Consider the following 230,686-nt stretch of genomic DNA (forward strand, 5'->3'; position numbering starts at 1 on the left):
TCATGCCGTGCTGGGCGGCCAGGATCTGGAAGTACTGCAGGGTGTGCAGCTTGTCGCCGCTCTTGGAGCCGGAGTTGGTGAATCCGGCGGCGAGCTTGTCGTGCCAGTCCCGTCCGAACCAGCGCTTCGAGGACGCCTCGGCGAAGACATGGAAGGCGCCGGTAGCGGTGCCCATGTAGGTGGGCGAGCCGAACACGATCGCGTCCGAGGCGTCGAGCAGCTCCCACTGCGCGTCGGTGATCCCGTCGACGTTGATCAGGTACACCTGGGCACCGGCCTCGACGGCGCCGGAGCGAACGGCCTCGGCGAGGACGGCGGTGTGTCCGTAGCCGGAGTGGTGGGCGATGGAGACAACGGGGGTGCGGACAGGGGTGCTCACGATGGGGACTCCTCCAGGTGGTGATGACGAACCAAAGGTAAGCACTAACTATTCGATAGCGCAAACTAGTGGTTAGCGCTGCGCCGGAGTATGGTGGCCCCATGGAACCCAGCGTGCAGACCGCCGAGAGCGGTGAGTGTCAGGACCTCCCGTACAACGTGTTCGCGCGCGGCTGCCCGTCCCGGGCCACGCTGGAGCACGTCACCGGACGCTGGGGATCGCTCACGCTGGGAGCGCTGCACGAGGGCACGTTCCGTTTCAACGAGCTACGGCGCAGGGTCGACGGCGTCAGCGAGAAGATGCTCTCCCAGACGCTGCACGCGCTGGAGCGCGACGGTTTGGTGCACCGCGAGGCGCAGCCGACGAACCCCCCACGCGTGGACTACACGCTCACCCCGCTCGGTCACGAGGTCTCCGAGCGCCTGTTGACCCTCATCCGCTTCGTGGAGGGCCGCATGGACGACGTCCTGGAGGCCCGCGAGCACTACGACGAGACCCGCGAGAACTCCGTTACGGCGTGACGCGCGGCGGGCGCTGGCAGCGCGGGCAGAAGTAGCTGGACCGGTTCATCCAGGCTCGCCGCCGCATCGGCGTCCCGCACCGGTGGCAGGGCTCGCCCTCACGGCCGTACGCGTCGAGCGAGCGGTCGAAGTAGCCGGACTCGCCGTTGACGTTGACGTACAGACTGTCGAAGCTGGTGCCGCCGACGGCGAGGGCCTCGTTCATGACGTCGCGGATGTGGCCGAGGAGTTCGGCGGTGCGCGGCCTGGTGAAGCCGGCCACGGGGCGTTCGTAGTGCAGTCTGGCGCGCCAGAGCGCCTCGTCCGCGTAGATGTTGCCGACGCCGCTGATCAGCGACTGGTCGAGCAGGGCGCGCTTGATCGTCGTACGGCGGGCACGCAGGGTCGTGTGGAACGCCGCGTCGTCGAAGAGGGGGTCCAACGGGTCGCGGGCGATGTGCGCGATGACGTCCGGCAGGCCGTCCGGAGTGTTCTCGTGGAGGGAGAGCCCGCCGAAGGTGCGCTGGTCGACGAAGCGCAGCTCGGTACCCTCCGCCCCGGCGGGGGCGGGCGTCCGGATGTCGTCGAAGCGGATGCGGATGCGCAGGTGCTTCTCGTCCGGGGCGTCCTCGGGCTGCACGAGGAGCTGGCCGCTCATGCCGAGGTGCGCGAGAACGGAGTACGGGGAGTCCTCGAGGGGCAGCCACAGGTACTTGCCGCGGCGCATGGCCGGTCCGACGCGCTGGCCGGCGAGCGCCTTCGCGAACCCTTCGGGTCCGGTGAGATGCCGCCGTACGGCGCGCGGGTGGCGTACCTCGACCGAGGTGACGGTCCGCCCGCTGACCCACCGCGCCAGGCCGCGCCGCACGACTTCGACCTCGGGCAACTCGGGCACGGGACTCCTCCGCGGGGGCGGGCAAGGGAACGACGCCCGAAGGTTACCTCGTGCTCGCGTCACCCGGACGAGGGCCCCGGACGCACAGGGACGCGACGCATGCGGCCCCTGTCGCGGCGCTGACGCCGCGGCAGGGGCCGCATGCTTGTGAAGGTGCTACGAAGGAATCAGGCCGTGGCCGAGTCGCTCGTCGGAGCCGAGGGGGTGTCGGCGGTCCCCTCGGTGACCTCGGCCGCCTGCTCAGCGGCCTGAGCCGCTTCCTCGGCGGCCTGGGCCGACTTCGCGCGTTCGTCCGCAGCGGCACGGATGGCACGCCACGCGGACTCCGCGGCCTGCTGCTCCGCTTCCTTCTTGCTGCGGCCGGTGCCGGTGCCGTACGAGACGCCTCCGACGCGGGCGGCAGCAGTAAAGGTCTTCTCGTGGTCCGGACCGGTCTCCGAGACCAGGTACTCGGGAACACCGAGCCCCTCGGTCGCGGTGAGCTCCTGGAGACTGGTCTTCCAGTCCAGGCCGGCGCCCAGATTCGAGGACTTCTCGATCAGCGGGTCGAAGAGCCGGTGGACGAGTTCGCCCGCCGCGTCCAGACCCTGGTCGAGATAGACCGCGCCGATCACCGCTTCAAGGGTGTCGGCGAGGATGGATGCCTTGTCCCGGCCTCCCGTGCCTTCTTCGCCCCGGCCGAGCCGGATGAAGGAGCCGAGTTCGAGGCCGCGGCCCACTTCCGCCAGCGCACGCGAGTTGACCACCGCGGCCCGCAACTTGGCCAGCTGGCCTTCGGGCAGGTCGGGGTGGGTGCGGTACAGCGTGTCCGTGACCACGAGGCCGAGCACGGAGTCCCCGAGGAACTCCAGACGCTCGTTGGTCGGCAGACCGCCGTTCTCGTACGCGTAGGAACGGTGGGTCAGCGCACGCACCAGAAGGGCGGACTCGAGCTTGTACCCGAGCCGCCCTTCCAGAAGCGTGTGGGACGAGGCTGTGTTGTCCGCCTTTTTCTTGGCGTTTGGGTCCGCCTTGGCGTCAGACATCAGACCTCTCACCAGCCGCTCAGACCTCGAGGACCTGGCGCTTGTTGTAGGTGCCACAAGCAGGGCACGCGATGTGCTGCAGCTTGGGCTCGTGGCAGCGCTCGCACGCAACCAGGGTGGGGACCGCAGCCTTCCACTGCGACCGGCGGTGGCGCGTGTTGCTGCGCGACATCTTCCGCTTCGGAACAGCCACGGCTACTTCTCCTGCTTCTCGTCGGCGTGCGCTGAAGGAAGCGCGCCGCCGCTCATCTCGTCCTTCTCGCCATCTTCGAGTGAACCGGCGAGTCCCTGCAGTGCCGCCCAACGGATGTCGACGGCGTCATGGTGGTGGTCCGGGTCGTCCGCGAGCCGGGCTCCGCATTCGGAGCACAGGCCGGGGCAGTCGTCCTGGCACACCGGCTGCATCGGCAGTGCGAGCACCACCGCATCACGCAGCACGGGTTCGAGGTCGAACAAGCCGTCCTCGATGAAGAGCCTGTCCTCGTCTTCCTCGGCGTCGTCGGCCGGCTCCGCTTTCACACGGCCCCGGTCGTCGGCGTCAGGGTACGAGAACATCTCCTGGAATTCCGCTTCGAGCTGCTGCTCGAGCGGCTCCAGACACCTTACGCACTCCCCCTTGACCCGTGCACGGGCGGTGCCTGTGACAAGCACCCCTTCCATGACCGACTCAAGGCGGAGTTCGAGCTCCACCGGGGTGCCTTCCGGCACTCCGATGACTCCTTGGATCCCGAGATCCTTGGGGGCGTCGATCGTGCGGGTCAAGCGCTGCAGAGCACCAGGACGCCGCCCCAGCTCGTGTGTGTCGAACACAAGAGGGTTGCGGTGGTCGAGGTGGGTGTTCAGAGCCATTCCTGCTTTCGATCTTCGAAACTCAAGGGGATGCCACCCCTGGAGTTCCGTGGGCAGCGTTGATCGCGGACGTACACGCGACCGAAGAGCCAGGATACTGGACCTTTCGCTCTCGGCCCAATCCGGTCCCCGGCCAGTACGCGGGACGGTGTCCGACCGGGGTCAGCGACCCTGCTCGTACGCCCGCAGCTGCTCGGCGCTGATCATGGTGGTGTCGAAGAGGCTGGTCTCGTCCAGGGCGTTCGCCATCGGGTCCAGGGCCGCCGGCTGCTGCTGCGGGTAGGCCTGCTGCCCGCTCTGGTCGTACGCCGGCTGCTGGTCGTAGCCCTGCTGCTGCGGGTAGGCGGCGTACGGGTCGGCCTGCTGATAGCCGTACGCGTCCTGCTGGGCGTACTGCTGCTGATAGCCGTAGGGGTCGGGCTGCTGCTGGTACGCGTAGGCGTCCTGCTGCTGTCCGTAGTTCGGCTGGGCCGGCACCTCGGGGGTCGGCGCCGGTCGCTCGGGGGTCTCCGAGAGCTCGGCGAGGCCGGCCAGGTAGTCGGCGTCGCTGGTGTGGTGGCCGGGCGTCCCGTCCTCCGCGAAGGTGCCCAGCTCGCCCAGATCGTCGCTGGCGATCCTGCCGTGCAGCTTCTGGCGGCCCTTGCCGACGGCCTCCAGGGTCTTGGCGAGGACCGCCTCGAAGGCGCCGAGCTTGACGTCCACGTACGTGTCGGCGTCCTTGCGCAGGGTCTCCGGGTCGTGGCTGCGCTCGGGGGCGTCCTCGTCCTCGTAGCCCTGCTCGTCGGTGCCGGGGCCGGTGCCGAGGAGCTTCTCGCGGCCGCGGCCGACGGAGCCGAGGGTCTTGGTGAGGACGACCTCGAAGTTGGCGAGCTTGGAGTCGACGTAGTCGTCGGCCTCGGCGCGGACCTCCTCGGCCTCCTGGCGGGCCTCGGCGAGGATGCGGTCCGCCTCGTTCTGGGAGCGGCGGGCGACCTCGGTGTCGGAGATCAGGGAGCCGCGCTGGGCGTGCGCGGACTCGATGATCCGCTCGGCCTCCTGGCGGGCCTGCTCGACCATCTGCTCGCGGCCGCCGATCAGCTCCTCGGCCTGCGCGAGGGAGCCGGGCAGCGCATGGCGCACCTCTTCGAGCATCGAGAGCAGCTCGGCGCGGTTGACCACGCACGAGGCCGACATGGGCATCGAACGGGCGCTGCCGACCGCCGCGACGATCTCATCGAGCTTCTTCTGCACGTCCACCGTGTGCTCGCCACTCTCTACAGCTGTGATGGAGACGGACAGGTCGACTGTACGACCACTCCCGCCCCGCCCGACACCGGGTGACGCACTGTCAGGCGCTCAGCTCTTTCCGAGCCGCCCCTTGAGCGCCTCCAGGACCACCTCCGGCACCAGGTGGGAGATGTCGCCGCCCCACTGTGCGACCTCCTTCACGAGCGAGGAGGACAGGAAGCTGTACGTGGGGCTGGTCGGGATGAACAGCGTCTCGACACCCGAGAGGCCGTTGTTCATCTGGGCCATCTGGAGTTCGTAGTCGAAGTCGCTGACCGCGCGCAGACCCTTGACGATGGCGGGGATGTCGCGCTGTTTGCAGAAGTCGACAAGGAGCCCGTGGTAGGCCTCGACCTGCACGTTGCCGAACTCGGCGGTGACCTCGCGGATCAGCTCGATCCGCTCGTCGACGGTGAACAGGCCCTGCTTCGACTGATTGATCATCACCACGACGTGCACGACGTCGTAGAGCCTGGAAGCGCGGGCGATGATGTCGAGATGTCCATTGGTGATGGGGTCGAATGACCCCGGACAGACGGCGCGGCGCAACTGTGGTCCCTCGCTCTCCGGTCCGGTCATCGTGCGTCTTCGCACGTAGCGGCGGCGCGACCGTACCAAAACGTCCCCTCGCCGTAACGACGGGCCCGGATCGCGTCGAAACCGTCCGGCCAGCCGAATTCGCCGCCTCTGGTGCTGCGCTCAACGGTGACGAGCGCTTCGCCCGCGAGCCAGCCCTGCGTCCGTAGTGTGAGCAGAATCTCGCGAAGATCGCCGTCGGAGACGGCATACGGCGGATCGAGGAAGACCAGGTCGTACGGATCCGCCGGCTCCGGTCCCTGGATGATCTGCTCCGCTTTGCCCGATCTGACTTCGGCGCCGGGCAGACCGAGCGTTTTCACGTTTTCGCGGATGATCCGGGCCGCGCGGGCGTCGGCCTCGACGAGGAGGGCGTGGCCGGCGCCGCGGCTGAGCGCCTCCAGGCCGACGGCGCCCGAGCCCGCGTACAGGTCGAGGACGCGCTCGCCCTCCAGCGGGCCGCCGAGCAGGGACTGCCAGGTGGAGAAGAGGCCCTCGCGCGCCCGGTCGGAGGTGGGGCGGGTGCCGGTACCCGGCGGGACGGCCAGACGGCGTCCGCCGGCCCGGCCGGCGATCACGCGGGTCATGAGGGTCCTTTGCGCTCGGAGTGTGTCAGGGCCAGTCTCTCAGCCCTTGTCGAGATACTGCTCGCGCTCCTCGTCGAGAAGGGCCTCCAGGGCCGTGCGCAGGCCGGGGAGGGCGGTGAGCTCGGGGTCCGCGGCGACGACCGCGGCGGCCTCCTCGCGGGCCTCGGCGATGATCTCCTCGTCCTCGATGACGGCGAGCATCCGCAGCGAGGAGCGGACGCCGGACTGGGCCTGGCCGAGGACATCGCCCTCACGGCGCTGTTCGAGGTCGATGCGGGAGAGCTCGAAGCCGTCGAGCGTGGACGCCACCGCGGTCAGCCGCTGGCGGGCCGGGCTCGCCTCCGGCATCTCGCTGACCAGGAGACAGAGTCCGGCGGCGGAGCCACGGCCGACGCGGCCGCGCAACTGGTGCAGCTGGGACACGCCGAACCGGTCGGCGTCCATGATCACCATGGCCGTGGCGTTCGGCACGTTCACCCCGACCTCGATCACCGTCGTGGCGACCAGGACGTCCGTCTCGCCCGCGGCGAAGCGGCGCATCACGGCGTCCTTGTCGTCGGGCTGCATACGGCCGTGCAGGACCTCGACCCTGAGCCCTTGGAGGGGTCCCTTGGCGAGCTGGTCGGCGATGTCGAGGACGGCGAGCGGCGGGCGCTTCTCGGCCTCGTCCTCGGGGGACTTCTTCCTGGTCTTCTTCGGGTCGCCGGGTTCATCGACGTCGTCGCCGATGCGGGGGCAGACCACGTACGCCTGATGGCCGTTCTCCACTTCTTCGCGCACGCGCTCCCACGCGCGCGCGAGGAAGTGCGGCTTGTCGGCGGCCGGGACGACATGGCTGGCGATCGGCGAACGCCCGGCGGGGAGCTGGTCGAGGACCGAGGTCTCCAGGTCGCCGAAGACGGTCATCGCGACCGTGCGGGGAATGGGCGTGGCGGTCATCACCAGAAGGTGCGGGGGCTGCTTGCCCTTGCCGCGCAGGGCGTCGCGCTGCTCGACACCGAAGCGGTGCTGCTCGTCCACCACGACCAGGCCCAGGTCGTGGAACTGCACCTTGTCCTCGATCAGCGCATGCGTGCCGATCACGATCCCGGCCTCACCGGTGACCAGGTCGAGCAGCGCCTGCCGCCGCGCCGCGGCCCCCATGGATCCGGTGAGCAGCACGACCTTGGTGGAGTGCTCGGACCCGCCGAGCATGCCGCCCTCGGCCAGCTCGCCCATCATCTCGGTGATCGACCGGTGGTGCTGCTGGGCGAGCACCTCGGTGGGCGCGAGCATCGCGGCCTGCCCGCCCGCGTCGACGACGGCGAGCATGGCACGCAGGGCGACCATCGTCTTCCCGGAGCCGACCTCTCCCTGGAGCAGCCGGTGCATCGGGTGCTCGGTGGCGAGGTCGTCGAAGATCTCCTTGGAGACCTTCTGCTGGCCCTCGGTGAGGGTGAAGGGCAGCTTGGCGTCGAAGGCGGTCAGCAGTCCGTCCGGCTTGGGGAGGCGGGCCACGGCGGGGAGTTGGGCGTCGGCGTGGCGGCGGCGGGCCAGGGCGACCTGGAGGACGAAGGCCTCGTCCCACTTGAGGCGGGCGCGGGCGTCGTCGATGTCCGCCTTGGTGTGCGGGCGGTGGATCTTCAGGAGGGCCTCGGGGAGGGAGACCAGGCCGCGACCGTCCCGGAGGGAGTCCGGCAGCGGGTCGACGGCCTCCTGGGCGCTGAGCAGCACCGTCTGCACGGATTTGGCGATCTTCCAGGACTCCAGCTTGGCGGTGGCCGGGTAGATCGGGATGAGCGCGCCCGCCCAGGAGTCGACGGTCTCGGCGGCGTCGTCGCTGTCGGCGCGCAGCGGCTCGTAGGCCGGATGAGCCAGCTGGAGGCGGTGGTTGAAGACGGAGACCTTGCCCGAGAACATCGCGCGGGTGCCGGGCAGCAGGTCCTTGTGGGGCTTGTGCACCCCGTTGCCGAAGAAGACCAGCTGGAGGCGGCCGCTGCCGTCGGTGATGGTCACTTCGAGTCGCTGGCCCTTGCCGCGGGGTGCCTTGGACGAGGCGAAACTGTGCAGGCGCGCGTCGGCGACCTGGGCGACCACCGTGACGTGCTCGTCCATGGGCAGGTCGGCGAGGTGGGTGAGCTGCCCGCGCTCCTCGTATCTACGCGGGTAGTGGTGCAGCAGGTCGCCGACGGTGTGCAGGCCGAGGTGCTCGGCCATCACCTTCGCGGTGGGGGGACCGAGCACCTTCTTCAGTGGTTCATCGAGCGCGGGCACGAGATCCATTGCACACCACACCACTGACATTGCCGTATACGTCTTGGAAATCCGCTGGTCAGGCGGCTCGTTCCGGGCCTAGGATGACGCGCTCCGGCCCTCTTCGCGGTCACCGTCCCCCGGGACCGCCCGACCCCGCGCCGTCGCACGTCCCCCCACCCTCGGCGCAGCGACGATGGACTCCCAGACCTCACAGTCATCACAGGCATCCCAGTCACCTCACACCTTCCAGGTCGACCTGCGTGGTCTGGTGGACCTGCTCTCCCATCACCTCTACTCCAGTCCCAAGGTCTACCTGCGCGAACTGCTGCAGAACGCCGTGGACGCGATCACCGCCCGGCGGGCCGAGCAGCCGGACGCCCCGGCCGCCGTGCGCCTGTACGCCGAGGGCGGCACCCTGCGTGTGGAGGACTCCGGTGTCGGGCTCACCGAGTCCGACGTGCACAGCCTCCTCGCGACGATCGGCCGCAGTTCCAAGCGGGAGGACGGCCTGCAGGCGGCGCGCTCCGACTTCCTGGGCCAGTTCGGCATCGGGTTGCTGGCGTGCTTCGTGGTCGCCGAACGCATCCGCGTCGTCAGCCGCAGCGCGCGTACGCCCGACGCCGCGCCCGTGGAGTGGACCGCGACCGACGACGGCTCGTACACCGTGCGCACACTGCCGCACGAGGCCCGTCCCGAACCGGGGACCACCGTGCACCTGGTGGCGCGCGCCGGAGCCGGCGAATGGCTCGCCGAGGACCGGGTCCGTTCCCTGGCCCGGGACTTCGGCTCGCTGCTGCCGTACGACGTACGCGTCGGCGACGAGGCGATCGCGGACCTCCCGGCACCCTGGGACCGCACCTACCCGAGCCCCACCACCCGCAGGGTGGCCCTGGCCCGCCACTGCCACGACCTGTTCGGCTTCACTCCGCTGGACACGATCGACCTGAACGTGCCACTCGCCGGGGTCCGTGGCGTGGCGTACGTCCTGCCGTCCGCGGTCAGCCCCGCCCAGCGCGCGAGCCACCGGGTGCACCTGAAGGGCATGCTGCTCACCGAGCGGGCCGAACAGCTGCTGCCCGACTGGGCGTTCTTCGTGCGCTGTGTCCTGGACACGGACAGTCTGCGGCCCACCGCCTCGCGCGAGTCGCTGTACGAGGACGAGACCCTGGCGACCGTGCGCGAGGCACTGGGCGAGCGCATCCGGTCGTGGCTGACGGGGCTCGCGGCGGGCGACCCGGAGCGCCTGGCGGCCTTCCTGTCGGTGCACCACCTGGGCGTGAAGTCCCTGGCGCGGCACGACAACGAGATGCTGCGCACGATGCTGCCGTGGCTGCCCTTCGAGACGACCGACGGACGGCTGTCCCTGGAGGAGTTCGCGCTGCGCCACCCGGTGGTGCACTTCACGCGGACCGTGGAGGAGTACCGGCAGGTCGCGCCCATCGCCTCCGCGCAGGGCATCGGAGTGATCAACGGCGGCTACACGTACGACAGCGAGCTGGTGGAGGCGCTGCCGTCGGTGCGCCCGGGTGCGGTCGTCTCGGAGCTGGACGCCGACACCGTGACGGCGCACCTGGACACGGTCGACCCGGCCGAGGAACTGGCTCTCTCGGGCTTCCTGATGGCCGCGCGGGCCAAGCTCGACCCCCTGGGCTGCGACGTGGTGCTGCGCGCCTTCCACCCGCTCTCCGTGCCCGCCCTGCACCTGGACGACCGGGCGGCCCGCCACGAGCAGGCCCGCGCGGAGGCCGAGGAACAGGCCGACGACCTGTGGGCGGGCATTCTCGGCTCGCTGCGCGGCAGCGCGCCCCGCGCCCGCCTGGTCCTCAACCACCTCAACCCACTGATCCGAAGGATCAGTTCACTGCGCGACCCGGAGCTGATAGGCACCGCCACGGAGTCCCTCTACGGACAGGCCCTCCTCATGGCGCAGCGCCCCCTGCGGCCCGCCGACTCCGCGCTCCTCAACCGCGCGTTCATCGGCCTCCTGGAGTGGGCCACCCACACCGAGCCCGGGAAGGACGATCTGCGATGAGCCAGGCCATGGGCATGGACTTCGACACCCTGCGCCAGGCGATGGCGGACAACCAGGAGCAGCCGGAGGGGCCCGCCCGCAACGCGCGCTCGGAGCAACTGCTCGTCGAGGCCGAGAAGCTGAACATCCCGCTCGCCGTGATCGAGGCGCTCGGACACCAGCTGAAGGTCTACAACTACAGCTCCGAGAAGGACAAGATGTTCGTCCCCTTCGCGCGCCTGCTGCGCATGTGGGACGAGCGCCCCGAGGACTTCGACGAGTACGAGACGCACTCCCTGCACTGGGTCTTCAAGTGGATGTCGGCCGGCATGCTCGACCAGCCGCACATCCCGCTCGCCTCCATAGAGAAGTGGCTCGGCGAGATGGAGCACCGCTACCGGCTCGCCGGTCACTCCGAACGGGCCGTGCGGGGCGCCGAGTTCAGCGTCGCCGCGCACGTGGGCGACCTGGCGCGCGCCGAGCGGGCGTACACCGCCTGGCTGGCCGCCGACCGGGACACCATGGCCGACTGCCACGCGTGCGAACTGCACAGCCAGGGGTGGTGGCAGGCGGAGCGCGACGCCGACGAGGAAGCACTCGAACTGTGGCGGCCGGTCCTGGAGGGCGAGTACACCTGCGCCCACGAGCCGCACACCGTCCTGGCGTCCTCGCTGCTCCCCCTGCTGCGTCTGGGCCGCCCGGACGAGGCCCGTGCCCATCATCTGCGGGGCTTCCGGCTGGTGCGCCCCATGGAGAGCATGCGCGGCGCGTACGCGGACCACGTGGAGTTCTGCGCGCTCTCCGGCAACGAGGCGCGCGCCCTGGAACTGCTCGCGGAGCGCCCCGCCTACTTCACCGACTCCGGGGACCCGCGCAGCAAACTCGACTTCATGGCCGTGACGGCCCTGCTCATGGACCGTGTGACCGAACTCGGCCTCGGCGATCAGCCGGTGCCGGGACCGGCCGGCCGGACCTGGACCGCGAGCGGGCTCGCCGTCCACGCGCGCGGGGAGGCGCTTTCCCTGGCAGCGCTCTTCGACGCGCGCAACGGCACGCCGTACGTCAGTGAGCGGGCTCGTGGGCGCATGGACCAGCGGCCGTTGGTGGAGCGGTTGCCGTTGGGGGTGCGGTCCCGGTCCGCGCGGCAGGTGCCACGGTCGGGCTCGGCTTCGGCTTCGGCTTCGGCTTCGGCGCACTCGTCGGCCGCCGTCGTGGAGTCGGGTGTCGGCTCGGACCCGTCCTCGCTCTCGGCGCTGCTCGCCGAGGCCCGGCGGCTGTCCGCGACCCGGAGCCCGGACGCCGTCGAGGCCTGGGCGGCGGTCGCACGGGCCGCCGAGGGCCGGGAGCTGGACGTCCGCGACCGCGCGGAGATCGCCGACCACGCGGCGATGGAGCGCGGTCCCGAGGGCATCGAGCTCTTCCATGAGGCCGCCGAGCTCTACGCCGAGGCGGGCGACCCGGGCGAGGCGCTCGCGGCCCGTGCCCGCGCCGCGTACGTGCTCGCCCTCACCGGCGGGCCCGAGGAGGCGCTCGCGACCGTCTCGGAGCTGCACGAGGGCGTGCTCGCCCTTCTCGCGGACGGCGGGACGGGGGTGTCCCAGGCGGCGTCCGTGCTGGTGGGGCGGGCGCGGATATTGATGCGGTTGGTGCAGGAGGACGCGAGCGAGGACGAGTCGGGGGCGACGGCTTCCCGGGCGGCCGATTCCGGGGCCGCCGGAGACGAGGTCGTGCGCGCCGCGGAGGCGGCCGTGCGGGAACTGCTGACGCTGGCCGAGCCACATGTCTCGGACGTGCGGATGGCCTCGCGGGCCGCGGAGGCGCGGGCGATGCTCGGAGAGCTCGCGGCGCACGCCGGAGACGCCGAGGCCGCCGCGGAGCTGCTGGGGCAGGCCGCGGAGGCGTTCGTGGCGGCGGGGTTGCCGTGGTTCGCCGTGGAGTACGAGTCCCGGCTCGCCGGGATCGCCGGGCACCTGGGCGACGCGGAAGGGGCCGAGCGGGCCGCGCGCGCGGCGCTGGAGCACGCGGGGCCTCGCCTGGAGCCGATGGGGCACGCGCAGCTGCACCTTCAGCTCGCCGAGGTCCTCGGCTCCACCGGGCAGTCCGGCCCGGCCGCGGAACACGCCCTGGAGGCCGCGCACTGGGCCGACGAGGCGGGCGAGGGGCCCACGCTGGGCGCCTGGGCCCGGCACCAGCTCGGCGGTTTCCTGCTGCGTCAGGGGCGGTGGGCCGAGGCCGCGGAGATCCTGGAGTCGGCGCTGCCCGATCTGACCGCCGACATGCACGGCGACGGTGCGATCGTGCAGACGCGGTGGTGGCTCGGCGACTGTCTCACCGAACTCGGCGAACACCGTGCGGCGGCCGAGCACTGGCTGCGGGCCGCCGACATCGCCGAGCACTGGCCCGAACAGCGCGACCACGCGATGCTCGCCCATCTCGCCGCCGAGGCGCTCGGCCACGCCGACATGCCCGCGCAGGCCGAGCAGGCGTACGCGCGCGCCGGTGATCTGTGGCGTTCCCTCGGCAACGTCCACGGGCTGATCCGCTCGCTGCGGGCCCGGGCGTGGGTCGCGTTGCGCACGGACTCGGGGCTGGACGTGGCGCGGGAGTTGATGTCGGCGGCGGTGCGGGAGTGCGAGGAGGGGCTTCGGGCGGTGTCGTCCTCCGTCGGGGCCGAGGCTGTGGAGGGCTCGGATGCCGCGGAGGCCCGTCATCGCCTTGTCGCCGAACTCGGTCACACCCACCGGCAGTTCGGTGACCTCGTCGCCCGTTCCGTTCCGGACGACGCGGAGGAGGCGCTGGCCCACTTCACGCAGGCCGTCTCCGTCTTCGCGTCCCTCGGAGACGACGCCCTCGACGCGCGTACCGGGGCCGAGCTCGCGGCGGGGTGGCTGGAGGCCGACCTGCTCCGGCCCTTGGCCGCGGCCGCACGCGCGCGTGCGGTGCTTTCCGCGTACGCGGGGGTGGACGGGGAGACCGCGGAGGCGCGTCGGGCCGAGGCGGAGAACATGCTGGGCGTGATGGAGAAGCAGCGGGACGAGTGACGGGTGGGGGCGGGGAGGTCTCTCGCCCCCCAGACCCCGTTTCGGCCTGAACGGCCTCGTCCTCACACGCCGGACGGGCTGAAAGATGCGCGCCGGCGCCCCTCAAGGAGCGCGGGGAACTGCGCCCACCCGCGGCCGAAGAACACACCCGCGGTCCTGAGCCGGCGTCCCGCGGCTACTCCACCCCGATCAGCAGCAACGCTCCCTGTCGTCCGCCCCGGTACACCACCGTGTCCACGGCCAAGTACGACTCCCGGACCCGCGCTTCGAGATGGGCGGCGATGGACTCGGGAGCCTCGTCGCCCAGGACCAGGGTCACCATCTCCCCGCCGGCGGCGAGCATGCGGTCGAGGACGGTTTCGGCGGTGGCGGTGATGTCGGAGCCGATCACGGCGACATCGCCGTCGATGAGCCCGAGGACGTCGCCGGCCTGGCAGATGCCGGCCATGGTCCAGGACTGACGCTCGGCGACGGCGACCTCGGCATAGCGGGTGGCGCCCGCCGCCGAGGTCATGGCGACGACGTCCTCGTCGAAGCGACGTTCGGACTCGTGGACGGCGAGCGCGGCGATGCCCTGGACCGCCGAGCGGGTCGGGATCAGCGCGACCCGGACGCCTTCCGTACGGGCCTGCTCGGCGGCGGCGGCCGCGGTGTGACGCAGGTCAGCGTCATTGGGCAGCAACACCACCTCGCGGGCGTGGGCCCGGCGTACGGCTTCGACGAGCTCCCCGCTCGCGGGGGGTTCCCCGGGCCGCGCGAGCACGGTGGTCGCCCCGGCCTCGGCGTACAGCCCGGCCAGCCCTTCGCCGGGCACGACCGCAACGACGGCCCGCTGCGCCCGCTCCCGGGGCGGCCGCCCCGCCGCGCCCGCCGTATGGGCGTCGCCGAGCCCGAAGTGGGTGATCCTGATCCGGTACGGCCGCCCGGCCTCGACCCCCGCCTCCACGGCGGCCCCGGCGTCGTCCACGTGCACATGGACGTTCCACAGCCCGTCCCCGCCGACCACGACGAGCGAGTCGCCGAGGCGGTCGAGCCGGGCCCGCAACCGCGCCACGGCCGCGTCGTCCGCCTCCAGCAGATAGGTCACCTCGAAGGCCGGACCGTCGTCGCCCGGCCGCCCGTCCACGCACGCACCGTCCACATCCACACGGTCCGTGTCGTGCACGCCGTCCGTGCCATGCACGCGCGCGTGGATCTCGCCTGTCACCCGTCCGGCGCCCGGGGACTCCCCCGTGAACGTCTCCGCCAGCGCCTCCAGCACCGCCAGCAGCCCTCGCCCACCCGCGTCGACCACACCGGCGCGCTCCAGCACGGCCAGCTGGCCGGGGGTCGCCACGAGGGCCGCCCGCGCTCCCTCGTACGCCGCGCACGCGACCGTGCCGCAGTCGCCTTCCGTGCCGGTGGCCGCCTCGGCGGCGGCCGCGGCGACCGTGAGGACCGTGCCCTCCACGGGGTGCGCGACGGCCTCGCGCGCGGAGTCGGCGGCCTGTCGGAGGGCCAGCCGGAGGGCCTGTCCGTCGGTGTGAGCGGCCTCACCATGGGCCTCACCATCGGCATCGCCGTCGGCGGCGAGTACCTGCGCCATGCCGCGCAGCAGCTGCGCGAGGATCGTCCCGGAGTTCCCTCGGGCCCCGATCAGCGCCCCGTGTGCCATCGCCCGCACGGTGTCGGCGAGAGTGGGCACGCCGACTCCTGTGACCCCCGTGACCCCCGTGGAAACGGCCCCAGTCGGAGCGGACCCTGTGGGAACTACGGCCGCGACCGTCTCGTAGCCCGCGAAAACCGCCTCCACCGCCGCTGCCGCCGACTCCACCGTCAGATACAGATTCGTCCCGGTGTCCCCGTCCGCGACCGGGTAGACATTGATGGCGTCGATCTCCTCGCGCGCCCGCCCCAGCGCCTCCAGCGCGAGGCCGCACCAGGTGCGCACCGCGAGAGCATCCAATGTCTGCGGCACCTGCGCCTCCTTGAGCTTCTGGACGTGGCTCGCAGCGTAGACCCAGAATGCGTTACTGCCGGTAGTGGGCCCCGAGGAGGGCCGGGGCGGACCCCGGGGGCAGTCATGGTAGTTTCGTTCTCCGGACGCAGTCGTTGTATGCTGCTCCAGTTGCCCGATTCGATCGGGTCTTCCCCCTGGCACCGCCACTCAGATCCTAGATCTCGATTCCGGCATGCCGGGATCAACCGTAAGAGCATCTGAAGTCTTTGGAGTGACCCGTGGCTGCCAACTGCGACGTCTGCGGCAAGGGGCCGGGCTTCGGCAACAACATCTCGCACTCGCACCGCCGTACGTCCCGTCGCTGGAACCCCAACATCCAGCGCGTCCGTACCGTGGTCGGCGGGACGCCGAAGCGCGTGAACGCTTGCACCTCGTGCATCAAGGCCGGCAAGGTCTCGCGCTGACGTAACGCTAGCGCGCGGCCACTGCTGGTTCGCTTAAGAACCGGTCCACCTCACGGTGGGCCGGTTTTTTGTCGTCTTCGTGTCTCGCCCTCACGCCGTCACCCTCGTGCTGCCGTCCTCATATTGCCGTCTTCGTGCACCTTTGTCGCATTCGGTGTCCCACGCGCGCGTAGCCCCCGCCTTCCGGACCTGCCAGAATCTACCGAATACGCTTCGGCATCCTGGGCCCCGTCGAGATCCGCACCACGGACGGCAGCCCCCTGGACCCTGGCGGCCCCCGCCCCGCGCGCTGCTCACCCTGCTCCTCCTGGATGCGGGCCGGACGGCTGACCGCCGAGCACGGCAACCTGGACACGGCCCTGCGCCGTCTCGTACGCGCCAACCACGCGAACGCCCTGCGGCTGATGACCGAGCTCTCCTGGTTCTGGCGGCTGCGCGGCCCCGGCGGGTCTCTCCGAGGAGTACGTCCTGTGCCTGATCAACGCGGTCTCCGGCGAGGGCGACGACTTGGCCGACCAGGAACGTCTGGATCACTTGACATCCTCCCCCTCTTAAGAGACAGGGATTCCAACCCGGGTGGGTTGAGGTTCACGGGCGCTCGAACGGCCGGTGGCCGCTGTCGCCCCTCCGGCACCGGCTGATCGCCGGGGGCGGGGAAACCCGCCCTGTCCTGCCGCGACATTGTTCGCTGCGTTCTCGTCCGCGTTGCAGGTGAACCCGCAGGACACACAGACGAAGTCGGCTTGGCTCTTGCGCGACTTCTTCTCGATCCACCCGCAGGCGGAGCACCGCAGAGAGGTAAAGGGTGCCGGGACGTCCTCGACCCGGCCCGGGGCCTTGTGCTTCGTGCGTTGCCGCAGCAGGCCCCAGCCCTGAGCGAGGATGCCCCGGTTCAGCCCGGCCTTCTGCCTGACGTTCCTGCCGGGCTGTTCGACCGTCCCCTTCACGGAGCGGGTCATGTTCTTGATGTTCAGCTTCTCGAACCGCACCAGGTCGTAGGTGCGGGCGAGCATGGTGCTGGTCTTCTCGCACCAGTCCTTGCGCCGGTTCACCTCGCGTGCCTTGAGTCCGGCGACCTTCGCGTACGCGGCGGCCTTGAGAGCGCTGCCCTTGGGGGCCCGGGCCGCGCGGCGCTCGTGCTTGCGGATTTGTGCCCGCTCCTTGACCGTGAGCTGCGGGCAGTTCAGCTTCCGCCCGTCCGACAGGGCCGCCGTGATCTTCACACCCCGGTCGATACCGATGACCTCGCCCGTGCCGGGCGCGGGAGTCGGCTCGGGGACGACCGCGAACGCGATGTGCCACTGACCGCCTCGGCAGGTGACCCGGAACGTCTTCGCAGCGGGAAGCCGCGCGCCCTTGCCCTGGGCGCTGAGGCGGAAGCGCACCCAGCCGCAGGCGGGCACCTTGACCTGCGCCCACCGCCGGTTGAGCTTCTGCACGACCACCAAGCGGCCCATGACCTGCTTACCGGTCTTCTGGTTCAGTTTCGGGCTGCCGTCCGGCCCGTACTCGGGTACACGGTCGGTGCCGATGACACGAAAGCCCTCGTGCTGGTACTTCCTGCGCCAGGTCGGCTCACCGAAGCCGGAGGTGAAGCGGGCGTTCTTGGCCCTGGCGAAGTCCTTCAGGGCCTGCTGCTGCACATCGGCGTTCCCGGCGGCCAGCCACTCATGGTCACGCCGGGCCTCGGTGAGCTGGCGGCACTGCTCCGCAAAACCGGGCGCGGACGTGCGACCCGGCTTCCGGTGCCCGTGCTGCTCGACAGCCAGATTCCAGACATACCGGGCGTGCGCGCAGTGCAGCAGCATCCGCTCCGCCTGCTCGCTCGTCGGATACATCCGAAACCGTGCCATGCCGCAAACCTAGCCCGCACGTTCCCCACCCGCGCGCACCATCGATCAACACCACCCGTGTGAGTGACCGCCCCGGCTGCCGCTCCGGGGGCGGTCACTCACCACCGGATCTCAACTCCCCGTCACCACCGCCTGTGCGTGGCCACCCTCAGCGCCACGCACCACGACGCCGAATCGCTCTGACGGCGATTCGGCTTCCCCTGCCCCGCTCCGCGGGAGCAGGCAATCACCCCGGTCCTGAAGGACCGGGCACCCTGCCCGAAAGCACGGTGGAAGCCCTGCTGGCCGGACTGCCCGGCCCGCTGCGGCTGCCCTTCGCCGTGGTGCTGTGGTCGGTGTCGGGCGGGCCTCGGCCCCACGCCAACGACCGGGTGCGGGCACAGGTCGGGAACGACACGTGGGGCCGGGCGCTTCTTGATCTCGGCCTGGGCTTCCAGGAGCAGTTCGCGGGGCGTCCGACGGCGTCCGAGGAGTCGTTCGCACGGGCCTTGAGGGGTTTTCGCACGACCGGGGACCGCTGGGGCATGGCGAACTGTCTCGACCCGCTGGGCATGTTCGCCGACTCGCGCGGGGAACACCGACGCGCACTCGAACTGCTCGACGAAGGGCTTTCGTACATCAGGGAGTTGGCCGCCCCCGAGGAGACCTCGGACCTCCTGCGCACCCGTGCGACCGTGCTGCTGCACCAGGGGGAACTGGCCGCGGCGAAGGAGCACTTCGGCCAGGCGCTGACCCTGGCCCGCACCGTGGGCCTCGCCGACAAGGTGGCGGGTGCCCTGCGGGGCCTGGGCGACGCCGCTCGGCTCGCGGGGGACACCGGCCACGCGCGTGTGCACTACGAGAGCGCCCTGGAGTCCTGCGCGGCCAACTGGTTCAGCGTCGGCGAGACCGTGCGCATCCTCATCGGTCTGGGCCGCTCGGCCGCCGCGGAGGGGCGCCTCGACGAGGCTCGCGACTACGCCCGCCAGGCCACCGACCTCGCCGTCGAGAGTCCCGGAGTACTGGAACTCGCCGAGTCAGCGGAGGCGTTGGCGGCCCTCGTCGGCTCCCCCGAGCGCGCCGCCGTCCTGCTGGGCGCCGCCGTCGGTCTGCGCGGGGCCGCGCCGCTGGGCGACCCCGAAGCCGTACGCATCGAGCGGGACATCCGCGAAAAGCTGCCCCCTGAAGCGTACGAAAAGGCCTTTGGGCAGGGGCGCGCACTCGGGGCGGCGGCACTCACCGACGGCTCTCACCACCGTCAGGAGCCGCGCTGACCAGCGGCCGGGAACACGGTCAGCGAACGGTAGGAGCACGGTCAGCGCCTCCCGCGAAGCTCCTGGCCATGACAACGAACACGACACAGAACATGGCGGACGACCCGGCGCGAAAGCTCGCCCACCTTCACGTCCTCGTCTCCGGCGCCAGCGTCGCGGGCCCCGCCGTCGCCCTCAACCTGCTCCGGTACGGCGCCCGCGTCACCGTCGTCGAGAAGGCACCCGACCTGCGTGCCGGCGGATTCGCGGTCGACTTCCGGGGGCACGTCCACCGGACCGTCCTGACCGCCATGGGCATCTGGGACGAGATCCACGCCCATCAGACCCACATGGGCCGGCAGACCGTCGTCGACGCAGACGGCACCCCGCGCGTGGACCTGCCGGCCGAGCTGATGAGCGGCGACGTGGAGATCTTCCGCGGTGAGCTGGCGCGGATCATGTACGAACGCACCAAGGACAAGGCGGAGTACGTCTTCGGGGACTCGATCGCCACCCTCACCGAGACCCCGGAAGGCGTCGACGTGACCTTCGAGCGCGGCGCCCCGCGCCGCTTCGACCTCGTCGTGGGCGCCGACGGACTGCACTCCCTCACCCGGCGCCTCGTCTTCGGTGAGGAGTCCCGCTACCTGCGCTTCCTCGACCACTACGTGGCGGCCTTCAAAGTCCCCAACGACCTGGGCCTCGACCGCACCGGGCAGCTGTACAGCGAACCGGGACGGGCGGTGGTCGTCGGCAACTACGACGGCGATCCGGACCGGGCGGGCGCACTGCTCGTCTTCCGGTCCCAGGAGCTGGAGTTCGACCGCCGTGACGTGGCCGCGCAGAAGCGGATCCTGGCGGAGCGGTTCGCGGGGATGGGCTGGGAGACCCCGGGGGTCCTCAAGGCTCTGGAGCGGGCCGACGACCTGTACTTCGACGCGATCGCCCAGATCCATGTCGACCGGCTCACCCGGGGCCGCGTGGTGCTGCTCGGGGACGCCGGGTACGGGGCCACGATGGGCGGCATGGGCACCGGGGTGGCGATCGTCGGGGCGTACGTCCTGGCCGGGGAGCTGGCCCTCGCGGGCGGCGACCACCGCACCGCCTTCGCCGAGTACGAGACCCGCGTGCGGGACTTCGCCAAGGGCTGCCAGAAGATCTCGGGCAACGCGGGGCCGTTCTTCGCGCCGCCGACCGAACGGCGCATCCGCAGCCGGGACCGCGCGTACCGGCTGCTCAGCTCCCGCCTCCTGGCGGGCTTCTTCAAGAAGCTCACCGAGAAGGCGGCCACCGGCATCAAACTCCGCGCATACCCCGCCTGACGGGGTGGGCGGCTACGACTCGATGTCGCCGAAGTGGTCCCAGCCGCCCTTGCTGGTCCAGGGCGCGCCGTCCACCGTGACCTGGGGCAGCGCCGAGGGGTTGAGGACCTCGCCGATCACCTTCCAGCGCGCGGGCAGCTTCACGTCCGGCGGGAAGGCCGCCACGATCGCGTGGTCCTCCCCGCCGGTCAGCACCCACTGGATGGGGTCGACGCCGACGGCCTGGCCGATGTCGTTCATCTGGGAGGGGATGTCGATCGCGCCCGAACGGATGTCGATGCGCACCTTGCTCGCCTCGGCGATGTGCCCCAGGTCGGCGATCAGCCCGTCGCTCACGTCGCACATCGCCGTCGCACCGAGCCCGGCGGCGGCGGGACCCGCGTGGTACGGCGGCTCGGGGCGGCGGTGGGCCTCGACGAAGGCGCGCGGTGAGCGGAAGCCCCGGGAGAGCACCGCGTGCCCGGCCGCGGACCAGCCCAGCCAGCCCGTCACGGCGATCACGTCACCGGGCTGGGCGCCGCCCCGGGTGACCGGTTCGTGGTTGCGCAGGTCGCCGAGCGCGGTGATCGAGATCATGATGGTGTCGCCGCGTACGACGTCGCCGCCGACCACGGACGCGCCCGCGACCTGGCACTCGTCGCGCAGCCCGTCCATCATCTCGGAGGGCCAGGTGGCCGGGAGTTCGGCCGGGACGACCAGGCCGAGCAGCAGCGCGGTCGGTACGGCGCCCATCGCGGCGATGTCCGCGAGGTTCTGTGCGGCCGCCTTGCGCCCGACGTCGTACGCAGTGGACCAGTCGCGGCGGAAGTGCCGCCCCTCCAGAAGGATGTCGGTGCTCGCCACCACCCTGCGGTCGGGCGCTGCCACCACCGCGGCGTCGTCGCCGGGGCCGACCCGGACCGCCGGGGTGGTGGTGAGACGCGAAGTGAGCTCCTTGATGAGCCCGAACTCCCCCAACTCGCCCACGGTGCCCTTCATGATCGTACTGCTCCCTCTGCCGCTACCCGTGCCCGGTAGCGAGCCGTCTCTGTACTCGGTACGGTCGAGTTGACCGTCAACTTGTGCAGTCCGTGCACCCCGGCGCGCAAGCCCCAGCCACCGCGGGTCTCCCCGTGGCGAGCGGCGACGCGATACCGTGGCGTTCCTTTTCCCCACATGATCCTCGTGGCCGCCCTGGAGGTTCCGTGGTACAGGCGTACATCCTGATCCAGACGGAGGTCGGCAAATCGTCGACCGTCGCCGAAACGATCAGCAAGATCCCGGGGGTGATCCAGGCCGAGGACGTGACAGGACCGTACGACGTGATCGTGCGCGCCCAGGCCGACACGGTCGACGAACTCGGCCGCATGGTGGTCGCGAAAGTCCAGCAAGTGGACGGCATCACCCGTACCTTGACCTGCCCGGTGGTGCACCTCTAGCCCCCGTCTACCCTTGGCCGGTGAACTTCTCCTGTCACCGGCACACCGCTCTCTTCGGGCTGCCTGCTCTCGCTCTGTTGATGGCCGCCACGGGCTGCTCCTCAGCAGACGACGGCGCATCGGCCGTGGTTCCCAGTCCGGACGCGAAGGTCACCGAGCTGTGCCAGAACCTGGACAAGGTGCTGCCGAAGAAGATCGACGGCCTCGACCGGAACGATCCCGAGCCCCGGTCCGCGCTGACCGCGGGCTGGGGAAGCCCGGCGATCATACTGCGCTGCGGCGTCGAACGGCCCGCGAAGATGAGCGATGAGAACGCGCTCAGCGGCGAGGTGAACGGTGTCGGCTGGCTCATGGAGAAGCAGGGCGACGGGTCGTACCGCTTCACCTCGGGTCTGCGCCGGGCGTACGTCGAGGTCAGCGTGCCGACGAAGTGGGTCCAGCGGGACGGGTCGGGTTCGCTCGTCGACCTGGCCGCACCCATCAAGAAGGCGATCCCCGAAGGGATCGCCGACTGACGTACACGCGTGCGCCCAAAGGCGCGTGCCCTGGAGCGGAGCCCCGGTCCCGCAGCTCTAGCGCAGCCCCGTCGAGCGGCACAGCGCCGCCTGGATCAGGCGGTCCACCAGCTCCGGGTAGGCCACGCCGCTCGCCTGCCACATCTGCGGGTACATGGAGATGGGCGTGAAGCCCGGCATGGTGTTGATCTCGTTGATCACGAACTCGCCGTCCTCGGTGAGGAAGAAGTCCGCGCGCACCAGGCCCTCGCAGGAGGCGGCCTCGAACGCCTCGACCGCGAGCCGCTGGACCTCCGCGGTCTGCTCGGGGGTCAGCGGGGCCGGCACGAGGCCGGGCGTCGAGTCGATGTACTTCGCCTCGAAGTCGTAGTACGCGTGCGACTGCACGGGCGGGATCTCGGCGGGCACGCTCGCGCGCGGACCGTCCTCGAACTCCAGAACCCCGCACTCGATCTCGCGGCCACGCAGCAGCGCCTCCACGATGATCTTCGGGTCGTGGCGCTGGGCCTCCTCGATCGCCTCGTCGAGGCCTTCGAGGGAGTCGACCTTGGTGATGCCGATCGATGAGCCCGCGCGCGCGGGCTTGATGAACAGCGGCCAGCCGTGCTCCCCCGCGAAGTCGATGATCTTCTTGCGGGCGGCGGACTCGTCGCGCTGCCACTCGCGGGGCCGGATCACCTCGTACGGGCCGACGGGCAGCCCGAAGGAGGTGAACACCCGCTTCATGTACTCCTTGTCCTGGCCGACGGCCGAGGCGAGCACGCCCGCACCGACGTACGGGACCCCGGAGAGCTCCAGGAGGCCCTGGAGGGTGCCGTCCTCGCCGTAGGGGCCGTGCAGCATGGGGAAGACGACGTCGACCTCGCCCAGCGCCTTGGGGACCGATCCGGGCTCGCTGTAGACGACTTCGCGGTTGGCCGGATCGACGGGGAGGATCACGCCGCCCTCGTTCGACTCGGCGAGCTGCTCCACATCCGGCTGGCGCCGGTCGACGATGGCCATGCGGTCCGGTTCATCGGCGGTGAGCGCCCAACGGCCGTCACGGGTGATGCCGATCGGCAGGACGTCGTACTTCGTCCGGTCGATGGCACGCAGGACGGCGCCGGCCGTGACCACGGAGATCCCGTGTTCGGAGCTGCGGCCGCCGAAGACAACGGCCACACGCGGCTTGCGAGGCGGCTGCTCAGGGCTCTGGGGGAGGTTCTCGGTGCTCATATCGCGTTGAGAGTACCCGTTGGTACGGCGCTCGGTCAGCGCCCCACGGCGGCCGTTGTCCAACGTCGCACGGGTGGTCGCTCAGCGTCGTACGAGCCGTTGCGGAGCGTTGATTTCCGGCGGCGGCGCGGCGTGGATCCTCAGCGGCGCTCGGGTTTGGCGCTGCGCCCCATCAGCTCCTTGACCGCGACGACCGGCGACTTGCCCTCGTGGACGATGCCGACGACCGTCTCGGTGATGGGCATGTCGACGCCGTGCCTGCGGGCCAGATCCAGCACGGACTCACAGGACTTGACGCCCTCGGCCGTCTGCTTGGTGACCGCGATGGTCTCCTGGAGGGTCATGCCCCTGCCGAGGTTGGTGCCGAAGGTGTGGTTGCGCGACAGCGGCGAGGAGCAGGTGGCCACCAGGTCGCCCAGGCCCGCGAGTCCGGAGAAGGTCAGCGGGTCGGCGCCCATGGCGAGACCGAGGCGGGTGGTCTCGGCGAGTCCGCGTGTGATCAGCGAGCCCTTGGTGTTGTCGCCCAGGCCCATGCCGTCCGCGATGCCGACGGCGAGGCCGATCACGTTCTTGACCGCGCCGCCCAGTTCGCAGCCCACCACGTCGGTGTTGGTGTACGGGCGGAAGTACGGGGCGTGGCAGGCGGCCTGGAGACGCTGGGCGACCGCTTCCGAGGTGCAGGCGACCACACCGGCGGCCGGCATCCGGGCGGCGATCTCACGGGCCAGGTTGGGGCCGGTGACCACGGCGATACGGTCGGCGCCGACCTTGGCGACGTCCTCGATCACCTCGCTCATCCGCATCGCGGAACCGAGTTCGACGCCCTTCATGAGGGAGACCAGGACCGTGTCCGGCTCCAGCAGCGGCGTCCACTCGGCGAGGTTCCCGCGCAGGGTCTGCGAGGGCACGGCGAGGACGGTGAAGTCGGCGTCACGCGCGGCCTCGGCGGCGTCGGTCGTCGCCCGCAGGTTCTCGGGGAGGTCGACGCCCGGCAGGTAGTCCGGGTTCGTATGCGTGGAGTTGACCGCCTCGGCGAGCTCGGCGCGCCGCGCGCACAGGGTGACCTCGCACCCCGCGTCGGCGAGCACCATGCCGAAGGCCGTACCCCACGATCCGGTCCCGAAGACGGCCGCCTTGACCGGCTTGCTCACGTGCTCTGCCCCTCTTCCTGCTGTGCCTGTGCCTGCTGGGCCTGTACCCGCTCCTGAGCCCGCTCCTGGGCCCTGGTACGCCTGCGCTGTTCGATCCGCACCTGGCGCGGGTCGTAGGGCGTCTCAGGGGCCTTTTCGCCGCGGATCTGCTCAAGCTGCGCGGTGACGGCGGCCATGATGACCTCGGTGGCCTCCTTCAGGAGGTCCGGGCTCATCTCCCTGTCGTAGAAGCGCGACAGGTCGACCGGGGGGCCCGCGAGAACGTGGTGGGTCTTGCGGGGAAGGAGGTTCGGCTTCTTGGCGTACGGCGGCAGCAATTCGTTGGCGCCCCACTGGGCGACCGGGATCACCGGGCACTTGGTCTGCAGGGCGACCCGGGCGGCACCGGTCTTGCCGGTCATCGGCCAGCCGTCGGGGTCACGGGTGAGGGTGCCCTCGGGGTAGAACGCGACGCACTCGCCGCGCTCCACGGCGTCGATCGCGGCCCGGAACGCGCTCAGCGCGTCGGTGCTCTCGCGGTAGACGGGGATCTGTCCGGTGCCGCGCATCGCGGCCCCCACGAATCCCTTCCTGAAAAGCCCGGCCTTGGCCAGGAAACGCGGAACACGCCCGGTGTTGTACTGATAGTGGGCATACGCGAACGGGTCCACATGCGAATTGTGGTTCACCGCCGTGATAAATCCGCCCTCAGCCGGAATGTTCTCCATTCCGCGCCAGTCCCGCTTGATCAGAACCACCAGTGGCGGTTTACAGAGAACCGCTGCGAAGCGGTACCAGAAGCCGATTCTGCGGCGGGGCACGCGGGCACCTTCCTCTTAGGGCCTGGGGGGCCGCACAAGTGTCACCCCAGGCCGCCGGTCTGTCGAGAACACCGTACGCCCCGACGTCCGGACCGCCACGGGTGCCGGGTCACAATGGGCGCGACAAGGGAGGAACGGAGCGCTCGTGCAGTGGACCTTGGTGATCCCCCTCAAAGCCCTGGCGCGGGCCAAGAGCAGGCTCTCTGACACCGCCGCGGACGCGGTGCGCCCCGGACTCGCCCTCGCCTTCGCGCAGGACACCGTGGCGGCCGCGCTGGCCTGCGCGGCCGTCGGCGATGTGGCGGTCGTCACGGACGACGCGCTGGCCGGGCGGGAGCTGGCCGCGCTGGGAGCGTGGATCGTCCCGGACGAGCCGGGTGGCGGTCTCAACGCCGCGTTGGCGCACGGGGCGGCGGCCGTACGCTCCCGGACTCCCGAATGCGCCGTGGCCGCACTGAACGCCGATCTGCCCGCCTTGCGTCCCCTGGAATTGGCTCGGGTACTCGATGCCGCCGCCGAATTCCCGCGCGCTTTTCTCCCCGATGCGGCCGCAATCGGCACCACTCTGCTGGCCGCATCCCCCGGCCGTGAATTGCGCCCCGCCTTCGGCACCGATTCCCGAACCCGTCATCGCGCCTCGGGAGCCGCGGAACTCGTTCTCACCGCGGTGGATTCCGTACGCCAGGACGTCGACACCGGGGAAGATCTACGCGCGGCGCTCGCACTGGGAGTGGGCCCCCGCACGGCCAGGATGGCGGCGAAACTCCTGATCCCGGGCCAACCGGGCACCTGAACGCCGTTCGCCGACGCCGCGTCCGCCGGGCCCACCAGCGGCGCACACCAGCCCTGGATAGGCTTTCGGCATGCAGGCGACCGCGTACACGTACGACCCCGACACCCGTAGCGGCCAGGTGCTGCTCGACGACGGCACGCCGGTGCCCTTCGACGGCGCCGCGTTCGACGCCGGCGGGCTCAGGCTGCTGCGCCCGGGGCAGCGCGTACGCATCGAGACCGAGGGCGACGGCGAGGCCCGCCGGATCACCCTGGTGACGCTCCAGACCTTCTGAACGGACTGAACGGACCTTCGCCGGACTCTCTGACCAGGCCTTCCGACCAGGCCTTCTCATCGACCAGGTCCCGGAAACGCCGCGGGCCGGGCTCCCCGTGGGAGTCCGGCCCGGCGCGTGAGTTGCCCTGCGCCCCTGCTTCTAGCGGGCGGTGGTCTTCTTGGCGGTGGTCTTGCGAGCCGTCGACTTCTTGGCGGGGGCCTTCTTGGCGGTCGCCTTCTTCGCCGGGGCCTTCTTGGCCGTCGCCTTCTTGGCGGTCGCCGCGGTCTTCTTGGCGGTCGCCGTCGTCTTCTTGGCGGTCGTCTTCTTGGCCGTCGTCTTCTTCGCGGCGGCGGTGGTCTTCTTGACCGCCGTCTTCTTCGCCGCGGCGGTGGTCTTCTTCGCAGTCGCCTTCTTGGCGGCGGTGGCCTTCTTGGCCGCGGCCTTCTTGACCGTCGCCGCGGCACCCCCGGTCAGGCTGCCCTTGGGCGCCTTCTTGACCGCGACCTCGCCACCGCGCGGGAGCTTCTTCGAGCCGCTCACCAGGTCCTTGAAGCCCTGACCGGCGCGGAAGCGCGGCACAGAGGTCTTCTTGACCCGAACACGCTCACCGGTCTGCGGGTTGCGGGCGTAACGAGCCGGACGGTCGACCTTCTCGAAGGAACCGAAGCCGGTGACCGAGACCCGGTCCCCGCCGACAACTGCACGGACGATCGCGTCCAGTACGGCGTCGACCGCGTCGGCGGCCTGCTGACGCCCGCCGACCTTGTCGGCAATCGCTTCTACGAGCTGCGCCTTGTTCACGTCTTCCCCTTCGGAGACATTGCCCGAACGAATGCGTTCAAGCTTTTTCGCACGTTAGGCAGATATATACCGCAAATCAAACACGAAACGGGCTAATCACCCTTGTGCCGCAACGAACTCGGACTGTCGCGGAGTTCCTCAGCGATCCCCTTCGAGGAATCGACCCTCGTCGAGGTCGGTGGTGAACCGCTCCAGCCGCCTTGTCGCGTCGGCGAGATCGTGCTTGGCCACGGCCGTAATGACCAGCAGCTTCCGGGTCAGCGCCATCCGTACGCCCTCCGGGACTTGCAGTGCGCGCACTCTTGTGTGCGCTTCCTTCAGTTGGGCCGCGACTGCCGCATAGAGCTCGAGTTGGCCGTCGTGTTCCATGCACAGATTGTGCCATCTGGGGCGAGTTGTCGCCTGCCCAGGGGGTAACTGCCGTCCCTGGAGAGGGTCCTGAGCGCCCCGGAGAGCCGCGGCTCCAAGAAGCGCGTACCCAGGCAATCTCCTTTGTAACTAGGGGAGTTGAAGCCCCTCGAAGGGGTGCGCGGGGGGCCTCCGGGGGCAGACACAGCTGTACCCCCAACCGTCCACGATTGGGGGTACAGAGGGGTGTTGCGGTGGCTGAAATCAGCCGTGCCTCAGTCGCGAGGCGTCCCGGGCGTCAGACCTGCAGCGTCTTCGGCTTGTACGACGGCCGCTTGGCCTCGTACTCCGCGATGTCGCCCTCGTTCTGGAGGGTGATGGAGATGTCGTCCAGGCCGTTCAGCAGCCGCCAGCGGGCGTTCTCGTCGAGCTCGAAGGCGGCGGTGATGCCCTCGGCGCGCACCTCGCGGGCCTCCAGGTCGACCGTGATCTCGGCCTCGGGGTCCTTCTCCGTCAGCTCCTGCAGCGCGTCCACGGTCTTCTGCTCCAGAACCACCGTGAGCAGGCCGTTCTTGAGCGAGTTGCCGCGGAAGATGTCCGCGAACCGGGACGAGATGACGGCCTTGAAGCCGTAGTTCTGCAGCGCCCAGACGGCGTGCTCGCGGGAGGAGCCGGTGCCGAAGTCGGGGCCCGCGACCAGGACAGTGGCGCCCGCGCGCTCGGGCTGGTTGAGGATGAAGGACGAGTCCTTGCGCCAGGCCTCGAACAGCCCGTCCTCGAAACCGTCCCTGGTCACCTTCTTGAGCCAGTGGGCGGGGATGATCTGGTCGGTGTCGACGTTGCCGCGGCGCAGCGGAACGGCCCGGCCGGTGTGCGTGGTGAATGCTTCCATGACTTCTCAGACTCCAGCGGGCGTGCGGGCGGCAGACGAGTCGGCGAGATCGGCCGGGGAGGCCAGGTGACCGAGTACGGCGGTGGCGGCGGCGACCTGCGGCGACACCAGGTGCGTACGGCCGCCCTTGCCCTGCCTGCCCTCGAAGTTGCGGTTCGAGGTGGACGCGGAGCGCTCACCGGGGGCCAGCTGGTCGGGGTTCATGCCCAGACACATCGAGCAGCCCGCGTGCCGCCATTCGGCGCCGGCCTCCTTGAAGACCACGTCCAGACCCTCGGAGACGGCCTGCAGACCGACCCGCGCGGAGCCGGGGACCACCAGCATCCGTACGCCGTCGGCGACTTTGCGGCCCCCGACGATCGCGGCGGCGGCGCGCAGGTCCTCGATGCGACCGTTGGTGCAGGAACCTACGAAGACGGTGTCGACCTTGATGTCGCGCAGCGACTGTCCGGCGGTCAACCCCATGTACTCCAGGGCCTTTTCGGCGGCCAGGCGCTCCGATGCGTCTTCGTACGAAGCGGGGTCGGGGACGGACGCCGAAAGCGGCGCTCCCTGGCCCGGGTTGGTGCCCCAGGTGACGAACGGCGCCAGCGACGGGCCGTCGATGACCACCTCGGCGTCGAAGACCGCGTCCTCGTCCGTCTTCAGGGTCTTCCAGTACGCGACCGCGGCGTCCCACTCCTCGCCCTCGGGGGCGTGCGCACGGCCCTTGAGGTACTCGAAGGTGGTCTCGTCGGGGGCGATCATGCCCGCGCGGGCGCCGGCCTCGATCGACATGTTGCAGATGGTCATCCGGGCTTCCATCGAGAGCTGCTCGATGGCGGAGCCGCGGTACTCCAGGATGTAGCCCTGGCCGCCGCCCGTACCGATCTTGGCGATGATCGCCAGGATCAGGTCCTTGGCGGTGACGCCCTCGGGCAGCTCGCCGTCGACCGTGATGGCCATGGTCTTGGGGCGGGCCAGCGGCAGCGTCTGGGTGGCCAGCACATGCTCGACCTGCGAGGTGCCGATGCCGAACGCCAGCGCGCCGAAGGCGCCGTGCGTGGAGGTGTGGGAGTCGCCACAGACCACGGTGGTACCGGGCTGGGTCAGACCCAGCTGCGGTCCCACCACGTGGACGACGCCCTGCTCGACGTCACCCAGCGAGTGCAGCCGTACACCGAACTCGGCGCAGTTCTTGCGCAGCGTCTCCAGCTGGGCCCGGGAGACCGGGTCCGCGATGGGCTTGTCGATGTCGAGGGTCGGGGTGTTGTGATCCTCGGTGGCGATGGTGAGGTCGAGACGGCGCACGGGACGCCCCGCCTGGCGGAGGCCGTCGAAGGCCTGCGGGCTGGTCACCTCGTGCAGCAGGTGCAGATCGATGAAGAGGAGGTCGGGCTCGCCCTCGGCGCGCCGGACGACATGGTCGTCCCAGACCTTCTCCGCGAGTGTCCTACCCATCGCTTTCCCTCCGGCCGGCCTGTGTGGCGCCGGCCCAACTAGAGATTTCCGGGGCGGCGGCGTCCGTACCCCTCGTCCGGACGCCCTCCACCGGGCCCGTTGGTCCGCGGGCCGCTGTGTCTACAAGGGTGGCGCGTTCCACCGAAAATTGAACTTGCGTTTCACAGAGTGAGACGCGAGTATCGTTGCATGGACAACAGTAGCGGCGTCGGCGTTCTGGACAAGGCAGCCCTTGTCCTGAGCGCTCTGGAGTCCGGTCCGGCCACCCTCGCGGGACTGGTCGCGGCGACCGGACTGGCACGACCCACGGCACATCGCCTCGCCGTGGCACTTGAACACCACCGCATGGTGGCGCGCGACATGCAGGGCCGTTTCATTCTCGGCCCCCGCCTCGCCGAGCTGGCCGCGGCCGCGGGCGAGGACCGTCTCCTCGCGACGGCCGGCCCGGTGCTCACGCACCTGCGCGACGTCACGGGCGAGAGCGCCCAGCTCTACCGCCGCCAGGGCGACATGCGCATCTGCGTCGCCGCGGCCGAGCGCCTGTCCGGCCTTCGGGACACGGTCCCGGTCGGCTCGACGCTCACGATGAAGGCCGGTTCCTCGGCGCAGATCCTGATGGCCTGGGAAGAGCCGGAGCGCCTGCACCGCGGCCTCCAGGGTGCCCGCTTCACCGCCACGGCGCTCTCGGGCGTACGGCGCCGGGGCTGGGCCCAGTCGATCGGCGAGCGCGAGCCGGGCGTCGCGTCGGTCTCCGCGCCCGTACGCGGTCCCTCGAACCGTGTGGTGGCCGCCGTCTCGGTCTCCGGCCCGATCGAGCGCCTGACCCGGCACCCGGGCCGTATGCACGCCCAGGCGGTCATCGACTCCGCCGCCCGCCTCTCCGAGGCCCTCCGCCGCACGGGCTGAGCCACCCCTCCAGTACGACACCGGGGGACGAACCGGCCTCAACGCCGCGGCAGGCTCATCCCCCGGACACCTCCCCTCCCCGCCCTGCCAGGGGCGCGGGGAACTGCGCGACCAGCCGCAGCCGGCCCGCACCATCCGATCAACCCGTCGCTCCCCCGGCCTCCGCGCCCTCCTTGGGCGACCGATGAGCGAACCGGTCCGCCGCCCGCCGCCCCCGCTTCTCCACGGGCAACGCCCCGTACGCGGCCGCGAGCCCGAAGGGCGGCATGTCCGCGTAGATCGACTCGTACGACCCCTCCGGCACGACATACGCCTCGTGCCAGATCCCCACGTGCTGACGCACCTTCCCCGCCCGCTCCTTGCGGTTGATGATCGCCCACACCTTGTGGTGGAACATGTCGGGCGCCGACGCGTACGCGTACAGCTTCTCCCTGGACTCCCAGTACTGGACGACGTAGTACGTCCGCGGTGACGCCGTCAGCAGCACGCGGCCGAGCAGGCCTCGACCGCCGTCCTTCTCCAGGTCCCGCACCATGCGCAGCATGGCGAAGAACACCGGTACCCACTGGTGCACCGCCCAGAAGTGGTTGACGCGCATGCCGATCAGCAGGACGACCACGTCCCCTTCGGCTGCCGCGGTGGTACGGCCTGCGGCCACGGGCTTCCCGAACATGTCTTCCCCCTGTTGGTTAGCGGCACTATCCGATGGCGTCTGTTTGGATAGTGCCGCCACCCAAGGAAGGGCGCAAGGGATGCGACTGTCGGAGTTGAGTGAGCGCAGCGGGGTGTCCATCGCGACGATCAAGTACTACTTGCGCGAGGGGCTGTTGGCGCCGGGCCGCCGCGTCAGTGCGACGACGGCCGACTACGACGAGAGCCATCTGCGCAGGCTGCGGCTGGTGCGGGCGCTGATCCAGGCGGGGCGGGTCTCCGTGGCCACGGCCAAGGAGATCCTCGGGCATGTCGACGACGAGTCCCTGGGCCGGACGATCCGGCTGGGCGCCGCCCTGTGGGCGCTGCCGCAGGAGCCCGAGCCGGACGAGCGGGACCCGGCCGTCCGCTCCGCGCGCCGCGAGGTGGACCGGCTCCTGGAGTCGCTGGGCTGGGAGACCGCCCGGGAACTGAGCGCCCTCTCCCCCGTGCACCGTTCCCTGGTGTCGGCGGTGGCCACGCTGATCCGGCTCGGCTATGCCTGGGACGCCGAACTCATGGCACCGTACGCGCAGTTGATGCACCAGGCGGCCGTCCGCGACCTGGACTTCCTGGAGAAGCACCCCTCGGAGGAGGAGAAGGTCGAGACGGCGGTCGCGGCGGCGATTCTCTTCGAACCGGTCCTCAAAGCGCTGCACCGGCTGGCCCAGGAGGAGGAGTCGGCTCGGCGCTACGGCATCGAGTGAGGCGTACGCCGTCCGGGGCGGCGGCGCCCAGGACGGCGGAGTCCGTGAACCCAAGGGGCGGGGCCGCCGGCACCGGAACCCGCAAACGCCGATGGACCCCCACCGAAGTGGAGGTCCATCGGACTTCACGTACCCCCGACCGGATTCGAACCGGCGCTACCGCCTTGAGAGGGCGGCGTGCTAGGCCGCTACACAACGGGGGCAAGGATCACAAGTGATCCAGCTGGGCTACCAGGACTCGAACCTAGAACAACGGAACCAGAAACCGTCGTGTTGCCAATTACACCATAGCCCAACGGTGGTCTAGACCACCGAGTACCCCCGACCGGATTCGAACCGGCGCTACCGCCTTGAGAGGGCGGCGTGCTAGGCCGCTACACAACGGGGGCCCTAGCGATCCTGCATGAGAGACAGCGGGTGCGACCCTGACTGCCTTCCTGGGAAGGATCTGTACCCCCGACCGGATTCGAACCGGCGCTACTGCCGTGAGAGGGCAGCGTGCTAGGCCGCTACACAACGGGGGCGTTGCGGAGCTGGTCTCCGCGTGTGCAGATAAGCTCTGCGAGCTGGCCTACCAGGACTCGAACCTAGACTAACGGAACCAGAAACCGTCGTGCTGCCAATTACACCATAGGCCACTGAAACTGAATCCCCTGCGGGGATCTTGTTTTAGCTTGCGCCTCCGGTTCCGGACCTTTCGGCCCGCTCTCCGGCGGCGCAGGAAGAACATTACCTGAAGGTGGACGGCGCTCCAAAACGGGTATCGGCGCCGACGATCGCGGGGAGTTCGGCCAGCGAGGCGATCCGGTGCGGGCCGACGAACGAACCGACGGGCGTGTCGACGGCGGCCCGGCCGCCGTCGCGATCGAGCCAGACCGACAGCAGACCGGCGTCGGCGGCTCCCCGCCCGTCGATCTCCGGATGGTCGCCGACGTACGCGACCTGTCGCGGGGCCAGTTCCAGGGCCTCGCAGGCCGCGTGGAAAGCCTGGGCGTCCGGCTTGGAGACGCCGAGCTCGGCGGCACACAGGACGGCCTCGAAGCGCTCACGCACGCCGAGGACGCGCAGCTTGCGGTCCTGGACGGTGAGGCTGGAGTTCGACAGCACCCCGTGCCGGTGGCTGGCGGCCAGGGTGTCCAGGACGGGCAGGACGTCCGGGAAGAGGGCCCAGGCTGCCTCGTAGTGCGTGAGATACCGCTGGAACCAGGCGTCGGCCTCGGTGTCCGTCAGCGTCTCGCCCAGGAAGACCCGGACGCGGTCGCGGCGCTGCCCCTCGAAGGAGGTCTCCCCCGCCGAGAAGCGTGCCCACTGCTGGTCGGTGATCTCCCGCCAGTGCGCGAGGGCCTGCTCGACGGACTCGTACCCGTCGAGCAGGCCCTCGGCCGCCAGGTGACCGTGCATACCGGTGCGGTCGGCGGTGGTGTAGTCGAAGAGGGTGTCGTCCACGTCCCAGATCACGGCCCTGATGGTCATGGCTCGACGGTAACCCGGAGAGCGGTTCCCATGTCGGCCGGTTGACGCTTGTCGCGCCGGTGACGAGGGGCACTCCCTCGAACGCCGCCCCACGGGCGGGAGTTGGGCCCGGCGCGGCGCCACGGCACACGACGAGGGGGCGGCGTCCGAAAACGGACGCCGCCCCCTCGTCGTACGACGTGCGGTTACAGCTTCGCCAGCGCCGCGTCGATGCGGGGCAGGGCCTTCTCCTTGCCCAGGATCTGCAGGGACTCGAAGAGCGGCAGGCCGATCGTGCGGCCGGTGACGGCGACGCGCACCGGCGCCTGGGCCTTGCCGAGCTTGAGACCGTGCTCCTCACCGGCGGCCAGGACGGCCTCCTTGAGGGACTCCGGGGACGACCAGTCGGCCGCGTCCAGCTTCTCGCGGGCCGTGCGGAGCAGGGCGTCGCTGCCCTCCTTCATGGCCTTCGTCCAGGACGCCTCGTCGAAGACCGGCTCCGGCAGGAACAGGAAGTCGACGTTGTCGGTGATCTCCGAGAGGACCTTCAGGCGGGACTGCGCGTACGGAGCGATCACCTGCCACTTCGCCTCGTCGAAGTCCTCCGGCGCCCAGGGGGCGAAGGGTGCCTGCAGCCAGGGGGCGCAGCGCTCGGTGAAGTCCTTCACATCGAGCAGGCGGATGTGGTCGGCGTTGATCGCCTCGCACTTCTTGAGGTCGAAGCGCGCCGGGTTCGGGTTCACGTCCGTGACGTCGAAGGCGGCGACCATCTCGTCGATGGTGAAGATGTCGCGGTCCGCCGAGAGCGACCAGCCGAGCAGGGAGAGGTAGTTCAGCAGGCCCTCGGGGAGGAAACCGCGCTCCCTGTAGAGGTTGAGCGAGGACTCCGGGTCGCGCTTGGAGAGCTTCTTGTTGCCCTCGCCCATGACGTACGGCAGGTGGCCGAAGGCGGGGGTCTCCTTGGCGATGCCCAGCTCGATCAGCGCCTTGTAGAGGGCGATCTGCCGCGGGGTGGAGGAGAGCAGGTCCTCGCCGCGCAGGACGTGGGTGATCTCCATCAGGGCGTCGTCGACCGGGTTGACCAGGGTGTAGAGCGGTGCGCCGTTCGCCCGGACGATGCCGTAGTCCGGGACGTTCTCCGGGAGGTAGGTGATCTCGCCGCGGACCAGGTCGTCGAAGGTGATCGCCTCGTCGGGCATCCGGAAGCGGACGATGGGCGTGCGGCCCTCGGCCACGTAGGCGGCCTTCTGCTCGTCGGTCAGGTCGCGGCAGTGGCCGTCGTAGCCGGAGGGCTTGCCGGCGGCGCGGGCGGCCTCGCGGCGGACGTCCAGCTCCTCGGTCGAGCAGTAGCAGTGGTACGCGTGGCCGGCGTCCTGGAGCTGCTGCGCGATGTCCTTGTAGATGTCCATGCGCTGCGACTGGCGGTACGGCGCGTGCGGGCCGCCGACCTCAGGGCCCTCGTCCCAGTCGAAGCCCAGCCAGCGCATCGAGTCGAGCAGCTGGTTGTACGACTCCTCGGAGTCGCGGGCCGCGTCGGTGTCCTCGATGCGGAAGACCAGAGTGCCTTCGTGATGCCGGGCGAACGCCCAGTTGAACAGGGCGGTGCGGACCAGGCCCACGTGGGGGTTGCCGGTCGGGGACGGACAGAAACGTACGCGGACGTTCGCGTTAGCCACGCTTGATCACCTTGTTGGTGAGAGTGCCGATGCCTTCGATGGTGACGGCGACCTCGTCGCCGACGTTCAGGGGGCCGACCCCAGCCGGGGTGCCGGTGAGGATCACGTCGCCGGGGAGCAGCGTCATGGCCTCGGTGATGTTGACGATCAGATCCTCGATGGAGTGGATCATCTCGCTGGTGCGGCCGAGCTGGCGCTGTTGGCCGTTGACCGTGCACTGGATGGTGATGCCCTCGGCGATCGCGGTGAGGTCGAGGTCCGTCTCCACCCAGGGGCCGAGCGGGCAGGAGTTGTCGAAGCCCTTGGCCCGGGCCCACTGCTTCTCGCGCTTCTGGACGTCGCGCGCGGTGACGTCATTGGCGCAGGTGTAGCCGAGGATGACGTCCTTGACGCGCTCGCGCGGGACCTCCCGGCACATCCGGCCGATGACCACGGCGAGCTCGGCCTCGTGGTGCAGCTCGCTGGAGAAGGAGGGGTACTGGATGTCGTCGCCGGGGCCGATCACCGAGGTCGACGGCTTGAAGAAGGCGAACGGGACGTCGGGCACCTCGTTGCCGAGTTCCTTCGCGTGCTCCGCGTAGTTGCGGCCGAAGGCCACGACCTTGTTGGGGAGCACCGGCGGCAGCAGCCGCACCTTGCTCAGCGGGACCTTCGTACCGGAGAGCTCGAAGTCCGCGAACGGGATGCCCTTGATGATGTCGAGGACGAGCTCGTCCGGCTTGTCGCCCTCGACCGCGCCGAAAGCGACGTTGCCGTCGATGGAGAACCTGGCGATGCGCACGGGATCCTTGCGCCCCTCACTGAGCTGGCTGGAGTCTGACGCTCCAGGCTAACGCGGGGAGGGGGGCGAGCTTCGCGTATATACGCCGGTGGGCCGCGAGCCGGGTGTGCCCGACGGCCGTCGGCCGCGTGTGGCGGGCGACCGCCGGCCGGGTGCGCCAGTCGGCTCCCGGCCGCGTCGCCTGTGGGCCGCGATCCGTGGGGCCGCCGCCGGTCGCCGGCGCGGTGAGTCGGTGGCGGTCCGCGTGCGTATTACTCGGCGGCGGCCGTGACCGGGGCTTCCATCAGGACGGTGCGGCGGGGGTTGGCGGTCTGGGAGGGGAGGTCGACCGAGTGTTCCGGCTGCTCCGGCGCCTGCAGCGCGTCGGCGTCCTCGAGGTGCGCCAGCGTCGTGCGTCGCGGGTTGGCTATGTTGCGGAACATCATCGTCGTCTTCACTGTTGTATTCGACCTCGTCATGGCGGGCGCCGAGCGGGGTCAAGGACCGCCGGGTCGGCGCAGGTTGTCGGATTTGCCATCCCTGTAAAGCGCCAGGCTAAACATGCAATTCCCTGTCGAAGCCGTGAAGACCTCATGATCGCCGTGTGAGTTTGCTCACTCGCCAGTGGGCAAACCGGTCAATTCAGGCCGCCAACTCGCCCCGGCGAAACGGACATTGGTTCAGTGAACCCAACATTCCGCTCCTGATCATCGCGACTGGGACACCCCTGGTGTGCCAGTAGCTCGTGCGCATACGCCCTTTATGTACGAGATCACTTTCTACGTCTCGTAACGCATCCCTCACAAGGTGTCACGGTGGTCACAGCCTGGTACACGGGCCTTGTTGGAGATCCTGCACTGTGCTGGAATTCCTCGGACCGCCGCGGGATCGAACCGGCGCGCAGAGGGCGCGACTCAGCGCCGAGTGGCGGCGGGAAGGGGAAGCAGCGCCGGTCACTCACGACCACACCTGGGGGCGCATCTGTGCCCCTGAACGACGCCGACACCGTCCCGCCGTTTTCGCGGAGGGGCGCCTGGTCCAGAGGTTGCGACGCTAGTGCAGGGACGTTTCAAGAGGGATGGCAGCGCTCCGGCGGAGCCGGAGGCGCACGGCGGGACCGACCGCGGTTCCTCGCCCCAGCACGCCCAGAACCCGGGACAATCAGAACTCGGCGGCGGTGAGCGCTCCGCGCGCCCCGGCGCGACGGCTCCCGACCAACCACCCACGACGCCGAAGGTCCCCACCGGCCCCGGCTCTCGAATAGCTCTGCGCAACTGGCGCATCTCCACGCGTCTGGTGTCGCTGCTCGCGCTCCCCGTGGTCGCCGCGACCACTCTGGGTGCCCTGCGCATCAACGAGTCGATGGACAACATCCAGCAGCTCGAGAACATGAAGCTGCTGACCGACATGACCCAGCAGGCGACCCAGCTCGCCGCCGCCCTCCAGAAGGAGCGCGACCAGTCGGCCGGTCCTCTCGCGCACGGCGCGAAGGCCAACGACATCACGGTCAAGGGGATCCGCGACGCGACGGACGTCGCCAAGCAGCAGTTCATCGCGGGCACCCAGGAGATCGACACCGCCAGCGCGAACGGACAGCTCACCGGCGTCCGTGACAGCCTCGTGGCCATCGCCGGCGAGCTGAACAAGCTGGGCACCATCCGCAACGGCGCCTACAGCGACCCCAAGAACTCCTCGCAGACGGTCGACGGGTACCACCGCCTCATCACCCAGCTGATCGGCCTCTCCCAGGACATGGCCGAGGCGACCAGCAACCCGGAGATGATCTCGCGCACCCGCGCCCTGTCGGCCTTCTCCTCCGCCAAGGAATACGCCTCCGTCCAGCGCGCCGTCATCGCCGCCGCGCTGCCGGACAACAACACCACCTTCGGCAAGCTCTCCGACAACGACCGGCTGTACGCGAACTCCGCGCAGGACAGCGAGGCCTCCGAGCGCACCAGCTTCGCGAGCATCTACGGCTCCGGGGCGGAAGACCTCACCAAGCCGATCGACCAGGGCAACCCGACCATCCAGGCCGCCGACGCGTACTCCAACCGCGTACTCGGCTCGTCGGGCGGTCTGAGCACCCAGGACAAGCGCTCGTACAGGGACTGGATCGACGACGACACTGCCAAGATCGAGCAGATGTCGAAGATCGAGCTGACGCTGCTCAACGAGATGGAGCAGAAGGCCCGTGAGCTGAAGAACGCCTCCCAGCAGGAGGCAATCATCTCCGGTGCGCTGATCCTGCTGGTCCTCGGCGTCTCGCTGGTCGGCGCCTTCGTCGTGGCCCGCTCCATGATCCGCTCGCTGCGCCGACTGCAGGACACCGCGACCAAGGTCGCCCAGGACCGCCTGCCCGAGCTGGTCAAGCAGCTCTCCGAGTCCGACCCGCAGGACGTCGACACCTCCGTCGAGTCCGTCGGTGTGCACTCCCGGGACGAGATCGGCCAGGTGGCCGCGGCCTTCGACGACGTGCACCGCGAGGCCGTACGACTGGCCGCCGAGCAGGCCCTCCTGCGAGGCAACGTCAACGCGATGTTCACCAACCTCTCGCGCCGCTCCCAAGGCCTCATCCAGCGTCAGCTCTCGCTCATCTCCGAACTGGAGTCCCGCGAGGCCGACCCGGACCAGCTGTCCTCCCTCTTCAAGCTCGACCACCTCGCGACCCGCATGCGCCGTAACGGTGAGAACCTCCTCGTTCTCGCCGGTGAAGAGCCCGGCCGCCGCTGGACCCGCCCGGTCCCGCTGGTCGACGTGCTCCGCGCCGCCGCCTCCGAGGTGGAGCAGTACGAGCGCATCGAGCTGGCCTCGGTCCCGACGACGCAGGTCGCCGGCCGAGTCGTCAACGACCTCGTGCACCTGCTCGCCGAGCTCCTCGAGAACGCCACCTCGTTCTCCTCCCCGCAGACCAAGGTCAAGGTCACCGGTCACGCGCTGCCCGACGGCCGCGTACTGATCGAGATCCACGACACCGGTATCGGCCTCTCCCCCGAGGACCTGGCCGCGATCAACGAGCGGCTCGCCTCGCCGCCCACCGTGGACGTCTCCGTCTCCCGCCGCATGGGTCTGTTCGTGGTCGGTCGTCTGTCGCAGCGCCACGGCATCCGTATCCAGCTGCGTCCGTCCGACTCCGGTGGCACCACCGCGCTCGTCATGCTCCCCGTCGATGTCGCCCAGGGCGGCAAGAAGGCTCCGGGCAAGCCGGGTCCGGGCGGTTCCGGTGGTCCGGCCGCCGCACAGGCCTCGGCCGGTGTCGCGGCGGCCCGCCGCGGCGGGCAGGGCGGCGCTCCGTCCCTCGGGGCGGGTGCCCCCGCCGGTGGCGGCGGTCTCCTCGGTGCCCCGCCGCAGCGCGGACAGGTCGGCGCCGGTCAGGGTCCGCGGGCCGCGCTCCCCGGCAACAACCAGGGCGGTCGCCCTGGCGGCGCCCCGGGTGGCGCGCGTGGACCGCAGGGTCCCGGCAACCAGCAGCAGGGCAGCCCGGCCGGTGCGGGTGCCTTCGGTCAGAGCCCGCAGGGCCTGGGAGCCGCGGGAACCAACGCCCCCCAGGGCTTCGGTGACGGCCCCGGAACCCGCCAGGGCTTCGACTTCGGTGACAACAGCGGCCCCGCCGCCGCTCCCCCGCAGCAGCCCGCGGGCAACAAGGGCGGTGGCCGCCGCAGGCCGCAGCTGCCGGGACGTGGTGGTCCGCGTGCCGAACTGCCCGGTGGCAGCCCGCAGCAGTCCCGGCCGAGCTGGAGCGACGACAACGCGCAGCCGCCGGTGCCGCGCGCGTCCCTCGACGCCCCGCGCGGTCACGAGGAACCCGACTCCACTTCGCGCATGCCCCGGATCGACGACCGGCAGGACCCGACCGCGACCTCGGAGATGCCGCGGATCGACGACCGCCAGGGTCCCGCAGCCACCTCGGGGTTCCCCCGTCCCGACTTCGACGCCCCGCGCCCCGGCATGAACGCGCCGCAGAACAACGGGCAGAACAACGGTCAGTTCGTCCGCCCCGACGTGTACGGCTCCTCGGGCACGGCTCCGGCCGCCCCGAGCCCGTCCACCACGGGCCAGTACGCGACCCCGGGCTACGGTGCCTCCCAGGGCCCCTCGTCCACGGGCCAGTTCGCGGCGCCGGGCTACGGTGCCTCTCAGGACCCGTCGTCCACCGGCCAGTTCGCCCGGCCCGGTTACGCCAACGGCCAGGACCCGTCATCGACCGGCCAGTTCGCGGCGCCGGGCTACGGTGCCTCCCAGGACCCGTCGTCCACCGGTCAGTTCGAGCGCCCGGCGCCCCCGCAGCAGCGGCCCACGCGTCCGCAGCAGCCCGAGGCACTGCCGCCGGCGACAGGCCCCGGTGACGGACGTACGCCGCTGTACGACACGCTGGAGACCAACTGGTTCCACGGTCAGGCGAACGGCGCCCAGAACGGCTCCGCCAACGGAGTTCACAACGGCTCCCAGAACGGCGCTCAGAACGGCGGCGTTCACACCAACGGCTCGCAGCCCTCGCAGCAGCCCCACCAGACCCCCACAGCACCACCGCAACGGCCGGCCGCCGCACCGGCCCCCGCCAACTGGCGCACCTCGCCGAACGACGACCTCGTCCGGCAGGCAGAACGCGTCCGTCAACCGTCGGCGGGCGGGGTCACCACCTCAGGCCTGCCGCGCCGCGTCCCGCGAGCCAACCTCGTCGCGGGCACGGCACAGCAACAACAGCACCAAACTGGTCCGCAGGTCTCCCGTGCGCCTGATGACGTACGCGGTCGGCTGACCAATCTCCGTAGGGGCATTCAGCAGGGTCGACAGGCCGGTACCGGCCAGACCGGCAGCTTCCCCAGCCCCACTCACCAGCAGGAGCGTTAGTTGAGCCCGATGAGCCAGGCGGCACAGAACCTCAACTGGTTGATCACCAACTTCGTGGACAACACCCCCGGGGTGTCCCACACCGTCGTCGTGTCCGCCGACGGGCTCCTTCTGGCAATGTCCGAAGGATTCCCACGCGACCGCGCCGACCAACTCGCGGCTGTCGCCTCCGGGCTGACCTCGCTGACCGCCGGGGCTTCCCGGATCTTCGAGGGCGGCACGGTGGCCCAGACGGTCGTCGAGATGGAACGCGGCTTCCTTTTCCTGATGTCCGTCTCCGACGGCTCGTCCCTGGCGGTCCTCTCCCACCCGGAGTGCGACATCGGCCTTGTCGGCTACGAGATGGCACTGCTCGTCGATCGGGCGGGGGCCGTACTCACACCGGACCTGCGCGCCGAACTCCAGGGAAGTCTGCTCCACTAAAGGGCCCTGGTTCTAGAGACTGCACGAAATCACCGTCCGGCCGCCACAATCCCCCCACCGGCCCCAACAGACGGCACGACTGACCGACCTGCTGTCCCGCCCGGAGGATTCATGACCCCGCCCACCGCCTCTCATGATCCGTACGCACAGCCGTACGGGGACGAGGGCGACCAGCCGCTGGTACGTCCGTACGCGATGACCGGCGGCCGGACCCGGCCGCGGTACCAACTCGCCATCGAGGCGCTGATCAGCACTACGGCCGACCCCACGCAGCTGATGGGGCTGCTCCCGGAGCACCAGCGGATCTGCCACCTGTGCCGTGAGGTCAAGTCGGTGGCCGAGGTGTCGGCCCTCCTGTCCATGCCGCTCGGTGTGGCCAGGATCCTCGTCGCGGACCTCGCGGAGGCCGGACTCGTCGCCATTCACCAGCCTGGCGGCGATGAGAACAACGGCGGCGCGCCGGACGTGACTTTGCTCGAAAGGGTGCTCAGTGGACTTCGCAAGCTCTGACGGAGGTAGGACGACCACCTCCGCGAAGATCGTGGTGGCGGGTGGCTTCGGCGTGGGCAAGACCACGTTCGTCGGCGCCGTCTCGGAGATCAACCCGCTGCGCACCGAGGCCGTCATGACGTCCGCGTCCGCCGGCATCGACGACCTCACACACACCGGAGACAAGACGACGACCACCGTCGCCATGGACTTCGGCCGCATCACCCTGGACCAGGACCTGATCCTGTACCTCTTCGGTACGCCGGGTCAGGACCGCTTCTGGTTCATGTGGGACGACCTGGTCCGCGGCGCCATCGGCGCCGTCGTACTGGTCGACACGCGCCGCCTGGCCGACTGCTTCCCCGCGGTCGACTACTTCGAGAACAGCGGCCTGCCGTTCGTCATCGCCCTCAACGGCTTCGACGGACATCAGCCCTACAACCCCGAAGAGGTGCGCGAGGCGCTCCAGATCGGACCGGACGCCCCGATCATCACGACGGACGCCCGGCACCGTGCAGATGCGAAGAGCGCGCTGATCACGCTCGTCGAACACGCACTCATGGCGCGTCTGCGGTAACACTCAAGTCGACAGCTTCGTAAGACAGTTGTCGTAGGGACATTGGAGCCGGCTGTGTCGTTTGACACGGTCGGCCACAGTGTTCATAACGTTTCGACATGGAATTCCGCGAGCACCGACACGCATCGCTGTCGTTCAGTGTCGCTGCGCTCACAAAAGCCCCGTCTTTTGACGGGGCTCGCTCTTTATGACCGTTTTATCTGGGGGATACGTCACCCGGAACGATCGGTTCCGAGTGTTTGGAAGGGCGCTGCCTGACGTGCTGGAATGCGCTGAACTGCCCAGTAGTCAAGGGCGCTGGAGACACCGCGGCACAACGTAGGTGCCGACGCCGAGAGGTTGTTGGTCGAGTGAGGCGAAGCAAGAACGGTCCCGAGCCGTCGGCACGGGGCAACTTCACCCCGCCGCCGCGCGGAGCGGCGCCCGCGCAGGTGCCCGTCCCGGAGCCCACGCCGGCGCCCGCGCCGAGCGGCGGTCGTCTGTCCCCCCGTAACTGGCGCGTACCCACCAGGCTGAACGCGATTCTGCTCATACCTGTGATCGTCGGCCTCATCATGGGCGGCTTCCAGGTGAAGAACTCGATCGACACCTGGCAGGAGGCGCGCGACGCCGAGAAGGTCGCGAAGATCGTGGCGGCCGCCAGCGACTACGCCGAAGCTCTGCTCAACGAGCGCGACGTGTCCGCCGAGCCACTGCTCAAGAACGACCGGAACAACGCCACGGTCAAAAAGGTCCGCGCGACCACCGACCAGATGGCCGACGCCTTCCACAAGGAAGTCGTCGGCATGCCGGCCAAGCAGGGTCTTGAGCGCCGGCTGAGCCTGGTGGTGAAGGCCGAGCCCCAGCTGGACCAGATCCGCAAGGCGGCCTTCACCAAGTCCAAGGACCCGGTGCAGACCGAAGAGGGCTACGTCACCGTCGAGCACCTGCTGATGGAGTTCTCGAACGAACTCGGCCTCGGCACGGGCAACATCACGAGCTACGGCCGTTCGGTGTACGCCATCGCGCTGGCCAAGGGCGCCGAGTCGTTGCAGCGCTCGATCGGCACCCACCTGCTGGTCAAGCCCAGCACCGACACGAAGAACCACGCTCTGCAGCTCACCTCCTTCACCTCGTACGCGTACCTGGAGGGCATCGCCCTTCAGGAGTACGTCTCAGGTGGTACCGAGGCGGACGCCGCCCGGCTCAAGGCGGTCATGGAGCAGAAGACCGCCGAGGGCAAGAGCCAGCTGGCCGCGGCCAAGAGCGAGACCGAGGCCGCGGGCGGGACCTTCGTGGCGCCGCCCACCATGGACGCGATGATCCAGGCGATCGCCAGCGGTGCCACGCCCACCCAGCTCGCCGCGCAGGGCATCACCTCCAAGACGTGGATGGCTGCCGCCACCCTCAAGTTCCAGGGCTACAGCCAGGTCGAGAACGAGCTGATCGACCGGGCCGTGAACGACGCCGGAAGCATCGCCTCCGACGCCCAGCGCCGGGCCTACATCAACGGCGCCATCGTCGTGATCTCCCTGCTCGCCGCCTTCATCCTGGCCGGACTCATGGCCCGCCAGATGAGCCGCGCGATGCGCCAGCTGCGCAACGCGGCCTTCGGGGTCGCCGAGCAGCGTCTGCCGATGCTGGTCGACCAGCTCTCGCGCACCGATCCGGGCCGCGTCGACACCCGTGTCACGCCCATCCCGATCACCACCACGGACGAGATCGGCGAGGTCGCCCGCGCCTTCGACCAGGTCCACCGCGAGGCCGTACGGCTCGCCGCCGAGCAGGCCCTCCTGCGAGGCAACATCAACGCGATCTTCACCAACCTCTCGCGACGCAACCAGTCCCTGATCGAGGGCCAGCTGACCCTGATCACCGACCTGGAGAACAACGAGGCCGACCCGGACCAGCTGGAGAACCTCTTCCGCCTGGACCACCTCGCGACCCGTATGCGCCGCAACGGCGAGAACCTCCTCGTCCTCGCGGGCGAGGAGCCCGGCCGCCGCTGGGACCAGCCCGTGCCCCTCGTGGACGTGCTGCGCGCCGCCTCCTCCGAGGTGGAGCAGTACGAGCGCATCGAGCTCTCCGGCGTCCCGGAGGCCGAGATCCACGGCCGCGCCGTGACCGACCTCGTGCACCTGCTCGCCGAGCTCCTGGAGAACGCCACCACGTTCTCCTCCCCGCAGACCAAGGTCCGCGTCACCGCGACCCGGCTGCCCGACGGCCGCATCATGGTCGAGATCCACGACAAGGGCATCGGCCTCACCGCCGAGGACTTCGCGGACATCAACCACAAGCTGGCCAACCCGCCGACCGTGGACGCCGCGATCTCGCAGCGCATGGGCCTGTTCGTGGTCGGCCGGCTGTCCGACCGGCACGGCATCCGCGTCCAGCTGCGCCCCTCCGGCGAGCAGGCCGGTACGACCTCGCTCGTCATGCTCCCCGACGCGATCACCCACGGTGGTGGCGGCGGCGAACAGCACCTCCAGCGCGACGAGTTCACCGTCTCGCAGATCATCCCGGAGCAGCAGGGCTTCCAGCCGGAGCAGGCCTTCCAGGCCCAGCAGCCGATACGCACCGCCGCCGAACTCGGCTTCGACGACAGCCGCTACACGGAGGTCCCCGACGACATCCGTGAGCTCGACCCCGTCGGCCGCTCCCTGATGCGTGATGAGCGCCGTGCGGCCCTGGAGGCCCAGGCACAGGGCCAGCCGGAGGCCATCGAGGCGCCGAGGTACCAGGACGACTTCGAGGCCCCACAGCCCGCGTACGACGACGCTCAGCCCTCGTTCGGCAACGCGCAGCCCGGGTACGACAACGGCCAGGGTGTCTACGAGGAGCAGCAGGCCTCGTACGACCAGCAGACGGCGTACGAGGAACCGCGGCAGGGGACGTACGACGAGACGTACTTCCCGTCGAACGGCGGCTACCCGGAACCCGCGTACGCGGAGCCGGTCCAGGAGGAGCACACGGGAGCCCGGAGTTCCGCTTCGGACACCTTCTCGGCCTTCGACGCGCCGTCCCAGGACGACTGGCCGCAGCAGGACTCGTACCGGAACGGCTACCCGTCCGAGGCGGAATCTTCGCAGGCCGCTGACGTGAGTGAGCAGGACCGCGTAGGCTTCAGCCGTCCGGGACCGACCCCCTCCGCCGCCCATGAGCTGACCGACGCCGGGTTGCCGCGCCGCGGATCCACCGCGAGCGGCACCAACGGCCAGCGGCCCGTGGACCATGGCACCCGGGGGATCCAGGCACCGCCCGCGGCCACCGCGAGCAATGGCGACGGCGACGGCGACTGGCGTACGTCCAACGACGACCGCTGGCAGCGCGCCGAGCAGCTCAAGAAGCCCAAGGCGGGCGGGGTCACCTCGTCCGGTCTTCCCCGGCGGGTGCCCAAGGCCAATCTGGTCGAGGGAACCGCGGAAACGACCCCACAGGGCGGCCCCCAGGTCTCCCGAGCTCCCGAGGACATCCGGGGCAGGCTGAGCAACCTGCGCCGCGGCGTCCAGCAGGGACGCAATGCAGGTAGTGACACGAACGGCCAGGGCTTCGGTCCTGACAGCACCTACAACCAGGAGCGTTAGTGTGAGCCCGATGAGCCAGGCGGCGCAGAACCTCAACTGGGTGATCACCAGCTTCGTGGACAGCACCCCCGGGGTGTCGCACACGGTGGTGGTCTCCGCCGACGGACTCCTTCTGGCGATGTCCGAAGGCTTTCCCCGTGACCGCGCCGACCAGCTCGCGGCCGTCGCGTCCGGGCTGACCTCGCTGACCGCGGGCGCCTCCCGCATCTTCGAGGGCGGCAGCGTGAACCAGACAGTTGTGGAGATGGAGCGAGGATTCCTCTTCATCATGTCCATTTCCGATGGTTCGTCGCTCGCGGTCCTTGCACATCCCGAAGCGGACATCGGTCTCATCGGGTACGAGATGGCCCTTCTGGTGGACCGTGCGGGTACGGTTCTGACCCCGGATCTTCGAGCGGAGCTCCAAGGGAGCCTTCTCAACTAACAGGCAGACCGTGCGGATTGGCGTCCCGGGGCCGTAAGGTTTCGGGACGCGGACCCACAGTGATGGGCGCCCGGTACAGTCGGAGGAGGAGAAAGTGGCAACACCCCCAGGCGGTTCGTCTTCGGGCAACTGGTCGTACGGCCCCGGCCAGGGGCAGGGCCAGGGTGACGGTTCACAGAACCCGAACCGATACAACTTCCCCTCCGCGCCAAGCCACCGGCGTCAGCAGCCGTACACACCGCAGGGCCCCGGTCCCTCGCCGTACGACCAGCCGCCGGCGCCGCGCATCCAGCCTGTGCAGCCGCAGCGACGCACCCCCGAGGCGGCGCCCGCGGGGTCGTCGAACAACCCTCTGGTGCGTCCGTACGCGATGACGGGCGGCCGCACCAGGCCCCGCTACCAGCTCGCCATCGAGGCCCTGGTGCACACCACCGCACAACCGCACCAGATGCAGGGCCAGTTGCCCGAACATCAGCGGATCTGCAACCTCTGCCGGGAGATCAAGTCGGTGGCCGAAATCTCGGCGCTGCTGACGATCCCTCTCGGTGTGGCCAGGATTCTCGTCGCCGACTTGGCGGAGGCGGGCCTGGTCGCCATCCATCAGCCCGGCGGCGACGAGAGCGCCGGTGGCCAGCCAAACGTGACTTTGCTCGAAAGGGTGCTCAGTGGACTTCGCAAGCTCTAGCGGAGGGCCTTCCCGCTCCACCACGTCCGCGAAGATCGTGGTGGCGGGCGGCTTCGGCGTGGGCAAGACCACGTTCGTCGGCGCCGTCTCGGAGATCAACCCGCTGCGCACCGAGGCCGTCATGACGTCCGCTTCCGCGGGCATCGACGACCTCACACACACCGGAGACAAGACGACGACCACCGTCGCCATGGACTTCGGCCGCATCACCCTGGACCAGGACCTGATCCTGTACCTGTTCGGCACCCCCGGCCAGGACCGCTTCTGGTTCATGTGGGACGACTTGGTGCGCGGCGCCATCGGCGCGGTCGTACTGGTCGACACGCGCCGCCTGGCCGACTGCTTCCCCGCGGTCGACTACTTCGAGAACAGCGGCCTGCCGTTCGTCATCGCCCTCAACGGCTTCGACGGCAGCCAGCCGTACAACCCGGACGAGGTCCGGGAAGCCCTTCAGATCGGCCCTGACGCGCCGATCATCACGACGGACGCCCGGCACCGCGCCGACGCCAAGTCGACCCTCATCACGCTCGTCGAGCACGCCCTGATGGCGCGTCTGCGGTAGCGCCTCCGCGCGGCGAAGCAGCAAGGAAGCAGCAGGCAAGAAGGGGCCCTCTCCACTCGGTGGAGAGGGCCCCTTCTTCCGCTCTGGGACCAAGGGACAAAGGGAAGGGCCCGCTCTTCACAGAGCGGGCCCTTCCCTGTTGCTGAGGTGCCGGAGGCTAGCCGTGCCAGCTGTGCGGGGCGCGGAAGCCGGGCTCGCGCTCCAGGCGGCGCCAGCCGGCCTTCGCACGGCCACGGTGGGTCGGGGTGGTGTCCGGCTGGGCGGCGGCGCGGGCCAGGAGGATGGCCGTGATGGCGGCGACCTCTTCGGGCTCGGCGTGGCCCTTCTCGACGCGGATGTCAGGGGTGTCCATAGGTTTCAGTCTCCGTGAGAGAGGTTTCCGCGGCGGTACCGCGGAGGATCCGCAGGGTTACTGCGGGGGGTTGCCGTGCTTGCGGGAGGGCAGGTCCGCGTGCTTGGAGTGCAGCATGGCCAGGGAGCGGATCAGCACCTCGCGGGTCTCCGCCGGGTCGATGACGTCGTCGACCAGGCCTCGCTCGGCCGCGTAGTAGGGGTGCATGAGTTCGGCCTTGTACTCCTTGACCATGCGTACGCGCATGGCCTCGGGGTCGGCGGCCTCGGCGATCTGCCGGCGGAAGATGACGTTGGCCGCACCTTCCGCACCCATCACGGCGATCTCGTTGGTGGGCCAGGCGTAGGTGAGGTCGGCCCCGATGGACTGGCTGTCCATGACGATGTAGGCACCTCCGTACGCCTTGCGCAGGATGAGCGAGATCCGCGGCACCGTCGCGTTGCAGTACGCGTACAGCAGCTTGGCGCCGTGCCGGATGATCCCGCCGTGCTCCTGGTCAACCCCGGGCAGGAATCCGGGAACGTCCAGGAGGGTGATGATCGGAATATTAAAAGCGTCACACATCTGGACAAAGCGCGCAGCTTTTTCGGAGGCCTCGATGTCCAGCACACCCGCGAGGGACTGCGGCTGGTTGGCGACGATGCCCACCACCTGACCGTCCATACGGGCCAGCGCGCAGATGATGTTGCGGGCCCAGCGCTCGTGGACCTCCAGGTAGTCGCCGTCGTCGACGAGCTCCTCGATGACCTTCGTCATGTCGTACGGCCGGTTGCCGTCCGCCGGAACCAGGTCCAGGAGGACGTCCGAACGGCGGTCCGTGGGGTCCTGCGAGGCCGCGTGCGGGGGGTTCTCGCGGTTGTTCTGCGGGAGCATCGACAGGAGGTAGCGGACCTCCGCGATGCAGGTCTCCTCGTCGTCGTACGCGAAGTGACAGACACCGGAGGTCTCCGCGTGGACGTCGGCGCCGCCGAGCCCGTTCTGGGTGATCTCCTCGCCGGTGACCGCCTTGACGACGTCGGGACCGGTGATGAACATCTGCGAGGTCTCACGGACCATGAACACGAAGTCCGTCAGCGCGGGGCTGTAGGCGGCGCCGCCCGCGCACGGGCCGAGCATCACCGAGATCTGCGGGATGACACCGGACGCCTTGGTGTTGCGCTGGAAGATGCCGCCGTATCCGGCGAGGGCGGAGACGCCCTCCTGGATCCGGGCGCCCGCACCGTCGTTGAGGGACACCAGCGGCGCCCCGGCCGCGATGGCCATGTCCATGATCTTGTGAATCTTCGTGGCGTGGGCCTCGCCCAGCGCGCCGCCGAAGATACGGAAGTCGTGCGCGTAGACGAAGACCGTACGGCCCTCCACCGTGCCCCAGCCGGTGATGACACCGTCGGTGTACGGCTTCTTGGCCTCCAGGCCGAACCCGGTCGCCCGGTGCCGGCGCAGCTGCTCGACCTCCTGGAAACTGCCGTCGTCCAGCAGCAGCTCGATGCGCTCCCGGGCGGTCAGCTTGCCCTTGGCGTGCTGCGCCTCGGTCGCCTTCTCGCTGGGTCCTCGCAGCGCCGCCCCGCGGATCGCGTGCAGTTCGGCCACGCGCCCGCGTGCGTCCGTGGGTTCGCCTGAGGGTGCGGCCTCATCCAAAACGGTCATGTAGCGACCATACGAAGTCGAACAAGAAAAGCGGGCCGTCGACTCCGTACAGTCTCCGGCCCGTTTTCCTGGTACCCCTGAACAGAACCGTGACGGCATGCAGGCGATCTGACTGCTCAGAGGGCATATGGCTTGTAGAGGTCGCACAAAGCGACGGGCTGAGAGTCGGCTCACATTCGTGAGGAGCCCATGCCATCCCTAGAGTGACACGGAGCCTTGAGCGAGACCCGTTCGGCGCACACCGACCGGCGGCCCCATCTCCGTCCAGCGTCCAGGTTGGGGGCACCACTCGGCTTCGTCCCGGCACCGCGGGAGATGCGGCCACCGCGCGAGAGCGGTGAGTGACGGACGGGAAGCATGTGGGTGAACCGCGACGTAACGTCGTACACACATGACGGATGATGTTGAAAGTTGAACGGAATAGGTCTAGTGTCTCTCTTGTTGACCTCGTTGAATCTTCAACAACCTCTCTGCCGCGGCTTCCGCCTTCCCGACGAAACCGCGTCCCGTCCCCCTAGGAGCACGTCATGGGCATCTTCGGCCGCAAATCCACCGACACCCCCGCCGCCGCGACGACCGACGCCGCCGCTGTGAGCCCCGAGCTCGCGGCGCTCACCGGCGAGTACACCATCGACCCGTCCCACTCGGAGATCGGCTTCGTCGCCCGTCACGCCATGGTGACGAACGTCAAGGGCTACTTCAAGGACTTCGAGGGCACCCTGCACCTGGACGGCACGGACCCGTCCAAGTCCACCGCCACGATCGACGTCACGATGGACAGCATCGAGACGGGTTCCGCGGACCGCGACGGCCACCTGAAGAGCTCCGACTTCTTCAAGACCGACGAGTTCCCGACGATGACCTTCCGCTCCACCAAGGCGGAGGCCCTGGGCGGCGACGACTACCGGATCACCGGCGACCTGTCGATCCTCGGCGTCACCAAGCCGCTCTCCATCGACCTGGAGTTCAACGGCTCCGCGAAGGACCCCTTCGGCAACGAGCGCGTCGGCTTCGAGGGCAAGGCGGAGATCCTGCGCTCCGAGTGGGGCCTCACCTGGAACGCTGCCCTGGAGACCGGTGGTGTCCTCGTCTCCGACAAGATCAAGCTGACCTTCGACATCTCGGCGATCAAGAACGCCTGAGCCGTCGACTGACGCCAGTGTGCCCTGAGCGCGCCCGCCCTCTGACTCCCCCGTAGCGGGAGGGCGGGCGCTCGGGCATGCCCGCGTACGCCGCCCCGCGGCTCCGGCCGCACAGGTTCTAGTCGGGTGGATTCGGATGGACGAGGCCGAGGTCGTAGGCGAGGATGACCGCCTGGACGCGGTCGCGGGCTCCCACCTTCGCCAGGACCCGGCCGACATGCGTCTTCACGGTGGATTCCGCGACGACCAGGCGCTCTGCGATCTCACTGTTGCTCCAGCCCTGGCCTATGGCGACGAAGATCTCGTACTCCCGTTCGGTGAGGGCGCGCACCCGGGGGTCGCCCGCCGTCCTTTGACCCGACTGACTCGACGAGTCCCGGGGCAGGTGTTTGGCGTAGGCGTCGAGGAGGCGGCGGGTCAGCGCGGGGGCGATCACCGCGTCGCCCGCCGCGACCGCGCGGATGCCGGCCAGCAGTTCCTCGGGGTGGGCGTCCTTGAGAAGGAAGCCGCTGGCTCCCGCGCGCAGCGCCGCGTGGGCGTATTCGTCCAGGTCGAACGTGGTCAGGATGAGGACACGGGAGCGGTCCCCGGAGGCGACCACGCGACGGGTGGCCTCGATGCCGTCCATGCCGGGCATCCGTACGTCCATGAGGATCACGTCCGGGCGCAGTTCGGCGGCCCTGCGCACGGCGTCCGCGCCGTGCGCCGCCTCGCCGACGACTTCGGTGTCGGGGGTGCTCTCCAGGAGCATCCGGAAACCCAGGCGTTGCAGTGGCTGGTCGTCCACGATGAGCACGGTGGTCACACCGCACCGCCCGTGGCGGCCGGTGGGATGACGTCGGTCTCGGCCAGGGGCGTGAGGTCGAGGGTGGCCCGCACCGTCCATCCTCCGCCGGGGGCGGGCCCCGCGGCGACGGTCCCGTTGTAGAGGGCTGCGCGTTCTCTCATACCGGCGAGTCCGTGTCCTTCCTCTTGGGACGGCCCGGGACGGACGGTACCGCCGCCCCGTCCGGTGTCGTGGACGTCGATGTGCAGCCGCGTGTCCCTGACGCTCACGGCGAGCTCGACGCGGGTCTCGTGGCCCGCGTGCTTGAGGGCGTTGGTGAGGGCTTCCTGCACTATGCGGTACACCGTCAGCTGGACACCGCGGTCCAGGGTGTCCAGTTCGCCGCCCGTGCGGTAGGCGACCTGGGGACCGGCGGCGCGGATCCGGGCGCACAGGGCGTCGATGTCGGCCATGCCCGGCTGGGGGCTGAGCTGGGGCGCGGCGGGGGTCTGGGTCTGCTCGCGCAGCACGCCGAGCATACGGCGCAGTTCGCCCAGCGCCTGGCGCCCGGTGTCACCGATGAGCAGCAGGGCCTGCTTGCCACGTTCCGGGGCGAGGTCGGTCGCGTACGCGCCTCCGTCGGCGAGAGTGATGATGACGGAGAGGTTGTGACCGACGATGTCGTGCATCTCGCGGGCCACCCGGGTGCGTTCGGCGGCGGCGGCCAGCTTGCTGCGCTGGTCGCGTTCGATCTCCAGGCGGGTCGCGCGGTCGCGCAGGACGGCGAGCTGGGCGCGTCGGATCCGTACCGCCAGACCTAGCGCGACCGCCGCCGTGATGGTGCTGAACAGGAAGAACAGCGCGTCCAGGACGGACACCGCGGACGGCAGCCGCAGGGCGACCAGCCCCAGGGCGGCCGCGGTGACGGCGCAGGCCATGGGCAGCCGCCGGAGCTGTCCGTGCAGCACCAGGCTGTAGAGGGCGATCAGCAGGGCGACATCGGCGCGCAGCCAGACTCCCAGAGCCACCTGGACGAGGAGCACCGCGGCGATCACGGCGAAGGCGAGTGACGGCCTCCGGCGCCGCCACAGCAGGGGCAGGACCAGTCCGGCCTGCAGCGCGACGGTCACCGGCCAGGGCAGGTGGGTGACCTGGGTGTCGAACGCCCGTCGTCGGCCGTCGCCGTCGTGCACCAGGTCCGGCACGCAGAACATCAGCGCCACGACCACGATCACGCCCGTGTCCAGGATCCACGGACGGTTCCGGTCGCCCTGCTTGAGCCGTCGGCCGAGCCGGGACAGCCCACGGGCCAGGGGGTGGTTCCACGGGAGCTCCGCCTCCGCGAAGGGCAGGTCGGAGGGTGCCCCTGTGGGGGAGGTGCCGTCGATGCTCATGGGGGTCACTGGTCCGCGTTCATGGGTGTCACCTGTCCATTGTGTGCCTCTCCGTCCGCCTCTCCGTCTCTCCGTCCGCGTCCCTCCGCACGTCCGTCGCGGCTCGGGAAACGGCCGGCCGGCGCGGCACCGGGTCCGGTGACCCGGTCGGGGTGCCGCGCCGGCCAGGAGGTCGGGCGTCAGGATCAGGCGTCAGGCGTCAGGCGTCGGTGCGTACGAGGCGGTAGGCGGCGCCCACCAGGGCGAGCACGGTCCAGCCGAGGAAGACCAGGAGCCCGGCGGTGGGCGCGAGGGTGGTCGAGTCGTGGGTGAGCGCGAACATCGACTCGCCCGCGTTGCTGGGCAGGTACGGGCTGATGTTGTCCTGCCACGACGTGGGCAGCAGCGAGATCAGGCCGGGGATCAGCATCAGCGTGGCGACCAGAACCGATATGCCGCCGGCGACCGAGCGCAAGAGGGCTCCCAGGGCGGCGCCGATCACGCCGACCAGGCCGAGGTAGAGGCCCGCACCCAGGAGCCCGCGCACCACACCGGAGTGGGAGAGCGTAAGGGCCGCGGGGGTGCCGGAGACTATCCCGCTGGTGATCAGGAACGCGACGAAGACGCCGACGGTGGAGACGACGAGGGCGACCAGGCCGAACACCGCCGCCTTGGACCACAGCACCGGCAGGCGGCGCGGGACGGCAGCCAGCGTGGAGCGGATCATGCCGGTGGAGTACTCGCCGGCGGTGACCAGCACCCCCAGGACGCCGAGCGCCAGCTGGGCGAAGTGCGTGCCGAACACGGAGAGGCTGAGCGCGGTGGCCGAGGCGTCGTCCGGGCGCAGCCGCTGACCGGAGTTGATCTGGGACTTGTAGTGCGCGGCGGCGATCACACCGAACGCGACCAGGAAGAGCAGGCCCAGGCCGAGGGTGATCCAGGTGGAGCGCAGGGACCACAGCTTGGCCCACTCGGAGCGCAGCACGCGTCGGCCGGTGACCTTGTACGCCGGACGTGCCACCCGCACCGGTGCGGGCGCGGAGCTGTCGGTGACGGTGATGGTGCTCATGCCGCCCTCCCAGGGGTCTCGACGGTGGCGGTGGCGTGGTACTCGACGGCGTCGCGGGTCAGTTCCATGAAGGCCTGTTCGAGCGAGACGGTCCGGGAGCTGAGCTCGAACAGGGGGATGCCGTGCTCGGCGGCCTTCAGGCCGATGGCCCGCGCGGACAGGCCCGTCACGTGCAGCTCCTCGGATCCCACCTCGCCGGTGATCTCGACGCCGGGGCCGGCCAGGACCTCGCGCAGGCGGGCCGACCGGTCCGAGGCCACGGTCACGGTGTCACCGCCGGCCTGCTGGACCAGCTCCCGCACGGTGGTGTCGGCGAGCAGGCGGCCGCGGCCGACGACGATCAGGTGGTCGGCGACGAGCGCCATCTCACTCATCAGGTGTGAGGAGACGAAGACCGTACGGCCGTCCGCCGCGAGTCCGGTCAGCAGGTTGCGGATCCACAGCACGCCCTCGGGGTCCAGTCCGTTGACGGGCTCGTCGAGCATGACGGTGGCCGGGTCGCCGAGGAGTGCCGCTGCTATGCCCAGCCGCTGGCCCATGCCGAGGGAGAAGGCGCCCGCGCGCTTCTTGGCCACGGACTGCAGACCGGTCAGCTCGATGACCTCCTCCACCCGGCGGCGCGGAATGCCATGGGTGTAGGCCTGCGCCATCAGGTGGTCGAACGCCGAACGGCCCGGGTGGATCGACTTGGCCTCCAGCAGCGCACCGACCTCCTGCAGCGGCGCGGTGTGCTCGGCGTAGTGCTTGCCGTTGACCGTCACGCTGCCGCCGGACGGCGCGTCCAGTCCGACGATCATGCGCATGGTGGTGGACTTGCCCGCGCCGTTCGGGCCCAGGAAGCCGGTGACCGTGCCGGGCCTGACGACGAAGTCGAGCCGGTCGACCGCCGTCTTCTCCCCGTACCGCTTCGTCAGCTGATGTGCCTCGATCATCGATCTTCCCTCACGCTCGGGGGGCCTGACCCCGCATGACTGCTCATTGGCCACGCTAGACGAGTCATTCCGAATGCTGACGGTGTGTCTGGGAACGCAGACAGGGCGTCCAAGATTCGTTGTGTGACGAACAACCTAGACGCCCTGCTGACCGCACTGTACGTGAAGATCGACGACGAGATCGGAGGTAGCCGATGGCTTGGCCGACCGCCGCAGCTGACGGATTCTGAGCTGGTCACCCTTGCCGTCGCCCAGGCGCTGCTGGGCTTCACCTCGGAGTCGCGCTGGCTGCGGTTCGTGGACTCCCGACTGGGAGCGATGTTCCCGTACGTGCCCAGGCAGCCGGGCTGGAACAAGCGGCTGCGGGCAGCGTTGCCACTGGTCAAGAGGGCAATACGACTGCTGGCCGTCGATACGGACTTCTGGTTCGACAACCACTGGATCATCGACTCCACACCGGTGGAGTGCGGCCGCTCGCGTCCGACGGTGAAGCGGTCGGACATGGCCGGCTGGGCCGGATACGGGTACTGCGCCTCGCACTCCCGGTTCTTCTGGGGCCTGCGCCTGTTCCTGGTATGCACCCCGACCGGGATGCCCATCCTGTGGGCACTGGCGAACCCGAAACTGGATGAGCGGGAGGTGCTGTCGGCGATGCTGGACCGCGAACCGCACCTGTCCACGGACCGGCCGAGCCTGCTGGTGATCGCAGACAAAGGCTTCGCCTCCAAGGAGTTCGAGGCCGATCTGGCCTTCCGGGGCGCGGAGTTGCTGCGTCCTTCTTTCAAGCGCGAGAAGAAGCGCAGGGGCGAGAGCCTCCTGAAGTCGGTGCGACAGCTGATCGAGTCGGTCAACGACACCCTCAAAGGCCAGCTCGACCTGGAACGGCACGGTGGACGGACCTTCGAAGGTGTCGCCGTCCGCGTCGCCCAACGCATCCTCGCGATGGCCGCCGCGATCTGGCACAACCACAAGACCGGCCAGCCCGTCATACGATCCTTGATCGCTTATGACCACTGACCACATCGGAATGACTCGTCTAGGGGCCCGCGGACCGGGATCCGTGGTACCCGGGAGCTCAATGAGGTGAGGCCCGTAGTACCGAGGTACCACTGGGCCACGCGCGTGGGATGACGTCACCGCCCGCATACGCCCTGGTGGTTACGGAGGTCGCGGGCTCTCCCCCGCAGTCACCCGGGTGACTGATCCCGCCCGCCCCGCCGCCGTCCGGGCGTCGTACGACAGGGGCGCCGCCGACTACGCCGAACAGGTCAGGACCGGGTCGATGACCGGGCCGGCCTTCGATGACGACGAGCTCGGCGGCATCCTCGCGAAGGCGCCCTCCGGGCCACGGATTTCCCGGCTACGCGTCCCGGCGTGTGAACATCGCGCCGCCCAGCAGCAGCACCCCCAGCGCGTACGCCGCCAGAACCCCAAGCCCCGGCCAGGGGCCGATCGGCAGGCGGGTGAGGTCCTTCGTCGCACGGATGGCGAGGCCCGCCGGTATGGGCGCCCAGCGTTCCAGGCGATCCTTCCAGGTGGGTGAGCCCAGGAGGCCGGACATGAGCGGGACCACGTAGAGGATCCCCAGGCCCGTGGTGATCGCCGCCGCGCTGTCGCGGAGCAGCACCGCCAGCCCCAGGCCCAGGAACGCTATGAGGATCAGACAGAGGGTGGAGCCGAGGGCGGCGCGGAGGGTGGGGGTGTCGGTGAGGGAGACGAGGGGGTAGCCCGCCTCGGGGGTGAAGCCGTTGCCCGGGAGGATCCAGCGGGCCGTGGCGAGGGAGGCGAGGATCGCCGTGCCGGCCGCGATGCCCGTCGCCGCGGCCAGCACCGCCGCCTTCGACGCCAGGACCGTCGCCCGACGCGGGATCGCCGTCAGCGTCGTCCGTACCGTGCCCGTGCCGTACTCCGCCCCCATCGACAGGGCGCCCAGGACGAGTACGGTCGCCTGGCCCAGCCAGACACCCGTCAGGGCCAGCTTCACCGTGTCCTCGTGGCAGGCCGCGGCGCTCACGCACTCCCGGGTGCTGACCGAGGACACCGCGACCGTACCCACGCCGAAGGTCAGGGCCACCGTCGCGGCCAGCAGCAGCCAACTGCTGGGCAGCGTAAGGAGTTTGGTCCACTCGGCGTGGAGTGCGCGGAGTGCGGGGTGGGTAAGACGGGTGGACTGTGCCGGGGGTGCGGAGGGTGCCGGGAGTGTGCGGAGTGCGGGGGATGCCGGTCGTGCGCGCCTCATACGTCCCTCCTGCGCAGGCGCCAGGCCGCGAGAGCGAGTGCCACCGCCACGTACGCGCACAGGACCGCGAAGCCGTTCCACGGGGACATGGGATAACAGCCGCCCTCCGGGAGGCAGTTGTGCTGCACCTGGGGGTAGTACGTCACGCCCTGCTGGATCGCGAAGGCCGCCGCCGGGGTCGCGCTCAGCAACCCGTGCGCGATCGGGAGCGGGAGGGCGAAGGCGAGAATCTGCGGGAGGATCATGAGGACCACGACGACCGTGATCGCGCCCGCGCTGTTACGGAGTATCGCGCCCAGGGCGAGGGCGAGGACCGCCACCAGGGACAGCAGTGCCGCGCTGCCCACCACCGCCCGCAGGGCGGGTGAGTCGAAGAGTGACAGCTCGGGGTAGGCGGGGGGCGCGAAGCCGTGGGAGCGCATCGTGTGTTGGGCCAGAGGGAAGGTGATCGCCGTGGCAGGCAGGCTGACGGCGAAGGTGACACCTCCGATCACCAGCGCCTTCGCGGCAAGGACCCGCGCCCGGCGCGGGGTCGCCGTGAACGTCGTGCGGATCATGCCGCGCTTGTACTCGGTGGTGATGAACAGGGCTCCCAGGGCCACCATGAAGAGGACGGCCACGAAGACGCCCTGGAAGCTCATCTGGACGATGTCGCCGCCGGTCTCGTCGGGGGCGATGTCGCCCTGGCCGGTGAGGGTGTAGACGCCGGTCGCGGAGACGGAGGTGGTGCCCGGCTCCACGCGGGCAGGGCCGGATTGCGGGGTGTTCGGGTCGTTCGGATCGGGGGCACCCACGTCCGTGCTCGTCCAGGCGGCCGAGCCGGTCGCGGTGGCGCCGCTCAGGGCCAGGTGGTCGAAGGTCGCCCCGGCGGTCGTGCCACCCGCCCTCTCCGACGTGCCGCCGAACGAGCGGCGCAGATTGCTGTGCAGCGGTGAGGCGACGAACAGGCCCGCCTGGGCCGTCCTCGGCAGCTCCGGCAGGGTGACCGAGCCGACCTTCGTCCAGCGGGCGCCGTCGGAGGACTCGTAGCCGGTCAGGCGGGTGCCCGAGCGGGTCATGCGCAGCCAGTGCGGGGCCGTGCCGGAGGCCGCACTGCCCGCCTTGTCGTGCGTGAAGTTCCACTGGAGACGGACGCCGTGGTCGGGGGTGACCATCAGGGCCGCGTACGCGCTGCCGGCCTTCGTGCTCGCCTTGACCAGCACGCCGGCCTTCGCCCACGGCTCCGCGTTCCTGCCGGCGCCGCCCTTCAGGTCGGACACACGGACCGTCACGCTGCCGTCCGCCGGGAGGGACTGGTGGACGTAGTGGAAGGTGTCGTTGACACGGGTGCCGTCGGGCCCGACGGTGACCGGGTGCTCGTTGGAACCGTCGACGGAGCCGCTCGCGGCCAGCTGGGAGATGGCGACCGTGACCGCGGCCGCCACGACGAGCGCCAGCACCCACACGCGTACCGTCCAGAACTTGCTCCATTCCGCACGCAACAGGCGCCCGAATCCCTCGCGGGCGGGCTTGAGCGGGGAGCGGTAGGGAGTGACGGTCGAGGTCATCGGGTCACCTCGCCGTCCGCCGGATCCGGAGCCGACGTGAACTCCGCCGCGTCCCGAGTGAGCTCCATGTACGCCTCCTCCAGCGATGCCCGGTGCGCGCCCACTTCGGCGAAGGGGACGCCGGCCGCGGCGAGCAGCGCGACGATCCGCTCCGCGGGCAGATCGGTGACCGTGAGGGTGTCGGCGCCGGTGACCGCGACCGTGCCGCCCTCCCGGGTGAGCAGCTCCATCGCCTCCGTTCGGGCGCCCGTGCGCAGGGCCACGCGGTCGCCGGACGCGGCGGCCAGCAGGGTGGCGACGGAGGTGTCGGCGATGAGGCGGCCGCGGCCGACGACCAGCAGGTGGTGCGCGGTGTCCTCCAGCTCGCTCATGAGGTGGCTGGAGACCAGGACAGCGCGGCCCTCCCCGGCCAGCCGGCGCAGCAGGCCGCGGATCCACTGGATGCCCTCGGGATCCAGGCCGTTGACCGGTTCGTCGAGCAGGAGCACCGGAGGGTCTCCGAGCAACGCGGCTGCTATGCCGAGGCGTTGCCGCATTCCGAGTGAGTAGCCCCCCGCGCGGCGGCGGGCGGCCTGGTCCATTCCCACCTGCTCGAGGACCTCGTCGACCCGGCGCAGGGACAGCCCGTGCGAGTGCGCCAGCCAGCGCAGATGGTCGCGACCGCGCCGGCTCGGGTGCAGGGCGGCGGCGTCGAGCAGCGCGCCGACCTCCAACAGCGGTGAGCGCAGGGCGTGGTAGGGACGGCCGCCGATGAGCGCGCGCCCCTCGTCGGGAGTGTCCAGGCCGAGCACGGCCCGCATGGTGGTGGACTTGCCCGCCCCGTTCGGACCCACGAAACCGGTGACCTGTCCCGGCTGGACGGTGAAGGTGAGTCCGTCGACCGCGACGGTCCGCCCGAACCGCTTGCGCAGGTCCTGGACTTCGATCGTTGCATCGCTCATGCCAGCGAGATTAGGGACGGGCGGGCCTCGGCGTCGTCCCGCCACGGAGCCGTCTTCGGCGCCCCTGCCACGAGGGACGGATCGCCGGCCGGGTCCCCCGTACGAGGGAGAAACCCCAGGGTGACGCGCTGCGGCGCGGTCGACGGCACAATGGCGGCATGGGCGAGGACACGGCGCGACGCGGCGAAGGAATCGCGGGGGTACGGAAGTTGCTGCGGCGCTTCCCGGCCTCCGTGACCTACCCGGTCGCCCTCGCGCTCCTCGCCTGCGCCGAGGTCCTGATCCGGCTCGGGGGCCTGCGCGAGAACCTGTCGCTCGCCCTGCTGCTCGGCGTCTGCACCACCCTGCCGCTCACCTTCGTTCTCGGCGCCGACCGGGCCCTGCCCGTGCGGGCCGGGGCCGCCGTGGCCGCGACCTCGGCGGGAGTGCTGGCGCTTGCACCGTTCCGTGCCCTCACGCTGGCGGGCGTGGCGGCCCAGCTGGCCTCGGTGTACTGGCTGGGACGGGCGGGGGCACCCCGGCTCAGCGGAATACTCGTCGTGCCGTATGTCGTGCTGGCCCTCGTCAGCCAAGACGACCTCACCACCCGGGTGATGGCCGTACTGGTGGCCACGCTCGCCTCGGCGGCGGCCGCGACGGGCATCACGCACCACGTCCGCAGCGCCGCGCTGGCCCACAGCGCGACGGAGCGGGCCTTCGCCGACACGCTCCTCGCGCATGCCGCGCGGGGTGAACGGGCGCGCATCGCGAGGGAGTTGCACGACGTGGTCGCGCACCACATCTCGATGATCGCCGTGCAGGCCGAGACGGCCCGGCTGACCACGGCGGGGCTTCCGGCCGACGGTGCCTCCCGGCTGCTCGCCATCGGGGACACCGCGCGGACCGCGCTGACGGAGATGCGGCGCCTGCTCGGGGTGCTGCGGGAGGACGCCGACACGGGGGTCAACCGGCGTCCGCAGCCGGGGCTGCGCCAGCTCCTGGAGCTCATCGACGAGTCCCGGGACGCCTCTGGCTCCCGTACGCGGCTGATCGTCAGCGGGCCGATCACGCCGCTCGACCCGGGCATCGAAGTCACCGCGTACCGCATTGTCCAGGAAGCCCTCACCAACGCCCGCCGGCATGCACCGGGTGCCGCCGTCGACGTCGAACTTCGCTACGCGGAGGACGACTTGGCGATCCGTGTGCGCGACAACGGGCCGGGGCCCGTGTCCCCGGCCGCCGGGCACGGCCTGCTCGGTATGCGGGAGCGGGCCGCCACGGTCGGCGGCACCCTGCGCACCGGCCCCGCGCGCGGGGGCGGCTTCCTGGTCGAGGCGCGACTGCCGGTGCGGGAGGAGGCTCTCGTATGACGACCGCCGTAGAGGCCTCGGAAGCCGAGGGACCGGTCCCTGCCGTGCGGATCGTCGTGGCCGACGACCACGAGGTGGTGCGTGCCGGGTACGCCGGACTTCTCGCCACCCAGCCTGACTTCATCGTCGTCGGCACGGCGTGCGACGGCACCGAGGCGGTGCGTGTCTGCCGGGAGCGGCGTCCCGACGTGGTCCTCATGGACGTACGGATGCCGGTCATGGACGGGATCCAGGCCACCGCCGAGCTGATGGGGCCGGAGGCCGGGGACGCGCCGCGCGTGCTCATCCTCACCACCTTCGACCTGGACGAGCATGTGTATGACGCGCTCGCGGCCGGGGCGAGCGGGTTCCTTCTGAAGGATGTGACGGCGGAGCGGCTGTTCGAGGCGGTACGGGTCGTGGCCGCCGGTGAGGCGCTGCTCGCGCCTGTCATCACCCGGCGGCTGATCGCCGAGTTCGCCCGGCTCAAACCCAGGGCGCCGACGGGGACGGCGCTCGGCGTGCTCACCCCGCGCGAGACGGAGGTGCTGCGGCTGCTGGCGGAAGGGTTGTCCAACCCGGAGATCGCCGCGCGGCTTCAGGTGGGCGAGGAGACCGTGAAGACCCATGTCAGCCGGGTGCTGTCCAAGCTGGGGCTGCGCGACCGTACGCAGGCGGTGGTGACGGCGTACGAGACGGGGCTGGTCGTGCCGCGTGCGGCGGCCCCGGAAGCGTCGGGTCGGAAGGATCCGTGGAGTGAGGCACCGCGTGGGATGGGACCGAACGGGGAGGGGCTGCGTGGACAGGGACCTCGTGGACAGGGGTCGCGGGGTTAGGGCCTGTCTGGCGGATCATGCCGGAGACGCGGGGCTCGGTGCCGGTGTGCGGCGGCGTGGGATCGGCAGAACACAGCAGGCCGACCCGACCGCCAGGGCCGCGCCGACCGCGATCGCCCCGAGACGGGCGGGCAGCGGGACACATGCCGTGAGGCGGCCGTGTACGTCGGCGGTCCGTTGGGGGCGGGCCAGGGTGCGGGTCAGGGCGACCGCGAGGACGAGGACGTCGGTGTGCAGTGCGGCGGCGTCCTCCAGCCACAGGGCGAGGGAGTAGGAGAAGTCCGGCGTGGTGTCGTCCGGCTCAATCGGCGGCTGCGGCAGGAGCGGGGCGAGGGCGGCCTCAGTCCAAATCAGCTGGGAGTGGGCTGGCGGAGGCGCTCGGGATCCTGAGCGAGACCGAGCGCGAGGTGTTGCGGTTGGCGGGGGCGCTGATGGATCGCCTCGCGGAAATCGAGCCTCAGGAGCTTTCTCAGGAGCTTTCGTCCCGGAAGGCCGTGCTTCAGACGCCTTCGGCTCGGACGCCTTCGTCTTAGACGCCTCTGTTTCAGACGCTTTCGTCTCGGACGCCTTCGGTTCGGACTCCCTCGGGGCCTCTGATTCAGAAGCCTCCGCCGAAGTCTCCTCCTCCGCCGCCGAAGTCGCCGCCACCGCCGCCACCGCCGTCCCCGAAACCGCCGCCGAAGTCGCCGGGGTCGAAGTCGGAGCCGGAGACGTCACCGCCGTCGTAGCCGCCGAAGTCTCCGTAACCGGAGCCGTAGTCGGAGGCGTAGGAGGGGGTGGCCATCATGCTGCCGAGCAGGGTGCCGACGAGCAGGCCGGGGAGGAGGCCGCCGCCGAAGTAGCCGCCCGCCCAGGGGCCGTAGGCGGGGCCTGCGTCCCAGTACGGGCGGCGGCCGTAGTCGGTGTCGACCTCGCGGACCGCGGGGGCACGGCCGTCCGCGAGGCGGGCCTGGTCCGCCGCGCAGACCGGGACCTCCCGGGGAGCGCCGCCGGCGGGTGTCCAGATCGCGTCGGCGACCGACGGGCCGTGGCGCGGGTCGAAGAAACAGGGAGCGCGGCGGTCGGGCAGGGGCCTGCCCTCACGGCGGGCGGACAGGAGCGCGAGGGAGAAGCGGCCGTCCTCCAGGGACTGGGTGACGGCGCGTACGTCCTCCGGGCGGCGGGCCGCGGCCATCGACGACTTCGCCTGTTCGTAGGCGTCGAGCGCGCGTTCGTAGTCGGCGCGCATCGCGTCGTCGGCGCCGGCCTCGGCGGGGTGGAAGTCGAGCCGGTCGAGCTCCTCGCCGAACGCGGTGATGTCCTCGTCGACGACCACGCGGAGTTTGTCCAGTGCTTCCTGTTGTTCCTGTGCTTTGCGGCGGCGGTTGCGGCGTACGAGGGTGTAGGCGCCCGCGCCTCCCGCCACGGCTACCGCGGCCACCGCGATCAGGGCGCCGGTGGAGACGCCACCTCCGCCGCTCGAGCCCCAGCCCTTGGGGGCCGAGCCGTTGATGTTGGTCAGGGCTCGGTCCGTGAAGTTGTTCAGCTGGGTGTTCGTGGGTTCGCCCTGGACGCTGGTGACGAGGTTCTGGACGGCGGTGCGGGGCATGACCGCGGTGTCGGCGCGGGCGTCGAAGCGGGTGCCCAGTCTGATGGCGTACAGGCCTGTGATGCCGGTGTCGGTGCGGAGGTTCTGGAAGAGGTTCTGGGTGGGGAAGTCCGCGGGGAGGACGGCCACGAAGACGGGCTTGTTCGCGTTCTTGATCTTCTTGGCCAGGGTGTCCGCGTCCGCCTTGGAGAGTTGCGCGGAGGCTGCGGGGTCCACGTAGACGGGGCTCTTGCGGAGGGCTGCCGCGACTGTTCCTACGTCTGTGGCCGCGTGGGCGGGGGGTGCGGTGAGGGCGAGTGCCGTGAGGGCGGCGAGTGTCAGCGCGATCAGCAGTCCGGGGAGTCCTCGGATCAGTGCGGCCTTCATATCTCCGAAGCTACCTGAACGTGCGTAAATATGGGCATTGTGGCTGATGGGGGGTGAGGGGGATCTGAGGGGTTTTCTCGCCCCCGCCGCCCCTGCCCATTCCCATCCCCAGGGGCTCCGCCCCTTCAACCCCGCTGGGGGCTGCCGCCCCCAGACACCCCGCATCCGCCTGAACGGCCTCGTCCTCAAACGCCGGACGGGCTGAAGATGAGCGCAGCGCCCCCTCGTGCCCGCGGGCACGAGGGGGCGGTGGGCTCATCTGGCTCGGTATGCCTCCTGGAGCTTCGTCAGTGCCTGGGCGTAGTGGGCGGTCAGGAGTAGGTGGTCGGCGTCCGCGAAGGGTTTGGCGAACGCGGGGGTGATGGTCGAGCCCGCGCTCTGCTGGACCAGGAGGCGGGCCTTGGTGACCACGGCGCGGCCGAGCTGCTTCGAGCCGGTCCGGTCCGCCGTCCGGGCCGCGAGAGCGAGGGCCTTGAGCGTGGCCGTGCCGCCGCCGGGGACCTTGGTGAGTGTTGTCAGGCCCCAGCCGTAGGGGAACTGCGGATCGTAGGACGTGTCGCCGACGTTGATCGGGAGTTGCGCCTCCGACTTGGGCCAGGTGACGGGGAGCTGACCGGTGAAGACGCGCTTGCCGTACAGCACGTCCGCCACGCCGTCACCCTCCGTGCCGGGCAGCCAGGAGGCGACCACGGCGTCGATCTCGCCCAGGCGGTCCCCGATGAGCTGCGGGCGGCCCGAGACGATCAGGACCGCGCACTTCATGGCGGCGCACACCTTGTCCACGGCGGCCTGGTCGGCGGGGGTCAGAGCGAGGTCGTTGCCGTTGCCCACATCGCCGACACCCTCCGCGTAGGGGGTCTCGCCCACGACGACCACTCCCACGTCGTATCCGGACGTCGGTGCCGAGGCGTCCTTCGAGTAGGTGACGTCACCGCCGGCGTTCCGCATGCCTTGAAGGATCGTCGTACCGTCCGTGTGCTTCCCGGACGCGCCCTGCCAGGTGATCGTCCAGCCGCCGGTCTGGTTGCCGAGGTCGTCGGCGTTCGAACCGGCGACGTACACCTTCTGGGACTTCTTCAGGGGCAGTACGCCGGCCGCGTTCTTCAGGAGGACCTGGGACTTGGCCGCCGCCTCGCGGGCGACCGCCCGGTGCCCGGCGGAACCGATCCGCGCCGCGCCGCTCATGTCCGCGTACGGCTTCTCGAAGAGGCCGAGTTTGAACTTCTGGGTGAGGATGCGGGACACGGCGTCGTTCACCCGCGCCTCGCTGACGCGGCCCGCCCGTACCTCGTCGACCAGTGTCGTACGGAAGTCCTTGTAGGCGTACGGAACCATGATCATGTCCAGGCCCGCGTTGATCGACGTACGGACGTCGGACGCGTAGTCGCCGGGGATCTGGTCGATGGCGGCCCAGTCGCTGATGACGAATCCGTCGAAGCCCATCCGGTCCTTGAGCACGCCGTTGATCATGTCCGCGCGGGCGTGCATCTTCACCGGGCCCTGTCCGTCACCGAGGATGTCGAGTGAGGAGTAGGACGGCATGACCGAGCCGATGCCGCGGTCGACCGCCGTCTCGTACGGCGCCAGGTGGATGGCCTCCAACTGCTGCCGGGTGACCTTCGTGACGCCCTGATCGATGGTGTACGAGCCCGTCGTCGACGAGCCGTACTCCGTGCCGCCGTCGCCGACGAAATGCTTGGCCGTGGCCAGTACCTTGTCGTTGTCCTTCAGGTCCTTGCCATTGGCGGCGCCCTGGAGGCCCTGGATCATCGTCTCCATGGACTCGACGAGCGCGGGGTCCTCACCGAAGGACTCGTAGGAGCGGCCCCAGCGTTCGTCGCGGGTGACGCAGAGGCAGGGGGCGAAGTCCCAGGGGATGCCGGTGGCGCGCACCTCGGCCGCCGTCACGGAGCCGGTCCGCTGGGCCAGCTGGGGATCACGGGTCGCGCCGATGCCGATGTTGTGCGGCATGATCGTCGCGCCGGTGAGGTTGTTGTGGCCGTGCACCGCGTCCACACCGTAGATCAGCGGGATCTGGAACCGTGTCGCCTGCGCCCGGAGCTGGAAGGCGTCGATCATCTTCGCCCATGCCTCGGGGGTGTTGGGCGTCGGGGTCGAGCCGCCGCCGGACAGGAGCGAGCCGAGGTCGTACGTGGCGATGTCGCCCTGCGCGGTGAGCGCGCCGCGTTCGGCCTGGGTCATCTGCCCGGCCTTCTCCTCCAGGGACATGCGGGAGACGAGGTCGGCGACCCGCTTCTTCACGGGCAGTTTCGGGTCCAGGTACGGCAGGCCGTGGGCGTCGATGACGATCTGCGGGGTCTCGGCGGGGGCCTTCGCACCGGTGACCGTGAGCTTCAGGGGGATCGTCTCGGCGGGTTCGGCGGACTTGTCACGCAGCGTCGGGACCTGGATCGTGCGGGTGGCGCCGGAGGCCGTGCCCGCCGGGAAGGTGATCTCGCCCTTGACCGGTGTGTAGTCCTTGCCGGGCTCGGCGGTGCCGCCCGCGCTCTCGTAGGTGACGGTCACGGGTTCGTCGATCGGGGCGGCTCCGGTGGTGGCGACGGAGAGCTTCACCGTCGCCGTCGCTCCCTCCTTCACCGGGTGGACGGCGGAGTCGGTGGTGACGGAGGCGCGCAGGGACTGGTCGGCCTTGCCGTACAACTCGACGTCGTCCATGGCGAACCGGCCCTTGACGCCGACCGGGAGCGTGAGGGCGTACCCCCACATCTGGGTGAGGCCGAGTACCTGGTCGATGCCGCCGACGGGCTGGTAGTCCGTGCGGTAGGTGAAGTCGGTGAAGGGGATCTCGATCTGTTTCCAGCCGGTGAAGTCGTCGGTGAAGGACGTCGTCCACAGCTCGGAGGCCTCGCCGTTGGCGCCGCCGTCCTTGATCTCGAAGGCGACCTTCTTGGCGTTGTTCTGGCCGTCCCACCAGAAACGGATGCCCTTGTGGGCCGACCAGTCGTGGGCCGGCTGGTCGAAGGCGAAGTCGTGGGTGAAGCCGCCGTAGCCGCTGATGTCGTAGGTGCCCGCGAGGACCTTGGTGCCCTCGGGGGCGTCGGTGCGGGTGGTCAGCGCGAGCGCGGGCGGGTCGTCGGCGTCGCCGCCCCAGGTGAAGAGGCCCTCGGCAGGGGGGCCGGCGAAGGGGACCTCGCCCTCGAAGCGGTCGACGGGGACGGGGGCCGGTTCGTCGGCCGTGGCCGCTCCGGCCGACAGAAGCGGCAGCAGCCCGGTGAGCATGGCGGCGGAGGCGAGCAGGGCGGTTCTTCGCATGGACCTTCCCTCGACTCTAGGTAGTCCCTGTAATCCCTGGTGTTCTCTGAGCGAATGCCTGACGACGTCTCTGGTTGGTCTCTTACGACTTAGATCACGCCGTGAGTTAACTGGTGTCCCGGGAAGCCGTCAAGGCTTCACGTCAGAACAGGTACACGGCCAACGTGGGGCCGGAGCAGGGCAGTTGTTCTTTCACGCTTTGAACGCGAGACCTCTTGACGTGGGCCCGAAGCCGTCATTTACTCACGGCTCGCACGCCCCCTCCCCCACACCCAGAAGGGCGACGCGTCATGAGGAGATCCTCTCGGGCGGTCCGTTTTCTTCTCGCCGGACTGCTCACCACCGCAGGGCTGACCGCTGTCACGGCGGCGCCCGCGCACGCCGCGGGCGAACCCGTCACCGCCTGGCTGACCACGACGGACGACGACGGCGGACGCCATGTCGTCCGCGGGCTGCAGGCCCAGACGCCGTTCGCCTTCCAGGCCGGTGCCGGTGGCAGCGGCGAGAACATCACCGTCGACGAGAACACCCGCTACCAGACCTTCACCGGGGGCGGCGCGTCCTTCACCGACACCGCGGCCTGGCTGATGAACAGCAGCGGGGCGCTGTCGGCGGCCACACGGGACGCGACGATGCGCAAGCTGTTCTCGCCGACCGAGGGCATCGGGCTCTCGTTCCTGCGCAATCCGATGGGCGCGTCCGATCTCGCCCGCTACGGGTACACGTACGACGACGTGCCGGCCGGGCAGACCGACCCGTCCCTCTCGTCGTTCTCGATCGCGCACGATCTGGCCGATGTGGTGCCGCTGACCAAGCAGGCCCTCCAGCTGAACCCCTCGCTGACCGTGATGGCCTCGCCGTGGACCGCGCCCGCCTGGATGAAGGACAGCGGGCAGCTCAACGGGGGCTGGCTGAAGGCGGAGGACTACGGGGCGTACGCCTCGTACTTCGTGAAGTACCTCCAGGCGTACCGGGACCAGGGGGTGCCGGTCTCGTACGTCACCGCGCAGAACGAGCCGACGTGCTGCTCGGGGTATCCGTCGATGAGCTGGAACGCGTCGGGGCTCGCGTACTTCACGAAGAGTGAGCTGCTGCCGAAGCTGCAGGCCGCGGGGCTGTCCACGAAGGTGCTGGCGCACGACTGGAACTGGGACGTGTACGACTCGTACGCCGCCCAGACCGTCGACGACGCGGCCGTGCGCGCGCATCCGAACTTCGGGGGGATCGCCTGGCACGGGTACGGCGGGGACGTGGGCAAGCAGACGAGCGTGCACAACCAGTACCCGGGGGTGGACGCCTTCGGGACCGAGCACTCGGGTGGCACCTGGATCGCCAACCAGCAGCGCGAGGACATGCTCAACATCGTCGACTACACGCGGAACTGGGCGAAGTCGGTGACGAAGTGGTCACTGACCGTGGATCAGAACCGGGGGCCGCACAACGGGGGGTGCGGGACGTGCTCCGGGCTGATCACCGTCCACAACGGGGACGGCGCGAGCGGGCAGGTCGACTACACGATCGAGTACTACACGATGGGGCAGCTGACGAAGTTCGTGCGGCCGGGGGCTCAGCGGGTGGCCTCGACCGCGAGTACGGCGGTGCCGAACGTGGCGTGGCGCAATCCTGACGGTTCGAAGGCGCTGATCGCCTACAACGACTCCTCGTCCGCGAAGACCATGACCATCAACTGGGGCACGCAGCACGCGACGTACTCGCTGCCGGGCAAGACGTCCGCCACCTTCACCTGGGCCGGGACACAGGCCGGTGGGGGTGCGCAGTCGGGGGCCTTCGTGGGACTCGCGGGCAAGTGCCTCGATGTGGCGGGCGGTTCGACGACGAACGGGACGGCGGTGCAGCTGTACGACTGCAACGGGTCGACGGCGCAGCGCTGGACGGTACAGGCCGACGGGACCGTCCAGGCGCTCGGCAAGTGCCTGGACGTGGCCGGTGGTTCCACGGCCGACGGGGCGAAGGCCCAGCTGTACGACTGCAACGGCACGAGCGCCCAACGCTGGTCGTACAACGCGTCGACCGGAGACCTCGTCCAAACGGCCGCCGCCAAATGTCTCGACGTGACCGACAACTCGTCCGCGAACGGGGCACGGGCGCAGATCTGGTCGTGCACCGGGGCGGCCAATCAGAAGTGGCATCTGCAGTGACGGGTCACCCGCGCGGGTACGGCGGGAACCGGCCGGTCGTCTAGACGGGCTCGATCCACCGCCCTCCCCGCTGTCGCAGCGCCCGCATCCGCCGGTTCCTGAGCCCCTGGAGCCTGTGGGTGCGGGGCTGCCCCGGCCGGGCCGGTCGGGAGCTGCTCGCGCCGGGTGGCGATGCCGGCGAGCGGCGACTTGAGCCGATGGGGCCACACACCGCCGCTTACGCATACGATGCCTCTTTGCTGACGTCGGCAACACGGGCCGACTGGTCACGGCTGAAGGGCAGGGGGCATGCTCGAAAGACAGCGAGCCGCGGACATACAGGTGTCCCAACTCGCCGACCTGGACCGGTCACGGACGCGTGCGGACGTGCTGTGGGAACTGTTCCGGCACGCCGAGAGCGAGGTGATCGAGGCGATCGGCTGGTACCTGGCGCGTCGCCGCGTCCCGGCCCGCTGGTCGCGCTCACTGCGTGCCCTCACCGCGTTGCTGGGCATCGCCGGGACCCTCACGCCCTTGGTCCACACGGTGAGTCCGGGGACCGTGCAGGCCGAATGGGGATTCGTCTTCCTGGCCGCCGGCGCCGGCTGCGTGCTCTTCGACCGGATTTTCGGCTTCTCCGCTTCCTGGACGCGCTACATCAGGAGCGAATTGGCGTTGCAGCACATTCTCAAGAGGGCCCAGAGCGAATGGACCCAGAGTTTCCTCAGGGTCACCGATTCCCCCAGCGACAAGGACCAGGCCGCGCTGCTGGGGGTGATCGAGCGCCTTCGACTGGATGCCCAGCGCGTCATGGAGGACGAGAGCACGAGCTGGGTGGGCTATCTCGCGGAAGGAGTCGAGGAGCTGACCCGTTCCACGGCCCACCCCTCGGCGCAGCGGGCGGGGTCCGCCGGACTTCTCCGGCTGGATCGCCCGCCCGTGCGCGACCGGGGCGGTGACCCCGTGCAGAGGTCGCGCGAGACGGCCTTGTGACCCGGCGGCCGCCTCGGCCGTTGCCTGTGCGGATCTACTCGGCGGGCTCGACCCCGGCCCGCAGCAGGCCGTACGTGTACGCGTCCTCCAGCGACTGCCAGGACGCCGCGATCACGTTCTCCGCGACGCCCACCGTGGACCACTCCCCCACACCGTCGGAGGTGGAGATGAGGACACGGGTGGTGGACTGGGTGCCGTGCTTGCCCTCGAGGATGCGGACCTTGTAGTCCACCAGCTCCAGCTTGGCGAGCTGGGGGTAGATCTTTTCGAGGGCGACACGCAGGGCGCGGTCGAGGGCGTTGACCGGACCGTTGCCCTCCGCCGTGGCGACGATGCGCTCGCCCTTGGCGAAGAGTTTGACGGTCGCCTCGTTGGCGTGGGTGCCGTCGGGGCGGTCCTCGACGATCGCGCGCCAGGACTCGACCTGGAAGTACTTGCGGGCCCGACCCTCGGCCTCCTCGCGGAGCAGGAGTTCGAAGGACGCGTCCGCGGCCTCGTACGTGTAGCCCTTGAGCTCGCGTTCCTTGACGCGTTCCACGACGCGGCCCACCAGCTCGCGGTCGCCGCCGAGGTCGATGCCGAGTTCCTTGCCCTTGAGCTCGATCGAGGCTCGGCCCGCCATGTCGGAGACCAGCATCCGCATGGTGTTGCCGACCTGCTCGGGGTCGATGTGCTGGTACAGGTCCGGATCGACCTTGATGGCCGAGGCGTGCAGGCCCGCCTTGTGGGCGAAGGCCGAGACGCCGACGTACGGCTGGTGCGTGGAGGGGGTGAGGTTGACGACCTCGGCGATCGCGTGCGAGATACGGGTCATCTCACGCAGGTGGCCCTCGGGCAGGACCTTCTTGCCGTACTTCAGCTCCAGGGCGGCCACGACCGGGAACAGGTTGGAGTTGCCGACCCGCTCGCCGTAGCCGTTCGCCGTGCACTGCACGTGGGTCGCGCCCGCGTCGACGGCGGCCAGGGTGTTCGCGACCGCGCAGCCCGTGTCGTCCTGGGCGTGCATGCCGAGCCGGGCGCCGGTGTCGGAGAGGACCGTGCCGACGACCGCCTGGACCTGGGCGGGGAGCATGCCGCCGTTGGTGTCGCAGAGGATGACGACGTCGGCGCCCGCCTCGGAGGCCGCGCGGACGACGGCCTTCGCGTACTCGGGGTTCGCGCGGTAGCCGTCGAAGAAGTGCTCGCAGTCGACGAAGACCCGGCGGCCTTGCGAGCACAGGTAGGCGACCGTGTCGCGGACCATCTCCAGGTTTTCGTCGAGGGTGGTGCGCAGTGCGAGTTCGACGTGGCGGTCGTGGGACTTGGCGACCAGGGTGATCACCTGGGCACCGGAGTCCAGAAGGGCCTTGACCTGCGGGTCCTCGCTCGCCTTGCCGCCCGCGCGGCGGGTGGCGCCGAACGCGACCAGCTGGGCGTGCTTGAAGTCGATCTCCTGCTGGGCGCGGGCGAAGAACTCGGTGTCCCGCGGGTTGGCGCCGGGCCAGCCGCCCTCGATGAAGCCCACCCCGAAGTCGTCCAGGTGCCGTGCGATGGCCAGCTTGTCCGCCACGGTGAGGTTGATGCCCTCACGCTGCGCGCCGTCGCGCAGGGTCGTGTCGAAGACGTGGAACGAATCGTCGAGCTCGCTGGTTTCGGTCATGGTGTTCGGCTCCTGATGTTGGATCTCGGTCTGTACCGGAATGACCGGCTCCACCGTCCTCCAATGATCCCTCGCGCTCCCTTCCCGGCTTGAGGTGGGCCAGGAAAACGAAAAACCTCTCGCGGGTGCGAGAGGTCTGCGCGCGGGTCGAGGACGACGATGTCCGCCCGTACGTGGTGGTACGTGGCGGTCACTGCGGACCGGCGCGCCTGCTGCCAATAATCATGGCGAACGAGAGCACGGGGGCAGTCTGGCACATACCGTCCCGATGCTCACGGGTTGTCTCAGGATGCGAGCCGCGCCTTCGGCTCCGAGGCGCCGGGGAAGTGCTGGACGCGGCCGGTGCGCAGATCCCGTACATACGCGCCGGGAACGGTCAGCTCAGGGATTCGTCCAGGAATTCCCTTACGTGGAGCAGGATCCGCTCCCTGTCCGTGCCGCGCAGTCCGATCGCCACATGGATGGAGAAGCCGTCGAGGAGGGCCCGCAGCCGGGCGGCGCAGCGGTCCGGGTCGACCGGCCGGAACTCGCCGCGCGAGACACCCTCGGCGAGCAGCGCGACCAGGTCGCGGTGCCAGGCGCCCTCGATGGTGACCTGCCGCTCACGGGCGTCGTCGTCGGCGTTCTGCGAGCGGTTCCAGACCTCCAGCCAGAGCGTCCAGTGCGGGTCGCGGTGGCCGTCGGGGACGTACAGGTCGACATACGCGTCGAGCCGCTCGCGGACGGGGCCCCGCGCGGCGAGCAACCGGCCGCGTTCGGCTCCGAGCCGCCCCTCGCTCCACTCCAGGGTCTGCAGCAGCAGCTCGTCCTTGGAGTGGAAGTAGTAGAGGAGATGCCCGCTGCTCATACCGACCTCGCGGCCGAGCGCCGCCATGGTGAGCTTCTCCAGACCGCGCTCGGCGATCATGTCCATGGCGGCGGCCAGCACGTCCTCGCGCGGAGGCGCGTTCTTCCTCCGCGGCGCGCTGTCCCCTGCCACGTGCGACTCCTGGTTCAGATCCTCGGCTGCTGCTGGGTGATGCAGTGGATGCCACCGCCTCCGGCAAAGATCGTACGTGCGTCCACCAGTGTCACCGTCCGCTCGGGGAAGAGCCGTCGGAAGATGCCGGCCGCGAGCTCGTCTCGCGGGTCGTCGAAGCCGCAGAGGACCACGCCGCCGTTGCAGAGGTAGTGGTTGATGTAGGAGTAGTCGGCCCAGTGGCCGTCGGCCTCCAGGACCGTCGGGGCCTGGACCTCGACGACCTCCAGGCGGCGCCCGCGCGCGTCGGTCGCGGCCTTGAGCAGGCCGATGACCTCCTTGGTCACCTCGTGGTCGGGGTGCGCCGGGTCCGGCTGGGAGTGCGCGACCACGACTCCGGGGCGGGCGAAGGCGGCCACGATGTCGACGTGGCCGAGCGTGCCGAAGCCGTGCGGGGGATAGTCGCCGGTCAGCCCGCGCGGCAGCCAGATCGCCTTGCGGGTGCCGAGGTGGGCGTGGATCTCCGTCTCCACCTGCTCGCGCGTCCAGCCGGGGTTGCGCTCGGGGCCCAGCTGCACGGTCTCGGTCAGGAGCACGGTCCCCTCGCCGTCGACATGGATCGCACCGCCCTCGTTGACCAGCTTCGAGGCGTACGTCTTCGCCCCCGCGAGGTCCGAGACAGCCGCGCCGATCTTGGCGTCGTGCTCCCAGCGGGCCCAGCCCTGGGCGCCCCAGCCGTTGAACGTCCAGTCCACCGCGGCCAGTTCGCCCTTCCCGTTGGTGAGGAAGGTGGGGCCGATGTCGCGCATCCAGGCGTCGTCGAGTTCGCGTTCGACGGTGTCGACGTCCGGGCCGAGCAGCGCCCGGGCCCCGTCCGACTGGCCCGGCCCGCACACGACCGTCACCGGCTCGAACCGGCGGATCGCGCACGCCACCGCCGCCCAGGCCGCGCGCGCCTCGGCGAGGTCGTCGGCGTTGTCGAAGGTGGGGTTGGGGCCCGGCCACGCCATCCAGGTGCGCTCGTGCGGGGTCCACTCGGCGGGCATCCGGAAACCGTCGGCGGCAGGGGTCATGACGTGCACCTTCATCAGAGGAAGTAGAGGCGGTTGAGGGAGACCGAGTCGGCGGGCTCGGAGCGCAGCGGGTCACCGTCGAGGGTGACCAGGCCGGTGCGCTGGTCGACGTCGACGGATCCGGTACGGGAGTTGAGGCGCAGGTCGGCGGGGCCGATCCCGCGGGTGCCGCGCACGGCGACCCGGCGCCGGCGCGTCGGCATGAGGTCGTTGCCCTGGTCGAGGGCGGCCTGGGCGACGAAGGCGACCGAGATCTCGGCGGGCGTCGCGCCGTGCGCCCCGAACTGCGGCCCCAGGACGAGGGGTTCGCAGGTGTCGGTGGCGGCGTTCGGGTCGCCGACGACGCCGTACGCCGGGAAGCCGGACTTGAGGACGAGCTGCGGCTTGGCGCCGAAGAACTCCGGGCGCCACAGGACGATGTCGGCGAGCTTGCCGACCTCGATCGAGCCGACCTCGTGGGCGAGTCCGTGCGCGATGGCGGGGTTGATGGTGAGCTTGGCCATGTAGCGCAGGACGCGCTCGTTGTCGTGGTCCACGTCCGTCGGGGCGCCGCGCTCGGCCTTCATCTTTCCGGCCATCGCGAAGGTGCGGCGTACGGTCTCGCCCGCGCGCCCCATGCCCTGCGCGTCCGAGGAGGTGATCCCGATCGCGCCCAGGTCGTGCAGCACGTCCTCGGCGCCCATGGTCCCGGCGCGGATCCGGTCGCGGGCCATGGCCGCGTCGCCGGGCAGGTCGGTCTTCAGGTCGTGGACGGAGACGATCATGCCGTAGTGCTCGGCGACCGCGTCCCGGCCGAAGGGCAGGGTGGGGTTGGTGGAGGAGCCGATGACGTTCGGGACCCCCGCCATCTTCAGGACGTTCGGCACGTGTCCGCCGCCGCAGCCCTCGATGTGGAAGGCGTGGATGGTCCGGCCTTCGAGGACGCGCAGGGTGTCCTCGACCGACAGGCATTCGTTCAGCCCGTCGCTGTGGAGGGCGACCTGGACGTCGTGCTCCTCGGCGACGCGCAGCGCGGTGTCGAGGGCGCGGGTGTGGGCGCCCATGTCCTCGTGCACCTTGAAGCCGCTCGCGCCCCCCTCGGCCAGGGCCTCGACGAGGGGGGCGGCGTCGGAGGACGAACCCCGGCCCAGGAAGCCGATGTTGACCGGCCAGGCGTCGAAGGCGTTGAAGGCGTGGCGCAGCGCCCAGGGCGAGTTGACGCCGACGCCCCACACGGGCCCGAACTCCTGGCCGATGATCGTGGTGACGCCGGAGGCGAGCGAGGCCTCCATGATGCGCGGCGACAGCAGGTGGACGTGGGTGTCGACGGCTCCGGCGGTGGCGATGAGGCCCTCGCCCGAGACGATCGACGTGCCCGTACCGACCACCACGTCGACCCCGTCGAGGGTGTCGGGGTTCCCGGCCCGCCCGATCGAGCAGATCCGCCCCTCGCGGATGCCGATGGAGACCTTGCGGATCCCTTGGACCGCGTCGATCACCACCACGTTGCTGATGACGACGTCACAGGTATCGCGGACGGCGGCGGCCTTGAGGTGCAGTCCGTCGCGGGCGGTCTTGCCGAAGCCGGCGAGGAACTCGTCACCGTGGCGCTGGGCGTCGGACTCGACGCGGATGGTCAGCCCGGAGTCGCCGAGGCGGACGCGATCGCCGGCGCGGGGGCCGTGGGTGGCGGCGTACTCGTATGGATTCATCGCGACTCAGCTCCCTGCGTTTCCCCGGTCTCCCCGGAGTCCCCGCCGTCTCCGGAGTCCCCGCCGTCTCCGGCGGCCCCGGCGTCCCCGACTCCGAGGTACCCGCAGGCGGCGGCCCTGCGCAGGGCCTCCTCCCTGGCTCCGGGCGCGTCCAGCGGCCCGTCGACCAGTCCCGCGAAGCCGATGGCGATCCGTTCACCGCTGATGGGCAGCAGCCCGACCTCGGCGCTCTCGCCCGGTCCGAAGCGCACGGAGGACCCGGCCGGGACCGCGAGCCGCATCCCGTAGGCCGTCGCCCGCGCGAAGTCCAGCCGCGGGTTGGCCTCGAAGAAGTGGAAGTGCGAGGTCACTGAGACGGGCACGGTCGCGGTGTTGGTGACCGTCAGCCGCACGACCGCGGCGGGCTCGGCGTGCTCCGGCCCCGGCAGCAGTGCGCCCGGCGCCCGCTCCCCCAGCCCTCCCCCGATGGGGTCGCCGACGACCGCGAGCCGGGACCCGTCGTCGAAGACGGCCTCGACGTGCACCTCGGTGACGACATCGGCGACGCCCGGCAGGACGTCGTCCGGGCCGAGCACCGCGCGGGCCGCCGCGATCGCCTCGGCGAGCCGGCGCCCGTCCCGGGCCGCCTCGCAGACGGTGTCCGCGATGAGGGCGGTCGCCTCGGGGACGTTCAGCCTGAGGCCCCGGGCGCGGCGGGCACGGGCCAGCTCCGCGGCCCCGAAGAGCAGCAGCCGGTCACGTTCCGTGGGGGTCAGTCTCATGTCCGGGCACCTCCTTGCCTTCCTCGATTTAGAGCACCACTCTAAACGTAGATTCATGGAACGGAAAGATTGACATCCGGAATCTGGTCACAGACATTGAACGTCGCTCTAACTCTCGGGCGGCCGTCGAAGGAGACCAGCCATGCCGATCGAACAGCGCGGAGTCGACACCATCCCGGACGAGGAACGCACCAGCGGTCCCAAGGACCTCGTCTCGATCCTGCTGGGGTCGAACCTCTGTCTGGGCGTGATCATCTTCGGCTGGCTGCCGCCGTCCTTCGGGCTCGACTGGTGGTCGTCGGTGAGCGCGATCGTGGCGGGCACGGTGATCGGCACGGCGCTCACCGCGCCGCTCGCGCTGGTGTCCCTGCGCACCGCGACGAACCTCTCCACCTCCTCCGGCGCCCAGTTCGGCGTGCGCGGACGGCTGGTCGGCTCGGTCGTCGGACTGCTGCTCGCCCTCGGCTACACCGCGCTGACCGTCTGGATCGGCGGCGATGTGATGGTGAGCGTGCTGGGCCGGCTGTTCGGGCTGCCGGCGAACGGACTGTCGTACGCCGTCGTCTACGCCGTCCTCGCCGCCGCCACCGTCGCGGGCGCGGTGTACGGCTACCGGGTGCTGCTCACGATGTCCCGGGTCCTCGCGGTCGGCATGACCGCGCTCCTCGCGCTCGGCGTGCTCGCCTACGCGCCGCACTTCACCACCGCCGCGCTGCCGGAGACCGGCGGCTATCTGCTGGGCTCGTTCTGGCCGACCTGGCTGCTGGCGGCGGTCGCGGCGGGCCTGTCCGGACCGATCGCGTTCATCACCCTGCTGGGCGACTACACGCGCTACATCTCCCCCTCACGGCACTCCTCCCGTACGGTCCTGCACGCCACCTGGCTGGGCCTGATCGCCGGGCTGCTGGTCCCCCAGCTCTTCGGCACCTTCACGGCGTACGCGGCCCGCGCGGCCCTCGACTACGCGGGGCCGCTGGTCTCCGCCTCCCCCACCTGGTACCTGGTCCCGCTGCTGCTCGCCGCGTCCGCCGGGTCGGTCGGCAACGCGGGCCTGATGCTCTACTCCATGGGCCTGGACCTGGACGCGATCCTGCCGAAGGCCTCGCGCGCCCGGGCCACGTTCACGGTCGCCGTCGTCGCCACCGTCTGTGTCTTCGTCGGCCACTACGCCTGGAACGCGCAGTCCGCGATGACGTCCTTCGTGCTCCTGCTGACCGCCATCGGCACCCCGTGGGCGGTCATCACCCTCATCGGCTTCGCCCGCTGCCGCGGAATCTACGACCCGGACGCCCTCCAGGTCTTCAACCGCCGCGCCCGGGGCGGAATCTACTGGTACCGCGCGGGCTGGAACGTCCAGGCGACGGTGGCATGGGCGCTGGGCGCGTTCGTCGGCCTCCTCGCCGTGTCACTGCCGTCGTACCAGGGGCCACTGCTGTCCCTCACCGGTGGAGTGGACTGCAGTTTCGTCCTGTCGGGCCTGGTCGGCGGCCTCGTCTGTCTGGCGCTGTCTCCGAAGCCGGAGTCACACCGGGTCGAGGCCGGGCAGGAACCGGCTCGCGCCGAAAGCGGGCTTTAGGTCGGTGAACCAGGTGGCGTGCTCGTCGTACGCGGCGAGGAACGGGCGGCCCACCAGCTCCGGGTCGCGGGCCTGGATGAGGTGGAGCACGAAGACCTTCTCGCCGGCCACCTCCGTGATCCCGTCCACGCACACCTTGCCGGGCATCGCCGACATGATCGGGCCGCGCACGGTCCGCGCGAGGCCGGACACCCGGGCGTAGGCGTCGCGGAAGATCTGGTGACCGCGGGCGAGCGGCACCCCGAAGTAGCCCTGCGGACCGGTGTCCCGCTCCACGAACTGGTAGTACGGCACCGCCCCCAGCGCGGTCGTCTCGTTCCACAGCCCGGCCCACGCCTCGGCGCTGTCGTTGATCCCCTTGACCAGCGGGCCCTGGCAGCGGATCACGGCACCCGTGTCGCGCACCCGGCGCATCGCCTCGCGCACCACCGGGGGCCGCAGCTCCTGGGGATGGGTGAAGTGGGCCATCAGCGCGAGGTGGCGGCCGCTCGCGACGACCTTCTCGAACAGGCGCAGCACTTCGTCGGCGTCGCGGTCGGTGAGGAAACGGTACGGCCAGAAGGCGAGCGACTTGGTGCCGATGCGGATCGACTGGAGGGACTCGATCTCCAGGAGCGGTTCGACGTAGCGGCGCAGCACCTCGGTGCTCATCACCATCGGGTCGCCGCCTGTGATGAGCGCGCTGGTGACCTCCGGATGGGCACGCAGATAGGCGGACGTGGCGGCGATGTCGTCGGTCGCGATGCGCAGGTCGGACTCGCCGACGAACTGGGGCCAACGGAAGCAGTACGTGCAGTACGCGTGGCAGGTCTGGCCCTGGCGCGGGAAGATCAGCACCGTTTCCGGGTACTTGTGCTGGAGGCCGGTGAGCCGCTGCCCCTCGTGCACGGGAACGTTGGCGTCGAGCTGGCCGGAGGGGTGCGGGTTGAGCTTCATCCGGATCTCGTGGGCCGCGCGCAGGACGTCGGCCTTCGGGGCGTCCTGGGCGAGCAGGTCCGCCATCTGCTTGAGGTCGGGCTCGGGCAACATCTCGGCCTGCGGGAACGTCAGCCGGAAGATCGGGTCGTCGGGCACGGCCGCCCAGTCGATCAACTCGTCGACCACGTAGGTGTTCGTACGGAACGGCAGGACGGCCGCCACGGCCCGCAGGGCGAGTCGCTCGGCGGGGGGCAGGGACACGCGCCTCAGCAGGCCGTCCAGGTCACGGGGCGTGAAGGCGCGAAAGCGGGGGCTCGTGTGCGGAGACCGGGGGCTCGTGTGCGGAGCGGGGTGGAGCGCTGAACTCATAGGTGCCGGGGCCTCTATTCCGTGACCAGAACCGGCGGCCGCAACTCGACGAAGGCGGCCGCCGACGCATCGTACTTCTCCGCGAAGTGCTGCATGAGCAGCCCGTGCAGCTCACTTTCGTCGTCGACGACGATCAGTTCGTGCGCGTCCCGCACGCCCAAGGCCTGGCTGTACGCGGAGAGTTGGTCGAGGCGGTGACGGGCCATGTACGACACGAGGTCGTGCCCGGCGACGTACAGACAGTCGTCCGCGTAGACGAAGCGGCAGCTGAACTCCCGGCGGCCGTCGGTCGCGTCGACCAGGGTCAGCGGCAGATGGGTGAAGCGCTCCATCGGCTTGCTCTGCTGCCACAGTTCGTCGAAGCGTTGTTCGACGAAGGCGCCGAGCGGGGAGCGGACGGCGACCTCGAGCTGGACGCCCTCGCCGGAGAGGCGGCCGACGGTGAGGAAGGAGACGAGGGAGCGGTCGTCCCAGCGGTAGAGGGTCACGCCGGGGGACGTGGAGCAGAGGCGCACTTCGAGGAGGTGGCGGCAGTTCTCGTCGAGGCGGAGCGCGAAGCGGTCCAGGGTCCTCAGGTTGCGCATGATGTCGCGGCGGATGTCGGCGCTCTGCTCGCCCAGTTCACGGCCGCGCAGGATGACCGCGAGCGAGTCGGGGTCGAGGAGCAGGATCTGCACGCGGGCGCCGTGCCCGGTGGCCGCCTTGATGCCACGGAAGAGGCGCTCGGAGAACTGCGGGCCGAAGACGCTGGAGAAGGTGTCGAGGACCTTGACGTTCGAGGTCGAGCCGTAGACCTGGGCGCTGAACCACTCGTAGTCCAGCCGGGTGTGCTCGCGGACCCGGCCCTCCTGGGCGCGGCTGATCAGCGGGCCGATCACGAAGACGGTGACGACGACGCCGACGATGTCGGTGCCGAGGTTGAGGGTGAGGTTCTCCTCGTAGTTGTCCATCCGCGAGCTGCTCCACAGGAGGAGTGCGGCGACGGCGGCCAGCAGGACGAGGACCGTGAGGCTCTGGGGACGGCGCGGGGTACGGAGGGTGCGCAGCAGCCAGCGCAGTCGTGGTATCGGCGACCCTGCGCTCACCTGCGCTCCCTCCGTGGCCGTGCGGGCACACGGGAGGGCGGCACGCTCCCCCCGTGGAATCTGTGGATACCCGTGTCACAGAGCCGCTACGCGTCGAACGAACCACCGGCCCCCGCACCCCTGTCGGGGAGGCGGGGACCGGTGGGAGACGGGAGACGTGCGTGACCGGAGGTCGACGGGCGCGAGGGGGGGCCAGGGGGGCGAGAGGTGCCTCTAGCCCAGCGGGTGCATCCAGCCGTGCTTGTCCTCGCTGATGCCGCGCTGGATGTCGAGGAGCGCCTCGCGCAGCTTCAGGGTGACCTCGCCGGGCTCGCCGCCGGACTGCAGCCACTCGGTGCCGGTGCGCTTGACCGTGCCGACGGGGGTGATGACCGCGGCCGTGCCGCAGGCGAAGACCTCGGTCAGGGTGCCGTTCTCCGCGTCGCGCTGCCACTGGTCGATGGAGACGCGGCCCTCCTCGGAGGTGTAGCCGAGGTCGCGGGCGACGGTGAGGAGGGAGTCGCGGGTGACGCCTTCCAGGATGGAGCCGGTGAGGGACGGCGTGATGATCTTGTCCCCGTACACGAAGTACAGGTTCATGCCGCCGAGCTCCTCGATCCACTTGTGCTCGACCGCGTCGAGGTAGCAGACCTGGGCGCAGCCCTTCGCCGCGGCCTCGGCCTGGGCGAGGAGGGAGGCCGCGTAGTTGCCGCCGGTCTTCGCGTCGCCCATGCCGCCGGGCACGGCGCGGACGTGGTCCTCGGAGACCCAGATGGAGACGGGCTTGACGCCGCCCGGGAAGTACGCGCCCGCGGGGGACGCGATGACGAGGAAGAGGTACTCGTTGGCGGGCTTCACCCCCAGGCCGACCTCGGTCGCGATCATGAACGGGCGCAGATAGAGCGACTCCTCGCCGCCGTGCGTCGGGACCCAGTCGAGGTCCTGCTGGACCAGCACGTCACAGGCCTCGATGAACGTCTCCACGGGCAGCTCCGGCATGCCCAGCCGACGGGCGGAGGCCTGGAAGCGCCGGGCGTTCTTGTCCGGGCGGAAGGTGGCGACGGAGCCGTCGGGCTGGCGGTAGGCCTTGAGGCCCTCGAAGATCTCCTGCGCGTAGTGCAGGGTCATGTTCGCGGGGTCGAGGGAGAGCGGGCCGTACGGAACGAGCTGGCCGTCGTGCCAGCCACGGCCCTCGGTCCACTTGATCGTCACCATGTGGTCGGTGAAGTGGCGGCCGAACCCGGGGTTGGCGAGGATCGCCTCGCGCTCCGCCGCGGAGCGGGGCTGCGAAGAGGGCTTGAGCTCGATCGTGGGCGTCGTCATGTGGTTGTCCTTCACCGGTTGTGTGTGACGGGCCGCGCTCACGCCTGTACTGCCAGTGGCCAGTGCTAGGACGTCCGAGCATTCCCTCATTCCGCGGCTCCGCGTTCGATTATTGCGTGCGCGCAGCCATGGACGAAACGGGGTGAACACGGCCCGGGGGTTGCCCAGGGGTTGATGGTGGCACCCGGCGAGGGCATAGGAAAAGCCGCCGGGCGCGGATGCGACCCGGCGGCTCCTACGAGATGTAAGTGGCGCGGCGGGTCAGCCGGCTACTCGTACGGCGAGCGCGTCGCCGATTTCCTCGGTGCTGCGGGCGGGCTTGCCCACGCGCTCGGCGAGGTCGGCCGAGACGGCGTCCTCGATGCGGGCGGCCTCGGCCTCGTAGCCGAGGTGGCGCAGCAGGAGGGCGACGGACAGGACGGTGGCGCTGGGGTCGGCCTTGCCCTGGCCCGCGATGTCGGGCGCCGAGCCGTGCACGGGCTCGAACATCGAGGGGAACTCGCCGGAGGGGTTGATGTTCCCGCTCGCGGCGACGCCGATGCCGCCGGAGACGGCCGCGGCGAGGTCGGTGATGATGTCGCCGAAGAGGTTGTCGGTGACGATCACGTCGAAGCGCGCGGGGTCCGTGACGAGGTAGATCGTCGCGGCGTCCACGTGGATGTAGTCCGTGGTGACCTCGGGGAACTCCTCGGCCACCTTGTTGAAGACGTTCGTCCAGAGGTGACCCGCGAAGGTCAGCACGTTGTTCTTGTGGACCAGCGTCAGCTTCTTGCGCGGGCGGGCCTGCGCGCGGGCGAAGGCGTCGCGGACGACACGCTCGACACCGAAGGCCGTGTTGACGGAGACCTCGGTGGCGACCTCGTGCTCGGTGCCCTTGCGGATCGTGCCGCCGTTGCCGGTGTACGGGCCCTCGGTGCCCTCGCGGACCACGACGAAGTCGATCTCCGGCTGGCCGGCCAGCGGGGTGGCGACACCCGGAAGGAGCTTCGACGGACGCAGGTTGACGTGGTGGTCGAAGGCGAAGCGGAGCTTGAGCAGGAAGCCGCGCTCCAGGACGCCGGACGGGACCGAGGGGTCACCGATCGCGCCGAGCAGGATCGCGTCGTGCTGCTTGAGGGCGTCGAGGTCGGCCTCGGTGAGGGTCTCACCGGTTGCGTAGTAGCGCTTGGCCCCGAAGTCGAACTCCTTGGTCTCCAGCTTCACATCCTGCGGAAGGACGGCGGAGAGCACCTTCAGCCCCTGGGCCACGACCTCCTGGCCGATGCCGTCACCGGGGATCACTGCGAGATTGATGCTGCGAGACATGAAGGCACCGTACTCCGTGTCCCATGGAATGACACGAGGTGTCCGCCATCCGGACACCGCCGGGGTGTCGCGGATCGTTTCGTCGACGTGCGTTCACCCGTAAGTACGGCGGGCGTTGGGACGTGCTGGGAACTTCACCGACATGGACCTTCCCGACTTCGGCATTCCGCAGCAGCTCGCGAGCCGGATGAGCATGGCCGAGCAGTACGAGTACCTGCGTACGAGGCTCACGCGGCGCCGCGCCCTGGTGTCGGCGGGCGCGTTCGCGGGCGGCGGGCTGCTGGCCGGCTGCTCGTCCCCGTCGGGGACGGTGACGCGCGGCTCCGCCACGGGCGCGAGCGTCACCGGACAGGTGCACGGTTCCGTCGTCACCCCCTTCGGCCGCCATCTCGCCTTCGGCGCCGACCCGAAGAGCCAGATGCGCGTCTCCTGGCAGGTGCCGCTCGCCGTCCGCAGGCCGTATCTGCGGGTGGGCACGCATCCCGGGCAGCTGAGCCGGAAGATCGAGGCCGAGGTCCGCGCCCTGCACACGCCGGGGGTCAAGGGCGTACGGCCGGCACTGGAGCAGTACTACGTGCACGCGGCCCTGGACGGTCTGCGGCCCGGCACGACGTACTACTACGGCGTCGGCCACGACGGCTTCGACCCGACCTCACCGGCGCACAGCTCGACCATCGGCTCCTTCCGTACGGCGCCGGCGAGCCCCCGGAAGTTCGTGTTCACCGCCTTCGGCGACCAGGGCGTCAGCTCGGCCGCGCTCGCCAACGACAAGGTGCTGCTGCGCCAGCAACCCGCCTTCCACCTCCACGCGGGTGACATCTGCTACGCGGACGGGACGGGACAGGGCAAGAAGTCGGACGGGTTCGACCCCGGGTACTGGGACCTGTTCCTCAAGCAGACCGAGCCGGTGGCGAAGTCGGTGCCGTGGATGGTGACGACCGGCAACCACGACATGGAGGCCTGGTACTCGCCGGACGGGTACGGCGGCCAGGCGGCCCGTTTCTCCCTCCCGGACAGCGGCTTCGACCCGCGGACGGCACCGGGTGTCTACTCCTTCACCTACGGCAACGTCGGCATCGTGGCGCTGGACGCGAACGACGTGTCGTACGAGATTCCCGCCAACCAGGGCTACACGGGCGGCCGGCAGACGAAGTGGCTGGACCGGAAGCTGGGCGAGCTGCGCTCCTCGGCGACGGTGGACTTCATCGTGGTCTTCTTCCACCACTGCGCCTACTCGACGTCCGCGCACGCCTCCGACGGCGGGGTGCGCGCGCAGTGGCTGCCGCTCTTCGCCAGGCACCAGGTGGATCTGGTGATCAACGGGCACAACCACGTGTACGAGCGGACGGACGCCATCAAGAAGGGCGCGGTGGGCCGTTCGGTGCCGGTGGGCGGCTCGACGGATCCGACACGGGACGGGATCGTCTACGTCACCGCGGGTGGCGGCGGCAAGGATCTGTACGGCTTCCCGTCGGGAGTGAAGGACAGCTACGAGGGGCACGTCGGCCGCCACGAGCCCGTGAGCAGCTTCCACTGGACCAAATCTCAGGACCAGCAGCGGGAGACGGTGGAGTGGTCCCGGGTGCGGTACGCCGGCTTCTCCTTCCTCTCCGTGGAGGCGGAGGCGGGCACGGCGCCCCGGCTCAAGGTGTCGGCGCTCGCGGAGAGCGGCAGGCGCATCGACCACTTCGAGGTGCGGCGCGGGGCGTGAACCCCGCGTCGCACCCCGTGCGGGTGCGGCTCCCGGTACGAAAGGTGGTGCGGGCGGGTCAGTGACCCGTCTCGCCGCCGTTGTCCCTGCGGTCGAGGGCGCGCTGGAGGGCGGCGGCCGCGTTCTTACGGTCGGACTCACTCGTGCGGGACACGTGGCGGACTCGGCGGACGGTCGTCTCGGCCATGATGGATCGACTCCTTGCCTCCGGAAAGCGGCCCGGAAGGGACCACCGGAAGTGCGATGAGGAAGGGATACGAGACGCCGGGGCGGGGATCGGTGCCGCAGGGGTTGCCTGCCAGGGGCACCGGCTCACGACCGCCATTCGCTTGGTCTAGCGAGACGTTCGGCTCCTACAAAACTAAGTGAGGATGGAGCATCTGTCTCCACAATTACTCGGACTTCCTACTATCTGAGACGGTGGATTGGGTCACACGCCCCTGACCTGGGGCTACAGTTCGCGCGGCATCGCCCGCCGCGGGGTGCAGCCGCAGGGCGCCCGCCATCGGAATGAGACACAGCACGCCGAGCACCAAGAACGCGACGGCGTACGCCGAGCGCGTCCCGTCCGTCAGCGCCGCGCCTCCGCGAAGCGCGACGGCGGTGATGGCCACGCCCAGCCCCGCGGCCAGTTGGTGGGAGGTCGCGAAGAGGGCGTTGGCGTCACGCAGGCGCTCCTGCGGGGTCTCGCTGAAGGCGATGGTCGCGTAGCCGCTGAGACCGACCGAGCGGGCGACACCACTGAGCACCGCGACGACCGCGATCACCGCGACCGGCGTCCCGGCGGTGAACAGCGCGCAGGCCCCCGTGGTGACCGCGAGCCCGAGGCTGGAGACGATCAGCAGCGGACGGAACCCGAAGCGGTTGATCAGATACGTCGTCGCGGGCTTGACCCCGATGTTCCCGACGAAGACGAACAGCACCACCGCGCCCGACTTCACCGCGCTCCAGCCGAACACCTCCTGGAAGAGCAGCGGGAGGAGGAAGGGGAGGGCGGCGACGACGGCCATGAAGAGCGAGCCGTCGAGCGCCGCCGCCCGGAAGGACCGGACGTCCAGGGTGCGGAGGTTGACCAGCGGGTGCCGGGTGCGCAGCAGATGCCGTACGGCCGCGGTGAGCGCCACGGCGGCGGTCGCGCCGACCACCACCACCTGCGCGGCGGATCCTCCCGCCTGGTCGGAGAGCAGGTGCGCGGCCCACGTCAGGGCGGCGAGACCGGTGCAGGTGAGCAGGGTGCCGGCGAGGTCCAGCGGAGGTGTCTCGTCCCGCGGGACCGGTGCGATGAGGCGGTGCGCGACGAGGAGGGCGACGGCTCCGAGGGGCACGTTCAGCAGGAAGATCCAGTGCCAGGAGGCGTAGGTGGTGATCAGGCCGCCCAGCAGGGGCGCGAGCACCGGGGCGACGAGCCCGGGCCACACGATGTACGCGACCATGCGCGGCAGTTCCCGCTTGGGGGTGCCGGTCAGGACCACCAGTCGGCCGACCGGCACCATCATGGCGCCGCCGGCGCCCTGCAGCACTCGGGTGCCGACAAGGACGCCGAGGTTCGGGGCGAGTGCGCAGGCCAGCGAGGCGAGGGTGAAGACCGTGATCGCGGTGAGAAAGACCCGGCGCGGGCCGAAGCGGGCGGTGAGCCAGCCGGAGAGGGGGATGAGGACGGCGAGAGTGACGAGGTAGGCGGTGATGACCAGACCCACGGAGGCGGGGGCGGTGTGCAGGTCCCGGGCTATCTGCGGAGCCGCGGTCGACACGATCGTGCCGTCCAGCATCTCCATGAAGAAGCAGCCCGCGACGAGGAGCGCGGTCGCGGTGCCGCGCCGGTGAGAATCCGTCATGGGTCCAGGTTCGGGGTGCCCATTGCTGCACACAAGGTCCGATTGCTTCACGTAGCCTTGCGCCCCATGCAGCATTCAGCGCATGCGTCCTCCGGCTCCGGACTGACCGCCCCCCTCCCCGACATGAACCTCCTGCCCGCCCTCGACGCCCTGCTGCGCGCGGGCAGCGTGGCGGGCGCGGCGGCCGAACTGAACGTCTCCGCCTCGGCGATGAGCCGCACCCTGGGCCGGCTGCGCCGGGTGGTCGGCGACCCGCTCCTCGTCCCGTCGGGGCGGGGGCTGACCCTGACCCCCCGAGCGCGGGACATGCAGCCTCGGGTGCAGGCGGCGCTGGCGGGCGCGGTGGCGGCGCTGCGACCGTCGGCCGACGTCGAACTCTCCTCCCTGCGAAGGGAGTTCAGGATCCGCACGAACGACGGGATCGCCCTGTCCCTCGGCGCCCCGCTGCTCGCGCAGGTGGCCCGGGAGGCACCCGGCGTACGGCTGCGACTGCTGCCCGAGGGCGAGGAGGACCCGGCGGATCTGCGCACTCATGTCGACCTGGACGTGGGCCAGTTGCCCGACCCGCTGCCGCACGATGTGCGCGCCTCGCCGCTGCACGAGCACCGGATGGTGGCGGTGGCACGGGCCGGCGCGGACTTCGCGGGTGAGCCGCTGACGCCTGAGCGGTTCGCCGCGCTGCCGCACATCACGGTCACACGGCGCGGCCGGGCGCACAGCGTGGTGGACGAACACCTCGCCCGGCTCGGCCTGCGCCGCGACGTCCTGGCCACCGCCCCCACCTACGGCGCGGCCTGCTTCTTCGCCCTGCGCACCGACGCCCTGGCACTCGTCCCGGCGGAGGTCGCGAGAGAGGCGGAGCGCTGGATGCCGCTGGTGGTGCTGGAGGTTCCGCTGGACCTGCCGAGGTTCCCGTCGGGCCAGGCGTGGCACGTGCGGCTGGACACGGATCCGGCGCACCGGTGGCTACGGGGGGCGCTGGCGCGGGTGGCGGAAGAGGTCAGGTGCGCCGTTGACGCGTCCGGGTGAGGGCGACGGTCTCGGCATGCTCCCGTCCGACCGGCCGAAGCAATTGATCCCATCTCTGATGCGGTCATACGCCTTGACAGTCCCATCACGCACCCTCACTCTCACAATCATCGGATGAATACAGGAGATGGCTGCGAGAAGGAGGGTTCCTGATGTCGGTCCAGTTACGGGCCCGCACCATCGTGTTGACGCTCTGTTCCACCCTGCTCGCCACGGCGGTGGCGGCGCTCCCCGCCCGCGCCGAGGGCACGGCGCGGGCCGCCTGGGAGGTGAAGGGGCCGCACGGCTCCCCGACCGCGGTCGTCGCACTCGACCGGACGGACGGGCGTCCCACGCTCGCCGTGAGACGCGAGGGCAGAACGGTCCTGGAACCCTCCCCCCTCGGCCTGGTCACCGAACAGAGCGACTTCTCGCGGGGGTTGACCCTCGCCGGACGCTCCGAGCGCACGATCACCGGGCACTACACCAGTCCGACCGGCAAGTCCCGCGACCGCGTCACCCGCATGACCGAGGCCCGCTTCCGCTTCCGCACCGCCGACGGCGCCCGCCTCGACCTGGTGACACGGGTCGCCCGCGACGGCGTCGCCTACCGCTACGTCCTGCCGCGAAACCACGGCGACGTGCTGCGCGAGGCCTCCGCCTTCACCCTCCCCACCGGCGCGAACGCCCTCCTCGGCGGCTACCGCGCCGACAACGAGCTCCCCTTCACCCGCTACGACTCCGCGGCGTCGGCGCCGGCCGGCGCGTACATGATGCAGGGGCTGTTCCGGACGGACGGGGGAGGTGGCGACGGGGGCGGCGCCTCCGGCAGCGACGGCGACTACGCCCTGATCGCCGAGTCGGACGTCAACGGCACCTACGCGGGCGCCCACTTGACGCACACCGCGAACTCCTCGACGTACGGGCTGAGTCTCTGGAACGACGAGCCGATCGTGACGACCGGCGCGCTCACCACCCCGTGGCGCGCGATCGTCACCGGCGATCTCGCGACCGTCACCGAGTCGACGTTCATCGACGACCTCGCCCCGGCGTCCCGGGTCCGCGACACCTCGTGGATCAAGCCGGGCCCCGCGCTGTGGACCTGGCTGGCGGGCGGCAAGGAGGCGGGGCAGAGCCTGGCCGCGCAGGAGAAGTACGTGGACTACGCGGCCGAGCGCGGTTGGCCGTACGAAGTGGTCGACGCGGGCTGGTACTTCAAGACGGACGCCTGGGACGTGATCGATCCCGAGTGGCAGACGGACAGCTGGATGCCGGAACTGGTGCGCTACGCGGCGGCCAAGGGCGTCGGCATCCACGTCTGGCTGCACTACAGCCTGCTGACCGATCCCGTCGAGCGCGAGAAGTGGCTTTCCACGCTGTCGCGTTGGGGCGTCAAGGGAGTGAAGATCGACTTCATGGACTCGGAGTCCCAGGAGCGGATGCGCTGGTACGACGACGTGCTGGAGTCCACGGCCCGCCACCATCTCATGGTGAACTTCCACGGCTCGACGATCCCCAAGGGCATCCAGCGCACCTGGCCGCAGGTCATGACGATGGAGGGCGTCGGCGGCGAGGAGAAGCGCAACAACACGGCGGTGCAGCTGGCCTCGCTCCCCTTCACCCGCAATGTCATCGGCTCCATGGACTTCACCCCGGGCGCCTTCCACCGCCCCTACCGCCCCAACGTCGCCTCGGACGCGGGTGAGCTGGGCCTGAGCGTCCTGTACGAGTCAGGGATCCAGAACCTCTCCGGCACCCCGGAGTCGTACGACGCGCGGCCCGAGGCCCGCCGTTATCTGGAGCAGCTCCCCGCCCGCTGGGAGGAGACCCGGCTGCTGACCGGCGACCCGGGCCGCTCGGCGGCCTTGGCCCGGCGCGCCGCCGACGGCCGGTGGTTCATCGGCGGCACGTTCACGGGCGCGGCCCGCACGGTCGACGTACCGATGCGGCTGGGCGCCGGTCGCTGGCTGGTGGAGACCCTGACGGACGGGCCGTCGGGGCTGGTGCGCGAGACGCACGTCGTCCGGGGCGGCGGCACGCTGGCCGTACCGGTCGTGGCGGACGGCGGCTTCGCGGCGCTCGCCTGTCGCGCACGCGAGGGCCGTACGACCTGCGAGAACTGACCCACCCCTCCCCTGGCCCCGTCCGGGGTCAGGGGAGCCGTTCGTGCACGACGACCGCCGACGGCTCGGAAGCGGATCGCCCACACGACTGATCCTCCGCGCGGCATGCGACATCGGACTCCGCCGGGGGAACGGTGTCGTCATGAGCGACACGACCAAAGCACTGCTCGAGGGCGGCCCGGACGATCTGCCCGAGCGAATCGTCCCGGTCCCGCCCCCTGGAACGGACGTGAAGATCGAGTGGCGCGCCGGCTACGAACACTTCAGGGCGACCCCACGGCACGCGGACACGCCGGAGGGCAGGCTGCCCGTGTACGAGTGGTGGGAGCGGACGGAGTTCGCCGGGTAACGCCGCGCCCGCCACGGCGAGGGACGGCGGATCACCGCAACGCCGCCGTCACCGCCTCCCGAAAGCCCTTCGGGTCCTCGACCCACGGCAGGTGCCCGGCCTCCGGCAGGATCACCCGGCGCACCCGGGGCAGCGCCCGCTCCAGTGAGTCCACCGCCGAACGCGGGCGGATGTCGAGCGCCCCGTCGACGACGACCACGGGCAGGTCGAGCTTTTGGCAGGCGGCGTACAGCTCCGGGGTGCCCCAGGTCCCTCTCCGCTCGGCGTTGAAGGCCTTGTTGCACTCGGTGTTGATGTCGAACCAGGGCTCGGCCATCCGCCCGGCATGCTCCAGGTCCCGCTCGCGGTCCACGAACTCGGCGGACCACTGCAGCACCGCACACTCCCGTTCCGCCGCCTCGGAGCGAAGGGGACGGTCCGTCAACTCGCGCCAGCGGGCCAGGCGTTCGGGACGCTCGCCCAGCCGGGCGAGGAGGTTCACCTTGTAGTCGCCGAACCAGTCGGAGTCGGGCCCGATCCCCGTACCGCTCACATAGATCAGCGCGTTCACCCGCTCGGCATGGGCCAGCGCGTAGCTCAGCACCAGCTGCGCACCCCACGAGTGGCCGAGCAGTGTCATCCGCTCCAGCCCGAAGTGCCGGCGTACGGCCTCCAGGTCGGCGACGAACCGCTCGCTCGTCCAGGGCCCGGCGTACGGCTGGGACCGTCCGCAGCCTCGCTGGTCCCAGCGGTGCACGGCGGCCCGGTCCGTCAGTGATCCGGCCATGTCCTCGAACATGTCCCACAGACCGGGTCCGCCGTGGCACAGCACGAGCGGGGGCCCTTCACCCGACCGCCGCGCCCACAGACGCACTCCGTCGTCGGTCTCGACCGTCTCGCTTCGCGTCAGGGCCATGGGGAGATTCTGCCCGGAGACGTCCGAAGACGCCCGGACATGGAGACGGGCCGGGAAGTCCGCTCGGAGGTCGGGCTTCCCGGCCCGGGTTCGGAAGGGCTGATCAGCCCATGTGCGGGTACGTGTAGTCGGTCGGCGGGACCAGGGTCTCCTTGATGGCGCGGGTCAGCGTCCAGCGCATCAGGTTCTGCGGGGCGCCCGCCTTGTCGTTGGTGCCGGAGGAACGGCCGCCGCCGAAGGGCTGCTGGCCGACGACGGCGCCGGTCGATTTGTCGTTGATGTAGAAGTTGCCCGCCGCGTAGCGGAGCTTCTCCATCGTGTACGCCGCCGCCGCGCGGTCGCCCGAGATGACCGAGCCGGTCAGCGCGTAGTCGGACGCCGACTCCATCTGGGTCAGCATCTCGTCGTACTTGTCGTCCTCGTAGACGTGGACGGCGAGGAAGGGGCCGAAGTACTCGGTCGTGAAGACCTCGTTCTCCGGGTCCGAGCACTCGACGACGGTCGGGCGCACGAAGTAGCCGACGGAGTCGTCGTACGTGCCGCCCGCGACGATCGTGCACGTCGGGTCGGCCTTCGCGCGGTCGATGGCCGCCTTGTTCTTGGCGAACGAGCGCTCGTCGATGACCGCGCCGATGAAGTTCGACAGGTCGGTGACGTCACCCATGGTCAGGTAGTCGACCTCGGCCGCGAACTCCTCCTTGAAACCGGAGTTCCAGATGGAGGCCGGGACGTAGGCGCGGGAGCTCGCCGAGCACTTCTGGCCCTGGTACTCGAAGGAACCGCGGGTCAGAGCGGTCTTGAGGACCGCGCGGTCCGCCGACGGGTGGGCGACCACGAAGTCCTTGCCGCCGGTCTCGCCGACCAGACGCGGGTAGGAGCGGTACTTCTCGATGTTGTTGCCGACCGTCTTCCACAGGTACTGGAAGGTCTTGGTCGAGCCGGTGAAGTGGATGCCGGCGAGGTCGCGGTGCTCCAGGGCGACCTTGGAGACCTCGATGCCGTCACCGGTGACGAGGTTGATGACGCCCTTGGGCAGGCCCGCCTCCTCCAGGAGCTGCATCAGCAGCACGGCGGCGTGGGTCTGCGTCGGGGACGGCTTCCACACGACGACGTTGCCCATGAGCGCCGGAGCGGTGGGCAGGTTGCCCGCGATCGCCGTGAAGTTGAAGGGCGTGATCGCGTAGACGAAGCCCTCCAGCGGACGGTGGTCCATGCGGTTCCACACGCCCGGGGAGTTCGCCGGCGGCTGCTCGGCGAGGATCTGGCGGGCGTAGTGGACGTTGAAGCGCCAGAAGTCGACGAGCTCGCAGGGGCAGTCGATCTCCGCCTGCTGGGCGGTCTTCGACTGGCCGAGCATGGTGGAGGCGGCCAGCGTCTCGCGCCAGGGACCGGCCAGCAGCTCGGCGGCGCGCAGGATGATCGCGGCGCGGTCGTCGAAGGACATCGCACGCCAGGCGGGCGCGGCGGCGAGAGCCGCGTCGATCGCGTCCTGCGCGTCCTGCTGGGTGGCGTGCGCGCCGGTGCCGATGACGGCCTTGTGGTTGTGCGGCTGCACGACCTCGAAACGCTCACCGCCGCCGAGCCGCTTCTCGCCGCCGATGGTCATCGACAGCTCGATCGGGTTCTCCGCCAGCTCCTTGAGCTTGGCCTCCAGGCGCGCGCGCTCGGGCGAGCCGGGGGCGTAGCCGTGCACCGGCTCGTTGACGGGGGTGGGGACCTGGGTCACAGCGTCCATGGTGTCCGTAACTCCTTTATGAGCGGGTGGTTCGGGCTCGGCCCGTGGATCAGCCCTTGGTGAGGATCGAGCGGGCGCTGTGCTTTCCCGGGGACGCAGCAGCTGACAGTGGCTGCGCCACGGGCCGGACCCCCGGCGGAAAATGCCAGTGACAGCCATCTCTCAACCTCGGGTCAGAATGCTGCGGGCGAAGAACAGCAGGTTGGCCGGCTTCTCGGCCAGGCGGCGCATGAAGTAGCCGTACCAGTCGGTGCCGTACGCGGTGTACACGCGCATACGGTGGCCCTCGGCGGCGAGCCGCAGGTGCTCCTCGCTCCGGATGCCGTACAGCATCTGGAACTCGTACTCGTCCAGCTTGCGCCCGGCCTTGCGCGCCAGCTCCTGCGCGATGGAGATGAGGCGCGGGTCGTGGGACCCGATCATCGGATACCCCTCGCCCTCCATGAGGACGCGCAGGACACGGACGTACGCCTTGTCGGTCTCGGCCTTGTCCTGGTAGGCGACCTCGGCGGGCTCCTTGTAGGCGCCCTTCACCAGGCGGACGCGGCTGCCGCTCGCGGCGAGGCGGCGGGCGTCGGCCTCGGTGCGGTACAGGTAGGCCTGGATGACACACCCTGTCTGCGGGAAGTCCTTCCGCAGCTCCTCGTGGATGGCGAACATCGAGTCGAGGGTGGTGTGGTCCTCGGCGTCCAGGGTGACGGTGGTCCCGATGGCGGCGGCGGCCTCGACGACGGGGCGCACGTTGGCGAGGGCCAGCTCGTGGCCGCCCTCCAGCGCCTGCCCGAACATCGACAGCTTGACCGACATCTCGGCCTTGGTGCCGAGGTCCAGCTCCTTCAGGTGCTCGATGAGCTCCAGGTACGCGTCCCGGGCCGCGAAGGCCTGCTCGCGGGTGGTGATGTCCTCGCCGACGACGTCGAGGGTGACTTCCAGCCCCTTGGCGACGGCGTCCTGGACGACCGGAATGACCTGGTCGACGCTCTCACCTGCGATGAAGCGGGCGACCACCTGCTTGGTGCCGGGCGCCGCCGACACGAAGCGGCGCATCCGGTCGCTGCGCGACGCGGCGAGAATCACGGGACCCAGCACGGGGCACCTCCACAACAAGGCGAGCAGAAGGCCGCATCCCGACCATTCGGGTACGGCACGGAGAACCACCGTGAAACCTAAGGATCCCTCCGATCCTGAGCCATCGACAGCTGTCACGCATCCGTGCCCTGGATCTCAGACAGATGTATGAAGGCCTGCGGAATTGCGGGAGAATGCCCGGGTGAGCGGTGAACACAGGGATCAGAGAGAGCACCGGGACCACCGGGGCGGCCACGGCGGCTATCAGGAGCTGGTCGACGAGATCTCGGCGCTCCTCGGGGCGCCCGCGACGCTGGAGAACCGGGACTTCGAGCTGATCGCCTTCGGCGCGTACGACAGTGAGGGCGAGCTCGACGCGTCGGCCCTGGACCCCGTACGGACCCGCTCGATCCTCACGCGCCGCTCCACGACGGCGGTCCGCACCTGGTTCGAGGGCTTCGGCATCACGCGCGCGACGGCGCCCGTGCACATCCCGCCCACCCCCGAGGCGGGCGTGTACCGGGGCCGGATCTGCCTTCCGGTACGCCATCGGGGTGTCGTCCTCGGCTATGTGTGGCTGCTGGAGGACGACCCCGGCCCGTCCGAGGCACAGCTCTCCGCCGCCATGCAGGTCGCCGCCCGCATCGGCGACCTGCTCGCCGACGAGGCGCAGGCGGGCGCGGACCTCACCCGCGAGCTGCGGGCGGTCCTCACCGCCGAGCGCGGCTGGCAACGGGAGATGGCGGTGGCCGAGCTGCGCACCGCCCTCGGCCCACGCGGCGACGGCCTGCACACGGTGGTGTGCGTCGCCCCCTGGCCGTCCGCCGACCCGGACGACGCCCCTTCGGTCCGTACGGTGCCGGGCGCGACCGCGCTGTGCACGGTGCCGTGGGGGGCCGCCGGCCAGAGCCTGGCCCTCCTCGTGCGGCTGCGCTCGGCGGACGTACTGACTCCGGCGCTCACCGCGGCGACACGCTTCGTACGCGAGGGGGAAGGAGAACGCGGGGGCGGTGGGCAGGGGGCGGGGGCGTCCGGAGCGGCCAAGGCTGCCGGGAGCGCCGGGACTGCCGGGACTGCCGGGACGACGGTGGCCGCCGGAGTCGCCGGGGCCCGGGTGGGTCTCGCCGAGCTGGGGGCCGCCTGGCAGGAGGCGTCCGCCGCCGCCCGCGCCGTCCTCGCGGAGCCCCGCCTGGGCCCGGTCGCCGAGTGGGCCTCCATCGGCCCGTACCGCCTCCTCACGGCTCTGCCCCCGGAGACGGCCCACGACCCCGCCGTCCGCGCCCTCCTCTCCCCCGCGCACCGTGAACTCGCCCGCACCGCCGAGGTGTTCCTCGACTGCGCGGGCCAGGCCGGGCGCACGGCGGCGGAGTTGGGCATCCACCGGCAGACCCTCTACTACCGCCTGTCCCGCGTAGAGCAACTGACCGGCCTGGACCTGGACGACGGCGAGGACCGCCTGCTGCTGCACATGGCGTTGAAGGGGTCGCGACTGTAATGCCCGCGCGCGGCGATCAGCCGTAGGGTGTGCCGTCGAAACGCTCGCCGCGGGCTCGGGCGGCGGTGTGCCGGGCAGGGAGTGGGGGACCGCGGAATGGCCACGCCTCAGCAGAAGTTGACCATCAGTCAGGTGGAGGCGCGGCGACTCGCGCTGTCGCGGCAGTGGCTCGGCGGGATGCGTCCGTCGAGTGACGGGGAGGGGCTGCGGGCCGTTCTGCGGTCGTTGCGCTATTTGCAACTGGACCCCATCAGCGTCGTGGCGCCGAGTCATGAGCTCGTGGTGTGGAGCCGCCTCGGGGCGGGGGCCGGTTCGCATCTCGGCGAGTTGTGGTGGGGGGAGCGGTGGCTGTTCGAGTACTGGGCGCACGCCGCGGCCCTGGTCCTCACGGAGGACTACCCGATCCACCGGGTGTCGATGGACGGCTATCCCCCGAAGAACCTTTCGTTGACCAAGGTCTGGATGGAGGCCAACGAAGGGCTCCGGGAGCACATCCTCGCCCGGCTCGCCGAAGGCACCCCGCTGCCCACCGACGCCTTCGAGGACCGCTCGGTCCGGTGAGGTCCGGCACGCCGTGCCGGAAGTCGGCGATCAGCCGCTCGGGCGCGCTCCGGTTCGGCGCGGGCGCGGGTGGTACGTGGGCGCACGCCGCGACTTGGGTGGCCGAGCCGACGCGGGTCACGAGGTAGCCCTCGGACTGGAGTTGGGCGTAGCAGTCCTGGACGAGACCGTTCCTAAAGACTGAGCGGAAGTGAGTCCTGTTGCCAGAACCCGCGCTCAGCCGTGTGCCCCGGACGGTGTTGGGCACACTGGTCCCCCGCGTTCGCTCCGCATCCGGGCGGCACGGATCGTGTCCGTGGTCCGGGAAAGCGGGGGCGGGTTCCCTCACGCCCAGAGACCTCCGGTCGGGCCTGGACGGTCCGATGCCCCGCACGATCACTCTGGTCGTGCGGGGGCGGTGCCGTCCGTCGCCGGATCGGGTGTCCCTGGGCGCGCCTTCCGATCGCCACCGCTGCCGCATCATGGCGACTCGTCTTACGGTTGCTGCTGGTAAGAGGCCTCTGCCAGTGCTGGCCGCCCCACCGGGAGGTGTAAGCGGGGTCCATGGCGATGATGGCGATGCCCGTCTGGTCGGCCATCGAGGTCAGCCGGGCGCGGAGCCTGCCGGTGGGCATGCCGGAGATGACCTGCCGAAACCGCTTCCTGCGGCCGTGCCTCTCACGGGTCTTGTCCGCGCCGAAGTCCAGGTCCTCGATGGCGATGGCCTTCACCCCGCAGGCCCGGGCCCAGTGCAGCAGCCGGGTGAGGGCGTGGCGGACCTGGGCGTCGCGGTGATCTCGCGAGCCGGTCAGGTCGTAGAAGAAACGGCGCGGGGCACCGGTCGGGTTGCCGTGGACGTCCAGGCGCCAGGCGGCGAGGTGGTCGGCGTTCATGTCCACGCCGATCACGCCGTCGGCGAGCGCGGCACGGATGGGGATGATGGTCGGGGTGGGTGGGATCTGCCAGGAGGCGGTCAGATACCAGCGGTCCCGGCCCACGTCCAGATGAACGCGGTAGGCGACGGCCCGGTTGGCCTCGACGCGGTCGGCCCACTCGATGCCCCGGTGCCCGAACGTGGCGCGCCAGGCGAGGACGTACCGGCCGTGTCCGGCGTTCGCCAGATGCGCGAGCGGCGCGGGGAGTTTGATGCTCACCTCGCCCTCGGGGCTGACGCGGATGGTCTCGTTGCCGTAGCGCTTGCCGGACTCTCCGTCGGCGGCGCGGAACCAGCGTTCGGCCTCCCAGAGTTCACGCCACTGGGCCTCGGTCAGCCGGGCGGCATCCAGGTGGTGGCGGGTGCGGGCCAGGCGCTTACCGCCGCGCACGACACGCACCCGCCCCGCCGCACGGTCGGCCCGCTTTTGCTCCAGCCGGTCCTCCAGCACGTGCAGGCGACGCGCCTTGGCATGCCACTCCCGCCTCGAACGGTAACCCCCGGGCGTCTTTTTGGAGCCCTTCTGCCCGACGGGAAGGGACAGCCGGTGTGTGAGGGTCCTGATGCCCGCTTCCAGGTTCTGGACGTGCGCCAGCTGGCAGCGGCGGGCCAGCGCCCACTGGTCGTGCGACGCCTTCGTGATCGTCCCGGCCCAGCGTGACGACGAGAGAGGCGTCAGCTCGCGCTTGCGAGCCGCCCAGGTGTCGGCGGAATGCTCCAGACCGTCCCGGCACCGCGCCGCAAGATCCTTCGCGGCGAGCGACCCCAGATACGCACCGACCAGCCGCAGCACCTTCTCGTCCCCAGGGGCCAGGAGCTTGAGCCGGGTCCGGACCGCCACACCGGTCGGACCGGACGCGACGAACGGCTCCGCCACTTCCCTCAGCCCGCCCACCCCTCCACCCCCGCCCGGCCGCACCCGAAGATCCCGACACCGCATCCAACGAGCACCACCCGCAGAGGTCACGCATTCGACACAAGAACACCGGTTCCCTCCAGGTGCCTGACGCGACACCTACCACCCGTACTCGCTCCCGCTCACCACAACGTGCTCGAGTGCACCCCAGCCGCAGCAACTCCCAACCCCTCGACAACCCCATTTCGCGGGCGAGTTCACGCGAGGAAGGCAGACGCTCGCCGACGCCGAGGCGTCCCGTGCGGATCGCGTCCCGCAACTGCCGTTCGAGCTGGGCGCGCAACTGCTCACCGCTCTCCCGGTCGACGGACAGGAGCAGTTCGGGTGACAGACCGGCCCACTGCAACGGCATGGAATTGGAGCTTACCGGGGGGCCGCCGGCTGCCTAGCGTCGTTCCCATGACACCGACCACGCCCCGCGTCTTGGCGACGGCTTCGAGGCCCCCTCTCCTCACCCGCCCCCTGGTGCTCCGTTTCGTGAGCATGGTCGGCGCCTCGGTGAGCTTCTTCCTGCTCCTGTCGGTGGTGCCCCGTTACGCGACGGCGTCGGGCGCGGGCCTGGCCACCGGCGCCCTGATGCTCTCCACGGTCCTGCGCGAACTGGCCGCTCCCCGCCTCGTCGCCCGCTACGGCTACCGGGTCGCGCTGATCGCCGGGCTCACCCTGCTCGGCGCTCCCGCACTGGTCCTGACCGTCTCCGACGGCATGGCGTGGATCGTGACGGTCTGTCTCGTCCGCGGCCTCGGCTTCGCGCTCACGCTCGTGGCGGGCGGCGCGCTCACCGCGTCGCTCATCCCGGCCGAGCGGCGCGGGGAGGGCCTCGCGCTGGTGGGCCTGGTCTCCGGCGTGCCGTCGCTGATCGCGCTGCCGCTCGGCGTGTGGCTCGCCGCGCACGTCGGGTACGGGCCGGTCGCCGTGGCCGCGGGCATGGCGGCGCTGGCCGCGATCGTCGCCGTACCGGGCCTGCCGGACCGGGAGCGAACGTCCGGGAAACCGGTGGGGGTGCTGGCCGGGCTGCGCACCGGCGGTCTGATGCGGCCCGGGGCCGTCTTCGCGACCACCGCCCTCGCCGCCGGGATCGTCGTCACGTTCCTGCCGCTGGCGGTCCCGGCCGCGTACGGCACGGTCGTCGCCGTGGCCCTCTTCGTGCAGCCGGCCGCGTCGACCGCGGCCCGTTGGACGGCGGGCCGGTACGGCGACCGGCACGGGCCCGCGCGACTCGTCGTGCCCGGCCTTGTCCTCTCGGCCGGGGGCCTGTCGATCACGGCGGTGACCGGCAGTCCCGTCGCGGTCCTCGTCGGGGTCGCGGTCTTCGGCACCGGCTTCGGTATCGCCCAGAACGCCACGCTGGCCCTGATGTACGCGCGGGTCCCGGCCTCCGGATACGGCACCGTCACCGCGCTGTGGAACGTCGCGTACGACGGTGGCATGGGCGTCGGCGCGGCGGGTTTCGGCGTGCTGGCCGGGGTGACGGGGTATCCGTCGGCCTTCGCCGTCACCGCCGTACTGATGCTGGTGGCGCTGGTCCCGGCGTACCGCGACGCCCGGGCCGATCGCGGGTCCGGCACCCCGCCGACCGGAGTCGTGACCGGGTGACGCTTCTCAGTCCCGCGCCCTGGTCGCGCCCTCGATCACCCGGCGCAGCCCCTCCGTGAGGTCGTCCGCCGTGGAGGCGCTCGCCGGGTCGAAGAGCCACTGCACCATCAGGCCGTTGAGCAGCGCCTGGTAGAAGCCGCCGAGGGACTGGACGGTGCGCTCGTCGAGCGTCTCCTCGTCCAGGCCCGTGAGCATCGCGACGAGCCCGGACCGTCCCTCGATCTGCGCCTTCGCCATGAGGTCCCGCAGCTCCGGAACCCGCTCCCCCTGCGTCACGATCTCCATGCTGGCCGCCCACACGGGCCGGAACTCCTCGAAGGACTCCAGCATCCGCCCCCACACGCTGTGGAACCGCTCCACGGAACCCCCGGGCGTGTCCTCGCGCTCCTGGTGAGGGGCGAACTTCTCGCCCCACTCCTGCACCAGCTCCACGAAGGCCTGCGTCAGCAGCGCGTCCTTCGATCCGTAGTGGTAGCCGATGGACGCCAGGTTCGTCCCGGACTCCTTCACGATGTCGCGCGCCGTGGTGCGCACGAACCCCTTCTCCAGCAGGCAGCGCTTGGCGCCTTCGAGCAGATCCTCACGGTGTCCCATGCCGATCAGCGTACCCCCGATACAGACAACCGTCCCAGACGCTCGTTTTAAACAAGCGTACTAGACAAGCGTTTAAGACGTCCGTACAGTCGCTGTCATGACGCACTCGAAGCACTCGACGAGCACCACTCCCGCACCCGGCGAAGGCCTCGCCGGCCGCCGCGAATGGACCGCCCTCGGCGTTCTGATGCTTCCGCTGCTCCTGGTCTCGATGGACGTCTCGGTCCTCTACTTCGCGATCCCCGCGATCAGCGCGGACCTGGAGCCGAGCGGTACCCAGCAGCTGTGGATCTTCGACATCTACGCGTTCGTGCTCGCCGGCCTGCTGATGACCATGGGCTCGCTCGGCGACCGCATAGGCCGCCGCAAGCTCCTCCTCATCGGCGCCGCCGCCTTCGGCACCGCCTCGGTCCTGGCCGCCTACGCGGGCAGCGCCGAGATGCTGATCGCGGCCCGCGCGGTCCTCGGCATCGGCGGCGCCACCCTCATGCCGTCGACGATGGCCATCATCCGCACGATGTTCACCGACCCCGGGCAGCGCGCGAAGGCGATCGCGCTGTGGTCCGGCGTCATGACCGGCGGCATCGCGCTCGGTTCGGTGATGAGCGGTGTCCTCGTCGAGCACTTCTGGTGGGGCTCGGTCTTCCTCGTCAACCTGCCCGCGATGGTGCTGCTGCTCGTCCTCGGCCCGATCCTGCTCCCCGAGTCGAAGAACCCGGAACCGGGCCGTTTCGACCTGCTCAGCGTGCCGCTGTCGATGGCCGCCGTGCTGCCCGTCATCTACGGCGTGAAGGAAATCCCCTCCGAGGGCTGGACGTTCGAGTACGGCGCCTCGATCGTCGTCGGTCTCGTCTTCGCCGCGCTCTTCGTCCACCGTCAGCGCACCGCGAAATCCCCGCTGATCTCCCCCGAGTTGTTCCGCGGCCGGGGCTTCGCGCCCGCCGTCGTCCTCAACCTGGTCTCCGCGTTCGGGATGATGGGTTCGGCGTACTTCACCACCCAGTACCTGCAGTCGGTCCTCGGCAACAGCTCCATGGAGGCCGCCCTGTGGTCGCTGCTGCCGACGGTCCTGGTCGGGGTCGCCGCGCCGGTCGCCGCGCAACTGGTGCAGAAGGGCGTCCACCGCGCCCACGTCGTCTCCGGCGGCTTCGTCCTCGGCGCGTGCGGCTACGGTCTGCTGGCCTTCACCGGAACCGACTCTCTGTGGCTGGTCCTCGCCGGCGCCGGTGTCCTCGCCTCGGGGATCGTCACCGTGATGTCCCAGATGATGGATCTGGCGCTCGGCACCGTCCCCGTCGGCAACGCGGGCGCCGCGTCCTCCCTCCTGGAGACGGGCGCCGAGTTCGGCGGCGCGCTCGGTATGGCGGTCCTCGGCTCCATCGGTACGGCGGTCTACCGCCACGAGATTCCGTCCGGCGCCCCGGCGCCGGCCCAGGAGACCCTCGGCGGCGCGCTGGCGGTCGCCCACCAGTTGCCGGGCGACACGGGCGCCGCGCTGGTACGGGCCGCGCGGGAGGCGTTCACCAGTGGGATGCAGGCGGCGGCGATCGCGGGGGCGGTGCTGTTGTTGGGGGCGGCGGTGTTGGCGTCCGCGACGTTGCGGCGAGTTCGGGTACGGGAGACCGGGGCCGAGGCCCCGCCCACCACCGAACAGGCTCCCGCCTGACACCGACCCCACCAGGGCTGCGCCCCGGACCCCCGGCCCTCCCGAAGTGTTTTGCCTGCGGGCAGGCGGGGGCTGATCGCGCAGTTCCCCGCGCCCCTCAGACGGGGCTGCGCCCCAAAACCCCACCCTCGCGCAGCGCCTTGCCCGCAGACCGGTGCGGGCTGATCGCACAGTTCCCCGCGCCCCTGAAAGCCACGACCCCGGCCCGCACCAGCCAGCCCGTCCGGCGTTTGAGGACGAGGCCGTTCAGGCCGATGGGGGTTTGGGGGCGGAGCCCCCAAGTAGGGATGGGACGGGTAGGGGCGGCGGGGGCGAGGGAAAAGGGGCGGGGCGGTGTCGCTGGTGCGTGTCAGGATGGGGCCGTGGCACAGACATTCGGTACGCCGTTCATCGGCCGGAACGGCGAACTCGCCCGGCTCACCGGCGTGCTGGACCGCGCCCGCGAAGGCACCCCCCGCGCCGTCGTGGTCTCCGGAGACGCCGGCGTCGGCAAGACCCGCGTCCTGACGGAGGCCGCCGCGCACGCCACCCGCACCGGCATGACGGTGCTCACCGGCCACTGCGTGGACCTCGGCGACGTGGGCCTGCCCTATCTGCCGTTCACGGAGATCCTCGGCGTGCTCGGAGGGGACGAGCGGTTCGCCGCCGCCCTCGCGGCGCACCCGGCGGTAGGCCGCCTGCTGGGCGCGGGCGGCGGCGGAACGGACACGGACACCAGCACCCGCCTGCGCCTCTTCGAGGGCGTCGCGGGCCTGCTGGCGGACGCCGCCGACATCACCCCGCTCCTCCTGGTCCTCGAAGACCTCCACTGGGCGGACCAGTCCTCAAGAGACCTCCTGCGCTTCCTCCTCAGCCGAGGTGTCCTGCAGAGTCCGACCCCCGGCTCCCCCACCCACCGCCTCGTCCTCTTCGCCTCGTACCGCGCGGACGACCTGCACCGCCGCCACCCCCTGCGCCCCCTGCTCGCCGAGCTGGTCCGGCTCCCCTCGGTGGACCGGCTCGAACTGCGCCCGATGGCGGACGCCGAAGTCGCCCGCCTGGTGCGCGCCCTGCGGACGGACGCCCTCTCCGACACCACCGTCCGCCGTATCGTCGACCGCGCCGAGGGCAACGCCTTCTACGCGGAGGAGCTGCTCGCCGCGCTGCCTGGCGACCTCGACCCGGCGGCGCCCGCCATGCCCAGCGGCCTCGCCGACCTCCTCCTCATCCGGATCGAGCAGCTCTCCGACACGGCCCAGCAGGTACTGCGCACGGCGGCGGTCGCCGGACGGCGCGTCGAGCACGACCTGCTGCGTGACGCCGTACAACTGCCGGAGGACGAGCTGGAGTCGGCGCTGCGGGAGGCCGTGGGACGACAGCTGCTGGTCCCCGGTGAGGACGCCACGTACTCCTTCCGGCACGCCCTCGCCCGTGAGGCCGTCTACACCGATCTGCTGCCCGGCGAGCGGGTCCGGCTGCACGGCGCGTTCGCCAAGCTCCTCGCCGGGCGCGGTCATACGGCGAAGAGCGCGGCCGAGCGCGCCCACCACTCGCGGGAGAGCCACGACCTCGCGGACGCGCTGACCGCCTCGCTGGAAGCGGCCGACCACGCCCAGCGGGTCGGCGCACCGGCCGAGGAGCTGCACCACGTGGAGGCCGCGCTCGAACTGTGGCCGGCGGTGGACCCCGGCGCCCGCCCCCGGGACGGCGACCCGGTGACGCTCACCCTGCGCGCCTCCGCGGCCGCCGCGCACGCCGGGCAGACCCACCGGGCGGTCTCCCTCACCCGCGCCGCACTCGCCAGGGCGGGATCGGACGCGGACTCGGAGCTCGCCGCCCGCGTCCGCTACACCCTCGCGGGCAATCTGATGCGCGTCGACAGTCTGAAGGCCGCCTTCACCTACAGCAGCGAGGCACTGGCCATGATCCCGGCCGAGCCCCCGTCGTACACCTGGGTGTGGGCGGCGGCCACCCATGTCATGGCCGCTCGGTACATGGGCCACGACGAGGACGCCGAACGCGTCGCCCGGCAGGCGCTGCACACCGCCGAGGAGCTCCGACTCGCCGACGCCCAGGCCGACTTGATCATCTCCCTGGTCGGTCTCGAAGACCGCAACCGGCGTACGGCCGAGGGCCGGGAGCGGCTTCGGCGCGCCCGTGACCTGGCCCGGGGCGCCGGCAATGTCTCCGTCGAGATGCGCGCGCTGTTCAACCTCGCCATCGGGGCCTACGAGTCCGGGGCTCTGGACGAGTGCCTGACCTGGCTCGCCGAGGGACTCGAGCGGGCGAACCGCTCCGGGCTCGCCTCCTCCCCGTACGCGCTGGAGCTGCGCTACCTGCAGTCCCTGATCCTCTACACCCTCGGCCGCTGGGACGAGTGCGCGCGGGCGGCCGCCGTCGACGCCGAACGGCTGCCACCGGCGGGCGGCTTCGCCGTCGGGCCCGCGTTGTACGTATCCCTGGCGCGCGGCGAGGAAGGGGCCACCGAGCGGGCCCGCGCTCTGCTCGGCGGGCCGTTCGACTGGATGGCCACGCTCGTCGCGGGCATCGTGCTGGCCGACGCCGCCGCCCTGCGCGGCGACCCCGAGGGCGCCGTGACCTCCGTGCGGACGACACTCGCGGCGCTCAGCGAGGGCTCCGGCGGCGGGCGGCCCGACATCGGTGTGCGGCTCGCGGCGCTGGCTCTGTCGGCGGTCGCGGACGCCGCCGTCGAGCTGCGTACGAACGGCGACGATGCGGGCGCCCTGCGCTGGGCGGACATCGCGACCGAGCTGGTGGAGGTGGCCCGCGGTACGGCCGCCAAGGGGGAGGACGGGTCGCGGCAGGGACCGGAGGGGCTGGCCTGGCTCGCCCGCGCCGAGGCGGAGTGGCTGCGCGCGCGCTCGGGTCCCGATGTGGCCGCCTGGGAGCGGGCCGTCGCCGCGTTCGACTACGGCGATCCCTATGAACTGGCCCGCAGCGAAAGGCGGTTGGCCGAGGCGCTGCTCGTGGCGGACCGTCGGGAGGAGGCCGCCGAGCGGGCCCGCGCGGCGCGTGACACCGCCGTCCGGCTCGGCGCCGTACCGCTGCGCGAGGAGCTGGACACTCTGATCCGGCGCGGTCGTCTCGCCGACGCGCCGTCCGCCGCGGACCGTGTCCCGGCGTTGACCGCCCGCGAGAGCGACGTGCTGCGGCTGTTGGCGCGTGGCCGCACCAATCGTCAGATCGGCGAGGAGCTGTTCATCACCGGGAAGACGGCGAGCGTGCACGTCTCCAACATCCTCGCCAAGCTGGGCGCCGCGGGCCGCACGGAGGCCGTGGCCATCGCCTACCGGGAGGGGCTGGTCGAGCCGCCCCCGAACGCCCGCGCATGACGGGGGCCCGGTCACCCCAGGTGACCGGGCCCCAGCCTTCGTACAGCGAACGTCAGACGAGGTTCACCGAGCGCGCCGAGGTGGCGCCGATCTCCTCGGCCACGTCGCCCAGCACGTTCTGCGGGACCGTGTCGTCGACGGTGAGGACCGCGAGGGCCTCGCCGCCCGCGGCGGCGCGCGCGACCTGCATGCCGGCGATGTTGATGCCCGCCTCGCCGAGGATGCGGCCGACGGTGCCGACGACGCCGGGACGGTCCTCGTAGCTCAGCACGACCATGTGGTCGGCGAGCGCGAGGTCCACGTCGTACTCGCCGACGGCGACGATCTTCTGCAGGTGCTTGGGGCCGGCCAGCGTGCCGGAGACCGAGATCTCCTGGCCGTCGCCGAGCGTGCCGCGCACGGTGACGACGTTGCGGTGGTCCGGGGACTCGCTCGACGTGGTCAGGCGGACCTCGACGCCACGCTCCTGCGCGAACAGCGGGGCGTTGACGTACGACACCGTCTCGTCGACGACGTCCTCGAACACGCCCTTGAGCGCGGAGAGTTCGAGCACCTTGACGTCGTGCTGGGTGATCTCGCCGTACACCTCGACGTCGAGGCGGACCGCGACCTCGCCCGCGAGGGCGGTGAAGATGCGGCCGAGCTTCTCGGCGAGCGGCAGACCGGGCTTGACGTCCTCGGCGATGACACCGCCCTGCACGTTCACCGCGTCCGGGACGAGCTCACCGGCGAGGGCGAGGCGTACCGAACGGGCGACGGAGACACCGGCCTTCTCCTGCGCCTCGTCCGTGGAGGCGCCGAGGTGCGGGGTGCAGACGACCTGGTCGAGCTCGAAGAGCGGGGAGTCCGTGCAGGGCTCCTTCGTGTACACGTCGAGGCCGGCGCCGGCGACGCGGCCCTCCTTGAGCGCCGAGTACAGCGCCTCCTCGTCGACGATCCCGCCGCGCGCGGCGTTGACGATCCGCACCGACGGCTTGACCTTGTGCAGCGCCTCGTCGCCGATGAGACCGACCGTCTCGGGGGTCTTGGGCAGGTGCACGGTGATGAAGTCCGAGACCTCGAGCAGCTCGTCGAGGGTGAGGACCTTGACGCCCATCTGCGCGGCCCGGGCAGGCTGGACGTAGGGGTCGTAGGCGACGACCTTCATGCCGAACGCGGACATGCGCTGGGCGACCAGCGCGCCGATGCGGCCGAGGCCGACGACACCGAGGGTCTTCTCGGCGAGCTCGACGCCGGTGTACTTCGAGCGCTTCCACTCGCCGTTCTTCAGCGCGGAGTTGGCCTGCGGGATGTGGCGCGCGGTGGCGAGGAGGAGACCGCAGGCCAGCTCGGCCGCGGTCACGATGTTCGAGGTGGGGGCGTTGACGACCATCACGCCGGCCTTGGTGGCGGCGGAGACGTCGACGTTGTCCAGGCCGACGCCGGCTCGCGCGACGACCTTGAGCTTCTTCGCGGCGGCGACGGCCTCCGCGTCGACCTTGGTGGCCGAACGGATCAGGATCGCGTCGACGTCGGCGATCGCGGGCAGCAGCTCGGCGCGGTCAGCGCCGTTCGCGTGCCGGATCTCGAAGTCCGGGCCCAGGGCTTCGACGGTCGCGGGCGACAGCTCTTCAGCGATGAGTACGACAGGTTTCGAGCTCACGTGAGTCCTCACAAGTCCAATGCGGACGGCCGTCCCGACGGCCGCAGGCGGTGGAGGGTTGTCGCGGCCTCGGGGAAGGTCCGGGCGGCGTGGGGCGTGCCTTCACTTCTTCGGGGTCGCTTGAGCCGCGTGGAAGACGCACGACGCTGTGGGCCTGACGCGTTTGTTGTGCAGCAGTGTAGTGCGGCTACGGGGGCCTGCTTGCGCCTCCGTGGAAGGATCACCCGTCCGTGGCTGGACGGGGTGGACAACGTCGCGCTCACGGGCGTTGCCCAGGGTTGACCGAAGGGGCCGGAGCGGATGCTCCGGCCCCTTCGGCCGTACGGCTTACGCCTCGTCGTTGACCCACGACATGAGCTTGCGGAGCTCCTTGCCGGTGGTCTCCAGGAGGCTGTTCTCGTCCTGCGTCTTGTACTCGTTGTACTTCTTCAGACCCGAGTGGTACTCCTCCATCCAGTTCCGGGCGAAGGTGCCGTCCTGGATCTCCGCGAGGACCTTCTTCATCTCGGCCTTGGTGGCGTCGGTGATGATCCGCGGGCCGGTGACGTAGTCGCCCCACTCGGCGGTCTCGGAGACCGACCAGCGCATCTTCTCCAGACCGCCCTCGTACATGAGGTCCACGATCAGCTTCAGCTCGTGCAGGCACTCGAAGTACGCGATCTCCGGCTGGTAGCCGGCCTCGGTCAGCGTCTCGAAGCCCGCCTTCACCAGCGCCGCGGTGCCACCGCACAGCACGGCCTGCTCACCGAACAGGTCGGTCTCGGTCTCCTCCGTGAAGGTCGTCTTGATGACGCCCGCACGGGTACCGCCGATGCCCTTGGCGTACGACAGGGCCAGCGGGAACGCGCCGCCCGTCGAGTCCTGCTCCACGGCCGCGATGCAGGGAACACCGCGACCCTCCTCGTACTGGCGGCGCACCAGGTGACCCGGGCCCTTGGGGGCGACCATGGCGACGTCGACACCGGCCGGGGGCTTGATGAAGCCGAAACGGATGTTCAGACCGTGGCCGAAGAACAGCGCGTCGCCGTCCTTCAGGTTGTCCTTGATGGACTCCTCGTAGACCTGCGCCTGGATCGGGTCCGGCACCAGGATCATGATGACGTCGGCCTCGGCGGCGGCCTCCGACGGCGTCACCACACGCAGGCCCTGCTCCTCGGCCTTCGCCTTGGACTTGGAGCCCTCGTGCAGACCCACGCGGACGTCGACACCCGAGTCGCGCAGCGACAGCGCGTGGGCGTGGCCCTGGCTGCCGTAGCCGATGACCGCGACCTTGCGGCCCTGGATGATGGACAGGTCGGCGTCGTCGTCGTAGAACAGCTCGGCCACTGGGGTTCTCCTTGTTTTCCGGTATTGCCGGTGTTGCGTCCCACCGTACGGCGGGCGGGGGGAGGGAAGTTTTCGGGTCTCGGTATACGGGCGGCCGGCGATCACCGACCGCCCCGTACCAAGGATCAGGCTGATCGGTCGAGCGCGCGCAGCGAGCGGTCCGTGATCGAACGCGCCCCGCGTCCGATCGCGATCGTGCCGGACTGGACGAGCTCCTTGATGCCGAACGGCTCCAGCATCTTGAGCATGGCCTCCAGCTTGTCGCTGCCGCCGGTGGCCTCGATGGTGACGGCCTCCGGGGAGACGTCCACGGTCTTGGCGCGGAACAACTGGACGATCTCGACGATCTGGGAGCGCGTCTCGTTGTCGGCGCGCACCTTCACCAGAACGAGTTCGCGCTGCACCGCCGAGCCGGGTTCCAGCTCGACGATCTTCAGGACGTTGACGAGCTTGTTGAGCTGCTTGGTGACCTGTTCGAGCGGCAGCGCCTCGATCACGTTCACCACGATGGTGATGCGGGAGATGTCGGGGTGCTCGGTGACACCGACGGCGAGCGAGTCGATGTTGAAACCGCGGCGGGAGAACAGGGCGGTGATCCGGGCGAGGACACCCGGCTTGTTCTCGACGAGGACGGAGAGGGTGTGCTTGGTGCTCATGGTGGTGGACTCGGCTCTCTCTCGGTCTCAGTCGTCTTCGTTGTCGCCGAAGTCGGGGCGGACGTCCCGGGCGGCCATGATCTCGTCGTTCGAGGTGCCGGCGGCGACCATCGGCCACACCATGGCGTCCTCGTGCACGATGAAGTCGACCACGACGGGGCGGTCGTTGATCGAGTTCGCCTCCGCGATGACCTTGTCGAGGTCCTCGGGGGACTCGCAGCGGATCGCGTAGCAGCCCATGGCCTCCGACAGCTTGACGAAGTCGGGGACGCGAGTGCCGGCGCTCGGCTGCTTGCCGTCCGCGTCCGGGCCGGAGTGCAGCACGGTGTTGGAGTAGCGCTGGTTGTAGAAGAGGGTCTGCCACTGGCGGACCATCCCGAGGGCGCCGTTGTTGATGATGGCGACCTTGATCGGGATGTTGTTCAGGGCACAGGTGGTGAGCTCCTGATTGGTCATCTGGAAGCAGCCGTCACCGTCGATCGCCCAGACCGTCCTGTCCGGCTGACCGGCCTTGGCGCCCATCGCGGCCGGGACCGCGTAGCCCATCGTTCCGGCGCCGCCGGAGTTGAGCCAGGTCGCGGGCTGCTCGTACTGGACGTAGTGCGCGGCCCACATCTGGTGCTGGCCGACGCCCGCCGCGAAGATGGTGCCCTCGGGGGCGAGCTGTCCGATGCGCTCGATGACCTGCTGCGGCGACAGGGAGCCGTTGTCCGGCTGCTCGTAGCCCAGCGGGTAGGTCTCGCGCCAGCGGTTGAGGTCCTTCCACCAGGCGGCGTAGTCGCCGGCGTGGCCCTCGCTGTGCTCCTTCTGCACGGCCTGGACCAGGTCGGCGATGACCTCGCGGGCGTCACCGACGATCGGCACGTCCGCGGCGCGGTTCTTGCCGATCTCGGCCGGGTCGATGTCGGCGTGGACGATCTTGGCGTACGGGGCGAAGCTGTCCAGCTTGCCGGTGACGCGGTCGTCGAAGCGGGCTCCGAGGGCGACGATCAGGTCGGCCTTCTGCAGCGCGGTGACGGCGGTGACCGCACCGTGCATGCCCGGCATTCCCACGTGCAGCGGGTGGCTGTCGGGGAATGCGCCGAGCGCCATCAGGGTGGTGGTGACGGGCGCTCCGGTGAGTTCCGCGAGGACCTTCAGCTCGGCAGTGGCCTTGGCCTTGAGGACGCCGCCGCCGACGTAGAGGACGGGCCGCTTGGCCTGGGTGATCAGCTTGGCGGCCTCGCGGATCTGCTTGGCGTGCGGCTTGGTCACCGGGCGGTAGCCGGGCAGGTCCTGAGTGGGCGGCCACTGGAAGACGGTCTGCGCCTGGAGGGCGTCCTTGGCGATGTCGACGAGGACGGGGCCCGGACGGCCGGTGGAGGCGATGTGGAAGGCCTCCGCGATCGTCCTCGGGATGTCCTCGGCCTTGGTCACCAGGAAGTTGTGCTTGGTGATCGGCATGGTGATGCCGACGATGTCCGCCTCCTGGAAGGCGTCCGTGCCGATCGCCTTGGACGCGACCTGCCCGGTGATCGCCACGAGCGGCACCGAGTCCATGTGCGCGTCCGCGATCGGCGTCACCAGGTTGGTGGCACCGGGGCCGCTGGTCGCCATGCAGACGCCGACCTTGCCGGTGGCCTGCGCGTAACCGGTGGCCGCGTGACCCGCGCCCTGCTCGTGCCTCACCAGCACGTGCCGCACTCGCCGGGAGTCCATCAGCGGGTCGTAGGCCGGAAGGATCGCGCCGCCGGGAATGCCGAATACCGTCTCGGCCCCGACCTCCTCAAGCGAGCGGATGAGGGACTGCGCGCCCGTGACGTGCTCGGGGGCGGACTGCTGTCCTCCGGAACGGGGCCGCGGCTGCGGGTGATGGGCCCCGGTGGCCTGCTCGGTCATCGGCATTCTCTTCTCGATGCTGAGGGTTTTTGCGAGTTTTGTGCGGTGTACGACTGGTGCCTGTGCAACAAAAAACCCCTCGTGCCGTGAGGCAAGCGAGGGGAGCGCGCCGGGTGCGGTCGCTGGGTGTTCCGGGTCGGTCCGGTGGTCACCAGCTTCAGCCGACGCGCTTTCCAAGTACGAGAATTCGGGTGCGCATGGCATTGACCCTCCCCCCGGCACGCACTGACTGTCAAGTGGGTGGGACGGGAGTCTCATTATGTGAGCGGAGGGCCGTACCGCTCCCGAAAACCGCCGACACACCACCCGTATACACCCCCGCGCCGCCGCCCGCGAACGCGGGCTCGGCCGGGCCGTGCGGCACCGGGTAGTAGCCGCAGGACAGCGCCCTGCGCAGCCGGTACTCGTCGAGCGGCCCGGAGAAGGCCATGCCCTGTCCGTGTGTGCAGCCCATCGCGCGCAGGGCGACGACCTGCTCGGGCAGGTCCACGCCGTCGGCGACCGACTGCAGCCCCAGGTCGGTGGCGATCCGCAGCAGCCCGCTGGTGATCTTGTGCAGCCGGGCGGACTCGACGACGCCCTCGACCAGGCTCCGGTCGAGCTTCAGTACGTCGACGGGCAGTCTCCTGAGCGCCGTGATGGCCGCGTAGCCGCTGCCGAATCCGTCCAGGGCGATCCGGACACCGAGCCGCCTGAGAGCGTTCAGCCGCCGCTCCAGCTCGTCCAGGGACACCCGGGGGTCGGTGTCGGCCAGCTCGACGAGCAGGGCACCGGAGGCGAGCCCATGCCGGGTCAGCAGGGCCTCCACGGAGCCGAGGGGCATCGAGCGGTCCAGCAGACGCCGGGCGCTCATCCGCACGGCGACGGGCACGGTGACACCCACGGCGGCCCGCTCGGCGGCCTGCTCGACCGCCTCCTCGAGCATCCAGCGGCCCAGCTCGGCGGTCTTGTCGCTGTCCTCGGCCACCCGCAGGAACTCGGCGGGCGTGAAGAGCACCCCTTGGGAGGAGCGCCAGCGGGCCTGGGCGGTGACCGTCGCGATCCGGCCATTCCCGAGGCAGACCACGGGCTGGTGCAGCAGCGCGAACTCGCCGTCCTGGAGGGCGGAGCGCAGCCTGGTGGCCAGCTCCGCCTTCCGTACGACGTCCTGCTGCATCTGGGGCGCGTACAGCTCGACGCGGCCCTTTCCCGCCGCCTTGGCGCGGTACATGGCGAGGTCGGCGTTGCGCAGCAACTCCCCCGCGCCCAGGCCGGGTTCGGCGAAGCCGACGCCGATGGACGCGGCGACCCGGACATCGTTGCCGTCGATGGCGTACGGCTGGGAGAGCTTGATCCGCAGCCGGTCGGCGAGCTCCAGGATCTGCTGCTCGCGCGCGCCGCGGTCGCGGCTGCCGTCGCCGACGATGAGCGCCGCGAACTCGTCGCCGCCGAGGCGGGCGGCGGTGTCGCCCTGCCGCACCGACTCCTGGAGTCTGCGGGCGGCCTGGACGAGGAGCTCGTCGCCGGCCTGGTGCCCGATCGTGTCGTTGACGGCCTTGAAGCCGTCGAGGTCGATGAAGAGGACGGCCGTGCCGCGCAGGGCGGCGCCGCGGTCGGTGGAGCGGCGGCCGGACAGGGCCTGCTGGACGCGCCGGGTGAACAGCGCGCGGTTGGGCAGGTCGGTGAGCGGATCGTGCTCGGCGTTGTGCTGCAGCTGCGCCTGCAGCCGGACCCGCTCGGTCACGTCGCGGCTGTTGAAGATGAGGCCGCCGTGGTGTCGGTTGACGGTGGACTCCACATTGAGCCAGCCGCCGTCGCCGGACTTGAAGCGGCACTCGATGCGGGTGGTGGGCTCCTCCAGGTGACTGGCGGCCAGGAAGCGGCGCACCTCGTGCACCACACAGCCGAGGTCCTCGGGGTGGATGAGGGAGGCGAGCTCGGAGCCGACGAGCTCCTCGGCGTTGCGGCCGTAGACTCCGGCGGCGGCCGGGCTGACGTACCGCAGGATGCCGTTCGGTGCGGCGATCATGATGACGTCGCTGGAGCCCTGCACCAGGGAGCGGAAGTGGTTCTCCTGCTGGGCCAGCTCCTGGGTGAGGGTGATGTTGTCGAGCAGCATGATGCCCTGGCGCACCACCAGGGCGAGTACGACGAGCCCGGCGGTGATGAGCACGACGCGGTCGACGCTGCGGCCGTTCATGACGTTGTACAGGATGCCCAGCGTGCAGACGGCGGCGGCCAGGTAGGGCGTGAGCGCGGCCAGTGATCCGGCGATCGGACGGGTGGTCGGGTACCGGTCGCGGCCTCCGTCCTGGGGTTCCTGGGGCTCCTGGGGTCCCTGAGGGATCCCGGGTCCGCCCTGGCGCCCCCCTTGCCGGTCCCCGGGCCGCCCTGCCTGCCGGGGCCCCGGGATGTGCTCGTGCACCACGCGCGCGTGCCTGTCCCTATGGGGCTCCTCCGCGCCGTGCCCGACGGCGTCGGGCTGCCCGTGCCGGGGACCGACCCAGGGGGCGTACGCGAGGAGCAGTGAGCCGGCGAACCAGCCCGCGTCGAGGAGCTGCCCGGAGTGGTAGTTGTTGTGCAGGAGGGGCGAGGTGAACAGGGCGTCGCACATCACGGTCAGGGCGAGCGCGCCGATCGCGGTGTTCACCGCGGAGCGGTTCACCGACGAGCGCCTGAAGTGCAGCGCGAGCACCATGCTGACCAGGGCGATGTCGAGCAGCGGGTACGCCAGTGAGAGCGCGGTGTGCGCGACGCTCGGCCCGTCGAACTTCGCCGCCTGGGCGAGCGCGAGACTCCAGGACAGCGTGAGCAGGGAACCGCCGATCAGCCAGGAGTCGAGCGCCAGGCAGATCCAACCTGCCTTGGTCACGGGCCTCTTGGCTAGCACGAGCAGTCCTACGATGGCGGGCGGAGCGAAGCAGAGGAAGAAGAGGTCGGCGCAGCTGGGGCTCGGGACCTGGCGGTCGAGGACGACCTCGTACCACCCCCAGACTCCGTTGCCCAGCGAGGCCATGGCCGAGGAGAGCGCGAACAGCAGCCACGCGGGTCGAAAGCGGCTGCGGCGGCTGCGGGCGTAGCGGAAGCAGGAGACCGCCGCGGTGCCCGCGGCGGCGCTCAGCCCGAAGTCGCCCATGAACTGCGCGAGGCTCGCGGAGCCCCAGCCGAGCGCGGAACCGACGGCGTATCCCGCGCACACCAGGGCCAGCACGAGTTGCGGAATCAGGCCCGTCCCACCGGCGAACATCGGCCGCCGGGACAGCAGCGCCCCGGGGGAACTCACCGGGCCCACCCGGTCCGCGCGGGGTCCCGCTGGCCCGTGTGCGCGGGGTGCGCATGCCTTCTGCGGGCGCTGTGCCTGCGCTGGTGATGGCCACCGTGACCACCATGACAGCCGTGGCCGCGTCTGCGCGTGGCCGCGCGCCAGGGTCGTCGGCGGCCCCGCCGCGTCGGATCGTTGGTCCATAGGCCGTGCATCGCCCGTCGCCCCCCTCGCAGTCCGAATGTCCATCCCCGGCGCCGAACGGTGCGCGGCGCAACCCCTGTCGGGACGATACACCAGTCTCGTCACTCAGGGACATAGTTCCTCTACGCTCCGTGACGATCAGCGGCGGCACGGACACCGTCCGCATTCGATGGACTGCGGAGGGTGCCCGAAGTCGGCTACGCGCCCGTCGTAAGGACCACGTTGCCCAGAGGCTCCCGGTTCACGAAACGATTCAACTGCGCGACCAGAAGCCGCTTGGCGCGCGGCAGGAACGCGGAGGTGGGGCCGCCGACATGGGGGCTGATGAGCACGCCGGGCGCCTGCCACAAGGGATGTCCCTGGGGCAACGGCTCCGGGTCGGTGACGTCGAGGGCCGCGGTGAGGCGCCCGCTGTCGAGCTCGGCGAGCAGCGCCTTGGTGTCGACGACGGCCCCGCGGGCGACGTTCACCAGCAGCGCTCCGTCCTTCATCCGGGCCAGGAATTCGGCGTTCACCAGGCCCCGTGTGCTGTCGGTGAGGGGCGTGGCGAGCACCACGATGTCGGCCTCGGGGAGCAGAGCGGGAAGTTCCGTGAGTGGGTGCACCGGACCGCGCGCCGTGGTGCGCTCGGAGCGCGCGACGCGCGCCACCCGCTCCACCTCGAAGGGCGCGAGCCGGTCCTCGATCGCGGACCCGATCGACCCGTAGCCCACGATCAGTACGGACTTGTCGGCCAGCGCCGGATGGAAGCCGGAGCGCCACTCCCCCTTGTCCTGCGCCCGTACGAACTCGGGGACGCCCCGCAGCGACGCGAGGATCAGTGTGAGCGCGAGCTCGGCGGTGCTCGCCTCGTGCACCCCCCGGGCGTTGCACAACTGCACGCCCGGGGCCAGGGGCCGCACACTCGACAGGACGTGGTCGACCCCGGCGGAGAGCGTCTGCACGACCCGCAGCGAGGTCATTTCGGCCAGCGGCCGCTGGCCGACGCCGGGCCCCTTCATATAGGGGACGACGTAGAACTCACAGTGCGCGGGATCCGCGGGAAACTCCTGGTCGCCGTCCCAGAAGCGATAGCTGAGGCTCTCGGGGAGGCCCTCGATCTCGTCGGCATGAAAGGGAAGCCACACATCGGAAGTCATGGTCAGGAGGCTATGCCAGGTACCTGGCCGCGCAGAGGTTAGGTTGGGGTGCCGGAAAGAGGAGGGTCAGGGCCAGGTGGAGCGCAGGACGATCGGCGCGGCGACGCTCGATGTGGGGACGATCGGGCTCGGGTGCATGCCGATGAGCTGGGCCTACACCGGTTCGCGACAGCGCGGTGAGGAGTCGCTGCGCGCGGTGCACGCGGCGCTCGACCAGGGGGTGACGCTGCTCGACACGGCCGACATGTACGGCCCCTTCACCAATGAGCTGCTCCTGGGGCGGGTGCTCAAGGAGCGGCGCTCCGAGGCCTTCGTGTCGACGAAGGTGGGGCTGTTGGTGGGCGAGCAGCACATCGTGGCCAACGGCCGTCCCGGCTATGTGCGGCGGGCGTGCGACGCCTCGCTGCGCCGCCTCCAGACCGATGTGATCGACCTGTACCAGTTGCACCGCGCGGACCCGGAGATTCCGGTCGAGGAGACGTGGGGTGCGATGGCGGACCTGGTGTCGGCCGGAAAGGTGCGCTCGCTCGGGCTGTGCGCGGTGGGGGCCCGGTCCGCCCGTCGTTCGGGGGCGCGGCTGCACGACGGAACGATCCGGCAGCTGGAGCGGGTGCAGCAGGTCTTCCCGGTGAGCGCGGTGGAGGCGGAGCTGTCGGTGTGGTCGCCGGAGGCGCTGGACGCGCTGCTGCCGTGGTGTGCGGCGCGCGGGGTGGGCTTCCTGGCGGCGATGCCCCTCGGCAACGGCTTCCTGACCGGCACGCTCACCCCCGGCGAGGGGTTCGAGCCCGATGACCTGCGCGCCCGCCACCCCCGCTTCACGGCCGAGATGATGGCCGCGAACCAGCCCATCGTCGTCGGGCTGCGGCGCATCGCCCGGCGCCACGGCCTGCTCGGGAACGCGGTCACGCCGGCCCAGGTGGCGCTGGCCTGGGTGCTGGCCCAGGGGCGGCACGTGGTCCCGGTGCCGGGGGCCAAGCGGGAACGGTGGGTCACGGAGAACGCGGGGGCGGCGGGGCTGCGGCTGACGGCGGAGGATCTGGCGGAGGTGGCGGCGCTGCCTGCGGCGCGGGGGTCCTGGGACTGAGGCCCCGCTCGGAAGAGACCGGGTGTTCGGGATCGGGAACCCCTGGGACTCGCGCGGTGTATGAACAGTAGGACCGCCGCGTCGAAGGGACCTCTGATCGTGCAACGTCGAGTGATGAAGGCCGCGTTGGCCGCGGTAGCGCTGGTGGTGACGGCCGGCTGTTCCTCCGGTGGTGGAGGAGGGCTGCCGATCGGCGGCCCGAGCCCGTCGCCGAGCGGTACGGGGACGGGGGCGTCGTCCGCCCCGCGGGCCACCGAGACGGCCGCGCCCGCCAAGGGCTCGGTGAAGGTGGTGCGCACCGTCACCGAGGACCTCAAGTCGCCCTGGGGCCTGGCGCCGCTGCCCGAGGGCGGTCTGCTGGTGTCCTCGCGGGACGAGGGCACGATCACGCGGGTCGACGAGAAGACGGGCAGGAAGACCGAACTGGGCCAGGTGCCCGGCGTGGCCCCCGCGGGCGAGGGCGGCCTCCTCGGCATCGCGCTCTCCCCCACGTACGCCTCGGACCACATGATCTACGCGTACTTCACGACGGCCTCGGACAACCGCATCGTCCGCATGCTGTACGACGAGAAGAAGCGGTCCGGCGAGCAGCTCGGGGCGCCGGACACGATCTTCAAGGGCATCCCCAAGGGGATGATCCACAACGGCGGGCGGATCGCCTTCGGTCCGGACCGGATGCTGTACGCGGGGGCGGGCGAGACGGGTGACCGGGGGCAGGCCCAGGACACGAAGGCGCTGGGCGGCAAGATCCTGCGGATGACGCCGGACGGCGATCCGGCGCCCGGCAACCCCTTCGAGAACTCGGTGGTCTACTCGTACGGCCATCGCAACGTCCAGGGCCTCGCCTGGGACGACAAGCAGCGGCTGTGGGCGTCCGAGTTCGGCCAGGACACCTGGGACGAGCTGAACCAGATCAAGCCGGGCGACAACTACGGCTGGCCGGTGGTGGAGGGCAAGAGCGACGACCCCAAGTACCACAACCCGATCGCCCAGTGGCACACGGACCAGGCCTCCCCGAGCGGTATCGCCTACGCCGAGGGCTCCCTCTGGATGGCGGGTCTGCGCGGCCAACGTCTGTGGCGCATCCCGTTGAAGGGCACGGAGGCCGCCGCCGCCCCGCAGGCCTTCCTGAAGGGCGAGTACGGCCGGCTGCGCACGGTGGTCCCGGCGGGCGGCGACAAGCTCTGGCTCGTGACGAGCGAGACGGACGGCCGCGGCAGCCCCGGGAAGGGCGACGACAGGATTCTGGAGCTGGAGGTGAAGTAGCCGCCCGGCCTCAGGACCCGTCCGGCTCCGGCACGGGTGCCTCCCCCGTTTCGGCCCGCCCGCCGTCCTGCTCCTGCTCTCGCTCCTGACCCTCCTCCTGCTTGGGCAGCCGTACGACCACCTTGCCGGAGGACAGGTCTATGGGGCCGCGGCCCGGGTCACCGTCGTTCAGGTCCACGCGGCTCAGTTCGAGCCGCTTGCGTTCGTCGTCGGTGTGCTTGCGGCCTGGTGCGAAGAGCTCCTCGAACATGTTGAACACGGCGCCTCCCTCGGCCCGGGTCCCCGCCAGCCTATGCCTCAGCCCGCCGTCCGGGCAGTGGGGGTCTCCTGGGGGAACAGGCGCAGTCGATGCGCCAGCGCCGCCGCCTCCCCCCGGCCCGAGACGTCCAGCTTGGCCAGGATGTTCGAGACATGGACGCTGGCGGTCTTCGGGGAGATGAACAGTTCCTCGGCGATCTGGCGGTTGCTGCGGCCGGCGGCGACGAGGCGCAGGACGTCGCGCTCACGGCTGGTGAGGCCGAGGGCCTCGACCGGGTCGGCGGAAGCCGGGGCCGACGGCTCGGGGACGCGGCCCAGGGCGAGGCGGGCCCGCTGGGCGAGAAGCGCCACGGCGTCGGCGAGCGGGCGGGCGCCGAGGTGATCGGCCGCCGCCCCGGCCAGCCGCAGCAGCTCCGTGGCGCGGGCCCGGTCGTCCTCGTCCGCTCCCGAGATCAGCAGGGACTCGGCGAGGCGGTGACGGACACGGGCGAGGTCGTAGGGGCGCTCCAGCGGTTCGAAGGCGGTGACCGCCTCGGACCACTCGTGCGGGTCCGCCGTGCCCTCGGCGCGGCGGAGTTCGGCGCGTACCCACTGTTCGTGGGCGAGCCAGACGGGCGCTCCGGTGGCCAGGGACTTGGCGGCCTTGCGCAGCCGCTCCAGTATCTCGGCGCGGCCCGCCTCGGCGACGGGCAGTCCGCGGGCGTCGGCCTCCGCGGTGGCGGCGGCGAGCAGCAGCGGCCAGCCGTCGCGCTGGGTGCCGGGCGGGAAGCCCGCGTCGAGGGTGTCCACCAGGGCAGCGCGGGCGTCGAGGAGGCGTCCCTCTCCGGCGGCGATGCCGATCGCGGTGTGGACCAGGGGCAGCGAGTACTGCGGCATAGGGTCGTGGGTGCCGAAGTGGGCACGGGCGGCGGCGAGTTGGCGTGCGGCCTCGGCGAGGTCACCGCGGGCGCGCGCGAGAAGCGCGAGGCGCATGGCACCGCTTCCGGAGGGCTTGCCGCTGAGCCCGACACCCAGCGCGTTGCGCGCGGCTTCGACGGCCTCGTCCCACTGGCCGAGCGCGTAGAGCGACTCCGAGAGGTTGCCCCACGCCCAGGCCTCGGTGTCCAACAGCCCCGCCTTCCGGGCGAGTTCGATACCCTCGCGCAGGACCGTCACCGCTTCCCGGGACCGGCCCACGGACTCCAGGGCGGACGGCAGGTTGATGTGGACGCGCCCCGTGACCATGGTCGGGGTGTGCCGGAGCACCCGCTCCTTGACCTCGTACATCTCCGCGATGCCCGCCTCCACGTCGCCCGCGTCGACCATGAGGCCGCCGAGCGTGAGCCGGGCGTTCAGCTCGATGTCCCGGGCGCCCACCATGCGCGCGTACTCCACGGCCCGCTCGGCGGCCGAGAAGACGCCGGGGCCCGGTTCGTGCAGCATGCACCAGGCGGCGACCATGGAGAGCACCTCGGCGTGCACCTCCGACGGCGGCAGGCCGCGCACCAGGTCCTGGGCGGTGGCGAGTTCCGCCCAGCCGTCCCCGCGGGCCTGTGCCTGCACCAGACGGGAGCGCTGGATCCAGAACCAGGCGGCGCGCAGGGGGTCGTCCTCGTCCTCCAGGACGCGCAGCGCCCGCTTGGTGATCTTCAGGGCGCGCTCGCGCTCCCCGCACAGCCGGCCCGCGACGGCTGCCTCGGCCATCAGGTCGAGGTAGCGCAGGGGGGTGGTTTCCGGGTCGCAGCCACAGGGTGGGAAGACCTCCACGTAGTCGATGGGGCGCAGTTCGTCCCGTACGGCTTCGGGGGTGGCCTCCCACAGCTCCATCGCCCGCTCCAGGAGGCTGAGTTGCTCGGAGTGGGCGTGGCGGCGGCGGGCCGCGACGGAGGCGTCGAGGACGGCGGGGAGGGCCTTGGCCGCGTCGTGCGCGTGGTACCAGTAGCTGGCCAGGCGGGTGGCGCGCTCGTCGGCCGGGACGAGCGTGGGGTCGGCCTCCAGGGCCTCGGCGTAGCGGCGGTTGAACCGGGAGCGCTCACCGGGCAGCAGGTCGTCGCTGACGGCCTCGCGGACCAGGGAGTGGCGGAAGCGGTAGCCGTCGCCGCCGGGCGAGGCGAGCAGGATGTTGGCGCCGACGGCGGCGCGCAGCGCCTCGATGAGGTCGTCCTCGGCGAGCCGGGCGACGGCGGCCAGCAGCGGGTACTCGACGGTGGAGCCGCCCTCGGCGACGATCCGGGCGACGCGCTGGGCGCTCTCGGGGAGGCCCTCGACGCGGACGAGGAGCAGGTCGCGCAGGGAGTCGGTGAGCCCGGTGCGGCAGCCCTGATGGGCGGCGACGGCGAGCTCCTCGACGAAGAAGGCGTTGCCGTCGGAGCGTTCGAAGATGTCGTCGACCTGGGCGGGGTCGGGTTCGTGGGCGAGGATGCCGGCGATCTGACGGCCGACCTCGGCGCGGCTGAAGCGGCCGAGTTCGATGCGGCGGACCGTGCGGAGGCGGTCGAGTTCGGCCAGCAGGGGGCGCAGGGGGTGGCGGCGGTGGATGTCGTCGGCGCGGTAGGTGGCGATGACGACGAGGCGGCCGCTGCGCAGGGTGCGGAAGAGGTAGGCCAGCAGGTGGCGGGTGGAGGCGTCGGCCCAGTGCAGGTCTTCGAGGGCGACGACGACGGTGCGGTCGGCGGCGACGCGCTCCAGGAGACGGGCGGTGAGCTCGAAGAGGCGGGCCATGCCCTCCTCGTCGGGGCGCCCGCCGCGGCCGGTCTCGCCCAGCTCGGGCAGCAGCCGGGCCAGCTCCTCCTCCTGTCCGGCGGCCGCCGCGGCGAGCTCGTCGGGGAGCAGTCGGCGCAGCGCGCGCAGGGCGGTGGAGAACGGGGCGAAGGGCAGTCCGTCGGCGCCGATCTCCACACAGCCGCCGCACACGAAGACGGCGCCCTCGCGGACGGCCGCGGTGGCGAACTCCTCGAGCAGGCGGGTCTTTCCGACTCCGGCCTCACCACCCAGCAGCAACGCCTGTGGCTCTCCCCCCGTGCTGAACGCCTGGGAGGTACTCCCCGTGACCGTACGGGCGAGCGCGTCGTGCAGGATGCCGAGTTCGTCGGTGCGGCCGACGAACACGGGGCTGACGGACCTGGTTTCCACGGGCCCGAGCATCGCACAGGGGTCTGACACCGCGGCACTGGTTATCGAGCGGGCGGCCGCCGCCCCCTTCGTGCGACGGGCGACCGCCGCCCCGCTCGCGGGGAGGCGGCCGACCCCCGTACGGCCGCCCCCCGCCCCCACGTTCATGCGGCGCGGGCGAACCGGTGCCGGCGGGGACGCGGGCTATGCGCCTTCCCCTCCGGGTCGTTCTGCCCGGACTCACGCGCGGCGGCGCGGCGGGCGGCGCGACGGCCACGGAGGGCTTCCTGCGTCTGACGGTGGTTTTGCGCCTCGCGGATCAGCTCGTCGGATCGGATCTGCTGGAGCTCGTACTCGAACATGTCGTGTCCCTCGTGAGAGTCGGTTTCGTCATCGCTTCCTGCGATGCCTCAACCTTCGTCTCCCAGGGGGGTGCGGCACATCGGGAGAGTTCCGCATCTTGCGCACGCGAAGGGCCTTAGAGCGGCCGTAAGTGACTTACGGCGGCCCTAAGGCCCCTCAGAGGTACGGAGATCCAGCCGGGGATTCAGCTGGGGATTCAGCTGGTGGAGGGCAGTCCGAGAATGATGTCGGAGTACTTGGCGACGGCGAGGACCAGGCCGATGACGCCGAGCGAGACGCCCGCCCAGGCGACCGACTTGATCCAGGCGGCCTGCGGCTTGCCGGGGGCCCCGAAGGCGGGCCGCACCAGGACGACGACGCCGACGATCAGCGCGGCCAGCGCGAAGAGGCCGCCGACCAGCGCGGTGGTCGCCCACGCGTCGCCGTAGACCTCCTTGACCTGCTTGGCGACGCTCGCGGTCGAGGAGGTCCCCAGCTGGCCGACGAGGGTCTCGCGGGCGGCGGCCACGGTGGCGACCCAGCTGCCGGTGAGGGACACGATGCCAAGGCCGGCGGAGACGACGGCGGCGGCGCCCTGGCCGACACCGGGGGTGCCCTTCTCGGCCTCGGGGGCGTCCTCGCCCTCCAGTGCCTCGGCGTCGAGGTCGTCCTGGTCCTCGGTCTCGGTGTCGCCGGTCTCCTCGACCTCGGCGTCCGGCGCCTCGTCGGTCTTGGTGGCGTTCACGGTCTCCTCGTCGCTCTTTGCCTCGGTGCCGTTCGCGTCCACGGCTTCGTCCACTGTCTTGGTTCCCATGACCCGCACCGTACGGACGGAGTCTGAGAAGTCTCTTAATGATCGTTGTGAGCGGCGGCCAAGATCATCGTTGCTCACGCGCGTGTGCCGCCCGCCACTCGGGCGCGAGCACCGACCAGACCTCCATGTCGAGGCGTACGCCCCGATGGGGGTAGCTCTCCCGCAGCACCGCGTCCCGGGTCATCCCGAGCCGCCGGGCGCCGTTCACACTCGGTACGTTCGCGGAGGCGGCGATCCACTCCACACGATGGATCCCGCGCTCCTCGACCGCCCAGTCGATGAGGATCCGCATCGCCCGGGTGACCAGACCGCGTCCGGTGCCGGCGGGTTCCAGCCAACAGCCGACCTCGCAGTTGCCGTGCTCGGCGTCGAAGTTCAGGAAGAGCACCCCGCCGACGAGCTTCCCCTCCAGCCACAGGCCGTGCAGGGACCCGGTGTCGCCGGCGCGCATGTCGGCGTACCGCTGGAGTGTCTCCCGCGCGGAGGGCACGTCCGTGGCCTTGGATCCGAAGGGGATGTACTGCCCGATGAACTCCCTCCCCCGGTCGAGATGCGCGAGGAACTCCTCCGCGTGCCAGGGCTCCAGGGGCCGCAGTTCCGCGCCGTCGTCACCCAGGGATATCGCGTACATCCTGCTGCCGCTCCTTCTCCCGCTCGTCCTCCAGTACGTCCGCCACCTCGGCGTCCGTCGCAGCGGCCAGCGTCTCATGGGTGGCGTGCCCGACGACGGTGCCGCTGTCGTCGGCGGGGTGACCCACGGGCATGCCTAGGGGGATGCATCGGAGTCGATGCATCCCCCTAGGTGGGTACTTACTCGTACTCAGCCCTCGCTGACGCCCAGCTTCTCCAGGATGAGTTCCTTGACGCGGGCCGCGTCGGCCTGGCCACGGGTGGCCTTCATGACCGCGCCGACCAGGGCGCCGACCGCGGCCACCTTGCCGCCGCGGATCTTGTCCGCGACGCCCGGGTTGCCGGCGATGGCCTCGTCCACGGCGGCGGTCAGCGCGCCCTCGTCCGAGACGACCTTCAGACCGCGCTTGTCGACGACCTCGTCCGGGGTGCCCTCGCCCGCGAGCACACCCTCGATGACCTGGCGGGCGAGCTTGTCGTTCAGGTCACCCGAGGCGACGAGCTGCGCCACCCGGGCGACCTGCGCCGGGGTGATGGGCAGGTCCTCGAGGGCCTTGCCCGACTCGTTGGCGCTGCGCGCCAGTTCGCCCATCCACCACTTGCGGGCGGACGCCGCGTCCGCACCCGCCTCGATCGTGGCGACGATCGGGTCGATGGCACCTGCGTTCAGGATCGACTGCATGTCGTGCGCCGAGACACCCCACTCCTCACGGAGTCGGTTGCGACGCGCGAGCGGCTGCTCGGGCAGGCCCGCGCGCAGCTCCTCGACCCACTCACGGGACGGGGCGACCGGAACGAGGTCGGGCTCCGGGAAGTACCGGTAGTCCTCGGCCTCTTCCTTCACGCGGCCCGAGGTCGTGGACCCGGTGTCCTCGTGGAAGTGGCGGGTCTCCTGGATGATCGTGCCGCCGCTGTTGAGCACCGCGGCGTGCCGCTGGATCTCGAAGCGGGCCGCACGCTCCACGGAACGCAGCGAGTTGACGTTCTTCGTCTCGGAGCGCGTGCCGAACTTCTCGCGGCCGTGCGGGCGCAGCGAAAGGTTCACGTCGCAGCGCATCTGGCCCTGCTCCATGCGGGCTTCCGAGACGCCGAGCGCCTTGATGAGCTCGCGCAGCTCGGCGACGTACGCCTTGGCGACCTCGGGAGCGCGCTCGCCCGCGCCCTCGATCGGCTTGGTGACGATCTCGATGAGGGGGATGCCCGCGCGGTTGTAGTCGAGCAGGGAGTGCGAGGCGCCGTGGATTCGGCCGGTGGCGCCGCCGACGTGCAGCGACTTGCCGGTGTCCTCCTCCATGTGGGCGCGCTCGATCTCCACGCGGAAGACCTCGCCGTCCTCCAGCTGTACGTCGAGGTAGCCGTTGAAGGCGATCGGCTCGTCGTACTGCGAGGTCTGGAAGTTCTTCGGCATGTCCGGATAGAAGTAGTTCTTCCGGGCGAAGCGGCACCACTCGGCGATCTCGCAGTGCAGCGCGAGGCCGATCTTGATGGCGGACTCGACGCCGGTCGCGTTGACGACGGGCAGCGAGCCGGGCATGCCGAGGCAGGTCGGGCAGGTCTGCGAGTTGGGCGCGGCGCCCAGCTCGGTGGAACACCCGCAGAACATCTTGGTCTTGGTGCCGAGCTCGACATGGACTTCGAGGCCCATGACGGGGTCGTACGTCGCGAGAGCGTCCTCGTACGACACCAGCTCGTCGGTCGTGGTGGTCACGGTGAAAACTTCCCTCTCAGCCCAGCAGGACGTCGTCGTCGCCCAGGCGCCTGAGCTCCCGGTAGAGGATGGCGAGGCCGGTGACGATGGCGGCGGCGGACACGGCCGCGTCGATGAGGCGCAGCGTGTCGTGTTCCGTGCGGGCCTTCTTGGCCTGCTTGGCGACGCCGACGGCACCGAACGCGGTGGTCGCGATGGACAGGTACGTGCCGGACTTGGACTTCTTGAAGCCCTTGGCCTTGGACAGAGCCTTACTCACAGCGACGGAGCCTCCTCGAGCAGCGGGTGCCCCCACTTTTCCACGAAGGCGGCCTCGACCGCGGCGCCGACCTTGTAAAGCCTGTCGTCCTTCATCGCGGGGGCGATGATCTGCAGGCCGACCGGCAGGTTGTCCTCCGGGGCCAGACCGCAGGGCAGCGACATGGCGGCGTTGCCCGCCAGGTTGGTCGGGATGGTGCACAGGTCCGCGAGGTACATCGCCATCGGGTCGTCGGCGCGCTCGCCGATCGGGAAGGCGGTGGTCGGCGTGGTCGGCGAGACGATGACGTCGACCTTCTCGAACGACTTCTCGAAGTCGCGCGTGATGAGCGTACGGACCTTCTGGGCGCTGCCGTAGTACGCGTCGTAGTAGCCGGAGCTGAGCGCGTACGTGCCGAGCATGATGCGGCGCTTGACCTCGGGGCCGAAGCCCGCCTCACGGGTGAGGGAGGTGACCTCCTCGGCCGACTTCGTGCCGTCGTCGCCGACCCGCAGGCCGTAACGCATGGCGTCGAAGCGAGCGAGGTTGCTCGAACACTCGGACGGCGCGATCAGGTAGTACGCCGCCAGCGCCAGGTCGAAGGACGGGCAGTCCAGCTCGACGATCTCGGCGCCGAGCTCCCCCAGCAGGGTGACGGCCTCGTCGAAGCGCTGCACGACGCCGGCCTGGTAGCCCTCGCCGCGGAACTGCTTGACGACACCGACGCGCATACCGGCGACCGAGCCGTTGCGGGCCGCCTCGACGACCGGCGGGACCGGGGCGTCGATGGAGGTGGAGTCGAACGGGTCGTGGCCCGCGATGACCTCGTGCAGCAGCGCGGCGTCCAGGACCGTACGGGCGCAGGGACCGCCCTGGTCGAGGGAGGACGAGAACGCGACCATGCCGTAGCGCGACACCCCGCCGTACGTCGGCTTGACGCCGACCGTGCCGGTGACGGCGGCGGGCTGACGGATGGAGCCGCCGGTGTCCGTGCCGATGGCGAGCGGGGCCTCGAAGGAGGCGAGCGCGGCGCTCGACCCGCCGCCGGAGCCGCCCGGGATACGGGTGAGGTCCCAGGGGTTGCCGGTGTGGCCGTACGCGCTGTTCTCGGTGGAGGACCCCATGGCGAACTCGTCCATGTTGGTCTTGCCGAGGATGACGACGTCGGCGGCCTTCAGCTTCGCGGTCACCGTCGCGTCGTACGGCGGGATCCAGCCCTCGAGGATCTTCGAACCGACGGTCGTCGGGATGCCCTCGGTGGTGAAGATGTCCTTGAGCGCGAGCGGCACACCGGCCAGCGGGCCGAGCTTCTCGCCCCGCTCCCGCTTCGCGTCCACGGCGCGGGCCTGCGCGAGCGCGCCCTCGCGGTCGACGTGCAGGAAGGCGTGCACCTTCTCGTCGACGGCGTCGATCCGGGCGAGGTGCGCCTCGGTGACCTCGACGGCCGTGAGCTCGCCCGCGGCGATCTTCGCGGCGATCTCGGCCGCCGTCAGCTTGATGATGTTGACGTTGGTGTCCGTCATGGTGATTAGTCCTCCCCCAGGATCTGCGGCACCTTGAAACGCTGCTGCTCCTGGGCCGGGGCGCCGGAGAGCGCCTGCTCGGGGGTGAGCGACGGACGGACCTCGTCCGCGCGCATGACGTTCGTCAGCGGCAGCGGGTGAGAGGTCGGCGGTACGTCTTGGTCGGCGACCTCGCTGACGCGGGCGACCGCGCCGATGATGTCGTCGAGCTGGCCGGCGAAGTGGTCGAGCTCTTCGGCCTTCAGCTCCAGACGCGCCAGCCGTGCGAGGTGGGCGACCTCCTCGCGCGTGATGCCAGGCATGCAGCGATCCTCTGGGTGAGAGTGTGTGGTTTGGCCCAATCCTATGGGTCCGGGGCCGATGCCTGCGCCCAGGTTTGCCTCAGCCCCCGGCTGACGGGACCGCGGCGCCCCGTCAGGGGCGCGGGAGACTGCGCGACCAGCCACGACGAACAAACAGACGCCGACGGCGATGAGGCCCCACGAACCGCACGAACCGTCGGAACTACTCCGCGGCCGGCAGCGCGGCCCGCGGCCGCTGCCAGCCGCGCGATCCCCGCGCCAGCAGCCACGCCGTCGCCTCCTCCGGAGGCATCGCCGCCGCGACCAGCCACCCCTGCACCGCGTCACACCCGAGATCCCGCAACCGCTCCCACGTCTCGTCGTCCTCGACACCCTCCGCCACGACGAGCAGACCCAGCGAATGCGCGAGATCGACGGTGCACCGCACGATCTCCGCGTCCTCGTTGTCCACGGCGAGCCGTGCGACGAACGACCTGTCGATCTTCAGCTCGCTCACCGGCAGCCGCCGCAGATGCACGAGCGAGGAGTACCCGGTGCCGAAGTCGTCCAGCGACATCTTCACGCCGTGCCCGGTCAGCGCGGCCAGCGTGTCCGCGGCCCGCTGCGGGTCCTCGAGGAGCACATGCTCCGTTATCTCCAGCTGCAACGCCCCCGCGGGGACCCCGTGCCGGGCGAGCCGCGCGGCGACCGAGCCCGCGAAACCGGGGGTGTGGACGTCCCGCGGGGACACGTTCACCGCGACCGGTACGCGCAGTCCCTGCGCCCGCCACCGCGCGACCTGGGCGAGTGCCGTCTCGAGCACGTATTCGGTGAGGTGCGGCATCAGCCCGGACGACTCGGCGATCGCGATGAACTCGTCCGGCGGCACCTTCCCCCGCTCGGGATGCACCCAGCGCACCAACGCCTCGAGTCCGGCCACCTGTCCGTCGAAGCGGACCTTGGGCTGGTAGTGCAGTTCCACGTCACCGGCGTCCAGCGCCCGGCGCAGGTCCCCGAGCAGACCGAGCCGGTCCGGTGTGTTCGAGTCCCGCTTGGACTCGTACACCTCCACCCCCGTACGGTCCCGCTTCGCCTGGTACATCGCCACGTCCGCCCGCCGCAGCAGCCCCTCCGCGTCGAGCGCGTGATCGGGGAAGACGGCGAGCCCGGCGCTGGCCTCCAGGACGAGGGTGAGTCCGTCGAGGTCGAGCGGTGAACCGAGGGCGGCGACGAGAGTGCGGGCGACCCGCGTGGCCGACGTGGTGGAGTCGGCGACGGGCAGTAACACGGCGAACTCGTCCCCGCCCAGCCGCGCGGCCTCCGCCCCGCGCGGCAGCGCCAGCCGCAGCCGGTCGGCTATCTGGAGGAGCAGCCGGTCACCGGCGAGGTGCCCCAACGTGTCGTTCACAGAACGGAAGCGGTCGAGGTCTATCAGCATCAGGGCGGAACGCGCACCGATGCGCTCGGCGTCGTCCAGGGCCGTCCAGGTCCGTTCGAGCAGCCACTGGCGGTTGGGCAGCCCGGTCAGCGGGTCGCGCAGTTGCTCCTCGGCCCGGACCCTGGCGATCCACAGGGTGGAGTCGAGCGCAATGAGGGGGATCGAGAACAGCGGCAGCAGCATCGGCTGCGCGACCGCGACCACACAGATCAGTGGCGCGATACCGAGCAGCGCGACGGCGACAAGGCCCTGCCTGACCAGCGCCGTACGGGTGGCGGTCGGCAGACCGGCGGTGCCCGGCGCGTGCAGGTACCAGAGCAGGACGCGGGTGACCGCGAGATAGGCGGTCGCGACCAGCACCACCTCGGGTGCGGCGTAGAAGTTCCAGCTCTCCGGGTTCCAGGGCGCCTCCACGGACGGCACCCGTCCGAACATGGCGAGGACCAGCGCTCCGGCGCCGATGCCGAGGATGTCGACCGCGCCGTGCAACACCCCCTGGCGCCAGCGGCCTCGGCGCGCGACGCCGACCAGCACGACGACGGTCAGGCTGACCATCCCGGCGGCCACCCAGCCGTACAGCAGCAGGACCGCGAGCGTCAGCGCGGCGCCGGAGCCCGTGCCGCCCCACCAGCGGGCGCGGCCGAGGGCGACCAGATGGCCGACGATGACGCCGGTCAGTACCGCCAGCGACCAGCCGACCGCGCCGGACGGGAAGAGCGCGTGGTGGCCGCCGAACGCCCGGTAGAAGCCGCCGCCGAGAACGAACGCGGCCACCCCGACGACCGCGGCGGGCAGCGTGGGCCAGGAGGTGTGCCGTTCGGGATCGTGACCGGGCAGGCCGCCGCCGCGCTCGGCGGTGAGTCGGCCGACACCCGGGGCGGGGGCGGTTACGGTGAGGGGTGGCGCGGAGCCCTGCCCGCCCGTGCCGAGGCGCTCCGACGAACGCCCCGTCCGGAGTCCGGCCATCCACGCGCCGGTCATCCGGCGTAGGCGCAGCCGTGAGTCCGGGGCGGCGCTCTCGGTCGGTTCCATTCCCGTCCCTCTCACAGCCGGCGGTGCCCACGCCACGCGGCCCGTTGCCGGCGACAACTGCCAACGGCACCGCGTCTGAAAACCCTTCCCCAGACTCTTGCGGAGCAGGGGATGCCCCAACCGCAGCTGGGCACGGCAGGCGCACATCTCAACAGTAGGCCGCAGAAGGCTTCTACGGGCAGCGGTCGACGACGGTTGCCCGAATGCGACCCGGCCACCCGTATGCATCTGATATGCGCCGAACGGGTGGCCTTCAACCGCTACTCCTCGGTCGGAAGGGCGACTTCCGCGGCGGCCTCCGGTCCCTGTTCGAGCAGGACGGCGAAGCCCTCCTCGTTCAGAACCGGCACCTTCAGCTGCATCGCCTTGTCGTACTTCGTGCCTGGATTGTCGCCCACCACCACGAAAGACGTCTTCTTCGAGACCGAACCGGTCACCTTCGCTCCCCGGCTCTGCAGGGCCTCCTTGGCGCCGTCCCGCGTGTGGTGTTCGAGCGTGCCGGTGACGACGACGGTGAGTCCTTCGAGCGGCCGGGGGCCCTCGTCCTCGCCGGAGCCCTCGTCCTCCGTACGGACGCCCGCCGCCCGCCACTTGCGCAGGATCTCGCGGTGCCAGTCCTCCGCGAACCACTCCTTGAGCGAGGCCGCGATGATCGGGCCGACTCCCTCGGTGGTGGCGAGCTCCTCCTCGGTGGCCTGGTCGATCCGGTCGATGGAGCGGAACTCGCGTGCCAGCGCCTCCGCCGCGACCGGCCCGACATGACGGATCGACAGACCGGTCAGGATCCGGGCGAGCGGACGCTCCTTGGCCGCCGCGATGTTCTCCAGCATCGCGATCGCGTTCTTCTTGGGCTCGCCCTGCTGGTTGGCGAAGACCGTGGCGATCTTCTCCTCGCCGGTCTTCGGGTCGCGCTTGGGCAGGCCGCTGTCCTGGTCGAGGACATAGGCCTTGATGGGCAGCAGCCGCTCGATGGTGAGGTCGAAGAGGTCGCCCTCGTCGGCCAGCGGCGGCTCGGCCGGCTCCAGCGGCTTGGTGAGGGCCGCCGCCGCCACGTACCCGAACTGCTCGATGTCGAGTGCCTTGCGGCCCGCGAGGTAGAAGAGCCGCTCACGCAACTGGGCCGGGCACGAGCGTGCGTTCGGGCAGCGCAGGTCGACGTCGGCCTCCTTCATCGGCCGCAGCGGCGTACCGCACTCGGGGCACTCGGCGGGCATCACGAACTCGCGCTCACTGCCGTCCCGCAGGTCGACGACCGGGCCGAGGATCTCCGGGATGACGTCACCGGCCTTGCGCAGCACCACCGTGTCCCCGATGAGGACACCCTTGGCCTTCACCACGTCCTGGTTGTGCAGGGTGGCGAACTCGACCTCCGAGCCCGCGACCGTGACCGGCTCGACCTGCGCGTACGGCGTGACGCGGCCGGTGCGGCCGACGCCGACCCGGATGTTGATGAGCTTGGTGTTGACCTCCTCGGGCGCGTACTTCCAGGCGATGGCCCAGCGGGGCGCGCGCGAGGTGGAGCCGAGGCGGCCCTGGAGCGGGATCTCGTCGACCTTGACGACGACCCCGTCGATCTCGTGCTCCACGGAGTGGCGGTTCTCGCCGTAGTACGCGATGAACTCCCTTACTCCGTCGAGGTCGTCGACCACCTTCGCGTACCGCGTGGTCGGCAGGCCCCAGGAGTGCAGCATCTCGTAGGCCTGGGAGAGTCGGGTGAGGCTCTTGAAGCCCTCCAGGGCGCCGATTCCGTGCACCACCATGTGCAGGGGGCGGCTCGCGGTGACGCGGGGGTCCTTCTGGCGGAGCGAACCCGCCGCCGCGTTGCGCGCGTTGGAGAAGGGCTTGTCGCCGGCCTCCACCAGGCGGGCGTTGAGCTCCTCGAACTTCTCCATCGGGAAGAAGACCTCGCCGCGGATCTCCACCAGATCCGGGACGCGGTCGCCCTGGAGACGGTCCGGAATCTCCGCGATCGTGCGCACATTGGGCGTGATGTCCTCGCCCGTGCGGCCGTCGCCGCGGGTCGCGGCGCGGGTGAGGCGGCCGTGCTCGTACGTCAGGTTGACCGCGAGACCGTCGACCTTCAGCTCGCACAGGAAGTGGTACTCCGAGGTGCCCACGTCCCTGGCGACCCGCTCGGCCCAGGCCGCCAGCTCCAGGTCGCTGAAGGCGTTGTCCAGCGAGAGCATGCGCGAGCGGTGCTGGACGGAGGTGAACTCGGTCTCGTACGCGCCCGCGACCTTCTGGGTCGGGGAGTCGGGGGTGCGCAGCTCGGGATACCGCTCCTCCAGGGCCTCCAGCGAGCGCAGCAATTGGTCGAACTCCGCGTCGCTGACGACCGGCTGGTCCTTCACGTAGTACCGGAAGCGGTGCTCCTCGATCTGCTCAGCGAGCTGCCCGTGCCGCTCCCGTGCCTCGGCGGGCAGGGAATTGGGCTGTGCGTCCTTGTCGCCGGCCACCGTGTTGTCCTCCCGTTACTCTGGGTTGTCCGCGAGGGATCTCGCCGCCCGGGCGCAGTGGGCGAGTGCCCGGCGCGCGTACTCCGGGGAAGCGCCCGCGAGTCCGCACGACGGAGTGACCGTGACCGCCTCCGCGAGAAGACCCGGATGCAGCCCCAGCCTGCGCCACAACGTCCTGACACCCATGACGCTACCGGCAGGGTCTGACAATGGACCGTCCGTCCCCGGCACGACACCGGCGAACAGCCGGGTACCGCCTTCCACCGCCTCACCGATGACATCGTCGTCACGCTCGGTGAGCAGTGCGAAGTCGAACGAGATGGCCGCGGCCCCCGCCCTGCGCAGCAGCGCGAACGGCACGTCGGGCGCGCACGAGTGCACCACGACCGGGCCGTCGGTGTGCACCCCGACGACGTCCCGCAGCGTCGACTCCACCCGCTGCCGGTCGACGGCGCGATGCGTGCGGTAGCCGCTGGCGGACTTCACCTGGCCGCGCAGCACCGCGATGAGCGAGGGCTCGTCGAGCTGCAGCACGATCTGGGCGCCGGGCACCCGGCGCCGTACCTCCGCGAGGTGGGTACGCAGCCCCTCGGCGAGCGAGCCGGCGAGGTCCCGGCAGGCGCCGAGGTCGGAGAGCGCCGCCTCGCCGCCCCGCAGCTCCAGCGCGGCCGCCAGCGTCCAGGGGCCGACGGCCTGCACCTTGAGCGGCCCCTCGTACCCCTGGGTGAACTCCTCCAGCGCGTCGAGGTCTTCGCCGAGCCAGGATCTGGCCCGCTTGGTGTCGCGCCCGGGCCGGTCCCCGATCCGCCAGCCGCTGGGCTCCACGCGCGCGTAGAGGTCGACCAGCATTCCGGCGGTCCGTCCGATCATGTCCGCGCCGGGCCCCCGCGCGGGCAGTTCGGCCAGGAACGGGAAGTCCTCGAACGACCCGGTCACGGTCTTGGCGGCCTCGCGGGCGTCGTCGCCGGGCATGGATCCGACCCCGGTGGCGGGGCCCCAGGTGAAGCTCATCGTCCCGGCCGCACGGTCAGGTCGTTGACCTCCGCGTCGCGCGGCAGGTCGACGGCCAGCAGGATCGTCGTCGCGACGGACTCCGGGTCGATCCACTTCGAGGCGTCGTACTCCTTGCCCTCCTGCTGGTGGACCTTCGCCTGCATGGGGCTCGCCGTCCGTCCGGGGTAGACGGAGGTCACCCGGACTCCGTTGGCGTGCTCCTCGTGGCGCAGGGAGTCCGCGAGGGCCTTCAGGCCGTGCTTGGAGGCGGCGTACGCGGACCAGTCGGCGTGCGCGGCGAGGCCGGCGCCGGAGTTCACGAACACCACGTGGCCCTGGGCGACACGGAGTTGCGGCAGGAAGTGGCGGGTCAGCTCGGCGGGGGCGATCAGGTTGACGTTGAGCTGGTGGCGCCAGGACTTCGGGGTCAGCTCCGCGACGGTGCCGAGGTCGACCACGCCCGCGATGTGCAGGAGCGAGTCGACACGGTCGGGCAGGGACTGGTGCGAGAACGCCCAGGAGAGCTTGTCCGGGTCCGCCAGGTCGCCGACCAGGGTCCGGGCCCCGGGGAACTCGGCCGCCAGCTCCTTCGCGCGGCCCGCGTCGCGCGCGTGCAGCACGAGCTCGTCCCCGCGCGCGTGCAGACGGCGGGCGACGGCCGCGCCGATGCCGGACCCTGCCCCGGTGATCACATGTGTAGCCATGGACGCCATGCTCGCATCACTGGGGGCCGATGCCCGCGGCGGGAGCCGCTGGTGTCACAGCCTCCAGGTAGGCCAGCGCCTCCACCGGCTCCTCGGCGAAGAACACCAGGTCGGTGAGTGGGCAGGGCAGGAACCCCTCGGCCTCCATACGGCGGAACTGCGCCTTCAGGCCGTCGTAGAAGCCCGCCGTGTTGAGCAGGACGACCGGCTTCTCGGTCTTCCGGTGCTTCTTCAGCTCCAGGATCTCGGTCGCCTCGTCGAGGGTCCCGGCGCCGCCCACCATGATCACGACGGCGTCGGCCTTGGCCAGGAGCAGCGCCTTGCGCTCGGCGAGGTCCCGGGCGATCACCATCTCGTCGGCTCCCGCCCGCGCCGTGGCCGCCAGGAAGTCCACGGAGACGCCCAGCAGCTGTCCGCCCGCCTCCTGCACCCCGTCGGCGACCACCTTCATCAGCCCGACGTCGGAGCCGCCCCACACCAGCGTGTGGCCGCCCTTGCCGAGGAGTTCGGCGAACTCGCGGGCGGGACGGGTGTAGCGGTCGTCGAGGTCGGCGGCGGAGAGGAAGACGCAGATATTCATGTGCCTACCGTACGAGGGAAGAACCCGGCTCTCGCGCGCGCTGTACGGGTATGGCCAATGGACACACGATCACGATCGAAGAAGGCACGGAGCGCGTACGCGTCGTGCACGGCGACCAGGTCCTGGCGGAGAGCGACCGGCCCCTGGTGCTGCGCGAGACGGGCTCTCCCGTGCGCTATTACCTTCCGGCCGAGGACGTCCGCCTGGACCTGCTGACGACCTCCGACACCCACACGCACTGCCCCTTCAAGGGCGACGCGTCCTACTGGTCCCTGCCCGACGCCCCCGACCTCGTCTGGTCCTACCCCGACCCCAAGCCGGAGGTCGCCCGGATCAAGGACCATCTCTGCTTCTACGAAGTCGAAGTGGCGTAATCGCACCGGTGCCACGCCGACGGCCCGGGTGTTCCCGGGCCGCTTCGGTGGTCAACACAGTCGCCGTGCACGGAGGGCCAGGAAAGCCCCTAGACGAGTCATTCCGAATGCTGACGGTGTGTCTGGGAACGCAGACAGGGCGTCCAAGATTCGTTGTGTGACGAACAACCTAGACGCCCTGCTGACCGCACTGTACGTGAAGATCGACGACGAGATCGGAGGTAGCCGATGGCTTGGCCGACCGCCGCAGCTGACGGATTCTGAGCTGGTCACCCTTGCCGTCGCCCAGGCGCTGCTGGGCTTCACCTCGGAGTCGCGCTGGCTGCGGTTCGTGGACTCCCGACTGGGAGCGATGTTCCCGTACGTGCCCAGGCAGCCGGGCTGGAACAAGCGGCTGCGGGCAGCGTTGCCACTGGTCAAGAGGGCAATACGACTGCTGGCCGTCGATACGGACTTCTGGTTCGACAACCACTGGATCATCGACTCCACACCGGTGGAGTGCGGCCGCTCGCGTCCGACGGTGAAGCGGTCGGACATGGCCGGCTGGGCCGGATACGGGTACTGCGCCTCGCACTCCCGGTTCTTCTGGGGCCTGCGCCTGTTCCTGGTATGCACCCCGACCGGGATGCCCATCCTGTGGGCACTGGCGAACCCGAAACTGGATGAGCGGGAGGTGCTGTCGGCGATGCTGGACCGCGAACCGCACCTGTCCACGGACCGGCCGAGCCTGCTGGTGATCGCAGACAAAGGCTTCGCCTCCAAGGAGTTCGAGGCCGATCTGGCCTTCCGGGGCGCGGAGTTGCTGCGTCCTTCTTTCAAGCGCGAGAAGAAGCGCAGGGGCGAGAGCCTCCTGAAGTCGGTGCGACAGCTGATCGAGTCGGTCAACGACACCCTCAAAGGCCAGCTCGACCTGGAACGGCACGGTGGACGGACCTTCGAAGGTGTCGCCGTCCGCGTCGCCCAACGCATCCTCGCGATGGCCGCCGCGATCTGGCACAACCACAAGACCGGCCAGCCCGTCATACGATCCTTGATCGCTTATGACCACTGACCACATCGGAATGACTCGTCTAGACGCTCGCCGTCGCGCGCGTGGTCGTCGCGATCGTCGCCGAGCCCACCACGCGTGTGCCGTCGTACAGGACGATCGCCTGGCCGGGGGCGACCCCGCGGACCGGCTCGGTGAAGGTGACCTCGAGCTCGCCGTCGACCAGTTCGGCAGCGACCTCCGTCTCGCCTCCGTGGGCGCGGAGCTGGGCGGTGTAGGTGCCCGGCCCGGTGGGGGCGGCGCCGCACCAGCGGGGCTTGACGGCGGTCAGCCCACTGACGTCCAGGGACGCCGCGGGACCCACCGTCACCGTGTTGTTCACCGGCGAGATGTCCAGGACGTAGCGCGGCTTGCCGTCCGCGGCCGGGGTGCCGATGCGCAGCCCCTTGCGCTGGCCGATCGTGAAGCCGAACGCGCCCTCGTGGGAGCCGACGACCGCCCCGGACTCGTCGACGATGTCGCCCTCCGCCTTGCCCAGGCGGTTCGCCAGGAAGCCCTGGGTGTCGCCGTCGGCGATGAAGCAGATGTCGTGCGAGTCGGGCTTCTTGGCGACGGCCAGGCCCCGGCGCTCGGCCTCCGCGCGGATCTCGTCCTTCGTCGTCACCGTGTCACCAAGCGGGAACAGCGCGTGGGCGAGCTGGCGGTCGTCGAGGACCCCGAGGACGTACGACTGGTCCTTGGCCATGTCCGAGGCGCGGTGCAGCTCGCGCGTGCCGTCCTCGCTGACGATCACCTGGGCGTAGTGGCCCGTGCAGACCGCGTCGAAGCCGAGGGCGAGCGCCTTGTCGAGCAGGGCGGCGAACTTGATCTTCTCGTTGCAGCGCAGACACGGGTTGGGGGTGCGCCCGGCCTCGTACTCGGCGATGAAGTCCTCGACCACGTCCTCGCGGAAGCGCTCGGCGAGGTCCCACACGTAGAACGGGATGCCGATGACGTCGGCGGCGCGGCGGGCGTCGCGCGAGTCCTCGATGGTGCAGCAGCCTCGCGCGCCCGTGCGGAACGATTGCGGGTTGGCGGAGAGCGCGAGGTGCACGCCCGTCACGTCGTGACCGGCTTCCGCCGCGCGGGCGGCGGCGACGGCGGAGTCCACGCCGCCGGACATGGCGGCGAGGACGCGGAGGGGGCGGGGGCTCTGCGAGATCTCAGTCATAGCCCCTCCAGAGTACGGGGCCGCGGGAACCGAAGCCCGCGGGTATCCGTTGATGATCGCAACGGAGCCCGCTGCGGGACGGGCGGGCACGATGAACGGGGGCGGACGCCATGAGTGGGGCCGCGGAGAACACCGAGAACACAGGCAGCAAAGACAACACAGGCGACTCGGGAACCACCGAAGCCACAGGAAGCGTGGGAACCAGGGAGACCGCAGCCGGCACAGGGACCACGGGAACCACGGAAGCCACGGGGGCTGTGGGCACCACGGGGATCACTGGAGCCGGGGAATCCACCGGGAGCAGCGGGGGCGGCGTGGGCGCGAACGGGACCAAGGGGCGTGCCCGCCGGGACCACGACCGGCGGATCGGACGGCGGACGCTGCTGATCGGCGGGGCCGCGGCCGCCGTGGGCACGGCGGTGCTCGCGCGCGGCGAGCTCGCGCATCTGTGGTGGCGACTGCCCGGCGTCGAAAAGCCCCGGGTGGCGGGCGCCGTCGACTTCCGGGGTGCGCAGTGGGTGGCCGCCTCGTCGGCGAACTGGCGGCGTGCGGACCGGCCCGACGACTACGGGATAGACCGGGTCGTCATCCATGTCACCCAGGGCAGCTACCGGAGCGCCGTGAAGGTCTTCCAGGACCCCGCGCACGCCGCGGCCGCGCACTACATCGTGCGCAAGGACGGGCACATCACCCAGATGATCCGCGAGCTGGACGTGGCCTTCCACGCGGGCAACCGGGAGTACAACGAGCGGAGCGTCGGCATCGAGCACGAGGGGTTCGTGGAGCAGGCCTCGTCCTTCACGGACGCGATGTACGCGGCCTCGGCGCGGCTGACGGCCGCGATCTGCGGGCGGTACGACATTCCCGTGGACCGTACGCACATCATCGGGCACGTCGAGGTGCCCGGCACGGATCACACGGACCCCGGGCGGTACTGGGACTGGGACCGGTACATACGGCTCGTACGACAGGCGCGCACCGCGGCGCAGCCGACGCGCACAGCCGGGGCGTAGCCGACAGAGAGCGCTTCCCCCGCGTGGTCACAGACAAGGGCGCGGCAGGCCCGGGTCACCGAATCGTGATGCTGTGAGGCCCCTTCCGGGACGCGTGTGTCCGTTGCGTCCCGTGCGGCCGATGTGACCAGCGACACGTCAACTCTCGCTGTTTCCAAGCGGGTTGACGGCGAGCCGATCCTGACTTTTAGTCATCGGATTTCACAGCGAAGACGGCGTTCTCCTAACTCGACCCAAGTCCTTACACAGCCCTTAGGTCGAGAGTCCAGCGCCATGACGCACACCACGCAGCCCGCCTCCGGCGCGGGCAAGGACAAGGGCCAGTCCAAGACCAAGGGCAAGGGCATGCACCGCCGCAAGTTCCTCGGCGGGATGGCCGGAGCGGGCATCGCGGCGGTGACCGCCGGCGGCACGGCCATCGCCTTACTGACGAACGCGACGCAGAACAAGGCGCACGCCGCGGGCACCACGCTGACCATCCCCGACCTCCTGGAGGGGACCACCACGGACGGCACCACGACGTTCACCCTGGAGGCGAAGGCCGGCACCAGCGAGGTGCTCAGCGGGGTGACCAGCACGACCGCGGGCTACAACCAGTCGTTCCTCGGCCCCACCATGAAGTGGACCTCCGGCGACACCGTCCTGCTGAACATCACCAACAGCCTCACCGAGGACACCACCGTCCACTTCCACGGCGCGCACGTCCCGCCCAGCATGGACGGCGGCCCGCAGAACTCCTTCGCCGCGGGGAAGACCTGGTCGCCCACCTTCACGGTCAAGGACGAGGCCAAGACGCTCTGGTACCACCCGCACGCCCTGGGCACCACGGCGGAGCAGGCCACCCACGGCCTCGCGGGAATGATCATCGTCGAGGACGACTCCGACGCCTCCGCGGCCCTGCCCAGCACCTACGGCACCGACGACATTCCGATCATCCTGCAGTGCCTGGCCACCGACAGCGCCGGAGACATCAAGTACAACCTGACCGGCTACCTCAGTAACGGCCTGAGCTTCCCGCTGCTGTGCAACGGCACGAACGTCGACGACACCACGCTCTCCTTCACCGCCACCAAGAAGCGCACCCGCTTCCGGCTGCTCAACGCCTCGCCGTCCGACATCATCACCGTCCAGCGCAGCGACGGCGGCACGCTCACCCAGATCGCCACCGACCAGGGGTATCTGACCGAGGCCACCGAGGTGGCGTCGATCCGGCTGGTGGCGGGCGCACGCGCCGAGTTCGTGATGGAACTCAGTGACGCGGTGACCCTGGAGGCCGTGGTGACGACGGGCTGGGTGCGCGGCGGCAGTGGGACGTACGAGTTCCTGACCGTCACGCCGGACGCCTCGGACACTCCGGAGACCCTGCCGACCCTCAACACCATCACCCGGTACGACACCAGCGACTTCACCGCCCGGACGATCACGCTCGGCCAGAGCGGCGCGACGATGACGATCAACGGCTCCGCCGGGACGAGCATGTCCTCGATGGCGATGATCAGCACCACCCTGGGTGCCGAGGAGGTGTGGACGGTCAAGAACAGCACGCAGCTTGAACACTCGTTCCATCTGCATGATGTGCCGTTCCAGCTGATCTCCATCAACGGGGAGGATCCGACGGGCGTCCAACTGGGCTGGTACGACACGTTCGAGGTGGTCGGCGGCGGCTCCATCGAGATCGCGATGAAGTTCACCGACTTCTCGGACGACACCTACATGTACATGCTCCACTGCCATCTGCTGCAACACGAGGACGAGGGCATGATGGCCTCCCTGATGGTGACGGACAGCTAGGGTCTGTCCGGCCCCGCGGGCGGGCGTGGGAGTGTCAGGTCAGACCTGCCGTCCGCGCCCGCTCCACCGCCGGGCCGATCGCCTTGGCCACCGCCGCCACGTCCGCTTCCGTGGAGGTGTGGCCCAGGGAGAAGCGCAGAGTGCCGCGGGCCAGGTCGGGGTCGGTGCCGGTGGCCAGCAGGACATGGCTGGGCTGGGCTACACCGGCCGTGCACGCGGAGCCCGTGGAGCACTCGATGCCCTGGGCGTCCAGCAGGAGCAGCAGGGAGTCGCCCTCGCAGCCCGGGAACGTGAAGTGCGCGTTGGCGGGCAGCCGGCCCCCGGTCGCCGGGTCGCCGCCGAGGATGGCGTCGGGCACGGCCGCGCGTACGGCGTCGACGAGGTCGTCGCGCAGGGCGCCGATCTCCCGGGCGAACCACTCGCGCTGCTCGGCGGCGAGCCGCCCGGCGACCGCGAACGAGGCGATGGCGGGTACGTCGAGGGTGCCGGAGCGCACATGCCGCTCCTGGCCGCCGCCGTGCAGCACGGGTACGGGGGTGTACTGACGGCCCAGCAGCAGGGCCCCGATGCCGTACGGGCCGCCGATCTTGTGGCCGGAGACCGTCATCGCGGCGAGGCCGGAGGCGGCGAAGTCGACGGGCACCTGACCGAAGGCCTGGACGGCGTCGGAATGCAGCGGGACACCGAACTCGGCGGCGACGTCGGCAAGTTCACGGACCGCCATGACCGTGCCGATCTCGTTGTTGGCCCACATGACGGTGGCGAGGGCGACGTCGTCGGGGTTCCGGACGATGGCCTCGCGCAGGGCGTCCGGGTGGACGCGGCCGTAGGAGTCGACGGGCAGGTACTCGACCGTGGCGCCCTCGTGTTCGCCGAGCCAGTGGACGGCGTCGAGGACCGCGTGGTGCTCGACGGGGCTCGCGAGAACCCGGGTGCGGGCCGGGTCGGCGTCGCGGCGGGCCCAGTACAGGCCCTTCACGGCGAGGTTGTCGGCCTCGGTGCCGCCGGAGGTGAAGACGACCTCGCTGGGGCGGGCGCCGAGGGACTCCGCCAGGGTTTCCCGGGCTTCCTCGACGGTCCGCCGGGCGCGGCGGCCGGCGGCGTGGAGGGAGGAGGCGTTGCCCGTGATGCTCAGCTGGGCGGTGAGTGCCTCCACCGCCTCGGGGAGCATCGGCGTGGTCGCGGCGTGGTCGAGGTAAGCCATGATGGGCCCGATTCTACGGGCCGTCCGCGCACGGCCTCGGCCCCCGTCGGGGTGACCGCCTGTCGGCCCCTCGTTCCGCGGTGGATCAACGCCTCGTTCGGTGGCGGCTCAGAAGTTCCAGGACACCGTGCTGTCGAACTGCATGAACGCCACCAGCACCAGGAGATCGGCGATGCCGAGACCCAGGCCGAGGAAGGCACGGCCGCGGCGGGCGGTACCGCGCCAGAGGGCGGCGGAGGCCAGGGCGATGGCGATCGGGCCCAGGAAGACGTTCAGGACCAGCAGGCCGAGGAGGCCGAGGATGAAGGAGGCGACGGCCATGCCGTCGGCGTCCTTGGTGGCGGTCCTGCCCGTGGCCGCGCTGCGCGTGGCCGTACCGGCCGTGGGCGCGGTGGTGAGGTCGGTTCGCTCGGTGAGTTCCATGACGTGAGTCAGCTCCCAACGATCAGTTGGTGGAGGTGTGGCGCCGGCGGGCGTTGCGCTCGCGGACCGCGAAGACGGCCAGCCAGACGCCGATGACGACCGCGGCGACGAGGGTGACGGGCAGCGGGGCGTGGGCCACGGAGCCCATGACGACACCCAGCAGCAGGAGGGCGGCGACGAGGAACAGCATGAGGTGCCTCTCGACGGTGAACCCCGATTGTTACGGGGACTTGGCGACTCAGTGAACGGTTGTAGTAACACTTGTTCACTGACTCCAGAGTCTAGCGCGTCACCCGGCTTTCCAATTACGGAGAACAGTTGTTAACTGCATGGCATGAGTCACACTCTCGGCCTCCGACAGGCCCAGAAGCAGAAGACCCGCCAGGCGCTCCTGGACGCGGCGTTGGAACTGCTGGAGGAGCAGAGTCTGAGCAGCCTGGGTCTGCGTGAGGTCACCCGTGCCGTAGGAGTCGCGCCGACCGCCTTCTACCGGCACTTCCGCTCGACGGAGGACCTCGGCGTGGCACTGGTCGAAGAGGCGCTGGGCAGTCTGCACCCGATGATCGGGGACACGGTCTCCGCGACCGGCGACAGCGAGGAACGCATCGGGCGCGCGGTCGACCTGATCGCCCACCATGTCGAGACCCACCCCGCGCACGTCCGTTTCATCGCGCGCGAGCGGCACGGCGGGGTCCAGCCCGTGCGGCAGGCGATCAGGGAGCAACTGGAGCGGTTCGCCGAGGAGGTGAAGGCCGAACTGGCCAAGCACCCCGAGTCGGAGGGGTGGAGCGACGACGATCTGCTGATGCTCGCGGGGCTGTACGTCGACCAGATGCTGATGACGGCCTCGCTCTATCTGGAGGCACTGGAGGCGTCCGAGGAGGAGCGGGAGCGGGTGGCCCGCGTCGCGACCCGCCAGATGCGGCTGATCGCCATCGGCCGCCGCAACTGGCTGGGGTGACGCCCCCGTTCACCGACGAACGGGGGTGACGCACCCGAACATCGAGTACGTCACCCCCGAGCGGACCGGGACCGGCTCAGCCCTGTGCCGCCTGCTGGCTGGGCTGGCCGCCACCGCCCGGGCCGCCGCCACAGCCACCCTGGCCGCCCCCCTGACCTCCGCCCTGGCCGCCGCCTGGGCCGCCGGTCGGCATGCCCGAGGGACCGCCGGACGGCATCTTGCCGGTGGGCATGTTCGACGGCGTCCCCGAGGGCGAGCCGGTGGGCCTCCCGGAGCCCCCGCCGTTCGGCATGCCCGACGGGCCCCCGCTCGGCATGCCCGACGGCCGCTGACAGTTCTGGTTCGAGTTGCCGCTGTTCGAGGACGACGAGTCGCCCGAGCCGCAGGCCGCCAGCAACGGCGAGAGCGCCAGCAGGGCCACGGCGGGGACGAGTCGGGCACGACGGTTCATGAGGTAACTCCCAGTCAGGTCACGTGGTCCGGTTTATGAAGGCCGGATGAGCGCGGGATGAGTGGTGGACAGAGGACCAGATCCACGTAGGGCCGCGCTGTGCCGAACCTGTGGTTACCTGTGGGTCAACTTCCCGCGTGCGGGGCGTGATCCCCGCCGTGCACCGCGCCGATCGCGGCCGCCGTCCCGGCCGGTCCCGCCCGTACCTCCGACGGTGGGACCACCTCGGCCGTGTCCACGAAGGCCAGCGGCGTGCGGGCCTCGTGGGCGACGCCGTACGACGGGTACGCCCAGAACCCACCCGCTCTCGCCGTCGGCCTCCGATAGCGCCGTGCGGGCGCCCGCGTTGAGCCCGAGGAACATGTCGAGGCGGGAGCGCCGTACCCGAACTGTGACATCGAGACCGCCCGGACGCCGCTTCACGGGATCACTCAGGGGCCAGGACTCCGGAGGTCGACACCGCCTCTATGTCGCGGTGGATGGCGCGTACCGGCGCCCCACCCCGTGTGCCGAGTTCCACGTAAGGACCTGACCAGGAGCTGCCGTTCGGCCCGGTGGCGCCGGCCCCCGAAGGGACCGACGTCCGCGGACGGCTCGCGGCCCACCCGGGCCGGCGGCCGTTCAGCCGAGCCGGACCCGGGCGAGCTGTCGGGACTGCGCGACCAGCCGGTCCGCGCTGTCCCACACCTCGGCGTCCTCCTCCAGGAAGCCGCCGGCGAGGTTGCGGGTGGTGATCGACACCCGCAGCGGGCCCGGCGCCGGACGGCAGCGCACATGGACCGTCAGTTCGACCGTCGGTACCCAGCCGGAGATGCCGAGCTCGAAGGCGGTGGGCGGCAGCGCGTCGACCGCGAGGAGCAGCGAGAGGGGGTCGGGGTCCCGGCCGTCGGCGAGCCCGAACCAGGAGCGCATCTCGCCCTTGCCGGACGGCGCCCCCAGGGCCCAGCCGAGCGTCGCGGGGTCGAGCTTGAGCATCAGCCGCTCGGTGATGGCGGAGCTGCCCTCGACGGGCGCGGGGCCGTCCTCCGGCCCGAAGCAGTGCTCCATGGCCGGGATCGCGGGCGGTGTCGCCGTGGTGCGGACGTCGTCGGGCAGGGCGTCGAGATCGCCGTACGAGGCGAGCACACGGATCCGTTCGACCTCGCGGCCCTCGTCGTCGTACTGGAAGAGCGAGGCCTGCCCGGTCGACAGGGTCCGCCCCGTCCGCACGACGTCCGTGCGGACCACCGCGGGGCCGGGTTGCGACGCGGTCAGATAATGGGCCGAGACGGTGAACGGGTCGCTGTGCGGCAGGGCGTCGGCGAGGGCGCGGCCGAGGACGGCGAGCAGATAGCCGCCGTTGACGGCGCTGATGATGGTCCACCCGGCGGACAGGTCGATGTCGTAGACGCCGGGTTCGCGCAGGGTGACCGCGGTGTCGCGGTCGAACTCGCTGTCACCGATCGTGGCGCGCGCGGCCTGTGCGGTAGCTGCTTCTGACATGCCCGAACGGTACAACAGGTGATTACTAAGCAGTAGCTTTTTCTGTTTCAGGCATGTGAATCCGCTCACTCGAGGGTGAGGTTTCGGCAATTTCTCAGTAAGTGTCCGAACTCTTCCGTGAACCAACGGCATCGGATCCCCCTCTCCAAGGACAGAGAACCCGATGCAGCTGCAGACCCTCGATCCAGCCCGTCACAGGAAGAGCCGCACACACCGTGAGCCTCACCGGAACGCCGTTCCTCCTCACCGCCATCGTCCTGGTCGCGGTCGCCCTGATCGTTCCCCTCGTGCTGTGGTCGCGCATTCCCGGCCCCGCACTGGTGCGCAGCGTGGCCCGGATGGTGATGCTGCTGTTCGCCCAGGGCACCGCGATCACCCTCGTCTTCGTGCTCGTGAACAACAGCAACAGCCTGTACGACAACTGGGCCGACCTGCTCGGCACGGGCAACCACGTGCGGGCGGCCGCCAACCTCGGCCGTGACGGCACGGGAGGTATCTCGCTGCACCGGCTCCCCAAGGTCCACCAGACGTTCTCGCAGGCCGACGGCCCCGGTATGTCCAAGGCGGGCGGGGTGAAGGTCACCCAGCTGCACGGCCAGGTGTCGGGCGTGGACGCGGAGGTCTACGTCTGGCTGCCGCCGCAGTACAACGAACCGGCCTACCGCAACCGGAAGTTCCCCGTCGTGGAGCTGTTGCCCGGCTATCCCGGCTCCGCGAAGGCGTGGTTCGGTTCGCTGAAGGCGCATGAGCAGTTGCTGCCGCTGATGCGCGACGGACAGGTCGCGCCGTTCATCCTGGTGGCACCGCGCACGAATCTGCTGGCCAAGACCGACACCGGCTGCGCGAACGTCCCCGGCAAGGTGAACGCCGACACCTGGCTCAGCATCGACGTGCCGAAGATGGTGGTGGACAACTTCCGGGCGAAGTCCGCGCCGGACGGCTGGGGCGTGGCCGGCTACTCGGCGGGGGCGCACTGCGCGGCCAAGCTCGCGATCGCCCACCCCGACCGCTACCGTGCCGCGGTGAGCATGTCCGGGTACAACGACCCGATCGGCGAACGCAACTCGCTCACGGCGCGGAGCCTGACGCTGCGCCGGGAGAACAATCCCTACCTGCTGCTCAAGTCCTACCGCACGCCGCCCCCCGTCTCCCTCTACGTCTCCGGCGAGGCTCACGACGGCTACGAGGCGGGCGCGGCGCTCCAGTCGATCGCGAAGGCGCCGACGAGCGTGCAGGTGGTGCTGCTGCCGCGCAGCGCGGGCGGCCACAACATGGCCCTGTGGCGGCCGCAGATCACGGAGGTCTTCCGTTGGCTGACCCTGCAGATCGGGCCGGGGGCCCACGCTAAGGAGTCTCCGGCTCCGTCGCCGTCGACCGGCGATGCCAAGCACGCGGCGCTCGCCAGTGGAACCGCATCGCGAGCAACCGCAGGACGAAAGCGGTGACCGCGGCGAGCCCGCTGGTGAACGGGGACAGCACGTCGTAGCGGATGCACAGGACCACCATCGTGGCGCCGACGATCGCCGGCACGGCGTACAGATCGCGGTCCCAACGCAGCAGTGAGGGCACCTCGTTGGCGAGGACGTCGCGCAGCACACCGCCGCCGACCGCGGTGGCCAGGCCCAGGGCGGCGGACGGGGTCAGGCCGAGGCCGTACTCGTACGCCTTCGTGGTGCCCGCGACGCAGAACAGGCCGAGTCCTGCCGCGTCGAAGACGTTGACCGCGACCTGGATACGCTCCACCTCGGGGTGGAGGAAGAACACGAGCAGGGCGGCGAGCAGCGGGGTGCTGAAGTAGCCGAGGTCGGTGAACGCGGCCGGTGGTACGGCCCCGATGACCATGTCGCGGAACAGCCCTCCGCCCAGTGCGGTGACCTCGGCGAGGACGGCGATGCCGAACACGTCGAAGTTCTTGCGGACGGCCAGCAGAGCGCCGGAGATCGCGAAGACGAAGATCCCCACGAGGTCGAGCACATGCTGGACGGAGGGGGTGAACAGTTCCTGAAGCACCCGGACATTCTCACCCGTCGCGGGGCTCGCACCTTACAAAGAAAGGCCTACAGGGCTGGTTTCCCTGTGGTGAACAGCCAGGTCTGGAAAAGGTCGTCGAGCTGTTGCCCCGAGATCCTCTCGGCGAGGTGGATGAAGTCGGCGGTGTTGGCGTTGCCGTACTTGTGAAGCTTCGTCCAGGCGGGCAGCAGCTTGAAGAACGCGGTGTCGCCGATGCGCTCGCGCAGCATCTGCAAGGTCATCGCGCCGCGCTGGTAGACCGCCGAGGCGAACATGGTGTCGCGCTGCGGGTCGGCGACGACGGTCCCCCAGAAGGCCGAGTCCCCGGGGCGCGAGTTGTAGCCGGCGAGGAAGGAGTCGTGCGCCGAGCGGATCCCCTTGTGTTCGGACCACAGCCACTGGGCGTAGGTCGCGAAGCCCTCGTTCAGCCAGATGTCCTTCCAGCGCTCCACCGACACGGAGTCGCCGAACCACTGGTGGGCCAGCTCGTGCACGATGGTCGTCTCCGAGCGCACGGCGGAGTACGCGGGCTTCGACTGCACCTCCAGCGAGAACCCCGCCTCCGGCATGTCGTCGACGATCGCGCCGGTCTCCTCGAAGGGGTAGGGCCCGAAGACCTGCGACCAGTAGTCGGTGGCCTCGGCCGTCACGGCGTACACGTCGACGCTGTTGCTGTTGGCCAGCACCGGGTCGATGGCCACGTAGATCGGCGTCCCGGCCGGTGTCGTCCCTGTCTTGACGTCGAACTTCCCGATGGTCGCGGTCGCGAGGTAGGTCGCCATCGGCCTGTTCTCACGCCAGTGCGTGACCGTGCTGCCGCCCTTGTCGTACGTCGATATCAGCCGCCCGTTGGAGACGCCCGTCAGACCCTTGGGCGCCTTGATCCGGATGTCGTAGGTGGCCTTGTCGGCGGGGTGGTCGCTGGACGGGAACCAGGTGGAGGCGGCGTTGGGCTCACAGGCGACGAAGACGCCGTCGGTGGTCTTCATCCATCCGTAGTCGGAACCGAAGACGATGGGACCGCTGAGGGCCTCGGGGACGCCGCCGTACGTGACGGTGACGGTGAAGGTCCTGCCCTTGCGGATCACCCCGTGCGGGGTGATGTGGATCTCGTCCCCGTCGCGCGTGAAGTCGGCGCGTCTGCCGTTCACTTCGACGCGCGTGACCTCCAGTTTCTGGAGGTCGAGGTCGAAGGAGGAGAGGGACTGGGTGGCCCGGGCCGTGAGTGTCGTACGGCCGTCGAGGCGGTCGGTGTCCGGGTTGTATGCCACGTCCAGGGCGTAGTGGCGGGCGTCGAAGCCGCCGTTGCCGAGCTGGGGGAAGTAGGAGTCGCCGATGCCGTCGGCGCCCGGGGTCGGGGCGGAGGAGGCGGCAATGACGAGGAAGGAAGCCGCCGCGGTCGCGAGGGCCCCTAAACGTGCCGAACGGGAGAATGGCATGAACGTCCCTTTCGTACGTGTTCCGATCGTTCCCGATCAGTTGGACACGCGAGACTCTGCACTCTTCCGTTCGGTCATGTTCATGACTTTGCCTAATCGTCATGCCCTACTCGCCAGTTGACTCCTGACGATCAGCGTTCAGAACAAATGCCCCGGTAACCGATTTCTCCGGTTACCGGGGCATAGGCGTCGGTGAACTCACACCGCCCTGTTCAGCCGCGGACGTTCACTTCTGGCTGCCGGATCCCGATTCCTCCGACGAGTCTTCCTCCGACGAGTCCGACTCCTCGGCGGCGACCGTTTCGGAGACCTCCGCGGCGGCCGCCTCGGTGGTCTCGTCCGTGGCGGCCTCGGAGGTTTCCTCCATAGCCGCCTCGGAGGTTTCCTCCGTAGCGACCTCGGCGGACTCCTCCGCGCCGGCCTCGGCGGACTCCTCCGTGGCGGCCTCGGAGGTTTCCTCCGTGGCGGCCTCCGGGGTCTCCTCCGTGGTCTCCAGTTCCGCGGCCACCGCCGCCGACGTCTCCGCCGACTCCGCCAGCACCTCGTCGGCCACGAGCGTCGCGGCCTCCTTGGCGGCGGACAGCAGCACCGTGTCCTGCGGGGCCTGGTCCTCGAAGTTCTCCGGGTGGTGGCAGGCGACCTGCTGGCCGGGCTTCAGCTCCAGGAGCGGCGGCTCGGTCGTCTTGCAGATCTCCGTGGCCTTCCAGCACCGCGTGTGGAAGCGGCAGCCGCTCGGCGGCGAGATCGGCGAGGGCACGTCGCCCGTGAGCAGGATGCGGTCGCTCTTCACGTTCCGGCGCTTGGGGTCCGGGATCGGCACCGCGGACATCAGCGCCTTGGTGTACGGGTGCATCGGCGCCTTGTAGAGCGAGTCGCGGTCGGCGAGCTCCACGATCTTGCCGAGGTACATCACCGCGATCCGGTCCGAGACGTGCCGGACCACCGACAGGTCGTGCGCGATGATCACGTACGTGAGGCCGAGCTCCTGCTGCAGGTCGTCGAGAAGGTTGACGACCTGCGCCTGGATCGACACGTCGAGCGCCGAGACCGGCTCGTCCGCCACGACCAGCTTCGGGTTGAGCGCGAGCGCGCGGGCGATACCGATGCGCTGGCGCTGGCCGCCGGAGAACTCGTGCGGATAGCGGTTGTAGTGCTCGGGGTTGAGGCCGACGACCGACAGCAGTCGCTGGACCTCCTTCTTGATCCCGCCCTCGGGATTGACGCCCTGCAGCTTGAACGGGGCACTGACGATCGTGCCGATCGTGTGCCGGGGGTTCAGCGACGAGTACGGGTCCTGGAAGATCATCTGGACGTCACGGCGCAGCGGGCGCATACCGCTCACACCGAGGTGCGTGATGTCCTTGCCCTCGAACTCGACCTTGCCCGCGGTCGGTTCGAGCAGCCGTGTGATCAGCCGGCCCATCGTGGACTTGCCACAGCCGGACTCGCCCACGACACCCAGGGTCTCCCCCGAGCGCACCTCGAAGTCGAGGCCGTCGACGGCCCGCACCGCACCGACCTGACGCTGCATCAGGCCCTTGCGGATGGGGAAGTGCTTCTGCAGTCCGGTGACCTTCAGCAGCACGTCACCCGGGGCGGCGTCCTTGGTGAGGGTGGCGCCGCCTTCGTCCTGTGCCTGTGCGGGAATGGTCACTTCCGCGTCCTTGGCTTTCTCGCTCACAGCTTCGGCGCAATCTCTTCGGTCCAGATGCGTTCCCGCTGCTCCTGGGTCATGTGGCAGGCGGCCCAGTGCCGTCCGCCGACCTCGGTCAGCTCGGGGCGGACCGTGCGGGTCACGTTGTCCTTGGGAACATCCGCGTACGGGCAGCGCGGGTTGAAGGCGCAGCCGGACGGGATGTTGATCAGCGAGGGCGGGGAGCCCTTGACGGGGATGAGGCGCTCGGTCTGCTCACGGTCCAGGCGCGGCATCGAGCCGAGCAGCCCCCAGGTGTAGGGGTGCCGGGGCTCGTAGAACACCTTCTCGGCCGGGCCGCGCTCGATGCAGCGGCCGCCGTACATCACCAGGATGTCGTCGGAGAGCTCGGCGACGACGCCCAGGTCGTGGGTGATGATGATGACGGCGGAGCCGAACTCCTTCTGCAGGTCCCGGATCAGGTCGAGGATCTGCGCCTGGACGGTCACGTCCAGGGCGGTCGTCGGCTCGTCCGCGATGAGCAGTTCGGGGTTGTTGACCAGCGACATCGCGATCATCGCGCGCTGGCGCATACCGCCGGAGAACTCGTGCGGGTAGCTGTCGACGCGCTTGTCCGGCTGCGGGATGCCCACCCGGTCGAGCATCTCGACCGCGCGGCGCTTCGCCGTCTTCTTGTCCACGTTGTTGTGGATGCGGTACGCCTCCACGATCTGCTGACCGATCGTGTAGTACGGGTGCAGCGCGGACAGCGGGTCCTGGAAGATCATCGCCATCTCACGGCCACGCAGCTTGCGTACGTAGTCCGGGTCGGCGGACAGCAGTTCGGTGCCGTTCAGCCAGATCTCGCCGGAGATCTGCGCCTTGCGCTTGCCGTACTGGCCGGCCGTGTGCAGGCCCATGATGCCGAGCGAGGTCACCGACTTGCCGGAGCCGGACTCGCCCACGATCCCGAGGGTCTTGCCCTTCTCCAGCTGGAAGCTGAGCCCGTCGACGGACTTGACCAGACCGTCGTCCGTCGGGAAGTGCACCTTCAGGTCGCGCACTTCGAGGAAGGCGGTCGGGGTGTGCGTGGCGGTGGGCTCGCCCACGGCTGCTCCGGTCTTGCTGAGTTCGGTCATGACAGCCTCACGCGGGGGTCGATCACGGCGTACAGGATGTCCACCACGAGGTTGGCGAGGAGCACCGCGAGAGAAGTGATCAGGGTGACGCCCAGGATGATGGGCAGGTCCTGGTTCCGGATGGCGTCGAGCACCGCGCGGCCGAGGCCGGGCAGGTTGAACGTCGACTCCGTCAGGATGGCGCCGCCGATGAGGGCGCCGAGGTCCATTCCCAGCATGGTGAGGATGGGGGTCATCGTGGAGCGCATGGCGTGCTTGCCGATGACGACCTGCTCCTTGAGCCCCTTGGCGCGTGCCGTGCGGATGTAGTCCTCGCCGAGGATCTCCAGCATGGTGGCGCGGGTGATCCGGGCATACATCGCCGCGTAGAGGAACGCGAGGGTGATCCAGGGCAGGATCATGCCGCCGAACCAGCCGCTGATGCTCTGGTCGAAGGGCACGTACTGCGCGTTGATCCATTTCAGGCCGAAGGCGAAGATCGCCAGGCTGAGCAGACCGGTGAAGTAGATGGGGAGGGAGACACCCGCCAGGGCGACGACCATCGCGCCACGGTCCCAGATGCTGCCCCGCTTGAGCGCGGAGAGCACACCGGCCGCGACACCGAAGACCAGCCACAGCACGGCGGCACCGAGCGCGAGCCCCAGGGTCACCGGGAAACGGTCGGTGAGCACCGGCCAGACGGCCTGCTCGCTGCGGAAGGAATAGCCGAAGCAGGGCGCGGCGCAGTGCGTGACGTCGCCACCGCCCGAGTAGGTGCGCCCGGCGAAGATGCCCTTGAAGAACTCCCAGACCTGGGAGTAGATCGGGTCGCTCAGACCCAGCTTCTGCCGTACGGCCTCGACAGCGGCCGGGTCGGCCTGCTTGCCCACGAAGCTCGAGGCGATGTCCACGCCCGCCCACTTGGGGACGAGGAAGAAGATGCCGAAGACCACCATGACGATGACCACCAGCATCACTGCGGCGGCGAACAGCCGCCTGATGAGGTAAGCGAGCACAGCTTACGGCCCGCCGCGGGGCCGCGGGCCACCGGAGGTCATCCGATGGCCCGCGGCCACGCCGCGCCGGCCTTCACCTGCCTTTCGTGCCGTACGGCGGGTGTGCCGGGATTACTTTGCGGACTTCAGACCGAGGTTCACGAAGTCGTACGTACCGCTGTAGTTGTCCGTCGTGTAGACGTTCGCGAGGTTGTCGCCGCGCCAGTTGATGAACTTCTCGAAGGTGAAGGGCAGGTAGTACGCGCCCTCCATGACCTTGTGGTTGATCTCGGTCGAGAGCTTGGTCTTGCCCGCTTCGTCCAGCGTGGTGACGTACTGGTCGAACAGACCGTCGATGGTCTTGTCGTTGATCAGGGCGAAGTTGTTGTTACCGCTCGGTGCGATGTACTTGCTGTCCCACAGCGGCAGACCGAAGCCCTGGACGGTCGGGAAGTCCGGGCCCCAGCCCATGATGATGATGCCGTAGCCCTTCTTCTTCACGTTCGAGGGGCTGCCGATGATGCCGGTGGTCTGCGAACCGTCGAACTGGTCGATCTGCGCGGTGATGCCGATCTTCTTCAGCGACGCCTGCAGCGACTGGGCCGTGGCCACCTCGACCGGCTTGTTGTTGCGCACCGCGATGGTGGTGGAGAAGCCGTTCGGCTTGCCGCACGCCTTCAGCGCCGCCTTGGCCTTCTCGACGTTGCCGTTCTTGTCGGCGCCGGCGATGTTGTACGGGTCGTACTTCTGGCCCTCGGCGCCCGGGACGGACGGCGGGAGCATGTTGGTGCCGATGTCACCACCGGCGATCGGGCCACCGCGCGCGGTCTGCAGCGAGACGTGGTCCGCGCCGAGGATCACGGCCTTGCGGCACTCGACGTTGTCGAACGGCTTCACGCTCTGCGGGAATGCCGCGTAACGGATGTAGCCGGAGGTCGGGTTGTCCAGGTTGGCCTTGTGCTCCTTCAGGGCGGTGGTGCGGCCCTGCGGGGACATGCCGGTCTGGTTGATGTCCAGGTCCAGGTCACCGTTGAGCAGGCGCTGGTCCAGCTGGTTGGCGTCCGAGTAGAACTGGACGGTGATCTTGTCCGGGTACGCCTTGCGGACCGGGTCCGAGGACTGCTTCCAGTTCGTGTTGCGCACCAGCGTCATGCTCTTGCCGGGGCTGTACGAATCGAACTTGTACGGGCCGGAGGAGAACGGGTGCAGGCTGTACTTGGACTTGGTGTCCATGTCCTGGCGGACCGGGGAGGCCGAGACCAGACCCAGCACCTCCTGGAAGTCCGAGTTGGCCTTGGGAAGGTGGAAGACGACCGTCTTGTCGTCCGGCGTGGTGATGGCCTTCAGGCCCAGCTTGTCCTTGGACGTGTCCTTGTAGGGGCCCTTGTACTCGCCCTTGGGGTCCAGGAAGTCCTTGAGGTACGTCGGACCGCCGGACAGCACGTCCTGCGCCCACACGCGCTCGATGCCGTACTTCACGTCCTTGGACGTGATCGGCTTGCCGTCCTCCCACGTGACGCCGTCACGCAGGGTGTACGTGTAGGTCTTGCCGTCGTCCGTGACCTTCGCGAGACCCGTGGCGAGGTCCGGGGTGAGCTCGGCGCCTGCCTTGCCCGGCTCCGCCTTGCCCGTGACCAGCTGGCGGCTGTAGTAGCGCGCGAAGTCCCACATGAAGCCGTAGTAGCCACGCGTGGTGTCCCACGAGTCGGCATCCTGGGCACCGCCGAACCGCAGCGTGCCGCCCTTCTTGACCAGGGAGGCCTGGGCGACCTTGTTGTTGGCAGCGTCGAAGCCGGCCGCGCCGGTCTTCGAGCCCTTGTCGCCGCCGTCGCTGTCACCGCCGCCGCACGCCGCCGTGGTCAGCAGCGCGGCGACCGCGGCAGCAGCGGCCAACGCCTGCTTCCGCCGCCCTGAGGTGCGTTGGGTAGTCACGATCTCGGATCCTCCGGATTTTGATGAGAGACCCCGTGTCAATGCCACGGGACGCTTGGGGTAAGGCGGTTCAGCGGGAGGCCTTCGGGTCCAGCGCGTCCCGCACGCCGTCGCCGAAGAGGTTGAAGGCAAGGACGGTGATGAAGATCGCCACACCAGGGACCACCATGTACATGGGGTCGGACTCGTAGTAGTCGATCGCGCTCGACAGCATCTGTCCCCAGGACGAGGTGGGCGGCTTGACGCCCACACCCAGGAAGCTGAGTGCAGCCTCGGTGAGGATGTTCGTGGGGATCATCATCGTCGTGTAGACGATGATCGGTGCGACCAGGTTGGGCAGCAGTTCCTTGAACAGGATGTAGAAGCGCCCAGCGCCCAGCGATCGCGCGGCCTCGACGTACTCGCGCTCACGCATCGAGAGCGTCTGCCCGCGCACCACCCGTCCGATGTAGGGCCAGCCGAAGAAGCCGATGACCAGGATCATCACGAACACGCGCACGTTGGAGCCGGACAGGCCCAGCATGTCGTTCGGCATCACCGAGACCAAGGCGATCGTGAACAGGAGTTGCGGGAAGGCCAGCAGGCCGTCCATCACGCGGCTGACGAGCGAGTCGACCCAGCCGCCGAAGAAGCCGGCCAGGATGCCCAGGACGGTGCCGAGGACGACGGCGACCACGGCGGACAGGAAGCCCACCAGGAGCGAGACGCGGGCACCGTAGAGGATGCGGGCGAGGATGTCGCGGCCGTTGACGGGCTCGACGCCCAGCAGGTGGTCACCGCTGATGCCGCCCAATGACCCCGTGGGAGTGCCGAACAGAGGGTCGATCAGCTTCTCGTTGAAGGTGTCCGGGTCCTGCCCGAGCAGGTGAGTGATCACTGGCGCGAGCAGGGCGATCACGATGAGGACGAGCACGACGATGCCGCCGGTCAGGGCGAGCTTGTCCCTCTTCAGGCGCTCCCAGGCGATCCGGCCCAGGGAACGCCCCTGTACGGCCTTCTCTCCGGCGGCGGCAACCGCCGCTTCTTCGGCCGCGCTCGGGGCCGATTCGGCAGTCGGCTCGTGCAATGGTGCCGTCATCGTGGCAGGGGCCCCTCTCAACCGGCGGTAGCCGGCCCACACGTGCCGCTCGTAGCGGCGTGATCAGTCCGTCGTACACAGGGGCTAACCCCCCTGGAGCGGGAGTCTTCAACGCCTCGGTGATCTGTAGCCAGACTTGAAGGCGAATGGATGCGTAAACGTGATGCCTTCAGGAGGGTTCCGTTATCCGGACGCCGGGTAACGGGGGTCGGACGCGGGGCAGTTGGGACGCCGGAGGTGAATACGGACATTAACCGGACGATCCCTTGTGATCTACGCGCGAAGAAATGCAGAGCCTCGGTGAAGGACCCTCGCTGATCCTTCACGATTCGCCGGACCGCGGATCAGTATCCGCCGGGTGCCGGTGGATAGCCGTACCCACCCGCCGTCGGAGCCTGGGCGGGGGCCGCGTGGGCCTCGCGGTCGTAGAACGGCCGCGCGTTGGCGCGCAGCCACATCGCCACCGGGTCGTACTCGTCGGACATCGCGACGGTCGACACGGGCAGCCCGTCCGGAACCGCGCCGATGGACTGCTGCATCATCGCCCGCACCGAGTCGACGGCGGGCGGCGAGGTGTCGTAGACGTCGAGCCCGATGGCCAGATACGGCGCCCCGAGCGCCGGCTGCACCCAGGCACGGCGCAGCGAGCGCACGGCGGTGGTGCGATGCGCGTTCTGGGTGAGCAGGGCGTAGAACTGCGGGATCTCGATGCCGGGTTCGGACAGCCGCAGCGGGCCGGCGGGCTGGCGCTCCAGACCCGCCGCGATTCTGCGCAGATCGAGCCATGGGACGCCGACCCCGCCGCCCGGGGCGTGCGGATTGAGCCAGAGTCCGAAGTGGTCGGGGTAGAGGGTGCGGGCCACGTCGAGTCCGTCGACGACCTCGTACGACCGGTTCCAGCCACTGGCCGAGAGCTCCTGGGCGGAGGTGACGCACGGCGCGTAACCGAAGCCGTCCACCTCCATGTTCCCGTACTGGGCGTCCGGGGAACCGGCCTGGCCGTGCCAGAGCAGCATCCACACCTGGCCGGACGACGGGGTCGCGAGCGCGCGAAGGAGCGCCTCGTAGGCGTCGTAACGCCCGGGCGTCACCTGGCGCAGCATGTGCTCGACCTGACCGGCCGCGGCCGTGCCCGACGCGCTCACCCTCAACCGCCCCTTCGCGAAGAAATCATGACGTCGACCAACACCTCGGCCGAACCCCGGCCGAGCCATGAAACCAGCTTAAGCGGCGAATGCGCTCCGCTGGGGAAGCGGTTGGGGGCTCGGGGCTTGCCGTGTTCGGGTCGCGGCAGGTCCGTCGTGGTTGCTCGCGCCCACGCGGCGGAGCCGCAAATCGGTCACAGCCCCGGGCCCCTTTCGGGGCGCTCCTACTGAGCCTGCTGATAGAAGGGCCGCACTTGGGCGCGCATCCAGTCGGCCACCGGGTCCTGGGCGACGTCGAGGAGGACCAGGTTCACCGGCCACTTGACCGCGACCCGGGCGAGGGCGCGGGCGAGCGCGTCCATGGGGAGTGCCCGGAGGTCCCCCTCCCACAGGGAGAGTTCGACGCCGACGAACATGACCGGGTCATCGCCCTCGATGCTGGCGAGACAGCGGCGGGCGGTCAGTACGACTCCCGTCGCCGCGAACTCGGCCGAGGCGGCGGCGAGGAAGTCCACCGGGTCGTCCTGCCAGTCGGGCTCGAAGAGCCTCACCCGGCCTCCGGTCGTGGGCCCGTCCAGCGGGGTGCGCCCGGCCCGGCACAGCTCGGCGACCGCGAGGGGCGGCAGCGGCACGCCGACCACCCCGTCCGGGTTGATCGCGATGCCGACCTGCGGGGGCAGCCCGCGGGCGAACTCGACGGCGGGCGCGATGGTGTACGACAGATGGCTGCCGACGACCTGTCGGAACTGCTCCTCGGAGCTGAAGACCGGCACGTACACCTGGCCCTCGATCTCCAGGGTGGGCAGGTCGAGGGCCGCCGCGTCCGGTCCGCCGCCGTTGGGCAGCGGCACCCAGACGAAGCTGCGGCCGAGGACCTCGACGATGCGGCCACCGGCGGTGGGCACTCCGAGGGACGCGGAGAGCACCTCCTCCAGTTCGTTGCCCGGCCATCCGCCGTGCGGGTGGGGGTGCGCTGAGGCCGGAAATTCCGGGAAGTCGGAGAAGTCCATCTGTCTACCTGTCTACCGCCTGCGGTGAACCACTGTTCTGGTGTCCTGGCTGGAAAGATTAGTGGGCCTGTACGACTTCACAGCCGCTCTCGGCCGGTCTCGGCCGCCATCCGGCGCTCCCGGCCACTGTCCGCCCCTCTCTTCCGCTGCCGGTCACCCGAAGTCGATCCGCCGCAGTACGTCCGCCGCCTCCCGGTCGAGGAGCACCGCCGAGCCGCAGCCCTCCGGCAGGTCACCCCGCTCGACGGAGCGCAGCAGCCGCGCGACCGCGCCCCGGTGACGGGCGAACGCGTACCGGGAGACGCCCCGGCCGCGCTCGCGCTGGCCCTCCAGCGCCGTACCGGGCGTGACGTCGAGCAGCAGCAGGTGGAGGGTGCCGCCGCGGCGGTGGGCCTCGCGGGCGAGCCAGCGCCGCACCCAGGCCTGTGTACCGCAGTCGTGCACGACGACCCCGGCGCCCGAGCGCAGCGCGCGGCGCAGGCCCGCGTAGTGCGCGAGGCGGACGAGGGGGCGGTAGACGGCGTACGGCAGCCATCCGGCCGTCCGCTCGTCCCAGCGGTCCCGGGTGTCCTGGGAGTCGACGCGCGGGCCTTCGACGGCCCGGCGCATCAGGGTCGACTTGCCGCTGCCGGGCAACCCGGTGACCACGACGACGTCGGCCGCTCCGAAGTACAGACCGTGCGGAGAGTGTCCCGCGCGCTCCCTGAGGTCGCGGACGACGGCCGCCGGAAGCGCTCCGCGGACCTCCCGGGCCCCGGCCGGGGCGCCGGGCTGCTCGGGCAGCGCGAGGCCCGAGGTCGTGGCGTACGCCGTGGTCCTGTTCACCGTGATCGTCCTCCCCTTGGGTGTGGAGTCCCATCCCCGTCGAGTGTAAAGAGAAGGTAATGCGCGGTGTCTCTCGTTTCCGTACGCGGACTGCCACAGGCCGGTTACAGATGCGGACTGCCGTGATCGGGACGACGCGTGCGATGATGTGCCCGCCAACTGCATACCGGCCGCTTGAATCCGCGCGGGAGAGTTCCGGGAACCTTCGGGTACCCGGGCGCCGAAGGAGCAAGTCCCTCCCTTGAATCTCTCAGGCCCCGTTACCGCGCGGGCGAGGCACATCTGAAAAGCGGGCCACTGTCCAGTGGCTCCACCCAAGGTGCAAGTCAGGACCTCCGTTCGCGGGGTCTTGATGAACCTCTCAGGTTCCGATGACAGATGGGGAGGAACGACCTCGCCGTCATGCCTTGGGAGCCCCACCGATGAGCAGTAACGCACCCCGTCTCACCGCACTCGATGCCCTGCATCGCTCGCTCGGCGCGACGATGACCGACTTCGCGGGCTGGGACATGCCCCTGCGCTACGGCTCCGAACGCGACGAGCACCTCGCCGTGCGCACCCGGGCCGGTCTCTTCGACCTCTCGCACATGGGCGAGATCACGGTCACCGGGCCGGGGGCCGCGGCCCTTCTGAACCACGCGCTGGTCGGCAACATCGCCTCCGTCGGCGTCGGCCGCGCCCGCTACACGATGATCTGCCAGGAGGACGGCGGCATCCTGGACGACCTGATCGTCTACCGGCTGGCCGAAAACGAGTACATGGTCGTCGCGAACGCCTCCAACGCCCAGGTGGTGCTCGACGCGCTGACCGAGCGCGCCGCCGGTTTCGACGCCCTCGTGCGCGACGACCGGGACGCGTACGCGCTGATCGCCGTGCAGGGCCCCGAGTCCCCCGGCATCCTCAAGTCGCTGACCGACGCCGACCTGGACGGGCTGAAGTACTACGCGGGTCTGCCGGGCACCGTCGCGGGCGTCCCGGCGCTGATCGCCCGCACGGGTTACACGGGCGAGGACGGCTTCGAACTGTTCGTGGCCCCGTCCGACGCCGAGAAGCTGTGGCAGGCGCTGACGGAGGCGGGCGCGCCCGTCGGGCTCGTCCCCTGCGGCCTCTCCTGCCGCGACACGCTGCGCCTGGAGGCGGGCATGCCGCTGTACGGGCATGAGCTGACCACCGCGCTCACCCCCTTCGACGCGGGGCTCGGGCGGGTCGTGAAGTTCGAGAAGGAGGGCGACTTCGTGGGGCGTACCGCGCTCCAGGAGGCCGCCTCCCGCGCCGAGGAGAACCCCCCGCGGGTACTCGTCGGGCTCGTCGCCGAGGGCCGTCGCGTACCGCGCGCCGGGTACCCGGTCGTCGCCGGCGGCAAGGTGATCGGCGAGGTCACCTCCGGCGCCCCCTCCCCGACGCTGGGCAAGCCCATCGCGATGGCGTACGTCGACGCCGCGCACGCCGCTCCGGGCACGGCCGGGGTCGGCGTGGACATCCGGGGCAGCCATGAGCCCTACGAGGTCGTGGCGCTGCCGTTCTACAAGCGCCAGAAGTAGCTTCGGGGCCGAAAGGGCCCCGTCCAGCGCGCCCACGTGACGCACGCCTCTGTGTCACGTCTCGTATCCCAAGACCACCCGGTCATCCCGTTCATCCCCACTCCCCCGCGTACAGGAGAATTCAGGCCATGAGCAACCCCCAGCAGCTGCGCTACAGCAAGGAGCACGAGTGGCTGTCGGTCGCCGAGGACGGCGTCTCGACGGTCGGCATCACCGAGTTCGCGGCCAACGCGCTCGGCGATGTCGTCTACGCCCAGCTTCCCGCGGTCGGTGACACGGTGACCGCGGGCGAGACCTGCGGCGAGCTGGAGTCGACCAAGTCGGTCAGCGACCTGTACGCGCCGGTCACCGGCGAGGTCGTGGAGGCCAACCAGGACGTGGTGGACGACCCGTCGCTGGTGAACTCCGCCCCCTTCGAGGGCGGCTGGCTGTTCAAGGTACGCGTCGCGGAGGAGCCGGCCGACCTGCTCTCCGCGGACGAGTACACCGAGTTCTCCGGCTCTTAAGGACTTCTGACTGATGTCGCTTCTGAACACGCCCCTGCACGAGCTGGACCCGGACGTCGCCGCCGCCGTCGACGCCGAGCTGCACCGCCAGCAGTCCACCCTGGAGATGATCGCCTCGGAGAACTTCGCTCCGGTCGCGGTCATGGAGGCCCAGGGTTCGGTCCTGACCAACAAGTACGCCGAGGGCTACCCGGGCCGTCGCTACTACGGCGGCTGCGAGCACGTCGACGTGGTCGAGCAGATCGCCATCGACCGCGTCAAGGCGCTCTTCGGCGCCGAGCACGCGAACGTGCAGCCCCACTCCGGCGCCCAGGCCAACGCGGCGGCGATGTTCGCGCTGCTGAAGCCGGGCGACACGATCATGGGTCTGAACCTCGCGCACGGCGGGCACCTGACCCACGGCATGAAGATCAACTTCTCCGGCAAGCTGTACAACGTGGTCGCCTACCACGTGAACGACGAGACCGGTCAGGTCGACATGGACGAGGTCGAGCGCCTCGCCAAGGAGTCCAGGCCGCAGCTGATCGTGGCGGGCTGGTCGGCCTACCCGCGCCAGCTGGACTTCGCCGCGTTCCGCCGGATCGCGGACGAGGTCGGCGCGTACCTCATGGTCGACATGGCGCACTTCGCGGGCCTCGTGGCCGCGGGCCTGCACCCGAACCCGGTGCCGCACGCCCACGTGGTCACGACCACCACCCACAAGACGCTGGGCGGCCCGCGCGGTGGCGTGATCCTGTCCACCGCCGAGCTCGCCAAGAAGATCAACTCCGCGGTCTTCCCCGGCCAGCAGGGCGGTCCGCTGGAGCACGTGATCGCCGCGAAGGCCGTCTCCTTCAAGGTCGCCGCCTCCGACGACTTCAAGGAGCGCCAGCAGCGCACGCTGGACGGCGCGCGCATCCTGGCCGAGCGCCTGGTCCAGGACGACGTCAAGGCCGTGGGCGTGGACGTCCTGTCCGGCGGCACGGACGTGCACCTGGTCCTGGTCGACCTGCGCAACTCCGAGCTGGACGGTCAGCAGGCCGAGGACCGTCTCCACGAGGTCGGCATCACGGTCAACCGCAACGCCATCCCGAACGACCCGCGCCCCCCGATGGTCACGTCCGGCCTGCGCATCGGCACGCCCGCCCTCGCCACCCGCGGCTTCCGGGCCGAGGACTTCACCGAGGTCGCGGACATCATCGCCGAGGCGCTGAAGCCCTCCTACGACGCGCGGTCCCTGAAGACCCGCGTGTCCGCCCTGGCCGACAAGCACCCGCTGTACCCCGGCCTGAAGTAGTACCGCCCGAAGCAGTACAGAACCAGTTCCTGCGAAAGTTCACTTTCGTACAGAAATTCGCACGGAACGTACGATTCACCAGGACGCCGCGCACACTGGAACTGGAGGTGTGCGCGGCGCCCGCCCCCATGCACCACCCCTGTTGTGAGGAGTCCCCGTGGCCATCTCGGTCTTCGACCTGTTCTCGATCGGCATAGGCCCGTCGAGCTCCCACACGGTGGGCCCGATGCGCGCGGCGCGCATGTTCGCCCGCCGGCTGCGCAACGAAGAGCTGCTGGACTCGGTGGCCTCCGTCCGGGCGGAGCTGTACGGCTCCCTGGGCGCGACCGGCCACGGCCACGGCACCCCCAAGGCGGTGCTGCTGGGTCTGGAGGGCGCGTCACCGCGAACGGTGGACGTGGAGGGCGCCGACGACCGCGTGGAGCAGATCAAGTCGTCGGGCCGTCTCTCACTCCTCGGCACGCACGAGATCCCCTTCTCCTTCGCCGACGACCTGGTCCTGCACCGCCGCAAGGCCCTGCCGTACCACGCGAACGGCATGACGGTCTTCGCGTACGACGCCTCCGGCGCACTCGTCCTGGAGAAGACGTACTACTCCGTCGGCGGCGGCTTCGTGGTCGACGAGGACGCGGTGGGCGAGGACCGCATCAAGCTCGACGACACGGTGCTCAAATACCCGTTCCGCACGGGCGACGAGCTGCTGCGGCTGACGAAGGAGACCGGCCTGTCGATCTCCGCCCTGATGCTGGAGAACGAACGGGCCTGGCGCACCGAGGAGGAGATCCGCGAGGGCCTCCTCGCCATCTGGCGTGTGATGCAGGCGTGTGTCTCCCGGGGCATGTCCCGCGAGGGCATCCTGCCGGGCGGCCTCAAGGTCCGCCGCCGCGCCGCCGTATCGGCCCGCCAGCTCCGGGCGGAGGGCGACCCGTTGGCCCACGCGATGGAGTGGATCACGCTCTACGCGATGGCGGTGAACGAGGAGAACGCGGCGGGCGGCCGCGTGGTCACGGCCCCCACCAACGGCGCCGCGGGCATCATCCCCGCGGTTCTCCACTACTACATCAACTTCATCCCGGGCGCGGACGAGGACGGCGTCGTGCGCTTCCTGCTCGCCGCCGGCGCCATCGGGATGCTCTTCAAGGAGAACGCCTCCATCTCCGGCGCCGAGGTCGGCTGCCAGGGAGAGGTCGGCTCGGCCTGCTCGATGGCCGCGGGCGCCCTCGCAGAGGTCCTCGGCGGCAGCCCCGAACAGGTCGAGAACGCCGCCGAGATCGGCATGGAACACAACCTCGGCCTCACCTGCGACCCCGTCGGCGGCCTCGTCCAGATCCCCTGCATCGAACGCAACGGCATGGCGGCGGTCAAGGCGGTCACCGCGGCCCGCATGGCCATGCGCGGCGACGGCTCCCACAAGGTCTCCCTCGACAAGGTCATCAAGACCATGAAGGAGACGGGCGCGGACATGAGCGTCAAGTACAAGGAGACGGCCCGGGGCGGGCTCGCGGTGAACATCATCGAGTGCTGAGAGGACGGGCCCTGACCAGCGCGTTCGTGTCTTTCTGCGCTGTCAGGGCCTTCCCTGTTTACGCGGCGGAAAGTCCCCAGAAACTCCCACGGGACAGACGTGAAAGTCCCCGAAAACTCCCCAGGGAACGTCGCTGTTTACGGGTGGGCAACGGGCCTACTCCAGGACCGACGCGGCGCTCTTGAGGCCGTCTCAGGGTGTTGAGTGCAGTCGGTGAACGTCAGGTAGTGGGACCTACGCATGACGAGACCGTGAGCGATCGTGCTGCGTGGTGCCCGGTCGTGCTACTGAGTGATGTTTTGCCTGATCAGAGCACGTGCGGCTGGTTGGACTGTGCCACCTCGTATCACGTCGTCCAAGGGCATCCGGCTACCGGCTGACCACCGGAGGGGCACCGCAGACGACAAGAAGAGGTGCCACGCGGGTTGTGGGTCTTCCACACTGCCTCCTGCGGCCGATCCCACTCCCTGCAGAGTCGCCCCAAGGGACCCCTCGTGGCGGGCTGGACACTGACGCCCCCGATCTCGTGACTGCTGTAGGGGCGGACAGCCACTGGTGCGACGCCGGGCTCTTGTCACCGTACGTGATGCTGCGCCCGTGCGGTGCATCGTCCCAAGCCAGGCGGCGCCCCTTCGTCTGGAATAACCCTCTGGCCGTTTCCATTGGACGATCCGCGTACCGTGCGCAATCACCGGTTCCGAGAGATCGACCCGGTCCGGCTGCATGAACTCGAGGGCAGCCTCGGTCAGGGATTCACCGGCGTTCCAGCTGACGTGGACGCCACCTGCCGGACCTTCGATGGTGTCGACGGAAACGCCTGCGCCGGCCTGCCTGTCGGCCAGGGTGTTGGGGTGTTGCACGTAAGACGGAAGTCCCGGCGGGGCCTGACAGTGGCTGAATCACTGATCCCGGTCAGTCATGCTTCTGCGCCCCCTTTTCCTTCAACTGGTCCAGGATCTCCGTCTCGGAGTGGCCGCTGAACTTGCTGTTGGCCACCACGTAGTCACCGGTCGGTCCAGCGCCCTATCGGGGCCTGAGTACGCGTACTCAGGCCCCGGTCGTCACGACCAGAGAGAATTTTGTCGTGGACGCTACTTCGATACAGCGGCACGACGAACCTGTGGCGCCATCCGGTGGGGCTCTGGCCATACGCATCCCGGGCGCTGCCGCAACCGGTGCCGCTCTCTCCTACCTGTCGATCCATCTTGTGCAGGAGGCGTACGCCTACGACGCCCGCGTGTGCGCCGATGAGACCAGTGTGTGCCTGACGCCGTGGCCGGTCCTCTCGTTCGCCGCCTCGTTCGCCATCGCACTCGTCGGGCTGATCATGGCGTACAGGCTCCTGGGTATCCGCCCCGGGCTGACGGTCATCCCGCCGACGCTCCTGCTGGCACCGTTCCCGCTCAATGCCGCGCTGAGCACAGCCGGCAAGTGGCCGGCCGTCGTAGTGGGAGCGGTATGGGCCGCCTCCGTGGCACTGACGGCATGGCAGCCCTACCGCATCCTGGGGCTGTCCACCGCGGCCGCGCTGCTCCTGGCCTCCTTCATCGTCATCTACCGCTGACCACTCAGCCTCGATCTCGCCCGAGGCTTCGTCGACGGGGTCACGGCCCTGACCCCGGATCTTGGACAGGGGAACGGGCCGAGCAGGCGAAACAGTCGGCGAGCGGCAGGAGCCAGCACTCGGTACGACGCGGAAGAGGCCGTCCGCAAAGGGGAGTTGTCGTCATCGTCCGGCCTCAGCGCCTCCAGCCGGTTGCCCTCGGACATCTCGGTGACCAGATCGGCCAGGCGCAGGCCCGGATCGCCCGCCGGCCTGGCGGCGGCCACACGCAGCGCCAGCGGAAGACTGCCGCACAGCCGGATCAGCTCGTCGGCCGCGAGCGGTTCGGCGGAGAGCCGGTCCGCGCCGAGTACCTCGCTCAGCAGCGTGTGGGCCTCGGCCGGCCGGAGGAGGTCCAACGGCAGGGTGTGTGCCCCGTCCCGGATCACGAGATCGCCGAGCCGGTTGCGGCTGGTGACGACGACGCAGCAGGACGGGCTGCCCGGGAGCAGCGGGCGGACCTGCTCCGCCGAAGCCGCGTTGTCCAGCAGGACGAGCAGGCGCCGGCCGGCCAGCAGGGTCCGGTACAAGCGGCCCTGGGCCTCGTGGTTCGCGGGGATCTCCGGTGCCGCGAGCCCCAGGCTCCGCAGCAGCCCCTCAAGCACCTCGCCGGGCTCGAGGGGCTGCCGGTCACTCCGCAGGCCGGGCCCAACGCGTCGAGCGTCCTGCGTAGCGGGGTGACATGACTGGCCAGCACCTTGTGACCGAATGCGGGTGTCTCCAAGGGCTTCGGGGTCGAGGACGACGAGGAGATCCTCGCCGCGGCCCGCGTCCTGCTCTGCGCCGAGCGCCGGGTCGGCTGGATAGCCGTCGACGCCCGCGATGCCGACGGTGTGCACGTCGCCGGCGGCGGCGCGTAGCCCCGGGACCTCCCCGGCGCCACGCGCGGCGCGGGTTCCCCGCACGGCGGATGCGGAGGTTCCGTGTCCGGGCCGGTGTTCGAGGGTGTGGTGGGGGAAGTGGGGGCATCTGAAGGGAAGTCGGCCACCGCACGTATCCGACATGACGGTACGTGTCCATCCCCCCATGCACGGAGGAGTCGCCCATGCTGCGCGGCATCGACGTCAGCGCCTATCAGTCGTCCTCTTTCTCCACCGAAGGCTTCTCGTTCGTCTTCGTCAAGGCGACGGAGGGCCGTTCGTACGTCAACCCGAAACTCGCGGCGCAGGTGAAGACGGCCCGGGACGCCGGGTGCGTCGTCGGGTTCTACCACTTCCTGTGGCCCGGCGACATCACCGCGCAGGCCGAGTACTTCGTCGGCAAGGCCCCCGAGAAGGCCGGGGACCTGCTCGCCGTCGACTGGGAGGCCACCGGTGACGGCACGCACGCGAGCAATGCCGAGAAGGACCATTTCATCCGGACGGTGAAGGAGCTTCGGCCGAACCACCGGGTTCTCCTCTACACCAACCGCAACTACTGGCTCACCGTCGACACCACCTCGTACGCCGGGGACGGCCTGTGGATCGCCGACTACGTGACCGCGGGCAAGCCTCGCATCAAGGCGTCGTGGCGTTTCCACCAGTACACCGACGAGCCCCTGGACAAGAACGTCGCGGACTTCGCCAGCAAGGCCGCGCTGCGGGAGTGGGCGGGAGGGGACTGACGGGCCGCACCTTCCGCTGCGGATCGTGTGACGTTACGCGCGGAAGTCCGCGGAGCGCTCCCGGGGCGCCTGCGCCAGTGCCTTGGTCACCTCGTCCACGCCCTCCTGCAGGCCGTAGACCGGAGTACCGGGCTGCTGGCGCCAGGAGTCGTCGAGGCCGCCCGAGTCGACCGTGTCGAAGCCGAGTTCGTCGATGAGCTCGCGTACGACCCGCTTGGCGGCCTCGTCGTCACCGGCCACCGGCAGCGCCAGGCGGTCGGGGGAACCGGCCGGGCGGTGCCGGTCCAGGATGTCCTGGGCGTACGTGCCGTTGAACGCCTTGATGACGGTGTGGCCGATCTGCCGGGCCGTCCAGCCGCTCTCGGTCAGACCCTCGTCCTCGATCGCGGCGATCCTGCCGTCGCGCTGTTTGGGGTAGTAGTTGCCGGTGTCGATGACGGCAACGCCCTCGGCGGCCTGGTCCAGAAGCCCGTGCGGCAGGTTCGGGACCGCCTTCAGGGGAACCGTGACGACGACGACCTCGGCGCCGCGCGCCGCGTCCTCGACCTTGACGGGGGTCGCCCCGGTCTCCCCGGCGAGCGCGCCGAGCGTCCCCGGACCGCGGGAGTTCGCGACGGAGACCTCATGTCCGAGGGCGGTGAGCCGTCGGGTGAGGTTGCCGCCGATATTGCCCGCTCCGATGATGCCGATCTTCATGATGGACAGGCCCTTCCGGGATTGACGCCACTGGACTGACGGTGATCGCCAACCCCGGTACACGTCCACCTATTCCGCGAACGTACGGCGCTCGGGCGACCGCCGCCCGAACCGAGGCCCGGGGGCTCCGTCAGGGCCTCACCACGATCTTGCCGGTGTGCGTGTTGTTCTCCATCAGACGGTGCGCGTCCGGCAGACGGTGCGCGTCCGGCATGGCCTCCAGGCCGTCGAAGACCTCGGCGATCACCGGCCGCAGGGTGCCGTCGGCGCGACCCGAGTTGATGTAGTGCGAGGCACGGCGGCGCCCCTCGGTGTTCCGGGAGACGTGCGGGTTGGCGTAGCCGTGGACGGTCAGCGGCCAGTTGGTGGGCATTTCCGTGGGGGCCCGGTCGAGCCAGCCGTAGACGACCAGCGGGCCACCGGGTACGACGGCGTCGCCCAGGGCGCGGAAGCCTGCCTCGGGGACCAATGGCACGGCCGGTATCGGCGAGATCGATCTTGGTTGCGTGGCAAGTCGGCCCCGTAGTCCTGGCTCGGACGCCAGGGAGCAAGTAACCCGCCAGTAGGTTCGGTTCCGAACGGCGGGACCCGGTGGTCCCGAGATCTCCTCGGGGCCACCGGGTTCCCGGCCTACGCGATCTTCATCGGGGCGTCGGATCACCCAATTCCGCTGAATACCCGAGGTGGCCGGACACGGACGTGTCGGCCCGGGTGCCGCGGTCTTCGTCGATCTGTGCGCCGCCTATGGCGATGACCAGTACGACGATGCCGACGAGTACCTGCAGGCAGGCGCTGACGATGGCGCGGAGCAGGTAGAGCAGTGCTGCGGTCAGCAATATGACACCGCCGGCGATGCCCACATACAGCCAGTTGGGGGTGAGAGCGATGTCGGAGTTGTCCGCGCCGGGATCGAACGGCTTCCAGCCGCTGTAGTCGATGCCGAGCAGGAAGGCCGCGACGGCCCCGATGCCGTCGAGGACGAGCAGCCCGGCGGCCAGTGCGATGTCCCCGGCCAGGGGCAGCCACCGGCGTCCGGTTCGCGGGGGCAGCACGTCGCCACCGCGGAACTGCGGCAGGCCGGAGGGCCTTGGAGACGCGGGATCGGTCATGGGCACAAGTTTCTCTCGAAAGCAGGACCGGGTCCTGAGTACAGGTACTCAGGACCCGGCGTTGTGCGGATGTCAGCCGTGGATCAGAGGCGAACCGACAAGTTCCTTGGTGATGGCGCCCTTGTCGTCGCCCTCGATGTCGTAGACGATCGTCGAGTCCGTCGACCACCACAGCTCGCCGTCGTAGACCGTGGACGGCGCGACGCAGGTGTTCGCGGGCTCCACCTGGAACCACGAGTAGTTGTCGTTGACGAGCTTGGTCAAGTCGCACGTCTTCGACGTGACGACGTGGTCCTCGGTGGTCTTGGTCAGGCGCTCCTCGATCCGCGTGGTGATCTTGAAGCTGGTGAACCGCTTGGAGTTGTCGATGACCTGGTCGTCGACGATCTGCCAGCTCATGACCGACTTCCCGGTCATGCTGCCGGAGAGGGTGGCGGTGTTCTGGACGTAGTACGTGGTCTGTGGCTTGGCGCCAGGGAAGATCACGTCGAACTGGGAGTCGGTGGTCCCCGCCGAGGCCGGCGCGGCGGCCAGGGCGACGAGCGCGAGGGCGGTGGCGCCACCGGCGACGGCGGTGGACAGAAGCTTCCTCATGATGATGTCCGTTCGGGTCAGGTGGGGCCCCGCGGGGAGCGGGGCCCCTGAGGGACGGCGGGGCTACAGGCCCATGCCGGTGAAGGTGCGTTCCAGGGAGTCGGCGTACAGGCGGGCGCCGGCGATCTTCGGGTGGAAGGACTGGGCCGACAGGCCGTAGTTCTCGAGGACCGGGTAGTCCAGCTTCGGCTGGTCCGAATCCACGAGCGTCTTGACGATGCCGTGGACGGATTCGGGGTTGCCGCAGACGGCCTTGCCCGCGAAGTTCTGCTTGGGGTTGGAGAACCATGCCTGGGTGCCCGTGGCCTTGGCGTCGTCCACCGACTGCTGCATGGCGGCCGCGAGTGTGTCGGCCACGCTGTTGAGCCAGTCCGAGGAGGACGCGGACAGACCGATCTGCCCGACCCCGGGCACCGTGATGCTCAGGCACGCGCCCCGGTCCTCGATCAGCGGCGGGTACCCCATCAGCGCGATCTTCGCCTTCGGGGCCCTCTCGTGGATCTCCGCCAGGACCTTGGTGATGTCCGGCCGTACGATCTCGTTGATGATGCCGGCCGCGGCCTGCTCCAGCGGCTGCCCGATGAACTTGCGGTCCCGACCGGCCAGTTGCTTGTCGGTGTCACCGTCTTCGAAGGTTTTGTCCTTGCAGTTGCCGCCGTTCACCGCGAGCAGGCATTTCTGGATGATGGCGGAGAAGCGGGCGTCGTTGCCGCCGATGGAGAGGGTGACCAGGGTGGTGTTCTGGTCCAGGTAGCCCTTGTCGATCTGCGTCTTCTCGCCGCCGTTGGACTGCACGATGCCGTTGTGCACCATGTTGTAGGTACGGGCGCCGGAGCAGGCGATCAAGTGGTAGTCCACGGTGGTGCCGTAGCTGTCGGCCGAGGTTCCGATCGACGCCGACCGGCCTGGGATCGTCGCTTGGCGCGACCACGCCTGGGTGGAGCGGTGGCAGGCGTTGCGGGTCTTGTTGTCCTGCTTGTCCAGGTAATTGGTCTCAGGGTAGTAGTCTCGGTTGCCCTCGGAGGCGCCCTCACCGGAGGAGTACGAGTCGCCCATGGCGACGACGAAGTCCTTCGGCTTGGCCGACAGCGGCTGGAAGGCCACCGAGTCCCAGGCGATGTCCTCGTCGCCGGTGCCGTCGTCGGTGTCGGTGTCGAGGGTCACCGTCGGCGTGCCGGTGAAGTTGAACACGCCCAGGTCGACCCACTTGTTCTGCCGAATCCGCTGCGGTTGCACCCGGAGGGGCGAGAGCGAGTCGGTGCCGCCGATCCGGTAGGCGGCCTGCCGGGTGTGGGCGCCGTGGTCGGGCATATGCACGAAGACGCGCATCCAGCCGCGCTGGCTGCCGCTGAGCGTCCACTTGCCGGAGACCTGCAGCCGCTTGCCGTCGGCGGTCGCCAGCCAGCGGGTACGCGCCATCCAGAAGTGGTTGTTGTTGCCCGCGCCGATCTGGTGCAGATCCATCTTGGACGAGTACGTGCCGTTCTCGCCGGCGAAGGTGAACTGGAAGGAGCCCTGCGAACTCACCGTGCAGGTACGTCCCGAAGTGCCCGCGGGAACGGTGCCGTTGGGCAGGTCGTCCACGATCAGGGACCCGGAGGGCAGGCCGGTGTTGCAGCGCGGCGGGTAGGAGTTCTCGTCGGGCTGCTCGGGATAGGTGTCGTCGAACCGGTGGACCGGGTTGCCGCACCGGGCCTCGGTGGTGCAGTTCTTCCAGCTGACCGGCTGGTTCCACCAGCACTTCAGATACAGCGGGTTGTTGCTGTTGGGGTCACCGGGCAGAGCGCACGGACCCTTGCCGTCGTCGTTGGAGGCGCCTTCACCGATTTTCGAGGGCACGCAATCGTTCTGCGAGCCGCAGAAGGTGAAGATGGGCGGCTTGGCGGAGGTGCGGGCGTCGGTGGAGTTCCACCACGCGGCGCGGTAGCCCGCCTGCATGTCGCCCGGCTTGAACATGGCGGAGATCGGACGGGCGGCCCAGCCGATCACCTTCTCCTCGTACGGCCAGTCCTGCGGGTGCGCGGCGTGGCTGTAGTCGTCCTTGCCGTCGGCGCTCTCCAGGAAAGGGGTCCGGTTCTCCTTCCACAGCGGGTTGGCCGGGTTGTTCGTCCAGCCCACGCCCCACTTGCCGTTCTGCGGCGCCGACTTGGGGTAGTACCCCGCGTTGTACGCCCACAGCGCGTAGAACCAGTTCTCGATGTACTTCGGATGGCCGTCGTTGATGGTCAGGCCGTCCTTGCGGGTGTCGTTCCACTTACCGATGAGGATGTTGACACCCGCCGCGATGTTCGCGGCGTAGTCCAGCGCGGCGGCTTCCTGCTGCGTCGTGGTCTTGGGCTGCTCGCCGTCCTTCTCCTTGCCATGCATCCGCATGCCGTCGGTGACCTGCGTGATGCCGTAGCCGCAGTCGGCCTTGGCGAAGTCGATCGCCCAGGGGTCCTGCTGCTGGCCGTCGGCGGCGTACTTGACGCCGTAGAAGTTGCCGATCAGCGAGTTGGCCGTGACGCCGGGCACCGCCAGCCGGGTGGCCTGCCACATGTTCGACTCCTGCGCCGTGATGCCGAGCATCACCTGCGCGGGCACGTGCCAGTCCTCGCCGGATCCGCCCGCGAGCGGTGTCAGCGGGAAGATCGTCTGCGGGGCGTAGGCCGCCATGCCGGTGTTCTTCCAGTTCGCCGGCCGTGTCGCGCCCTTGTTGAGCTTGCCGACGATGGCCTGGTCGACGGCCCACTCGACCTGGCGGGGGGTGGGCTGGAAGGCCTGCTTCGTGGGGTCGTTGCGCGGGACCGAGCAGTAACGGTCGGCTTCGACCGGGTCGTTGACCGCCGCCAGCGTCCTGACCCGGGTCTTCGCGCCCTGCGCGAGCAGGATCGGGCTCGTCTGCGTTCCCTGTGTGACCTCGCGCTGCCCGCCGATGGGCTCGGAGCCGGGGTGCGCGTCCAGGACGACGGTCTTGCGGGTGTCCAGGGCCTTCACGGTGGTACGGACGGTGCGGGCTTCCAGGGCCTCCTCCGGGCGGATCCGGGAGTCCTTGCCGTCCGCCCAGCGGGCGGTGACGACGGCCTGTCCACGGCTGGAGACCTGGGCGTCCTTGTCGATGCCGCCGGGGTTGTTCAGCTCGCCGTCCGCAGCGCGTGAGGTGGAGGCGGCCTTACCGGTCACGTACACCCTGCCCGAGGGCGTGGCGGTGAGGTCGAACTCGTCGAGCCTGCCCTGCGCGAGCCCGGCGGGCCTGCTCCGGCCGTCGGCCTTCTTGATCTGTTCGGCGCTGACGCGCGAGACCGTGGCGGTGTTCCGCGCCGCCACGGCGCCGCGTGCCTTCGACGCCTGGGGATCCGGGTCGATGAACGTGACACCGTTGTCGGCGTCGACCTTGAGCTGGAAGGGCCATGCCTTCGTGGTGGCGATGTCGCGGGTCCTGCCGCCCTTGACGCTCACGATGTGGTTGTCGGCGGCGGCAACGATGCCCTGGTCGGTAGGCACAGCCGAGGTCACCTGCCCGGTGACCGTCTGCTTGGTGCCGACCTTCCCGGTCCTCGCGTCGACCGTGATCAGCCGGGTCTGGTTCTTCGCCGACCGGTCGTTGGTCAGTGCCGTGAATACCGCCCCCTCGCCCTGGCCGCACCCCGGGGAGAAGTAGCCCAGGGTGGCCTGGAACGGCAGCTTCGTGACATGACCGTCGGTCAGGTCGACGACGGCGGTGAACGCTCCGCGCGTCATCAGCTCGGGCTTGTTGGTGAAGGTGCGGGGCGCGTAGGCGACGGCCGCGTACTTCCCGGACTCGGTCAGGCAGGCGTTGCCGATCCAGGTGTCGGTGTCGAAGCCGGGCTCGGACAGGGTCGCCGCCGTATTCCAGGCGTACCCCTGCTTCTCGTCCGCGATGAGGACGTGGAAGCCGGTTCCGTCACCGGAGGTGGTGAAGGCCTGGTCTGACGACTTCTTGTAGTCCTTGCCAAGGACGTCAGAGCGTCGGTCCGTCGGGACGGCGGCGGGTTGGTCGCCGGACTCGGTCGCCAGGCTCGGTCCCCCCGGGTCGTGCGCGGCCGGTGTCGACCAGCCCTTGGCTTCCCCCTGCGGGCCGGCCGCAGCATATGCCTGCGTCGTGGCGACACCGGAGGAAAGAGCCAGGGTGAGAGCTGCTGTCACCGGTAATTGCGCACGCCTCAGCATGGCGTTGCGTCTCAAGTGGGGTCTCCTTCTACGGAGCTGTGGTTTTCAACTGCGATGGAACGAACGGCGCCGTCAGTGAAGGAGGGAGAGCGTGACGGTCACGCGGGCCGGGTGGTCGTGTGGTCACCGGCCGGGCTGGTCTGAGGTGCAGCTGCGCGCGTGCGGCAGCAAAGTGACACGCAGACATAGCGCAACATCCCCCCGTCGAAAACGTGCGCTAGGAACCAATGTTCGGTCCTGTGGTCACTCGGAACGTATCAGTGGGCCACGGCGCGTGTCATTCACAATTTTCACAGCGGACTCATATGTGGCACGGGGCACACAACTCAAGGTCGATCACAGGCTCATCGCTGAACTGGCACACCGGCGTGACCACATTCGACGGAGCGCCCCCCTTCGTCACAGAACCGGGCCCGCCTGCCGTGTCCATCGGTCGCGGAGAAATCCGGGTCGACGCCCTCAACTCGACCAGTTGCGCGAGCAGAGCTTGCACGGACAGGCGTGGGGTCATGGTCGCCGGGTGGGGCGGTCGTGCCGGCGGTGGGTGGTCCAGGCGCGGCGGATGAGGCTACGGACGGTGATGATGGCATCAGTGAAGTCGAAGCAGGCGTTGACGTACTGCCCGGCTCCGCTGCCCGCGACCTCCGAACCCGTCCCCAAGTCCTCCCGCACCGCCGCTCATACCGCCGCCACCGGCCTCGGCATGGAGCTGGAGGAGTCGCAGCCCGGCTCCGACACGATCGTCACGTCACCCCTCGACACGCTGCTGCTCCACATCCTGCGCGCCGTCCACGCCGACCCGTCCCACCCCTGGACGGTCGAGGAACTCGGCGCACGCGGCGGCCTCTCCCGCGGGGTCGTTCACACGGCTGCTCGGTGGCCGGGCTGCGAGTGCGGTGTGGCAGCGGTGGTGGGACGAAGGGGCGCCCGCCGTATGGTCGGCGGGCGCCCCTGTGCCCGGGTCACCTGTGCGGGGTCCGGGTCACTTGTTCAGGTGGGTCCAGAACTCGTCGAACGAGAGGACCTTGTCCCCGTTGAGGTCGCGGGTGGCGATGATGGCCTCCGCCACCGAGTCGGTGACGTTCCAGTCGCCGCCCTGGGCGAGGGCGCTCTTGAACTCGGCCGCGGTGATGAAACCGTCACCGTCCGTATCGATCCGCTCGAACTGCTTGCGTGCTTCCTCGATGTCCGCCACCGATCCGCCCCTTCGTAGTGCATTACAGCTGTATTGACGGAGGTCAGATTAACGGTCCGCGCCGGCCCTCAGTGCGGCGACCACCCAGCCGAACTCCTCCCGGTGCGCGGACGGGGTCCCCGCACCCTTCACCGTGGCCAGCAACTCCCGGTACCGGGCGAGCCGGTCGTTGGACGCCGACTCCATGCGTTCGAGCACGGCGGCCGGGTCGCCGTCCCCCAACACCTCCCGCAGGATCGCCTCCGCCTCGGGCGACTCGGGGGCGATTCCCCGGGCGCGGGCCTCGGTCCCCAGCTGGAGCAGACGCATGGGGAACCACACGGATCGCCCGGCGGCCGCGGCGTGGTCCTGGTCGGCCGCGTTGAACTCGACCACCTTGCGCATCTGCGCCCGGAACTCCGGATCCTGGACCATCTCCGCCAGCTCCACCCAGGCGTCCACCTGCTCGGGGGTCGGCTCCTGAGGCAGGTCCACCGCGATGGAGCGCATCCGCTCCTGGATGGCCGGATCCACGGAGTCGAGCCCGTGGAACAGCTCCTCCACGAACTCCTCCATGATCCGTTTCCGTTCGGCGGCCGACAGCCGCGCCAGTTTGTTCATGAGCGTCATCTCCTCCGCGGTCGAACCGCGTCGCGCCACGGACGACAGCACCGCTCTGGTCACCTTCAGCGACCTGATCTGCGCGTCCAGCGCCGTCACATGGGCGGCGGCCACCTCCGCGACCGTCGTCTCGCCGGCCAGCACCTTGCGTACGGCGTCCAGACCGAGGCCCAGTTCGCGCAGGGTGCGGATCAGCTCCAGGCGGGCCACGGACGCGGCGTCGTACAGCCGGTAGCCGCCCGCGGAGCGGGCCACCGGCGGCAGGGCGCCCTCGTCCGACCAGTAGCGGATGGTGCGCACGGTCAGTCCGGTGGCCCGGGCCAGCTCGCCGATGGTGAGAAGTCCGGTGCCGTCGTCGATCATGTCTGCGAGTCTGGGCCTTCCAGTGGGTGGAGACTCAAGGAGCGCGGTGGTGGAGACTCTTCGGGACATTCTCGACGCGGCGGCCCGGGGTGTCTTCCCTCCCTCCGACGGCCGTACGACCGTCGTGCCGCAGGCGTCCGACCGGGACGCGGGCGTGCTCGCCTTCACCGCGCACGCGGTCGTCTTCACCGACGAGGATCCGCGGTGGGTGTACGACACGCTGGCCGCCGTACCGTGCGACGCCCTCGCCGCGCCGATGAACCCACGGTTCCTGGCGGCCTTCCTCGATCGCACGGGGCGTACGGCCGAGACGATCGACGCGATGCTGGTGGGCTCTCCCCTGCCCGGTGAGCCGCCGCTCCCGCTGATGGAGATCACGGACGGCGACCATCCGCGGATCGTGTACGCCCGAGGGCGGCGCGACGACGTGCGCGCGTGGACGGCGGAGGGCGGTGTGCTGGTGCTGGGGCGCGGGATCGCGGGGCGGCTGGAGGTCTCGGTCGAGGTGGACGAAGGGGTACGGCGCCGGGGGCTGGGCCGGGCCCTGGTGACGGCGGCCCGGCAGCTGGCCACGGAGCCGCTGTGGGCGCAGGTGGCGCCGGGGAACGCCCGCAGCATGCGGGCGTTCCAGGCGGCCGGCTACCGTCCCGTGGGTTCGGAGGCGCTGCTCATCGCCAGGTAGGCGTCAGTGCCAGGGCGCGTAGTACGGGTTGCTCTCGCAGTCGCTCATGATCTCGGTCTTGGTCTTCTTGTCGACCGGGCAGACGCCGATGATGTACTGACGCGCGATACCGCCGGGGAAGGCGACCTCGACCTGGTCGGCCCACTTGTGGGTGTCACCGATGGTCTTGTTGACGTCGACGCCGCCGGGCGCGTCGATGTAGTAGTTGAAGCCCGACTTGTACCAGGTCTTGTACAGGTCGTGGTCGTACGTCGTCGACACGTACGGCGAGGGCTGGTTGACCAGGACGTACTGCTCGATGTCGTACTGCCCGTCGATGACGTCCTTGGGGTGGAACCCCTGCTCGAAGACGGCGGCGGGGCCCCGGCTGTCGCTGCGGTAGAGGGTGCCGCAGGTCTTGCGCCAGACCGGCTCCGGGGTGATGCGGTCGACCTGCACACGGCGGTCGGCGGCGGCCTTGACCGGGTCGTCGAACTGGGGGCAGGCGGGCGCGGCGGCCTTGGCGAGCGGGGCGGCGGGGGTCGCGGGGGGCGTCGCGGCGGAGGTCGCGAGGACGGCCGAGAGGCAGGCGACGACGGCAGCGGCCCGGCGCCGCAGGCGAGTTGTGATCATGGGGAGCACGATCTCGGTTCTGCGGCGGCGGGCCGGGGATCGTCACCCGTACGGCGGCGTGTCACCGCCCTGCGGGTCAACCGGGCGTGGATCAGCGGAAGATGCCGGTGTGGCCGAGCGAGTAGCGGCCCGGCTGCGGGTAGACCGCGAGGCCGTGCGGGCCACTGCCGACCGGGATGCGGGCCAGCTGGACGCCGGTGCGGGTGTCGATGGCGTACACCTCGGAGTTGTAGCGCCCCGACAGCCACAGGACCTTGCCGTCGGCCGAGACGCCGCCCATGTCGGGGCTGCCGCCGTGCGGCAGGCGCCATTTCTTGGTCAGCGTGTTCTGGGTGAAGTCGAAGACGGAGATGGTGCCCTCGCCCCGGTTGGAGATGTACATCTCGCGCGAGTCGCGGCTGACGTACAGACCGTGGCAGCCCTTGCCGGTCGGGAGGAAGGACGGCTTCGTGAACTTGTCCCCGTCGAGGATCCACACCCCGTTGGCCACCATGTCGGCGATGTAGAACCGCTTGCCGTCGGGGGACATCTTGACGTCCTGCGGCATGGCGCCGCGGAAGGGCAGCTTCTCCTGGGCGACCACCTTCATCCGCTCGGTGTCGACCTTCAGCAGCTCGCCGCTGAACTCGCAGGAGACGATGAAGTAGCGGCCGTCGAGGGAGAAGTCGGCGTGGTTGACGCCGTAGCAGGTGACCGGCTCGGTCTTGACGCGCTTCATGGTGTGCGCGTCGCGGAAGACCAGCTCGCGGTCGAGGGAGGCCATGACGATCGCGTACTTGCCGTCGGGCGTGAAGTACAGGTTGTACGGGTCGTGCACGTCGACGGTCTTGCCCGCCTTGCCGGTCCTCGGGTCGATGGGGGTGAGGGTGTTGCCCCGGTCGTTGTTGACCCAGAGCGTCTTCATGTCCCAGGAGGGGACGACGTGCTGGGGCTGCGCGCCGACCCGGATCGTCTCGATGACCTCGTACGTCTTCGGGTCGATCACGGAGACCGTGTTGGAGTTGGTGTTGGGGACGTACACACGGGACGGGAAGTCCTTGACGACCGGCGAGAGCCTGTTCGGCCGGTCGGCGGTGTAGACGTCCGTCGGGTCGAGCACGGGCGGCATGCCGGGCAGGCCGTCGACCTGGTTCGGCTGGGCCGGTTTGACGGCGGCCTGGGTGCCGACGGCCTCGTGCGCGGTGTCCTTGGACTCGCCGTCGCAGCCCGGAAGTACGGCGAGCACGGCGAGTACCGCGCCCGCGAGCAGGGTGCGCTTCGTGAGGTTCCGGTTGCGGTGCATCAGCTCAGCAGCTCCGTGGTGGTGACCGCGCGCAGACCGCGGCGGCCGAGTTCTTCCAGGACGGCGGGGAGCGCGGCGACCGTGTCCGCGTACCCGAAGTGCAGGCTCACCACGGATCCGTCGCGGACCCCGCCGATGACCTGGCGTGTGACGGCGGGGGCGCCCGGCGAGGTGTAGTCGAGCGAGTCGACGTCGTAGGAGAGGACGTGCGGGTAGCCCACACGGCGGGCCACCCCCGCCACGAGGGAGGAGGCGCTCGAGCTGCGGGAGGGCCTGAACCAGGAGCCGATGGACCCGGTCAGCCGTCGCAGCCGGTCCGCGCAGCCCCGGATCTCGGCCTCCGCGTCCGCCTCGGACATCGCGTTGATGTCGAGGTGGCGCAGGGTGTGGTTGCCGAGGTCGTGGCCGCCGTCGAGAATGCGGCGGGCGATGTCCGGGTGCTCGTCGAGCCAACTGCCCACCGCGAGCACGGTGACCCGGGCGCCGCCCTTCTCCGCCTCGCCGAGCAGCGCTCTGGCGACGGCCGGGTCGCCCTGGCCGTGGAAGGTGAGGGCGACCCGGGGACGGTCGCGGGGGCCGTGGGTGATCTGAGCGGGCTGCCGGGGGAAGCGACGGGGCGCGGGCGCGGCGGCGGGCTTGACCGCGGGATTCGCGGAGGGATTCGCGGAGGAGGAGACGGACGTGCGGGAGGCGGCGACCGGGTGTGCGGCGGCGCCGGTCGCGGAACACCCGGCGGCGAGTGTCCCGGCGGCGAGCGCGACACCCGACCGCAGCGCCGCACGCCGATCCGGCACCCGGCGCGGATCCGGCTCCGCACGCGGGACGCCGACGTCGGGGCATGCGTCGGGGGACTGCTGAGGGGGGTGAGCGGGCGTGATCACCCTCACCATTTAAGAGTGTAATGGTACGAAAACCGGCGATTGATCCGATTAACGCGTGTACGGGTCGCCGTGCGGGCCGGGGAGGGGCGAGCGGTCAGCGGTCGGCGACGCGCATCTCGAACCAGGTGGTCTTGCCGCGGGGCAGGAGGTCGACTCCCCAGCGGTCGGAGAGTTTGTCGACGAGGAAGAGGCCGCGGCCGCTCAGGTCCATTTCCTGAACCGGCATCAGACAGGGGAGACCACGGGAGGGGTCACGGACCTCGACGCGGATCCAGCCCCGGCGGCGGCGCATCCGGAGCCCGAAGACGCGGGCCCCCGTGTGCCGTACGGCATTGCCGACGAGTTCGGAGACCAGTAACACGGCATCCTCGGTCATCTTCGGGGAGAGCCCCCAGTGGCGCAGGACGATGACCTGGGTGAGCCGCCGCGCGGTGGCGGCGGACTCGGGGCGGGACGGCAGCGGGACTTCGGCCTCCGTCGGATTGCCGAACAACTCGAGCGCCTTGAGCGCCCGCTCGTCCTCGACCGCAGGCGACCAGCGCGCCGCGGTCGCACTCCCGTGCCGCCGCGGCTGTTCGATACCCTCCAGCCCCGCCATGCCCCCCATCATGGCCGCCCAGAGCGGGCTTCGGGGCCGTTCCGGAGGAATACGCCCCCCGGAATCGACCATTCCGCACCATTCGATCGGCATATGCCCCGGGCAGTTCAGAGCTCGGCAGGGCCTAGCTGACCTGCCAGAATGCCCCACTTGGCGGCAATCGCCGATCGTCCGCGCCGAGACAGGCTTAAGGTTCCCTTAAGGCTGGCATAAACCAGCCCTTCGGGGGACAACCGATAAGACACCGCGTCAACTGCAAACGGATCAGGGGAACTTGGGGAGTGAGTTTCACCGCGCGAAGGGGGCTCCGGCAGTAATGCGGAGAACCGGCGGACAAGCGCGGATCAGAGGAACTTCGCCTTCCCCGGCCCCTCCTCGACGAAGCTGCGCATACCGCGCTCGCGGTCCTCGGTCGCGAACAGCCCCGCGAACCAGTTGCGTTCGATCGCCAGCCCCGTCTCGAGATCCGTCTCGAGACCCACGTCGATCGACTCCTTGGCGGCGCGCAGCGCGAGCGCGGGACCCTGCGCCAACTTCGCGGCCCAGGCGTGTGCCTGGGTGTACACCTCGTCGGCCGGGACGACCCGGTCCACCAGACCGAGCGACAGCGCCTCGTCCGCCTTCACCATCCGTCCCGTGAAGATGAGGTCCTTCGCCTTGGAGGGGCCGATCAGCCGGGACAGGCGCTGGGTGCCGCCGGCGCCGGGGATCAGGCCCAGCAGGATCTCCGGCTGGCCGAGCTTGGCGTTGTCCGCGGCGATACGGAAGTCCGCGCAGAGCGCCAACTCGCAGCCACCGCCCAGCGCGTACCCGGTGACGGCGGCGACGACCGGCTTGGGGATACGGGCCACGGCGCTGAAGGAGTCCTGCAGGGCACGGGACCGCACGACCATCGCCGCGTGGTCCATGGCCTGCATCTCCTTGATGTCAGCGCCCGCCGCGAACACCTTCTCGCCGCCGTAGATCACCACGGCGCGCACGTCCTCGCGGCGGGTGGCCTCCTCGGCGAGCTCCTTGAGCCGGTTCTGCGTGGCGACGTCCAGCGCGTTCATGGGCGGGCGGTCAAGACGCAGGGTGCCGACGCCTTCGGCCACTTCGAGATGCACAGTCATGAGGGCAGGTTAACGGGGACTAACGACAACGGGCCCGGTGTGCTCGGTCACAAAGGTGACCTGGCACAGCGGGCCCGTCGAGGCGAAGGGATCAGGCGGTCCAGTCCGACCAGGACATGTTCCAGCCGTTGAGGCCGTTGTCCGGGGCGACCGTCTTGTCGTTCGAGCGCTTCACGATCACCACGTCGCCGGTGATGGAGTGGTCGAAGAACCAGGCGGCGGGCGCACTGCGGTCGCCGCCGCCGCGCACGTCGCGCAGGCCCACGCAACCGTGGCTGGCGTTGTAGTTGCCGAAGGCGTCGCCGCCCCAGTAGTTGCCGTGGATGAAGGTGCCGGAGTCGGTCAGGCGCTGGGCGTCGGGCACGTCCTTGATGTCGTACTCGCCGCCGTAGCCGACCGTCTCACCGTTCATACGGGTCACCCGGAGCTGCTCGCTGATGACCATCTGGCCGTTCCAGGTGTCGTAGCCCGGCTTGCCCGTGGTGATCGGGATGGTCTTGATGACCTTGCCGTCGCGCTTGACGACCATCTTGTGGGTCTTGGCGTCGACCGTGGAGACCTGGCTGCGGCCGATCGTGAAGGACACGGTCTTGGCCTGCTTGCCGTAGACCCCGGGCCGGCCCTCGACACCGTCGAGGTTCAGGGTGACGCTGACCTTCGTACCGGCCTTCCAGTACTGCTCGGGACGGAAGTCGAGGCGGTCGTTGCCGAACCAGTGGCCCTGGACGTCGACGGCCGGCTCGGTCTTGATCTTGATGGCCTTCTCCACGGCGTCCGGGTGCGTGATGCCCCGGGTGAAGCGGACCGAGAAGGGCATGCCGACGCCGACCTTGGAACCGTCCTCGGGCGTGAACGTGCCGACGAAGGTGTTCTTCGGGGTCAGGGTGGTGAAGGCGGACTCCTCGGCGGCCTCACGGCCGTCGGCGTCCTTGGCCACCGCGTGGACCTTGTACTTGGTGGCGGAGGCGAGGTGGGTCGCAGGCGTCCAGGTGGCGCCCCCGCCGGTTATCGCGCCGTCGACCGCGTTGCCCTTGCCGTCCTTGACCGTGACCTCGGTCAGCTTGCCCTTGGCCGCGCTGACCTTGAGGGCCCCGCTGGTGGCCACGCCGTTCGTGCCGTCCTTCGGAGCGATGGTCACCACGGCCTGCGAGACCTTGGTGTCCGCCTTGGCGGAGCTGCCCGCGCTCTTGCCCTTGCCGTTCCCGGAGTCCGAGTCCCCTCCCCCGCCGCACGCGGACACGGCGAGCAGCAGCACGCCGAGCAGCAGCGCCAGGATTCCCTTGTTCCCCCGGCTCCCCCGTTCCCGCGTTCCAACCGACGCCCCCGATATCGGTCGCCCGTTCAAGTCTGTTCTCCCCTCGCACGGCCTGATCAGGCCCGCACCCCAGCGCGTCGCCGCGCGTATCGCGCTAATTAATCACACGGCTCGGAGAGATGGCTCCCCGGGATTGTCACCGTTCAGTCCCAAGTTCGGCCGTGTGGGGGCGCGCTGGAGTCCCCTGCCCTACGACGCGTGCGGGCGCCTCTTTCGGGCTACTTCGCCGCGCTGCCCGCCTTCCACTCCTTCCAGCTCATGTTCCAGCCTCCGAGCCCGTTGTCGGGAGCGACTTCCTTGTCGGCGCTGTTGACGACCTCGATGACGTCGCCGATGAGACTGCGGTCGAAGAACCAGCCCGCGGGGCTGTCGGAGCTGCCGCCCTTCACGTCCAGCAGACCGACGCAGCCGTGGCTGACGTTGCTGTTGCCGAAGGAGCCCGGGGCCCAGTAGTTGCCGTGCACGAAGGTCCCGGATTCGGTGAGGCGCATCGCGTGCGGGACGTCCGGGATGTCGTACTCGCCGCCGTAGCCGACCGTGCGGCTGTTCATCCGGGTCACCTCCAGCATCTCCATGACGACCATCTTCCCGTTGTACGTCGTCTTGCCGGGGGCACCCGCCGTGATCGGCACCGTGTCGAGGAGGTCGCCGTCGCGGCGTACCTCCATGGTGTGCGTGGCGGCGTCGACCAGGGAGACCTGGCTGCGGCCGATGGTGAACGAGAAGGTCTTGTACTGGAGTCCGTAGACGCCCTTCGCCCCCTCGACGTCGCGCAGCCTGAGCCCGACGGTGACCTTCGTGCCCGGTTTCCAGTACTGCTCGGGCCGGAAGTCGAGGCGGCTCTTGCCGAACCAGTGCGGGCGGATCTCCACCGCGGGGCTGGCCTCGATGTGGATCGCGCGCTCGACGGCGGACCGGTTCTCGATCTCCCGGTTGAACGCGAGGGAGACGATCATGCCGGTGCCGACGGTGGAGCGGTTCTCCGGCGTCACGTATCCGATGAACCGCTCCTCGGGGACGAACGTCGTGAACGTCGTGTGCCGTGCGGAGCGCCGCCCGTGCCCGTCGATGGCCAGCACATCCACGGTGTACTTGGCGGCCAGCGCGAGCCGCGGGTCGTCGGGCGCCCAGGTCAGGCCGTCGGACGAGATGTGCCCGGGCACCGCGGACTCCTGCGCGTCCTGGTCCTTGACGACCTGCACGGACTCAAGACGCCCGTCGGGCACCCGTACCCGCAGCTCCTGCCGCGGACGTACGCCCTTGCTGTTGTCGTCGGGAGAGATCCGGATGACGTCCTCGGCGGCGGGGGGTTTGCCGAGCACCTCCTCCATCCCGTGCGAGGTGCAGCCGGCGGCTCCGGCGAGCAGGCCGGCCCAGGTCAGTACGGCGGCCAGTGCGGCCCCTGCGTGCCGCGCGCGTGTCTGTTCGTGCTTCACAGCGGTCCCAACGAGTGTGCACCCCTGGGGAAACGTGAGTGCGAGCCAAGCGCTGGGCAGAACAGTGGGGAGGACGACGCGAAGGGAAGCCGCGGCGGGGACACCGCGCGCTTGCCCACGGGCCGTCCACCGAGCCGCAGGAGGCTGAACGGTGTCGAGCGCAGCCGAGCAGGAGGCCGTACCGGAGGGCCGTGCCACGGGCGAGAAACTGCCCGCGCAGTCGTCCCCCGTACTGAACGGCGCCCAGCGGGCGCCGTCGCCCGCCGTGTCCGTGTGGCCGGGCGCCCCGACCCCGCTCGGGGCGCGCTTCCGCGTCGGCCCCGACGGCGCGGCGGGCACCAACTTCGCCCTGTGGGCGGGCGGGGCGGAGGCCGTCGACCTCTGTCTCTTCGACGAGCGCGACGGCGAGGTCCATGAGACACGCGTACCGCTCACCGAACTGACCCACGAGATCTGGCACGGCTTCGTCCCCGGTGTGCTGCCCGGCCGCCGCTACGGCTACCGCGTGCACGGCCGCTGGGACCCGTGGACCGGCGCCCGCTGGAACCCGGCGAAGCTGCTCCTGGACCCGTACGCCCGTGCCGTGGACGGCGACTTCAGCCTGCCGCCCGAGGTGTACGGGCATGTGCGCGACTGGCCCCAGCAGCAGGTCGCGGACACCGTGCGCGACGACCGGGACTCGGCGCCGTACGTCCCCAAGGGTGTGGTCGTCCACGATGACGACGACTGGTCGGACGACCACCGTCCGAAGACCCCGTGGGCGGATTCGGTGATCTACGAGCTGCACGTACGCGGCTTCACGCGGCTGCACCCCGGCATCCCGGAGGAACTGCGCGGCACCTACGCCGGGTTGGCCCACCCGGCGGCGATCGAGCACCTGGTCGGGCTCGGCGTCACGGCCGTGGAACTCCTGCCCGTCCATCAGTTCGCCCACGAGGACCACCTCCTGCGGCGCGGGATGAAGAACTACTGGGGCTACAACTCGATCGGCTACTTCGCCCCGCACGCGGGCTACGCCTCCTCCGGGACGACCGGGCAGCAGGTCGGCGAGTTCAAACGCATGGTGCGGGCGCTGCACGCGGCCGGCATCGAGGTCATCCTCGACGTGGTCTACAACCACACCGCGGAGGCGGGCGAGCTGGGCCCCATGCTGTCCCTTCGCGGCATCGACAACCGGGGCTACTACCGGCTCCAGTCGGACGCCCGCCGGTACGCCGACTACACGGGCTGCGGCAACACCCTGCACGTGGTCCAGCCGCACGTCCTGCGCCTGATCACGGACTCGCTGCGGTACTGGGTGACGGAGATGGGGGTGGACGGCTTCCGCTTCGACCTGGCGGCGGCGCTGGCCCGCTCCATGCACGACGTCGACATGCTCTCCCCCTTCCTCGCGGTCATCGCCCAGGACCCGGTCCTGCGCCGGGTGAAGCTGATCGCCGAACCGTGGGACGTCGGGTCCGGCGGCTACCAGGTGGGCGCCTTCCCACCCCTGTGGACGGAGTGGAACGACCGCTATCGCAACGCGGTCCGGGACTTCTGGCGGGGCGCGCTGCCGGACGTACGGGATCTGGGGTACCGCCTCTCGGGGTCGAGCGACCTGTACGCGTGGGGCGGGCGGCGCCCCTACGCCTCGGTGAACTTCGTGACCGCCCACGACGGCTTCACGCTGCGCGACCTCGTCTCCTACGAGCGCAAGCACAACGAGGCCAACGGGGAGGGCAACCGGGACGGCACGGACGACAACCGGGCCTGGAACTGCGGGGCGGAGGGGGATACGGACGAGGAGCGGATACGGGGGCTGCGGCGACGCCAGTTGCGGAACCTGCTGACGACGCTGCTGCTGTCCACCGGGGTGCCGATGCTCGTCGCGGGGGACGAGTTCGGGCGCACCCAGCGCGGCAACAACAACGCGTACTGCCAGGACAACGAGATCAGCTGGGTCGACTGGAGCCTGCTGGACGAACCGGCCTGGCGTGCCCTGTTCGACCTCACCTCCCGTCTGATCGCGCTGCGGCACCGGCACCCCGTGCTGCGGCGCCGCGCGTTCTTCTCCGGCCGGGCCCATTCCGTCGACGGGCTGCGGGACCTGGCGTGGTTCACCCCCCGCGGGACGGAGATGACGGAACGGGACTGGTACGCGCCGGCCTCGACGCTCGGGATGTACCTCTCCGGGCGGGACATCCCGGGACGCGATGCCAGAGGGGCGCCGGTCGTGGACGACAGCTTCCTCGCGATCCTGCACGCCGGGGACCGTCCGGTGAGTTACGTCCTGCCGGGACCTCCCTGGGCCTCACGCTACGAACTCGTGGTGGACACCTCGGCGGAGGATCAGGCGCGGGCGCCGGGGGTGGTGCATCGGGCCGGGGGGACGGTCACGGTACCGGCCCGGGCGGTGCTGCTGCTGCGGGTGGTCGGCTGAGCCCGGCGGCGTCAGCCCAGGATGCCCCGGTCGTACGCGACCGCCACGGCCGCCGCACGGTCGTTGACGCCCAGCTTGGCGTACAGGTGGGTGAGGTGGGTCTTGACCGTGGCCTCGCTGATGAACAGGACGCGGGCGATCTCACGGTTCGAGGTCCCCTTGGCGACCAGGGCGAGGACCTCGCGTTCGCGGGCCGAGAGGGAGTCCTGGGCCGAGGCGGGGGCGCGGACCGCCGAGATCAGGCGGGAGGCGATCGCCGGGGAGAGGACCGTGCGGCCCTGCGCGGCCGCGCGGACGGCGGTGAAGAGCTCCTCCCGCGGGGCGTCCTTCAGCAGATAGCCCGTGGCGCCCGCCTCGATCGCGGGGAGGGTGTCGGAGTCGGTGTCGTAGGTGGTGAGGACGAGCACCTTGGCGCGGGCGCCGCGGCGCGCTAGTTCCGCGATGGCCTCGACGCCGTTCCCGCCGGGCATGCGCAGGTCCATCAGGACGACGTCCGGGTCGAGGGAGGTGGCGAGGGCGACGGCCTCGACACCGTTCGCGGCCTCGCCGAGGACCGTGAATCCCGGTGCGGACTCGAACATGCCGCGCAGACCGTCCCGTACGACGGGGTGGTCGTCGGCGATGAGGAGGGTGATCGCGGCGTCATCGGTCATGGCGGATCAACGGTACGCGAGCCGAGACCGCCGTACCGTGGCCCGGTTCGGACTCGACCGTGAGGGAGCCCGCGATGCGTTCGGCGCGGGCCCGCATGCCGTCGAGGCCGAAGCCGCCGCTGCCGGTGCGTTCGGGGACCGCCACGGGGTCGAAGCCTCGGCCGTCGTCGCGTATGTCCAGCGTCACCTCGTCGCCCATGAAGGACAGGGTGACGCCGAGGCGGGAGGCGTACGCGTGGCGGGAGGCGTTGGACAGAGCCTCCTGGGCGATGCGCAGAAGGGTCGCCGAGACCTCCTCGTGGAGCTGCTCGGCCGTTCCCGTCACGGTGAACTCGCCGCGCACATCGCTCCGTTCGGCCCATTCGGCCACCGTCTTCTTCAGCGCCTCCGGCAGACCGTCGTCCGCCAGCGCCACGGGGGCCAGGTTGTGCACCGAGCGGCGGGCCTCGCCCAGACTGTGCCGGGCGAGCGCGGAGGCGCGTTCGAGGTGGGTACGGGCGATGCTCAGGTCGGGGGCGTTCGCCACGACCTGGAGCTGGGCGATGATGCCGGTCAGACCCTGGGCGATGGTGTCGTGGATCTCGGCCGCCAGCCGCCTGCGCTCGTCGGCGACCCCGGCTTCCCGTGCCTGGACGAGGAGTTGGGCGTGCAGGGCGGCGTTCTCGTCGAGGGCCTGTTGCAGGGCGGCGTTGGCGCGTTCGAGTTCGGTGATGGTGGCGGCCCGGTCACGGGAGCGCTGCTCCTCCTGGAAGGCGACGTGGGCGACCGCCATCAGCAGCGCGTTGATGGCGGCCAGGAGCCCCGCGAACACCGCCCATTGGGACGCGCTGCGAGGCGGCATGCCGCCGGACAGCGAGGCCGCCTGCAGGATGGAGGTGGCGAACAGGCCGAGGCGCTGCCGACGCGTTCCGGGGATCACCTCGTCGGCGTCGAAGTAGCCGGTGATCGCGTAGAACGCGAAGAACGGGTTCAGCCAGGTGAGGGCGAAGGCGATCGCCCAGCGCAGGGCGTAGTAGACGGTCCCGCGGCGGGACGGGGTACGGCGGCCCCGGCGGGGCCCGTGCCACAACTGAAGGGCCAACGCGACGACGATCAGCGCTCCGAGCTCGTACCGTGCGGCGGCGGGGACCGCCGTCAGGTCACTGGTCGAGAGCGCGAGGACGGTGCCCACGACGAGCAGCCCGTAGGGGCCCCAGGTGTGGAACTGGTCCTGCCGCCGCTCGATCTGCCGGTCCGCCGCGTTCATGGCGCCAGTCTGCACGGGCCCTCGCCTACTCCCAGCGGAACCAGCGGGAGGCACCCGCCGTGAGCAGCACCGTCCAGGCCACGAGCACCCCCAGGTGCGCCCAGCCCGGCCAGTCCCCCGCCGCCGCCCGGTTCAGGGCCTGCGCGGCGGCGCCGAACGGGGTGTAGCCGACGATCCGGGCAAGCGTGTCCGGCATGGACTGCACCGGCAGCCACACGCCCGCGCAGAACATCATCGGGAAGAACACGGCCGACCCGATCGCACCCGCGATCTTCGTCGTGCGGGACAGCGCCGAGACCACCGCGCCCAGCGCGAGCGCGGCCAGGATCGCGAGGACCAGGGCGAGGAGATAGCCGAAGGCCTGCTCGGGCAGCCGTACGTCGAAGGCGAGGCGGCCCACCGCGAGCGCGCACAGGGCCGAGACGAGCGCCGCCCCGCCGTAGACCAGCATCTGCGCGGACAGCAGGGCCGACGGCCGTACCGGAGTGGTGGACATGCGGCGCAGGATGCCGCGCTCGCGGTAGCCGGTGATGTTCTGCGGCATCGACTGCAGTGCGCCGACGATCATCCCGAGCAGCACGGCCACCGGGACGTAGACGTCGATCGTACGCAGGCCGCCCAGGTCGGCGTGGTGCCGGCGGAAGGACGGGATGGATCCCAGGATCACCAGCAGCAGGGTGGGGAACAACAGGATCCAGAAGAGGGCGCCCGGTTCACGGCGGAAGAGGCGCAACTCGGCGCGCAGGACGGCGGTGTTCATACGGTGACCTCCGTCAGATCCAGGAACGCGTCGTCCAACGTTGCGTCGGACACGCGGAGTTGGTGGGCGGTGATGTGGTTGCGGGCGAGCAGCGTGATGACCGCGTTGACGGTCTCGTCGGTGCCTGACAGCGTGATCCGGCCGTCCTTGTGCTCGACCGACACGAGCGCGGGCAGCGCGTTCAGGTCACCCTCGTCCAGGGACGCGGAGGGCGTGAAGCTGATGACGGTGGAGCCGGCCGAGCGCCGGATCAGCCCCGACGGCGTGTCCAGGGCGGCCACCCGGCCCTGGTCGATCACGGCGATCCGGTCGCACAGGCGCTGCGCCTCCTCCATGAAGTGCGTGACGAGGAGGACGGTGACCCCGCTCGCCCGTACGTCCTCGATGAGCTGCCAGGTGTCGCGGCGGGCGCGCGGGTCGAGCCCCGTGGTCAGTTCGTCGAGGACGACGACGCGGGGGCTGCCGATGAGGGCGAGCGCGATGAACAGGCGCTGTTTCTGGCCGCCGGAGAGCTTGGCGAAGCGGGTGGTGAGCTTGGCGGTCAGGCCGAGGCGTTCGGCGAGGGGCTGCCAGTCGGCGGGGTGCGGATAGAAAGCCGCGTACAGTTCGAGCGCCTCGCGGACGGTGAGCTTGGCCTGGAGTTCACTCTCCTGGAGCTGGGCGCCGAGGACGCGGGCGACCTGTTCGTGGTCGGCGACCGGGTCGAGGCCGGTGACCCGAACCCGGCCGGCGTCCGGGACACGCAGGCCCTCGACGCACTCGACGGTGGTGGTCTTGCCGGCGCCGTTGGGGCCGAGGATCCCGAAGATCTCGCCCTCCTCGACGGCGAAGGAGACACCGTCGACGACGGCCCGTCCGCCGTAGGACTTGCGCAGTGCGCCGACTTCGATGACAGGTGTGGCTGACATGCTTCGAGGGTCCCGGCGGGGCGGCGTCGGGCACATCGGCCATCGCGCTCGAAGGGGCATCAACCGATCGGTTGATACCGTCGTACGACCGGTGCGCAACCTGTGCACGACCGGCCAAAACTCGGTGGGCACTGTCAGTGCCGAACCGTAGGCTCGCGAGTGATGTCCACACCAGATGCAGTGACCAGTGACCGAGCCGATCGTTCGACCGTACGCAGCCTGCTGCGCCTGTGGCCCTACGTGCGGCCGGTGCGCACGCGGCTGTTCGGCGCCGCCTTCGTCGCGATCCTCGCCTCCTGTACGGGGCTGGTGTTCCCGCTCGTCCTGAAGTGGATGGTGGACGGTCCCGTGGCCGACCACGACCCGGCGGGCATCTGGCTCGGTTCGCTGTACCTGCTGCTGCTCGGCATCGCGGAGGCGGTGCTGTTCGGGCTGCGACGGTGGCTGGTGGCGCGTCCGCTGTCGGCGGTCGAGGCGGACATGCGGGCGGATCTGTACCGGCATCTGCAACGGCTCCCGGTCGCCTTCCACGACCGCTGGGCCTCCGGACAGTTGCTCTCCCGGGGCACCACGGACCTGATGCTGGTACGCCAGTTCCTCGCCTTCCCGCTGACGTTCCTGCTGGTCAACTCCGTGACGATCCTGATCGGCGTCATCATCATGCTGGCCCAGCAGTGGACGCTCGGGCTGGTACTGCTCGCTCCCGCCGTGCCCCTGATGGTCGTGTGCTGGCTCTTCGAGCGGCACTACTCGCTGGTGGCGCGGCGGGCCCAGGACCAGGTGGGCGATCTGACGACGGTCGTCGAGGAGAGCGTGCTCGGCATCCGCATCATCAAGGGCTTCGGGCGCCACCGCAGCCAGGCCCACGCCTTCCGCGAGCTGTCCCGTACCCTGCGCGGCACGGAGCTGGCCAAGGCCCGCCTTCTCGCCGCCATCCTGACCGTCATCGTCACCCTCCCCGAGCTCGCCATCGGCGCCGCCCTCGTCCTCGGCACGATCCAGGTCGCCGACGGCCGCCTGTCCGCCGGCACGCTGGTGGCGTTCCTGTCCACGGCGCTCGCGCTGCGCTGGCCCGTCGAGTCCATCGGCTTCCTCCTGGCGATGAGCCAGGAGGCGGCGACGGCGACGGAGCGGTACTTCGAGGTGATGGACGAGAAGCCGGAGTCCACCGGTACGTCACCGGTCGCCGCCGGTACGGCCGAGGTCGCTGCCGGGAAGGGCGAGGGCGGACTCCGCTTCCATGGAGTCCAGTTCCGCTATCCCGACGCGCCCGCGGACACGCCCCCCGTCCTCGAACACATCGATCTGCACATCCGTCCGGGTGAATCGATGGCACTGGTCGGCGCGACCGGCACCGGGAAGACCACCCTCACCGCCCTCGTCCCACGGCTGCACGAGGTGACGGCCGGGCGGATCACGCTGGACGGCGAGGACATCACCGCGATGCCCCGCGAAGAGCTTCGCGCGCGCGTGGCCGTGGCCTTCGAGGAGCCCACCCTCTTCTCGGCGACCGTCGGGGAGAACGTGCTCATGGGCGCCCCCGACACCGCGGGAGAAGCGGACCTGGACCGTGCCCTCGCCGTCGCCCAGGCCGACTTCGCGCACGCGCTCCCGCAGGGGACCGCGACCCAGGTCGGCGAGCAGGGCCTGAGCCTGTCCGGCGGTCAGCGCCAGCGCCTCGCCCTCGCGCGGGCCGTCGTCGGCCGCCCCGGCTTCCTCGTCCTCGACGACCCCCTGTCGGCACTGGACGTCCACACGGAGGCCGCGGTCGAGGCCGCGCTGCGCCGCGTGCTGGCCGAGACGACGGCGCTGATCGTGGCGCACCGCCCGTCCACGGTCCTGCTCGCCGACCGCGTGGCCCTGCTCTCCGGCGGCCGCATCACCGCGGTCGGCACCCACCACGAACTGCTGCGCAGCAACGCCGAATACGCCCATCTGATGTCAGGTGACGAGGAGGACGACCGATGACGGCGCCCACGAAGACCGCGCCGAACAAGGAGCCGGACCGGGGGCCGGGCAGGGAAGCCGGCACGGAACCCGACGGCGGGGAGCCCGGCAAGGACCGTCCGGACGCGCGGGAGTCCCACCGGCACCAGGACCCGTTCGACCGCGACGCCCTGCCCACTCCCCCGGGCGCCACCGCCGCGCTGCTGCGCTCCCTCCTCACCCCGCTCAAGGCCCGCGTGGTGGTGACGATGGTGCTGCTCCTGCTCCAGCAGGCCGCCATCCAGGCGGGCCCGCTGCTCGTCGCGTACGCCATCGACCGCGCCGTACCGGCGTTCCGCGCGCACGACCACGGCCCGCTGATCGCGGTGGGGGTCGGCTATCTGGTGTGCGCGCTCGCCGCCGGCGGCCTCCAGTACGCCTTCACCGCCGCGTCCGCCAGAGTCAACCAGGACGTGCTGCTCGACCTGCGCGGCCGGATCTTCCGCCATGCGCAGGCGCTCAGCATCGACTTCCACGAGCGTTACACCTCGGGCCGGCTGATCTCCCGCTCCACGACGGACGTCGAGTCCCTGCGCGAACTGCTCAGCGAGGGCCTGCAGGAACTCATCACGGTGATCCTGTCCTTCGCCTACATCTCCGCGATGCTGCTCTGGCTGGACCTGGGCCTGGGCGCGGTCGCGGTGGCCTCCTTCGTGCCGCTCTACCTCCTCGTACGGCAGTACCGGCGCCGCGCGGGCCGCATCTACCGCCTGCGCTCGACCGCGATCGCCGCCGTCATCGTGAAGTTCGCGGAGACGATGAACGGGATCCGGCCGGTGCGCGCGTTCCGCCGCGAGGAGGCCAACGACGCGGAGTTCCGGGTGCTCAACAAGCGCCACGAGCACACCAACGGCGACGCCCTGCTGGAGATGGCCCGCTATGTCGTCGGCTCCCGGCTGGTCGCCAACACGGCGGTCGCGGCGATCGTGCTGTGGGGCGCGTACCGGGTGGCCGGTGGTTCGCTGGCGCTGGGTGTGCTGGCCGCCTCGGTGCTGTATCTGCGGCGCCTGTACGACCCGATCGACCGGCTGGGCATGTTCCTCAACGCCTACCAGTCCGCGGCGGCCTCGCTGGAGAAGATCGCGGGTCTGCTGGCCCAGACGCCGTCCGTGCCGGAACCGGCCGAACCGAGGCGGCTGCCCGCGCTCGCCTCCACGCAGCCGGGCCGCGAGGTCGTCTTCGAGGACGTCCGCTTCGCGTACCGCACCGGCGGCGAGGTGCTGCCCACCTTCTCGCTCACGCTCCCCGCGGGGCAGACGGTGGCCGTCGTCGGCTCGACGGGCGCGGGCAAGTCGACCCTCGCCAAGCTGCTGGCCCGCTTCTACGACCCCACCGACGGCAGGGTCCTGCTCGACGGCGTCGACCTGCGCGAGCTGTCCGTGCCCGAACTGCGGCGCGGGGTGGTGATGGTGACCCAGGAGGCCTTCCTGTTCTCCGGCACGGTCGCCGAGAACATCGCCATCGGCCGCTCCGACGCGAGCCGCGAGGAGATCGAGCGGGCCGCCAAGGCGATCGGTGCCCACGACTTCATCAGCGCGCTGCCCGAGGGCTACGACACGGACGTACGCAAGCGGGGTGGCCGTATCTCCGCCGGACAGCGCCAACTCGTCGCCTTCGCACGGGCGTTGCTGGCCGACCCGGCCGTCCTCATCCTCGACGAGGCGACCAGCTCCCTCGACATCCCGGGAGAACGGGCGGTGCAGCGCGCCATGTCGACGGTCCTGCGCGGCCGGACGGCGGTGGTCATCGCCCACCGCCTGTCCACGGTGGAGATCGCCGACCGGGTGCTGGTGATGGAGCACGGACGGGTCGTCGAGGACGGCAGCCCGGTCGAACTCGTCGCGTCCACCGGCAGATTCGCGGACCTGCACCAGGCGTGGCGCGAAAGCCTCGTATAGCGGACGGCGAGTGACTCGTTCAGCGGACGGCGAGTGAAAGGCATGAGGGCCGGATGATCGATGCGTACGAGGACCCCGGGACGCCCGACTGTCGGGGCGGGTGGCGGTACCTGTGGTGGCTGGTCACCCGGCAGGCGGGGCGGAGCACGGCAGGCGCGCTGCTCGCCACCGTGTGGATGGTGCTCCTGGCGCTGCCGCCGTATCTGCTCTCCCGCGCGATCGACGACGGCCTGGAGCCGGGCGACCAGGGCGCGCTGCTCGGCTGGACGGCCGCCGTGTTCGGCATCGGGGTGTTCAACGCCTGGCTGGGCATCCTGCGGCACCGCACCATGACCAAGGTCCGGATGGACGCCAACTTCCGCACGGTCAAGGTCGTGGTGGAGCAGTCGGCGCGACTGGGTGCCGCGCTGGCCCGCCAGGTCGGCGCCGGGGAGGTCGTCACGATCGGCGTCGGCGACGTCCAGACGATCAGCCAGTCGCTGACCGTCGTCGGTCCCGGCATCGCCGCGATCGTCACCTACGGCGTGGTGGCCGCGCAGCTGACGTCGGTCTCGCTCCAGCTCTCGGTGGTGATCCTCCTCGGGGTGCCGCTGACCGCCGGGCTCGTCGGCCCGCTGATGTCTCGACTGCAGGGCGCGGAGACCGAGTACCGCGAGCGGCAGGGCGTGCTGACCGCACGGATCGGCGACCTCGCGGGCGGCCTGCGCGTCCTCAACGGCCTCGGCGGCAAGGGGCTGTTCGCGGACACCTTCCGCCGCGACTCGCAGGAGCTGCGGGTGCGGGGGTACCGGGTCGGGGCGGCGACCAGCTGGATCCAGGCGCTGGGCACGGGACTGCCGACGCTCTTCCTCGCCGTCGTGACCTGGCTCGCGGCCCGGCTGGCCGCCCAGGGGGAGATCACCATCGGCCAGTTGGTGTCCGTGTACGGCTATGTCGCGGTCCTCGTGATGCCGGTGTACTTCCTCATCCAGAGCGGCTACCAGCTCAGCCGGGCCGTCGTCGCCGCCCGGCGCGTCGTACGGTTCCTGTCCCTGGAGCCCGTCGCCGACCGCCCCGACGCCCGGGACGCGCCCGCCTCCCCGGCGGTGCTGCACGATCCGGACTCCGGGGTGCGGGTGCTGCCGGGGCGGCTCACCGCACTGGTCGGAGCCCTTCCCGCGGAGTCCGAGGCCGTCGTCGACCGCCTCGGCCGGTACGCGGAATCGGCGGTGACCTGGGGTGGCGTACGGCTCGACGGGATCGCGCTGGCGCAGGTGCGCGAACGGATCCTGGTCGCGGACAACGAGGCCGACCTGTTCGCGGGCACCCTGCGCGAGCTGGTCTCCGGTCGCCGGGAGCACGACGAGGAGGCGATCGCCCGGGCGGTGCGCGCGGCGGCCGCGGACGACATCGTGCTCGGTCTGCCCGACGGTCTCGACTCGGCCGTCGACGCCCAGGGCCGCAGCCTCTCCGGGGGCCAGCGACAGCGGGTACGCCTGGTGCGGGCGCTGCTCGCCGACCCCGAGGTACTGCTCGCCGTCGAACCCACCTCGGCGCTCGACGCGCACACCGAGGCGGCGGTGGCGGCCCGGCTGCGCGCCGCGCGCTCGGGCCGTACGACCGTCGTCACCAGCACCTCTCCGCTGATGCTGGACCAGGTGGACACCGTGTACTTCCTGGTCGACGGCAAGGTCGCGGCGAGCGGGGGCCATCGCGAACTCCTCGACGGGGAGCCGGGATACCGGGCGCTGGTGGCCCGCGACGCGGACGAGCTGGAAGACCTGCACGACCCGGACGACCTGGAGACTCTTGACGCCGGCGAGGGGATCGACGGCGTCGACGGCTTCGACGCAGAGGAGGCCCTGCGATGAGCGCGCACCTGCCGGTCGCCGAGCCCGTCGAGGTGCGCCGGGCGTCGCTGCGGCTGATCCGGGCGGACGGGCGGGCCTTCGCCGCCGTGCTCGGCCTGAACGCGCTGGCGGCCGCGGCCGGGCTGGTCGGGCCCTGGCTGCTCGGGCGGATCATCGACGACGTGCGGGCCGGGGACGGTGTGCACGTCGTGGACCGGCTGGCGTTCGTCATCCTGGTGTGCTCGCTGGCGCAGCTGCTGCTGGCGCGGTGGGCCCGGTACGTGGGACACCGCTTCGGGGAGCGGACGCTGGCCCGGGTGCGGGAGCAGTTCGTGGAGCGGGCGCTGCGTCTGCCCGCCTCGGTCGTGGAGCGGGCCGGCACCGGCGATCTGACCGCGCGCGGCACCGCCGATGTCACCGTGGTGGGCAACACGCTGCGCGACACCGGGCCCGAGCTGCTCATCTCCTGCGCCCAGGCGCTGTTCATCCTCGGCGCGGTCTTCGTCATCGCCCCACTGCTCGGCGCCTGCGGGGTGCTCGGCCTTGTCGGCATCTGGTTCGCCCTGCGCTGGTATCTGCGCCGTGCGCGCACCGCGTATCTCGCCGAGGGCACCGCCACCTCGGACGTCGCCGAGATCCTCGCGGCCACCGCGGCCGGCGCCCGTACGGTGGAGGCGTTCGGACTGCGGCGCGACCGGATCGCCGCGAGCCGTCAGACGCTGGAGACGTCCCGCCTGCGGCGGATGCGGACCCTGTTCCTGCGCAGTGTGTTCTTCCCGGCCGTGGAGGTGTCGTACGTCGTTCCCGTGGTCACCGCCCTGCTGGTGGGCGGTGCGCTGCACGCGCGGGGGTCGATGAGCCTGGGGGCGGTGGTCGCCGCGACCCTGTATCTGCGCCAGCTCGGGGAGCCGCTCGACCAGATCCTGATGCAGGTGGAGCAACTGCAGAGCAGCGCGGCCTCGTTCGCCCGCGTGGAGGGACTGGCCGGGGCGCCGCGGGCCGCAGCGTCCGGCTCGCCCACCCCGGTCGACGACCGGATCGACGTGACGGGCGTCCGCTACTCCTACGACCGTGGGGGCGAGGTGCTGCGCGGAGTCGACCTGACCGTCCGGCCCGGGGAACGGCTGGCCGTCGTCGGACCCTCCGGCGCCGGGAAGACCACCCTGAGCCGGCTCCTCGCGGGCATCGACGCGCCGCGGTCCGGGTCGGTGACGGTGGGCCGCGTACCGATCGCCGACCTCGATCCCGAGCAACTGCGACGACAGGTCGTCCTCGTCACCCAGGAGCACCACGTGTTCCTGGGCACCGTCCGCGACAACCTGCTGATCGCCGAACCTGACGCCGGTGACGCGGCGCTGTGGGCGGCGCTGGCCTCCGTCGGCGCCGATCACTGGGTCCGGGAGCTGCCGGACGGCCTGGACACCGAGCTCGGCCCCGGCGCCCACCGGACGGACGGGTCGCGGGCCCAGCAGCTGGCGCTGGCCCGGGTGGTACTGGCCGACCCGCACACCCTCATCCTCGACGAGGCGACCGCCCTGCTCGATCCGACGACCGCGCGCCACACCGAGCGTGCGCTCGCCGCCGTGCTCGAGGGGCGCACGGTCATCGCCATCGCGCACCGGCTGCACACCGCGCACGACGCGGATCGGGTGGCCGTGATGGAGGAGGGCCTGCTGACCGAGCTGGGCACACACGACGAACTGGTCGCCGCGGACGGGGCGTACGCGGCGCTGTGGTACTCCTGGCACGGTGAGCGACGGCACTAGGTCCTGTATGGAGTGGTGATCGGGGCTCGCGGGGCGTGGCGCGCACTCCCCCGGAGGGGGACCCCCAGCCGCGTTGCCGGAGTGCTCCCGTGGCGGAGCTACGAGAGCACTCCGGTGCCTTGCGATCGCACGAACCGCCGGTGTGCCATGGCAAGATTTCCGGACATGCAAGTAAATCTCGACATGCCCGTACATTTCGGATCATCGCTTCGAGATGTCGCCGACGCCCGGGGGCGAAGGGCGGGCACGGACGACCGCGTCGCGGTGACGACCGGGACCGCACGACTGCACGCGTCGCCCGGACTTGCCGGGCCCGGCCGGCTCGGGCTGGTGACCAACCACACCGGCGTCCTGCCCGACCTGCGCCCGGCCGCGCCCGCGCTGCTCGAGGCCGGCGTGCGGCTGGCCGCCCTGTTCGGTCCCGAGCACGGGCTGCACGGGACCGGCCAGGCCGGCGAGAGCGAGGCCGCTCGGACGGACCCCGCCACCGGTCTGCCGGTCCACGACACCTACCGGTGCGGCGGCGCGCGCCTCGACGAACTGCTGCTCGACAGCGGCGTCGACGCCCTGGTGTACGACCTGCAGGACATCGGGGCCAGGTTCTACACCTACGTGTGGACCATGTTCGACCTGATGGTCTCGGCGGCCCGTACGGGCGTACGGTTCGTGGTCGCCGACCGGCCGAATCCCCTCGGTGGACTCGTCAGCGAGGGCCCGCCGCTCGACCCGGCGTGGGCCAGCTTCGTCGGGCGCGCCGCGATCCCCGTCCGGCACGGCCTCACCTGCGGCGAACTCGCCCGGTGTCTCAACGCCTCGACCGTGCCCCAAACGGCGGGCCGGGCCGCCGACTTGACGGTGATCGAGGCCGGCGGCTGGCAGCGCGCCATGGACGCGGAGGCCACCGGCCTGCCGTGGGTCGCGCCCTCGCCGAACATCCCGACGCCCGCCACCGCCGCCGTCTACCCCGGCACCTGCCTGTTCGAGGGGACGAATCTCTCGGAGGGCCGTGGCACCACGCAGCCCTTCGAGATCGTCGGGGCCCCGTACATCGACGCGCGCTTCGCGCCCTCGCTCGCCGAACTCGCCCTGCCCGGAGTGCACTTCCGTGATCTGCGCTACGTACCGACCTTCCACAAACACGCCGGACGGCCGCTGCGCGGGGTCCAGCTCCACATCACCGACCGCGAGGTGTTCGCCCCCGTACGTACCGCCGTCGCGATGCTCGCCACACTGCGACGGCTGTACCCGGACGCCTTCGCCTGGCGCACCGAGGACGGCGGCGCGGAGGGGACCGGCCACCGTCACTTCATCGACCTGCTGTGGGGGTCCGACCGGCTGCGGCGCACCGTCAACGCGGGCGACGACCCGCTGCCGCTGTGCGATCCGCCGGCGCCGCCCGGCCGGTGGGCCGGCGACGACGTGCTGCTCTACGCCTGAGACCTCCTGTCCCGACACCCCGCCCGGCGGCGTCGCCCGACTCGCCCTCGTGGACCGCGACCCGCGTATGGAAGGACAACCCCGTCGATGACCGATCGCACGACGACATCCCGGGCCGGGATTCGCGGCTTTCGCGCGGGCGACGGCCCGCGGTTGGTGGAGGCATGGCGCCGCAGTGCGCCGGCCGACCCCATCACCCCGGACCGCTTCCGCTCCCTGGTGCTGCTCGACGCCAACTTCGATCCGGAGGGGCTTCGGGTCGCCGTCGACGGCGACCGTGTCGTCGGCGCCGCCTACGCGGTGCGCCGTCTGACGCCGATGGCCGGCACCGACCTGGAGCCGGGGCAGGGCTGGATCCCGTTCTTCTTCGTCGACCCGGCCGCCCGCGGGCGCGGCCTCGGCCGCCTGCTGCTGACCGAGGCCCTCGACTGGCTGCACGGCCACGGCCGCACCCGGGTGGACTTCTCCTCGTACACCCCGAACTACGTCCTGCCCGGCCTGGACGCCGAGGCGTACCCGGAAGCCGCCGGGCTCCTCGAGTCCCTGGGCTTTCGCACGCTGTACGAGGCGGCGGCGATGGACCGCGGCCTGGTCGGCTATCGCATCCCGGAGGATGTCGCGTGCCGCTCGGACGAACTGACGGCGCGGGGCTACCAGTTCGCCACCCCGTGCGACGACGACCTGGTGGACCTCTTCGCGCTCGCCGGGAACCACTTCGGCCCGGACTGGGCGTGCACGATCCGGCAGTGTCTGGCCGCGGGCACACCGCTCGACCGCATCGTCGTCGCCCGGGACCCAACGGGTCGCCTGGTCGGCTGGGCGATGCACGGCACGTTCGATGCGGTGGACGAGCGGTTCGGTCCGTTCGGCGTACTGGAGGAGATGCGCGGCACCGGAGTGGGCAAGGTCCTGCTCCACCTGGTCCTGGAGCGGATGCGGGCGCGCCGTGCGCACTCCGCGTGGTTCCTGTGGACCGGCGAGCAGTCCCCGGCGGGCCACCTGTACCGCAGGAGCGGTTTCACCACGACCCGGGTGTTCCGCGTGATGCGCCGGGAGGCCGCCGGATGACGCCGTCACGCCGCGGCGGCGGCCTGAGCCGCCGTCACGCCGCGCTCGCGCTCCCCTCGGCGCTGCTCGCCTCCGGATGCGCCGCGCCGCACCGGGGCACCGGGCGGCCCGGGGACCCGATCCTGCTCACCCTGCTCTCCCACTACGCGAGCGGGGTGCTCAAGGAGGCCCTGCGGGGCCCGGTCGACGAGTGGAACGCCACGCACGACCGGGTCAAGGTGCGGACGAAGGCCGTCGAGTTCACGGACCTGCTGACCACGTTCATGGTCCGGCAGGCCGCGGGCCAGGGCACCGACATCCTCCAGCCGTACTGCCTGTGGAACGGCCAGCTCGTCCAGGCCGGTGTCCTGCGACCCGCCCCCTCCGAGCACGCCGAGGAGATCACCCGCGGCTACGGCGAGGCCGCGGTCGGCTCCTCGTCGGTGGGGGGCAGGGTCTACGGCTACCCCACCGAGGTGCAGACGTACGCCCTCTACTACAACAAGCGGCTGCTGCGTGAGGCCGGCGTCGACGGCCCTCCGCGCACCTGGCGGGAGCTGGAGGACACGGCGTACCGCACCACCGAGCGGGACCGGTACGGCAACACGCTGGTCCAGGGGTTCGGGCTGTCGACGTACGACGACTCCACCACCGTCGGCCAGACCCTCGCTCTGCTCAACGCCGCCGGCGGAAGGTTCGTCTCCGCGGACGGCAGGAGCACCGCCATCGACTCGCCGGCCGGCCGGGCCGTGTTCGATCTGGAGCACCGCCTCGTCGCCAAAGGCGCGAGCGACCCCGGCGTCAACGTCTACAAGGCGTTCCAGTCCGGGCAGGTGGCCATGGTGGTCAGCGCCGGCTGGTGGACCGGGAGCCTGAAGGAGCAGATGGGCGAGGACTACCGTGATGTCGGCGTCGCGCCGCTGCCCGTCCCCGAGGCGGACGACAAGCGCGCCACGCTCTCCACCGGCTTCATGCTGGGGGTCAACGCGGCCAGTGAGCACCCGCGCGAGGCCTGGGAGTTCCTGCGCTGGCTCAACACCGAGAAGGTGCGCGTGAAGAGCGCCGGGAAGGGCGCGACGGCGACCCGGATGAGCTCCCTGCAGGTGTCGGTCGGCTCCCTGACCGGCCGCGCCGACGACATGCGGACACTCCTGAGCGAGGGCACCGATCCGAACCTGCGCCCGTTCCTGGACGCGCTGGCCTACGCGGTGCCGGAGCCGAACGTGCCGGGCGCGCAGCAGGCCAAGTCGCTGCTGCGCAAGAACATCGAGGCGCTGTGGACCGGTCAGCGGTCGGTCGACGAGGCACTGCGCACCACCCGTCGTCAGATCGACCAGGAGGTGTCGCGCTCATGGTGAACACCCTGGCGCCGGACACGACCGAGCGGGTGCGCGGCCCACGGTCCGCCACGCCCGCCGTCGACGGCCGCGGCCCGACCCGGCGCCGGCGTCGGCAGGCCGTCGTCGCCTATCTCTTCCTGGCGCCGACGTTGCTGTTCTTCGCGGTCCTCCTGATCCTGCCGCTCGGCTTCGCGCTGCTGCTGTCGATGTCTCACTGGGCGGGGTTCGCCCTCGGCGACATCGATCCGGTCGGCCTGGACAACTTCGCCCGCCTCTTCGCGGACGGATCGACGTTCCTCGCGCCGATCCTCACCAACACGCTGCTGTTCGCCCTGGGCACCGTGGCCCTCGCGCTCGCCGGCTCCGTGCTCGTCGCCACCTGCGTCGACAAGCTGCGGTTCCAGGGGCTGTGGCGCACCCTGTACTTCCTGCCGATCGTCACGACCGTCGTCGCCGTCGGCAACGTGTGGAAGTACATGTACGAGCCGGGCGGCCTCGTCAACGGCGTCCTCAATGGCCTCGGACTCGGCTCGGTGGCGTTCCTCCAGGACCCGGACACCGCGCTGCCCTCGGTCGTGGTCGTCCAGGCCTGGGCCTCGGTCGGCTCGGCGATCCTCGTCCTGACCGCCGGGCTGAAGTCCATTCCCGAGCCGTACTACGAGGCCGCCGCGCTCGACGGCGCCGGGCCCGTCACCGTCTTCTGGAAGATCACGGTGCCGCTGCTGCGACCGTCCCTGCTGTTCGTGTGCATCACCCAGTTCCTCACCGGCCTGCAGTCGTTCGCTCTGATCATCGTGATGACCAGGGGCGGGCCGGGTGACGCGACCAATGTGGCCGCGCTGGAGATGTACCGGCAGGCCTTCGGTTACGGCGACTGGGGCACCGCGAGCGCCGCCGCCTTCGTGCTGTTCGTGGTGGTCCTGGTGGTCACCCTGGTGCAGTTGTGGTTCTTCCGGCGCAAGGGGGAGGACGTATGATCCGCCGCCGTTTCCCATGGTTGTCGTATCTGCTGGTCGTGACCGGCGCCGCGCTCATGGTGGTGCCGTTCCTCGACATGGTGATGACGTCCTTCAAGGGGCCCGGCGAGTACGGCACACTGCCGTACCGGTTCCTGCCGAAGGCGTTCGACCTGTCGAACTACCGGGCGGCGGTCGGCCAGCTCGATCTGCCGGTGCTCTTCCGCAACAGCGTCATCGCCACCGCCGCGATCACCGGTTCGGTACTGCTCACGTCGTCGCTCGCCGGCTACGCGCTCGCCAAACTCCGCTTCCCCGGCCGGGACTTCATCTTCCGTCTCGTGCTGTCGACGATGATGTTCCCCCCGTTCCTCTTCCTCATCCCGCACTTCCTGATCCTGGTGCACTGGCCGCTGGCGGGCGGCAACGACCTGTTCGGGCGCGGCGGCGCGGGCCTGACCGTCAGCATCGCGGCGCTCGCCATGCCGTTCCTCGTCAACAGCTTCGGGATCTTCCTGATGCGCCAGTTCATGGTCTCGATCCCGGACGAGGTCCTCGAGGCCGCGCGCATCGACGGGGCCGGCGAGTTCGCCGTGTGGTGGCGGATCGTGGTGCCGCAGACCATGCCGGTCGTGGTGACGCTGGGGCTGCTGACCTTCGTCGACGCCTGGAACGAGTACATCTGGGCGCTGCTCGTCTCGACCGCCAACCCGGACGTGATGACCCTGCCCGTCGGCATCCAGCTCCTGCAGGACTACGTCGACCCGACCCGCTCGATGCCCATCGTCATGGCCGGCCTCGTCCTGAGCATCCTGCCGGTCCTGATCCTCTTCCTGCTGCTGCAGAAGTACTACATCCGCGGCGTCATGCTCAGCGGCCTCAAGTGAGGACACGGGGGCTTCACGAACAAGCCAAACCCGGAGGTTCCAGGGCGGCCGGCGAAGCGGCGGTCGACGGGTTCGTATACCGAACATGACCAACCGGAGAACGAACCAATTCCAGCCAAGTTCCTGACGCGGTCCTGACAGAAAGCGAGATCTGCTGCCACTCTTCCCACGGCAACTTCACAGCAACCTCACAGCACCACCCGCCGTGTCGCTGCCGTAGACCCCCATGCAACTGGTTCCGCGTTCCGCCCTGTTCTGCCCGGACGGGTACCCACCCCGCCCGGATCCCCACTGGCCGCGCGAGCCGTGGCCACGCAGAAGGAGTCAGTGTTGAGCAGCAGTTCCTCCCACAGACGCACCTCCCACACCACTCAGCGCCGTGTCGCGGCCGTCGCCCTCGTCGGCGTCTCCGCCCTGCTGGCCGCGGCCGTCCAGTCGGGCGCCGCGAGCGCGGCCCCCCAGAAGTCCTCCCTCGGCAAGATCAACCGAGGTTCTCTCGCCGTCCAGCTCACGCCTTCGCAGCGCGCCGAGCTGATACGCGACGCGGACGCCGCCAAGGCGGCGACCGCCAAGGACCTCGGCCTCGGGGCCGACGAGAAGCTCGTCGCCCGCGACGTCATCAAGGACGCGGACGGCACGGTCCACACCCGCTACGAGCGCACCTACGCGGGGATCCCGGTCCTCGGCGGCGACCTGGTGGTCGACACCACCAAGGCCGGCAGGACCGAGCGCGTCATCAAGGCGACGCGGGCCTCCCTCAAGGTCGCCTCGCTCACGCCCGCCATCGCCGCCTCGAAGGCGGAGAAGCAGGCCCTCTCCCTCGCCAAGGCCGACGGTTCGAAGAAGACCGACGCCGACCGGGCGCCCCGCAAGGTGATCTGGGCGGCGGACGGCAAGCCGACCCTGGCGTACGAGACGGTCGTCGGCGGCTTCCAGGACGACGGGACGCCGAACCAGCTGCACGTCATCACCGACGCGGCCACCGGCAAGAAGCTCTACGAGTACCAGGGCATCGAGACCGGTATCGGCAACACCCAGTACAGCGGGCAGGTGACGCTGACCACCACACAGTCGGGCTCCAACTACACGCTCACCGACGGCGCGCGCGGCGGCCACAAGACGTACAACCTCAACCGCGGTACGTCCGGCACCGGCACCCTGTTCTCGCAGACCAGCGACACCTGGGGCAACGGCACCACGTCGAACGCCGCCACCGCGGGCGCCGACGCCCACTACGGCGCCGCCGAGACCTGGGACTTCTACAAGAACACCTTCGGCCGCAGCGGCATCAAGAACAACGGCGTGGGTGCCTACTCCCGGGTCCACTACGGCAACGCGTACATCAACGCGTTCTGGGACGACGGCTGCTTCTGCATGACGTACGGCGACGGGGCCGGCAACGCGGACCCGCTGACCGCCATCGACGTGGCGGGCCACGAGATGAGCCACGGTGTCACCTCCAACACCGCGGGTCTCAACTACAGCGGTGAGTCCGGCGGTCTGAACGAGGCGACCTCGGACATCTTCGGCACCGGCGTCGAGTTCTACGCGGGCAACGCCTCCGACCCCGGTGACTACCTCATCGGCGAGAAGATCGACATCAACGGCGACGGCACCCCGCTGCGCTACATGGACAAGCCCAGCAAGGACGGCGGCTCGGCGGACAACTGGTCCTCCAGCGTGGGCGGTCTCGACGTCCACTACTCGTCCGGTGTCGCCAACCACTTCTTCTACCTGCTGAGCGAGGGCAGCGGCGCCAAGGTCATCAACGGCGTCAGCTACAACTCGCCGACCGCCGACGGCCTTCCGGTCACCGGCATCGGCCGCGACAAGGCCCTGCAGATCTGGTACCGGGCGCTCACCACGAAGTTCACCTCGACCACCAACTACGCGGCGGCCCGCACCGGCACGCTCGCGGCGGCGGGCGAGCTGTACGGCACGACGAGCGCCGAGTACACGGCGGTGCAGAACGCCTGGGCGGCCGTGAAGGTCGGCTCGCGTCCGGGCGGTGGCACCGGTACGTCGTTCGAGAACACCGGCGACGTATCGATTCCGGACAACGGGGCGGCCGTCACGTCCTCGGTCACGGTCACCGGCCGTACCGGCAACGCCCCGTCGAACCTTCTGGTCGACGTGGACATCGTGCACACCTGGCGCGGTGACCTGGTCGTGGATCTGCTGGCCCCGGACGGCACGGTGTACCCCCTGAAGGCCTTCAGTTCCTCCGACTCGGCGGACAACGTCCAGGAGACCTACACGGTCAACGCGTCCTCCGAAGTCGCCAACGGCACCTGGAAGTTGAGGGTCCAGGACAAGGCCGCGCAGGACACCGGCTACATCAACAGCTGGAAGCTGACGTTCCCGTAGGCCGCGCTTGAACACACGGCACCGAGAGGGCGCCGCCCCGGGGTCCGACCCCGGGGTGGCGCCCTCTTTGCCGTGCCATGACCACGCTTTTGTTGCCGCTTGACCAAGATCGAGATCCGCGCAACGAACAGTGATCTTCATTCAACGGACGCTTTTCAGCCAAGATTTCATCGCCCTCCTGACATGTACGCGTCCTGGATGTCAGTCTTCCACCGCACGGCTCACCCGCACCGCAACTTCACACCTTCCGTACGGCCACCCCACGCCGTCCGGTCGCCCCCACAAGAGGAGATTGCGTGACCCCCCTCTACGCGCGTCACAAGCGCACCACTCTGGCCATCGCCACCGCTGTGGCTGCCGGAGCACTGCTCACCACCGGTCTGACCACCGGTGCCTCCGCCCAGACCGAGTCGGCCGCCGCCAAGGCGAAGCTCCCCGGCGCCACGGTCCTGCTCTCCAACGCCGCACGCACGAGCCTGATCCAGAAGGCCGACGCGGCCGCGCCCGAGACCGCCCAGCAGATAGGCCTCGGCGCCAAGGAGAAGCTCGTCGTCAGAGACGTCCTCAAGGACGCGGACGGCACGGTGCACACCCGCTACGAGCGCACGTACAACGGCCTTCCGGTCCTCGGCGGCGACCTGATCGTCCACGAGTCCAAGGCCGGCAAGACCGAGGGCGTCACCAAGGCCGTGAAGACGGCCATCAAGGTCGCCTCGCTGAAGCCGCAGGTCACCACCGCGAAGGCCGAGAAGCAGGCCCTCACCCTCGCGAAGGCCGCCGGCTCGGAGAAGACCACGGCCGACCGGGCCCCCCGCAAGGTGATCTGGGCCGCCACCGGCAAGCCCACCCTCGCCTACGAGACGGTCGTCGGCGGTCTCCAGGACGACGGCACCCCCAACGAGCTGCACGTCATCACCGACGCGGCCACCGGCAAGAAGCTCTACGAGTACCAGGGCATCGAGACCGGCACCGGCAAGACCCTCTACTCGGGCACGGTCACGCTCAACACCACCCTGTCGGGCTCGACGTACCAGCTGACCGACGGCACCCGCGGCAGCCACAAGACGTACAACAAGTCGCACACCACCTCCTCCTCCGCGGGCACCCTGTTCACCGACGCGGACGACACCTGGGGCACCGGCGCGGCCTCCTCGTCCACCACCGACCAGACCGCGGCCGCCGACGCCGCGTACGGCGCGCAGGAGACGTGGGACTTCTACAAGAACACCTTCGGCCGCAGCGGCATCAAGAACAACGGCGTCGGCGCGTACTCCCGCGTCCACTACGGCAACGCGTACGTCAACGCGTTCTGGGACGACAGCTGCTTCTGCATGACGTACGGCGACGGCTCCGGGAACACCCACCCGCTGACCTCGCTGGACGTGGCCGGCCACGAGATGAGCCACGGCGTCACCGCCAACACGGCCGGTCTCAACTACTCGGGCGAGTCCGGCGGCCTGAACGAGGCGACCTCCGACATCTTCGGCACCGGCGTCGAGTTCTACGCGGGCAACTCCTCCGACGTGGGTGACTACCTCATCGGCGAGAAGATCAACATCAACGGCGACGGCACCCCGCTGCGCTACATGGACCAGCCCAGCAAGGACGGCGGCTCCGCCAACTACTGGTCCTCCTCGGTCGGCAACCTCGACGTGCACTACTCGTCGGGTGTCGCCAACCACTTCTTCTACCTGCTGTCCGAGGGCAGCGGCGCGAAGACGATCAACGGGGTCTCCTACAACTCCCCGACGTACAACGGCTCGACGGTCACCGGCATCGGCCGCGCCAAGGCCCTGCAGATCTGGTACAAGGCGCTGACGACGTACATGACGTCGACGACCAACTACAAGGCCGCCCGCACGGCCACGCTCTCGGCGGCCTCCGCGCTGTACGGCTCCACCAGCACGGAGTACGCGACGGTGGCCGCGGCCTGGACCGCGGTCAACGTGAGCTAGTGCCCCCGGGTTCCCAGGAACCCACCCAGGCGCCTTGGGCGGTACCCGGAGAGAAGGCATCTCCGGGTACCGCCCTACGCTGTCCCCATGGTCTCCCCGGACAACCCCTTCACCTACGAGGACGTGGGCGCGACGCGCGACGGCCGCTGCCCGCCGGGGTTCCACCCCCTGCACCTGCGCACCCGCGTCGGCGAGGGCGAGGCCGTCTTCCGCGCCGCCTCCGAGGCCGTCATGACCTGGGAGATGCACCGCGCGATGGGCGTGGGCATCACCGCCACCGCCGACAAGGCGGCCCCCGGAGTCGACGTCACCGTCGGACTCGGCCCCCTCAAGGCCCCCTGCCGTGTGGTCTGGACGGTCGAGGAGTACCGCCGGGCCGGCTGGGCCTACGGCACCCTGCCCGGCCACCCCGAGCGCGGCGAGGAGGCCTTCGTGGTCGACCGCACGGGCGACGGCACGGTCTGGCTGACCGTGACCGCCTTCAGCCGTGCGGCCAAGTGGTACACCCGTGCGGGCGGGCCGGCGACCCGCGGACTCCAGCAGGCCTACGCGCGGCGCTGCGGGACGGTACTGCGCCGGATGTGCGCGGGGTTCGAACCGTAGGCCGCGGCTCGAACCGTAGGCCGCGCCCTCAGCGCATGAGGACCCCGGCCTCCTCCCCCACCTCCTCCGAAGGCACCGTCACCAGGCCCAGCTCGGCGCCGGACGCGAGCAGCCGGTGCGTGGGGAGAATGCGGACCGTGTAGCCGAACGGGCCGGTGCGGTCGAGGGAGAGCGGGCCCTCGTACGCCCATCGCCCTTCCGGGTCCGGACCGCCCACCGGTTTCAGCGGGACGCAACTCGCGTCCGCGATCCGGTCCTGCGAGTCGACGCGGCCCGAGACCGCCTGGACCTCGACGTCGTCCGGGGCGAGGTCGGCCAGCGCCACGCGCACCCGCAGGGAGAGGGTCGTGCCCAGTTCGGCGGTCGTGGTGGCGGCCGAGGCCTCCAGATGGTCGACCGTGACCCGGGGCCAGGCCGCCCGGACGCGGGACTTCCAGACCGCCAGTTCACGAGCCGTGTCCGGGGCGAGGGAGCGGTGCGCGCGGGCCGCGGGGGCGTACAGGCGCTCCACGTACTCGCGCACCATCCGGCCCGCCAGGACCTTCGGGCCGAGCTGGGTCAGCGTCTGGCGGACCATCTCGATCCAGCGGTCGGGCAGCCCGCCCTGGCCCCGCTCGTAGAAGCGCGGCGCCACACGCTGTTCGAGCAGCTCGTAGAGGGCCGCCGCCTCCAGGTCGTCACGGCGGTCGTCGTCGGTCGCCGTACCGTCCGCCGTCGGGATCGCCCAGCCGAAGTCCGGCTGGAACCACTCGTCCCACCAGCCGTCCAGGACGGAGAGGTTGAGACAGCCGTTGAGCGCCGCCTTCATACCGGACGTGCCACAGGCCTCCAGCGGGCGGAGCGGGTTGTTCAGCCAGATGTCGCAGCCGGGGTAGAGCTTCTGCGCCATCGCCATCCCGTAGTCCGGGAGGAAGACGATGCGATGGCGTACGCGGGGGTCGTCCGCGAACCGGACCAGCTCCTGGACGAGTCGCTTGCCGCCGTCGTCGGCGGGGTGCGCCTTGCCCGCGACCACGATCTGGACCGGGCGTTCGGCGTGCAGGAGGAGGTCCATCAGCCGGTCGCGGTCGCGCAGCATCAGGGTCAGGCGTTTGTAGGACGGGACGCGGCGCGCGAAACCGATCGTGAGGACGTCCGGGTCCAGCACCCCGTCGATCCAGCCGAGTTCGGCCGTACCGGCGCCGCGCTGGCGCCAGGAGGCGTGCAGGCGTTCCCGTACCTCGAGCACCAGCTGCTCGCGCAGCACCCGGCGCAGGTCCCAGATCTCCTGGTCGGCGATGTCCGCCACCGCGTCCCAGCGGTCCGAGCCGCCGACCGTCATCGCGTCCTCGGTGCGCTGGGCGCCGATCTGGCGGGCGCCGAGACGGAAGACCTCCGGTGCCACCCAGGTCGGTGCGTGCACGCCGTTGGTGACCGAGGTGATCGGTACCTCGTCGGGGTCGAAACCCGGCCACAGGCCGGCGAACATCTCGCGGCTGACCTGCCCGTGGAGCAGCGACACCCCGTTGGCCCGCTGGCCGAGCCTGAGCCCCATCACGGCCATGTTGAAGACGTTCGGATCACCACCCGGGTAGGTCTCCATGCCGAGGCCGAGGATCCGCTCGACGTCGATGCGGGGGAGTTCGGCGTCCGGGCCGAAGTGGTGGGCGACCAGTTCGCGGTCGAAGCGGTCGATGCCCGCGGGGACGGGGGTGTGGGTGGTGAAGACGGTACCGGCGCGGACGGATTCGAGCGCGGCCTCGAAGTCCAGCCCGTCGTCCCCCTCGCCGAGCTCCGCGATGCGCTCCAGGCCGAGGAAGCCCGCGTGGCCCTCGTTGGTGTGGAACACCTCGGGCTGGGCGTGGCCGGTGAGCCTGCAGTACGTGCGTACGGCGCGCACTCCGCCGATGCCCAGCAGCATCTCCTGCAGCAGCCGGTGCTCGCTGCCGCCGCCGTACAGCCGGTCGGTCACCCCGCGTTCGCCGAGGTCGTTCTCCTCGACGTCGGAGTCGAGCATGAGGAGCGGGACGCGGCCGACCTGGGCCAGCCAGATGCGGGCGCGCAGGGCGCGGCTGCCGGGAAGGGCGAGGGTGACCTGGGCCGGGGTTCCGTCGGATTCACGCAGGGGTACGAGAGGCAGTTCATTGGGGTCGAGGACGGGATAGTGCTCCTGTTGCCAGCCGTCGCGGGACAGGGACTGGCGGAAGTAGCCGTGCCGGTAGAGAAGTCCTACGCCGATGAGAGGTACGCCCAGGTCGCTGGCGGCCTTGAGGTGGTCGCCGGCGAGGATGCCGAGGCCTCCGGAGTACTGGGGCAGGGCGGCGGTGATGCCGAACTCGGGTGAGAAGTAGGCGACGGCGGCGGGCAGATCGGGAATCCGGGTCTGGGTCTGATACCAGCGCTCGCCCGTCACGTAGTCGCGCAGGTCGTCCGCGACGGCGGCGAGGCGGCGCAGAAAGCGGCGGTCCTCGGCAAGTTCCGCGAGGCGCCGGGGAGGGACGTTGCCGAGCAGGCGTACGGGGTCGCCGTCGGCGGCGGTCCAGCGTTCGGGGTCGACGGACTGGAAGAGGTCACGGGTCTCGGCGTGCCAGGACCAGCGCAGGTTGCGGGCGAGGTCACTGAGCGGGTGAAGGGCGTCGGGCAGTACGGGGCGAACGGTGAATCTGCGGATTGCCTTCACGAGTTCCACCTTCACGAAAGACGTATGCGGCAGGGTGGGTATGCGGCAGGACGTACGTCACCCACGACGGTAGCGGCGAGGGTGTTTCCACAACACGGCGCATCGAGTCGGCGGGTCGGGGACGTGGGGGCGTGTCGAGGCCGTCGCCGCCGGATCAGACGTGGGCCGGGCAAGCGAGCCGCTGCTCGATCCGAACGTAAGCGACGGCCTTGCGACACACCCCCACGCCCCCTTCCGCAGTCCGCCGACTGCGGGTGATGGGAACACCCCGCAGACAGGGCGGGGCGCAGCCCCCGCCTCAGGGGCGCGGGGAACTGCGCGACCAGCCCCCACCGGCCCGCAGGCAAACGAATCGGCCAAGCGGGGATCACGGGGCGCAGCCCCGTCCCAGGGGCGCGGGGAACTGCGCGAACGGCCCCCACCGGCCCGCAGCCGACGAACTCACCCCAACGGCCCCACCGGCGGAGCCCTCGGCCGGAAATCGACGCACCCATTCCGCCCAACCCCCGGAGGGTATGGCCGATTCCGCCCGCATGGGCGGCCTTGTGGTGCTTCACACCACACGAGAGGCTGCCAAGTGGTGTACCCGCGGCCGCGATCACGTACCGGTCGGCCCCGGTCGGCGTACGCCGACTTGAGGAGGGGAACTCACGTCATGGCACAGACGAGAACGCGGCGTCTGCGCTGGGCAGGATGCCTCACCGCGGTCACGACGGCCGCGGTGCTTTCGGCCATCACCCTGCCCGCGCACGCCGCCCCGGAGGGGCGGATACTCGGCGCCGGTGACCCCGGCTCCGTCAGCGGTAGTTACATCGTGACGCTCAAGGGGGGTACGAAGGCTCCGTCATCGGCGGGTAAGGGCATCGCCGAGAAGTACGGGGCGAGAATCAGCCACACGTACGGCACCGCGCTCAACGGATACGCGGTCGAGGTGGGCGAGAAGCAGGCGCGGCGGCTCGCGGGGGACTCCCGGGTGGCCTCCGTGGTCCAGGACAGCCGGGTGACGCTCGACCACTTCGAGAAGAACCCGCCGTCCTGGGGGCTGGACCGGCTCGACCAGCCCGCGCTGCCGCTCGACAAGGGCTACACGTGGCCGGAGTCGGCGGGCGCGGGCGTGACGGCGTACGTCATCGACACGGGGATTCGGATCACGCACAAGGACTTCGGGGGGCGGGCCGGTTACGGCTGGGACTTCGTGGGCGACGACAAGTCGGCCGGGGACGGGAACGGGCACGGGACCCATGTCGCCGCGACCATCGCCGGGACGACCTACGGCGTGGCGAAGAAGGCCAAGGTCGTGTCCGTGCGGGTGCTCGACAACGCCGGGTCCGGCACCACCGCGCAGGTCATCGCCGGTATCGACTGGGTGACCCGGCACGCGCACAAGCCGGCGGTCGCCAATCTGAGCCTGGGCGGCTACGCCAACGCCCAGTTGGACGCCGCCGTACGCAACTCCATCGCCTCCGGAGTGACGTACTCGGTCGCGGCGGGCAACGACGGACTGCCCGCCGGGCTGTACTCCCCCGCCCGGGTCAAGGAGGCTCTGACGGTCGGGGCCAGTGACCAGGCCGACGCCCGGGCGAGCTTCTCCAACTTCGGTGCGGTCCTCGACCTGTTCGCGCCCGGCGTGGCGATCACTTCGGCGTCGTACACGAGCGACACCGGGAAGGCGACCTTCTCCGGCACGTCGATGGCGAGCCCGCATGTCGCGGGCGCGGCGGCGCTCTATCTCGCCGACCACCCGAAGGCGACCCCGGCCCAAGTGGGCAAGGCGCTGGTCGGGCGGGCCGTCTCCGGGAAGATTCGCGGCGCGGGGTTCGGTTCGCCGAACAGGCTTCTACAGGTCGGCCGTTCATAAGGAACCGCCGCAGCAGGCACCGGTCTCGCCCGTCGAACGAGGCCGGTCCTGTGTGTAGACATACGCGTAAGTAGTTAGCAACCTGCCGGATTGCTCACCCGAATAGGGTGGGAAGGCTCCCCCGGTACGCCCCGCAGGCCCCACCTCCCCACACCGTCATCCGCCCACCCACGTTGACGCGGACAGGAGCGGTCATGCCCGCCACGCACCACACGTCGCCACCCCCGACGACCACCTCCGACACACCCCCCCTACGCAAGGTCGACGCCGTCCCCCGCGCCCCGGAGCAACCCTCCGACCAGGCCGGCGAAGGCGGCGAGAGCGTCGGACGCATTCCCGTCGTCGACGTTCGGCCCCTCGTCCTCCAAGGCCGCCGCCCGGCCAAGGCGGTCGTCGGTGAGGCCTTCGAGGTCTCGGCCACCGTCTTCCGTGAAGGCCACGACGCCGTCGCCGCGAACGTCGTCCTGCGTGATCCGGAGGGCCGCACCGGCCCCTGGACCCCGATGCGCGAACTCGCCCCCGGCACCGACCGCTGGGGCGCCACCGTCCGTGCCGCGAGTACCGGCCACTGGACGTACACCGTGGAGGCCTGGAGCGATCCGGTCTCCACCTGGCGCCATCACGCCGGGATCAAGATTCCGGCGGGCATCGACACGGAACTGGTTCTGGAGGAGGGCGCTCGGCTGTACGAACGCGCGGCTGCCGGAGTGCCGAAGAGCAAGGGCAGAAGGGAGGTCGTCCTCGCCGCGGCGGACGCGCTGCGGGATGTCGGCCGCGGCGCGGCGGCCCGGCTCGCCGCCGCCCGTACCCCTGAAGTGGACAGGGTCCTCGCTCGCCATCCGCTGCGTGAGCTGGTCAGCCGCTCGCAGCCGTTGCCCCTGCTGGTGGAGCGCGAGCGGGCGCTGTACGGCTCCTGGTACGAGTTCTTTCCGCGTTCGGAGAGCGGATATCTCGATCCGCCGGTGCACGGCACCTTCCGCAGCGCCGCCGAACGGCTGCCCGCCATCGCGCGGATGGGCTTCGACGTCGTGTATCTGCCGCCGATCCATCCCATCGGGACCACCTATCGCAAGGGGCCCGACAACACGCTCTCGGCGGGGGCCTACGACGTCGGTGTGCCGTGGGCGATCGGATCTCCGGAGGGCGGGCACGACGCCGTTCATCCGGACCTCGGCACGATCGACGACTTCGACGCCTTCGTGAGGCGGGCGGAGCGGGAGGGGCTGGAGATCGCTCTCGACTTCGCACTGCAGTGCTCGCCGGACCATCCCTGGGTGGAGAAGCACCCCGAGTGGTTCCACCACCGGGCGGACGGGTCGATCGCGTACGCGGAGAATCCGCCGAAGAAGTACCAGGACATCTATCCGATCGCCTTCGACCAGGACATGCCGGGGCTGGTCCAGGAGACGCTGCGGGTGCTGCGGTACTGGATGAGCCACGGCGTACGGATCTTCCGCGTCGACAACCCGCACACCAAGCCGGTCGTCTTCTGGGAGCGGGTCATCGCGGACATCAACCGCACCGACCCGGACGTGATCTTCCTGGCCGAGGCGTTCACCCGGCCCGCGATGATGCGCACGCTGGGGGCCGTCGGCTTCCAGCAGTCGTACACCTATTTCACCTGGCGCAACACGAAGGAGGAGCTCACCGATTACCTGGGTGAGCTGTCGGGGGAGGCGGCCGCTTACATGCGGCCCAATTTCTTCGTCAACACCCCTGACATCCTGCACGAGTTCCTTCAGCACGGCGGGCGGCCGGCCTTCGAGCTGCGTGCGGTGCTCGCCGCGACGCTGTCTCCGACCTGGGGCGTCTACAGCGGATTCGAGCTCTGTGAGAACACCCCGCTGCGTGCGGGCAGCGAAGAGTACCTGAACTCCGAGAAGTACCAACTGCGTCCGCGGGATTGGGAGTCGGCGGAGCGGGAGGGTCGTAGCATCGCGCCGTTGCTGGGTGCGCTCAACACCATCCGGCGGCGCAGCCCGGCCTTGCGCCAGTTGCGCGATCTTCACTTCCACCACACGGACAAGGACGCGGTGATCGCCTACTCGAAGTCGGTCACGGACGGGAGCGGATCGAACACGGTTGTGGTGGTGGTCAACCTCGACCCCCACCACACCCAGGAGGCGACGGTCTCGTTGGACATGCCGCAACTCGGCCTGGACTGGCACGAGTCCGTGCCGGTGCGCGACGAGCTCACCGGCGAGACCTACAACTGGGGCAGGGCCAACTATGTGCGTCTTGAGCCAGGGCACAGCCCCGCGCACATCCTCACCGTCCTGCGACCGTCCTCACCGCAGATCGGAGGGTCACCCACCACATGATCGTCAACGAGCCCGTCCCGGACACCTTCGAGGACACTCCGGCCAAGGACCGCGACCCCGAATGGTTCAAACGCGCCGTCTTCTACGAGGTCCTGGTCCGCTCCTTCCAGGACAGCAACGGCGACGGAGTCGGCGACCTCAAGGGCCTCACCGCGAAACTCGACTACCTGCAATGGCTGGGCATCGACTGCCTGTGGCTGCCCCCGTTCTTCAAATCCCCCCTGCGCGACGGCGGCTACGACGTCTCCGACTACACCGCCGTCCTGCCCGAGTTCGGTGACCTCGCCGACTTCGTCGAATTCGTCGACGCCGCCCACCAGCGCGGCATGCGCGTCATCATCGACTTCGTCATGAACCACACCAGCGACCAGCACCCGTGGTTCCAGGAGTCGAGGACCAACCCCGACGGGCCCTACGGCGACTACTACGTCTGGGCCGACGACGACAAACAGTACGAGGACGCCCGGATCATCTTCGTCGACACCGAGGCCTCCAACTGGACCTTCGACCCGGTCCGCAAGCAGTACTTCTGGCACCGCTTCTTCTCCCACCAGCCCGACCTCAACTACGAGAACCCGGCCGTCCAGGAGGAGATCGTCTCCGCGCTGCGGTTCTGGCTCGACCTGGGCATCGACGGGTTCCGGCTGGACGCGGTGCCGTACCTGTACCAGGTCGAGGGAACGAACTGCGAAAACCTTCCGGCAACGCACGAGTTCCTGAAGCGGGTCCGCAAGGAGATCGACACGCACTATCCGGACACGGTGCTGCTGGCGGAGGCGAACCAGTGGCCCGAGGACGTCGTCGACTACTTCGGCGACTTCCCCTCGGGCGGCGACGAGTGCCACATGGCGTTCCACTTCCCCGTCATGCCGAGGATCTTCATGGCGGTGCGCAGGGAATCCCGGTACCCGGTGTCGGAAATCCTGGCGAAGACTCCGGCGATCCCGTCCAGCTGCCAGTGGGGCATCTTCCTGCGCAACCACGACGAGCTGACCCTCGAGATGGTCACCGACGAGGAACGCGACTACATGTACGCGGAGTACGCCAAGGACCCGCGTATGCGCGCCAACATCGGGATCAGGCGGCGGCTCGCGCCACTGCTCGACAACGACCGCAACCAGATCGAGCTGTTCACCGCCCTGCTGCTGTCACTGCCCGGCTCGCCGATCCTCTACTACGGCGACGAGATCGGGATGGGCGACAACATCTGGCTCGGCGACCGCGACGCGGTGCGCACCCCGATGCAGTGGACACCCGACCGCAACGCCGGCTTCTCCTCCTCCGACCCCGGCCGGCTCTTCCTGCCCACCATCATGGACCCGGTCTACGGCTACCAGGTGACCAACGTCGAGGCCTCCATGTCCTCACCCTCGTCACTGCTGCACTGGACCCGCCGCATGATCGAGATCCGCAAACAGAACAAGGCCTTCGGCCTCGGCTCCTACACCGAGCTGCAGTCCTCGAACCCGGCGGTCATCGCGTTCCTGCGCGAGGCCCCCTCGACCGAGGACGAGGGGGACGACCTCGTGCTCTGCGTGCACAACTTCTCCCGCTTCGCCCAGCCCACCGAACTGGACCTGCGAGCCTTCAACGGCCGCCACCCGGTCGAACTCATCGGCGGGGTGCGATTCCCGGCCATCGGGGAGCTGCCGTACTTGCTCACCCTCGCGGGCCATGGCTTCTACTGGTTCCGGCTCCGCAAGGACGCCGTCTAGAACCGCGGCGGGGCGGTTTCCACCGTCCCGCCCTGGGCACGCATCAGTAACACCCCGACTCCCCCGGTCTCCGGGCCCCTGGGGAAAGGACGCGACGTCATGTCGGAAGCCGCAACCCACTCTGTCACGGCCCCCGTCGCACACCCCGAGTTGCTCGCGTCGCTCGATCCGCTGCTGCGGCAATGGCTGCCACGGCAGCGCTGGTTCGCGGGCAAGGGACGTCCGGTCACCGGGTTCTCCCTGGTGACGGCCAACGAACTGCTGCCCTCGACGGGTCAGCTGGGCCTGCTCCACCTGCTCGTGCGGGCGCACCAGCCACTCACTCCCGCCCAGGGAGCCACTCCCCAGCCCGGTGACTGCTACCAGCTGCTCATCGGCGTACGCGAGGCACTCCCGCCGCGCCTCGCGCCCGCGCTGATCGGACACGTGACGGAGGGGCCGCTGGCGGGACACACGGTCTACGAGGCACTGCACGACCCGCGCCCCGCCGACGTACTCCTGGAGGCCCTGCGCACCCGGGCCCGCATCGGCGAGCTGCGCTTCGAACGGGAACGGCACCAGGAGATCCGGGGCGGTCTGATCCCGCGCCTGATCACCGCGGAACAGTCCAACTCGTCCCTGGTCTTCGGAGATACGTTCATCCTCAAGCTGCTGCGCCGCATAGTCCCGGGGGTGAACCCCGATCTGGAACTGCCGCTGGCGCTCTCCCGGGAGGGCTGCCCGCGGGTACCGGCACCGACGGCCTGGATGGCCGCCGACCTGGGCGAGGAGACGTACGTCCTGGGAGTGCTGCAGCCCTTTGTCCAGGGCGCGGTGGACGGCTGGGAACTGGCGCTGAGCGGACTGGCCAAGGACGACGATCCCAGCGGCGAGGGCTTCGCGGGGGAGGCGCGGGCGCTGGGCCGGGCCACCGCCGAGGTGCACACGGCCCTCGCCCGTGCGCTGCCCACGGTCACGCTGGGGCATGTGCAGATGGAACTGCTCGTCGCCGCCATGACCGAGCGGCTGGCCGCGGCCGCCCAGGCGGTGCCCGCGCTGCGGCCGTACGCCCCCGGTCTGCGCACCGCCTTCGAAGCGCTGGCCGACCTGGCCGGCGAGGGGCGGACCTGGACCGCTCAGCGCATCCACGGGGATCTGCACCTCGGCCAATGTCTGCGCGCGCCCTCCGGGGAGTGGTCGCTCATAGACTTCGAGGGCGAGCCGTCGAAACCGCTCGCCGAGCGCCGCATGCCCCAGCCGCCCCTGCGGGACATAGCGGGGATGCTCCGCTCCTTCGACTACGCGGCCCACGCGCTCCCCCAGGCTCTCGGCCCCGCCCGGTCGGGCGGGACCCCGATCCCGCGGGCGTCCGGCTGGGCCGACACCTGCCGGGCCGCGTACTGCACCGGCTACACGGACGTCGCCGGCCGCGACCCGCGCGCCGATCCCGTACTCCTGCGCGCCTACGAGACGGACAAGGCGATCTACGAAGTCCTGTACGAGGCCCGGCACCGGCCCGACTGGCTGCCGGTGCCGATGGCGGCGATACGCAGGCTCGCCGCATCCCCCTGACCTTCCCCACCTCACCCCGCCGAGGAGGCCCTGCCCGTGACGCCCCGCCCCCCGTCCGACGACAGTCCGAAGAAGAACGGCGCCAAGAAGTCGGCTGCCGCCAAGAAGACCGCGGCCAAGAAGACGGCGGCCAAGAAGGCTGTGGTCAAGAAGGTCGCTGCTCAGAAGCCTGCCGGGAGCAAGACCGCGAAGGACTCGAAGGACTCCAAGGACTCCAAGGACTCCAAGGACTCGGCGAAGGGGGCCGGGGCGAGGATTCCCGAACCACGGGCTGCCGAGCCGAACGTCGCCGAGCCCGCCGTCGCCGACGGCGCTCCCGTCCTCGCCGGGCTGGAACCCGGCGACCGCGAGCGGCTGCTCTCCGGCACGCATCACGATCCGCACGGGGTGCTCGGCGCCCATCCGGTGCCGGGCGGTGTGGCCTTCCTGGCCTTCCGTCCGTACGCGCTCGGGGTGACCGTCGTGACGGACGGCCTGCGGGCCGAGCTGCACGACGACGGGGACGGGTTCTTCTCGGGGCTGGTGCCGCTGCGCGCGGTCCCGGAGGCGTACCGGCTGCTCGTGGCGTACGAGGGGACGGTTCAGGACACCGAGGACGCGTACCGCTTCCTGCCCGCGCTCGGGGAGTTCGATCTCCATCTGCTCGGCGAGGGACGCCACGAGGAGCTGTGGCGGGCCCTGGGTGCGGAGCCGATGGTGCACCAGGGCGTGACCGGCACCCGTTTCACGGTCTGGGCGCCGAACGCGCGCGGGGTCCGCCTCGCCGGCACCTTCAACTTCTGGGACGGCACCGGGTATCCGATGCGGTCGCTCGGCTCCTCCGGGGTGTGGGAGCTGTTCGTGCCGGCGATCGGCGAGGGCGAGCTCTACAAGTTCGAGATCACCCGCCCGGACGGCTCCCGCACCCTGCGGGCCGACCCCATGGCCCGCCGCACCGAGGTTCCGCCGCGCACGTCGTCGGTCGTGCACGCCTCGCACCATGTGTGGCGGGACGAGGAGTGGATGGCGGCGCGCGGGGCCCGTCCGGTGCACGAGGCACCGCTGTCGGTGTACGAGGTCCACCTGCCCTCGTGGCGCCCCGGCCTGACCTACCGCCAACTGGCCGAGCAACTGCCCGCCTACGTCCGCGACCTGGGCTTCACCCATGTCGAGCTCATGCCGGTCGCCGAGCACCCCTTCGGCGGCTCCTGGGGCTACCAGGTCACCGGTTTCTACGCCCCGACCGCACGGCTGGGCACCCCCGACGACTTCAAACACCTCGTCGACGCCCTGCACCGGGCCGGGATCGGCGTCCTCATGGACTGGGTACCGGCCCACTTCCCGCGCGACGAATGGGCGCTGGCCGAGTTCGACGGACGCCCCCTGTACGAACACGCGGACCCCCAGCGGGCCGCCCACCCCGACTGGGGCACCCTCGAATTCGACTACGGGCGCCGCGAGGTACGCAACTTCCTCGTCGCCAACGCCGTGTACTGGTGCGAGGAGTTCCACATCGACGGACTGCGCGTCGACGCGGTCGCCTCGATGCTCTACCTCGACTATTCGCGGGAGCCGGGGCAGTGGACCCCGAACGAACACGGCGGCCGGGAGAACCTCGACGCCGTCGCCTTCCTCCAGGAGATGAACGCCACCGTCTACCGCCGCGCGCCCGGTGTGGTGACGATCGCCGAGGAGTCCACGGCCTGGGACGGCGTCACCCGGGCCACCCACCACACCGGACCCGGGGGCTTCGGGGGGCTGGGGTTCGGGCTGAAGTGGAACATGGGGTGGATGCACGACTCGCTGAGCTATGTGCAGCACGAGCCGGTCCATCGCAAGTACCACCACAACGAGATGACGTTCTCGATGGTGTATGCCTACAGCGAGAACTACGTCCTGCCCATCTCCCACGACGAGGTCGTCCACGGCAAACGGTCACTGGTGTCGAAGATGCCCGGCGACTGGTGGCAGCAACGCGCCACCACCCGCGCCTACCTCGGCTTCATGTGGGCCCACCCCGGCAAACAACTCCTCTTCATGGGCCAGGAATTCGCCCAGGGCGCCGAATGGTCCGAAGCCCACGGCCCCGACTGGTGGCTCCTGGACCCCGCCTACCCCGCCGAACCCGACCACCGCGGCGTCCGCGACCTCGTCCGCGACCTCAACACCGTCTACCGCCACGAACCCGCCCTCTGGCAACGCGACACCGACCCCGCCGGCTTCACCTGGATCACCGGCGACGCCGCCGACGACAACGTCCTCGCCTTCCTCCGCCACGACGCCGACGGCACCCCCCTGCTCGCCGTCTCCCACTTCTCCCCCGTCGTCCGCCACGACTACCGCCTCGGCATCCCCGAGTCCGTACCCGCCTGGCACGAAGTCCTCAACACCGACGCCGCCCACTACGGCGGCAGCGACGTCCACAACCCCCACCCGGTCAAACCCGAGCCCCATCCCGCCCACGCCCACCCCACCAGCCTGCGGCTGACCCTGCCTCCACTCGCCACGATCTGGCTCCGCCCCGCCTGACGCCTCCGGCGACCATGGCGTCAGCGGTCGCGCGCGGGTGATGCCGACGAGGGGCGGGGCGAGGTTCGTGGACTCCTCGCCCCGCCCGGCGGTCAGACGGTCGCCGCCCGCAGTGCCTGAGGCAGCTCGCCCGTGTACACGATCCCCAGCGCCTGCGTCGCCCGCGTCAGCGCCACGTACAGGTCGCTCGTGCCGTACCGCGCCGGTTCGACCACGAGGACGGAGTCGAATTCCAGCCCCTTGGCCTGGCGGGGGTCGAGGAGGACGACCGTCCGGGTCAGGTCGGGCTCCTCCCCCGCCGTCACGTCCTCCAGCCGGTCCGCGAGCGAGGTGTGCAGTTCGCGGGGTGCGATCACCGCGAGTCGCCCCTCGGCGGGGGTCAGTTCGGCGACGGCCTTCGCGACGGTGCCGGGCAGGTCGTCCCCGGCGACGCGGGCCCACGGCCGTACACCCGTCGAACGCACCGAGCGCGGCGGCTCGAAGTCCGGGTGCCGCGCCCGCAGGACGCCCGCCGCCACGTCCATGATCTCGGACGGGGTGCGGTAGTTGACGGCGAGGCGCTTGTGCTCCCAGCGGTCCTCGACGTAGGGGGTGAGGATCTCCGACCAGGATCCCACTCCGGCCGCCTCGGCGGTCTGCGCGGGGTCGCCGACCAGGGTCATCGAGCGGGTCGGGCTGCGCCGCATCAGCAGGCGCCAGGCCATCGGCGAGAGTTCCTGTGCCTCGTCGACGATGATGTGGCCGAACGCCCACGTCCGGTCGGCCGCCGCTCGTTCGGCGGCGCTGCGGTGGTCGTCCTCCTCGTGCCGCTCGGCCATCCGCTCGGCGTCGATGATGTTGTGCGCGGACAGGATCTCGGAGTCCTCCTCGTCCTTGTCCTCGAACTCGTAGGTACGGGAGGCGTAGGACACGTCCAGCACGCCCTGCGCGTACGCCACCTGGGCGCGGCGTTCCTGGTCGGCGAGGGCGCGGGCGACGCGGTCGTCCTCGCCGAGCAGTTCGGCGGCCTCGTCGAGGAGGGGAACGTCGGCGGTGGTCCAGGACAGGGTGACCGGGCGGCGGATCGCGGCCGCGTCCTCGTCCGGGACATATCCCTCCGGGTCCGCGAGGAAGTCGGCGACCAGGCGCTGCGGGGTCAGCCGCGGCCACAGCTCGTCGATGGCCGACCAGACCTCGGGGTTCTCCGCGAGGTCGTCACGGATCTGGGTGATGTCGCTCGGGTCGAGCAGGTTCGAACCGTCGAAGGGGTCGGTGCCGATGCGCTCGGCCAGCATGTCGGTGAGCGTGTTGAGGATGTGGCCCTCGAAGTACTCGCGGGCCACGTTGTGCGGCAGTTTCGCCTCGCGGGTACGGTCCCGGGCGACCTGGACGAGCCCGGCGTCGAGCATCAGGACGTCCCGGTCGTGCTCGATCGCGATGACCGGGTCGGGCAGCGCCTGGCGGTCCTGGACCACGGCGGCGAGCACCTCGGCCATGTCGGCGCGGCCCTTCACGGCGGCGGCCCGCGGGGTGTCGGTGGCGGTCGCCCTGACGCCGGGGAACAGTTCGCCGACGGTCGCGAGCAGCACGCCCGTCTCGCCGAGCGAGGGCAGTACCTCGCCGATGTAACCGAGGAAGGCCGGGTTGGGGCCGACGATCAGGACGGCGCGCTTCGCCAGCAGCTCCCGGTACTCGTACAGCAGGTACGCGGCCCTGTGCAGCGCCACGGCCGTCTTTCCGGTGCCGGGGCCGCCCTCGACGACCAGCACGCCCTTGTGCGGGGCTCGGATGATCCGGTCCTGTTCGGCCTGGATGGTCTGCACGATGTCGCTCATGCGGCCGGTGCGCGCCGAGTTCAGCGCGGCCAGCAGTACGGCGTCGCCGGTCGGGTCCTCGTGGCCGGTGCGCTCGTGGTCGCCGAGGTCGAGGATCTCGTCGTGCAGGTCGGTCACCCGGCGGCCGTCGGTGGTGATGTGCCGACGGCGGCGCAGGTCCATCGGCGTGTGGCCGGTGGCGAGATAGAAGGGGCGGGCGACCGGGGCCCGCCAGTCGATGAGGATGGGGGTGTGATCGGTGTCGCCGGCGCGGATGCCGATGCGGCCGATGTGATGGCTGACGCCGGAGGTGAGGTCGATCCGGCCGAAGCAGAGCGAGCCGTCCACGGCGTTCAGCGCGGCGAGCAGGCCCGAGCGCTCGGCGACCAGCACGTCCCGTTCGAGCCTGGCCTGCATGGGCGTGCTGCCCTGCGCGAGCGCGTCGCCGACGGAGGCCTCGGTGTCGCCCCGCAGCACGTCCACGCGTGCGTACAACCCGTCGATGAATTCCTGCTCGTGCAGCAATTCATCGTCGGGAAATCCTGTGGTGCCCTCTGCGTTTGAGCCCCTGTTTGACAATTCCGCTCCCGGCCGGATATACTGCGCTCAGTGAACTTCTCCGCGACCAATTCTTCTGAAGTCGCGAATCATTCAATATACGCAAGGAAATCCCCCGAGCGCAATTGCCCGGGGGATTTCCTGTAGTTCCGCTGGATATCGACGTGGTCCGAGCACGTCGGACCACGTCAGAGCACCTCGGACAGCTCCTCCAGCAGCCGGCGCTTCGGCCGGGCGCCCACCATCGACTTCACCGGCTCACCGCCGCGGAAGACCATGAACGTGGGCATCGACAGCACCCGGTAGGCGTTCGTCGTCAGCGGGTTCGTGTCCACGTCCAGCTGGACCACCTTGAGCCGCTCGCCCTCCTCGGCCGCCAGGGCGCTGAGCACCGGCCCCATCTGCCGGCACGGCGGGCACCAGTCGGCCGTGAACTCCACCAGCACCGGGAGCTCGGCGCCGATCACCTCCGCCTCGAAGTCCGCGTCCGTCACCGAAGCCACGCCTGCCACCTTGATCACCGCGTCCGCCCTCCCAGTTCGCATACGGGTTCCGGGCCGCCCGGAACCTCCGCCTCGGCCGCCAGCTCGTCGCGCGCCCGCTCGGCCCGCGCCAGCTGCGCGCCGACCTCGGCCCGTACGACCCGCAACTCGTCGATCAGCGCGTCGAGCTCGCCCAGCTTGCGCCGGTAGACCGCGAGCGAGGCCGGACAGGAGTCCCCCTCCGGGTGCCCCGCCCGCAGACACTCCACGAAGGGCCGGGTCTCCTCCAGGTCGAACCCGAAGTCCTGCAGCGTCCTGATCTGCCGCAGCAGCCGCAGGTCGTGCTCGTCGTACGTCCGGTACCCGTTCTCGCCCCGCCGCGCGGGCAGCAGTCCCCGTGACTCGTAGTACCGAAGAGTCCGCGTGGTGGTCCCGGCCCGCGCCGCCAGCTCGCCGATTCGCATGCGTCGACGGTATTCCTTGACGCCGACGTCAACGCAAGGGCGGCAGTGGCTTACGCGGCACCGGTGAGGACAGCACGATCGAGGTCGTCGTGCGCCCCAGCGCGGAGGTCTGTTCCAGGACGTCCTCCAGGTGGATCGTGTCCGCCACGGCGACCTTGAGGATCCAGCAGTCCTCGCCGACGACGTGGTGGACCTCGATGATCTCCGGGCGGGAGATCAGCTCCAGGGTCCTGGGGTGGCGCAGGGTGTAGCCGCCGTGCGGATTGACGCGGACGAAGGCCTGGATGCCGTAGCCGAGGAGGGGCGGTGAGACATGGGCGCCGTAACCGGTGACGGCGCCCGTGGACTCCAGCCGCCGTACGCGCTCGGCGACGGCCGCCGGGCTCAGCCGCACGCGCCGGCCCAGCTCGCTGAGCTTGATCCGGCCGTCGCTCTGCAGCAGTTCCAGGATCTGCCGGTCCAGCGCGTCGAAGGCCACCGACGTTTCGTCGGTGACGGCGCGCGCCTGCCGTGGTTCCTTCGGTGCCGCGGCCGGATCTCCCATGTCTCCCCCTTCAGACGTGAGGCGTATGCCGGGAGAATTATGACCACAGAAGCCCGGTGGACGCGGGAAGTACGAGGGGGAGGAACGCCGTGCGCGAGATAGGTGTCATTGGCGGGAACCGCTATTTCGGAAAGCGGCTGATCGCCCGGCTGCTGGCCGCCGGAGACCATGTCACCGTCATCAATCGCGGCTCCTCCGCACCACCCGCGGGGGCGGTCCATCTCGTCGCGGACCGCAATGACGGGAATTCCCTGGAGAAAGCGCTGGGTTCACGCACCTTCGATGCCGTCGTCGACCAGGTCTGCTACACACCGCGGCAGGCGCGGATCGCGCGACGGGTCTTCGCGGAACGCACCCGGCGGTACGTCATGACGTCCACCGTCGAGGTGTACGAGTACGAGGACTCGGCGGACCTCGTACGCGAGGACGCCGTGGACCCGTCCACCGTGCCCTTCGACCTCGAACTCCCCTGGGACGAGCCGGAGTTCCTCGACCGTCACTACGGGGAGGGCAAGCGCCAGGCCGAGGCGGTGTTCGCGGCCGGGCCCGGGTTCCCGTACACGGCCGTCCGGGTGGCCCACGTCCTGGGCGGGGACGACGACTTCACCGGCCGCCTCCAGCACTACGCGGAGCGCATCCGCACGGGTGAGCCGATCGCCGTACCGCCCGTGAACCACCCGGCGACGTACATCCACGTCGAGGAGATCGCCGACTTCCTGTTCTGGGCGGCGGGCGAGGACTTCACGGGCCCGGTCAACGCGGCCTCCCACGGGCGCCTGACCACCCAGGAGTTGTGCGAGGCGATCGCCGCGCACCTCCCGGACGGCAAGACGCTCCTGCGGCCCGTCGAGGTGGGTGAGGTCTCCCCCTTCTCCTTCAGCCGTTCCTACGGCATGGACAACTCCCGGGCCACCCGTCTCGGGTTCACCTTCGGCGACGCGCGGGCGTGGCTGCCGCGGGCCGTGGCCGAGACGCTGGGAAAGGACGTCTGACATGCGGTACCGCACACTCGGCGACCTGCGTGTGAGCGCGGTGGGCCTCGGCGCGATGCCCCTGTCCATCGAGGGCCGGCCGGACGAGGCACGGGCCGTGGCCACGGTGCACGCCGCCCTCGACGCGGGCGTCACCCTCCTGGACACCGCGGACTCCTACCACCTGCCGGGGGCCGAGCCCGGCCACAACGAGCGGCTCGTGGCCCGCGCCCTGGCGATGTACGGCGGCGACACGGCGAACGTCCTGGTGGCCACGAAGGGCGGGCGCGGCCGCCCGGCCGACGGCGGCTGGACGGTGAACGGCTCCCCACGCCACCTCAAGGCGGCGGCCGAGGCCTCCCTGAAACGGCTCGGCGTGGCGGCGATCGGTCTCTACCAGCTCCACAAGCCCGACCCCGCCGTTCCGTTCGAGGATTCGGTCGGCGCCCTGCGCGAGCTCCTCGACGAGGGCAAGGTCCGGCTGGTCGGCCTCTCCAACGCGGACACCGACCAGATCCGCCGGGCCCGCGCGATCCTCGGCGACCGACTGGTCTCGGTCCAGAACCAGTACTCCCCCGCGGTACGCGACAGCGACCCCGAGCTGCGCCTCTGCGCCGAGCTGGGCCTCGCCTTCCTGCCGTGGAGCCCGCTGGGCGGCATCTCCCGCAGCTCCCTGGACGGCTCCTCCGAACGGGCGCCCGAGGGCTTCGCCGCCTTCCACGAAGTGGCCCGCGAGCGCGGCGTCAGCCCCCAACGGATCTGCCTGGCCTGGCTGCTGTCGCTCTCCCCCACCGTGCTCCCGATCCCGGGCTCCGGCCGCCCGGAGACGATCCGCGACTCGGCGGCCGCGGCGGACCTGGTGCTGACCACGGAGGAACTGGCACGGCTGGGCCACTACTAGAGATACCGGTCCGTCAGACGTGGGCGGCCACGCCCGCGGACTCCTCGACCTCCAGCAGCGACGCGCTGTGCCGCTCCTCCTCGAACGCCCTACGTCCGCCGCGCAGTCCGAAGAGGCGTTTGGCGAGGGCGATGTAGAGGACGGCGAGGATGTTGAGGACCAGGGTGCCGACCTTCAAGTAGCTGACGTGCTCGGTGAGTTCGTAGATCTCCAGGGGCAGGAAGGCTGCGGTGGCGACCACCGTCAGATACTCCGCCCAGCGCTTGGCGTACCAGAGACCGCCCGCCTCGACGAGTTCGATCAGCGCGTACGCCAGCAGCAGCGCGGCCACCAGGACCAGCGTGGAGTGCTTGTAGCCGAAGGACTTCTGGATGGTGCCGACGACCGGCGAGTGGTCGAGGTCGTAGTGGAAGTGCTTGAAGACCGGCCGGAAGACGTCGAGGTTCTGGTCGAACAGCCGGCGCACCGAGTCCTGGCTGTTGCTGAACTTCCACACCGCGGCCGCGACCACCACGATGAACACCCCGCGCACGGCCCGTTCGATCGCCAGGAAGCGCAGGATGAACAGGTCCCGCAGCACCTTGCCGCGCGGTACCAGCGGTGCCTGCTCCGCGGGACCGGTTCCGTGCGGTTCGCCCAGCACGAAGTCGCCGCAGCGCAGACAGCGCCAGGTCTCGCCGAGGCTCGTCTCGGCGCGCAGCCGCCGGCGCAGTTCCGGCTCGTCGGGCGCGTACGTCACATGGCCTTTGCGCGCGCATGTCCGCCGGTCCCAGTCGATCTTCATACTCGGTGTCCTCCGCAGAACATGCCGTGCCGTGCCGGTCAGTCCGGCACGGCACGGTAGTGCATGTTCTACGAGACGGAGCCCCGACGGTCACGGTTCCGAGGCGGGCGAGGTGCGCTCAGCGCGTCGCGGCCGCGGTGAGCTCCGGTTCCTCCGCGAGCGGCTCACGCCTGTGCGCGAGGCCTGCGCGGAGCTGATGCGGCGCGGCCTCGACCAGGGCATGTTCGAATCGGCGCCACCGGGTTCTTCTTCGCACTTCTTCGGCAAAACACCGAGCGGCCAGGTCTACGGGGGGAGAACCTGGCCGCCCGGCGGTCTGGGGGACTCATAAGCCCCGTGCGGGGACGCGCCCGTCAGGGGCGCGGGGCCGTGTCAACGTGCGGCTCCGCCGCGTGAGCGCGACCAGCCACGATCCACACGCAGCCTCCGAACGACCCGCAGCCCCTCTTCCAGCGGAGCGCTTACGCCTTGGCCAGCTCCTTCTCGCCACCCTGCTCCGGCACGTCCGCGACGCCGTCGGTGGCGTCGTCCTCGGTGTTGTCCAGCAGGGTCGTCTCGTCGAACGGCAGCTCACCGGCGAGAACCCGGTTCACCCGCTCCTTGTCGACCTCACCGGTCCACGTACCGATCAGCAGCGTGGCGACGGCGTTGCCCGCGAAGTTGGTGACGGCACGCGCCTCGCTCATGAACCGGTCGATGCCGATGATCAGGCCGACGCCGTCCACCAGCGCGGGCTTGTGCGACTGCAGACCACTGGCCAGGACGGCGATACCGGAGCCGGAGACACCCGCCGCGCCCTTCGACGCGACCATCATGAAGAGCAGCAGGCCGATCTGCTGGCCGATGCTCATCGGCTGGTCCATGGCGTCGGCGATGAACAGCGAGGCCATGGTCAGGTAGATCATCGTGCCGTCGAGGTTGAACGAGTAGCCGGTCGGCACGGTGATGCCGACTACCGGGCGGCTGACACCCAGGTGCTCCATCTTGGCGATGAGCCGCGGCAGCGCGGACTCGGAGGACGAGGTCGAGACGATCAGCAGGAACTCCCGGCCGAGGTACTTCAGCAGCTGGAAGAGGCTGACCTTGGCGACGAGCTTCGTCAGCGTGCCGAGCACGATGAAGATGAAGAGCGCACAGGTGATGTAGAAGCCGAGCATGATCGTGCCCAGCGCCTTCAGCGCGTCCATACCGGTCTCGCCGATCACGGCGGCCATGGCCCCGAAGGCGCCGACGGGCGCGGCCCACATGATCATGCCGAGGATGCGGAAGACCAGCTTCTGGATGTGCTCGACACCCTTCAGCACCGGCTGGCCCGCACGGCCCATGGCCTGCAGTGCGAAGCCCGTGAGGAGGGCGATCAGCAGGGTCTGGAGCACCTGGCCCTCGGTGAAGGCCGAGACGAAGGTGGTCGGGATGATCCCGAGGATGAAGTCGACGGGCCCCTCGGCGGCGGCCTGGGCCTGCGTGTGCCCGACACCCTTGACGGCCTCGGTCAGGTGCATCCCGCTGCCGGGGTGGATGATGTTGCCGACGACCAGGCCGATGGCCAGCGCCACGAAGGACATACAGACGAAGTAGCCGAGCGCGAGACCGCCGACCTTGCCGACCTTGGCGGCGTTGCGCACCGAACCGACGCCGAGCACGATCGTGCAGAAGATGATCGGGGAGATCATCATCTTGATGAGGCTCACGAAGCCGGTGCCGATCGGCTTGAGCTCCTTGGCGAAGTCCGGCGCGGCGAACCCTACCGCGATGCCGAGCGCAACCGCGATGATCACCGCGATGTACAGATAGTGGGTGCGGTCCCGCTTGGCGGCGGGTGCGGCAGGTGCCGTTTGGGTGCTGGCCACGGCTGCCCTCCTTGACGACGTCATCGGCATCATCCGGCGTGCGGCTCACGTCCGGCGGAACCCGGTGCGCGGCTCTCTCCGGGCAGTCCCGGGGCGCGGCTCACTCGGGGGATCCCGGTGTGCGGCTCACTCCGGGGGATGCGGTGACTATCTCCCGCCCTGTGAGGGCGGTCACCCTTCCGTTCATTTAGTACACAAGCCAGCGAACGGAGAGTGGCTCACACACTGGCATGCTAGTTTTTGAGCATGACCGAGCATGTGAAGCGGGCCTTCAAGTACCGCTTCTATCCGAACGACGCGCAGGCGGCTCAGCTGAAGCGCACGTTCGGTTGTGTGCGCAAGGTCTACAACCTGGCCTTGCAGGCCCGCACCACCGCCTGGTTCACCGAGCAACGCAGGATCAACTACGTCCAGACATCCGCACTGCTGACCGAGTGGAAAAAGACCGAGGAGCACGCCTTCCTGGTCGAGGTCTCGTCGGTTCCGCTGCAACAGACACTGCGGCACTTGCAGGCCGCCTTCACCAACTTCTTCGAAAAGCGCTCCGCATACCCACGCTTCAAGTCCCTGAAGAAGTCCCGTAAGTCCGCGGAGTACACCCGCTCGGCTTTCACGTACCGCGACGGTCGGCTGACCCTGGCGAAGATGCATGAGCCACTGGACATCGCCTGGTCCAGGCAACTGCCCGAGGGGCAGGTGCCCTCGACGGTGACGGTGTCGCAGGACAGCGCGGGACGCTGGTTCGTCTCCATGCTCTGCGAAGACGCCTCGGTGAAGGCGCTCCGGGCCGGCAGCAGGACAGTGGGCGTCGATGTCGGCATTACCTCGCTGGTGACCCTGTCGACCGGGGAAAAGATCAGCAACCCGAAGTTCGAGCGGAAGGACCGGGTCAGGCTTGCCCACGCCCAGCGCGAGCTGTCCCGCAAGGAGAAGGGCTCCAAGAATCACGACAAGGCCCGCGTCCGGGTCGCACGCATCTATGCCCGGATCGCCGACCGGCGCCGGGACTTCCTGCACAAACTGTCCACGCGTCTCGTTCGTGAGAACCAAACGATCGTGATCGAGGACCTCGCAGTCCGGAACATGCTGAAGAACCGCCCGCTCGCCCGTGCGATCTCCGACGCGTCCTGGACAAAGTTGCGCTCCATGCTGGAATACAAGGCCCAGTGGTACGGCCGCGACCTGATCGCAGTGGACCGCTGGTACCCGTCGAGCCGAACCTGCTCGACGTGTGGCCATCTGGTCGCGAAACTGCCGCTGAACGTCCGGGAATGGACCTGTGCCGCGTGCGGGGTTGTCCATGACCGGGACGCGAACGCGGCGAGGAACATCTTGGCCGCCGGGCTGGCGGTGTCGGCCTGTGGAGCCGGCGTAAGACCCCAACGGAGCACGTCCGGGCGGGCAGCCGGCGCTGAAGCAGGAAAACTTCGAAGGAGCGCCGCATAGCGGCGCAGAGTCGGAGATCCCCCTTCCGGTTTTCCGGAGAGGGGAGAGGCCAATTAGTTCACGCTTATACGAACGAACGCGAACGAACGACGGCGGAAGACAAGGGTACGGACGGGATACAAGACGGCAGGTGACGGATGCCGGGTAGGGGCGAGGCACACTGAGTCCATGCGCTTCCCCCGCGTCCCGCGACCCCGCAGCCTGGCCGGCCAGCTCTTCGCCATGCAGGCCGTGCTGATCGCCGTGCTCGTCGCCGGTTACGCGCTGTTCAGTTACGTCAGCGACCGCAGCCAGGCCGAGGACGCGGCGGGCCGCCAGGCCATGGCCGTGGCCCGTTCGATCGCCGACGCGCCCTCCGTCCGCGATGCCATCCGCACCACGAACCCCACGAAGGACCTCCAGCCGTACGCGCTCCAGGTGCAGCGGGACACCGGCGTGGACTTCGTGACGATCATGAGCCCGCAGGGCATCCGCTGGACCCACCCGGACGAGACGCTGATCGGCAAGCACTTCCTCGGGCACATCGGGCCTGCCCTGCACGGCAGGTCCTTCACGGAGACGTACACGGGCAGCCTCGGGGCGTCGGTCCGTGCCGTCACCCCGGTCCTGGACAACGGCCACCTCGTCGGGCTGGTCAGCGCGGGCATCAAAGTCGAGGCGATCACCCAGCGCGTACAGGAGCAGGTGACCGCCCTCGTCGGCGTCGCGGGCAGCGCTCTCGTGCTCGGCGGTATCGGCACGTACGTCATCAACGCCCGGCTGCGCCGCTCCACGCACGGCCTGAACGCGGCCGAGCTGAGCCGGATGCACGACTATCACCAGGCCGCGCTGCACGCCGTGCGCGAGGGGCTGCTGATGCTGGACGGGCAGTACAGGGTGGCGCTGATGAACGACGGCGGGCGGGAGCTGCTGGGGGTGACGGACGAGGTCGTCGGACATTCCGTGGCCGAGCTCGGGCTGCCCGCACCGCTCACCGGCGCCCTGCTGTCGGCGGAGCCGCGGGTGGACGAGGTGCATCTGACGGCGTCGCGCGTGCTGGTCGTGAACACCTCCCCGGTGTCCGGCGGCGAGCGGCGCGGCACGGTGGTCACCCTGCGCGACGTGACCGAGCTCCAGTCCCTGATGGGTGAGTTGGACTCCGAGCGCGGCTTCACCCAGGCGCTGCGCTCCCAGGCGCACGAGGCCGCGAACCGGCTGCACACGGTGGTCTCGCTGATCGAGCTGGGGCGCGCCGAGGAGGCCGTCGAATTCGCCACCGCCGAGCTCGAACTGGCCCAGACGCTCACGGACGAGGTGATCTCGGCGGTCAGCGAGCCGGTCCTCGCGGCCCTGCTGCTGGGCAAGGCGGCCCAGGCGAACGAGCGGGGCGTGGAACTGGTGGTGTCGGAGGAGAGCGGTATCGACGACGGGCTGCTGCAGACCGGCTTGCCGGCCCGTGACCTGGTGACCGTGCTGGGCAACCTGATCGACAACGCGATGGACGCGGCGCAGGGGACGGTGGGGGCACGGGTGACCGTCACGGCCTTCACGGACGACTCCGGCCTGGTCCTGCGGGTCGCCGACACGGGCGCGGGCGTCGACCCCGCCCACACGGAGGCGGTCTTCCAGCGCGGCTGGTCCACCAAACCGGCGGGGCCCGGCGGCCGGGGGCTCGGGCTGGCCCTCGTACGGCAGGCCGTGAGCCGTCACGAGGGCACGCTGACGGTGGCGGAGGCGCACGGGGGCGGGGCGGAGTTCGAGGTGCGGCTGCCGTTGCCTACGGTGGCCTCGGGCGCCCCTGCCGAACCCGCGCCCGGGGCCGCCGAAGGACGGGCCCCGGCCACCGCCGAAGGGGCCACCACCGAAGGGGCCGCAGCCGAGCCCGAGTCCGCCCAGCACGCCTTGCCTGGAGGCGACGTATGACCGCCGACCCCATCCGCGTACTCGTCGTCGAGGACGACCCGGTCGCCGCCGACGCGCACGTCATGTACGTGGGCCGGGTGCCGGGCTTCACGGCGGTCGGCAAGGCGCACACGGGCGCGGAGGCGCGCCGCGCGCTGGACCGTACGCCGGTGGACCTGCTGCTGCTCGACCTGCATCTGCCGGACGTGCACGGACTGCAGCTCGCCCGCTCCCTGCGCGCCGCCGGCTATCACGCGGACGTGATAGCGGTGACGTCCGCGCGGGACCTCGCGGTCGTACGGGAAGGGGTCTCGCTCGGAGTCGTCCAGTACGTCCTGAAACCCTTCACCTTCGCGACCCTGCGCGACCGCCTCGTCCGGTACGCCGAGTTCCACGCGGCGGTGGGCGAGGCGAGCGGCCAGGACGAGGTGGACCGCGCTCTGGCCACCCTGCGCGCCCCGAGCCCGGCCGCCCTCCCCAAGGGCCTCAGCGCACCGACGCTGGAGCGGGTCACCCGGACGCTGCGGGACAGCGCCGAGGGCCTGACGGCGGCCGGTGTCGCGGAGTCGGTCGGTATCTCCCGGATCACCGCCCGGCGCTATCTGGAGCACCTGGTGGAGGCGGGACGCGCGGCGCGCGCTCCGCAGTACGGGCAGGTGGGGCGGCCGGAGTTGCAGTACCGGTGGGTCAAGGGCTGATCGCGCGGGGCGCCGGCCGTCCGGCAGGACATGCGACCCAGTGGGACCTATGTCCCCCAGGGACATCACACGCGGGCCCGTCTCCGTTTGCCGTCGCAAGGTCATGAGCCGCTGCAAGGTCATTGACGTGGACTAGTCCACGCTCTTACGTTCACCGGGCAGACAACTCGGCCACCAATGACGTCGGCCAGTAGGAGGTCGTGCCCGTGCGCCCCACCGCCGCCCCGCTTCTCCTCGTCACTCTCCTCACCGCGACCGCGCTCAGCGCCTGCGGATCGGGCTCCGGAAGCGATCCGGACACCGTGAAGATCTCCTTCAAGCAGTCCACGGACAACTCGATCCGCGTCATGGACACCTACTTGGGGGAGATGAAGAAGGAGTTCGAGAAGGCCAACCCCGGCAAGAAGGTCGAACTCGTCCCGATCAAGGCCCCGGACTCCGAGTACTACACCAAGCTCCAGCAGATGCTGCGATCCCCCAAGACGGCCCCCGACCTGGTCTACGAGGACACCTTCCTCATCAACTCGGACATCACGAGCGGGTACTTGAAGCCCCTCGACCCCTACCTCGACAAGTGGCCGGACTGGAACCAGTTCATCGACACGGCGAAGTCGGCCGCGAAGGCGCAGGACGGGAAGACGTACGGCGTCCCGGACGGCACGGACACCCGGGGCCTCTGGTTCGACAAGGGCATCTTCAAGAAGGCGGGCCTGCCCGCCGACTGGCAGCCGAAGACGTGGGACGACGTGCTGGCCGCCGCACGCGCCATCAA

188 protein-coding genes, 5 tRNA genes, 5 pseudogenes and 2 riboswitches (2 of these 200 only partly in view) are annotated in these 230,686 nt (G+C 70.3%); of the genes and pseudogenes, 76 read left to right on the plus strand and 122 right to left on the minus strand.

Annotated features, from left to right (window positions below; all coding sequences use genetic code 11):
* Window positions 1-379: the 5' portion of a flavodoxin family protein gene (locus tag OG568_RS17200; protein WP_329532227.1), read on the minus strand. The gene continues 233 nt to the left of window position 1, outside the view; the window shows 379 of its 612 coding nt (coding positions 1-379); it begins with the start codon at window positions 377-379; the stop codon falls past the left edge of the window.
* 101 nt (window positions 380-480) lie between these two features.
* On the opposite strand from OG568_RS17200, the gene OG568_RS17205 reads away from it, so the two are divergent.
* The gene (locus tag OG568_RS17205) at window positions 481-900 is read left to right on the plus strand and encodes a winged helix-turn-helix transcriptional regulator (RefSeq protein ID WP_266430940.1); all 420 of its coding nucleotides are present in this window, start codon (window positions 481-483) and stop codon (window positions 898-900) included.
* On the opposite strand, the gene mutM is transcribed toward OG568_RS17205, so the two are convergent.
* From mutM to recG, 8 genes are all read right to left on the minus strand, one after another.
* Window positions 890-1,774: a bifunctional DNA-formamidopyrimidine glycosylase/DNA-(apurinic or apyrimidinic site) lyase gene (gene mutM / locus OG568_RS17210; RefSeq protein ID WP_329532228.1), complete on the minus strand. Its 885-nt coding sequence runs from the start codon at window positions 1,772-1,774 to the stop codon at window positions 890-892. The two genes, OG568_RS17205 and mutM, sit on opposite strands and share 11 nt — an antisense overlap.
* A 167-nt stretch (window positions 1,775-1,941) precedes the next feature.
* Complete coding sequence (rnc, locus tag OG568_RS17215) at window positions 1,942-2,799, minus strand: ribonuclease III (protein WP_266586127.1); 858 nt, start codon at window positions 2,797-2,799, stop codon at window positions 1,942-1,944.
* A gap of 19 nt (window positions 2,800-2,818) precedes the next feature.
* Entirely contained in the window at window positions 2,819-2,992 is a 174-nt protein-coding gene (rpmF, locus tag OG568_RS17220) for a 50S ribosomal protein L32 (RefSeq protein ID WP_006139588.1), read from the minus strand.
* A gap of 2 nt (window positions 2,993-2,994) precedes the next feature.
* Window positions 2,995-3,648, minus strand: coding sequence for a YceD family protein (locus OG568_RS17225; RefSeq protein WP_266586125.1), 654 nt, complete (start codon window positions 3,646-3,648; stop codon window positions 2,995-2,997).
* A gap of 162 nt (window positions 3,649-3,810) precedes the next feature.
* Complete coding sequence (locus tag OG568_RS17230; protein WP_329532229.1) at window positions 3,811-4,884, minus strand: ATP synthase F0 subunit B; 1,074 nt, start codon at window positions 4,882-4,884, stop codon at window positions 3,811-3,813.
* 99 nt (window positions 4,885-4,983) lie between these two features.
* Window positions 4,984-5,463: a pantetheine-phosphate adenylyltransferase gene (gene coaD / locus OG568_RS17235; RefSeq protein WP_180362364.1), complete on the minus strand. Its 480-nt coding sequence runs from the start codon at window positions 5,461-5,463 to the stop codon at window positions 4,984-4,986.
* Between the two features lie 26 nt (window positions 5,464-5,489).
* Window positions 5,490-6,077 (minus strand): 16S rRNA (guanine(966)-N(2))-methyltransferase RsmD, encoded by a 588-nt coding sequence (rsmD, locus tag OG568_RS17240; protein ID WP_329532230.1) that lies wholly within the window; start codon window positions 6,075-6,077, stop codon window positions 5,490-5,492.
* Between the two features lie 39 nt (window positions 6,078-6,116).
* Complete coding sequence (recG, locus tag OG568_RS17245; RefSeq protein ID WP_329532231.1) at window positions 6,117-8,339, minus strand: ATP-dependent DNA helicase RecG; 2,223 nt, start codon at window positions 8,337-8,339, stop codon at window positions 6,117-6,119.
* 166 nt (window positions 8,340-8,505) lie between these two features.
* Here recG and OG568_RS17250 point away from each other — a divergent pair, with 166 nt between their 5' ends.
* Together OG568_RS17250 and OG568_RS17255 are read left to right on the plus strand one after the other, a co-directional pair.
* Window positions 8,506-10,344 carry an HSP90 family protein gene (locus tag OG568_RS17250; RefSeq protein WP_329532232.1) on the plus strand — a complete coding sequence of 613 codons (1,839 nt, stop codon included), beginning with the start codon at window positions 8,506-8,508 and terminating at the stop codon, window positions 10,342-10,344.
* Window positions 10,341-13,364: a tetratricopeptide repeat protein gene (locus OG568_RS17255; RefSeq protein WP_329532233.1), complete on the plus strand. Its 3,024-nt coding sequence runs from the start codon at window positions 10,341-10,343 to the stop codon at window positions 13,362-13,364. Before OG568_RS17250 ends, OG568_RS17255 begins: the two co-directional genes overlap by 4 nt.
* 175 nt (window positions 13,365-13,539) lie before the next feature.
* On the opposite strand, the gene OG568_RS17260 is transcribed toward OG568_RS17255, so the two are convergent.
* Window positions 13,540-15,321 (minus strand): DAK2 domain-containing protein, encoded by a 1,782-nt coding sequence (locus OG568_RS17260; RefSeq protein ID WP_329532234.1) that lies wholly within the window; start codon window positions 15,319-15,321, stop codon window positions 13,540-13,542.
* 260 nt (window positions 15,322-15,581) lie between these two features.
* Between OG568_RS17260 and rpmB the strand changes: the two genes are divergently transcribed.
* A complete protein-coding gene (gene rpmB, locus OG568_RS17265) occupies window positions 15,582-15,767 on the plus strand; it encodes a 50S ribosomal protein L28 (RefSeq protein ID WP_003993230.1) in 186 nt (61 codons plus the stop codon).
* Between the two features lie 551 nt (window positions 15,768-16,318).
* On the opposite strand, the gene OG568_RS17270 is transcribed toward rpmB, so the two are convergent.
* Window positions 16,319-17,620 carry an RNA-guided endonuclease InsQ/TnpB family protein gene (locus tag OG568_RS17270; protein WP_329532235.1) on the minus strand — a complete coding sequence of 434 codons (1,302 nt, stop codon included), beginning with the start codon at window positions 17,618-17,620 and terminating at the stop codon, window positions 16,319-16,321.
* Between the two features lie 269 nt (window positions 17,621-17,889).
* Here OG568_RS17270 and OG568_RS17275 point away from each other — a divergent pair, with 269 nt between their 5' ends.
* Window positions 17,890-18,873, plus strand: a complete 984-nt coding sequence (locus OG568_RS17275; protein WP_329532236.1) for a tetratricopeptide repeat protein — start codon at window positions 17,890-17,892, stop codon at window positions 18,871-18,873.
* Window positions 18,874-18,941: 68 nt separating this feature from the next.
* The gene (locus tag OG568_RS17280) at window positions 18,942-20,174 is read left to right on the plus strand and encodes an FAD-dependent monooxygenase (protein WP_329532237.1); all 1,233 of its coding nucleotides are present in this window, start codon (window positions 18,942-18,944) and stop codon (window positions 20,172-20,174) included.
* A 12-nt stretch (window positions 20,175-20,186) separates the two neighbouring features.
* Here OG568_RS17280 and OG568_RS17285 read toward each other — a convergent pair whose 3' ends face one another.
* Window positions 20,187-21,152 carry a thiamine-phosphate kinase gene (locus tag OG568_RS17285; RefSeq protein WP_054235392.1) on the minus strand — a complete coding sequence of 322 codons (966 nt, stop codon included), beginning with the start codon at window positions 21,150-21,152 and terminating at the stop codon, window positions 20,187-20,189.
* 206 nt (window positions 21,153-21,358) lie between these two features.
* Here OG568_RS17285 and OG568_RS17290 point away from each other — a divergent pair, with 206 nt between their 5' ends.
* Both OG568_RS17290 and OG568_RS17295 read left to right on the plus strand, forming a co-directional pair.
* Entirely contained in the window at window positions 21,359-21,592 is a 234-nt protein-coding gene (locus tag OG568_RS17290) for an Lrp/AsnC family transcriptional regulator (protein ID WP_059131736.1), read from the plus strand.
* Between the two features lie 20 nt (window positions 21,593-21,612).
* Window positions 21,613-22,107 carry a DUF3515 domain-containing protein gene (locus OG568_RS17295; RefSeq protein ID WP_266586109.1) on the plus strand — a complete coding sequence of 165 codons (495 nt, stop codon included), beginning with the start codon at window positions 21,613-21,615 and terminating at the stop codon, window positions 22,105-22,107.
* Between the two features lie 57 nt (window positions 22,108-22,164).
* On the opposite strand, the gene OG568_RS17300 is transcribed toward OG568_RS17295, so the two are convergent.
* The 3 genes from OG568_RS17300 to OG568_RS17310 all read right to left on the minus strand — a co-directional run bounded on the left by OG568_RS17300 (window position 22,165) and on the right by OG568_RS17310 (window position 25,273).
* On the minus strand, window positions 22,165-23,322 hold the full coding sequence (locus OG568_RS17300) for a D-alanine--D-alanine ligase family protein (RefSeq protein ID WP_329532238.1): 1,158 nt from the start codon (window positions 23,320-23,322) through the stop codon (window positions 22,165-22,167).
* A gap of 140 nt (window positions 23,323-23,462) precedes the next feature.
* Entirely contained in the window at window positions 23,463-24,473 is a 1,011-nt protein-coding gene (locus tag OG568_RS17305; protein ID WP_329532239.1) for an NAD(P)H-dependent glycerol-3-phosphate dehydrogenase, read from the minus strand.
* The gene (locus OG568_RS17310; protein WP_329532240.1) at window positions 24,470-25,273 is read right to left on the minus strand and encodes a lysophospholipid acyltransferase family protein; all 804 of its coding nucleotides are present in this window, start codon (window positions 25,271-25,273) and stop codon (window positions 24,470-24,472) included. Before OG568_RS17310 ends, OG568_RS17305 begins: the two co-directional genes overlap by 4 nt.
* 145 nt (window positions 25,274-25,418) lie before the next feature.
* Between OG568_RS17310 and cofC the strand changes: the two genes are divergently transcribed.
* Both cofC and OG568_RS17320 read left to right on the plus strand, forming a co-directional pair.
* On the plus strand, window positions 25,419-26,066 hold the full coding sequence (gene cofC, locus OG568_RS17315; RefSeq protein ID WP_266690839.1) for a 2-phospho-L-lactate guanylyltransferase: 648 nt from the start codon (window positions 25,419-25,421) through the stop codon (window positions 26,064-26,066).
* A 70-nt stretch (window positions 26,067-26,136) separates the two neighbouring features.
* The gene (locus tag OG568_RS17320; RefSeq protein ID WP_054235398.1) at window positions 26,137-26,340 is read left to right on the plus strand and encodes a hypothetical protein; all 204 of its coding nucleotides are present in this window, start codon (window positions 26,137-26,139) and stop codon (window positions 26,338-26,340) included.
* Between the two features lie 141 nt (window positions 26,341-26,481).
* Here OG568_RS17320 and OG568_RS17325 read toward each other — a convergent pair whose 3' ends face one another.
* From OG568_RS17325 to leuC, 4 genes are all read right to left on the minus strand, one after another.
* Window positions 26,482-27,123 carry an HU family DNA-binding protein gene (locus OG568_RS17325; RefSeq protein WP_329532241.1) on the minus strand — a complete coding sequence of 214 codons (642 nt, stop codon included), beginning with the start codon at window positions 27,121-27,123 and terminating at the stop codon, window positions 26,482-26,484.
* A gap of 138 nt (window positions 27,124-27,261) precedes the next feature.
* A complete protein-coding gene (locus tag OG568_RS17330; protein WP_054235400.1) occupies window positions 27,262-27,492 on the minus strand; it encodes a hypothetical protein in 231 nt (76 codons plus the stop codon).
* Between the two features lie 277 nt (window positions 27,493-27,769).
* Window positions 27,770-28,363 carry a 3-isopropylmalate dehydratase small subunit gene (gene leuD, locus OG568_RS17335; RefSeq protein ID WP_329532242.1) on the minus strand — a complete coding sequence of 198 codons (594 nt, stop codon included), beginning with the start codon at window positions 28,361-28,363 and terminating at the stop codon, window positions 27,770-27,772.
* A 6-nt stretch (window positions 28,364-28,369) separates the two neighbouring features.
* Window positions 28,370-29,803, minus strand: a complete 1,434-nt coding sequence (gene leuC, locus OG568_RS17340; RefSeq protein WP_329532243.1) for a 3-isopropylmalate dehydratase large subunit — start codon at window positions 29,801-29,803, stop codon at window positions 28,370-28,372.
* A gap of 189 nt (window positions 29,804-29,992) precedes the next feature.
* On the opposite strand from leuC, the gene ndgR reads away from it, so the two are divergent.
* Complete coding sequence (ndgR, locus tag OG568_RS17345) at window positions 29,993-30,709, plus strand: IclR family transcriptional regulator NdgR (RefSeq protein ID WP_075031172.1); 717 nt, start codon at window positions 29,993-29,995, stop codon at window positions 30,707-30,709.
* Window positions 30,710-30,848: 139 nt separating this feature from the next.
* On the opposite strand, the gene OG568_RS17350 is transcribed toward ndgR, so the two are convergent.
* Entirely contained in the window at window positions 30,849-31,382 is a 534-nt protein-coding gene (locus tag OG568_RS17350; RefSeq protein WP_329532244.1) for a DUF4188 domain-containing protein, read from the minus strand.
* A 79-nt stretch (window positions 31,383-31,461) separates the two neighbouring features.
* On the opposite strand from OG568_RS17350, the gene OG568_RS17355 reads away from it, so the two are divergent.
* On the plus strand, window positions 31,462-32,106 hold the full coding sequence (locus OG568_RS17355; RefSeq protein WP_329532245.1) for a MerR family transcriptional regulator: 645 nt from the start codon (window positions 31,462-31,464) through the stop codon (window positions 32,104-32,106).
* A gap of 130 nt (window positions 32,107-32,236) precedes the next feature.
* On the opposite strand, the gene OG568_RS17360 is transcribed toward OG568_RS17355, so the two are convergent.
* From OG568_RS17360 to OG568_RS17400, 9 genes are all read right to left on the minus strand, one after another.
* A tRNA-Glu gene (locus OG568_RS17360) sits at window positions 32,237-32,309 on the minus strand.
* Between the two features lie 20 nt (window positions 32,310-32,329).
* A tRNA-Gln gene (locus tag OG568_RS17365) sits at window positions 32,330-32,401 on the minus strand.
* 21 nt (window positions 32,402-32,422) lie between these two features.
* Window positions 32,423-32,495 (minus strand) — tRNA-Glu (locus OG568_RS17370).
* A 62-nt stretch (window positions 32,496-32,557) separates the two neighbouring features.
* Window positions 32,558-32,630 (minus strand) — tRNA-Glu (locus OG568_RS17375).
* A gap of 42 nt (window positions 32,631-32,672) precedes the next feature.
* A tRNA-Gln gene (locus tag OG568_RS17380) sits at window positions 32,673-32,744 on the minus strand.
* Window positions 32,745-32,835: 91 nt separating this feature from the next.
* The gene (locus OG568_RS17385) at window positions 32,836-33,579 is read right to left on the minus strand and encodes an HAD family hydrolase (RefSeq protein WP_329532246.1); all 744 of its coding nucleotides are present in this window, start codon (window positions 33,577-33,579) and stop codon (window positions 32,836-32,838) included.
* A gap of 185 nt (window positions 33,580-33,764) precedes the next feature.
* On the minus strand, window positions 33,765-35,234 hold the full coding sequence (gltX, locus tag OG568_RS17390; protein WP_329532247.1) for a glutamate--tRNA ligase: 1,470 nt from the start codon (window positions 35,232-35,234) through the stop codon (window positions 33,765-33,767).
* Window positions 35,227-36,015 carry a fumarylacetoacetate hydrolase family protein gene (locus OG568_RS17395; protein ID WP_329532248.1) on the minus strand — a complete coding sequence of 263 codons (789 nt, stop codon included), beginning with the start codon at window positions 36,013-36,015 and terminating at the stop codon, window positions 35,227-35,229. Before OG568_RS17395 ends, gltX begins: the two co-directional genes overlap by 8 nt.
* Before the next feature lie 251 nt (window positions 36,016-36,266).
* Window positions 36,267-36,452, minus strand: a complete 186-nt coding sequence (locus OG568_RS17400; protein ID WP_329532249.1) for a hypothetical protein — start codon at window positions 36,450-36,452, stop codon at window positions 36,267-36,269.
* Window positions 36,453-37,050: 598 nt separating this feature from the next.
* Between OG568_RS17400 and OG568_RS17405 the strand changes: the two genes are divergently transcribed.
* The 8 genes from OG568_RS17405 to OG568_RS17440 all read left to right on the plus strand — a co-directional run bounded on the left by OG568_RS17405 (window position 37,051) and on the right by OG568_RS17440 (window position 47,565).
* Window positions 37,051-40,842, plus strand: coding sequence for a sensor histidine kinase (locus tag OG568_RS17405; protein WP_329532250.1), 3,792 nt, complete (start codon window positions 37,051-37,053; stop codon window positions 40,840-40,842).
* A gap of 9 nt (window positions 40,843-40,851) precedes the next feature.
* On the plus strand, window positions 40,852-41,265 hold the full coding sequence (locus tag OG568_RS17410; RefSeq protein WP_010984127.1) for a roadblock/LC7 domain-containing protein: 414 nt from the start codon (window positions 40,852-40,854) through the stop codon (window positions 41,263-41,265).
* A 111-nt stretch (window positions 41,266-41,376) separates the two neighbouring features.
* Entirely contained in the window at window positions 41,377-41,775 is a 399-nt protein-coding gene (locus OG568_RS17415; protein WP_266430999.1) for a DUF742 domain-containing protein, read from the plus strand.
* Entirely contained in the window at window positions 41,756-42,331 is a 576-nt protein-coding gene (locus OG568_RS17420) for a GTP-binding protein (protein ID WP_054235412.1), read from the plus strand. Before OG568_RS17415 ends, OG568_RS17420 begins: the two co-directional genes overlap by 20 nt.
* Before the next feature lie 350 nt (window positions 42,332-42,681).
* Window positions 42,682-45,894, plus strand: coding sequence for a sensor histidine kinase (locus tag OG568_RS17425; RefSeq protein WP_329532251.1), 3,213 nt, complete (start codon window positions 42,682-42,684; stop codon window positions 45,892-45,894).
* A gap of 10 nt (window positions 45,895-45,904) precedes the next feature.
* Window positions 45,905-46,318, plus strand: a complete 414-nt coding sequence (locus OG568_RS17430) for a roadblock/LC7 domain-containing protein (protein WP_266431900.1) — start codon at window positions 45,905-45,907, stop codon at window positions 46,316-46,318.
* 94 nt (window positions 46,319-46,412) lie between these two features.
* Window positions 46,413-47,003 (plus strand): DUF742 domain-containing protein, encoded by a 591-nt coding sequence (locus OG568_RS17435; protein WP_266431004.1) that lies wholly within the window; start codon window positions 46,413-46,415, stop codon window positions 47,001-47,003.
* The gene (locus OG568_RS17440; protein ID WP_266431006.1) at window positions 46,984-47,565 is read left to right on the plus strand and encodes a GTP-binding protein; all 582 of its coding nucleotides are present in this window, start codon (window positions 46,984-46,986) and stop codon (window positions 47,563-47,565) included. Before OG568_RS17435 ends, OG568_RS17440 begins: the two co-directional genes overlap by 20 nt.
* Before the next feature lie 157 nt (window positions 47,566-47,722).
* Here OG568_RS17440 and OG568_RS17445 read toward each other — a convergent pair whose 3' ends face one another.
* The gene (locus tag OG568_RS17445; protein ID WP_067370986.1) at window positions 47,723-47,917 is read right to left on the minus strand and encodes an acyl-CoA carboxylase subunit epsilon; all 195 of its coding nucleotides are present in this window, start codon (window positions 47,915-47,917) and stop codon (window positions 47,723-47,725) included.
* Window positions 47,918-47,974: 57 nt separating this feature from the next.
* The gene (locus tag OG568_RS17450) at window positions 47,975-49,564 is read right to left on the minus strand and encodes an acyl-CoA carboxylase subunit beta (RefSeq protein WP_266431010.1); all 1,590 of its coding nucleotides are present in this window, start codon (window positions 49,562-49,564) and stop codon (window positions 47,975-47,977) included.
* 527 nt (window positions 49,565-50,091) lie between these two features.
* Here OG568_RS17450 and OG568_RS17455 point away from each other — a divergent pair.
* A complete protein-coding gene (locus tag OG568_RS17455) occupies window positions 50,092-50,706 on the plus strand; it encodes a YceI family protein (RefSeq protein WP_329532252.1) in 615 nt (204 codons plus the stop codon).
* 118 nt (window positions 50,707-50,824) lie between these two features.
* Here OG568_RS17455 and OG568_RS17460 read toward each other — a convergent pair whose 3' ends face one another.
* The 4 genes from OG568_RS17460 to OG568_RS17475 form a co-directional block, all read right to left on the minus strand.
* Window positions 50,825-51,511, minus strand: a complete 687-nt coding sequence (locus tag OG568_RS17460; RefSeq protein ID WP_266586081.1) for a response regulator — start codon at window positions 51,509-51,511, stop codon at window positions 50,825-50,827.
* Entirely contained in the window at window positions 51,508-52,866 is a 1,359-nt protein-coding gene (locus OG568_RS17465) for a sensor histidine kinase (protein WP_329532253.1), read from the minus strand. The genes OG568_RS17460 and OG568_RS17465 overlap by 4 nt, the downstream gene beginning before the upstream one ends.
* 199 nt (window positions 52,867-53,065) lie before the next feature.
* Window positions 53,066-53,914 carry an ABC transporter permease gene (locus OG568_RS17470; protein WP_329532254.1) on the minus strand — a complete coding sequence of 283 codons (849 nt, stop codon included), beginning with the start codon at window positions 53,912-53,914 and terminating at the stop codon, window positions 53,066-53,068.
* Window positions 53,911-54,846 carry an ABC transporter ATP-binding protein gene (locus tag OG568_RS17475; protein WP_266431020.1) on the minus strand — a complete coding sequence of 312 codons (936 nt, stop codon included), beginning with the start codon at window positions 54,844-54,846 and terminating at the stop codon, window positions 53,911-53,913. The genes OG568_RS17470 and OG568_RS17475 overlap by 4 nt, the downstream gene beginning before the upstream one ends.
* 123 nt (window positions 54,847-54,969) lie before the next feature.
* Between OG568_RS17475 and OG568_RS17480 the strand changes: the two genes are divergently transcribed.
* Window positions 54,970-55,863: an IS982 family transposase gene (locus OG568_RS17480; protein WP_329530528.1), complete on the plus strand. Its 894-nt coding sequence runs from the start codon at window positions 54,970-54,972 to the stop codon at window positions 55,861-55,863.
* Between the two features lie 343 nt (window positions 55,864-56,206).
* Here the strand turns inward: OG568_RS17480 and OG568_RS17485 are convergent, their stop codons facing one another.
* Genes OG568_RS17485 through OG568_RS17495 form a run of 3 tightly spaced genes read right to left on the minus strand, consistent with a single transcriptional unit; the run spans window position 56,207 to window position 59,573 of the window.
* Window positions 56,207-57,085, minus strand: coding sequence for an ABC transporter permease (locus OG568_RS17485; RefSeq protein WP_329532255.1), 879 nt, complete (start codon window positions 57,083-57,085; stop codon window positions 56,207-56,209).
* Window positions 57,082-58,632, minus strand: a complete 1,551-nt coding sequence (locus OG568_RS17490) for an ABC transporter permease subunit (RefSeq protein WP_329532256.1) — start codon at window positions 58,630-58,632, stop codon at window positions 57,082-57,084. Before OG568_RS17490 ends, OG568_RS17485 begins: the two co-directional genes overlap by 4 nt.
* Entirely contained in the window at window positions 58,629-59,573 is a 945-nt protein-coding gene (locus OG568_RS17495; RefSeq protein WP_266586069.1) for an ABC transporter ATP-binding protein, read from the minus strand. Before OG568_RS17495 ends, OG568_RS17490 begins: the two co-directional genes overlap by 4 nt.
* Before the next feature lie 158 nt (window positions 59,574-59,731).
* Here OG568_RS17495 and OG568_RS17500 point away from each other — a divergent pair, with 158 nt between their 5' ends.
* Together OG568_RS17500 and OG568_RS17505 are read left to right on the plus strand one after the other, a co-directional pair.
* Window positions 59,732-60,922: a sensor histidine kinase gene (locus OG568_RS17500; protein ID WP_329532257.1), complete on the plus strand. Its 1,191-nt coding sequence runs from the start codon at window positions 59,732-59,734 to the stop codon at window positions 60,920-60,922.
* Window positions 60,919-61,617, plus strand: a pseudogene (locus OG568_RS17505) (response regulator); the annotation flags it as partial. The gene OG568_RS17500 and the pseudogene OG568_RS17505, both read left to right, overlap by 4 nt.
* A 718-nt stretch (window positions 61,618-62,335) precedes the next feature.
* Here OG568_RS17505 and OG568_RS17510 read toward each other — a convergent pair.
* Entirely contained in the window at window positions 62,336-63,691 is a 1,356-nt protein-coding gene (locus OG568_RS17510; RefSeq protein ID WP_329532258.1) for a hypothetical protein, read from the minus strand.
* Between the two features lie 255 nt (window positions 63,692-63,946).
* Window positions 63,947-66,964: a glycoside hydrolase family 3 protein gene (locus OG568_RS17515; RefSeq protein WP_329532259.1), complete on the minus strand. Its 3,018-nt coding sequence runs from the start codon at window positions 66,962-66,964 to the stop codon at window positions 63,947-63,949.
* A 290-nt stretch (window positions 66,965-67,254) separates the two neighbouring features.
* Between OG568_RS17515 and OG568_RS17520 the strand changes: the two genes are divergently transcribed.
* Window positions 67,255-69,123 carry a ricin-type beta-trefoil lectin domain protein gene (locus OG568_RS17520; RefSeq protein ID WP_329532260.1) on the plus strand — a complete coding sequence of 623 codons (1,869 nt, stop codon included), beginning with the start codon at window positions 67,255-67,257 and terminating at the stop codon, window positions 69,121-69,123.
* A 288-nt stretch (window positions 69,124-69,411) separates the two neighbouring features.
* Entirely contained in the window at window positions 69,412-70,095 is a 684-nt protein-coding gene (locus tag OG568_RS17525) for an SLATT domain-containing protein (protein WP_329532261.1), read from the plus strand.
* Between the two features lie 34 nt (window positions 70,096-70,129).
* Here OG568_RS17525 and cimA read toward each other — a convergent pair whose 3' ends face one another.
* From cimA to ureA, 5 genes are all read right to left on the minus strand, one after another.
* Window positions 70,130-71,734 carry a citramalate synthase gene (cimA, locus tag OG568_RS17530; RefSeq protein ID WP_266431044.1) on the minus strand — a complete coding sequence of 535 codons (1,605 nt, stop codon included), beginning with the start codon at window positions 71,732-71,734 and terminating at the stop codon, window positions 70,130-70,132.
* A gap of 376 nt (window positions 71,735-72,110) precedes the next feature.
* A complete protein-coding gene (locus tag OG568_RS17535; protein ID WP_266591442.1) occupies window positions 72,111-72,647 on the minus strand; it encodes a TetR/AcrR family transcriptional regulator in 537 nt (178 codons plus the stop codon).
* 80 nt (window positions 72,648-72,727) lie between these two features.
* A complete protein-coding gene (locus tag OG568_RS17540; RefSeq protein WP_329532262.1) occupies window positions 72,728-73,765 on the minus strand; it encodes an agmatine deiminase family protein in 1,038 nt (345 codons plus the stop codon).
* Between the two features lie 14 nt (window positions 73,766-73,779).
* Window positions 73,780-75,456, minus strand: a complete 1,677-nt coding sequence (locus tag OG568_RS17545; protein ID WP_266690799.1) for an urease subunit alpha — start codon at window positions 75,454-75,456, stop codon at window positions 73,780-73,782.
* Window positions 75,453-76,217, minus strand: coding sequence for an urease subunit gamma (gene ureA / locus OG568_RS17550; protein WP_329532263.1), 765 nt, complete (start codon window positions 76,215-76,217; stop codon window positions 75,453-75,455). The genes OG568_RS17545 and ureA overlap by 4 nt, the downstream gene beginning before the upstream one ends.
* 142 nt (window positions 76,218-76,359) lie before the next feature.
* Between ureA and OG568_RS17555 the strand changes: the two genes are divergently transcribed.
* Window positions 76,360-77,793, plus strand: a complete 1,434-nt coding sequence (locus OG568_RS17555) for a cytosine permease (RefSeq protein WP_329532264.1) — start codon at window positions 76,360-76,362, stop codon at window positions 77,791-77,793.
* Here the strand turns inward: OG568_RS17555 and OG568_RS17560 are convergent.
* From OG568_RS17560 to OG568_RS17575, 4 genes are all read right to left on the minus strand, one after another.
* Window positions 77,740-78,972, minus strand: coding sequence for a KamA family radical SAM protein (locus OG568_RS17560; protein ID WP_329532265.1), 1,233 nt, complete (start codon window positions 78,970-78,972; stop codon window positions 77,740-77,742). The two genes, OG568_RS17555 and OG568_RS17560, sit on opposite strands and share 54 nt — an antisense overlap.
* Window positions 78,973-79,094: 122 nt before the next feature.
* Window positions 79,095-80,165: a hypothetical protein gene (locus tag OG568_RS17565; protein WP_329532266.1), complete on the minus strand. Its 1,071-nt coding sequence runs from the start codon at window positions 80,163-80,165 to the stop codon at window positions 79,095-79,097.
* Between the two features lie 213 nt (window positions 80,166-80,378).
* Entirely contained in the window at window positions 80,379-81,467 is a 1,089-nt protein-coding gene (locus OG568_RS17570) for a branched-chain amino acid aminotransferase (protein ID WP_329532267.1), read from the minus strand.
* Between the two features lie 261 nt (window positions 81,468-81,728).
* Window positions 81,729-82,772 (minus strand): 3-isopropylmalate dehydrogenase, encoded by a 1,044-nt coding sequence (locus tag OG568_RS17575; RefSeq protein WP_329532268.1) that lies wholly within the window; start codon window positions 82,770-82,772, stop codon window positions 81,729-81,731.
* A 142-nt stretch (window positions 82,773-82,914) separates the two neighbouring features.
* Here OG568_RS17575 and OG568_RS17580 point away from each other — a divergent pair, with 142 nt between their 5' ends.
* Window positions 82,915-84,483, plus strand: a complete 1,569-nt coding sequence (locus tag OG568_RS17580) for a purple acid phosphatase family protein (RefSeq protein ID WP_329532269.1) — start codon at window positions 82,915-82,917, stop codon at window positions 84,481-84,483.
* 58 nt (window positions 84,484-84,541) lie between these two features.
* Here OG568_RS17580 and OG568_RS17585 read toward each other — a convergent pair whose 3' ends face one another.
* Both OG568_RS17585 and OG568_RS17590 read right to left on the minus strand, forming a co-directional pair.
* Window positions 84,542-84,670: a hypothetical protein gene (locus tag OG568_RS17585; RefSeq protein WP_097286358.1), complete on the minus strand. Its 129-nt coding sequence runs from the start codon at window positions 84,668-84,670 to the stop codon at window positions 84,542-84,544.
* A gap of 205 nt (window positions 84,671-84,875) precedes the next feature.
* The gene (locus OG568_RS17590) at window positions 84,876-86,318 is read right to left on the minus strand and encodes a DHA2 family efflux MFS transporter permease subunit (RefSeq protein ID WP_329532270.1); all 1,443 of its coding nucleotides are present in this window, start codon (window positions 86,316-86,318) and stop codon (window positions 84,876-84,878) included.
* Between the two features lie 66 nt (window positions 86,319-86,384).
* Between OG568_RS17590 and OG568_RS17595 the strand changes: the two genes are divergently transcribed.
* The 3 genes from OG568_RS17595 (at window position 86,385) to OG568_RS17605 (ending at window position 89,798) form a co-directional block, all read left to right on the plus strand.
* Entirely contained in the window at window positions 86,385-87,347 is a 963-nt protein-coding gene (locus OG568_RS17595; RefSeq protein WP_329532271.1) for a LysR family transcriptional regulator, read from the plus strand.
* A gap of 152 nt (window positions 87,348-87,499) precedes the next feature.
* Window positions 87,500-89,449, plus strand: coding sequence for a glycoside hydrolase family 97 catalytic domain-containing protein (locus tag OG568_RS17600; RefSeq protein WP_329532272.1), 1,950 nt, complete (start codon window positions 87,500-87,502; stop codon window positions 89,447-89,449).
* Between the two features lie 142 nt (window positions 89,450-89,591).
* Window positions 89,592-89,798: a DUF5988 family protein gene (locus tag OG568_RS17605; RefSeq protein WP_266431070.1), complete on the plus strand. Its 207-nt coding sequence runs from the start codon at window positions 89,592-89,594 to the stop codon at window positions 89,796-89,798.
* Between the two features lie 31 nt (window positions 89,799-89,829).
* Here the strand turns inward: OG568_RS17605 and OG568_RS17610 are convergent, their stop codons facing one another.
* From OG568_RS17610 to OG568_RS17620, 3 genes are all read right to left on the minus strand, one after another.
* Window positions 89,830-90,693 (minus strand): alpha/beta fold hydrolase, encoded by an 864-nt coding sequence (locus tag OG568_RS17610; protein ID WP_329532273.1) that lies wholly within the window; start codon window positions 90,691-90,693, stop codon window positions 89,830-89,832.
* A 103-nt stretch (window positions 90,694-90,796) separates the two neighbouring features.
* Entirely contained in the window at window positions 90,797-92,428 is a 1,632-nt protein-coding gene (pruA, locus tag OG568_RS17615) for an L-glutamate gamma-semialdehyde dehydrogenase (protein ID WP_329532274.1), read from the minus strand.
* A 162-nt stretch (window positions 92,429-92,590) separates the two neighbouring features.
* Window positions 92,591-93,517 carry a proline dehydrogenase family protein gene (locus tag OG568_RS17620; protein WP_329532275.1) on the minus strand — a complete coding sequence of 309 codons (927 nt, stop codon included), beginning with the start codon at window positions 93,515-93,517 and terminating at the stop codon, window positions 92,591-92,593.
* Window positions 93,518-93,698: 181 nt separating this feature from the next.
* Here OG568_RS17620 and OG568_RS17625 point away from each other — a divergent pair, with 181 nt between their 5' ends.
* Entirely contained in the window at window positions 93,699-94,991 is a 1,293-nt protein-coding gene (locus OG568_RS17625) for a PucR family transcriptional regulator (protein ID WP_329532276.1), read from the plus strand.
* Window positions 94,992-95,087: 96 nt separating this feature from the next.
* The gene (locus OG568_RS17630; RefSeq protein ID WP_329532277.1) at window positions 95,088-95,552 is read left to right on the plus strand and encodes a DNA glycosylase AlkZ-like family protein; all 465 of its coding nucleotides are present in this window, start codon (window positions 95,088-95,090) and stop codon (window positions 95,550-95,552) included.
* Between the two features lie 173 nt (window positions 95,553-95,725).
* Here OG568_RS17630 and OG568_RS17635 read toward each other — a convergent pair.
* Window positions 95,726-97,360: pseudogene (locus OG568_RS17635) on the minus strand (IS200/IS605 family accessory protein TnpB-related protein).
* A 202-nt stretch (window positions 97,361-97,562) separates the two neighbouring features.
* Window positions 97,563-97,733, minus strand: a pseudogene (locus OG568_RS17640) (GntR family transcriptional regulator); the annotation flags it as partial.
* Between the two features lie 47 nt (window positions 97,734-97,780).
* On the opposite strand from OG568_RS17640, the gene OG568_RS17645 reads away from it, so the two are divergent.
* The gene (locus OG568_RS17645; protein ID WP_329532279.1) at window positions 97,781-98,977 is read left to right on the plus strand and encodes an MFS transporter; all 1,197 of its coding nucleotides are present in this window, start codon (window positions 97,781-97,783) and stop codon (window positions 98,975-98,977) included.
* Between the two features lie 6 nt (window positions 98,978-98,983).
* On the opposite strand, the gene OG568_RS17650 is transcribed toward OG568_RS17645, so the two are convergent.
* A complete protein-coding gene (locus tag OG568_RS17650; RefSeq protein WP_329532280.1) occupies window positions 98,984-99,571 on the minus strand; it encodes a TetR/AcrR family transcriptional regulator in 588 nt (195 codons plus the stop codon).
* 97 nt (window positions 99,572-99,668) lie between these two features.
* Here OG568_RS17650 and OG568_RS17655 point away from each other — a divergent pair, with 97 nt between their 5' ends.
* Entirely contained in the window at window positions 99,669-101,237 is a 1,569-nt protein-coding gene (locus tag OG568_RS17655; protein WP_329532281.1) for an MFS transporter, read from the plus strand.
* 362 nt (window positions 101,238-101,599) lie between these two features.
* On the plus strand, window positions 101,600-104,569 hold the full coding sequence (locus OG568_RS17660; protein WP_329532282.1) for a helix-turn-helix transcriptional regulator: 2,970 nt from the start codon (window positions 101,600-101,602) through the stop codon (window positions 104,567-104,569).
* Between the two features lie 52 nt (window positions 104,570-104,621).
* Here OG568_RS17660 and serA read toward each other — a convergent pair whose 3' ends face one another.
* The 6 genes from serA to OG568_RS17690 all read right to left on the minus strand — a co-directional run bounded on the left by serA (window position 104,622) and on the right by OG568_RS17690 (window position 114,655).
* Complete coding sequence (serA, locus tag OG568_RS17665; protein ID WP_266431088.1) at window positions 104,622-106,211, minus strand: phosphoglycerate dehydrogenase; 1,590 nt, start codon at window positions 106,209-106,211, stop codon at window positions 104,622-104,624.
* Window positions 106,212-106,538: 327 nt separating this feature from the next.
* Window positions 106,539-107,537, minus strand: coding sequence for a ketol-acid reductoisomerase (ilvC, locus tag OG568_RS17670; protein WP_266419075.1), 999 nt, complete (start codon window positions 107,535-107,537; stop codon window positions 106,539-106,541).
* Between the two features lie 125 nt (window positions 107,538-107,662).
* Complete coding sequence (gene ilvN, locus OG568_RS17675; protein ID WP_054234575.1) at window positions 107,663-108,193, minus strand: acetolactate synthase small subunit; 531 nt, start codon at window positions 108,191-108,193, stop codon at window positions 107,663-107,665.
* Window positions 108,194-108,220: 27 nt separating this feature from the next.
* Window positions 108,221-110,077, minus strand: a complete 1,857-nt coding sequence (locus tag OG568_RS17680) for an acetolactate synthase large subunit (RefSeq protein ID WP_329532283.1) — start codon at window positions 110,075-110,077, stop codon at window positions 108,221-108,223.
* A 226-nt stretch (window positions 110,078-110,303) separates the two neighbouring features.
* A complete protein-coding gene (locus OG568_RS17685; protein ID WP_329536376.1) occupies window positions 110,304-113,297 on the minus strand; it encodes a putative bifunctional diguanylate cyclase/phosphodiesterase in 2,994 nt (997 codons plus the stop codon).
* A 416-nt stretch (window positions 113,298-113,713) separates the two neighbouring features.
* Window positions 113,714-114,655, minus strand: coding sequence for a 2-hydroxyacid dehydrogenase (locus OG568_RS17690; protein ID WP_266431094.1), 942 nt, complete (start codon window positions 114,653-114,655; stop codon window positions 113,714-113,716).
* A gap of 76 nt (window positions 114,656-114,731) precedes the next feature.
* Between OG568_RS17690 and OG568_RS17695 the strand changes: the two genes are divergently transcribed.
* On the plus strand, window positions 114,732-115,739 hold the full coding sequence (locus tag OG568_RS17695; protein WP_329532284.1) for an aldo/keto reductase: 1,008 nt from the start codon (window positions 114,732-114,734) through the stop codon (window positions 115,737-115,739).
* 114 nt (window positions 115,740-115,853) lie between these two features.
* Window positions 115,854-117,005 (plus strand): PQQ-dependent sugar dehydrogenase, encoded by a 1,152-nt coding sequence (locus OG568_RS17700; RefSeq protein WP_329532285.1) that lies wholly within the window; start codon window positions 115,854-115,856, stop codon window positions 117,003-117,005.
* Window positions 117,006-117,015: 10 nt separating this feature from the next.
* On the opposite strand, the gene OG568_RS17705 is transcribed toward OG568_RS17700, so the two are convergent.
* The 15 genes from OG568_RS17705 to OG568_RS17775 all read right to left on the minus strand — a co-directional run bounded on the left by OG568_RS17705 (window position 117,016) and on the right by OG568_RS17775 (window position 133,092).
* Complete coding sequence (locus tag OG568_RS17705) at window positions 117,016-117,264, minus strand: DUF6191 domain-containing protein (protein ID WP_329532286.1); 249 nt, start codon at window positions 117,262-117,264, stop codon at window positions 117,016-117,018.
* Between the two features lie 38 nt (window positions 117,265-117,302).
* Window positions 117,303-120,386 carry a helix-turn-helix transcriptional regulator gene (locus OG568_RS17710; protein ID WP_329536377.1) on the minus strand — a complete coding sequence of 1,028 codons (3,084 nt, stop codon included), beginning with the start codon at window positions 120,384-120,386 and terminating at the stop codon, window positions 117,303-117,305.
* Between the two features lie 131 nt (window positions 120,387-120,517).
* Window positions 120,518-120,715 carry a hypothetical protein gene (locus tag OG568_RS17715; RefSeq protein ID WP_266431102.1) on the minus strand — a complete coding sequence of 66 codons (198 nt, stop codon included), beginning with the start codon at window positions 120,713-120,715 and terminating at the stop codon, window positions 120,518-120,520.
* 197 nt (window positions 120,716-120,912) lie between these two features.
* Window positions 120,913-121,509: a hypothetical protein gene (locus OG568_RS17720; protein ID WP_266431104.1), complete on the minus strand. Its 597-nt coding sequence runs from the start codon at window positions 121,507-121,509 to the stop codon at window positions 120,913-120,915.
* A 64-nt stretch (window positions 121,510-121,573) separates the two neighbouring features.
* Window positions 121,574-122,140 (minus strand): GNAT family N-acetyltransferase, encoded by a 567-nt coding sequence (locus tag OG568_RS17725; protein WP_329532287.1) that lies wholly within the window; start codon window positions 122,138-122,140, stop codon window positions 121,574-121,576.
* A complete protein-coding gene (locus OG568_RS17730) occupies window positions 122,118-122,273 on the minus strand; it encodes a hypothetical protein (protein WP_329532288.1) in 156 nt (51 codons plus the stop codon). Before OG568_RS17730 ends, OG568_RS17725 begins: the two co-directional genes overlap by 23 nt.
* 56 nt (window positions 122,274-122,329) lie before the next feature.
* Entirely contained in the window at window positions 122,330-123,847 is a 1,518-nt protein-coding gene (gene gatB / locus OG568_RS17735) for an Asp-tRNA(Asn)/Glu-tRNA(Gln) amidotransferase subunit GatB (RefSeq protein ID WP_261689955.1), read from the minus strand.
* Between the two features lie 16 nt (window positions 123,848-123,863).
* Window positions 123,864-124,106, minus strand: coding sequence for a hypothetical protein (locus tag OG568_RS17740; protein WP_266431109.1), 243 nt, complete (start codon window positions 124,104-124,106; stop codon window positions 123,864-123,866).
* The gene (gatA, locus tag OG568_RS17745) at window positions 124,103-125,608 is read right to left on the minus strand and encodes an Asp-tRNA(Asn)/Glu-tRNA(Gln) amidotransferase subunit GatA (RefSeq protein ID WP_329532289.1); all 1,506 of its coding nucleotides are present in this window, start codon (window positions 125,606-125,608) and stop codon (window positions 124,103-124,105) included. The genes OG568_RS17740 and gatA overlap by 4 nt, the downstream gene beginning before the upstream one ends.
* Before the next feature lie 5 nt (window positions 125,609-125,613).
* Complete coding sequence (gatC, locus tag OG568_RS17750) at window positions 125,614-125,910, minus strand: Asp-tRNA(Asn)/Glu-tRNA(Gln) amidotransferase subunit GatC (RefSeq protein WP_010984178.1); 297 nt, start codon at window positions 125,908-125,910, stop codon at window positions 125,614-125,616.
* Window positions 125,911-126,112: 202 nt separating this feature from the next.
* Window positions 126,113-128,359, minus strand: a complete 2,247-nt coding sequence (locus OG568_RS17755) for a putative bifunctional diguanylate cyclase/phosphodiesterase (protein ID WP_329532290.1) — start codon at window positions 128,357-128,359, stop codon at window positions 126,113-126,115.
* Between the two features lie 260 nt (window positions 128,360-128,619).
* Window positions 128,620-130,815 (minus strand): NAD-dependent DNA ligase LigA, encoded by a 2,196-nt coding sequence (gene ligA / locus OG568_RS17760; RefSeq protein ID WP_329532291.1) that lies wholly within the window; start codon window positions 130,813-130,815, stop codon window positions 128,620-128,622.
* Window positions 130,816-130,830: 15 nt separating this feature from the next.
* Window positions 130,831-131,826 carry a methionine synthase gene (locus OG568_RS17765; protein ID WP_329532292.1) on the minus strand — a complete coding sequence of 332 codons (996 nt, stop codon included), beginning with the start codon at window positions 131,824-131,826 and terminating at the stop codon, window positions 130,831-130,833.
* Window positions 131,823-132,521 (minus strand): SDR family oxidoreductase, encoded by a 699-nt coding sequence (locus tag OG568_RS17770; protein ID WP_266431126.1) that lies wholly within the window; start codon window positions 132,519-132,521, stop codon window positions 131,823-131,825. Before OG568_RS17770 ends, OG568_RS17765 begins: the two co-directional genes overlap by 4 nt.
* A gap of 7 nt (window positions 132,522-132,528) precedes the next feature.
* Window positions 132,529-133,092 (minus strand): TIGR00730 family Rossman fold protein, encoded by a 564-nt coding sequence (locus OG568_RS17775; RefSeq protein WP_329532293.1) that lies wholly within the window; start codon window positions 133,090-133,092, stop codon window positions 132,529-132,531.
* 50 nt (window positions 133,093-133,142) lie between these two features.
* Between OG568_RS17775 and OG568_RS17780 the strand changes: the two genes are divergently transcribed.
* Window positions 133,143-133,466: a DUF427 domain-containing protein gene (locus tag OG568_RS17780; protein WP_266648149.1), complete on the plus strand. Its 324-nt coding sequence runs from the start codon at window positions 133,143-133,145 to the stop codon at window positions 133,464-133,466.
* A 157-nt stretch (window positions 133,467-133,623) separates the two neighbouring features.
* A complete protein-coding gene (locus OG568_RS17785) occupies window positions 133,624-134,517 on the plus strand; it encodes an IS982 family transposase (RefSeq protein ID WP_329530528.1) in 894 nt (297 codons plus the stop codon).
* A gap of 19 nt (window positions 134,518-134,536) precedes the next feature.
* Here OG568_RS17785 and mnmA read toward each other — a convergent pair whose 3' ends face one another.
* A complete protein-coding gene (gene mnmA, locus OG568_RS17790) occupies window positions 134,537-135,664 on the minus strand; it encodes a tRNA 2-thiouridine(34) synthase MnmA (protein ID WP_329532294.1) in 1,128 nt (375 codons plus the stop codon).
* Between the two features lie 314 nt (window positions 135,665-135,978).
* Between mnmA and OG568_RS17795 the strand changes: the two genes are divergently transcribed.
* Window positions 135,979-136,677 carry an N-acetylmuramoyl-L-alanine amidase gene (locus OG568_RS17795; protein ID WP_266431906.1) on the plus strand — a complete coding sequence of 233 codons (699 nt, stop codon included), beginning with the start codon at window positions 135,979-135,981 and terminating at the stop codon, window positions 136,675-136,677.
* 273 nt (window positions 136,678-136,950) lie between these two features.
* The gene (locus OG568_RS17800) at window positions 136,951-138,468 is read left to right on the plus strand and encodes a multicopper oxidase family protein (protein ID WP_329532295.1); all 1,518 of its coding nucleotides are present in this window, start codon (window positions 136,951-136,953) and stop codon (window positions 138,466-138,468) included.
* Window positions 138,469-138,502: 34 nt separating this feature from the next.
* Here OG568_RS17800 and OG568_RS17805 read toward each other — a convergent pair whose 3' ends face one another.
* The 3 genes from OG568_RS17805 to OG568_RS17815 all read right to left on the minus strand — a co-directional run bounded on the left by OG568_RS17805 (window position 138,503) and on the right by OG568_RS17815 (window position 140,285).
* Window positions 138,503-139,672 carry a cysteine desulfurase family protein gene (locus OG568_RS17805; RefSeq protein ID WP_329532296.1) on the minus strand — a complete coding sequence of 390 codons (1,170 nt, stop codon included), beginning with the start codon at window positions 139,670-139,672 and terminating at the stop codon, window positions 138,503-138,505.
* Between the two features lie 108 nt (window positions 139,673-139,780).
* Complete coding sequence (locus OG568_RS17810) at window positions 139,781-139,993, minus strand: DUF4190 domain-containing protein (protein ID WP_266634693.1); 213 nt, start codon at window positions 139,991-139,993, stop codon at window positions 139,781-139,783.
* Between the two features lie 124 nt (window positions 139,994-140,117).
* Window positions 140,118-140,285: a hypothetical protein gene (locus OG568_RS17815; RefSeq protein WP_095852481.1), complete on the minus strand. Its 168-nt coding sequence runs from the start codon at window positions 140,283-140,285 to the stop codon at window positions 140,118-140,120.
* Window positions 140,286-140,429: 144 nt separating this feature from the next.
* Here OG568_RS17815 and OG568_RS17820 point away from each other — a divergent pair, with 144 nt between their 5' ends.
* On the plus strand, window positions 140,430-141,056 hold the full coding sequence (locus tag OG568_RS17820) for a TetR family transcriptional regulator (RefSeq protein ID WP_266585994.1): 627 nt from the start codon (window positions 140,430-140,432) through the stop codon (window positions 141,054-141,056).
* A gap of 76 nt (window positions 141,057-141,132) precedes the next feature.
* On the opposite strand, the gene OG568_RS17825 is transcribed toward OG568_RS17820, so the two are convergent.
* The 3 genes from OG568_RS17825 to OG568_RS17835 form a co-directional block, all read right to left on the minus strand.
* A complete protein-coding gene (locus tag OG568_RS17825) occupies window positions 141,133-141,507 on the minus strand; it encodes a hypothetical protein (RefSeq protein ID WP_266431140.1) in 375 nt (124 codons plus the stop codon).
* A 125-nt stretch (window positions 141,508-141,632) separates the two neighbouring features.
* Window positions 141,633-141,905: a hypothetical protein gene (locus OG568_RS17830; RefSeq protein WP_329532297.1), complete on the minus strand. Its 273-nt coding sequence runs from the start codon at window positions 141,903-141,905 to the stop codon at window positions 141,633-141,635.
* 223 nt (window positions 141,906-142,128) lie between these two features.
* Complete coding sequence (locus tag OG568_RS17835) at window positions 142,129-142,989, minus strand: thioesterase family protein (protein WP_266431142.1); 861 nt, start codon at window positions 142,987-142,989, stop codon at window positions 142,129-142,131.
* Window positions 142,990-143,204: 215 nt separating this feature from the next.
* Here OG568_RS17835 and OG568_RS17840 point away from each other — a divergent pair, with 215 nt between their 5' ends.
* Window positions 143,205-144,434, plus strand: coding sequence for an alpha/beta hydrolase (locus OG568_RS17840; protein ID WP_266585991.1), 1,230 nt, complete (start codon window positions 143,205-143,207; stop codon window positions 144,432-144,434).
* Here the strand turns inward: OG568_RS17840 and OG568_RS17845 are convergent.
* The 10 genes from OG568_RS17845 to OG568_RS17890 all read right to left on the minus strand — a co-directional run bounded on the left by OG568_RS17845 (window position 144,334) and on the right by OG568_RS17890 (window position 156,180).
* A complete protein-coding gene (locus OG568_RS17845; protein WP_266431146.1) occupies window positions 144,334-144,999 on the minus strand; it encodes a trimeric intracellular cation channel family protein in 666 nt (221 codons plus the stop codon). The two genes, OG568_RS17840 and OG568_RS17845, sit on opposite strands and share 101 nt — an antisense overlap.
* A 47-nt stretch (window positions 145,000-145,046) precedes the next feature.
* Entirely contained in the window at window positions 145,047-146,438 is a 1,392-nt protein-coding gene (locus tag OG568_RS17850; protein WP_266431148.1) for a M1 family metallopeptidase, read from the minus strand.
* A 226-nt stretch (window positions 146,439-146,664) separates the two neighbouring features.
* Window positions 146,665-148,092, minus strand: a complete 1,428-nt coding sequence (locus OG568_RS17855) for an ABC transporter ATP-binding protein (RefSeq protein ID WP_329532298.1) — start codon at window positions 148,090-148,092, stop codon at window positions 146,665-146,667.
* 23 nt (window positions 148,093-148,115) lie between these two features.
* A complete protein-coding gene (locus OG568_RS17860) occupies window positions 148,116-149,210 on the minus strand; it encodes an ABC transporter ATP-binding protein (RefSeq protein WP_266431152.1) in 1,095 nt (364 codons plus the stop codon).
* Window positions 149,207-150,205 (minus strand): ABC transporter permease, encoded by a 999-nt coding sequence (locus OG568_RS17865; RefSeq protein WP_266628863.1) that lies wholly within the window; start codon window positions 150,203-150,205, stop codon window positions 149,207-149,209. The genes OG568_RS17860 and OG568_RS17865 overlap by 4 nt, the downstream gene beginning before the upstream one ends.
* A gap of 111 nt (window positions 150,206-150,316) precedes the next feature.
* Window positions 150,317-152,116 (minus strand): ABC transporter substrate-binding protein, encoded by a 1,800-nt coding sequence (locus tag OG568_RS17870; RefSeq protein ID WP_329532299.1) that lies wholly within the window; start codon window positions 152,114-152,116, stop codon window positions 150,317-150,319.
* 70 nt (window positions 152,117-152,186) lie between these two features.
* Window positions 152,187-153,194, minus strand: coding sequence for an ABC transporter permease (locus OG568_RS17875; protein ID WP_329364082.1), 1,008 nt, complete (start codon window positions 153,192-153,194; stop codon window positions 152,187-152,189).
* Window positions 153,195-153,538: 344 nt separating this feature from the next.
* The gene (locus tag OG568_RS17880; protein WP_266431161.1) at window positions 153,539-154,339 is read right to left on the minus strand and encodes an enhanced serine sensitivity protein SseB C-terminal domain-containing protein; all 801 of its coding nucleotides are present in this window, start codon (window positions 154,337-154,339) and stop codon (window positions 153,539-153,541) included.
* A 224-nt stretch (window positions 154,340-154,563) separates the two neighbouring features.
* Window positions 154,564-155,349 (minus strand): enhanced serine sensitivity protein SseB, encoded by a 786-nt coding sequence (locus tag OG568_RS17885; RefSeq protein ID WP_266585977.1) that lies wholly within the window; start codon window positions 155,347-155,349, stop codon window positions 154,564-154,566.
* Window positions 155,350-155,502: 153 nt separating this feature from the next.
* Window positions 155,503-156,180: an AAA family ATPase gene (locus OG568_RS17890; protein WP_329373594.1), complete on the minus strand. Its 678-nt coding sequence runs from the start codon at window positions 156,178-156,180 to the stop codon at window positions 155,503-155,505.
* 169 nt (window positions 156,181-156,349) lie between these two features.
* Window positions 156,350-156,450, plus strand: a riboswitch (glycine riboswitch).
* Window positions 156,451-156,562, plus strand: a riboswitch (glycine riboswitch).
* 34 nt (window positions 156,563-156,596) lie between these two features.
* On the opposite strand from OG568_RS17890, the gene gcvT reads away from it, so the two are divergent.
* From gcvT to OG568_RS17915, 5 genes are all read left to right on the plus strand, one after another.
* Complete coding sequence (gcvT, locus tag OG568_RS17895) at window positions 156,597-157,715, plus strand: glycine cleavage system aminomethyltransferase GcvT (protein WP_329532300.1); 1,119 nt, start codon at window positions 156,597-156,599, stop codon at window positions 157,713-157,715.
* Window positions 157,716-157,843: 128 nt separating this feature from the next.
* A complete protein-coding gene (gene gcvH / locus OG568_RS17900; protein ID WP_266585973.1) occupies window positions 157,844-158,221 on the plus strand; it encodes a glycine cleavage system protein GcvH in 378 nt (125 codons plus the stop codon).
* Between the two features lie 13 nt (window positions 158,222-158,234).
* Window positions 158,235-159,497, plus strand: coding sequence for a serine hydroxymethyltransferase (glyA, locus tag OG568_RS17905; RefSeq protein ID WP_329532301.1), 1,263 nt, complete (start codon window positions 158,235-158,237; stop codon window positions 159,495-159,497).
* Between the two features lie 157 nt (window positions 159,498-159,654).
* Window positions 159,655-161,022, plus strand: a complete 1,368-nt coding sequence (locus OG568_RS17910; protein ID WP_266585969.1) for an L-serine ammonia-lyase — start codon at window positions 159,655-159,657, stop codon at window positions 161,020-161,022.
* 1,084 nt (window positions 161,023-162,106) lie between these two features.
* Window positions 162,107-162,586, plus strand: a complete 480-nt coding sequence (locus tag OG568_RS17915; RefSeq protein ID WP_329532302.1) for a hypothetical protein — start codon at window positions 162,107-162,109, stop codon at window positions 162,584-162,586.
* On the opposite strand, the gene OG568_RS17920 is transcribed toward OG568_RS17915, so the two are convergent.
* On the minus strand, window positions 162,577-163,530 hold the full coding sequence (locus tag OG568_RS17920) for an NB-ARC domain-containing protein (protein WP_329532303.1): 954 nt from the start codon (window positions 163,528-163,530) through the stop codon (window positions 162,577-162,579). The genes OG568_RS17915 and OG568_RS17920 overlap by 10 nt on opposite strands.
* A gap of 140 nt (window positions 163,531-163,670) precedes the next feature.
* Between OG568_RS17920 and OG568_RS17925 the strand changes: the two genes are divergently transcribed.
* Complete coding sequence (locus OG568_RS17925) at window positions 163,671-164,228, plus strand: glycoside hydrolase family 25 protein (RefSeq protein ID WP_329532304.1); 558 nt, start codon at window positions 163,671-163,673, stop codon at window positions 164,226-164,228.
* 33 nt (window positions 164,229-164,261) lie between these two features.
* Here the strand turns inward: OG568_RS17925 and OG568_RS17930 are convergent, their stop codons facing one another.
* The 6 genes and pseudogenes from OG568_RS17930 to OG568_RS17955 all read right to left on the minus strand — a co-directional run.
* Window positions 164,262-164,993 (minus strand): NADPH-dependent F420 reductase, encoded by a 732-nt coding sequence (locus OG568_RS17930; protein ID WP_329532305.1) that lies wholly within the window; start codon window positions 164,991-164,993, stop codon window positions 164,262-164,264.
* Between the two features lie 61 nt (window positions 164,994-165,054).
* Window positions 165,055-165,399: a zinc-binding dehydrogenase gene (locus OG568_RS17935; RefSeq protein ID WP_329532306.1), complete on the minus strand. Its 345-nt coding sequence runs from the start codon at window positions 165,397-165,399 to the stop codon at window positions 165,055-165,057.
* A gap of 166 nt (window positions 165,400-165,565) precedes the next feature.
* Window positions 165,566-166,033, minus strand: a complete 468-nt coding sequence (locus tag OG568_RS17940) for a DUF6234 family protein (protein WP_329532307.1) — start codon at window positions 166,031-166,033, stop codon at window positions 165,566-165,568.
* 72 nt (window positions 166,034-166,105) lie between these two features.
* Window positions 166,106-166,627 (minus strand): hypothetical protein, encoded by a 522-nt coding sequence (locus OG568_RS17945; protein WP_266585962.1) that lies wholly within the window; start codon window positions 166,625-166,627, stop codon window positions 166,106-166,108.
* A 63-nt stretch (window positions 166,628-166,690) separates the two neighbouring features.
* A complete protein-coding gene (locus OG568_RS17950; protein ID WP_329532308.1) occupies window positions 166,691-170,812 on the minus strand; it encodes an SGNH/GDSL hydrolase family protein in 4,122 nt (1,373 codons plus the stop codon).
* 492 nt (window positions 170,813-171,304) lie between these two features.
* Window positions 171,305-171,412: pseudogene (locus OG568_RS17955) on the minus strand (IS5/IS1182 family transposase); the annotation flags it as partial.
* Window positions 171,413-171,446: 34 nt separating this feature from the next.
* Here OG568_RS17955 and OG568_RS17960 point away from each other — a divergent pair.
* Window positions 171,447-171,650 (plus strand): annotated as a pseudogene (locus OG568_RS17960) (AraC family transcriptional regulator); the annotation flags it as partial.
* Between the two features lie 129 nt (window positions 171,651-171,779).
* On the opposite strand, the gene OG568_RS17965 reads toward OG568_RS17960, so the two are convergent.
* On the minus strand, window positions 171,780-171,992 hold the full coding sequence (locus OG568_RS17965; RefSeq protein WP_095852504.1) for an EF-hand domain-containing protein: 213 nt from the start codon (window positions 171,990-171,992) through the stop codon (window positions 171,780-171,782).
* Between the two features lie 48 nt (window positions 171,993-172,040).
* Window positions 172,041-172,955: a helix-turn-helix domain-containing protein gene (locus OG568_RS17970; protein WP_329532309.1), complete on the minus strand. Its 915-nt coding sequence runs from the start codon at window positions 172,953-172,955 to the stop codon at window positions 172,041-172,043.
* 49 nt (window positions 172,956-173,004) lie between these two features.
* Between OG568_RS17970 and OG568_RS17975 the strand changes: the two genes are divergently transcribed.
* Window positions 173,005-173,637, plus strand: coding sequence for a GNAT family N-acetyltransferase (locus tag OG568_RS17975; RefSeq protein WP_329532310.1), 633 nt, complete (start codon window positions 173,005-173,007; stop codon window positions 173,635-173,637).
* Window positions 173,638-173,640: 3 nt separating this feature from the next.
* Here the strand turns inward: OG568_RS17975 and OG568_RS17980 are convergent, their stop codons facing one another.
* From OG568_RS17980 to OG568_RS18010, 7 genes are all read right to left on the minus strand, one after another.
* A complete protein-coding gene (locus OG568_RS17980) occupies window positions 173,641-174,249 on the minus strand; it encodes an ADP-ribosyltransferase (RefSeq protein WP_266585959.1) in 609 nt (202 codons plus the stop codon).
* A 91-nt stretch (window positions 174,250-174,340) separates the two neighbouring features.
* On the minus strand, window positions 174,341-175,531 hold the full coding sequence (locus OG568_RS17985; RefSeq protein WP_329532311.1) for a YVTN family beta-propeller repeat protein: 1,191 nt from the start codon (window positions 175,529-175,531) through the stop codon (window positions 174,341-174,343).
* Entirely contained in the window at window positions 175,531-176,421 is an 891-nt protein-coding gene (locus OG568_RS17990; RefSeq protein ID WP_329532312.1) for a polysaccharide deacetylase family protein, read from the minus strand. The genes OG568_RS17985 and OG568_RS17990 overlap by 1 nt, the downstream gene beginning before the upstream one ends.
* Before the next feature lie 85 nt (window positions 176,422-176,506).
* Window positions 176,507-177,010 carry an ATP-binding protein gene (locus OG568_RS17995; RefSeq protein ID WP_266431206.1) on the minus strand — a complete coding sequence of 168 codons (504 nt, stop codon included), beginning with the start codon at window positions 177,008-177,010 and terminating at the stop codon, window positions 176,507-176,509.
* A 344-nt stretch (window positions 177,011-177,354) separates the two neighbouring features.
* Window positions 177,355-178,122, minus strand: coding sequence for an enoyl-CoA hydratase/isomerase family protein (locus OG568_RS18000; RefSeq protein ID WP_329532313.1), 768 nt, complete (start codon window positions 178,120-178,122; stop codon window positions 177,355-177,357).
* A 91-nt stretch (window positions 178,123-178,213) separates the two neighbouring features.
* Window positions 178,214-179,467 (minus strand): L,D-transpeptidase, encoded by a 1,254-nt coding sequence (locus OG568_RS18005; RefSeq protein WP_266585951.1) that lies wholly within the window; start codon window positions 179,465-179,467, stop codon window positions 178,214-178,216.
* Between the two features lie 188 nt (window positions 179,468-179,655).
* Window positions 179,656-180,873, minus strand: a complete 1,218-nt coding sequence (locus OG568_RS18010; protein ID WP_329532314.1) for a L,D-transpeptidase — start codon at window positions 180,871-180,873, stop codon at window positions 179,656-179,658.
* A 151-nt stretch (window positions 180,874-181,024) separates the two neighbouring features.
* Between OG568_RS18010 and glgX the strand changes: the two genes are divergently transcribed.
* On the plus strand, window positions 181,025-183,292 hold the full coding sequence (glgX, locus tag OG568_RS18015) for a glycogen debranching protein GlgX (protein WP_329532315.1): 2,268 nt from the start codon (window positions 181,025-181,027) through the stop codon (window positions 183,290-183,292).
* A gap of 11 nt (window positions 183,293-183,303) precedes the next feature.
* Here glgX and OG568_RS18020 read toward each other — a convergent pair whose 3' ends face one another.
* The 4 genes from OG568_RS18020 to OG568_RS18035 are packed head-to-tail and all read right to left on the minus strand — an operon-like array spanning window position 183,304 to window position 186,859.
* Complete coding sequence (locus OG568_RS18020) at window positions 183,304-183,945, minus strand: response regulator (protein WP_266585945.1); 642 nt, start codon at window positions 183,943-183,945, stop codon at window positions 183,304-183,306.
* Window positions 183,935-185,191, minus strand: coding sequence for a sensor histidine kinase (locus OG568_RS18025; RefSeq protein ID WP_329532316.1), 1,257 nt, complete (start codon window positions 185,189-185,191; stop codon window positions 183,935-183,937). Before OG568_RS18025 ends, OG568_RS18020 begins: the two co-directional genes overlap by 11 nt.
* Before the next feature lie 25 nt (window positions 185,192-185,216).
* Window positions 185,217-185,951, minus strand: a complete 735-nt coding sequence (locus OG568_RS18030; RefSeq protein WP_329532317.1) for an ABC transporter permease — start codon at window positions 185,949-185,951, stop codon at window positions 185,217-185,219.
* A complete protein-coding gene (locus tag OG568_RS18035) occupies window positions 185,948-186,859 on the minus strand; it encodes an ABC transporter ATP-binding protein (RefSeq protein ID WP_329532318.1) in 912 nt (303 codons plus the stop codon). Before OG568_RS18035 ends, OG568_RS18030 begins: the two co-directional genes overlap by 4 nt.
* Before the next feature lie 162 nt (window positions 186,860-187,021).
* Between OG568_RS18035 and OG568_RS18040 the strand changes: the two genes are divergently transcribed.
* The 12 genes from OG568_RS18040 to OG568_RS18095 all read left to right on the plus strand — a co-directional run bounded on the left by OG568_RS18040 (window position 187,022) and on the right by OG568_RS18095 (window position 204,930).
* Window positions 187,022-188,827 carry an ABC transporter ATP-binding protein gene (locus tag OG568_RS18040; RefSeq protein ID WP_329532319.1) on the plus strand — a complete coding sequence of 602 codons (1,806 nt, stop codon included), beginning with the start codon at window positions 187,022-187,024 and terminating at the stop codon, window positions 188,825-188,827.
* On the plus strand, window positions 188,824-190,743 hold the full coding sequence (locus tag OG568_RS18045) for an ABC transporter ATP-binding protein (RefSeq protein ID WP_329532320.1): 1,920 nt from the start codon (window positions 188,824-188,826) through the stop codon (window positions 190,741-190,743). The genes OG568_RS18040 and OG568_RS18045 overlap by 4 nt, the downstream gene beginning before the upstream one ends.
* A gap of 53 nt (window positions 190,744-190,796) precedes the next feature.
* Window positions 190,797-192,593: an ABC transporter ATP-binding protein gene (locus tag OG568_RS18050; protein ID WP_329532321.1), complete on the plus strand. Its 1,797-nt coding sequence runs from the start codon at window positions 190,797-190,799 to the stop codon at window positions 192,591-192,593.
* Window positions 192,590-194,338: an ABC transporter ATP-binding protein gene (locus OG568_RS18055; RefSeq protein WP_329532322.1), complete on the plus strand. Its 1,749-nt coding sequence runs from the start codon at window positions 192,590-192,592 to the stop codon at window positions 194,336-194,338. The genes OG568_RS18050 and OG568_RS18055 overlap by 4 nt, the downstream gene beginning before the upstream one ends.
* Before the next feature lie 264 nt (window positions 194,339-194,602).
* Complete coding sequence (locus OG568_RS18060) at window positions 194,603-195,775, plus strand: exo-beta-N-acetylmuramidase NamZ family protein (RefSeq protein WP_329532323.1); 1,173 nt, start codon at window positions 194,603-194,605, stop codon at window positions 195,773-195,775.
* An 87-nt stretch (window positions 195,776-195,862) separates the two neighbouring features.
* Window positions 195,863-196,843, plus strand: a complete 981-nt coding sequence (locus OG568_RS18065) for a GNAT family N-acetyltransferase (RefSeq protein WP_329532324.1) — start codon at window positions 195,863-195,865, stop codon at window positions 196,841-196,843.
* On the plus strand, window positions 196,840-198,180 hold the full coding sequence (locus tag OG568_RS18070) for an ABC transporter substrate-binding protein (protein ID WP_329532325.1): 1,341 nt from the start codon (window positions 196,840-196,842) through the stop codon (window positions 198,178-198,180). Before OG568_RS18065 ends, OG568_RS18070 begins: the two co-directional genes overlap by 4 nt.
* Entirely contained in the window at window positions 198,174-199,139 is a 966-nt protein-coding gene (locus OG568_RS18075; RefSeq protein ID WP_329532326.1) for a carbohydrate ABC transporter permease, read from the plus strand. Before OG568_RS18070 ends, OG568_RS18075 begins: the two co-directional genes overlap by 7 nt.
* Window positions 199,136-200,005 carry a carbohydrate ABC transporter permease gene (locus tag OG568_RS18080; protein ID WP_329532327.1) on the plus strand — a complete coding sequence of 290 codons (870 nt, stop codon included), beginning with the start codon at window positions 199,136-199,138 and terminating at the stop codon, window positions 200,003-200,005. Before OG568_RS18075 ends, OG568_RS18080 begins: the two co-directional genes overlap by 4 nt.
* Window positions 200,006-200,335: 330 nt before the next feature.
* Window positions 200,336-202,372 carry a M4 family metallopeptidase gene (locus tag OG568_RS18085; protein WP_329532328.1) on the plus strand — a complete coding sequence of 679 codons (2,037 nt, stop codon included), beginning with the start codon at window positions 200,336-200,338 and terminating at the stop codon, window positions 202,370-202,372.
* Between the two features lie 296 nt (window positions 202,373-202,668).
* Window positions 202,669-204,327: a M4 family metallopeptidase gene (locus OG568_RS18090; RefSeq protein WP_266628778.1), complete on the plus strand. Its 1,659-nt coding sequence runs from the start codon at window positions 202,669-202,671 to the stop codon at window positions 204,325-204,327.
* An 87-nt stretch (window positions 204,328-204,414) separates the two neighbouring features.
* Window positions 204,415-204,930: a DUF1990 family protein gene (locus OG568_RS18095; RefSeq protein ID WP_266431246.1), complete on the plus strand. Its 516-nt coding sequence runs from the start codon at window positions 204,415-204,417 to the stop codon at window positions 204,928-204,930.
* 28 nt (window positions 204,931-204,958) lie between these two features.
* On the opposite strand, the gene glgP is transcribed toward OG568_RS18095, so the two are convergent.
* Complete coding sequence (gene glgP, locus OG568_RS18100; protein WP_329532329.1) at window positions 204,959-207,589, minus strand: alpha-glucan family phosphorylase; 2,631 nt, start codon at window positions 207,587-207,589, stop codon at window positions 204,959-204,961.
* A gap of 655 nt (window positions 207,590-208,244) precedes the next feature.
* On the opposite strand from glgP, the gene OG568_RS18105 reads away from it, so the two are divergent.
* From OG568_RS18105 to glgB, 5 genes are all read left to right on the plus strand, one after another.
* Complete coding sequence (locus tag OG568_RS18105) at window positions 208,245-209,447, plus strand: S8 family peptidase (protein ID WP_329532330.1); 1,203 nt, start codon at window positions 208,245-208,247, stop codon at window positions 209,445-209,447.
* A 194-nt stretch (window positions 209,448-209,641) separates the two neighbouring features.
* Window positions 209,642-211,768, plus strand: a complete 2,127-nt coding sequence (locus OG568_RS18110) for an alpha-1,4-glucan--maltose-1-phosphate maltosyltransferase (RefSeq protein WP_329532331.1) — start codon at window positions 209,642-209,644, stop codon at window positions 211,766-211,768.
* Complete coding sequence (gene treS / locus OG568_RS18115) at window positions 211,765-213,483, plus strand: maltose alpha-D-glucosyltransferase (protein WP_266585908.1); 1,719 nt, start codon at window positions 211,765-211,767, stop codon at window positions 213,481-213,483. The genes OG568_RS18110 and treS overlap by 4 nt, the downstream gene beginning before the upstream one ends.
* Before the next feature lie 99 nt (window positions 213,484-213,582).
* Window positions 213,583-215,034 carry a maltokinase N-terminal cap-like domain-containing protein gene (locus tag OG568_RS18120; protein WP_329532332.1) on the plus strand — a complete coding sequence of 484 codons (1,452 nt, stop codon included), beginning with the start codon at window positions 213,583-213,585 and terminating at the stop codon, window positions 215,032-215,034.
* A 36-nt stretch (window positions 215,035-215,070) separates the two neighbouring features.
* On the plus strand, window positions 215,071-217,542 hold the full coding sequence (glgB, locus tag OG568_RS18125) for a 1,4-alpha-glucan branching enzyme (protein WP_329532333.1): 2,472 nt from the start codon (window positions 215,071-215,073) through the stop codon (window positions 217,540-217,542).
* Window positions 217,543-217,634: 92 nt separating this feature from the next.
* Here the strand turns inward: glgB and OG568_RS18130 are convergent, their stop codons facing one another.
* The 4 genes from OG568_RS18130 to OG568_RS18145 form a co-directional block, all read right to left on the minus strand.
* Complete coding sequence (locus OG568_RS18130; RefSeq protein ID WP_443077869.1) at window positions 217,635-219,932, minus strand: HelD family protein; 2,298 nt, start codon at window positions 219,930-219,932, stop codon at window positions 217,635-217,637.
* Window positions 219,933-220,081: 149 nt separating this feature from the next.
* On the minus strand, window positions 220,082-220,396 hold the full coding sequence (locus OG568_RS18135; protein WP_266648249.1) for a thioredoxin family protein: 315 nt from the start codon (window positions 220,394-220,396) through the stop codon (window positions 220,082-220,084).
* A 14-nt stretch (window positions 220,397-220,410) separates the two neighbouring features.
* A complete protein-coding gene (locus OG568_RS18140) occupies window positions 220,411-220,839 on the minus strand; it encodes a MerR family transcriptional regulator (RefSeq protein ID WP_266431267.1) in 429 nt (142 codons plus the stop codon).
* 28 nt (window positions 220,840-220,867) lie between these two features.
* Window positions 220,868-221,383, minus strand: coding sequence for an Lrp/AsnC family transcriptional regulator (locus OG568_RS18145; RefSeq protein WP_266628756.1), 516 nt, complete (start codon window positions 221,381-221,383; stop codon window positions 220,868-220,870).
* A gap of 89 nt (window positions 221,384-221,472) precedes the next feature.
* Between OG568_RS18145 and OG568_RS18150 the strand changes: the two genes are divergently transcribed.
* Both OG568_RS18150 and OG568_RS18155 read left to right on the plus strand, forming a co-directional pair.
* The gene (locus tag OG568_RS18150; protein WP_329532335.1) at window positions 221,473-222,375 is read left to right on the plus strand and encodes an NAD-dependent epimerase/dehydratase family protein; all 903 of its coding nucleotides are present in this window, start codon (window positions 221,473-221,475) and stop codon (window positions 222,373-222,375) included.
* Between the two features lies 1 nt (window position 222,376).
* Window positions 222,377-223,255, plus strand: coding sequence for an aldo/keto reductase (locus OG568_RS18155; RefSeq protein ID WP_329532336.1), 879 nt, complete (start codon window positions 222,377-222,379; stop codon window positions 223,253-223,255).
* Window positions 223,256-223,268: 13 nt separating this feature from the next.
* Here the strand turns inward: OG568_RS18155 and OG568_RS18160 are convergent, their stop codons facing one another.
* Window positions 223,269-224,039, minus strand: a complete 771-nt coding sequence (locus OG568_RS18160) for a DUF2127 domain-containing protein (protein WP_329532337.1) — start codon at window positions 224,037-224,039, stop codon at window positions 223,269-223,271.
* A gap of 461 nt (window positions 224,040-224,500) precedes the next feature.
* Window positions 224,501-225,922, minus strand: coding sequence for a cation:dicarboxylate symporter family transporter (locus OG568_RS18165; RefSeq protein ID WP_443077682.1), 1,422 nt, complete (start codon window positions 225,920-225,922; stop codon window positions 224,501-224,503).
* A 213-nt stretch (window positions 225,923-226,135) separates the two neighbouring features.
* Between OG568_RS18165 and OG568_RS18170 the strand changes: the two genes are divergently transcribed.
* From OG568_RS18170 to OG568_RS18185, 4 genes are all read left to right on the plus strand, one after another.
* Window positions 226,136-227,335, plus strand: coding sequence for an RNA-guided endonuclease InsQ/TnpB family protein (locus tag OG568_RS18170; protein ID WP_329532339.1), 1,200 nt, complete (start codon window positions 226,136-226,138; stop codon window positions 227,333-227,335).
* Between the two features lie 168 nt (window positions 227,336-227,503).
* On the plus strand, window positions 227,504-229,237 hold the full coding sequence (locus tag OG568_RS18175) for a sensor histidine kinase (protein WP_329532340.1): 1,734 nt from the start codon (window positions 227,504-227,506) through the stop codon (window positions 229,235-229,237).
* Window positions 229,234-229,914 (plus strand): response regulator, encoded by a 681-nt coding sequence (locus tag OG568_RS18180; RefSeq protein ID WP_075028964.1) that lies wholly within the window; start codon window positions 229,234-229,236, stop codon window positions 229,912-229,914. The genes OG568_RS18175 and OG568_RS18180 overlap by 4 nt, the downstream gene beginning before the upstream one ends.
* A gap of 200 nt (window positions 229,915-230,114) precedes the next feature.
* Window positions 230,115-230,686, plus strand: partial view of an extracellular solute-binding protein gene (locus tag OG568_RS18185; protein WP_329532341.1) — the 5' end (the start) only. 799 nt of this gene lie beyond the right edge of the window; 572 of the gene's 1,371 nt are visible here — the first part of the coding sequence; its start codon is at window positions 230,115-230,117; the stop codon falls past the right edge of the window.

Origin of the sequence: Streptomyces sp. NBC_01450, from assembly GCF_036227505.1 — a bacterium.
In the GTDB taxonomy this organism is placed as follows: Bacteria; Actinomycetota; Actinomycetes; order Streptomycetales; family Streptomycetaceae; genus Streptomyces.

Excerpts from the sequence above, each read along its gene's own strand:
- OG568_RS17205 (WP_266430940.1), top strand. The coding sequence starts at position 481 with ATGGAACCCAGCGTGCAGACCGCCGAGAGCGGTGAGTGTCAGGACCTC.
- rnc (WP_266586127.1), bottom strand. The coding sequence starts at position 2,799 with ATGTCTGACGCCAAGGCGGACCCAAACGCCAAGAAAAAGGCGGACAAC.
- OG568_RS17225 (WP_266586125.1), bottom strand. The coding sequence starts at position 3,648 with ATGGCTCTGAACACCCACCTCGACCACCGCAACCCTCTTGTGTTCGAC.
- rsmD (WP_329532230.1), bottom strand. The coding sequence starts at position 6,077 with ATGACCCGCGTGATCGCCGGCCGGGCCGGCGGACGCCGTCTGGCCGTC.
- recG (WP_329532231.1), bottom strand. The coding sequence starts at position 8,339 with ATGGATCTCGTGCCCGCGCTCGATGAACCACTGAAGAAGGTGCTCGGT.
- OG568_RS17250 (WP_329532232.1), top strand. The coding sequence starts at position 8,506 with ATGGACTCCCAGACCTCACAGTCATCACAGGCATCCCAGTCACCTCAC.
- OG568_RS17255 (WP_329532233.1), top strand. The coding sequence starts at position 10,341 with ATGAGCCAGGCCATGGGCATGGACTTCGACACCCTGCGCCAGGCGATG.
- OG568_RS17270 (WP_329532235.1), bottom strand. The coding sequence starts at position 17,620 with ATGGCACGGTTTCGGATGTATCCGACGAGCGAGCAGGCGGAGCGGATG.
- OG568_RS17280 (WP_329532237.1), top strand. The coding sequence starts at position 18,942 with ATGACAACGAACACGACACAGAACATGGCGGACGACCCGGCGCGAAAG.
- OG568_RS17285 (WP_054235392.1), bottom strand. The coding sequence starts at position 21,152 with ATGAAGGGCACCGTGGGCGAGTTGGGGGAGTTCGGGCTCATCAAGGAG.
- OG568_RS17300 (WP_329532238.1), bottom strand. The coding sequence starts at position 23,322 with ATGAGCACCGAGAACCTCCCCCAGAGCCCTGAGCAGCCGCCTCGCAAG.
- OG568_RS17320 (WP_054235398.1), top strand. The coding sequence starts at position 26,137 with ATGCAGGCGACCGCGTACACGTACGACCCCGACACCCGTAGCGGCCAG.
- OG568_RS17330 (WP_054235400.1), bottom strand. The coding sequence starts at position 27,492 with ATGGAACACGACGGCCAACTCGAGCTCTATGCGGCAGTCGCGGCCCAA.
- leuD (WP_329532242.1), bottom strand. The coding sequence starts at position 28,363 with ATGGAAGCATTCACCACGCACACCGGCCGGGCCGTTCCGCTGCGCCGC.
- leuC (WP_329532243.1), bottom strand. The coding sequence starts at position 29,803 with ATGGGTAGGACACTCGCGGAGAAGGTCTGGGACGACCATGTCGTCCGG.
- ndgR (WP_075031172.1), top strand. The coding sequence starts at position 29,993 with ATGGACAACAGTAGCGGCGTCGGCGTTCTGGACAAGGCAGCCCTTGTC.
- OG568_RS17350 (WP_329532244.1), bottom strand. The coding sequence starts at position 31,382 with ATGTTCGGGAAGCCCGTGGCCGCAGGCCGTACCACCGCGGCAGCCGAA.
- OG568_RS17355 (WP_329532245.1), top strand. The coding sequence starts at position 31,462 with ATGCGACTGTCGGAGTTGAGTGAGCGCAGCGGGGTGTCCATCGCGACG.
- OG568_RS17385 (WP_329532246.1), bottom strand. The coding sequence starts at position 33,579 with ATGACCATCAGGGCCGTGATCTGGGACGTGGACGACACCCTCTTCGAC.
- OG568_RS17410 (WP_010984127.1), top strand. The coding sequence starts at position 40,852 with ATGAGCCAGGCGGCACAGAACCTCAACTGGTTGATCACCAACTTCGTG.
- OG568_RS17415 (WP_266430999.1), top strand. The coding sequence starts at position 41,377 with ATGACCCCGCCCACCGCCTCTCATGATCCGTACGCACAGCCGTACGGG.
- OG568_RS17430 (WP_266431900.1), top strand. The coding sequence starts at position 45,905 with ATGAGCCAGGCGGCGCAGAACCTCAACTGGGTGATCACCAGCTTCGTG.
- OG568_RS17445 (WP_067370986.1), bottom strand. The coding sequence starts at position 47,917 with ATGGACACCCCTGACATCCGCGTCGAGAAGGGCCACGCCGAGCCCGAA.
- OG568_RS17450 (WP_266431010.1), bottom strand. The coding sequence starts at position 49,564 with ATGACCGTTTTGGATGAGGCCGCACCCTCAGGCGAACCCACGGACGCA.
- OG568_RS17455 (WP_329532252.1), top strand. The coding sequence starts at position 50,092 with ATGGGCATCTTCGGCCGCAAATCCACCGACACCCCCGCCGCCGCGACG.
- OG568_RS17465 (WP_329532253.1), bottom strand. The coding sequence starts at position 52,866 with ATGAGCATCGACGGCACCTCCCCCACAGGGGCACCCTCCGACCTGCCC.
- OG568_RS17470 (WP_329532254.1), bottom strand. The coding sequence starts at position 53,914 with ATGAGCACCATCACCGTCACCGACAGCTCCGCGCCCGCACCGGTGCGG.
- OG568_RS17475 (WP_266431020.1), bottom strand. The coding sequence starts at position 54,846 with ATGATCGAGGCACATCAGCTGACGAAGCGGTACGGGGAGAAGACGGCG.
- OG568_RS17485 (WP_329532255.1), bottom strand. The coding sequence starts at position 57,085 with ATGAGGCGCGCACGACCGGCATCCCCCGCACTCCGCACACTCCCGGCA.
- OG568_RS17490 (WP_329532256.1), bottom strand. The coding sequence starts at position 58,632 with ATGACCTCGACCGTCACTCCCTACCGCTCCCCGCTCAAGCCCGCCCGC.
- OG568_RS17495 (WP_266586069.1), bottom strand. The coding sequence starts at position 59,573 with ATGAGCGATGCAACGATCGAAGTCCAGGACCTGCGCAAGCGGTTCGGG.
- OG568_RS17500 (WP_329532257.1), top strand. The coding sequence starts at position 59,732 with ATGGGCGAGGACACGGCGCGACGCGGCGAAGGAATCGCGGGGGTACGG.
- OG568_RS17510 (WP_329532258.1), bottom strand. The coding sequence starts at position 63,691 with ATGAAGGCCGCACTGATCCGAGGACTCCCCGGACTGCTGATCGCGCTG.
- OG568_RS17515 (WP_329532259.1), bottom strand. The coding sequence starts at position 66,964 with ATGCGAAGAACCGCCCTGCTCGCCTCCGCCGCCATGCTCACCGGGCTG.
- OG568_RS17520 (WP_329532260.1), top strand. The coding sequence starts at position 67,255 with ATGAGGAGATCCTCTCGGGCGGTCCGTTTTCTTCTCGCCGGACTGCTC.
- OG568_RS17525 (WP_329532261.1), top strand. The coding sequence starts at position 69,412 with ATGCTCGAAAGACAGCGAGCCGCGGACATACAGGTGTCCCAACTCGCC.
- cimA (WP_266431044.1), bottom strand. The coding sequence starts at position 71,734 with ATGACCGAAACCAGCGAGCTCGACGATTCGTTCCACGTCTTCGACACG.
- OG568_RS17535 (WP_266591442.1), bottom strand. The coding sequence starts at position 72,647 with ATGGACATGATCGCCGAGCGCGGTCTGGAGAAGCTCACCATGGCGGCG.
- OG568_RS17540 (WP_329532262.1), bottom strand. The coding sequence starts at position 73,765 with ATGACCCCTGCCGCCGACGGTTTCCGGATGCCCGCCGAGTGGACCCCG.
- OG568_RS17545 (WP_266690799.1), bottom strand. The coding sequence starts at position 75,456 with ATGAATCCATACGAGTACGCCGCCACCCACGGCCCCCGCGCCGGCGAT.
- ureA (WP_329532263.1), bottom strand. The coding sequence starts at position 76,217 with ATGAGACTGACCCCCACGGAACGTGACCGGCTGCTGCTCTTCGGGGCC.
- OG568_RS17555 (WP_329532264.1), top strand. The coding sequence starts at position 76,360 with ATGCCGATCGAACAGCGCGGAGTCGACACCATCCCGGACGAGGAACGC.
- OG568_RS17570 (WP_329532267.1), bottom strand. The coding sequence starts at position 81,467 with ATGACGACGCCCACGATCGAGCTCAAGCCCTCTTCGCAGCCCCGCTCC.
- OG568_RS17575 (WP_329532268.1), bottom strand. The coding sequence starts at position 82,772 with ATGTCTCGCAGCATCAATCTCGCAGTGATCCCCGGTGACGGCATCGGC.
- OG568_RS17580 (WP_329532269.1), top strand. The coding sequence starts at position 82,915 with ATGGACCTTCCCGACTTCGGCATTCCGCAGCAGCTCGCGAGCCGGATG.
- OG568_RS17585 (WP_097286358.1), bottom strand. The coding sequence starts at position 84,670 with ATGGCCGAGACGACCGTCCGCCGAGTCCGCCACGTGTCCCGCACGAGT.
- OG568_RS17590 (WP_329532270.1), bottom strand. The coding sequence starts at position 86,318 with ATGACGGATTCTCACCGGCGCGGCACCGCGACCGCGCTCCTCGTCGCG.
- OG568_RS17595 (WP_329532271.1), top strand. The coding sequence starts at position 86,385 with ATGCAGCATTCAGCGCATGCGTCCTCCGGCTCCGGACTGACCGCCCCC.
- OG568_RS17600 (WP_329532272.1), top strand. The coding sequence starts at position 87,500 with ATGTCGGTCCAGTTACGGGCCCGCACCATCGTGTTGACGCTCTGTTCC.
- OG568_RS17605 (WP_266431070.1), top strand. The coding sequence starts at position 89,592 with ATGAGCGACACGACCAAAGCACTGCTCGAGGGCGGCCCGGACGATCTG.
- OG568_RS17610 (WP_329532273.1), bottom strand. The coding sequence starts at position 90,693 with ATGGCCCTGACGCGAAGCGAGACGGTCGAGACCGACGACGGAGTGCGT.
- pruA (WP_329532274.1), bottom strand. The coding sequence starts at position 92,428 with ATGGACGCTGTGACCCAGGTCCCCACCCCCGTCAACGAGCCGGTGCAC.
- OG568_RS17630 (WP_329532277.1), top strand. The coding sequence starts at position 95,088 with ATGGCCACGCCTCAGCAGAAGTTGACCATCAGTCAGGTGGAGGCGCGG.
- OG568_RS17645 (WP_329532279.1), top strand. The coding sequence starts at position 97,781 with ATGACACCGACCACGCCCCGCGTCTTGGCGACGGCTTCGAGGCCCCCT.
- OG568_RS17650 (WP_329532280.1), bottom strand. The coding sequence starts at position 99,571 with ATGGGACACCGTGAGGATCTGCTCGAAGGCGCCAAGCGCTGCCTGCTG.
- OG568_RS17655 (WP_329532281.1), top strand. The coding sequence starts at position 99,669 with ATGACGCACTCGAAGCACTCGACGAGCACCACTCCCGCACCCGGCGAA.
- ilvN (WP_054234575.1), bottom strand. The coding sequence starts at position 108,193 with ATGAGCACCAAGCACACCCTCTCCGTCCTCGTCGAGAACAAGCCGGGT.
- OG568_RS17680 (WP_329532283.1), bottom strand. The coding sequence starts at position 110,077 with ATGCCGATGACCGAGCAGGCCACCGGGGCCCATCACCCGCAGCCGCGG.
- OG568_RS17685 (WP_329536376.1), bottom strand. The coding sequence starts at position 113,297 with ATGTTCGCCGGTGGGACGGGCCTGATTCCGCAACTCGTGCTGGCCCTG.
- OG568_RS17690 (WP_266431094.1), bottom strand. The coding sequence starts at position 114,655 with ATGACTTCCGATGTGTGGCTTCCCTTTCATGCCGACGAGATCGAGGGC.
- OG568_RS17700 (WP_329532285.1), top strand. The coding sequence starts at position 115,854 with ATGAAGGCCGCGTTGGCCGCGGTAGCGCTGGTGGTGACGGCCGGCTGT.
- OG568_RS17710 (WP_329536377.1), bottom strand. The coding sequence starts at position 120,386 with ATGCTCGGGCCCGTGGAAACCAGGTCCGTCAGCCCCGTGTTCGTCGGC.
- OG568_RS17715 (WP_266431102.1), bottom strand. The coding sequence starts at position 120,715 with ATGTTCGAGTACGAGCTCCAGCAGATCCGATCCGACGAGCTGATCCGC.
- OG568_RS17720 (WP_266431104.1), bottom strand. The coding sequence starts at position 121,509 with ATGGGAACCAAGACAGTGGACGAAGCCGTGGACGCGAACGGCACCGAG.
- OG568_RS17725 (WP_329532287.1), bottom strand. The coding sequence starts at position 122,140 with ATGTACGCGATATCCCTGGGTGACGACGGCGCGGAACTGCGGCCCCTG.
- OG568_RS17730 (WP_329532288.1), bottom strand. The coding sequence starts at position 122,273 with ATGCCCGTGGGTCACCCCGCCGACGACAGCGGCACCGTCGTCGGGCAC.
- gatA (WP_329532289.1), bottom strand. The coding sequence starts at position 125,608 with ATGACGGACACCAACGTCAACATCATCAAGCTGACGGCGGCCGAGATC.
- gatC (WP_010984178.1), bottom strand. The coding sequence starts at position 125,910 with ATGCCTGGCATCACGCGCGAGGAGGTCGCCCACCTCGCACGGCTGGCG.
- OG568_RS17755 (WP_329532290.1), bottom strand. The coding sequence starts at position 128,359 with ATGGAACCGACCGAGAGCGCCGCCCCGGACTCACGGCTGCGCCTACGC.
- OG568_RS17765 (WP_329532292.1), bottom strand. The coding sequence starts at position 131,826 with ATGAGCTTCACCTGGGGCCCCGCCACCGGGGTCGGATCCATGCCCGGC.
- OG568_RS17770 (WP_266431126.1), bottom strand. The coding sequence starts at position 132,521 with ATGGCGTCCATGGCTACACATGTGATCACCGGGGCAGGGTCCGGCATC.
- OG568_RS17775 (WP_329532293.1), bottom strand. The coding sequence starts at position 133,092 with ATGAATATCTGCGTCTTCCTCTCCGCCGCCGACCTCGACGACCGCTAC.
- OG568_RS17780 (WP_266648149.1), top strand. The coding sequence starts at position 133,143 with ATGGCCAATGGACACACGATCACGATCGAAGAAGGCACGGAGCGCGTA.
- mnmA (WP_329532294.1), bottom strand. The coding sequence starts at position 135,664 with ATGACTGAGATCTCGCAGAGCCCCCGCCCCCTCCGCGTCCTCGCCGCC.
- OG568_RS17800 (WP_329532295.1), top strand. The coding sequence starts at position 136,951 with ATGACGCACACCACGCAGCCCGCCTCCGGCGCGGGCAAGGACAAGGGC.
- OG568_RS17805 (WP_329532296.1), bottom strand. The coding sequence starts at position 139,672 with ATGGCTTACCTCGACCACGCCGCGACCACGCCGATGCTCCCCGAGGCG.
- OG568_RS17810 (WP_266634693.1), bottom strand. The coding sequence starts at position 139,993 with ATGGCCGTCGCCTCCTTCATCCTCGGCCTCCTCGGCCTGCTGGTCCTG.
- OG568_RS17815 (WP_095852481.1), bottom strand. The coding sequence starts at position 140,285 with ATGCTGTTCCTCGTCGCCGCCCTCCTGCTGCTGGGTGTCGTCATGGGC.
- OG568_RS17820 (WP_266585994.1), top strand. The coding sequence starts at position 140,430 with ATGAGTCACACTCTCGGCCTCCGACAGGCCCAGAAGCAGAAGACCCGC.
- OG568_RS17825 (WP_266431140.1), bottom strand. The coding sequence starts at position 141,507 with ATGAACCGTCGTGCCCGACTCGTCCCCGCCGTGGCCCTGCTGGCGCTC.
- OG568_RS17830 (WP_329532297.1), bottom strand. The coding sequence starts at position 141,905 with ATGTCACAGTTCGGGTACGGCGCTCCCGCCTCGACATGTTCCTCGGGC.
- OG568_RS17835 (WP_266431142.1), bottom strand. The coding sequence starts at position 142,989 with ATGTCAGAAGCAGCTACCGCACAGGCCGCGCGCGCCACGATCGGTGAC.
- OG568_RS17850 (WP_266431148.1), bottom strand. The coding sequence starts at position 146,438 with ATGCCATTCTCCCGTTCGGCACGTTTAGGGGCCCTCGCGACCGCGGCG.
- OG568_RS17860 (WP_266431152.1), bottom strand. The coding sequence starts at position 149,210 with ATGACCGAACTCAGCAAGACCGGAGCAGCCGTGGGCGAGCCCACCGCC.
- OG568_RS17875 (WP_329364082.1), bottom strand. The coding sequence starts at position 153,194 with ATGACGGCACCATTGCACGAGCCGACTGCCGAATCGGCCCCGAGCGCG.
- OG568_RS17885 (WP_266585977.1), bottom strand. The coding sequence starts at position 155,349 with ATGGACTTCTCCGACTTCCCGGAATTTCCGGCCTCAGCGCACCCCCAC.
- gcvT (WP_329532300.1), top strand. The coding sequence starts at position 156,597 with ATGAGCAGTAACGCACCCCGTCTCACCGCACTCGATGCCCTGCATCGC.
- gcvH (WP_266585973.1), top strand. The coding sequence starts at position 157,844 with ATGAGCAACCCCCAGCAGCTGCGCTACAGCAAGGAGCACGAGTGGCTG.
- glyA (WP_329532301.1), top strand. The coding sequence starts at position 158,235 with ATGTCGCTTCTGAACACGCCCCTGCACGAGCTGGACCCGGACGTCGCC.
- OG568_RS17925 (WP_329532304.1), top strand. The coding sequence starts at position 163,671 with ATGCTGCGCGGCATCGACGTCAGCGCCTATCAGTCGTCCTCTTTCTCC.
- OG568_RS17940 (WP_329532307.1), bottom strand. The coding sequence starts at position 166,033 with ATGACCGATCCCGCGTCTCCAAGGCCCTCCGGCCTGCCGCAGTTCCGC.
- OG568_RS17945 (WP_266585962.1), bottom strand. The coding sequence starts at position 166,627 with ATGAGGAAGCTTCTGTCCACCGCCGTCGCCGGTGGCGCCACCGCCCTC.
- OG568_RS17970 (WP_329532309.1), bottom strand. The coding sequence starts at position 172,955 with ATGATCGACGACGGCACCGGACTTCTCACCATCGGCGAGCTGGCCCGG.
- OG568_RS17980 (WP_266585959.1), bottom strand. The coding sequence starts at position 174,249 with ATGATCACAACTCGCCTGCGGCGCCGGGCCGCTGCCGTCGTCGCCTGC.
- OG568_RS17985 (WP_329532311.1), bottom strand. The coding sequence starts at position 175,531 with ATGCACCGCAACCGGAACCTCACGAAGCGCACCCTGCTCGCGGGCGCG.
- OG568_RS17990 (WP_329532312.1), bottom strand. The coding sequence starts at position 176,421 with ATGGTGAGGGTGATCACGCCCGCTCACCCCCCTCAGCAGTCCCCCGAC.
- OG568_RS17995 (WP_266431206.1), bottom strand. The coding sequence starts at position 177,010 with ATGGCGGGGCTGGAGGGTATCGAACAGCCGCGGCGGCACGGGAGTGCG.
- OG568_RS18000 (WP_329532313.1), bottom strand. The coding sequence starts at position 178,122 with ATGACTGTGCATCTCGAAGTGGCCGAAGGCGTCGGCACCCTGCGTCTT.
- OG568_RS18020 (WP_266585945.1), bottom strand. The coding sequence starts at position 183,945 with ATGACCGATGACGCCGCGATCACCCTCCTCATCGCCGACGACCACCCC.
- OG568_RS18025 (WP_329532316.1), bottom strand. The coding sequence starts at position 185,191 with ATGAACGCGGCGGACCGGCAGATCGAGCGGCGGCAGGACCAGTTCCAC.
- OG568_RS18030 (WP_329532317.1), bottom strand. The coding sequence starts at position 185,951 with ATGAACACCGCCGTCCTGCGCGCCGAGTTGCGCCTCTTCCGCCGTGAA.
- OG568_RS18035 (WP_329532318.1), bottom strand. The coding sequence starts at position 186,859 with ATGTCAGCCACACCTGTCATCGAAGTCGGCGCACTGCGCAAGTCCTAC.
- OG568_RS18040 (WP_329532319.1), top strand. The coding sequence starts at position 187,022 with ATGTCCACACCAGATGCAGTGACCAGTGACCGAGCCGATCGTTCGACC.
- OG568_RS18045 (WP_329532320.1), top strand. The coding sequence starts at position 188,824 with ATGACGGCGCCCACGAAGACCGCGCCGAACAAGGAGCCGGACCGGGGG.
- OG568_RS18050 (WP_329532321.1), top strand. The coding sequence starts at position 190,797 with ATGATCGATGCGTACGAGGACCCCGGGACGCCCGACTGTCGGGGCGGG.
- OG568_RS18055 (WP_329532322.1), top strand. The coding sequence starts at position 192,590 with ATGAGCGCGCACCTGCCGGTCGCCGAGCCCGTCGAGGTGCGCCGGGCG.
- OG568_RS18065 (WP_329532324.1), top strand. The coding sequence starts at position 195,863 with ATGACCGATCGCACGACGACATCCCGGGCCGGGATTCGCGGCTTTCGC.
- OG568_RS18070 (WP_329532325.1), top strand. The coding sequence starts at position 196,840 with ATGACGCCGTCACGCCGCGGCGGCGGCCTGAGCCGCCGTCACGCCGCG.
- OG568_RS18075 (WP_329532326.1), top strand. The coding sequence starts at position 198,174 with ATGGTGAACACCCTGGCGCCGGACACGACCGAGCGGGTGCGCGGCCCA.
- OG568_RS18080 (WP_329532327.1), top strand. The coding sequence starts at position 199,136 with ATGATCCGCCGCCGTTTCCCATGGTTGTCGTATCTGCTGGTCGTGACC.
- OG568_RS18095 (WP_266431246.1), top strand. The coding sequence starts at position 204,415 with ATGGTCTCCCCGGACAACCCCTTCACCTACGAGGACGTGGGCGCGACG.
- OG568_RS18105 (WP_329532330.1), top strand. The coding sequence starts at position 208,245 with ATGGCACAGACGAGAACGCGGCGTCTGCGCTGGGCAGGATGCCTCACC.
- OG568_RS18110 (WP_329532331.1), top strand. The coding sequence starts at position 209,642 with ATGCCCGCCACGCACCACACGTCGCCACCCCCGACGACCACCTCCGAC.
- treS (WP_266585908.1), top strand. The coding sequence starts at position 211,765 with ATGATCGTCAACGAGCCCGTCCCGGACACCTTCGAGGACACTCCGGCC.
- OG568_RS18120 (WP_329532332.1), top strand. The coding sequence starts at position 213,583 with ATGTCGGAAGCCGCAACCCACTCTGTCACGGCCCCCGTCGCACACCCC.
- OG568_RS18140 (WP_266431267.1), bottom strand. The coding sequence starts at position 220,839 with ATGCGAATCGGCGAGCTGGCGGCGCGGGCCGGGACCACCACGCGGACT.
- OG568_RS18145 (WP_266628756.1), bottom strand. The coding sequence starts at position 221,383 with ATGGGAGATCCGGCCGCGGCACCGAAGGAACCACGGCAGGCGCGCGCC.
- OG568_RS18155 (WP_329532336.1), top strand. The coding sequence starts at position 222,377 with ATGCGGTACCGCACACTCGGCGACCTGCGTGTGAGCGCGGTGGGCCTC.
- OG568_RS18160 (WP_329532337.1), bottom strand. The coding sequence starts at position 224,039 with ATGAAGATCGACTGGGACCGGCGGACATGCGCGCGCAAAGGCCATGTG.
- OG568_RS18165 (WP_443077682.1), bottom strand. The coding sequence starts at position 225,922 with ATGATGCCGATGACGTCGTCAAGGAGGGCAGCCGTGGCCAGCACCCAA.
- OG568_RS18170 (WP_329532339.1), top strand. The coding sequence starts at position 226,136 with ATGACCGAGCATGTGAAGCGGGCCTTCAAGTACCGCTTCTATCCGAAC.
- OG568_RS18175 (WP_329532340.1), top strand. The coding sequence starts at position 227,504 with ATGCGCTTCCCCCGCGTCCCGCGACCCCGCAGCCTGGCCGGCCAGCTC.
- OG568_RS18180 (WP_075028964.1), top strand. The coding sequence starts at position 229,234 with ATGACCGCCGACCCCATCCGCGTACTCGTCGTCGAGGACGACCCGGTC.